The sequence below is a fragment of the Corynebacterium wankanglinii genome, assembly GCF_013601005.1.
Taxonomy (GTDB): domain Bacteria; phylum Actinomycetota; class Actinomycetes; order Mycobacteriales; family Mycobacteriaceae; genus Corynebacterium; species Corynebacterium wankanglinii.
Window position 1 is genome coordinate 56,289 of sequence record NZ_JABFED010000002.1, and the last position, 226,360, is coordinate 282,648.

Annotated in this window: 218 protein-coding genes, 8 tRNA genes and 4 pseudogenes (2 of these 230 only partly in view); 83 read left to right on the plus strand and 147 right to left on the minus strand. The window is 63.6% G+C overall.

Annotated features, from left to right (window positions below):
- The 5 genes in view from HMA55_RS03230 to dop are tightly spaced (at most 28 nt apart) and all read right to left on the minus strand, a layout consistent with a single transcriptional unit that may run on beyond the window.
- On the minus strand, positions 1-187 hold the 5' end (the start) of the coding sequence (locus HMA55_RS03230; RefSeq protein WP_181191647.1) for a helix-turn-helix transcriptional regulator. 782 nt of this gene lie to the left of the window's left edge; 187 of the gene's 969 nt are visible here — the first part of the coding sequence; the start codon lies at positions 185-187; its stop codon lies beyond the left edge, outside the window.
- 5 nt (positions 188-192) lie between these two features.
- On the minus strand, positions 193-1,137 hold the full coding sequence (locus tag HMA55_RS03235) for a helix-turn-helix transcriptional regulator (RefSeq protein ID WP_257802260.1): 945 nt from the start codon (positions 1,135-1,137) through the stop codon (positions 193-195).
- 6 nt (positions 1,138-1,143) lie between these two features.
- Positions 1,144-2,502 carry a Pup--protein ligase gene (pafA, locus tag HMA55_RS03240; protein ID WP_181191648.1) on the minus strand — a complete coding sequence of 453 codons (1,359 nt, stop codon included), beginning with the start codon at positions 2,500-2,502 and terminating at the stop codon, positions 1,144-1,146.
- Between the two features lie 28 nt (positions 2,503-2,530).
- Positions 2,531-2,722, minus strand: a complete 192-nt coding sequence (locus HMA55_RS03245; RefSeq protein WP_181191649.1) for a ubiquitin-like protein Pup — start codon at positions 2,720-2,722, stop codon at positions 2,531-2,533.
- 10 nt (positions 2,723-2,732) lie between these two features.
- Positions 2,733-4,232 (minus strand): depupylase/deamidase Dop, encoded by a 1,500-nt coding sequence (dop, locus tag HMA55_RS03250; RefSeq protein WP_181191650.1) that lies wholly within the window; start codon positions 4,230-4,232, stop codon positions 2,733-2,735.
- A gap of 200 nt (positions 4,233-4,432) precedes the next feature.
- Here dop and HMA55_RS03255 point away from each other — a divergent pair.
- Positions 4,433-5,738, plus strand: a pseudogene (locus HMA55_RS03255) (peptide MFS transporter).
- A gap of 71 nt (positions 5,739-5,809) precedes the next feature.
- Here the strand turns inward: HMA55_RS03255 and pdxS are convergent.
- On the minus strand, positions 5,810-6,685 hold the full coding sequence (gene pdxS / locus HMA55_RS03260; protein ID WP_181191651.1) for a pyridoxal 5'-phosphate synthase lyase subunit PdxS: 876 nt from the start codon (positions 6,683-6,685) through the stop codon (positions 5,810-5,812).
- Positions 6,686-6,755: 70 nt separating this feature from the next.
- On the opposite strand from pdxS, the gene pdxR reads away from it, so the two are divergent.
- From pdxR to HMA55_RS03285, 5 genes are all read left to right on the plus strand, one after another.
- Entirely contained in the window at positions 6,756-8,132 is a 1,377-nt protein-coding gene (gene pdxR / locus HMA55_RS03265; protein ID WP_181191652.1) for a MocR-like pyridoxine biosynthesis transcription factor PdxR, read from the plus strand.
- 13 nt (positions 8,133-8,145) lie between these two features.
- Entirely contained in the window at positions 8,146-9,135 is a 990-nt protein-coding gene (locus tag HMA55_RS03270) for an NAD(P)/FAD-dependent oxidoreductase (RefSeq protein WP_181191653.1), read from the plus strand.
- A 117-nt stretch (positions 9,136-9,252) separates the two neighbouring features.
- On the plus strand, positions 9,253-9,765 hold the full coding sequence (locus tag HMA55_RS03275) for an aminotransferase-like domain-containing protein (RefSeq protein WP_181191654.1): 513 nt from the start codon (positions 9,253-9,255) through the stop codon (positions 9,763-9,765).
- 68 nt (positions 9,766-9,833) lie between these two features.
- On the plus strand, positions 9,834-10,094 hold the full coding sequence (locus tag HMA55_RS03280; RefSeq protein WP_181191655.1) for a type II toxin-antitoxin system Phd/YefM family antitoxin: 261 nt from the start codon (positions 9,834-9,836) through the stop codon (positions 10,092-10,094).
- Positions 10,091-10,351, plus strand: a complete 261-nt coding sequence (locus tag HMA55_RS03285; RefSeq protein WP_181191656.1) for a Txe/YoeB family addiction module toxin — start codon at positions 10,091-10,093, stop codon at positions 10,349-10,351. Before HMA55_RS03280 ends, HMA55_RS03285 begins: the two co-directional genes overlap by 4 nt.
- A gap of 11 nt (positions 10,352-10,362) precedes the next feature.
- On the opposite strand, the gene arc is transcribed toward HMA55_RS03285, so the two are convergent.
- Genes arc through HMA55_RS03300 form a run of 3 tightly spaced genes read right to left on the minus strand, consistent with a single transcriptional unit; the run spans position 10,363 to position 13,960 of the window.
- Positions 10,363-11,883 (minus strand): proteasome ATPase, encoded by a 1,521-nt coding sequence (gene arc / locus HMA55_RS03290; RefSeq protein WP_181191657.1) that lies wholly within the window; start codon positions 11,881-11,883, stop codon positions 10,363-10,365.
- Between the two features lie 28 nt (positions 11,884-11,911).
- A complete protein-coding gene (locus HMA55_RS03295) occupies positions 11,912-12,745 on the minus strand; it encodes a tRNA (adenine-N1)-methyltransferase (protein WP_181191658.1) in 834 nt (277 codons plus the stop codon).
- A 15-nt stretch (positions 12,746-12,760) separates the two neighbouring features.
- Positions 12,761-13,960, minus strand: coding sequence for a M18 family aminopeptidase (locus HMA55_RS03300; RefSeq protein ID WP_181191659.1), 1,200 nt, complete (start codon positions 13,958-13,960; stop codon positions 12,761-12,763).
- A 26-nt stretch (positions 13,961-13,986) separates the two neighbouring features.
- Between HMA55_RS03300 and HMA55_RS03305 the strand changes: the two genes are divergently transcribed.
- On the plus strand, positions 13,987-14,823 hold the full coding sequence (locus HMA55_RS03305) for a RecB family exonuclease (protein WP_181191660.1): 837 nt from the start codon (positions 13,987-13,989) through the stop codon (positions 14,821-14,823).
- Here HMA55_RS03305 and HMA55_RS03310 read toward each other — a convergent pair.
- The 7 genes from HMA55_RS03310 to HMA55_RS03340 all read right to left on the minus strand — a co-directional run bounded on the left by HMA55_RS03310 (position 14,815) and on the right by HMA55_RS03340 (position 22,606).
- Positions 14,815-16,482 (minus strand): formate--tetrahydrofolate ligase, encoded by a 1,668-nt coding sequence (locus HMA55_RS03310; protein WP_181191661.1) that lies wholly within the window; start codon positions 16,480-16,482, stop codon positions 14,815-14,817. The two genes, HMA55_RS03305 and HMA55_RS03310, sit on opposite strands and share 9 nt — an antisense overlap.
- 5 nt (positions 16,483-16,487) lie before the next feature.
- A complete protein-coding gene (locus tag HMA55_RS03315; protein ID WP_181191662.1) occupies positions 16,488-17,795 on the minus strand; it encodes an anaerobic C4-dicarboxylate transporter in 1,308 nt (435 codons plus the stop codon).
- A gap of 125 nt (positions 17,796-17,920) precedes the next feature.
- Positions 17,921-19,384 (minus strand): aspartate ammonia-lyase, encoded by a 1,464-nt coding sequence (gene aspA, locus HMA55_RS03320; RefSeq protein ID WP_181191663.1) that lies wholly within the window; start codon positions 19,382-19,384, stop codon positions 17,921-17,923.
- Between the two features lie 59 nt (positions 19,385-19,443).
- Positions 19,444-20,130 (minus strand): HAD family hydrolase, encoded by a 687-nt coding sequence (locus HMA55_RS03325; RefSeq protein WP_374680592.1) that lies wholly within the window; start codon positions 20,128-20,130, stop codon positions 19,444-19,446.
- Positions 20,099-20,497, minus strand: a complete 399-nt coding sequence (locus tag HMA55_RS03330; RefSeq protein ID WP_181191664.1) for a hypothetical protein — start codon at positions 20,495-20,497, stop codon at positions 20,099-20,101. The genes HMA55_RS03325 and HMA55_RS03330 overlap by 32 nt, the downstream gene beginning before the upstream one ends.
- A 24-nt stretch (positions 20,498-20,521) precedes the next feature.
- A complete protein-coding gene (gene mshC, locus HMA55_RS03335) occupies positions 20,522-21,736 on the minus strand; it encodes a cysteine--1-D-myo-inosityl 2-amino-2-deoxy-alpha-D-glucopyranoside ligase (RefSeq protein WP_181191665.1) in 1,215 nt (404 codons plus the stop codon).
- A 24-nt stretch (positions 21,737-21,760) separates the two neighbouring features.
- Entirely contained in the window at positions 21,761-22,606 is an 846-nt protein-coding gene (locus tag HMA55_RS03340; protein ID WP_181191666.1) for an undecaprenyl-diphosphate phosphatase, read from the minus strand.
- 70 nt (positions 22,607-22,676) lie between these two features.
- Between HMA55_RS03340 and HMA55_RS03345 the strand changes: the two genes are divergently transcribed.
- Positions 22,677-23,729: a YncE family protein gene (locus HMA55_RS03345; protein WP_257802265.1), complete on the plus strand. Its 1,053-nt coding sequence runs from the start codon at positions 22,677-22,679 to the stop codon at positions 23,727-23,729.
- Positions 23,730-23,741: 12 nt separating this feature from the next.
- On the plus strand, positions 23,742-24,821 hold the full coding sequence (locus HMA55_RS03350) for a quinone-dependent dihydroorotate dehydrogenase (RefSeq protein WP_181191668.1): 1,080 nt from the start codon (positions 23,742-23,744) through the stop codon (positions 24,819-24,821).
- Here HMA55_RS03350 and HMA55_RS03355 read toward each other — a convergent pair.
- From HMA55_RS03355 to HMA55_RS03365, 3 genes are all read right to left on the minus strand, one after another.
- Positions 24,818-25,174, minus strand: a complete 357-nt coding sequence (locus tag HMA55_RS03355; protein WP_181191669.1) for a hypothetical protein — start codon at positions 25,172-25,174, stop codon at positions 24,818-24,820. The genes HMA55_RS03350 and HMA55_RS03355 overlap by 4 nt on opposite strands.
- A 10-nt stretch (positions 25,175-25,184) precedes the next feature.
- Positions 25,185-25,718, minus strand: coding sequence for a YbhB/YbcL family Raf kinase inhibitor-like protein (locus HMA55_RS03360; protein ID WP_181191670.1), 534 nt, complete (start codon positions 25,716-25,718; stop codon positions 25,185-25,187).
- Between the two features lie 125 nt (positions 25,719-25,843).
- Positions 25,844-26,020, minus strand: coding sequence for a hypothetical protein (locus tag HMA55_RS03365; protein ID WP_181192069.1), 177 nt, complete (start codon positions 26,018-26,020; stop codon positions 25,844-25,846).
- 89 nt (positions 26,021-26,109) lie between these two features.
- Between HMA55_RS03365 and HMA55_RS03370 the strand changes: the two genes are divergently transcribed.
- A tRNA-Leu gene (locus HMA55_RS03370) sits at positions 26,110-26,198 on the plus strand.
- 96 nt (positions 26,199-26,294) lie between these two features.
- Here the strand turns inward: HMA55_RS03370 and HMA55_RS03375 are convergent.
- Positions 26,295-26,501: pseudogene (locus HMA55_RS03375) on the minus strand (IS1249 family transposase); the annotation flags it as partial.
- A gap of 99 nt (positions 26,502-26,600) precedes the next feature.
- Between HMA55_RS03375 and HMA55_RS03380 the strand changes: the two are divergent.
- Complete coding sequence (locus tag HMA55_RS03380; protein ID WP_181191671.1) at positions 26,601-27,950, plus strand: IS256 family transposase; 1,350 nt, start codon at positions 26,601-26,603, stop codon at positions 27,948-27,950.
- A 34-nt stretch (positions 27,951-27,984) separates the two neighbouring features.
- Positions 27,985-28,230: pseudogene (locus HMA55_RS11580) on the plus strand (IS1634 family transposase); the annotation flags it as partial.
- A gap of 43 nt (positions 28,231-28,273) precedes the next feature.
- On the opposite strand, the gene HMA55_RS03385 reads toward HMA55_RS11580, so the two are convergent.
- A complete protein-coding gene (locus HMA55_RS03385) occupies positions 28,274-29,329 on the minus strand; it encodes an alpha/beta fold hydrolase (protein WP_181191672.1) in 1,056 nt (351 codons plus the stop codon).
- A 509-nt stretch (positions 29,330-29,838) separates the two neighbouring features.
- Here HMA55_RS03385 and HMA55_RS03390 point away from each other — a divergent pair.
- Together HMA55_RS03390 and HMA55_RS03395 are read left to right on the plus strand one after the other, a co-directional pair.
- Positions 29,839-30,483: a TVP38/TMEM64 family protein gene (locus tag HMA55_RS03390; protein WP_235961717.1), complete on the plus strand. Its 645-nt coding sequence runs from the start codon at positions 29,839-29,841 to the stop codon at positions 30,481-30,483.
- 20 nt (positions 30,484-30,503) lie between these two features.
- Positions 30,504-31,085: a MarR family transcriptional regulator gene (locus tag HMA55_RS03395; protein ID WP_181191673.1), complete on the plus strand. Its 582-nt coding sequence runs from the start codon at positions 30,504-30,506 to the stop codon at positions 31,083-31,085.
- Here the strand turns inward: HMA55_RS03395 and HMA55_RS03400 are convergent.
- From HMA55_RS03400 to HMA55_RS03410, 3 genes are read right to left on the minus strand one after another with little or no spacing between them, the layout of a single operon-like run.
- On the minus strand, positions 31,057-32,319 hold the full coding sequence (locus HMA55_RS03400; RefSeq protein ID WP_181191674.1) for an SPFH domain-containing protein: 1,263 nt from the start codon (positions 32,317-32,319) through the stop codon (positions 31,057-31,059). The genes HMA55_RS03395 and HMA55_RS03400 overlap by 29 nt on opposite strands.
- Positions 32,320-32,748, minus strand: a complete 429-nt coding sequence (locus tag HMA55_RS03405; RefSeq protein WP_181191675.1) for an NfeD family protein — start codon at positions 32,746-32,748, stop codon at positions 32,320-32,322.
- A gap of 10 nt (positions 32,749-32,758) precedes the next feature.
- A complete protein-coding gene (locus HMA55_RS03410) occupies positions 32,759-33,610 on the minus strand; it encodes a DUF3097 domain-containing protein (RefSeq protein WP_181191676.1) in 852 nt (283 codons plus the stop codon).
- A 40-nt stretch (positions 33,611-33,650) separates the two neighbouring features.
- Here HMA55_RS03410 and HMA55_RS03415 point away from each other — a divergent pair, with 40 nt between their 5' ends.
- Positions 33,651-34,403, plus strand: coding sequence for a hypothetical protein (locus HMA55_RS03415; protein WP_181191677.1), 753 nt, complete (start codon positions 33,651-33,653; stop codon positions 34,401-34,403).
- Here HMA55_RS03415 and HMA55_RS03420 read toward each other — a convergent pair.
- From HMA55_RS03420 to HMA55_RS03430, 3 genes are all read right to left on the minus strand, one after another.
- A complete protein-coding gene (locus HMA55_RS03420; RefSeq protein WP_181191678.1) occupies positions 34,400-35,440 on the minus strand; it encodes a ferrochelatase in 1,041 nt (346 codons plus the stop codon). The two genes, HMA55_RS03415 and HMA55_RS03420, sit on opposite strands and share 4 nt — an antisense overlap.
- Positions 35,441-35,472: 32 nt before the next feature.
- Entirely contained in the window at positions 35,473-37,170 is a 1,698-nt protein-coding gene (locus HMA55_RS03425; protein ID WP_181191679.1) for a DIP1281 family NlpC/P60 protein, read from the minus strand.
- A gap of 549 nt (positions 37,171-37,719) precedes the next feature.
- Positions 37,720-38,190, minus strand: coding sequence for an Rv1476 family membrane protein (locus tag HMA55_RS03430; protein WP_181191680.1), 471 nt, complete (start codon positions 38,188-38,190; stop codon positions 37,720-37,722).
- Positions 38,191-38,388: 198 nt separating this feature from the next.
- Between HMA55_RS03430 and acnA the strand changes: the two genes are divergently transcribed.
- The 3 genes from acnA to HMA55_RS03445 all read left to right on the plus strand — a co-directional run bounded on the left by acnA (position 38,389) and on the right by HMA55_RS03445 (position 42,586).
- Entirely contained in the window at positions 38,389-41,166 is a 2,778-nt protein-coding gene (gene acnA, locus HMA55_RS03435) for an aconitate hydratase AcnA (RefSeq protein WP_257802271.1), read from the plus strand.
- Between the two features lie 108 nt (positions 41,167-41,274).
- Positions 41,275-41,826, plus strand: coding sequence for a TetR/AcrR family transcriptional regulator (locus HMA55_RS03440; protein WP_181191681.1), 552 nt, complete (start codon positions 41,275-41,277; stop codon positions 41,824-41,826).
- Between the two features lie 37 nt (positions 41,827-41,863).
- Positions 41,864-42,586, plus strand: coding sequence for a glutamine amidotransferase-related protein (locus HMA55_RS03445; protein ID WP_181191682.1), 723 nt, complete (start codon positions 41,864-41,866; stop codon positions 42,584-42,586).
- Here HMA55_RS03445 and HMA55_RS03450 read toward each other — a convergent pair.
- Positions 42,583-43,239 (minus strand): NAD(P)H-binding protein, encoded by a 657-nt coding sequence (locus HMA55_RS03450; RefSeq protein ID WP_181191683.1) that lies wholly within the window; start codon positions 43,237-43,239, stop codon positions 42,583-42,585. The two genes, HMA55_RS03445 and HMA55_RS03450, sit on opposite strands and share 4 nt — an antisense overlap.
- 41 nt (positions 43,240-43,280) lie before the next feature.
- Between HMA55_RS03450 and HMA55_RS03455 the strand changes: the two genes are divergently transcribed.
- Both HMA55_RS03455 and HMA55_RS03460 read left to right on the plus strand, forming a co-directional pair.
- Complete coding sequence (locus tag HMA55_RS03455) at positions 43,281-43,550, plus strand: ACT domain-containing protein (protein ID WP_181191684.1); 270 nt, start codon at positions 43,281-43,283, stop codon at positions 43,548-43,550.
- A gap of 10 nt (positions 43,551-43,560) precedes the next feature.
- Positions 43,561-44,925 carry a PFL family protein gene (locus HMA55_RS03460; RefSeq protein ID WP_181191685.1) on the plus strand — a complete coding sequence of 455 codons (1,365 nt, stop codon included), beginning with the start codon at positions 43,561-43,563 and terminating at the stop codon, positions 44,923-44,925.
- Here HMA55_RS03460 and HMA55_RS03465 read toward each other — a convergent pair.
- The 10 genes from HMA55_RS03465 to HMA55_RS03510 form a co-directional block, all read right to left on the minus strand.
- Positions 44,922-45,167 carry a PLDc N-terminal domain-containing protein gene (locus tag HMA55_RS03465; protein ID WP_181191686.1) on the minus strand — a complete coding sequence of 82 codons (246 nt, stop codon included), beginning with the start codon at positions 45,165-45,167 and terminating at the stop codon, positions 44,922-44,924. The genes HMA55_RS03460 and HMA55_RS03465 overlap by 4 nt on opposite strands.
- A gap of 41 nt (positions 45,168-45,208) precedes the next feature.
- The gene (locus tag HMA55_RS11420) at positions 45,209-45,727 is read right to left on the minus strand and encodes a DUF421 domain-containing protein (RefSeq protein WP_181191687.1); all 519 of its coding nucleotides are present in this window, start codon (positions 45,725-45,727) and stop codon (positions 45,209-45,211) included.
- Between the two features lie 26 nt (positions 45,728-45,753).
- On the minus strand, positions 45,754-47,382 hold the full coding sequence (locus HMA55_RS03475) for an ABC-F family ATP-binding cassette domain-containing protein (protein WP_181191688.1): 1,629 nt from the start codon (positions 47,380-47,382) through the stop codon (positions 45,754-45,756).
- A 212-nt stretch (positions 47,383-47,594) separates the two neighbouring features.
- Positions 47,595-47,969 carry a metal-sulfur cluster assembly factor gene (locus tag HMA55_RS03480; protein ID WP_181191689.1) on the minus strand — a complete coding sequence of 125 codons (375 nt, stop codon included), beginning with the start codon at positions 47,967-47,969 and terminating at the stop codon, positions 47,595-47,597.
- A gap of 3 nt (positions 47,970-47,972) precedes the next feature.
- Positions 47,973-48,440 carry a Fe-S cluster assembly sulfur transfer protein SufU gene (sufU, locus tag HMA55_RS03485; RefSeq protein WP_181191690.1) on the minus strand — a complete coding sequence of 156 codons (468 nt, stop codon included), beginning with the start codon at positions 48,438-48,440 and terminating at the stop codon, positions 47,973-47,975.
- A complete protein-coding gene (locus HMA55_RS03490; RefSeq protein WP_181191691.1) occupies positions 48,437-49,669 on the minus strand; it encodes a cysteine desulfurase in 1,233 nt (410 codons plus the stop codon). Before HMA55_RS03490 ends, sufU begins: the two co-directional genes overlap by 4 nt.
- A complete protein-coding gene (sufC, locus tag HMA55_RS03495) occupies positions 49,669-50,424 on the minus strand; it encodes a Fe-S cluster assembly ATPase SufC (protein ID WP_181191692.1) in 756 nt (251 codons plus the stop codon). The genes HMA55_RS03490 and sufC overlap by 1 nt, the downstream gene beginning before the upstream one ends.
- A gap of 12 nt (positions 50,425-50,436) precedes the next feature.
- Complete coding sequence (gene sufD, locus HMA55_RS03500; protein ID WP_181191693.1) at positions 50,437-51,618, minus strand: Fe-S cluster assembly protein SufD; 1,182 nt, start codon at positions 51,616-51,618, stop codon at positions 50,437-50,439.
- On the minus strand, positions 51,619-53,064 hold the full coding sequence (gene sufB, locus HMA55_RS03505; protein ID WP_308239975.1) for a Fe-S cluster assembly protein SufB: 1,446 nt from the start codon (positions 53,062-53,064) through the stop codon (positions 51,619-51,621).
- Positions 53,057-53,779 carry a helix-turn-helix transcriptional regulator gene (locus tag HMA55_RS03510; RefSeq protein ID WP_257802273.1) on the minus strand — a complete coding sequence of 241 codons (723 nt, stop codon included), beginning with the start codon at positions 53,777-53,779 and terminating at the stop codon, positions 53,057-53,059. Before HMA55_RS03510 ends, sufB begins: the two co-directional genes overlap by 8 nt.
- 144 nt (positions 53,780-53,923) lie before the next feature.
- On the opposite strand from HMA55_RS03510, the gene mptB reads away from it, so the two are divergent.
- From mptB to HMA55_RS03535, 5 genes are read left to right on the plus strand one after another with little or no spacing between them, the layout of a single operon-like run.
- On the plus strand, positions 53,924-55,642 hold the full coding sequence (gene mptB, locus HMA55_RS03515; RefSeq protein ID WP_374680593.1) for a polyprenol phosphomannose-dependent alpha 1,6 mannosyltransferase MptB: 1,719 nt from the start codon (positions 53,924-53,926) through the stop codon (positions 55,640-55,642).
- Positions 55,635-56,561: an ABC transporter ATP-binding protein gene (locus tag HMA55_RS03520; protein ID WP_181191694.1), complete on the plus strand. Its 927-nt coding sequence runs from the start codon at positions 55,635-55,637 to the stop codon at positions 56,559-56,561. The genes mptB and HMA55_RS03520 overlap by 8 nt, the downstream gene beginning before the upstream one ends.
- Entirely contained in the window at positions 56,561-57,331 is a 771-nt protein-coding gene (locus tag HMA55_RS03525) for an ABC transporter permease (protein ID WP_181191695.1), read from the plus strand. Before HMA55_RS03520 ends, HMA55_RS03525 begins: the two co-directional genes overlap by 1 nt.
- Positions 57,332-57,379: 48 nt before the next feature.
- Positions 57,380-58,330, plus strand: coding sequence for a COX15/CtaA family protein (locus tag HMA55_RS03530; RefSeq protein ID WP_181191696.1), 951 nt, complete (start codon positions 57,380-57,382; stop codon positions 58,328-58,330).
- 1 nt (position 58,331) lies between these two features.
- Positions 58,332-59,288 (plus strand): quinone oxidoreductase family protein, encoded by a 957-nt coding sequence (locus HMA55_RS03535; RefSeq protein WP_181191697.1) that lies wholly within the window; start codon positions 58,332-58,334, stop codon positions 59,286-59,288.
- On the opposite strand, the gene HMA55_RS03540 is transcribed toward HMA55_RS03535, so the two are convergent.
- Positions 59,285-60,226 carry a heme o synthase gene (locus HMA55_RS03540; RefSeq protein ID WP_181191698.1) on the minus strand — a complete coding sequence of 314 codons (942 nt, stop codon included), beginning with the start codon at positions 60,224-60,226 and terminating at the stop codon, positions 59,285-59,287. The two genes, HMA55_RS03535 and HMA55_RS03540, sit on opposite strands and share 4 nt — an antisense overlap.
- Before the next feature lie 133 nt (positions 60,227-60,359).
- On the opposite strand from HMA55_RS03540, the gene tkt reads away from it, so the two are divergent.
- From tkt to pgl, 5 genes are read left to right on the plus strand one after another with little or no spacing between them, the layout of a single operon-like run.
- Positions 60,360-62,531 (plus strand): transketolase, encoded by a 2,172-nt coding sequence (gene tkt, locus HMA55_RS03545; protein WP_181191699.1) that lies wholly within the window; start codon positions 60,360-60,362, stop codon positions 62,529-62,531.
- 43 nt (positions 62,532-62,574) lie between these two features.
- Positions 62,575-63,666 (plus strand): transaldolase, encoded by a 1,092-nt coding sequence (tal, locus tag HMA55_RS03550; protein WP_181191700.1) that lies wholly within the window; start codon positions 62,575-62,577, stop codon positions 63,664-63,666.
- Between the two features lies 1 nt (position 63,667).
- Complete coding sequence (gene zwf, locus HMA55_RS03555; protein ID WP_181191701.1) at positions 63,668-65,206, plus strand: glucose-6-phosphate dehydrogenase; 1,539 nt, start codon at positions 63,668-63,670, stop codon at positions 65,204-65,206.
- A 15-nt stretch (positions 65,207-65,221) separates the two neighbouring features.
- Complete coding sequence (locus HMA55_RS03560; protein WP_181191702.1) at positions 65,222-66,151, plus strand: glucose-6-phosphate dehydrogenase assembly protein OpcA; 930 nt, start codon at positions 65,222-65,224, stop codon at positions 66,149-66,151.
- Entirely contained in the window at positions 66,141-66,824 is a 684-nt protein-coding gene (gene pgl, locus HMA55_RS03565) for a 6-phosphogluconolactonase (RefSeq protein WP_181191703.1), read from the plus strand. The genes HMA55_RS03560 and pgl overlap by 11 nt, the downstream gene beginning before the upstream one ends.
- Positions 66,825-66,838: 14 nt before the next feature.
- Here the strand turns inward: pgl and secG are convergent, their stop codons facing one another.
- The 18 genes from secG to HMA55_RS03655 all read right to left on the minus strand — a co-directional run bounded on the left by secG (position 66,839) and on the right by HMA55_RS03655 (position 84,982).
- Positions 66,839-67,075, minus strand: a complete 237-nt coding sequence (gene secG / locus HMA55_RS03570; RefSeq protein ID WP_181191704.1) for a preprotein translocase subunit SecG — start codon at positions 67,073-67,075, stop codon at positions 66,839-66,841.
- 85 nt (positions 67,076-67,160) lie between these two features.
- Positions 67,161-67,934 carry a triose-phosphate isomerase gene (gene tpiA, locus HMA55_RS03575; RefSeq protein WP_181191705.1) on the minus strand — a complete coding sequence of 258 codons (774 nt, stop codon included), beginning with the start codon at positions 67,932-67,934 and terminating at the stop codon, positions 67,161-67,163.
- Between the two features lie 14 nt (positions 67,935-67,948).
- Entirely contained in the window at positions 67,949-69,160 is a 1,212-nt protein-coding gene (locus HMA55_RS03580) for a phosphoglycerate kinase (protein WP_181191706.1), read from the minus strand.
- A gap of 88 nt (positions 69,161-69,248) precedes the next feature.
- Positions 69,249-70,259 (minus strand): type I glyceraldehyde-3-phosphate dehydrogenase, encoded by a 1,011-nt coding sequence (gene gap, locus HMA55_RS03585; protein WP_181191707.1) that lies wholly within the window; start codon positions 70,257-70,259, stop codon positions 69,249-69,251.
- Positions 70,260-70,372: 113 nt separating this feature from the next.
- Positions 70,373-71,341, minus strand: a complete 969-nt coding sequence (whiA, locus tag HMA55_RS03590; protein ID WP_181191708.1) for a DNA-binding protein WhiA — start codon at positions 71,339-71,341, stop codon at positions 70,373-70,375.
- Positions 71,342-71,387: 46 nt separating this feature from the next.
- Complete coding sequence (locus tag HMA55_RS03595; RefSeq protein ID WP_181191709.1) at positions 71,388-72,353, minus strand: gluconeogenesis factor YvcK family protein; 966 nt, start codon at positions 72,351-72,353, stop codon at positions 71,388-71,390.
- 33 nt (positions 72,354-72,386) lie between these two features.
- On the minus strand, positions 72,387-73,298 hold the full coding sequence (gene rapZ, locus HMA55_RS03600) for an RNase adapter RapZ (RefSeq protein WP_235961719.1): 912 nt from the start codon (positions 73,296-73,298) through the stop codon (positions 72,387-72,389).
- Positions 73,299-73,349: 51 nt separating this feature from the next.
- Positions 73,350-75,413, minus strand: coding sequence for an excinuclease ABC subunit UvrC (gene uvrC / locus HMA55_RS03605; RefSeq protein WP_181191711.1), 2,064 nt, complete (start codon positions 75,411-75,413; stop codon positions 73,350-73,352).
- Positions 75,414-75,416: 3 nt separating this feature from the next.
- Positions 75,417-75,950 carry a PH domain-containing protein gene (locus tag HMA55_RS03610; RefSeq protein ID WP_257802280.1) on the minus strand — a complete coding sequence of 178 codons (534 nt, stop codon included), beginning with the start codon at positions 75,948-75,950 and terminating at the stop codon, positions 75,417-75,419.
- 74 nt (positions 75,951-76,024) lie between these two features.
- Complete coding sequence (ribH, locus tag HMA55_RS03615; RefSeq protein WP_181191713.1) at positions 76,025-76,510, minus strand: 6,7-dimethyl-8-ribityllumazine synthase; 486 nt, start codon at positions 76,508-76,510, stop codon at positions 76,025-76,027.
- A 9-nt stretch (positions 76,511-76,519) separates the two neighbouring features.
- Positions 76,520-77,785, minus strand: a complete 1,266-nt coding sequence (locus tag HMA55_RS03620) for a bifunctional 3,4-dihydroxy-2-butanone-4-phosphate synthase/GTP cyclohydrolase II (RefSeq protein ID WP_181191714.1) — start codon at positions 77,783-77,785, stop codon at positions 76,520-76,522.
- An 11-nt stretch (positions 77,786-77,796) separates the two neighbouring features.
- Complete coding sequence (locus tag HMA55_RS03625) at positions 77,797-78,384, minus strand: riboflavin synthase (protein ID WP_181191715.1); 588 nt, start codon at positions 78,382-78,384, stop codon at positions 77,797-77,799.
- Positions 78,365-79,369 (minus strand): bifunctional diaminohydroxyphosphoribosylaminopyrimidine deaminase/5-amino-6-(5-phosphoribosylamino)uracil reductase RibD, encoded by a 1,005-nt coding sequence (gene ribD / locus HMA55_RS03630; RefSeq protein WP_257802281.1) that lies wholly within the window; start codon positions 79,367-79,369, stop codon positions 78,365-78,367. Before ribD ends, HMA55_RS03625 begins: the two co-directional genes overlap by 20 nt.
- On the minus strand, positions 79,366-80,028 hold the full coding sequence (gene rpe, locus HMA55_RS03635; RefSeq protein ID WP_181191716.1) for a ribulose-phosphate 3-epimerase: 663 nt from the start codon (positions 80,026-80,028) through the stop codon (positions 79,366-79,368). The genes ribD and rpe overlap by 4 nt, the downstream gene beginning before the upstream one ends.
- Before the next feature lie 5 nt (positions 80,029-80,033).
- On the minus strand, positions 80,034-81,503 hold the full coding sequence (locus HMA55_RS03640) for an RsmB/NOP family class I SAM-dependent RNA methyltransferase (RefSeq protein WP_181191717.1): 1,470 nt from the start codon (positions 81,501-81,503) through the stop codon (positions 80,034-80,036).
- Positions 81,500-82,429: a methionyl-tRNA formyltransferase gene (fmt, locus tag HMA55_RS03645; RefSeq protein WP_181191718.1), complete on the minus strand. Its 930-nt coding sequence runs from the start codon at positions 82,427-82,429 to the stop codon at positions 81,500-81,502. Before fmt ends, HMA55_RS03640 begins: the two co-directional genes overlap by 4 nt.
- A gap of 11 nt (positions 82,430-82,440) precedes the next feature.
- Positions 82,441-82,932 carry a peptide deformylase gene (gene def, locus HMA55_RS03650; RefSeq protein ID WP_181191719.1) on the minus strand — a complete coding sequence of 164 codons (492 nt, stop codon included), beginning with the start codon at positions 82,930-82,932 and terminating at the stop codon, positions 82,441-82,443.
- Positions 82,933-82,972: 40 nt separating this feature from the next.
- Positions 82,973-84,982, minus strand: coding sequence for a primosomal protein N' (locus HMA55_RS03655; protein ID WP_181191720.1), 2,010 nt, complete (start codon positions 84,980-84,982; stop codon positions 82,973-82,975).
- 136 nt (positions 84,983-85,118) lie between these two features.
- On the opposite strand from HMA55_RS03655, the gene HMA55_RS03660 reads away from it, so the two are divergent.
- The 3 genes from HMA55_RS03660 to HMA55_RS03670 are packed head-to-tail and all read left to right on the plus strand — an operon-like array spanning position 85,119 to position 87,349.
- Positions 85,119-86,102 carry a polysaccharide deacetylase family protein gene (locus tag HMA55_RS03660; protein ID WP_181191721.1) on the plus strand — a complete coding sequence of 328 codons (984 nt, stop codon included), beginning with the start codon at positions 85,119-85,121 and terminating at the stop codon, positions 86,100-86,102.
- A 17-nt stretch (positions 86,103-86,119) separates the two neighbouring features.
- Positions 86,120-86,479, plus strand: a complete 360-nt coding sequence (locus tag HMA55_RS03665; protein ID WP_181191722.1) for a hypothetical protein — start codon at positions 86,120-86,122, stop codon at positions 86,477-86,479.
- A gap of 3 nt (positions 86,480-86,482) precedes the next feature.
- Positions 86,483-87,349 carry a hypothetical protein gene (locus tag HMA55_RS03670; protein WP_181191723.1) on the plus strand — a complete coding sequence of 289 codons (867 nt, stop codon included), beginning with the start codon at positions 86,483-86,485 and terminating at the stop codon, positions 87,347-87,349.
- On the opposite strand, the gene metK is transcribed toward HMA55_RS03670, so the two are convergent.
- From metK to pyrR, 11 genes are all read right to left on the minus strand, one after another.
- Positions 87,346-88,563, minus strand: coding sequence for a methionine adenosyltransferase (gene metK, locus HMA55_RS03675; RefSeq protein WP_181191724.1), 1,218 nt, complete (start codon positions 88,561-88,563; stop codon positions 87,346-87,348). The two genes, HMA55_RS03670 and metK, sit on opposite strands and share 4 nt — an antisense overlap.
- A 141-nt stretch (positions 88,564-88,704) precedes the next feature.
- The gene (gene coaBC / locus HMA55_RS03680; RefSeq protein WP_181191725.1) at positions 88,705-89,940 is read right to left on the minus strand and encodes a bifunctional phosphopantothenoylcysteine decarboxylase/phosphopantothenate--cysteine ligase CoaBC; all 1,236 of its coding nucleotides are present in this window, start codon (positions 89,938-89,940) and stop codon (positions 88,705-88,707) included.
- A gap of 98 nt (positions 89,941-90,038) precedes the next feature.
- Positions 90,039-90,353 (minus strand): DNA-directed RNA polymerase subunit omega, encoded by a 315-nt coding sequence (gene rpoZ, locus HMA55_RS03685; protein ID WP_181191726.1) that lies wholly within the window; start codon positions 90,351-90,353, stop codon positions 90,039-90,041.
- Positions 90,354-90,368: 15 nt separating this feature from the next.
- A complete protein-coding gene (gmk, locus tag HMA55_RS03690) occupies positions 90,369-90,956 on the minus strand; it encodes a guanylate kinase (RefSeq protein ID WP_181191727.1) in 588 nt (195 codons plus the stop codon).
- Between the two features lie 2 nt (positions 90,957-90,958).
- Positions 90,959-91,282, minus strand: a complete 324-nt coding sequence (mihF, locus tag HMA55_RS03695; RefSeq protein ID WP_181191728.1) for an integration host factor, actinobacterial type — start codon at positions 91,280-91,282, stop codon at positions 90,959-90,961.
- A 223-nt stretch (positions 91,283-91,505) separates the two neighbouring features.
- Positions 91,506-92,324: an orotidine-5'-phosphate decarboxylase gene (pyrF, locus tag HMA55_RS03700; RefSeq protein ID WP_181191729.1), complete on the minus strand. Its 819-nt coding sequence runs from the start codon at positions 92,322-92,324 to the stop codon at positions 91,506-91,508.
- The gene (gene carB / locus HMA55_RS03705) at positions 92,324-95,689 is read right to left on the minus strand and encodes a carbamoyl-phosphate synthase large subunit (protein ID WP_181191730.1); all 3,366 of its coding nucleotides are present in this window, start codon (positions 95,687-95,689) and stop codon (positions 92,324-92,326) included. Before carB ends, pyrF begins: the two co-directional genes overlap by 1 nt.
- 19 nt (positions 95,690-95,708) lie before the next feature.
- A complete protein-coding gene (gene carA / locus HMA55_RS03710; protein WP_181191731.1) occupies positions 95,709-96,860 on the minus strand; it encodes a glutamine-hydrolyzing carbamoyl-phosphate synthase small subunit in 1,152 nt (383 codons plus the stop codon).
- Complete coding sequence (locus HMA55_RS03715; protein WP_181191732.1) at positions 96,857-98,143, minus strand: dihydroorotase; 1,287 nt, start codon at positions 98,141-98,143, stop codon at positions 96,857-96,859. Before HMA55_RS03715 ends, carA begins: the two co-directional genes overlap by 4 nt.
- Positions 98,140-99,090 carry an aspartate carbamoyltransferase catalytic subunit gene (locus tag HMA55_RS03720; RefSeq protein WP_181191733.1) on the minus strand — a complete coding sequence of 317 codons (951 nt, stop codon included), beginning with the start codon at positions 99,088-99,090 and terminating at the stop codon, positions 98,140-98,142. The genes HMA55_RS03715 and HMA55_RS03720 overlap by 4 nt, the downstream gene beginning before the upstream one ends.
- The gene (pyrR, locus tag HMA55_RS03725) at positions 99,091-99,651 is read right to left on the minus strand and encodes a bifunctional pyr operon transcriptional regulator/uracil phosphoribosyltransferase PyrR (protein ID WP_181191734.1); all 561 of its coding nucleotides are present in this window, start codon (positions 99,649-99,651) and stop codon (positions 99,091-99,093) included. It lies immediately after the preceding gene.
- A gap of 135 nt (positions 99,652-99,786) precedes the next feature.
- On the opposite strand from pyrR, the gene HMA55_RS03730 reads away from it, so the two are divergent.
- From HMA55_RS03730 to HMA55_RS03740, 3 genes are read left to right on the plus strand one after another with little or no spacing between them, the layout of a single operon-like run.
- Positions 99,787-101,118 (plus strand): TIGR01777 family oxidoreductase, encoded by a 1,332-nt coding sequence (locus HMA55_RS03730; RefSeq protein WP_181191735.1) that lies wholly within the window; start codon positions 99,787-99,789, stop codon positions 101,116-101,118.
- Positions 101,115-101,600 (plus strand): YbjN domain-containing protein, encoded by a 486-nt coding sequence (locus HMA55_RS03735; RefSeq protein ID WP_181191736.1) that lies wholly within the window; start codon positions 101,115-101,117, stop codon positions 101,598-101,600. Before HMA55_RS03730 ends, HMA55_RS03735 begins: the two co-directional genes overlap by 4 nt.
- The gene (locus HMA55_RS03740) at positions 101,597-102,070 is read left to right on the plus strand and encodes a YbjN domain-containing protein (protein WP_181191737.1); all 474 of its coding nucleotides are present in this window, start codon (positions 101,597-101,599) and stop codon (positions 102,068-102,070) included. The genes HMA55_RS03735 and HMA55_RS03740 overlap by 4 nt, the downstream gene beginning before the upstream one ends.
- Here HMA55_RS03740 and HMA55_RS03745 read toward each other — a convergent pair.
- The 16 genes from HMA55_RS03745 to aspS all read right to left on the minus strand — a co-directional run bounded on the left by HMA55_RS03745 (position 102,067) and on the right by aspS (position 119,063).
- Positions 102,067-102,909 carry a PPK2 family polyphosphate kinase gene (locus HMA55_RS03745; protein ID WP_181191738.1) on the minus strand — a complete coding sequence of 281 codons (843 nt, stop codon included), beginning with the start codon at positions 102,907-102,909 and terminating at the stop codon, positions 102,067-102,069. The two genes, HMA55_RS03740 and HMA55_RS03745, sit on opposite strands and share 4 nt — an antisense overlap.
- Positions 102,910-103,046: 137 nt before the next feature.
- A complete protein-coding gene (nusB, locus tag HMA55_RS03750; RefSeq protein ID WP_181191739.1) occupies positions 103,047-103,691 on the minus strand; it encodes a transcription antitermination factor NusB in 645 nt (214 codons plus the stop codon).
- Positions 103,691-104,254 carry an elongation factor P gene (efp, locus tag HMA55_RS03755; protein ID WP_181191740.1) on the minus strand — a complete coding sequence of 188 codons (564 nt, stop codon included), beginning with the start codon at positions 104,252-104,254 and terminating at the stop codon, positions 103,691-103,693. The genes nusB and efp overlap by 1 nt, the downstream gene beginning before the upstream one ends.
- 50 nt (positions 104,255-104,304) lie before the next feature.
- On the minus strand, positions 104,305-105,396 hold the full coding sequence (locus HMA55_RS03760; RefSeq protein WP_181191741.1) for a M24 family metallopeptidase: 1,092 nt from the start codon (positions 105,394-105,396) through the stop codon (positions 104,305-104,307).
- Positions 105,396-105,830: a type II 3-dehydroquinate dehydratase gene (gene aroQ / locus HMA55_RS03765; RefSeq protein ID WP_181191742.1), complete on the minus strand. Its 435-nt coding sequence runs from the start codon at positions 105,828-105,830 to the stop codon at positions 105,396-105,398. The genes HMA55_RS03760 and aroQ overlap by 1 nt, the downstream gene beginning before the upstream one ends.
- 2 nt (positions 105,831-105,832) lie before the next feature.
- Entirely contained in the window at positions 105,833-106,885 is a 1,053-nt protein-coding gene (aroB, locus tag HMA55_RS03770; RefSeq protein ID WP_181191743.1) for a 3-dehydroquinate synthase, read from the minus strand.
- 18 nt (positions 106,886-106,903) lie between these two features.
- Positions 106,904-107,419 carry a shikimate kinase gene (locus HMA55_RS03775; RefSeq protein ID WP_181192040.1) on the minus strand — a complete coding sequence of 172 codons (516 nt, stop codon included), beginning with the start codon at positions 107,417-107,419 and terminating at the stop codon, positions 106,904-106,906.
- A 170-nt stretch (positions 107,420-107,589) separates the two neighbouring features.
- Positions 107,590-108,810 carry a chorismate synthase gene (gene aroC / locus HMA55_RS03780; RefSeq protein WP_181191744.1) on the minus strand — a complete coding sequence of 407 codons (1,221 nt, stop codon included), beginning with the start codon at positions 108,808-108,810 and terminating at the stop codon, positions 107,590-107,592.
- Between the two features lie 37 nt (positions 108,811-108,847).
- Positions 108,848-109,273 carry a prepilin peptidase gene (locus HMA55_RS03785; protein ID WP_181191745.1) on the minus strand — a complete coding sequence of 142 codons (426 nt, stop codon included), beginning with the start codon at positions 109,271-109,273 and terminating at the stop codon, positions 108,848-108,850.
- Between the two features lie 10 nt (positions 109,274-109,283).
- Positions 109,284-110,102 (minus strand): shikimate dehydrogenase, encoded by an 819-nt coding sequence (locus HMA55_RS03790; protein WP_181191746.1) that lies wholly within the window; start codon positions 110,100-110,102, stop codon positions 109,284-109,286.
- A 2-nt stretch (positions 110,103-110,104) separates the two neighbouring features.
- Positions 110,105-111,232, minus strand: a complete 1,128-nt coding sequence (gene mltG / locus HMA55_RS03795; protein ID WP_181192041.1) for an endolytic transglycosylase MltG — start codon at positions 111,230-111,232, stop codon at positions 110,105-110,107.
- A gap of 23 nt (positions 111,233-111,255) precedes the next feature.
- Positions 111,256-111,744: a Holliday junction resolvase RuvX gene (gene ruvX, locus HMA55_RS03800; protein WP_181191747.1), complete on the minus strand. Its 489-nt coding sequence runs from the start codon at positions 111,742-111,744 to the stop codon at positions 111,256-111,258.
- Between the two features lie 129 nt (positions 111,745-111,873).
- A complete protein-coding gene (gene alaS / locus HMA55_RS03805) occupies positions 111,874-114,540 on the minus strand; it encodes an alanine--tRNA ligase (protein ID WP_181191748.1) in 2,667 nt (888 codons plus the stop codon).
- Positions 114,541-114,613: 73 nt separating this feature from the next.
- On the minus strand, positions 114,614-115,975 hold the full coding sequence (locus HMA55_RS03810) for a replication-associated recombination protein A (RefSeq protein WP_181191749.1): 1,362 nt from the start codon (positions 115,973-115,975) through the stop codon (positions 114,614-114,616).
- A gap of 9 nt (positions 115,976-115,984) precedes the next feature.
- Positions 115,985-117,232 (minus strand): phosphotransferase, encoded by a 1,248-nt coding sequence (locus HMA55_RS03815; protein ID WP_181191750.1) that lies wholly within the window; start codon positions 117,230-117,232, stop codon positions 115,985-115,987.
- Between the two features lie 7 nt (positions 117,233-117,239).
- Complete coding sequence (gene aspS / locus HMA55_RS03820) at positions 117,240-119,063, minus strand: aspartate--tRNA ligase (protein ID WP_181191751.1); 1,824 nt, start codon at positions 119,061-119,063, stop codon at positions 117,240-117,242.
- A gap of 146 nt (positions 119,064-119,209) precedes the next feature.
- Between aspS and ypfJ the strand changes: the two genes are divergently transcribed.
- Genes ypfJ through HMA55_RS03835 form a run of 3 tightly spaced genes read left to right on the plus strand, consistent with a single transcriptional unit; the run spans position 119,210 to position 122,366 of the window.
- Positions 119,210-120,142: a KPN_02809 family neutral zinc metallopeptidase gene (gene ypfJ / locus HMA55_RS03825; protein ID WP_181191752.1), complete on the plus strand. Its 933-nt coding sequence runs from the start codon at positions 119,210-119,212 to the stop codon at positions 120,140-120,142.
- A gap of 52 nt (positions 120,143-120,194) precedes the next feature.
- Positions 120,195-120,917 (plus strand): CBS domain-containing protein, encoded by a 723-nt coding sequence (locus HMA55_RS03830; RefSeq protein ID WP_181191753.1) that lies wholly within the window; start codon positions 120,195-120,197, stop codon positions 120,915-120,917.
- A gap of 54 nt (positions 120,918-120,971) precedes the next feature.
- Positions 120,972-122,366, plus strand: coding sequence for an L-serine ammonia-lyase (locus HMA55_RS03835; protein ID WP_181191754.1), 1,395 nt, complete (start codon positions 120,972-120,974; stop codon positions 122,364-122,366).
- A 30-nt stretch (positions 122,367-122,396) separates the two neighbouring features.
- On the opposite strand, the gene hisS is transcribed toward HMA55_RS03835, so the two are convergent.
- Complete coding sequence (gene hisS / locus HMA55_RS03840) at positions 122,397-123,677, minus strand: histidine--tRNA ligase (RefSeq protein WP_181191755.1); 1,281 nt, start codon at positions 123,675-123,677, stop codon at positions 122,397-122,399.
- 47 nt (positions 123,678-123,724) lie between these two features.
- On the minus strand, positions 123,725-124,360 hold the full coding sequence (locus HMA55_RS03845) for an MBL fold metallo-hydrolase (RefSeq protein ID WP_181191756.1): 636 nt from the start codon (positions 124,358-124,360) through the stop codon (positions 123,725-123,727).
- A gap of 103 nt (positions 124,361-124,463) precedes the next feature.
- Between HMA55_RS03845 and HMA55_RS03850 the strand changes: the two genes are divergently transcribed.
- Both HMA55_RS03850 and HMA55_RS03855 read left to right on the plus strand, forming a co-directional pair.
- On the plus strand, positions 124,464-125,417 hold the full coding sequence (locus tag HMA55_RS03850; RefSeq protein WP_181191757.1) for a peptidylprolyl isomerase: 954 nt from the start codon (positions 124,464-124,466) through the stop codon (positions 125,415-125,417).
- Between the two features lie 129 nt (positions 125,418-125,546).
- Entirely contained in the window at positions 125,547-125,828 is a 282-nt protein-coding gene (locus HMA55_RS03855) for a hypothetical protein (protein ID WP_181191758.1), read from the plus strand.
- A 133-nt stretch (positions 125,829-125,961) separates the two neighbouring features.
- Here the strand turns inward: HMA55_RS03855 and HMA55_RS03860 are convergent, their stop codons facing one another.
- The 20 genes from HMA55_RS03860 to HMA55_RS03955 all read right to left on the minus strand — a co-directional run bounded on the left by HMA55_RS03860 (position 125,962) and on the right by HMA55_RS03955 (position 147,876).
- The gene (locus tag HMA55_RS03860; RefSeq protein WP_181191759.1) at positions 125,962-128,049 is read right to left on the minus strand and encodes a bifunctional metallophosphatase/5'-nucleotidase; all 2,088 of its coding nucleotides are present in this window, start codon (positions 128,047-128,049) and stop codon (positions 125,962-125,964) included.
- Positions 128,050-128,223: 174 nt separating this feature from the next.
- Positions 128,224-130,455, minus strand: coding sequence for a RelA/SpoT family protein (locus HMA55_RS03865; protein ID WP_235961721.1), 2,232 nt, complete (start codon positions 130,453-130,455; stop codon positions 128,224-128,226).
- Between the two features lie 93 nt (positions 130,456-130,548).
- A complete protein-coding gene (locus tag HMA55_RS03870; RefSeq protein WP_181191761.1) occupies positions 130,549-131,124 on the minus strand; it encodes an adenine phosphoribosyltransferase in 576 nt (191 codons plus the stop codon).
- 16 nt (positions 131,125-131,140) lie between these two features.
- Positions 131,141-132,751, minus strand: a complete 1,611-nt coding sequence (locus tag HMA55_RS03875; protein WP_181191762.1) for an ABC transporter substrate-binding protein — start codon at positions 132,749-132,751, stop codon at positions 131,141-131,143.
- A 25-nt stretch (positions 132,752-132,776) separates the two neighbouring features.
- A complete protein-coding gene (secF, locus tag HMA55_RS03880) occupies positions 132,777-133,979 on the minus strand; it encodes a protein translocase subunit SecF (RefSeq protein ID WP_181191763.1) in 1,203 nt (400 codons plus the stop codon).
- A gap of 2 nt (positions 133,980-133,981) precedes the next feature.
- Positions 133,982-135,880 (minus strand): protein translocase subunit SecD, encoded by a 1,899-nt coding sequence (gene secD / locus HMA55_RS03885; protein ID WP_181192042.1) that lies wholly within the window; start codon positions 135,878-135,880, stop codon positions 133,982-133,984.
- A 186-nt stretch (positions 135,881-136,066) separates the two neighbouring features.
- Positions 136,067-137,143: a Holliday junction branch migration DNA helicase RuvB gene (gene ruvB, locus HMA55_RS03890; RefSeq protein ID WP_181191764.1), complete on the minus strand. Its 1,077-nt coding sequence runs from the start codon at positions 137,141-137,143 to the stop codon at positions 136,067-136,069.
- A gap of 12 nt (positions 137,144-137,155) precedes the next feature.
- Positions 137,156-137,770, minus strand: coding sequence for a Holliday junction branch migration protein RuvA (ruvA, locus tag HMA55_RS03895; RefSeq protein ID WP_181191765.1), 615 nt, complete (start codon positions 137,768-137,770; stop codon positions 137,156-137,158).
- A complete protein-coding gene (ruvC, locus tag HMA55_RS03900; RefSeq protein WP_181191766.1) occupies positions 137,767-138,276 on the minus strand; it encodes a crossover junction endodeoxyribonuclease RuvC in 510 nt (169 codons plus the stop codon). The genes ruvA and ruvC overlap by 4 nt, the downstream gene beginning before the upstream one ends.
- Before the next feature lie 148 nt (positions 138,277-138,424).
- On the minus strand, positions 138,425-139,177 hold the full coding sequence (locus tag HMA55_RS03905; protein WP_181191767.1) for a YebC/PmpR family DNA-binding transcriptional regulator: 753 nt from the start codon (positions 139,175-139,177) through the stop codon (positions 138,425-138,427).
- A 77-nt stretch (positions 139,178-139,254) separates the two neighbouring features.
- Positions 139,255-139,710, minus strand: coding sequence for a hypothetical protein (locus HMA55_RS03910; RefSeq protein ID WP_181192043.1), 456 nt, complete (start codon positions 139,708-139,710; stop codon positions 139,255-139,257).
- Positions 139,707-140,792 (minus strand): glycosyltransferase family 4 protein, encoded by a 1,086-nt coding sequence (locus tag HMA55_RS03915; RefSeq protein ID WP_181191768.1) that lies wholly within the window; start codon positions 140,790-140,792, stop codon positions 139,707-139,709. Before HMA55_RS03915 ends, HMA55_RS03910 begins: the two co-directional genes overlap by 4 nt.
- 3 nt (positions 140,793-140,795) lie before the next feature.
- Complete coding sequence (locus tag HMA55_RS03920) at positions 140,796-141,731, minus strand: phosphatidylinositol mannoside acyltransferase (RefSeq protein ID WP_181191769.1); 936 nt, start codon at positions 141,729-141,731, stop codon at positions 140,796-140,798.
- Positions 141,732-142,367: a phosphatidylinositol phosphate synthase gene (gene pgsA / locus HMA55_RS03925; protein WP_181191770.1), complete on the minus strand. Its 636-nt coding sequence runs from the start codon at positions 142,365-142,367 to the stop codon at positions 141,732-141,734. It lies immediately after the preceding gene.
- On the minus strand, positions 142,360-143,043 hold the full coding sequence (locus tag HMA55_RS03930; RefSeq protein ID WP_181191771.1) for an HIT family protein: 684 nt from the start codon (positions 143,041-143,043) through the stop codon (positions 142,360-142,362). Before HMA55_RS03930 ends, pgsA (HMA55_RS03925) begins: the two co-directional genes overlap by 8 nt.
- On the minus strand, positions 142,961-145,015 hold the full coding sequence (gene thrS / locus HMA55_RS03935) for a threonine--tRNA ligase (RefSeq protein WP_181191772.1): 2,055 nt from the start codon (positions 145,013-145,015) through the stop codon (positions 142,961-142,963). Before thrS ends, HMA55_RS03930 begins: the two co-directional genes overlap by 83 nt.
- Positions 145,016-145,124: 109 nt before the next feature.
- The gene (locus tag HMA55_RS03940) at positions 145,125-146,354 is read right to left on the minus strand and encodes a Dyp-type peroxidase (RefSeq protein ID WP_181191773.1); all 1,230 of its coding nucleotides are present in this window, start codon (positions 146,352-146,354) and stop codon (positions 145,125-145,127) included.
- A gap of 12 nt (positions 146,355-146,366) precedes the next feature.
- The gene (locus HMA55_RS03945; RefSeq protein WP_181191774.1) at positions 146,367-147,005 is read right to left on the minus strand and encodes a copper chaperone PCu(A)C; all 639 of its coding nucleotides are present in this window, start codon (positions 147,003-147,005) and stop codon (positions 146,367-146,369) included.
- A 9-nt stretch (positions 147,006-147,014) separates the two neighbouring features.
- Entirely contained in the window at positions 147,015-147,602 is a 588-nt protein-coding gene (locus HMA55_RS03950; protein WP_235961725.1) for a copper resistance CopC family protein, read from the minus strand.
- A gap of 202 nt (positions 147,603-147,804) precedes the next feature.
- Positions 147,805-147,876: transfer RNA gene (locus HMA55_RS03955), tRNA-Val, on the minus strand.
- Between the two features lie 247 nt (positions 147,877-148,123).
- On the opposite strand from HMA55_RS03955, the gene HMA55_RS03960 reads away from it, so the two are divergent.
- The 9 genes from HMA55_RS03960 (at position 148,124) to msrB (ending at position 151,144) form a co-directional block, all read left to right on the plus strand.
- A tRNA-Gly gene (locus tag HMA55_RS03960) sits at positions 148,124-148,199 on the plus strand.
- 20 nt (positions 148,200-148,219) lie between these two features.
- Positions 148,220-148,291, plus strand: a tRNA-Val gene (locus tag HMA55_RS03965).
- A 35-nt stretch (positions 148,292-148,326) separates the two neighbouring features.
- Positions 148,327-148,402: transfer RNA gene (locus tag HMA55_RS03970), tRNA-Gly, on the plus strand.
- A 41-nt stretch (positions 148,403-148,443) separates the two neighbouring features.
- A tRNA-Cys gene (locus HMA55_RS03975) sits at positions 148,444-148,517 on the plus strand.
- A 15-nt stretch (positions 148,518-148,532) separates the two neighbouring features.
- Positions 148,533-148,604, plus strand: a tRNA-Val gene (locus tag HMA55_RS03980).
- Positions 148,605-148,637: 33 nt separating this feature from the next.
- A tRNA-Gly gene (locus HMA55_RS03985) sits at positions 148,638-148,713 on the plus strand.
- 46 nt (positions 148,714-148,759) lie between these two features.
- Entirely contained in the window at positions 148,760-149,455 is a 696-nt protein-coding gene (locus HMA55_RS03990) for a dihydrofolate reductase family protein (RefSeq protein WP_181191776.1), read from the plus strand.
- A gap of 28 nt (positions 149,456-149,483) precedes the next feature.
- Positions 149,484-150,734 (plus strand): glycosyltransferase family 87 protein, encoded by a 1,251-nt coding sequence (locus HMA55_RS03995; protein WP_257802293.1) that lies wholly within the window; start codon positions 149,484-149,486, stop codon positions 150,732-150,734.
- Positions 150,731-151,144 carry a peptide-methionine (R)-S-oxide reductase MsrB gene (gene msrB / locus HMA55_RS04000; RefSeq protein ID WP_181191777.1) on the plus strand — a complete coding sequence of 138 codons (414 nt, stop codon included), beginning with the start codon at positions 150,731-150,733 and terminating at the stop codon, positions 151,142-151,144. Before HMA55_RS03995 ends, msrB begins: the two co-directional genes overlap by 4 nt.
- A gap of 21 nt (positions 151,145-151,165) precedes the next feature.
- On the opposite strand, the gene hemQ is transcribed toward msrB, so the two are convergent.
- Positions 151,166-151,867: a hydrogen peroxide-dependent heme synthase gene (gene hemQ, locus HMA55_RS04005; RefSeq protein WP_181191778.1), complete on the minus strand. Its 702-nt coding sequence runs from the start codon at positions 151,865-151,867 to the stop codon at positions 151,166-151,168.
- Between the two features lie 128 nt (positions 151,868-151,995).
- Between hemQ and HMA55_RS04010 the strand changes: the two genes are divergently transcribed.
- Positions 151,996-152,634 carry a DUF3000 domain-containing protein gene (locus HMA55_RS04010; protein WP_181192045.1) on the plus strand — a complete coding sequence of 213 codons (639 nt, stop codon included), beginning with the start codon at positions 151,996-151,998 and terminating at the stop codon, positions 152,632-152,634.
- Between the two features lie 11 nt (positions 152,635-152,645).
- Positions 152,646-153,851 carry an HRDC domain-containing protein gene (locus HMA55_RS04015; RefSeq protein WP_181191779.1) on the plus strand — a complete coding sequence of 402 codons (1,206 nt, stop codon included), beginning with the start codon at positions 152,646-152,648 and terminating at the stop codon, positions 153,849-153,851.
- Positions 153,852-153,863: 12 nt separating this feature from the next.
- Here HMA55_RS04015 and dxs read toward each other — a convergent pair whose 3' ends face one another.
- The 4 genes from dxs to dut form a co-directional block, all read right to left on the minus strand.
- Positions 153,864-155,795, minus strand: a complete 1,932-nt coding sequence (gene dxs / locus HMA55_RS04020) for a 1-deoxy-D-xylulose-5-phosphate synthase (RefSeq protein ID WP_181191780.1) — start codon at positions 155,793-155,795, stop codon at positions 153,864-153,866.
- Positions 155,796-155,881: 86 nt separating this feature from the next.
- Positions 155,882-157,120: a class I SAM-dependent RNA methyltransferase gene (locus tag HMA55_RS04025; protein ID WP_181192046.1), complete on the minus strand. Its 1,239-nt coding sequence runs from the start codon at positions 157,118-157,120 to the stop codon at positions 155,882-155,884.
- Positions 157,121-157,153: 33 nt separating this feature from the next.
- Complete coding sequence (locus HMA55_RS04030) at positions 157,154-158,158, minus strand: DUF3710 domain-containing protein (protein WP_181191781.1); 1,005 nt, start codon at positions 158,156-158,158, stop codon at positions 157,154-157,156.
- Positions 158,159-158,252: 94 nt separating this feature from the next.
- Positions 158,253-158,735: a dUTP diphosphatase gene (gene dut / locus HMA55_RS04035; protein ID WP_257802297.1), complete on the minus strand. Its 483-nt coding sequence runs from the start codon at positions 158,733-158,735 to the stop codon at positions 158,253-158,255.
- Between the two features lie 180 nt (positions 158,736-158,915).
- Here dut and HMA55_RS04040 point away from each other — a divergent pair, with 180 nt between their 5' ends.
- Positions 158,916-159,389 carry a DUF3093 domain-containing protein gene (locus tag HMA55_RS04040; protein ID WP_257802343.1) on the plus strand — a complete coding sequence of 158 codons (474 nt, stop codon included), beginning with the start codon at positions 158,916-158,918 and terminating at the stop codon, positions 159,387-159,389.
- Between the two features lie 86 nt (positions 159,390-159,475).
- Here HMA55_RS04040 and HMA55_RS04045 read toward each other — a convergent pair whose 3' ends face one another.
- Positions 159,476-159,769 (minus strand): DUF4193 domain-containing protein, encoded by a 294-nt coding sequence (locus HMA55_RS04045; RefSeq protein ID WP_181191783.1) that lies wholly within the window; start codon positions 159,767-159,769, stop codon positions 159,476-159,478.
- Positions 159,770-159,933: 164 nt separating this feature from the next.
- Between HMA55_RS04045 and ppgK the strand changes: the two genes are divergently transcribed.
- Both ppgK and HMA55_RS04055 read left to right on the plus strand, forming a co-directional pair.
- Positions 159,934-160,692, plus strand: a complete 759-nt coding sequence (ppgK, locus tag HMA55_RS04050; protein WP_181191784.1) for a polyphosphate--glucose phosphotransferase — start codon at positions 159,934-159,936, stop codon at positions 160,690-160,692.
- Between the two features lie 164 nt (positions 160,693-160,856).
- The gene (locus tag HMA55_RS04055) at positions 160,857-162,341 is read left to right on the plus strand and encodes an RNA polymerase sigma factor (RefSeq protein ID WP_374680587.1); all 1,485 of its coding nucleotides are present in this window, start codon (positions 160,857-160,859) and stop codon (positions 162,339-162,341) included.
- A gap of 75 nt (positions 162,342-162,416) precedes the next feature.
- Here HMA55_RS04055 and HMA55_RS04060 read toward each other — a convergent pair whose 3' ends face one another.
- From HMA55_RS04060 to HMA55_RS04070, 3 genes are read right to left on the minus strand one after another with little or no spacing between them, the layout of a single operon-like run.
- The gene (locus tag HMA55_RS04060) at positions 162,417-163,058 is read right to left on the minus strand and encodes a DUF4190 domain-containing protein (protein WP_181191786.1); all 642 of its coding nucleotides are present in this window, start codon (positions 163,056-163,058) and stop codon (positions 162,417-162,419) included.
- A gap of 49 nt (positions 163,059-163,107) precedes the next feature.
- Entirely contained in the window at positions 163,108-164,868 is a 1,761-nt protein-coding gene (locus tag HMA55_RS04065; protein WP_181191787.1) for a DEAD/DEAH box helicase, read from the minus strand.
- Positions 164,865-165,122, minus strand: a complete 258-nt coding sequence (locus HMA55_RS04070; protein WP_181191788.1) for a DUF3039 domain-containing protein — start codon at positions 165,120-165,122, stop codon at positions 164,865-164,867. Before HMA55_RS04070 ends, HMA55_RS04065 begins: the two co-directional genes overlap by 4 nt.
- A gap of 48 nt (positions 165,123-165,170) precedes the next feature.
- Between HMA55_RS04070 and HMA55_RS04075 the strand changes: the two genes are divergently transcribed.
- The 6 genes from HMA55_RS04075 (at position 165,171) to galE (ending at position 170,625) form a co-directional block, all read left to right on the plus strand.
- Positions 165,171-165,671 (plus strand): DUF3099 domain-containing protein, encoded by a 501-nt coding sequence (locus HMA55_RS04075; protein WP_181191789.1) that lies wholly within the window; start codon positions 165,171-165,173, stop codon positions 165,669-165,671.
- A gap of 28 nt (positions 165,672-165,699) precedes the next feature.
- Complete coding sequence (locus HMA55_RS04080; protein ID WP_257802299.1) at positions 165,700-167,259, plus strand: class I SAM-dependent methyltransferase; 1,560 nt, start codon at positions 165,700-165,702, stop codon at positions 167,257-167,259.
- 16 nt (positions 167,260-167,275) lie between these two features.
- Entirely contained in the window at positions 167,276-167,710 is a 435-nt protein-coding gene (gene dtd / locus HMA55_RS04085) for a D-aminoacyl-tRNA deacylase (RefSeq protein WP_181191791.1), read from the plus strand.
- Between the two features lie 100 nt (positions 167,711-167,810).
- Entirely contained in the window at positions 167,811-168,812 is a 1,002-nt protein-coding gene (locus tag HMA55_RS04090; RefSeq protein ID WP_181191792.1) for a sigma-70 family RNA polymerase sigma factor, read from the plus strand.
- 132 nt (positions 168,813-168,944) lie between these two features.
- Positions 168,945-169,622 (plus strand): metal-dependent transcriptional regulator, encoded by a 678-nt coding sequence (locus HMA55_RS04095; RefSeq protein ID WP_181191793.1) that lies wholly within the window; start codon positions 168,945-168,947, stop codon positions 169,620-169,622.
- A gap of 13 nt (positions 169,623-169,635) precedes the next feature.
- Positions 169,636-170,625, plus strand: coding sequence for a UDP-glucose 4-epimerase GalE (gene galE / locus HMA55_RS04100; RefSeq protein ID WP_181191794.1), 990 nt, complete (start codon positions 169,636-169,638; stop codon positions 170,623-170,625).
- A gap of 4 nt (positions 170,626-170,629) precedes the next feature.
- Here galE and HMA55_RS04105 read toward each other — a convergent pair whose 3' ends face one another.
- Positions 170,630-171,781, minus strand: coding sequence for a DUF4192 domain-containing protein (locus HMA55_RS04105; RefSeq protein ID WP_181191795.1), 1,152 nt, complete (start codon positions 171,779-171,781; stop codon positions 170,630-170,632).
- A gap of 201 nt (positions 171,782-171,982) precedes the next feature.
- Between HMA55_RS04105 and HMA55_RS04110 the strand changes: the two genes are divergently transcribed.
- The 3 genes from HMA55_RS04110 (at position 171,983) to HMA55_RS04120 (ending at position 176,988) form a co-directional block, all read left to right on the plus strand.
- Positions 171,983-173,068, plus strand: coding sequence for a PAC2 family protein (locus HMA55_RS04110; protein WP_181191796.1), 1,086 nt, complete (start codon positions 171,983-171,985; stop codon positions 173,066-173,068).
- A gap of 34 nt (positions 173,069-173,102) precedes the next feature.
- The gene (locus HMA55_RS04115; RefSeq protein ID WP_181192048.1) at positions 173,103-175,643 is read left to right on the plus strand and encodes a DEAD/DEAH box helicase; all 2,541 of its coding nucleotides are present in this window, start codon (positions 173,103-173,105) and stop codon (positions 175,641-175,643) included.
- Between the two features lie 97 nt (positions 175,644-175,740).
- Positions 175,741-176,988: an NAD(P)/FAD-dependent oxidoreductase gene (locus HMA55_RS04120; RefSeq protein ID WP_181191797.1), complete on the plus strand. Its 1,248-nt coding sequence runs from the start codon at positions 175,741-175,743 to the stop codon at positions 176,986-176,988.
- An 82-nt stretch (positions 176,989-177,070) separates the two neighbouring features.
- On the opposite strand, the gene HMA55_RS04125 is transcribed toward HMA55_RS04120, so the two are convergent.
- Positions 177,071-177,595 carry a carboxymuconolactone decarboxylase family protein gene (locus HMA55_RS04125; protein ID WP_181191798.1) on the minus strand — a complete coding sequence of 175 codons (525 nt, stop codon included), beginning with the start codon at positions 177,593-177,595 and terminating at the stop codon, positions 177,071-177,073.
- A gap of 54 nt (positions 177,596-177,649) precedes the next feature.
- Positions 177,650-178,246 (minus strand): peroxiredoxin, encoded by a 597-nt coding sequence (locus tag HMA55_RS04130; protein WP_181191799.1) that lies wholly within the window; start codon positions 178,244-178,246, stop codon positions 177,650-177,652.
- A gap of 116 nt (positions 178,247-178,362) precedes the next feature.
- On the opposite strand from HMA55_RS04130, the gene HMA55_RS04135 reads away from it, so the two are divergent.
- Together HMA55_RS04135 and hrpA are read left to right on the plus strand one after the other, a co-directional pair.
- A complete protein-coding gene (locus HMA55_RS04135; protein WP_181191800.1) occupies positions 178,363-179,319 on the plus strand; it encodes a hydrogen peroxide-inducible genes activator in 957 nt (318 codons plus the stop codon).
- A gap of 15 nt (positions 179,320-179,334) precedes the next feature.
- The gene (gene hrpA, locus HMA55_RS04140) at positions 179,335-183,336 is read left to right on the plus strand and encodes an ATP-dependent RNA helicase HrpA (protein ID WP_181191801.1); all 4,002 of its coding nucleotides are present in this window, start codon (positions 179,335-179,337) and stop codon (positions 183,334-183,336) included.
- 10 nt (positions 183,337-183,346) lie between these two features.
- Here the strand turns inward: hrpA and nrdR are convergent, their stop codons facing one another.
- On the minus strand, positions 183,347-183,805 hold the full coding sequence (gene nrdR / locus HMA55_RS04145) for a transcriptional regulator NrdR (RefSeq protein WP_181191802.1): 459 nt from the start codon (positions 183,803-183,805) through the stop codon (positions 183,347-183,349).
- Positions 183,806-184,453: 648 nt separating this feature from the next.
- Between nrdR and lexA the strand changes: the two genes are divergently transcribed.
- From lexA to nagB, 4 genes are all read left to right on the plus strand, one after another.
- Positions 184,454-185,134, plus strand: coding sequence for a transcriptional repressor LexA (gene lexA, locus HMA55_RS04150; RefSeq protein WP_181191803.1), 681 nt, complete (start codon positions 184,454-184,456; stop codon positions 185,132-185,134).
- 61 nt (positions 185,135-185,195) lie between these two features.
- Entirely contained in the window at positions 185,196-185,996 is an 801-nt protein-coding gene (locus tag HMA55_RS04155) for a DeoR/GlpR family DNA-binding transcription regulator (protein WP_181191804.1), read from the plus strand.
- Positions 185,997-186,092: 96 nt separating this feature from the next.
- A complete protein-coding gene (locus tag HMA55_RS04160) occupies positions 186,093-186,359 on the plus strand; it encodes an HPr family phosphocarrier protein (protein WP_181191805.1) in 267 nt (88 codons plus the stop codon).
- Positions 186,360-186,435: 76 nt separating this feature from the next.
- Positions 186,436-187,161 carry a glucosamine-6-phosphate deaminase gene (nagB, locus tag HMA55_RS04165; protein WP_181191806.1) on the plus strand — a complete coding sequence of 242 codons (726 nt, stop codon included), beginning with the start codon at positions 186,436-186,438 and terminating at the stop codon, positions 187,159-187,161.
- Here nagB and hflX read toward each other — a convergent pair.
- The gene (gene hflX / locus HMA55_RS04170; protein WP_181191807.1) at positions 187,158-188,693 is read right to left on the minus strand and encodes a GTPase HflX; all 1,536 of its coding nucleotides are present in this window, start codon (positions 188,691-188,693) and stop codon (positions 187,158-187,160) included. The genes nagB and hflX overlap by 4 nt on opposite strands.
- A 70-nt stretch (positions 188,694-188,763) precedes the next feature.
- Between hflX and HMA55_RS04175 the strand changes: the two genes are divergently transcribed.
- Positions 188,764-189,516 carry a hypothetical protein gene (locus HMA55_RS04175; RefSeq protein WP_181191808.1) on the plus strand — a complete coding sequence of 251 codons (753 nt, stop codon included), beginning with the start codon at positions 188,764-188,766 and terminating at the stop codon, positions 189,514-189,516.
- Between the two features lie 18 nt (positions 189,517-189,534).
- Complete coding sequence (locus tag HMA55_RS04180) at positions 189,535-190,050, plus strand: hypothetical protein (RefSeq protein ID WP_181191809.1); 516 nt, start codon at positions 189,535-189,537, stop codon at positions 190,048-190,050.
- Between the two features lie 51 nt (positions 190,051-190,101).
- Here the strand turns inward: HMA55_RS04180 and dapF are convergent, their stop codons facing one another.
- The 3 genes from dapF to HMA55_RS04195 are packed head-to-tail and all read right to left on the minus strand — an operon-like array spanning position 190,102 to position 192,373.
- On the minus strand, positions 190,102-190,914 hold the full coding sequence (gene dapF / locus HMA55_RS04185; RefSeq protein WP_181191810.1) for a diaminopimelate epimerase: 813 nt from the start codon (positions 190,912-190,914) through the stop codon (positions 190,102-190,104).
- On the minus strand, positions 190,911-191,810 hold the full coding sequence (gene miaA / locus HMA55_RS04190; RefSeq protein WP_181191811.1) for a tRNA (adenosine(37)-N6)-dimethylallyltransferase MiaA: 900 nt from the start codon (positions 191,808-191,810) through the stop codon (positions 190,911-190,913). Before miaA ends, dapF begins: the two co-directional genes overlap by 4 nt.
- Positions 191,807-192,373, minus strand: coding sequence for a hypothetical protein (locus HMA55_RS04195; protein ID WP_181191812.1), 567 nt, complete (start codon positions 192,371-192,373; stop codon positions 191,807-191,809). Before HMA55_RS04195 ends, miaA begins: the two co-directional genes overlap by 4 nt.
- Positions 192,374-192,506: 133 nt before the next feature.
- Here HMA55_RS04195 and HMA55_RS04200 point away from each other — a divergent pair, with 133 nt between their 5' ends.
- Positions 192,507-193,868 carry a DUF349 domain-containing protein gene (locus HMA55_RS04200; protein ID WP_181191813.1) on the plus strand — a complete coding sequence of 454 codons (1,362 nt, stop codon included), beginning with the start codon at positions 192,507-192,509 and terminating at the stop codon, positions 193,866-193,868.
- Positions 193,868-194,947 carry a GNAT family N-acetyltransferase gene (locus HMA55_RS04205; protein ID WP_257802301.1) on the plus strand — a complete coding sequence of 360 codons (1,080 nt, stop codon included), beginning with the start codon at positions 193,868-193,870 and terminating at the stop codon, positions 194,945-194,947. Before HMA55_RS04200 ends, HMA55_RS04205 begins: the two co-directional genes overlap by 1 nt.
- Here the strand turns inward: HMA55_RS04205 and HMA55_RS04210 are convergent.
- The 7 genes from HMA55_RS04210 to HMA55_RS04240 form a co-directional block, all read right to left on the minus strand.
- Positions 194,944-195,555: an Rv2732c family membrane protein gene (locus tag HMA55_RS04210; RefSeq protein ID WP_181191814.1), complete on the minus strand. Its 612-nt coding sequence runs from the start codon at positions 195,553-195,555 to the stop codon at positions 194,944-194,946. The two genes, HMA55_RS04205 and HMA55_RS04210, sit on opposite strands and share 4 nt — an antisense overlap.
- Positions 195,556-195,572: 17 nt before the next feature.
- Entirely contained in the window at positions 195,573-197,105 is a 1,533-nt protein-coding gene (gene miaB / locus HMA55_RS04215) for a tRNA (N6-isopentenyl adenosine(37)-C2)-methylthiotransferase MiaB (protein ID WP_181192050.1), read from the minus strand.
- 18 nt (positions 197,106-197,123) lie between these two features.
- Complete coding sequence (locus HMA55_RS04220) at positions 197,124-198,272, minus strand: aminotransferase class I/II-fold pyridoxal phosphate-dependent enzyme (RefSeq protein ID WP_181191815.1); 1,149 nt, start codon at positions 198,270-198,272, stop codon at positions 197,124-197,126.
- Complete coding sequence (locus tag HMA55_RS04225) at positions 198,269-198,985, minus strand: 6-carboxyhexanoate--CoA ligase (RefSeq protein ID WP_181191816.1); 717 nt, start codon at positions 198,983-198,985, stop codon at positions 198,269-198,271. Before HMA55_RS04225 ends, HMA55_RS04220 begins: the two co-directional genes overlap by 4 nt.
- A 47-nt stretch (positions 198,986-199,032) precedes the next feature.
- The gene (gene recX, locus HMA55_RS04230; RefSeq protein WP_181191817.1) at positions 199,033-199,614 is read right to left on the minus strand and encodes a recombination regulator RecX; all 582 of its coding nucleotides are present in this window, start codon (positions 199,612-199,614) and stop codon (positions 199,033-199,035) included.
- 3 nt (positions 199,615-199,617) lie between these two features.
- Positions 199,618-200,748, minus strand: coding sequence for a recombinase RecA (gene recA, locus HMA55_RS04235; protein ID WP_181191818.1), 1,131 nt, complete (start codon positions 200,746-200,748; stop codon positions 199,618-199,620).
- Positions 200,749-200,972: 224 nt separating this feature from the next.
- Positions 200,973-201,188: a DUF3046 domain-containing protein gene (locus HMA55_RS04240; protein ID WP_181191819.1), complete on the minus strand. Its 216-nt coding sequence runs from the start codon at positions 201,186-201,188 to the stop codon at positions 200,973-200,975.
- Positions 201,189-201,230: 42 nt separating this feature from the next.
- Here HMA55_RS04240 and HMA55_RS04245 point away from each other — a divergent pair, with 42 nt between their 5' ends.
- From HMA55_RS04245 to HMA55_RS04255, 3 genes are read left to right on the plus strand one after another with little or no spacing between them, the layout of a single operon-like run.
- Positions 201,231-201,797, plus strand: coding sequence for a biotin transporter BioY (locus tag HMA55_RS04245; protein ID WP_181191820.1), 567 nt, complete (start codon positions 201,231-201,233; stop codon positions 201,795-201,797).
- Between the two features lie 5 nt (positions 201,798-201,802).
- Entirely contained in the window at positions 201,803-202,492 is a 690-nt protein-coding gene (locus HMA55_RS04250; RefSeq protein ID WP_181191821.1) for an energy-coupling factor ABC transporter ATP-binding protein, read from the plus strand.
- Positions 202,489-203,094, plus strand: coding sequence for an energy-coupling factor transporter transmembrane component T family protein (locus tag HMA55_RS04255; protein ID WP_181191822.1), 606 nt, complete (start codon positions 202,489-202,491; stop codon positions 203,092-203,094). Before HMA55_RS04250 ends, HMA55_RS04255 begins: the two co-directional genes overlap by 4 nt.
- Before the next feature lie 79 nt (positions 203,095-203,173).
- On the opposite strand, the gene HMA55_RS04260 is transcribed toward HMA55_RS04255, so the two are convergent.
- The 4 genes from HMA55_RS04260 to pgsA (HMA55_RS04275) all read right to left on the minus strand — a co-directional run bounded on the left by HMA55_RS04260 (position 203,174) and on the right by pgsA (HMA55_RS04275) (position 205,606).
- Positions 203,174-204,064 carry a PspA/IM30 family protein gene (locus tag HMA55_RS04260; protein WP_181191823.1) on the minus strand — a complete coding sequence of 297 codons (891 nt, stop codon included), beginning with the start codon at positions 204,062-204,064 and terminating at the stop codon, positions 203,174-203,176.
- 71 nt (positions 204,065-204,135) lie between these two features.
- Complete coding sequence (locus HMA55_RS04265) at positions 204,136-204,507, minus strand: helix-turn-helix domain-containing protein (RefSeq protein WP_181191824.1); 372 nt, start codon at positions 204,505-204,507, stop codon at positions 204,136-204,138.
- 23 nt (positions 204,508-204,530) lie between these two features.
- Positions 204,531-205,070, minus strand: coding sequence for a CinA family protein (locus HMA55_RS04270; protein ID WP_181191825.1), 540 nt, complete (start codon positions 205,068-205,070; stop codon positions 204,531-204,533).
- Complete coding sequence (pgsA, locus tag HMA55_RS04275) at positions 205,067-205,606, minus strand: CDP-diacylglycerol--glycerol-3-phosphate 3-phosphatidyltransferase (RefSeq protein ID WP_181192051.1); 540 nt, start codon at positions 205,604-205,606, stop codon at positions 205,067-205,069. Before pgsA (HMA55_RS04275) ends, HMA55_RS04270 begins: the two co-directional genes overlap by 4 nt.
- A 49-nt stretch (positions 205,607-205,655) precedes the next feature.
- Here pgsA (HMA55_RS04275) and HMA55_RS04280 point away from each other — a divergent pair, with 49 nt between their 5' ends.
- Complete coding sequence (locus HMA55_RS04280) at positions 205,656-205,940, plus strand: YciI family protein (RefSeq protein WP_181191826.1); 285 nt, start codon at positions 205,656-205,658, stop codon at positions 205,938-205,940.
- Here HMA55_RS04280 and HMA55_RS04285 read toward each other — a convergent pair.
- From HMA55_RS04285 to dapB, 7 genes are all read right to left on the minus strand, one after another.
- A complete protein-coding gene (locus HMA55_RS04285; protein WP_181191827.1) occupies positions 205,937-207,112 on the minus strand; it encodes a TerC family protein in 1,176 nt (391 codons plus the stop codon). The two genes, HMA55_RS04280 and HMA55_RS04285, sit on opposite strands and share 4 nt — an antisense overlap.
- A 229-nt stretch (positions 207,113-207,341) precedes the next feature.
- The gene (locus HMA55_RS04290; RefSeq protein WP_181191828.1) at positions 207,342-210,485 is read right to left on the minus strand and encodes a DNA translocase FtsK; all 3,144 of its coding nucleotides are present in this window, start codon (positions 210,483-210,485) and stop codon (positions 207,342-207,344) included.
- Between the two features lie 67 nt (positions 210,486-210,552).
- Positions 210,553-211,179, minus strand: coding sequence for a TIGR03085 family metal-binding protein (locus HMA55_RS04295; RefSeq protein ID WP_181191829.1), 627 nt, complete (start codon positions 211,177-211,179; stop codon positions 210,553-210,555).
- A 73-nt stretch (positions 211,180-211,252) separates the two neighbouring features.
- Positions 211,253-213,385: a ribonuclease J gene (locus HMA55_RS04300; protein ID WP_235961732.1), complete on the minus strand. Its 2,133-nt coding sequence runs from the start codon at positions 213,383-213,385 to the stop codon at positions 211,253-211,255.
- A gap of 2 nt (positions 213,386-213,387) precedes the next feature.
- Positions 213,388-214,296: a 4-hydroxy-tetrahydrodipicolinate synthase gene (gene dapA, locus HMA55_RS04305; protein ID WP_181191830.1), complete on the minus strand. Its 909-nt coding sequence runs from the start codon at positions 214,294-214,296 to the stop codon at positions 213,388-213,390.
- A 36-nt stretch (positions 214,297-214,332) separates the two neighbouring features.
- Positions 214,333-214,965: an FAD-dependent thymidylate synthase gene (locus tag HMA55_RS04310; RefSeq protein ID WP_181191831.1), complete on the minus strand. Its 633-nt coding sequence runs from the start codon at positions 214,963-214,965 to the stop codon at positions 214,333-214,335.
- Complete coding sequence (dapB, locus tag HMA55_RS04315; RefSeq protein WP_181191832.1) at positions 214,966-215,709, minus strand: 4-hydroxy-tetrahydrodipicolinate reductase; 744 nt, start codon at positions 215,707-215,709, stop codon at positions 214,966-214,968.
- Positions 215,710-215,962: 253 nt separating this feature from the next.
- On the opposite strand from dapB, the gene HMA55_RS04320 reads away from it, so the two are divergent.
- Together HMA55_RS04320 and HMA55_RS04325 are read left to right on the plus strand one after the other, a co-directional pair.
- The gene (locus HMA55_RS04320) at positions 215,963-216,475 is read left to right on the plus strand and encodes an AMIN-like domain-containing (lipo)protein (RefSeq protein WP_181191833.1); all 513 of its coding nucleotides are present in this window, start codon (positions 215,963-215,965) and stop codon (positions 216,473-216,475) included.
- A gap of 9 nt (positions 216,476-216,484) precedes the next feature.
- The gene (locus HMA55_RS04325; RefSeq protein ID WP_181191834.1) at positions 216,485-216,727 is read left to right on the plus strand and encodes a hypothetical protein; all 243 of its coding nucleotides are present in this window, start codon (positions 216,485-216,487) and stop codon (positions 216,725-216,727) included.
- Between the two features lie 54 nt (positions 216,728-216,781).
- On the opposite strand, the pseudogene HMA55_RS11225 reads toward HMA55_RS04325, so the two are convergent.
- A pseudogene (locus tag HMA55_RS11225) lies at positions 216,782-217,144 on the minus strand (DUF6230 family protein); the annotation flags it as partial.
- Between the two features lie 123 nt (positions 217,145-217,267).
- Here HMA55_RS11225 and HMA55_RS04330 point away from each other — a divergent pair.
- Positions 217,268-218,329: an oxygenase MpaB family protein gene (locus tag HMA55_RS04330; RefSeq protein WP_181191835.1), complete on the plus strand. Its 1,062-nt coding sequence runs from the start codon at positions 217,268-217,270 to the stop codon at positions 218,327-218,329.
- A gap of 94 nt (positions 218,330-218,423) precedes the next feature.
- Positions 218,424-220,007: a succinic semialdehyde dehydrogenase gene (locus tag HMA55_RS04335; protein ID WP_181191836.1), complete on the plus strand. Its 1,584-nt coding sequence runs from the start codon at positions 218,424-218,426 to the stop codon at positions 220,005-220,007.
- A 64-nt stretch (positions 220,008-220,071) separates the two neighbouring features.
- Here the strand turns inward: HMA55_RS04335 and HMA55_RS04340 are convergent, their stop codons facing one another.
- From HMA55_RS04340 to HMA55_RS04355, 4 genes are all read right to left on the minus strand, one after another.
- A complete protein-coding gene (locus HMA55_RS04340; RefSeq protein WP_181191837.1) occupies positions 220,072-222,360 on the minus strand; it encodes a polyribonucleotide nucleotidyltransferase in 2,289 nt (762 codons plus the stop codon).
- 140 nt (positions 222,361-222,500) lie between these two features.
- On the minus strand, positions 222,501-222,770 hold the full coding sequence (gene rpsO, locus HMA55_RS04345; RefSeq protein ID WP_181191838.1) for a 30S ribosomal protein S15: 270 nt from the start codon (positions 222,768-222,770) through the stop codon (positions 222,501-222,503).
- 103 nt (positions 222,771-222,873) lie between these two features.
- The gene (locus tag HMA55_RS04350; protein WP_181191839.1) at positions 222,874-223,824 is read right to left on the minus strand and encodes a nucleoside hydrolase; all 951 of its coding nucleotides are present in this window, start codon (positions 223,822-223,824) and stop codon (positions 222,874-222,876) included.
- Positions 223,825-224,796: a bifunctional riboflavin kinase/FAD synthetase gene (locus tag HMA55_RS04355; protein ID WP_181191840.1), complete on the minus strand. Its 972-nt coding sequence runs from the start codon at positions 224,794-224,796 to the stop codon at positions 223,825-223,827.
- 31 nt (positions 224,797-224,827) lie between these two features.
- Here HMA55_RS04355 and truB point away from each other — a divergent pair, with 31 nt between their 5' ends.
- The gene (gene truB / locus HMA55_RS04360; RefSeq protein ID WP_181191841.1) at positions 224,828-225,721 is read left to right on the plus strand and encodes a tRNA pseudouridine(55) synthase TruB; all 894 of its coding nucleotides are present in this window, start codon (positions 224,828-224,830) and stop codon (positions 225,719-225,721) included.
- A gap of 11 nt (positions 225,722-225,732) precedes the next feature.
- Here the strand turns inward: truB and HMA55_RS04365 are convergent, their stop codons facing one another.
- Positions 225,733-226,360 carry the 3' portion of a 4'-phosphopantetheinyl transferase family protein gene (locus HMA55_RS04365; RefSeq protein ID WP_181191842.1) on the minus strand. 35 nt of this gene lie beyond the right edge of the window, so the window shows 628 of its 663 coding nt (coding positions 36-663); its start codon lies beyond the right edge, outside the window — the gene reads right to left on this strand; it ends in the stop codon at positions 225,733-225,735.

A 226,360-nucleotide genomic window follows, 5' to 3' on the forward strand; every position in this document is an offset into this window, starting at 1 on the left:
TCATCTCCCCCGGGCCGGTGCCGACGCCGGAGAGGAAGAGCAGTTCGAAATCGTCGCGCACCTGCATCGGGTCGGCGCCCAAGTCGCGCGCAATTTCCATCGGCGTCAGCCCCGGGTGGTTCGATGCGTACGCGAGCAGGTTCAGCAACCGCACGACACGCTCCTGGCGCTTGAAGTCCGTGGCCATTAGTTCTACCTCTCCGCTGCGGTGCGCAACAGCTTGACGACGTCCTGACGGAGATCCACGGGTTCTACCCCGACAACGCTGCCTGAGAGGCTAGCGATCGTGCGCACCGCCCAGTCCCGGTCCACCCCCTGCACCGTGATGGTGTCCGTGTTGTCATTTGCGTCGGCTCCGGTGAGACGGGTTCCGCGCTGCGCAAGCTCTTCCCCTGTGCCCGCCGCGACCGTGACGGTGGCATCGACCACCTCACCGCGCAGTGAGTGCTCCACCAATGCCTGCAGGTCGCCGGTACGTTCGTGGAACGGGTCGCTGTGGCGCACCTTCTTTACCTGGGAGACCTTCTTCAGGCGGAAGACGCGCACGTCGTCGCGCTCGATGTCGTAGCCCACAAAATACGCGCGGTTGTTCAACGACACCACCCCCCACGGGTCGACCACCCGTCGTTCCGGCTCTTTGCCCGGGGCGCGGACGAACTCGAAGGAGATACGCTGCTTTGCCTGCACGCACTTCACGATGGCGCGGAGTGTGTCCGGACGCAGTTGGAAGATGTCGTTGGAGACGCTCGTCAGCGCTGTCGCATCCATGGAGCGCGTCGCGCCGGAGGCGGCCAGCTTCGTCCAGCCGGAGCGCGCGAACTCGCCTAGGGAACCCGGCTTACTCAAATCTGCGGCGAGCCCGACCACGGACGCCTCTTCCGCGGTGAGGTTGATCGCGGGGAGCTCGTACAGGTCTTTGATCACCCATACCTTGCCGTCCTGGTAGCGCGCCGGCACACCAAGGTCACGCAGTTCGCGCACGTCGCGCTCAACCAAATGGCTGGCGGCGTCGCGCGTGCGGTTGCCGTAGCCGTCGACGTGTGCCTGAACCCAGGCCACATCCCGCTTCTCAGGCGAGGCGAGTAGCGCGAACGTGAGCCCTACCTGGCGAACGATCATGTCATTGTCGTTGGCCACAGCGACCTACCCTTTTTGCGCCTTCACCCAGCGGATCAGCTCCGTTGCGTCCTCATCCGCGTTGGCGAACGGGTCGGGCAGCTCTACCGTGCGGGGTTCTGGGCGGTTGACCTTCATGTGCACCCAGTCGACGTTATGCGACAGCTCCGCCTCCCGCACGGCGCGCAGGAATTCGCCACGTATGACCGCGCGGGTGGTCTCCGGCGGGTGATCGGCGGCGTGTTCGATGGCAGCGTCGTCGATCCAGCGCTTCGCCAACCCCTTGCGTTCGAGCACGTAAAACAAACCACGCTCGGGGTTGATGTCGTGGTAGGTCAGGTCAATCTGCGCGAGCTTCGGGTGGTCCCAATCGCACCCCAAGCGGTCTTTGAACTGAGTAAGTAGCTTCCGTTTGATCACCCAGTCGATCTCCGTGTCCACGGCGGAGAAGTCTTGGTCGGCGATCGCTTCGAGCACCCGGTCCCACAGATCTACTACCCGGGACATTTCCGCATTCGGGGTGCCCTCGTCCGGGCGCTGCAGCAGCCAACGTTTCGCAGCTTCCAGGGTGTTTTGCTGTACCTCCAAAGCGGTGATGGTTCCGCCAGCAGCAAGCGTGAGTTCCGTACTGCCAGTCGGATCCCCCGCGATGTCGCGAATGTGCGCAATCGGGTCGGCGAGCTCCATGTCCGGCAGGTCAAACCCGGCTTCAAGCATCTCGATGACCAGTAGCATCGAGCCCACCTTGAGCGCGAATGTCGGCTCCGACATGTTCGAATCGCCGACGATGACATGCATCCTGCGGAATCGGTGCGAATCTGCGTGCGGTTCATCCCGGGTGTTAATGATGGGGCGCGTGCGGGTTGTCGCGGATGACACACCCTCCCACACCTGGTCTGCGCGCTGGGAGATCACGTAGCGGCCGTCCGCGATCTTGCCCGCCCCGCAAATGAGTTGGCGGGTGACAAGGAAGGGCAACAGCTGTTCGCCGAAAGATTTCAGCGCTAACTCTCGGCTAACCAGGTAGTTCTCGTGGGCACCGTAGGAGTTTCCCCGCGAGTCCACGTTGTTCTTAAACAAGTAGGTCGCCCCGCTGAAACCGTCGGCGCGCAGGGCCTCGTCGCACTGCTGCGACAGGCGGTGGAAGATCCTCTCCCCCGCTTTGTCGTACGCGAGAAGCTGACTGAGCGAGTCGCACTCCGCCGTGGCGTATTCCGGGTGCGAACCGACGTCCAAGTACAGACGCGACGCATTCTGCGTGAAAACGTTGGAGCTGCGGTGCCTGGCAACCACCGGGCGGAACAGATATCGGGCCACCTCCTCCGGGGTGAGCACCTGGCGTGCTCCGTCGTAGGCGGCAACACCGAACTCCGTTTCCACGCCCATAATCCGGCGCGGGTAGCTGGTGGCCAGCTTACTGCCCGCCTTTCTGCACGAAGGATTTCACGAACTCCTCGGAGTTGCTGTCCAACAGCGCGTCGATCTCGTCCAAGAGGTCGTCCGTGCCCGAAGTGTCAATTTGCGCCTGGCCCGCAGCGTTCGCCGCGGTGTCGTCGCTGTGGTCGTCTCCGCCGCCGCCCGAGACGTGGGTGTGTTGAGTAGCCATAGGCCCAACCCTACCGCTCAGGGGTGAGCCCGAGGCCCGAAAGGAGATCCTTCGCCGTGGAAGCGCGTTCAATCAGCTGCCCCACGTCCTGTTTTGTGTGCCCGCCCACGAGATCCAACGGCACACGGTAGAGCGAGCCGTCCACGGTAAACAGCATGGATTGCCAGCTCGAGGCCGTGAGGTTTTCGGCAAATTTCTCCCCAGCGCGCCCACGGAAGTAGGCGCGAGTGTCCTCGGGCGGATGTACGGCGGCCTGCGCAATCTGCTCCGCGGTCGCCATCGTGCGCATCGCACCCTTTCCTACGAGTGCGTGATACAGCGAGGTCTGGGGGTCAATGTCGGCGTATTGCAGGTCGATCGCCTGCAGTTTCGCCTGGGTGGCGCCGCGGTCTTCGAAGCGGCGCACCAACGCCCACTTCGCGGTCCAGTCCAGCCGGTCTGCGGTAGACAGCGGGTCCCGCTCTAGGTCATCGAGTATCTCGCCCCACAGCTCCAGTACCTGCCTATCGACGTCGCTTCGCCCCGTACACCGCCTCCGGTATTCGCGGAGAACCGAAATGGCGCTCAACCTTCGGCCGTCGTGAAGCTCTAGCTTGTGGTTGAGGGAAGGGTCGTGGCTGACCGCCTTGATCTCCTCGACTGGGTGGGCCAGGCGGAGGTCCGAGAAATCCACATCTGCCTCGATGGCGTCAAGGACCAGGGAGGTCATGCCAAGTTTGAGGAAGTTGGAAAACTGGCTCATGTTTGCATCCCCCACGATGACGTGCAGGCGGCGGAAGTCCTTCTCAGGCGTGTGCGGTTCGTCGCGGGTGTTGACGATGCCGCGGTTGAGCGTGGTTTCCAGCGAGACTTCCTGTTCGAAGTAGTCGGCGCGTTGGGAAATCTGGAACCCCGGGGCTTCTGATGCCTGGCCGATGCCGACGCGGCCGGCACCGATGATGACCTGGCGTGTGACGAAGAACGGGATGAGCGCCTGGGTGAGCCGCTCGAAATTGGTGTGGCGCGAGTACAGGTAGTTTTCGTGGCTACCGTAGGAGCGGCCCTTGCCGTCGACGTTGTTTTTATAGAACTTCAGCGGCGGGCACGGCTCGTGGTTGGCCAGCACGGAGACCTGCTGCTGCCACAACTGGCGGATGTCAGAGGCGGCGTCGTTGAGGATGATGTCGCCGGCGGCGTCGTAGATCATCGCGTCAAACGCGTTCGAGCACTCCGGACTGGAGTACTCCGGGTGGCCGTGGTCGACGTAGTAGCGCGCGCCGTTGGTGGTGACCACGTTGGCCACCCCGATCGCGTTCGCGTCGACGACCGGCACGCTGCGGTAGCGCTGCAGGTCGAAGCCGCGCGTGTCTTTGAGCGGGGCCTCCTCCGCATAGTCCCAGCGAGTGCGGGCCTGGGTGCGCAGCGCCGCGTAGGCAACCACCGCGTGCGTGGAAGTGACCAGCGGGCTGATCTGCGGGTTGTCAGGGCAGGTGATGCCGTACTCCGTCTCGGTTCCCATGTAACGCGTCATAAGTGACGAGCCTAGCGGGCGCACAACCTTGCTAGCCGGGGCAACCGGCATCTACGGAGATCGTCGCCGCAGAACCCGAGCACGAGACCCCTAGTATGCGCGTTTTCGGGGGCGTAATCGGGGTTTGTTACTCGGGGTCTGGCCGAAATACGCGTGCGAGTGTTTGGTGGGTAATGCGATGAGTCGTATTTTATTTGGCTATGACTACTCGTACCTCGCCCGGCGCGGACACCCCGCACGCCGAGCGCAAATTTTTCGGCCAGCCGCGGGGCCTGGCCAACTTGTTCGGCATCGAGCTGTAGGAGCGGTTCAGCTTCTACGGCATGCAGGCGCTGCTGGCGTTCTACATGTACTACGCCACGACCGACGGTGGGCTCGGCATCGACCAGTCTGTCGCCCTCAGCCTCGTGGGTGCGTACGGCGGTTTCGTCTACATGATGGCGCTGGTCGCCTCTTTCGTGGGTGACCGGCTCCTTGGAGCGGAACGCACACTGTACTACTCGGCCATTTTGGTCATGGTCGGCCACATCGTGCTCGCCCTCGTCCCCGGCGCGGCTGGACTGGCCCTCGGCCTGGTGTGCGTCGGCATCGGCTCCGGCGGCGTGAAGACGGCCTCGCAGGTTGTGCTGGGCGATCTGTACGACCGTGAGGATCCGCGCCGCGACGCCGGCTTCTCCATCTTCTACATGGCCGTTAATATCGGCGGTCTCCTCGGCCCCATGATCACTGGCTGGGTCTGGGGTATGGCAGGTTTCCACTGGGGCTTCGGACTGGCGGTCATCGGTATGGCCATCGGTTTGATCCAGTACACCCTGATGCGGAAATCCACCATCGGTGCAGCGGGCTCGGAGGTGCCGAACCCGCTGCCGCGTTCTGAATGGGCGAAGTGGGGACTTTCCCCTTTTGGTTGGTTCCGTGGCTTTCTTCGCTATCTTCCAGTCGCAGTTCACCGTCGTGGCCGTGTACTCCGACCAGCGAGCGGATCTGAGCTTGTTCAACTGGACGCTCACCCCGGCTCAGGTGCAGTCGTTTAATCCACTGTTCATCATCATCTTCGCGCCGGTCTTCGCAGCTGCGTGGACGAAGTTGGGTGAGCGCCAGTGGTCGTCCGCAACAAAGTTCGGTGTCGCCAACATCATTATCGGCGTCTCCCTATTCATCTTCTTGCCGTACGTGGGCAAGGGCCCGCAGTCGACGCCGCTGCTCGTCCTTGTGGTGGTCCTGTTCCTGTTCACCATGGGCGAGCTTTTCCTCTCGCCTGTGGGCAACTCGCTGGCAACCCGTGTGGCCCCGAACGCGTTCAAGTCCCGTTTGTTCGCCGTCTGGCTCATGTCCGTGTCAATGGGTACCGCGCTGTCCGGTGTGCTGGGCTCGCTGTACAACCCCGACGATCCGTCCGCGGAGCGCACCTTCTTCATCACCCTGTCCGTGATCACCATCGCACTGGGTGTGTTCCTTATCGCCATCCGTCGCTGGGTGGTGAGCAAGTTCGTCGACTTCCGCTAGGCCCGGCGAAGCTTTTCGTCGCAAAGCAAAAAGCTCGTTACCCGCACTGGGCAACGAGCTTTTTCGTGGCTTTACCAGCCGCGCTCTGCCAGGCGGTGCGGCGCCGGGAGGTCGGCGACGTTGATGCCGACCATCGCCTCGCCCAAGCCGCGGGACGCCTCGGTCACGGCGGCGATGTCGTTCCAGTTCTGGGTCGCCTTCACCACGGCCTTGGCGCGTGCCTCCGGGTTGCCGGACTTGAAGATGCCGGAGCCGACGAACACGCCGTCCGCGCCGAGCTCCATCATGAACGCGGCGTCCGCCGGGGTGGACACGCCGCCGGCGACGAGCAGGGGCACTGGCAGCTTGCCGTGCTCAGCAACGGAAGCTACCAGCTCGTAGGGCGCCTGCAGCTCCTTCGCGGCGACGTAGAGCTCGTCGCGGTTGTTCGCCCAGATGGCCTGCAGACCGGCGATCTCGCTGGTGATCTTGCGGATGTGCTTGGTGGCCTCGGAGACGTCGCCGGTGCCCGCCTCGCCCTTGGAGCGGATCATGGACGCGCCCTCATTAATGCGGCGCAGCGCTTCGCCGAGGTTGGTCGCGCCGCAGACGAACGGCACGGAAAAGCCGCGCTTGTCAATGTGGTTGACGTAGTCGGCGGGGCTTAAAACCTCGGACTCGTCGATGTAGTCCACCCCCAGGTGTTCGAGGATCTTCGCCTCTACCGTGTGGCCGATGCGAGCCTTCGCCATCACCGGGATGTCCACGGTGTCGATGATGCCCTCAATGAGGTCCGGGTCGGACATGCGCGCCACGCCACCCTGGGCGCGGATATCAGCAGGCACGCGTTCCAGCGCCATCACAGCAGATGCGCCCGCATCCTCGGCGATTTTGGCCTGCTCGGGCGTAACCACGTCCATGATCACGCCGCCAATGAACTTCTGATTCAACTCTTCTGCTTGAGACATACCGCTTAGTCTGCCCCGGAAACTGGTAGATTCCAAGTGCCAGTTCCATATAGTTTCTTTGGACCAGTTGATGCACCTGACCATCTCCCGGGACCACCCGAGCCCCATCCCGACGCAGATCGCAGCTGAAATCAGGGCGGCCGTGGCCAACGGCACGCTCGCGCCTGGCGACGCCGTCCCGTCCACCCGCGCTCTCGCTCAGCAACTAGGCATCTCCCGCGGCAGCGTGGTCACCGCGTACGACCAGCTCGAAGGCGAGGGGTATCTGCTTACCCGCCAGGGGGCTCCGACGCGGATCCACCCAGAGCTCGCCGTGGCCGAGCGGCCTCAGACCGCTGCCCTGTCAGGGCTCCCCCGCAAGGTGGCCCGCCCCCGGATCTCCTTGAAGCCCTCGCCGGGCAACGCGGGCGCGATCCGCTCGGCAACGTGGCGCAAAGCCTGGCGCGAGGCGGCCAAGCACCCCGGCGCGGACGTGGACAACGCCGGCGAGCCGGAGCTGCGCAGTGCAATCGCCGACCACCTGCGTCTCGCCCGCAGCATGGCGGTGGCCCCGGAACAGATCGTGATCACAGGCGGGTCCCGCGAGGGCCTGATGTGCATCCTCCTTTCGCTCGGTGCCAGCCTGCGCGTGGGCGTCGAAGACCCCGGCCACCCTGGTCTACGACGAGTCATTCCGCTACTTGGCCACGAGGTTGTTGAATGCGCGACTGACGGCGACGGCGTGGTTGTCAAGGAGCTTCCCAGCGACGTGGACGCGCTGTTGGTCACGCCATCGCACCTGTACCCCTTCGGCGCAGCCATGCCAGCGCCACGCAGGGCGGAGCTGCTGGAGTGGGCGGTAAGGACGCGGACGACCATTATCGAAGACGACTTCAACACCGAGCTGCGCTACCGCATCTCACCGCAGCCGACATTGTCCTCACTCGCCACCAACGCGGACGTGTTGACGCTGGGCACGTTTTCCACGCTGCTCTCGCGTGAACTTGCCGCGGGCTACGTCGTCGCCTCTGCTGCGACCGCAGCCGCATTGCGGGAGATACGCGACATCCTCGGCGTGCCCGTGTCGGCTGTAACTCAGCGGGCCATCGCGCATCTGCTTGACGACGGCGTCGCGCGCCGCACCTCCAGCGCGGTCCATCGGGGGCTGGCGCAGCGCCGTGAAGTTCTGAACGAGCAGCTTGTCCCGCTGTTCAAGGGCGCCCGACTCGCACCCGGCGATGGCGCGGATCTGACTTTGCGTTTTGGCACGCCAAAAGAGCGGGACGAGTTCGAACAGCGCTTGCGGGAGGCAGGTATCGAATCCGGACATGAGTCCACCTTGTGGACAAATAGCGGCGATGGGTTAGTGCTGAGCTTTGCGCACCTTAGTGCCGATGATTTCGGAAAATCCCTCGAAGCTGTTTCCCAGACGATCACTACCCTGGGCCGAGTCCAAAAAGGAACATAAGGAGAGAACAGATATGGACGAGACCAGCTACCCACTAATCTCCCCAGAGAAAGCACGTGCACTGCGCGAGCGCCAGGAACTCGCGTCCGATACCGCAAGCTTTGCAGATCAGCACTTCGACGTTGTTATCGTCGGCGGCGGTTTCGCCGGAACCGCGGCAGCGGTCAACCTTGCGCGGGCGAACCGCAAGGTGTGCCTCGTGGATGCGGGGGCGCCCAGGAACCGCAACAGCGAGCATATGCACGGCGTGATCGGCCTGGATGCGGCGAACCCTTCCGCGCTGCTTGCCCGCGGTCACGCAGAGTTTGTGTCCTACGGAGGCCTTCTCATCGACGGGCGCGTAGAAACCCTGGAGCAAACGCCCGAGGGCGATTGGGCGGTGAAGCTTGAGTCGGACGACGCATCCACGGCTTCGCAAGTGCTCGTTGCCACAGGGATCACGGATGTGCTCCCCGGGGTCCCCGGGTTGGAAGGAATGTGGGGCACCCGTGTCTTCCACTGCCCGTACTGCCACGGGTACGAAGCCAAGGGTAAGAACATCGGTGTAGTCGGAGGAAAGAACCCGGGGTTCACTGCGAGGATCGCCACGTTGCTAACCAAGTGGGCCGACAGCGTCACGCTTTACTCCAACGGGATGGACCTGAGCCCGGAGCAGCGTGAACGCCTTCAACGATGCGGAGTAGCTCTTAACGACGATGACGTAGTGCAGGTATCGCCAGCCAATGACGACGACCACGCCGTTGAGATCACCACAGAGACCGGACCGGTCCGCTACGATGCCTGCTTCACCGGACCGGAGTTCTCACCGAACGATGCCCTCCTCCGGGGAGCCGGCTGCACCGTTGCAAATGGCTGGGTGCAGGTTGAGGGAGGAAGAACCTCAGAGTCTGGACTGTGGGCGGTTGGCAACGTCGTTAGCTCGCCGGATCAGGTCTCTCAAGCACTCGGCTCGGGTGCCGCCGTCGCTATCGCCATCGACCAGCACCTGTTCGACCAAATCTAGACGGCGGAAGGCGGCAAACCTACCCAATGACCTCCGCGGCAACGACGCGCTTGCACGGTAATCACCGAGGACGATTTCAACACTGAACTGCGCTACCGCATAGCGCCCCAACCGACCTTGTCCACGCTCGCGCCAGCAGCGGACGTGCTCACTCTCGGCACGTTTTCCACGCTGCTCTCACGCGAACTCGCCGCCGGATATGTTGTCGCCTCCCCCGCGACCGTGGCCCGGCTGAAAGAGGTCCGTGGCATCCTCGGCATGCCCGTCGCCACAGTGACGCAACGCGCGATCGCCTCGCTGCTGCACGGAGGTGTCGTCCGCCGCAACACCCGCGCGGTGCACCGGGCGCTGGCGCAGCGACGACAGGTGCTGCAAGACTGCCTGGTGCCGCTATTCGACGACGCATGCCTCGCGCCGGGCGACGGCGCCGACCTGACGGTCCAATTCTCGTCGCACCTGGCGCGCGACGCGTTTGAAACCCGTTTGCTCGAGGCGGGCATCGAGTGCGGCCACGAGTCGTCTCTCTGGACGGAAGGCGGCGACGGGCTCGTCTTTAGTTTTGCGCATCTGAGTGACGGAGATTTCATGCGGACTGTAGACATCATTGGACAAACGATCCACCCCTATTGACGCAGATTCGCTACTCCATTTAGAGTTGTACAGAAAGTTGTACGTCATCAAACTAGTGGGAGCGAGCAATGAAGGTCATGTCATATTCGGAATCTCGAGCCAACTACGCCGAGGTGCTTTCCGATGTCGTCGACGATTGTGAAGAGGTCGTCATTACCCGGGCAGGTCACGACCCTGTCGTCATCGTTTCTCTAGCTGAGTACGAATCGCTCAAGGAAACCAACTACTTACTGCAATCCCCTGCTAATGCGCGGGTGCTCAAGCAGCGGATTGAGCGGCTCGAACGTGGCGCATCCGTACGCAACGAACTCATCGCGGACGAAGAATGATCCTCAGCTGGGACGAGGACGCCTGGTCCGAATACGTGGAGTGGCAAACCACCGACAAACGGGTACTGAAGCGTATCAACGCCCTCATCCGCGATATTCAACGTAACGGCAACGATGGCATTGGAAAACCCGAACCGTTGAAGCACGAACTCAGCGGATACTGGTCCCGGCGTATTACGAGTGAACACCGGCTGGTGTACAAACTCACCGAAGAGGAGGTGCGCATCGCAGCCTGCCGATACCACTACGGTGAATAAGCAGTGATCCGCTATCCGATAACCTCCGCGGCGACGACGCGCTTGCCATGGCGGCCGGTAATCCGCGCCCACTCGTCGGGGTTCGCCGTGTTCGGCATGTCCTCGCTCTCATCCTGCTCAGCGCGCACCGCCTGGCGAAGGTGCTCCTCCGTCAGGCCGGCGGTAGACACGCCTGAGAGGTGGTCCTTGATGGCCAGCTTCTTGGCGCGGTCCACCACGTTGGCGATCATCGCACCGGAGACGAAGTCGGAATAGTGCAGCACTTCCTCGGCTCCGTCGACAAGCTCCAGGCGCACGAAGGGCCGCGGGGCAAACATGGCGTCCGCGGCCGCGTCGATAAGCACCTCGCGCGGGGCCGCCAGCGGCACTGCGCTCGTGATGTAGCGCGTGAGGATGTCCTTCGCCTCGTCCCTATTCGGCCGGGAGACGCGGATCTTGATGTCGAGGCGGCCGGGACGCAAGATCGCCGGGTCAATGAGCTCCTCGCGGTTGGTCGCACCGATGACGATGACGTTGGCAATGTCTTCCACGCCGTCGATCTCGGTAAGCAGCTGCGGGACCACCGTGGTCTCCATGTCGGAGGACACCCCCGATCCGCGGGTGCGGAAGATCGACTCCATCTCGTCGAAGAACACGATCACCGGGTTGCCGCTGGCGGCGAGTTCGCGTGCGCGCTCGAAGATCAGTCGGATGCGTCGCTCCGTCTCGCCGACGAATTTGTTCAGCAGCTCCGGGCCCTTGACGTTGATGAAGTGGGCCTGTCCCCCATCACCGATGCGCTGGGAAAGTGAGTTTGCAACAGCTTTCGCAATGAGCGTCTTGCCGCAGCCAGGCGGGCCGTACAGCAACAGGCCTTTCGGCGGGCGCAGGTCGTAGGCCTGGTAAAGCTCCGGGTGGGAAAACGGCAGCTCCACGGAATCCTTGATCGTCTCGATCTGGGACGACAGCCCGCCAATATCCGCGTATGTGACGTCGGGGACCTCGTCCAGGGACAGCTGGTTGACCTCGGTCTTCGCGATACGCTCGAACGCGTACCCGGCAGAGGCGTTGACTAGCACCGTGTCGCCCGCGCGCGCTGCCGCCCGCAGCGGCTCTGCGAGTAGGACCAAAGACTCTGCGCCATGCTGGTCGGCCACGATGGCGCGGTCATCCCCGACGCGTTCGATCATGGTGACCAGCTGGCCGGTGGGGTCGAAACCGCAGGTCTCTACCACAATAGTGCCCTCCCCCAGGCGCACCATCGTGCCGGGAACGAGCTCGGATGGGTCCACCAGGGGCGAAACCTTCAACCGCATGCGGCGGCCCGAGGTGTGCACCTCCGCCTCCCCGCTGCGCGCGGCCGGGGCAAGAAAGATGCCGTACGTCGATGCGGGCTCGCCCAGCTCCTCGACCTTCGCGTACAGGTCGTTGAGCTTGTCGCGACTGGTTTTCAGCAGCTCAGCGAGCTTCTCGTTGCGCGAACTGAGCTCGCGGTTCTTGCGTTGAAGGTCGCGCAGCTCCGGGCCGAAGGCATCGTCGTGGACAGTAGGCATGTGCTTGAGCCTACATAGGACTGGTTGCTTATCGACGAGCTTTGCGCTGCGGCCGCGGCGGCGTGACCCCGTCCGCAAGCCGGCGCGTCCACACGAGGAATGCCGTGTGCGCGTTCATGCGGTGCTCCGGGCGGGTAGCCAAGCCCTCGACCTTCCACTCGCGCAGCAGGGTTTCCCATGCACGCGGCTCCGTGAAGCACTTCGCCTCGCGGATGGCCTCCATGATGTTCATCAGCTGCGGCACGGTGGCCACGTACGTCATGAACACCCCGCCCGGGATGAGCACGTTTTTCACCGTGTCTATGAAGTGCCAGGGCTCCACCATGTCCAGGATGACGCGGTCCACCTGGCCGTCCAAGTCCTCCGGGGTGACCTCGCCGAAATCGCCCAGGCGCGGGGTCCACCAGCTTGGCTCGCCGCCGAAGTAGTCGGCGACGTTGTCTTTGGCAAACGCCAGGTGGTCATCGCGGATTTCGTACGAGTACACATGGCCTTCAGGTCCGACGGCACGCAACAGCGACATGGTCAGCGCGCCGGAGCCGGCGCCGGCCTCAAGCACGCGCGCGCCCATGAAGATGTCGCCTTCGACAAGGATCTGTGCGGCATCCTTCGGGTAAATCACCGCGGCTCCGCGCGGCATGGAGAGCACATGGTCCACCAGCAGGTGGCGGAAGCACAGGTAGTCCGATCCCAGCGTGGACTTCACCACGGAGCCTTCGTCGGCGCCGATGATGTCGTCGTGGTGGACGATGCCTTTGTGCGAGTGGAACTGCCCGCCTTCTTTGAGCTCGATGGTGAAGTGGCGGCGCTTCGCGTCGGTGAGCTGCACCTTATCGCCTGGCTGGAACGGTCCCGAATACATGGCGGTTAGTATGCCCTACCGCGCGCCCGCGTAAAAAGCCGCAAGCGCGCGCACGAAATAGTCCATGTCCTCGAGCCCGCACAGCTCGCGCGCGGAGTGCATGGACAGCAAGGGAACGCCGACATCGACGGTGGGCAGCCCAAGCCGCGTCGAGGAGATTGGTCCGATGGTGGACCCGCAGGGCACGGCGTTGTTGCCCACGAAGGTCTGGTGCGGCACGCCCGCTGCGCGACACGCCAGGATCCACTCCGTCTCCGTGGCGGCGTTGGAGGCGTAGCGCTGGTTGGCGTTGACCTTGAGCACCGGGCCCTTGTTCAGCAGCGGGTGGTGCGTGGGGTCATGCTTGCCCGGGTAATTGGGGTGCACCGCGTGGGCCGCGTCTGCGGAGACCTGGATGGAATCTGCGATGATCTCGGCCGGCTCGCCGAACTCGGCGGCGACGCGGTTGAGCACCCGCTCCAGCAGGGGCCCGCCCGCGCCCGCGGTGGAGGCAGAACCGACCTCCTCGTGGTTGAACGCGGCCAGCACCAGGATGTCCTCGGCGTCGTCTTTCGCAGCCAGCATGGCTTCCATCGACGCCCACACGCTGGTCAGGTTGTCCAGGCGGCCGGCCGCGAGCACGTCGCCGATGACCTCGCCTCGCTGAGCGTCCGCGGTGATGAGCTCGTGGGCGACGATGTCGTCTGCGGCAATGCCCGCGGATTCCGCCGCCAGCTCGAGCAGCGGCCGATCCACGCCGAGAATCGGCTGGGTGTGCACCTGGCGGTCTATCTCCGGCATGTCGCCGCGGTAGAGGTGGATAGCCAGGTTGGGCACGCGCGCGACAGGGCCGGTGTTGACCAGGTGCTCGGTGCGATCCGCGGTGACCACGCGGCCAGCGAAGGTGAGGTCACGGTCAAACCAGCTGGCCAGGATCGGCCCGCCGTACACCTCCACTGCTACCTGGCGGAAGCCTTCCCGCACCACATCCGGGTCCGGCTTTGCCATCAGGCCGGGAGAATCAGTGTGCGAGCCCACCACCCTGAACCGAGGCCGGGCGTGTTCCGGCACCCACCACGCAACCACAGCGCCATCGCGCACAACGAGGTGGCCGCCGGGGGCGTGCGCGTCGTCGTCAAGCGAAAAGCCCTCAGCCTGAAGCCTCGCAGCGACTGTCTCGGCGGCGTGGAACGCGGACGGACTCTGGGCGAGAAAATCGATGAAAGCTCGTGTCATGGCTCCACTCTATGATGTTGTGCACCATGACTCGCCCCATAGCTATTTCCCCGTCCCGCGCCTCCGACTACAGGCGCTGTCCACTGCAGTACAGGCTGCGCGCCATCGATAAAATCCCGGAGCCATCCACGGAGGCTCAGGTAAAGGGCACCCTGGTGCACGCTGTGCTGGAAGAGATGTTCACGTGGCCGCGTGAGCAGCGCACCTATCCGGCAGCGGTGAAGCGGCTCAGGCCGCACTGGGAGAAGATGCGGGAGGAAGAACCCGGCTGCGCCGAACCGGTGGCGGACGAGTACCAGCTGCTGGTGGATTCCCGCACGCTGCTGCGCGGGTACTTCACCATGGAAAACCCGCTCCGCTTCGACGCCCACGCCCAAGAGATGCCGGTGGATTTCACGCTGCCGAATGGCGTTCCCGTCCGAGGCTTCATTGACCGGGTGGATATCGCGCCCACCGGCGAGGTGCGCGTAGTCGACTACAAAACTGGGAAGAAGCCCCAGCTGCGCTATTCGCAGGACGCGCAGTTCCAGATGCGGTTTTACGCGCTGGTGTACTGGCGGCTGTTCGGCGTGGTACCCACGCAGCTCAAGCTGATGTATCTGAAGGTGATGGATTCAATGATCCTCACCCCCTCGCGCGAGGAGCTAGAATACTTCGAACGCGATTTAGCGGAGCTGTGGTGGAAGATCGAGGCCGATGGTAAGGCTGGCACATTCCGCCCGCAACAGTCCAAACTGTGCGGCTGGTGCGCGTTTCAGTCGCTCTGCCCCGTCTTTGGTGGCACTCCCCCGCCGTACCCCGGGTGGCCGGGGTCGCGGGCGGAAAGAGAATCCTCGCCGGAGCCAGATGGCGGCTTAGAATAGGCCGCTGATCACGCCGTTTGCGTCAACGTCGATGTTATTGGCTGCCGGTTGCTTTGGCAGCCCCGGCATCGTCATCACGTCGCCAGTGAGCACGAGAACGAACCCTGCGCCCGTGCGCGGGATGAGGTTGCGCACATGCAGCGTGTGGCCGGTCGGAGCGCCCAGCTGGGTGGGGTCATCCGAGAACGAGTACTGGGTCTTGGAGATGCACACCGGCAGCGAATCGAAGCCGTTATCCTTCAGCGTCTGCAGGTCCTTCAGTGCCGCGGCGGAGTACTGCACGTCTTCCGCCCGGTAGATCTCCTTCGCGATGGTCTCGATGGAGCGCTCAACGCCCTCCGCCGGGTCGTATAGCGGGTGCGAGGTGCCCTCAGTGAGGTTGTCCAGGAGCGTCTGAGCCAGCTCGGTGGCTCCGTCGCCGCCCTTAGCCCAGACGTCTGCCTCGGCCAGAGCGATCCCCTTGGCCTTCGCCCAGTTATGCACGAACTCCAACTCCGCAGCGGAGTCTGAGGTGAAGCGGTTGAGCGCGACGACGGGAGTCACGCCAAACTTCCGCACGTTTTCCACATGGCGCTCGAGGTTGACGATGCCTTCTTCGAGCGCACCGGCGTTTTCATCGGCGAGGTCTGCCTTGGCCACGCCCGCGTTGTGCTTGATGGAGCGGATCGTGGCAACGATCACTGCCCCGGCGACGTCCAGGTCGCCGTAGCGGGCCTTGATGTCGAAGAACTTCTCTGCACCCAGGTCGGAGCCGAAGCCCGCCTCGGTGAGGACGATGTCGGCGTACTGCTGCGCGGTGCGGGTGGCAATGAGCGTGTTGCAGCCGTGGGCAATGTTCGCGAAGGGGCCGCCGTGGATGAATGCCGGTGTGCCGCCGAGCGTCTGCACCAGGTTCGGGTTGACGGCGTCCTTGAGCAGCGCGGCCATGGCGCCTTCAGCGCCCAGGTCACCTGCGGTCACGGGCTTCTTGTCATACGTCAGGCCAATGGTGATGTTCGCCAGGCGCTGCTTCAAGTCCTCTAAGTCGGTGGCCAAGCCCAGGATGGCCATGATTTCGGACGCTGCGGTGATAGTGAACCCTGTCTCTGCCGGCACGCCGTGCGCCGGACCGCCGAGGCCGGTGACCACATTGCGCAGGGCACGGTCGTTGACATCCAAGCAGCGCTGCCACGTCACGCGACGCGGGTCGATGCCGAGGGAGTTGCCTTGGTGGATGTGGTTGTCAATCAGCGCTGCCAGCGTGTTGTTAGCGCTGGTGATCGCGTGGAAGTCGCCCGTGAAGTGCAGGTTGATCTGCTCCATCGGGACCACCTGGGAGTATCCGCCGCCAGCGGCGCCGCCTTTGATGCCCATCACGGGGCCAAGCGACGGCTCGCGCAGCGCCACCATGGCGTTTTTGCCCAGCTTCGCCAGCGCATCAGTCAAGCCGATGAGCATGGTGGATTTGCCCTCGCCAGCAGGCGTCGGGGAGACACCGGTGACCACGACCAATTTTCCGGGGGTGTTCGACGGCGCCTGGGTGATGTCCACCTTGGCCATGTACTTGCCGTACGGGATCAGGGCGTCGTCACTGACCCCCGCCGTTGAGGCGATCTCTGTAATGGGGGCCAGTTGGTGGGCTTGGGCGATTTCGACGTCAGTCAACGGTTGAGCAGTCATGTGTCTCACACTACAACGGCCCCGATGGCGTAACCCAGAATCACGCTGACAAAGATGCAGACCACACCGGGAACCAGGAACGGGTGGTTGAACACGTATTTGCCAATCCGGGTAGAGCCCGTGTCGTCCATCTCCACCGCAGCCAGCAACGTCGGGTACGTAGGAAGCACGAATAGCGCCGAGACTGCGGGGAACGCCGCCAGCGCGGTCAAGGGGCTGACACCGATGGCGAGTGCGGCCGGGATGAGGGCCTTTGCCGTCGCGGCCTGCGAGTACAACAGCGAAGCTGCTACGAACAGCACCACTGCCAGCAGCCACGGCTGCGCGGTAAGCACGTCGCCAGCGATGCTTTGGATGTCATCGATGTAGTAGTTGATAAACGTCGTGCCCAGCCATGCCACACCTAGCACGCACACACTCGCCGACATGCCAGAGCGGAACACCTGGGTGTTCAGGATCTCCGCTGCGCTGGTGCGGGTGACCAGCACGATTGCTGCTGCGGCGGCGAGCATGATCGCCATGATTGCCTCGTTGCGCGGGATGGTCGGGTTTTGCACCAGTCCCACCTGGTCCGAGATCAGCGTGGCGTAGACCATGACCACCACGATCGCGGCGAGGAAGATACCTACCGAGGCTTTCGCGCCTGCCGGAGCCTCGTAGTCGGAGCGCTCACCAGGCTTTGCGACGAGACCTTCGGCCAACCGCTTCTTGTAGACGGGATCGTCGCCCAGATCCGGCCCTACCTTGTTGGCGACCCACGCCATCGGGAAGATAGCCAGGAACGTTGCAGGAAGCATCACCGCGAGGAGCTGGAGGTAGCCCACCCCTAACGGTTCAAGCGCGGACGCCATGAACACCACCGCGGCGGAAATAGGTGAGGCGACGATAGCCATCTGGGAGGCGATAACCGCCGCCGACAACGGCCGGGAGGGGCGCACGCCGCCTTCCTTCGCCACCTCCACAATCACGGGCATGGTAGAAAACGCCGTGTGCCCGGTACCGGCGAGCACGGTCATGAGCCAGGTAACAATCGGCGCATACACGGTGATGCGCTTCGGGTTGCGGCGGAGGAACCGCTCCGCCAAATCCACCAGGTACTCCATGCCACCGGCGAGCTGCATCGCGGAGATCGCCGCGATGACGCACATGATGATCCCGATGACATCGAATGGAATGGCGTCGGCGCTCACCGGAATCCCGGTAGCGCCGAGGAGGAGCACACCGAGGCCCCCAGCGAACCCGATCGCGATGGAGCCCATACGGGCGCCCAGAACGATCGCCCCAAGCAGGATGATGATGTGGACGGCAAGCATCTCCGAACACTCCTTCAGGCAGGGAATTTAGTCATCCCAATTATCCGCCCGTGCCCCACCCAAACAGAAATGCAGCGGGTGTGACATTGGCTACCTGCCTATGCCACACCCGCTATGTGGGGGCGTTATTCGCCGGCGGGGAGCTCCCCGTTGTCAACCAGGCCCGGCTCGTCGTCAACGTAGAGTTTGCCGCGGTACTCCGGGTGCATGAGGTTTTCCTTGCTCAGCAGCTTCTTCAGGTCCTCTTCGTCGATGAGGCCCTTCTCCAGCACCAGGTCATACACGCTCTTGCCGGTCTCAGCCGCCTCGCGCCCGATGAGATCGCCGTTGTGGTGCCCAATCACCGGGTTCAGGTAGGTCACGATGCCAATGGAGTTCGTCACGTACGCCTCGCACACCTCTTTGTTCGCGGTGATACCCACGACACACTTCTCGCGCAGCGTCTTCGCCGCGTTGGTGAGCAGGCGGATGGACTCGAACAGGGATTGCGCGATGACCGGCTCCATCACGTTGAGCTGCAGCTGCCCGGCCTCGGCGGCCATAGACACGGTCACATCGTTGCCGAAGACCTTGAAGCAGACCTGGTTGACCACCTCGGGAATGACCGGGTTGACCTTCGCCGGCATGATCGAGGAACCGGCCTGACGCTCCGGCAGGTTGATCTCGTTGAGACCCGCGCGCGGGCCCGAGGACAGCAGGCGTAGGTCGTTGCAGATCTTGGACAGCTTCATCGCGGCGCGCTTGATGGCACCGTGCATCATCACGTAGCCGCCGGTGTCCGACGTCGCCTCGATCAGGTCCGGGGAGGCTTGGATATCCAGGCCCGTGACCTCGCGCAGGGCGGAGACGACCTGATCGCGGTAGCCGTTCGGGGTGTTGATCCCGGTGCCGATCGCCGTGGCACCTAAGTTAATTTCCAGAAGCGAATCCGCCGCAGAGCTAATGGTGCGCTGCTCTTCAGCCAGGTTCGCACCGAATGCGGTGAACTCCTGGCCCAGGGTCATCGGAACGGCGTCCTGCAGCTGGGTGCGACCCATCTTGATGATGTCGGCGAACTCGTCACCCTTCGCCCGCATCGCCTTCTGCAGCTCATCCAGCTCACTCAGCAAGTTCTGCACCGCGTAGTACACCCCGAGGCGGAACCCGGACGGGTACGCGTCGTTGGTGGACTGGGACATGTTCACGTCGTCGTTCGGGTTGATCACTTCGTAATCGCCCTTCTCCCGCCCGATCAGCTCGAGCGCGAGGTTAGCAACCACCTCATTGGTGTTCATGTTCACCGAGGTGCCCGCGCCGCCCTGAAACACGTCGATCGGGAACTGGTCCATGCACACGCCCTCGTCCAGGATCTTGTCGCAGGCTGCCACGATTGCCTCGGCTTTGTCTTTGGGCAGCGCGTGCAGGCGACGGTTGGCAATCGCTGTGGCTTTCTTCACCTGGACCATTCCGCGGATGAACTCCGGGAAGTCGTTGATGGTGCTGGCGGAGATGTGGAAATTGTCCACGGCGCGAAGCGCGTGGATGCCGTAGTAGACGTCGGCGGGAACCTCGGCGGTACCGAGGAGGTCTTCTTCGATGCGTGTATTCATAAGCGCCACTATACGGAGAACCGAGCTTTGCGACGACGATCCCGTACCCCCGTTTATGCCTATCGAGCTGCAGAAAACCAACCGTCCACGTCAACGGCGCCCGCGCCCACGAAGGAGTTCGGATTGAACCGGACCACCCCCTCTGGAACGGTGTCCGCCAAACCCAGCACCACGCATCCCGCAGCCGCACCGGCGGTCATCCCGTGCCAGGAATCTTCAACGACAAGACACTCCCCCGGCTCCGTACCGGCGCGTCGGGCGGCCTCGAGGTACATATCCGGGGCGGGTTTGGGGTTGGCCACCTCATCGCCGGCGATTGTGCCGGCGAATACGTTGCGCCCGATCGCGTCGATGCACGGGTCCGCCAGCACCCGGGCGGTGTTCGTGCACACGAACATCGGCGTAGCCCGTTCAGCGAGAGAATCCAGCACGCCTGCAATGCCAGGGTTGAGTTCGATGCCGCTGGCGAACATCTCAGCCATGCGCCCGAACATCCATGTGCGGTAGCGCTCCAGGTCGCCGTCGACAAGCTCATAGCCCGCCCAGTCGGCAACAATGCGTAGCGTGTCCGGAAAACTGCCGCCGACGGTTTTCGCCCGCACCTCCGGCGTCAGCGGCCGTCCGAGCAGCTCACCGAGCTCGTAGGTGGCCTGCCCCCACAGCGGCTCCGTGTCAATGAGGGTGCCGTCCATGTCCCACAGGACGGCCGCGGGGCTACTCAAGTTCCGGGAGCTCGTTGAGAGCATCATCGGTGGCGCCCGTGGCGGCGGCGGCGCGGAACACAAGCGTTTCGATGCCGGCCTTCTCCTCGGGTTCAAGCACCGCATTCGCGTGACGCTCGTTGAATTCCTCGAGGTTCACGTAGAACGGTGCCACCACTTTTGCCAGCGCCTCCCCCTCCGGGTCGTCGCCCAATAGATCCAACGCGTCCAGGAACATCTCGAGGATCTGCTTCAGATCCGGCAACACCTTCGGGTCGAAGGGCTCCTCCCAGAGGTCCTTGTCGTCCTCCTGGAGATACGAGCCGGTCGCAAATGTAGTCAGGTCGTCGATGAATTCATCGACCTCGGGCTGGAATTGCGCCCGGATCGAACTGTCGGCAGCTGCGCTCATGCGCCCCATTGTGCTGGAGCAGCGCTAAATCCGCACGCCGAGGAGGCCGTCGAGCGCGGTAGCGATGATCTGGTTGTGGTCTCCGGTCACGCCGTCGATAAGAGACAGTGCCTCCGGGGTGTTGAGATCGTCAGCAAGAATTGCGCGAAGCTTATCGACGACTTCCGTCGCCTGCGCCTCACTGACCTCTTGCGGGAGCTGTTCGCGCCAGCGGGCAAGGCGCGCCTCCGCCTCGGTGAGGATCGGGTCGGAGAAATCTCGGTCCGAGCGGTAGTGGCCCGCGAACACCGCGAGACGGATTGCTGAGGGGTCGTGGCCTGCCTCGGTGAGTTTGTGCACGAATACGAGGTTGCCGAGAGATTTGGACATCTTCACCCCGTCCAGCGCGATCATCCCGGCGTGGACATAGTGGCCGGCCATGCGCTCAACGTGCAGTGACGCCTCGGCGTGAGCGGCCGAAAACTCGTGGTGCGGGAAGGCCAGGTCGGACCCGCCGCCCTGGATAGCGAAGTGTGCCCCTAGACGGTTGGTGGCGATAGCGGAGCACTCCACGTGCCAACCGGGCCGCCCCGGGCCGAAGGGGGACTCCCAGGCAGGCTCGCCCTCACGGTGGCCGCGCCAAATAAGCGCATCCAACCGATCGCGTTTCCCCGCACGCTCAGGGTCGCCGCCACGCTCGGCGAAGAACTCCTCCATGGCGGCGCGATCCAAGTTGGATTCGTATCCGAACTGCTCGGTGGCGTCGATGGAAGCGTAGATGTCGCCGTGGTCGAGCGTGTAGGCCGCTCCCGAATCGAGCAGCTGCTGCACCATCTCGATTACTTCGTCCACGGACTCCATGGCGCCCACATAATCCCTTGGCGGGATGACGGAGAGGATCTCCATGTCGCTGCGGAACAGGTCGATTTGGCTGGCACCCAGCTCCCGCCAATCCACGCCGTCGCGCTCTGCGCGCTCGAACAGCGGGTCGTCCACGTCGGTGATGTTTTGCACGTAGTGGACGCTGTGGCCGTTGGCGATGAGCTGGCGTTGCGCCAGGTCGAAGGTGAGGTAGGTTGCGGCGTGGCCGAGGTGGGTGGAGTCGTACGGGGTGATGCCGCAGACGTACATCCCCACCTCCCCGTTCGCATCCGGGGTGGTGTCTACTTCCTTGACGCGCTGATCGGCGGTGTCGTAGAGCTTCAGCGCCACCGGGGTGCCGGCGACTGCGGGTACGGACGGGTCGGGCCAAGCATGCATGCGGACAACCCTACAGCTACCTGGCTACGCAGCCATGACACCGGTGCCGAGCAGCACCATGACTTCGAGCCCCAGCGGGATGCGGTAGGCAGCGAACCACGCGAACGAGTGGTTGGACACGAACTTCAGCAGCCACGCGATCGAGATGTAGCCGACCACAAACCCGATGCCCGCGCCGATAAGCAGTTGCAAGCCGGTCGCAGCTTGACCGGCCTGTGGGTCGAAGGCGTCCGGCAACGAGAACAGCCCCGAAGCGAGCACCGCCGGAATGGCCAGCAGGAAAGAAAACCGTGTGGCCACCTCGCGGTCGAGGTTGCGGAACAGGCCGCCGGAGATGGTGCCACCGGAGCGCGATACACCCGGGATAAGCGCCAGGCACTGCCACAGCCCCATCACAACCGCGTCTTTCATAGTCAGCTCTTCAAACCCACGGGTCTTCTTCCCGGAGCGCTCCGCGAGGATGAACACGAAGGAGAAGAGAATCAGCACCGCCGCGGTGACCCAGAGGTTGCGGAAATTCTCCCGGATCAGGTCTTTCAGCAGCACGCCGGCGATGCCAACCGGGATCGTGCCCACGATGACCATCCACCCCATGCGGTAATCGAAGCCGCGCTTCGATTTGTCCGCAAGGCCGGAGAACCAGGCGGAGAGGATGCGCCAGATGTCTTTGGCAAAGAACACCAGCACGGCCAGCTCGGTGCCCAGTTGGATCACGGCGGTGAAGCTGGCGCCGGCGTCTTCACCCCAGAACAACTGGGAGACGATGCGCAGGTGGCCCGAGGAAGATACTGGCAAAAACTCGGTGAGGCCCTGGACGATGGACAGGACGATCACCTGAACCCAGGACATGGTGGTGGCGGGATCAGTCATGGCGAAAGACACTACCCCGCCTGCTTAGCCATCGTGGTACGTAGCGGGCGCGTTGCTAGGCTTTGGCCTTGTGAATGCTCGTCTGTCTGCCCCCAGTTCCCACCTCCGCTTCGCCGCGGCTTACGGCGCAGTCGCGGCTGTCTTGGCCTTGAGCGCCTGCAGCGCGTCCCCCTCCGCCAAAATCGAGGAAGCCGGCGGTGAGGCGGCCGCGAACATGGGCAGCGCTACGCCTGTGCAATCCCCGCAATCTTCGGACCCGGCGGGCACCGTAGTGGACTCCGAGCCGGTGCGCGATCTCGACATCACCGACGGCCGCATCGGCGTGCGCACGGACAACGCTCTGACCATCGGCACACTGGAAGAGATCGCGCAGGGCAAGGCCGCACGCCACGAGCTGGATGCCTCCTGCGGCGAGGCCTCCGCCAACGCAGGCACCTTCGCGGTCGCCTGCGACGGGGAAATCAAGCTGTTCGGGCAGCGCGAAGAAACGATCTCCACGGATCAGCCGGTCACGGTGGCCACTGTGGCGTCGTCAGGCGAGGTGCTCGCAGGCAGCGACACTGAACGCAAGGTTTGGGTATTCGACGGCGGCGAGTTGAAAGACACCATCGACGTCGCACGCGAAACCGACCAGCTTGAGGCGGTGCAGGTGGACGGCCAGCGCGATTCCGTGGTACGTACCAACCGCTTCGACACCACCATCCAGGACATCGACTGGAACGGCTCGCGCCAAGGCGGCACCCTTCGCGTGGGCCTAGGCGTGGGGAAGGTGCGCGGCGGCGAGCACGGGCTGGTGCTGGCCGCGGACTCCACCGGCAACCAGATCCACGTCTACACCACCGACGACATCATCCGCCTCCAGCAATCTGCGCCCGTGCCGGAGGGACCCTGGGACGCGGCGTGGGACTCAGCGCAGCGCCTCGCTTGGATTAGCTCGCTGGCCAGCAACACCGCCACCGGATACGACATCTCTCAAGGCATTCCGATGAAACGTAAGCACTTCGCCACCGTCGCAGATGCCCAGAGCATCATTACGCTTGACGACGGCACCGTGGTCGCCGCCTCCGCATCCGGTGACGGCATCCAGATCGTCTCCCCCGCCGACCAAACCGAGAGCAAATAGGAGATAGCACCCATGACGCTCTACGACCGCGCACTCAAGCTCATGTTCCTGCTTCCGCCGGAGCGCATTCACGGCATCATCAGCGGCGCCCTACAGACGTTGCACCTGGCAACCCCGGTCAACCGCGTGATGGAAAAGGCCGTGCGCGTGCACGACCCGGTGCTGCGACAGACCGTTTTCGGAGTGGACTTCCCCGCCCCGCTGGGCCTGGCGGCGGGCTTCGACAAAAACGCCGAGGCGATCGACGCTTGGGGCGCGATCGGCTTCGGCTACGCCGAGATGGGCACAGTGACCCCGAAGTCCCAGCCGGGCAACCCCACACCGCGCTTGTTCCGCTTGCCGGAGGACAAGGCGATTTTGAACCGCATGGGCTTTAACAACAAGGGCGCGCTGACGGTCGCTGACAACCTCCGCGCGCGCCGTTCCCGCGACGTGGTGGGCATCAACATCGGCAAGAACAAGACCTCCGAGGACGCCGTGGCCGACTACCGCGCCACCGCTACCCTGCTGGGCCAGCTGGCGGATTACCTGGTGGTCAACGTCTCCTCCCCGAATACGCCGGGCCTGCGCGACCTGCAGGCGGTCGAAGAGCTGCGCCCAATCTTGGAAGTGGTGAAGAAGTCCACCACCACGCCGGTGCTGGTCAAGATCGCGCCGGACCTTTCCGACGAAGACATCGACGCCGTGGCTGATCTCGCCGTGGAGCTCGACCTTGCCGGCATCGTGGCCACGAACACGACCATCTCGCGCGAAGGTCTGCGCACCTCCTCCTCGAAGGTGGAAAAGATGGGCGCCGGCGGCATCAGCGGTGCCCCTTTGACGGCGCGCTCGCTCGAGGTGCTCAAGCGCCTTCACGAGCGAGTGGGCGACAAGCTGGTGCTGGTCAGCGTCGGTGGCATCTCCACGCCCGAGCAGGCGTGGGAGCGTATCACCGCGGGCGCGAGCCTGCTGCAGGGCTACACCCCGTTCATCTACGGCGGGCTGGGCTGGATCCGCAGCATCCACCGCGGCATCGCCGCGCAGATCAAAGCCCACGGCCTGGACTCGATTGAGCAGGCCGTGGGCAGCGGGCTGGAGTGGAAGGAACTCTAAGCGCGCCCTGCTGCGCTGCGGCGCAGCACCACCGCGCACAGCCCGGCGGCGAGCGCCCAGCCGATCAGCCAGAACGGTGTGGTGACCGTCAGCGCCGTGCCGGGTGCGATGAAGCCGAGCCCGATGAGCACCACCGCTGCCAGCAGCGCGCCCACCTGGGTGCGCGAGCCCGCCTGGTTGGTGTTGTAGGTGGCGAAGGCACCGACGATGGCCACTGCGGCGATCACGGAGAGCACCCGCGGGGTAATAGGAAACGTGGCATCACCTCGAAGCAGCGCCAGCACAGCGTAGAGCACGAGCACGAGCGCGATGCCCAAAAATGCGCCGCCGACGCGAAGTTGCACTGGAACCATTCGGCGAATCCTACTGGTTCTCGTACCAGCCCCAGATGATGGCGCGGCCGAGCGAGTGGAAGTTCAGGTTGAACCCGAGCTGGGTCGGGTTGGCGATCTCGTCCGCGGGCAGCTCCGTGTCTACCGCGTGGACGGCGTAGAGGTAGCGGTGCGGGCCGTGGCCTGCCGGCGGGTTGGCGCCGTAGTAGCCCTTGACACCGCTGTCGCCAGTGAGCACCACTGCACCGACGCCGAGATCCTCCTTCGCACCTGCGCCGGTGGGCAGCTCGGTGACCTCCGCGGGGATGTTGAAGGCCGACCAGTGCCAGAACCCGGAGGCAGTCGGTGCGTCCGGGTCGAAACAGGTCACCGCGAAAGTCTTCGTGCCCTCCGGGGCGCCGGACCAGGACAGCTGCGGGCTGGTGGCGTTGTCGCCGGCCAGCGAATCGGCAAGGCGCTCGCCGTCGACGATGTCCTTGGAGGTGATATCGAATTCGGGGACGTCCGCCAACGGGGCGTACGGGTCGGGGCCGGGGAATCGGTCGGAAACGTAATTCACAGTCATGTCCCCATTCCTACCGGAGGGCTAGTGACCCTCGCCACTCCATGCAGCGAAAAGCTGCGCGTACCTCCTACCGGCTGCGATGAGCTGGGTGTGGGTGCCGTCCTAGATGATGCGTCCGATGTCCATCACGAGGATCCGGTCGGCCGACGGCGCAAGTCGATGGACGCGCGGGCGACTTTGAGGCCCACCCCATAGTTGCCCAGGGCCCGCGGAAACAGCACATCGGGACGCTTCGCCCACGCGGCGGTTGTGGCATAGGAGCGCTGCGCTGGCTCGAGGATCCACAGGCCCGGTCGAGGCACGGGTGCGCCTGTACTGGCGATTTGGTGGTTCCATCGACTCGCCCTATAGTTATGCGAGTGCCCAGTCGAGAGGCTGAAAAACACCCTAAGCCCGGGTGGCGGAATGGCAGACGCGCTAGCTTGAGGTGCTAGTGTCCTATTAACGGACGTGGGGGTTCAAGTCCCCCTCCGGGCACCATGTGTTGTCTCGAGACATCGCTCCTACGGTGTCTCGAGATTTTTGTTTTTGATGTGCCCCCGGGGTTAGATCTAGCGTTTTGGATGCCGATTGTGTGTTGGTGTCGATAGCATTGTCGTAGACGGCTGGTCGTCTGGTTTCGTGGGCGGGTTGGTTCTCGTTGCGGATCAGGGTGGATACTCTGGCGAGTAGGTCCTGGCCCCAGTTGGACTGCCTGGCGATTTCTACGGGGTCGTCTGGAAGTTCTGTTTTTAGATAGAGCCACCAATCCAGCATCCGGCGCTGATGCTCGCCGCACGCACCCATCTACCCCGCAGCGACCACATCCGCATGGCCCTGTGGGCCTGAGGGTGTCAGGAAGTTTGTGTGTGAGGCTCTGATCTTGAAGGAGTTTCACCGATAATGTCTACGGTGTCACCGAAGAAAGGCCACGACCCGGCGAGGGTCAATGAGATCAGCGAGAAGCTGATGGAAAATCCTGAGCTGGCCAGCCTGATAAGCGAGCTGTCGACCACTGCTGATGATGCAAGCGACCTGGTCAAAGGCCTGCTGCAGGCATCGATCAACGCTGGTCTGCAGGCGGAGATGGATGCACATTTGGGCTACGGCCATGCCGACCGTAAGGCGAAGGCTCGGGTGGAAACCGCACAGGAGAACAATCACCGCAACGGGTCGTACACCAAGACCGTCAACTCCGGGTACGGCGCGGTGGAAGTGACCATGCCCAGGGATCGTGCCGGCACCTTTACTCCCCGGATGGTGCCCAAGGGCGCACGCCGGCTCACAGAACTCGACGACATGATCATCTCGCTGTACGCCGGCGGGATGACAGTGCGCGATATCCAGCATCACCTCGCGACCACGCTCGGGGTGGATATGAGCCCAGATACGATCAGCACCATTACCGATGCGGTGTTAGACGAGGTACTGATCTGGCAAAACCGCCAGCTCGACGAGTTCTACCCAGTGATCTTCCTCGACGCGCTACGCGTGAAAATCCGCGACGGCCACCGGGTCATCAACAAGGCCTGCTACATGGCCGTCGGTGTGGATATGGACGGCATCAAACACATCCTGGGGTTGTGGATCGCTGACAATGAAGGTGCTAGTTTCTGGGCCTCGGTCTGCGCCGATCTGGCGAACCGCGGAGTACACGACGTCTTCATCGTCTGCTGTGACAGGCTTAAAGGCTTGCCGGAAGCCGTGGAGGCTACCTGGCCGAATTCCATGGTGCAGACCTGCATCGTGCACCTGATCCGGGCGGCGAATAGGTGGGTGTCGTATCAGGACCGCAAACCCGTCTCCCGGGCGCTGCGTGAGGTCTACACGACCGCAAGCGAGGACACCGCCCGTGCCGCCTTGGACGCGTTCGAAGCCTCTGAGCTAGGACGCCGCTACCCGCAGTCGGTGAAGGTGTGGCGCGATGCGTGGGAGCGGTTCGTGCCGTTTCTGCAGTTCCCGCCAGCGGCACGCCGGGTGCTCTACACCACCAATTCAATCGAGTCGCTGAATGCTGAACTACGGAAAGCTACCCGTAACCGGGGCCAGTTCCCGAACGATACCGCGGCGCTGAAGACGCTGTGGCTGATGATCTGCAACATCGAAGACAAGCGCGCTGCGCAGCGAGCGAAGAAAGCAAAGCGCGACGTTGAGTGCAACGGCTATATTGAAGGAGCGAAAGCCACCGGGTGGAAACAAGCCATCAACCAACTAGCCGTGGCATACCCCGACCGATTCGCGGACTACTTGTAAACCACACCCCCGCACACAAACAATCGGACACTCTCTCAAGGCGCGACCAATTTATGCCCGAACCGAGGGCTCGATTAATGCGCACCTCAATATCGTCATGGCAACACTCGCAGTAAGTCGAATGATGGAATCAGCAACCGGACGAAGCATTAAACGACTCGTGCGAACTTTCAAAAAGTATCGCAGTTTTGAACTCAGAGTCGAAGACACAACAATCCACGCGGCCACGCCACTACCAGCCGAAGTGCAAAACCTCGTCCACGCCATCACCGAACCCTGACTTCCGCACTAAAATGATCCAACTCAGGAGAAGCGCACGCGGATTAACCTACGCCGGCCAGCAGAATTTCTACGAACTCCTTGCGCTTTTCTACATGGAAGTTGTGGCCCGAGTCAGCCTCGACTTTAACGGCACCGGCGGGAAGAGAATCCATGGCCCTGGCGGCGTCCTCATCACTGGCCGCAGCTTGAAGGACTTCCCCGTCGTATCGCGCTTGACAATGAATATAGGTAACTGGCGCTTGAATCGCCGCAAGTGTTGCTTCTTGATCAAACCCTTCGTTCCAGAGACCCGTATAGAAGGCATCACCAAACGCTGGGTCATAGTCCATGATGTACACCTGTGCCTCATTCATCTCGGGAGGCATGGTCCACAGAGCTATCGGGGCGCCCGGATGCCGAGAGTGATATGCGAGTCCATCACCGATGAACCCCTGAGCAGAGTCCCCAAAGTATTGCCACATTTTTTGGCTGCGCCACTGATAAGCCTGCCAGTCGGTCTCTCCTGAAGACAAGAACTCATGAGTGCTGACAGCTAGGTCCTGATAATTCCACGTATTGCGCGCCTCAGGCAGCTCTGTGGCAAATAGCGGCGGATCTTCTAACACCAGGAAGCTAACCAGTTCTGGATGACGCGCAGCAATCAACGCGGCCAATTGACCCCCAGACGAATGCCCACTTAATACGACGGGTTGGCCAATTGTCTCTATATAACGAGATAGGACGTCTGCGACCTCCACCGCTCGATAAGATTCAAGGCGATCAGACTTGCCATGCCCTGGAACGTCGATGGCATACACTTGGCGGTCCTTGCTGAGGTCACGTAAAGCGTAACCGTACTGGCGCCATCCGCTCGCTTGACCATGGATAAGGACAATAGGGGAACCGTCCCTTGGCTCGCTTACCCCTACATTGAGCTTCACATGATCCACGCTCACCCGGTGCTCTTGATAGCCAGCCTTTTCCAGGGATCTCACAAGACGCGAGTGATACGTGGTTGTGTACCATGCCCAACCGCCAGCACCGGCTGCCGCAAGTGCAACGATTGCCGTCACGATAAGTCCCGCCACCTTCAGGACCCTTTTCCCGACCAGGGCCATGAGCTATCACCTTACCAATAAATTTGTATTTGTGCGCGCTCTTCGAAATGTAGCCCACTGGCGCTCTTTGAAAAGTAGCCCAGTGTGGTCGTTGGTTATTAGTGGGGTGGCCAGGAAAAGCCAAGAAGGAGACGGCGGGCCCGTAAATTCCGATGACGATAGCGTAGCCAGCGGGCTCCCCCATCAGAGTTGGAAGTATCCACGGTGTCGCGACAGCCGCAACGACGAGCCCGCACGACACGGCTTTTCGTGCGGCGACGTCTGTTGTGGACCGCGCAGCTATGCACCCGATGACGACCGCGCTGCCATAAAACATCAATGACAGCACCATCGGCCCATAGGTCACCGAGATTCCTAGGACTGTCAACGTCAGGGAAAGTAGAAACAGGCCGACCGACGATTTGTTGCGTTGATTTGCACTCATGGACCCCCTCCTCAAGTTGGTTCCAGACTACTGGACGATGGAAGATGGCGGGGTGAATCGTTTGCGGAAGGCACCACGGAACCGGATGGCGCTCGTCGTTGCGGCGGGAGCGTTGTTCGTCGCAGCATGGATGCTTCTCGACGTCCCTCCGCTGTCCACACTCCGCGCCTGGTCCGACGAGACCGGAGCCTGGTTCCCTGTCCTGTTCTGGCTGCTGTACGTGCTGATCACCCAGTTCCCCATTCCTAGGACCCTGATGACCGTCTCCGCCGGCATTCTTTTCGGCACCGGCCGCGGGATCCTTATCGCGCTGACAGCTACGACGGTCAGCGCAGTGGTTTCTCTCCTCATCGTCCGTACGCTGCTGCGGGATTGGGTGGAACCGCGCCTCACGCACCCGGCCGTGGAGAACATCAACCGGCGGCTCGAGGAGCGCGGCTGGTTGGCCATCTTGAGCTTGCGCATGATCGCGGCGGTGCCGTTTTCCATCATGAACTACGCCGCCGCGCTCACCCGTGTGCCAGTGGCCCCGTTCGCGCTCGCGACCTTGGTGGGGTCTGCGCCCGGCACGATCCTTGTCACCCTGTTCGGCGACACGCTCACCGGCGAAGCGGACCCGGTGTTCGTGGCGATCATGGCGGTACTGGCTGTCATCGGCGTCGCGGGGCTGCTGCTGGACGCGCGCTTGCCGACCCGCTCGGGACGTGTCGGAGTCAAGCCCCAAGGGTAGACGGGAGTACGCTACGGCCCATGATTGCCGTGCATGCGAGGTACCGGGGCCGCGAGAAAGCCCGCGCCACCGTGGTGGAACGCTCCGCCGAGGCACTCAGTGGTTTACCCGGCGTCGCAGGCTTCGAGGTGCTCGGGGTGGAAGACATCCGTTCGAAGGTCGCGGACGCGGAGGCGGCGCTGAACCTCACCATGGCCTTGCTTTCAGACGGGAACTGGGCCATCGGGCTCGGCATTGCCGACGGCGCCGGCAGCGGCACCAGCGCACCGAACGACGCTTCTGTCATGGCAACGAAGGCTGTGGGGACGCGACCGGGCCAGGTGCGTGTGATCGTCGATAAGCAAAGTGCCACGACGGAGGCCGCAGACATCGCGGCGACCTTCGCGCTGATGGCGCACGTGCTGCACAAGCGCACGTACGAGGGGCGCGAGGCGACGTCGCTGGTGCGACGCGGCATGAACCAAAATGAAGCCGCTGCAACCCTGGGCATCTCCAAACAGGCGATGAGCCAGAGGTTGCAGGCGGCCGGGTGGCCCGCAGAGCAGGCCGGGTGGCAGCTCGCGCTGAACTTGATTACTCGGGCTGCTGGTCAGTGCGAGTAACCGGACGCGAGACCGGCTCGGACTGGGCGGTGGAACCGAAGTCTTGCTCGAAGCCAGTCTGCTCCGGTTTGCGGGCGGTGATTTCGTGGCGAGACGGCGCCGGACGCTGGGTGCCGGCGACACTGTCCTGCGTCGGGTCTGGGTCATCGACGTGCTTGTTCGCCACCGCCCGGGCCTCCGCGAGCGCCTTGGCCAGCTCCGGGTCGGTGGAGGTGTCGAACCAGCGCTCGGTGTTGTCGGCGTCCGCGATTTCGCGGTCCTGATCGGTCGGAGTCTCCGCCTCGTAGCGGAACACCCCGTCGTCATCCTTGTTGGCAAACGCCCGGGCGAACTGCTCAAGCGAGTCACCGAACTGCGACGGGATCATCCACATCGTCGCCGCCTCGCTGTCGGCGATCTTCGGCAGCTGCTCCATGTATTGGTAGGCCAGCAGCTCTGGGGTGACGCCCGAGGCCTTAATCGCCGCGTTGACCTTCTGAATGGCACGGGCTTCACCCTGCGCCGCGAGGTACTTCGCCGCGCGCTCACCTTCCGCCCGCAGCATCATCGCCTGGCGCTCCGCCTCTGCAGCGAGGATGGCCGCGTGCTTCTCGCCCTCAGCGGAGAGGATACGGGCCTGTTTTTCGCCCTCGGCGGTCTTGATGTCGGACTCGCGCTTGCCTTCCGCCGTCAGAATCATGGCCCGCTTTTCGCGGTCCGCCTTCATCTGCATCTCCATGGACTGCTGGATGGACGGCGGCGGATCAATCGCCTTCAGCTCCACGCGGCTGATGCGTAGGCCCCACTTCGCGGTGGCCGCGTCCAGTTCCCCGCGCAGCCGGCGGTTAATGGTCTCGCGTGAAGTCAGCGTTTCCTCGAGCGTCATGCCGCCAACGACGTCGCGAAGCGTCGCCACCGAAATCTGTTCCACACCCACCAGGTAATTGTCCACGCCGTAGATGGCCTTCGCTGGGTCGTTGATCTGAAACGTGACCACGGTGTCGATCGCCACGGTCAGGTTGTCCTGCGTGATCACGGCCTGCGGCGGGAAGGACACCACGCGCTCGCGGGTATCAACCCGGGCGCGAACCCGGTCAACGTAGGGCACCAGGAACGTCAGACCGCCGGACGCCGTGCGGGTGTAGCGGCCCAACCGCTCGATCACGGCAGCTTCGCCCTGCGGGATGAGCTTGATGGATGCAGTAAAAATCGCCACCAACAAAGCGACGATGACAACGAGCGTGACAACCCCCATTTAGGGCTCCTTCCACACGACAGCGACAGGGCCATCAATATCGTAAACGGTCACCGTAGATCCCGCTGGAATGGTTTCTCCCGGGTCCAGGCTGCGGGCAGACCACAGCGAGCCGTCGAAGCGCACTTGCCCCTCCCCGGCCACGATGTCCTCGACCACCTCGGCCCGGCTTCCAACGAGTGCCATCGGCGAATCGTCCAACACCATGGGTTGGTCCATGCGGCGGCGCAACACCGGGCGCAGAAAGCACCAGAACAGCGCTGACGCCGCCACGAAGACGGCGACCTCCGCCCACAGCGGCAACCCCGCGAGTGCCACCACCGCCGTTGTCAGCGCACCGGCACCGAGCATCAGCAGTGTCAATTCCCCTGCCGCCAGTTCCAGTAAGGCGAGGCTGGCGGCAGCAACAAACCAAAAAAGCGGTCCCACAGCCCGTACCTTACATGTGTGCGAGATCCGATTTGGTCAGTTCCGGGTTGGTGACAAAGTCGACCAGCCTCTCCACCGCACCGATGAGCGTGGAGTCCAAGTCCCGGAAGGTGCGCACGGAGGACGACACGCGCCGCCACCCTTCCTTCGGGTCCGACCAGCCCAGCCGCCGGCACACACCCGTCTTCCAATCCTCACCGTAGGGCACCTCCGGCCAGGCAGGGATCCCCACGCTCGACGGCTTTACCGCGGCCCAAATGTCGATATACGGGTGCCCGGTGACAAGGACATGCGGTCCCACGTCCTCCACCAGACGCGATTCCTTGGTTCCCCGGATGAGGTGGTCAGCCAGAACCCCGATTCGGCGCCCCGGCCCGGGTTGGAACTCGTCCAGACGTTTTTGCAGGTTATCCAGGCCCTCCAGATACTCCACCACGACACCCTCAACGCGCAGGTCGTGGCCCCAGACTTGCTCCACGATGGCGGCGTCGTGAATGCCCTCGACCCAGATGCGCGACGGCATAGCCACTTTCGCCTGCACGTTTTCGACCTTGCGCGAGCCGGAGTTCGACCGCTGCGGCTCCGTTTGTTTCGGTGCGACGTAGCGGGTCAGCGTGACTCGCCGCCCTTCCACCATGAACGCCCCGGGCAGCATCTTGAACAGTCGCTGTGTGCCGTAACGGTCCTCGAGCCGGACGAAGTCGCCGTCGTAAGTCCGTTCACATCCCACCACCGCGCCAACGAAATCGTTGCCCACGATCTCCACGATGATGCCTGGCTCCGCCGGCATCTCCGGGTAGGTGGGCCGCTTCGTCCTTGCGTGGCCTTTGAAAATATCTCCGCTGTACCGGCTATCTCCCATAGTGCGTACGTATTCTATCTGCCCCGTTACACTGTCCGGGATGCACACGCGCGCCGAAGTCTATTCCCCGCTCCAAAACACCGCCGTCTGGCTGGCGGCGTGGCTTTATCACGTCGAATCCTCCGACGACACCCTCGATGCGCTGGCGGACCTCGGCGGCACGCACAGTTTCAACGGCGCATCCATGGCGCATTTGCTTTACGACGTCCGTTCCGCCGCCGACCTCGAATCCCCGGGCCCCGCCATCCGGTTGATTTTGTGGGGCCCCGGCCAGGCGCCGCGTCTGCGTGCCGGCTCACCCTCGATGGCGGCCCTGACCCAGGCTGGGGCGCTCGTGGTGCGCGGCGTCGGAGCGAACCACGTTTTGGTTCCGGAGTATCTCGGTCCGGAAGTGCGGTGGCGCTGGTTCGAGGAGCAAGAGCCGCTGCCCGAGCCGGAGTGGCTCTCTCCCGGCGAGGCCGACCAGGTGCTCTCACGCGCTACCGACCAAGCCGCGGTGCTGATTGAGGCGTTAGGCGGCACCCGCAAGGAGCTGCCAAACCCGCGCCTGGCCGTGGGCACCCTCGCCGATTTCTACGACACGCCGGGCCTGCCCGCCGGCGTGACCCCGCGCGCGGCGAAGCTGTTCGCTCGTGCAGACCGGGTCGCAGCCACGATCGAGACGGTCACTGACCAGCTCGACGATCATTCCTTCGACCCCCAACTGTTCGCGCTGTGGCGCCACGTCCGCTCCGCTCGCATGGCCGGGGTAGCCGATGCGGTGGTAGATTACCAGCGCGAGTGGGCGCGCTAGGCGCGCTGCGGCCGCTTCACCGGGGCGCAGCACCCTTCCCTGCACGGCGCACCGTTCACAGTGCATCCCTGAACCGTTACGTTAGACAAGGTTTCAGGCTTGACATTAGCGGCGACGGCTTCGGCGATGTCAACTACCAACCCGGCGAACCTCGTGTCGAGACCGACGGTTGGGGTCCGGTCTAAGGTGACTCCCATTTCCCCGCACGCCTGCCTGAGTTCCGTATCAAGATCCCAGACAACCTCCATGTGGTCGGTGATGAACCCGATAGGTACGCAGATCAAATGCTCCATCCCCGCCTGCTGCAGATCAGCGGCACGATCAACCACGTCGGGCTCCAACCAAGGCGTAGCAGGGTTGCCAGAGCGGGATTGCCACACCACCTCGTAGTCCTCCACCCCGGCTTGCTCGGCAACGAGACGCGCTGCCTCGACCACCTGCCGGGAGTAGAGGTGCGCGTCACCTTCGCCCCCAGCGGCAGCGTCGGCCGCGCTGGGGACGCTATGCGCGGTAAAGAGGACCTTCGTCTCGCGGGGGGCCTTCTCAATAGACGAACGCAGACCCTCCGCTACTAGGCCGACGAACGTCGGGTGACCGTAGAACTGCCAGAGTTTGGTGTACGTGATCTCCGGGGTGACCTCCCGGATGCGCTGGATGTCTTCGTCATACTGCCGACACGCGGAGTATCCGCCCCAGGCGCTGGTGGCGAAGACGAAGACGTTCTTGTGGCCGTCTGCGAGCAATTGCTTAGCCGCATCCTCCGCGAACGGGTGCCAGTTGCGGTTACCGAAGTAGACGGGAAGATCGAGGCCGCGAGCGGAAAGTTCATCCTCGATGTTCCGGATGAGTTCGCGGTTCTGCGCGTTTATCGGGCTGACGCCGCCAAAATGAAAGTAGTGCTCGCCGACCTGCGCTAGTCGCTCCCGGGGGATGCCACGGCCGCGGGTGACGTTCTCGAGAAAAGGAATTACCTCGTCCTCTCCTTCGGGGCCGCCGAAGGAGAGGACGAGGAGTGCGTCGTAGTCGTTGAGAGCCATGGGGTTGAGCCTAGCCCCTCGGCTGCCGCAGCCTAGAGCAGGCGCACCGCGTTGGGCGACATGCCGGACCAGCGCACCGGAGCAATAGTGACGTTCTGACCGGCCTGCGGGGCCTCGATCATCGTGCCGTCGCCGAGGTAGATGGCTACGTGCTGGTTACCGCCCGGCCCCCAAAACAGCAGGTCTCCGCGCTGAGCCTCACTCGCGGGGATCTGAGTTCCACGCTGATACTGGTACCCGGTGTAGTGCGGCAGCGCCACACCCGCCGCAGCAAACGCGTAGAGCACGAGGCCGGAGCAGTCGAACCCGGAAATTGAGCCGCCGTCCACACCTGTGGTGGGCCCGTTGGCATCGCCGCCGCCCCAGACATACGGGGTGCCGATGGCCGACTGAGCGCGGGCAATTACCGCCTCCACCTGCGAGGAGTCCGATACTGCGGCAACGGCCTTTTGCGCCTTGTCGGAGACGACCTCGGCAGTTTCAACTTCCGGCAGCACATCCGCGACAGTGTCCGCATTCCTGTCCCCAGTGCCGAGAACACCGGTCAGGCCGTCGGCGAATGCAGTGACAAGCTCAGCCGTGTCGACATCCGAACGGTTGAACGTGCCGTGGCTGGCAGCCACGCCGCCTACCAGCGCGATTCCGGTAGCAACCGCACCGACTTTCGCGATGGTGTCCTCGTCGATCTGCGACAACGCCGACTGCGACGACTGCGACGACATGGAAGACAGCTCCGCTAAATCACTTGCAGAAGACGTTTGCGCCACGGTGCGCACCGCATCCACCACGGCCTCACGCCTCGGCTCCGGAGCGTCCGGTGCTTCGTCGGACACCCGCTTGCGCACCAGATCCACCACCTCTTCGGGCACCTCAAACGTGGTATCACCCTTGGAAACAGTCAACGTCGCGGCGTACGGATCGGCTACGACCGTGCTGCCCTGAGCATCCTCCCCGTGGATCTCATTGTGCTCGCCGGAGGCGTCAGCCGCAGTGTCGGAGGCGCCCGCAGATTGCGGCGGGCGTTGCTGATCCAATTCAGCCTGCGCGCTTTCCAGTTGAACCTGGGCGGCGTCGCGTTCCGCCACGGACGCGTCGAGCGCCGCCCGGTTGGCGTCGAGAAGCTCCCTTGCATGCGCCTCCGCGACCTCCGCCTCGGCCGCGGAGGCGTCGGCGAGCTCGCTTGCTTTGCGCAACGTCGCTTCCTCATTCGCGGCCTCGGCGCGCGCTTGTTCCGCTTCGGCTAGCTTGGCCCGCTTTTCCTCAGAGCGCTGACGGAGAAACAGGGAGCGCTCAAGCACATCTCGCTGGGTGTCCTTGCCACTCACCGCGGCCAGCGCGTCGCTTGCCGCGGCCCCGCGGTACTGGGAGCGGCTCAGCTCATCCAGCTCGGAGCGAAGAGTCTCCACACGCTGCTGGGCCTCGTCGAGGCGACGCTTGGCCTCATCTTTACCCCGGCGAGCCTGTTCGGCTTTCACCTGGGCATCATGAAGGTCCACCAGCGACTGGTTGACAGACTCTTGCAGCCCCCCGAGGTCGAGATTTAGGGAGTCCACATTCGCCTGAGCGCGGGAAACCGCGGTGACCAGCTCGCCCAAAGCGGACGTGGAACTCTGACTGGAAGCGGCAGGGCTGACAAATCCTGCCACCAGGGAAACAGATGCGGCACACGCGGCGGCGCCGAACGCATTTCGCGCACGGCTAAGCCTGGTACCCCTTTGTGGTTTGGCCACGAAGGTGCTCCTCACACCGCCCGTCGCGCACACCTCAAACGCGCCCGAGCGATCAAGAAACTCGGGGTTTTGAGGCGCACGTGAGGCAACCGTGACTAGCGGCTCCACGAGCGGTCTCGATATTGACTACTGACGCGGCAGCACGAATCGCAGCAGACACACCCATGCAACGGAACCTGGTACTCGGCGTGCTTCCCCACATGCCCGAACCTCTGAGAGCGCTTGACTAGAGCGCTCAGATGATGCTGTTGCGTTGTGTGTGGCAACTATCGACCCGCGAGCCGATACGGGAACCATACGTCAAGGCAACAAACTTGTATCCCTTTTGTTATAAAGAATCACCCGAGTAAAGCCCATTCACATGATTAACCTGCGCCTCACCTGCACGTTTCGGGTTAGCCGAGTGTTACGTGACATTAATCACAGTGAGATGTCGGGGCGCGCACGATTTACCATTTCGGGAAATTTCCCGTGCGACGACCTGCAGCTTTAGAGCGGTCGTGTCAAATCGTGCGCTGGCCCGATACCCGCGTCAAGCGCACAGGCTTGTCATCGGCGGGCGGCTACCCACGCGGCTACCGCGACGGCACCCAGTACCACTAGCAGCAGTGCGACGGCGAGCGGCCACTGAACCGTAAAGGAGGTGGCGGCATCTGCGAAGGCGTGGACGCTGGCCGGGTAATCCGGTTCCGCCATCATCGCCCGCTCCCCACGCTCCACCTGGGCGCGGGTCAGCGAGTCGCTGACGCCTACGGCGACGTCGGGGGTGCGCACCAAGACCGTGTCCAGTCCGGTTTGGGCGGCGGCATCCTGCGCAAGGTCTCTCAGGTCCGCGATAACCGGGGGCGTCTGCTCGAGCACGATGAGGCCGACCGCACCGAAATCGGCAGTGTCGGAGTGCGCGATGGCGTCTTCGAGCGCCACCCCTAACTCGTCATTGACAGGGTTACCGGTGCCGAACGCGACTGGGGCCTCGCCGAGCTGCGCGACAAGGTCGTCGAGTGTGGAATTCGCGTGCATCGGCCTGCCCCCTGTGTCGCTCGAGTGGTCGGGTTGAAGTGTAGCGGTGGGGGCCGAAGGTGCGTCGATAAGCGTAATGCGAAACATTACGAGCGTACTGTTAATATCGACACGGAACTATGGAAGGTCGCATAGACTGGTGGCTTGACCATAGGGTCGCAAACCCCTGATTTGATACGACGAGAATTGGAGCTCACCGTGGCAGAAAGCAAGAACTCGTTCGGCGCCAAGAAGACGCTCGAGGTCGGCGGTAAGTCTTACGACTACTTCGCGCTCGACGCCGTCGACGGCATGGAGAAACTCCCCTACTCCCTCAAGGTCCTGGGCGAGAACCTCCTACGCACCGAAGACGGCAAGAACGTCACCGAGGACCACATCAAGGCAATCGCGAACTGGGATCCGTCGGCAGAGCCGAGCGTTGAAATCCAGTTCACCCCGGCCCGTGTCCTCATGCAGGACTTCACCGGCGTTCCCTGCGTTGTGGATCTTGCAACCATGCGCGAAGCCGTGGGCACCCTCGGCGGCAACCCGGATCAAGTCAACCCGCTGAACCCAGCTGAGATGGTCATCGACCACTCCGTGATCATCGAGGCGTTCGGTTCCGAGAACGCCATCGACAAGAACGTCGAGATCGAGTACCAGCGCAACGAGGAGCGCTACCAGTTCTTGCGCTGGGGTGCAGAGAACTTTTCCAACTTCCGCGTTGTGCCGCCGGGAACCGGCATTGTCCACCAGGTCAACATCGAGTACCTTTCCCGCGTCGTCTTCGACAACGAGGGCTTGGCCTACCCGGACACCTGCATCGGCACCGACTCCCACACCACCATGGAAAACGGCCTGGGCATCCTGGGCTGGGGCGTCGGCGGCATCGAAGCTGAGGCCGCGATGCTCGGCCAGCCGGTTTCCATGCTCATCCCGCGCGTTGTCGGGTTCAAGCTCACCGGCGAGATCCCGGCTGGCGTCACCGCAACCGACGTCGTGCTCACCATCACCGAGATGCTGCGCGAGCACGGTGTGGTGCAGAAGTTTGTCGAGTTCTACGGCAACGGCGTGAAGGAAATCCCGCTGGCCAACCGCGCCACCATCGGCAACATGTCTCCGGAGTTCGGCTCCACCTGTGCGATCTTCCCGATCGACGAGGAGACCATCAACTACCTGCACCTGACCGGCCGTTCCCAGGAGGACATCGACCGCGTCGAGGCATACGCCAAGGCACAGGGCATGTGGCTGGAGCAGGACGCTCAGGAGGCCGAGTACTCTGAGTACCTCGAGCTGGACCTGTCCACCGTGGTGCCCTCCATCGCTGGCCCGAAGCGCCCGCAGGACCGCATCCTGCTGTCCGAGTCCAAGGACACCTTCCGTAAGCAGCTGCCGGACTACAACACGGCAGGAGAGGAAACGGCTGAGCCGGTTCGCGCCGAAAAGGTCGACGCCGTCTCCTACAACGAGTCCTGGCCGGCCAACGGCGAGTCCGCCGCAGAGGGCGCCGAGGGCCGCGCTTCCAAGCCGGTCATCGTGGAGTCCCCGCAGGGCGGCGAGTACACCCTGGACCACGGCTTCGTGGCCATCGCCGCGGTGACCTCCTGCACCAACACCTCCAACCCGTCCGTCATGGTCGGCGCAGCACTGCTGGCCCGCAAGGCCGCGGAGAAGGGCCTGAAGGCCAAGCCGTGGGTCAAGACCATCATGGCGCCGGGCTCCCAGGTCGTGGACGGCTACTACGAGCGCGCTGACCTGTGGAAGGACCTCGAGGCGGTGGGCTTCTACCTCTCCGGTTTCGGCTGCGCATCCTGCATCGGCAACTCCGGCCCGCTGCCGGCCGAGGTGTCCGACGCAGTCAACGAGTTCGACCTCACCGCGACTGCCGTGCTGTCCGGCAACCGCAACTTCGAAGGCCGCATCTCCCCGGATGTGAAGATGAACTACCTCGCGTCCCCGCTGCTGGTCATCGCCTACGCAATCGCCGGCACCATGGACTTCGACTTCGAGACCCAGCCGCTCGGCCAGGACGCCGACGGCAACGACGTCTTCCTCAAGGACGTCTGGCCGTCCACCGAGGAGATCGAGGAGACGATTGCCGGCACCATCTCCCGCGAGATGTACGAAAAGGACTACGCCGACGTCTTCAAGGGCGACGAGCAGTGGCAGGGCCTGGACATCCCGACCGGCAAGACCTTCGACTGGAACGAGGACTCCACCTACATCCGCAAGGCGCCGTACTTTGACGGCATGCCGGAGGAGCCGGAGGCAGTCAAGGACATCGAGGGCGCTCGCGTGCTGGCCAAGCTGGGCGACTCGGTGACCACCGACCACATCTCCCCCGCTTCCTCCATCAAGCCGGGCACCCCGGCCGCGAACTACCTGGACGAGCACGGTGTTGAGCGCAAGGACTACAACTCCTTCGGCTCCCGCCGTGGCAACCACGAGGTCATGGTCCGCGGCACCTTCGCCAACATCCGCCTGCGCAACGAGCTGGTGGACGAGCAGGGCGGCTACACCCGCGACTTCACCCAGGAGGGCGCGCCGCAGGCCTACATCTACGATGCTGCGATGAACTACGCCGAGAAGAACATCCCGCTGGTGGTCATCGCCGGTAAGGAGTACGGCACCGGTTCCTCCCGCGACTGGGCTGCGAAGGGCACCAACCTGCTGGGTGTGAAGGCTGTCATCGCCGAGTCCTTTGAGCGCATCCACCGCTCCAACCTGATTGGCATGGGCGTGCTGCCGCTGCAGTTCCCGGAGGGCAAGTCCCACGGTGACCTGGGGCTCGACGGCACGGAGACCTTCTCCATCACTGGCATCACGGGCTTCAACGACGGGGAGATCCCGTCCACGGTCCACGTGAAGGCGGAGAAGGACGGCGCCGACGCGGTCGAGTTCGACGCTGTCGTTCGTGTGGATACGCCGGGTGAGGCTGAGTACTTCCGCAACGGCGGCATCCTGCAGTACGTGCTGCGCCAGATGGTGAAGAGCTAAGCCTCTCACCCACCGCCTTGGCCGCGAAGGGCCTCCGCACCGCGCGGGGGCCCTTCCCCGTTTCTACTTCCGCATCTGCCAAACCCAGTCGAGCGCTTAGGAGCCCTTATGCCGATTGTCAGCGACAAAGAACTGCAGCGACGTCGCGGCGAAATCATCGATGCAGCCCGAGTCTGCTTCGCGCACTACGGCTATGAGGGCGCCACTGTCGCGCGACTCGAGGAGGCGACGGGCAAGACGCGAGGCGCGATCTTCCACCACTTCGGAGATAAGGAGACCCTGTTCCTCGCAATTGCCAAGGCGGATGCAGAGCGGCAGGCGAACGTGGTGAGCGAGCGCGGTTTGGTCGAGGTCATGCGGGACATGCTCACAGACCGCGAATCCAACGACTGGTTCACCACACGCTCCGAGATCCTGCGGAAATTGCGGACCGATCCCGATTTCGAATCTCGCTGGCGTGAGCACCAGGAGGTGCTGGACCGTGCCGTGCGGCAGCGTTTGGAATCTAATAAGCAAATGCGCGACGACGTGCCAGTGCCCGTCGTACAGACCTACCTAGAGACGGTCTTAGAGGGCTTCATCACGAAGCTCGCGTCCGGGGAGCCGGTTGAACGGCTGGAGGAGATGCTCGACATCGTAGAGCAGTCTGTCCGCGGGTAATTCTTTGTAATAGACCAAGCGGTATAGACTAGCCGTCATGTCGAAGCTGCTCTTCCTTTCCCTGCGTACCGGCGACATCGGCCCGGATGTGGCGCACGCTGAGTACCACGACGTCCTGCGGGCCACGGGTTTGGACGAGGTGGACGTAGAGCTTCGAATCATCGACTCCGCAGCCGCCGAGCTCGGCCCGCTCGACCCGGTCAGCGGCATCATCGTCGGTGGTTGCTCCCTCAATGTGACCAACCCCGAGCGCTCCCCTTGGCACTTGCGTATCGACGACATTCTGTCCACCGCAATTTCCTCCGGCAAGCCCGTGTTCTTCGTTTGCTTCGGCATATCCTGGCTTGTGGACCACCTCGGTGGAACGGTCGGTCACACTCACCCGGAGCCTTCCGGACCGACCACCGTCGAAGTCGTGGCGGAGGACGTTCTGGCAGGCCCATCAGGCACGTTCACCGCGCTTACCGGGCACACTGAGAACCCGGTCTCAGTGCCGGAGTCGCTCACCGTCGTCGCCACCGGTCCGGACGGTTTGGTGCAGATGGTGCGCTACACCGATCGAGTGTGGGCGACCCAGTTCCACGCCGAGATGGACGCCGAGGCGATGCGCACCCGCATGGACTTTTTCCACGACTACGGGTATTTCCCCGCCGAAGAGTACGCCCGCATCGTGGCGGATCTGCCCAACCACGACGTAAGCCGGGCCAACGCGCTGTTGCGCACGTTCGCCCGGCTCTGCATGGACGGCCGCTTCGTCTAGATCTCGGCCACCGCGCCGTTGCCGCCCTCGAAGTCGATCGGGTTGCGGTTAAACGTCTCGCCCCGCCCGACCGATTCGACGATCACCTCGGCCACGAGTTCGCGTGGGGTTTCAGAGTCAGCGTCCAACGCGCCGTCGAGGACGGTGATGCCCTCTGCGGCATCGTCGGTAAGACGGGTGGGCCCAAGAATCTGGTACGCCAGCTCAGACGCAAGCAGACGCTTGTCTACCGCCTTCTTCGACTCCACATAGGCGTACCAGGCACCGCCGTCATCCTCCGTAGTCGCCTCGGACGCGCCAGCGTACGAAACCATGACGAGGAACGGAGCGAATTCGCCGAGGTCTTCCAGCGCATCGATCATGCCCATAGCTGCGTCACGGTCAACGGCGTAGGTGCGCTCCGCGGAACCACCACCGGCACCCGCGGACCAGACGACGACATCGAACGGGGTGAGCAGACGAGCCCAGCCCTCCTCGTCGAGGGACGTTAGGTCGCGGACGATGACCGTAGCGCCGTCGTCGATAAGCCGCTCCGCGTGGTCGGGGTTGCGCACGAGGGCGCTGACGTTGTGGCCTTTTGCCACGAGTTTCGGAACGGAGTGGCGCGAGACGTTGCCGCCCGCGCCGAGAACGAGAACATGCCGTGTTTTCATAACACCAACCGTAGCGCGAAATGCGCGTCTATACTTTGCGCATGCACGCAATTATTACTACCACCGGCAAGGACCGCCCCGGCGTTATCGCCGCAGTCTCCGCGGAGGCGGCAACACAGGGCCTCAACATCGTGGACGTCTCCCAAACCATCATGGACGACTTCTTCACCATGATCATGCGCGTCGAGCTCCCCGAGGGCGACGTGGACATGAGCGCCCTGCAGGAGGCGTTCGACTCCGCCGGTGAACCGCTCGGCATGGTCATCCGCATCCAGTCCGAGGCCCTGTTCAACGCGATCAACGACATTTAAGGGGCGCCACGTGAGTTTCGAGTTTTCAAAAGCGCGCTTCCTCGACGTCATCCGGATGATCGAGGACTACCGCCTAGACATCCGCACTGTGACGATGGGCATCTCCCTTATCGGCTGCACCCGCCCGACGACGGAGGCGACCGCGCAGGCCGTCTACGACCGGGTGATGGAACGGGCCCGTGATCTGGTGCCGGTGTGCGAAGGCATCGAGCGGGAACTCGGCATCCCGATCGTGAACAAGCGCATCTCCGTCTCCCCCATCGCGCTGGTAGCGGCGGGCGCCGAGGGCAACCCTGTCGATATCGCCCACGCCCTCGACCGCGCGGCCAGCGAGCTCGGTGTCAACTTCGTCGGCGGCTACTCCGCCCTGGTGGAAAAGGGCGGCACGACCGCGGACAAGCGGCTGATCTACTCGATCCCGGAGGCGCTGGCCGAGACCAACAACGTGTGCAGCTCCGTCAACGTGGCGTCCTCCCGCGCCGGCATCAACATGAACGCCGTGGCGAAGATGGGCGAGATTGTCAAGGAGGCTGCGGAAGCGACGGCGGACCGCTCCTCCATCGCCTGCGCCAAACTCGTCGTGTTCGCCAACGCTGTGGGCGACAACCCGTTCATGGCGGGTGCGTTCCACGGCATTGAGGAGCCGGACACCGTCATCTCCGTAGGTGTGTCGGGCCCTGGCGTAGTGGACAACGCGATCGCACCCCTCAAGGGCGCCACGCTAAACGAGATCGCAGAAGAGATTAAAAAGGCCGCGTTCAAGATCACCCGTGCGGGTCAGCTCGTGGGCACGATGGCCGCCGAGCGCCTCGGCGTCCCGTTCGGCATTGTGGACTTGTCGCTGGCACCGACGGCGGAGATGGGTGATTCGGTCGCACACGTGCTTGAGCGCATGGGCCTAGATCAGGTGGGCACGCACGGCACTACCGCGGCGTTAGCACTGCTCAACGATGCAGTGAAGAAGGGCGGCATGATGGCCTGCTCCCGTGTCGGCGGCCTGTCCGGCTCCTTCATCCCCGTCTCCGAGGACAAGGGCATGATCGACGCGGTGCACTCCGGCGCCATCTCCATGGACAAGCTTGAGGCGATGACCTCGATCTGCTCGGTCGGCTTCGACATGATCGCCATCCCGGGCGACACGTCTGCGGAGCTCATCGCGGGCATGATTGCCGACGAGGCCGCGATCGGCGTGATGAACCACAAGACCACCGCCTCGCGCTTGATCCCGGTGCCCGGGACCAAGCCGGGCGACGAGGTGAATTTCGGCGGCCTGCTCGGTTATGCCCCGGTCATCTCGGTCAATACCGTGGGCAACGACGAGTTCATCCACCGCGGCGGGTTCATCCCGGCGCCGGTGCACGGGTTCAGAAACTAGCGCTTCTTCCCAACAACGAAGTAGGCGACCCAGCCCAGCGTGTTTACGGCGCCGATCACCGGGGTCCACAGCCACTTCGGGCCCCGGACGCGCTTGGAGTTAGTGCGCGCTAGGTCGCGAAGCGCGAAGGCTTTGCCCGCGGTGTCGATGGTGGCCAACACGCCGGCGATGGTTTTCTGGTCGGAGGATAGACCGTTCCACGCATCGCGGATGGTGTCGATGATCTCTTTGTTTCTTGCCATGCCGATGATCTTAGCGGTCCATTAGGTGTCATCAGCTAACGCTACGCCCGCTCAACCGGATCGTAGATAAGGTGCGAGCGAGCGTCGGACCCTCCGATCACAGACATTGTTCCGTCGGTTTCTAGGATCACAGCCTCGACAGCGTCCAACCCGGCGGAGCCACTCTTGCGCACCGCTTGCAAAACCTCACGCTCAGTCACGCGCTCGCGCGCCATGGTCTTCCGGTTAAAAGAGCCCCCAGAGTACAACAGTGCCGGCTCCGATTTAATTAAGCGTTCGAACCGGTCAGACTTGAATGCAAGCTTGGAGATGAGGTACTGCCCACCCAGCAAAACGATAATCGCCGTCACTGATTGGGCGAGCTTGACATCTTTGCTGGTCAGTGTGGAGGCGAAAACAGACCCGAGAGCAACGGTAATGACGAAGTCGAAGATGTTGAATTTGGACAGCGAACGCTTACCGGAGATCTGCAGCATCACAATGAGCGCCACGTAAATGAGAATCCCTTTACCGGCTGTACTAAGAACGGTGGTCCAGTCGTTGTAGAAAATATCGCGCACCGTACCGAGTCTATGGGAAGGAGCTACTATGCCAACTCGACGATCTCCATGTACTCGTCGCTCCACATGTCCTCGTCGCCCTCCGGCATGATGATGACCCGTTCTGGCTCAAGCGCGCGCACCGCGCCCGGGTCGTGGGTGACCAGGACCACCGCGCCCGTGTAGGTCTTCAGCGCGTCGAGGACCTGCTCGCGGGACTGGGGGTCGAGGTTGTTGGTGGGCTCGTCGAGAAGCAGCACGTTCGCCCGCGAAGACACGAGGGTCGCCAGCGCCAGGCGGGTCTTCTCACCGCCGGAGAGGGTGCCGGCGGGCTGCTCCAGCTTGTCGCCCGAGAACATGAACGCACCGAGCAGGCCACGCAGGTCCTGCTGGCCCGCGTCGGGGCAGGCTTCGATGGTGTTCTCCCAGACGCTCTTGTCACCGTCGATGGTGTCGTGCTCCTGGGCGAAGTAGCCGATCTTCAGCCCGTGGCCCGAGACCACACCACCCTCGCCGTCGGTGCGCTCCACGCCGGCGAGCAGCTTCAGCAGAGTGGTCTTGCCTGCGCCGTTGGTGCCAAGCACTACAACGCGGGAGCCCTTGTCCACGGCAAGGTCAACGCCCGCGAAGACTTCGAGCGAGCCATACATCTTGGTCAGCCCCTTGCCAAACAACGGCGTCTTACCGCACGGCGCCGGCTCCGGGAAGGAGATGGAGGCGACCTTGTCGGCCACGCGCACCTCGTCGAGCTCGCCCATCATGCGCTCGGCGCGCGCCAGCATCTGCTTCGCGGCCGCCGCCTTCGTGGCCTTCGCGCCGAGCTTTGCGGCCTGCTTCTGCAGCGCCGAGGCCTTCTTCTCTGCGTTGGCGCGCTCGCGGCGGCGCCGAGCTTCATCGAGGGCGCGGGCGTCCTTGTACTTAGAAAAGCGCATGTTGTACACGTCGGCCTCGGCGCGCACCGCATCGAGGAACCAGACTTTGTTGCACACGGCGTCGAGCAGCTCCACGTCGTGGGAGATCATGATCAGCCCGCCCTCGTGCTTGGACAGGAAGCCCCGCAGCCACGAGATGGAGTCGGCGTCGAGGTGGTTGGTGGGCTCGTCGAGGAGCAGGGTGGTCTGGGACTTTCCCGAGCCCTGGCGCGAGGCGAAGAGGATCTGCGCGAGCTCCACGCGGCGGCGCTGGCCGCCCGACAGGGTTTTGAGCTGCTGGTCCAGGATCCGCTCCGGCAAGCCCAGGTTGTCGCAGATCTGAGCCGCCTCCGAGTTAGCCTCGTAGCCGCCGAGCGCCTGGTAGCGCTCCTCGAGCCGCGAGAACTTCGCAATCGCCTTGTCGCGTTCTGCGCCGTCGGTTTCCTCCATGAGCTTCTGCTGCTTCGCCATCGAACGCTGGATCTGATCCAGTCCGCGGGCCGAGAGCACACGGTCGCGGGCGGTTTGCTCGATGTCCCCCTCTTTCGAGTCCTGCGGCAGATAACCGATCTCGCCAGAGCGGGTCACCGAGCCGCCATACGGTTCGGTCTCCCCCGCCAGGATGCGCATCGTCGTCGTCTTACCGGCGCCGTTGCGACCGACTAGCCCGATGCGGTCGCCGGGCTGGACGCGAAGGTGTTGACCGGGGGCGTCGAGAAGCGTGCGCGCTCCTACGCGGACCTCGAGATCATTGGTGACAATCACGGGGAAACTGTATCAATCACCCCCAAATCGTCACCTACTTCTTCCGCACTGAGTGTACGATCCAAAGAATTGCTACAAACGGCAGCGCAATCAGGCTAGCTGTACCGAGCATGATCAGAACTTCAGCGAGTCCAAGGTTCACAACACACCTCCTGCAGAACGAAGAATTCCCCCACAGGTTAGCAACCTGTGGGGGTGCGTCAAGGGGTTTTCTAGACCGCGAACCCAAGGGCACGAAGCTGCTCGCGGCCCTCTTCGGTGATGAACTGCGGGCCCCACGGCGGCATCCAGACCCAGTTGATCTCCAGGGCATCCACCGCGGTGTTGGGCACCACAGCCTGAACTGCCTGATCCTCAATCACATCCGTGAGCGGGCACGCCGGCGAAGTCAGCGTCATGTTGACCACGGCAGTTTTGGCCCCGTCGCGGTCCTCCATCCACACGTCGTAGACCAGCCCAAGATCGACGACGTTGATGCCCAGCTCAGGGTCGATCACGTCGTGGAGGTACTCCTCCACCTCACCGATGAGCTTGAGCTGCTCCTCGGTCTGCTGCGGGCGCTCCGCCTGCTTATCCGGTTCAGTCATGGGTTACTCCTCTTCTCCCGGGGCGTCCGATTCTGACAAGGCGTCCGATGTCGCCGCCTGGAACGCCTTCCAACCCATCAGCGCGCACTTCACGCGCGCCGGGAACTTCGCCACACCGGCGAACGCCACGCCGTCGCCAATCTTCGATGCATCTCCCTCAACCGTGCCACGGGAGGTGACCATCTCCTCGAACGCGCCGAGCTTCTCCATCGCTTCAGCCACCGGCAGCCCGATGACCTCCTCCGCCATCACAGAGGTCGAGGCCTGCGAGATGGAGCAGCCCTCGGCGTCGTAGGAGACGTCTTCAACCGTCGAGCCGTCCTCGGACAGGTGCACCCGCAACGTCAGCTCATCGCCGCACGAGGGGTTGACGTGGTGCACCTCCGCCTCGTACGGCTCGCGCAACCCCGCATACTGGGGGTTCTTGTAGTGGTCCAGGATGACTTCCTGGTACATGGATTCGAGGTTCATCCCGCGAAAAACTCCTTCGCCTTCGATATCGACGCCACCAAGGTATCAACCTCTTCCAGCGTGTTGTACAGGTAGAAGCTCGCCCTCGACGTGGACTGCAAGTCCAAGCCCCGGTGCGCTGGCCACGCGCAGTGGTGGCCCGTACGGATGGCAACGCCCTCGGAGTCGAGGACCTGGCCCAGATCGTGCGGGTGCACGCCCTCGACCGTGAAGGCGATCGCGCCGCCACGGTTGTCGGCGGTTAAAGGTCCGGCGATCCGGAGGCCGTCGATACGCTGCATCTGCTCCAAGGCGTACGCGGTGAGCTCGCGCTCGTGCGCCTGGATGTCCTCCATGCCGACCTCGGTGAGGAAGCGCACTGCCTCCCCGAGTCCGACCACCTGCGAGGTCATCTGGGTACCTGCCTCGAAGCGCTGCGGCGCGGCCGCAAAGGTCGTGCCTTCCATGCGCACCACCTCGATCATGGAGCCGCCGGTGAGGAACGGCGGCAGTTTGTTGAGGTGCTTCGAGTACACCGCGCCGACGCCCGTTGGCCCGCACATCTTATGGCCGGAAAACGCTGCGAAATCCACATCAAGCGCGTGGAAGTCCACCGGCATGTGCGGCACCGACTGGCAGGCGTCAAGCACCGTGAGCGCGCCGACGGCCTTGGCGCGGCGCACCATTTCGGCCACATCCGCGTGTGCGCCGGTGACGTTGGACTGGTGGGTAAAAGCCACCACCTTGACGGTGTCGCCGAGCTCGAGCGAGTCGAGGTCGATGCGCCCGTCCGGGGTCATCTTGTACCAATTCAACGTCGCACCGGTGCGACGTGCCAGTTCCTGCCACGGCACGAGGTTGGCGTGGTGCTCGAGCTCCGTGATCACGATCGTGTCGCCCTCGCCCACCGCAAACGAACCGGCGCGCTCGTCGCCCAGCACGTACGCGACTAGGTTCAGCGCCTCGGTGGCGTTTTTGGTGAACGCGATCTCGTCGTTGTCGGCACCCACGAACGCGGCGATCGCCTCGCGGGCGGACTCGTAGGCATCCGTGGCTTCCTCCGCGAGCTCGTAGGAGCCGCGATGCACGGGAGCGTTGCACCCGAGCACGAAGTCGCGCTCGGCGTCCCACACCCGCTGCGGGCGCTGCGAGGTCGCCCCCGAGTCCAGATACACCAGCGGCTTGCCGCCGCGCACGGTGCGCGACAGGATCGGGAATTCCTTGCGGATCGCTGTTACGTCGAGCGCCATCAGATGAACTTCTCGTAGCCCTCGGCCTCGAGCTGGTCGGCGAGGGACGCATCGCCGGTCTGCACGATCTTGCCGTCTGCGAAGACGTGGATGAACTCGGGCTTGACGTAGTTCAGGATGCGCTTGTAGTGCGTGATCATCAACACGCCGCCGCCAGTCTCGTCCTGGTAGCGGTTGATGCCTTCGGAGACGATGCGCAGCGCGTCAACGTCGAGGCCGGAGTCAGTCTCGTCCATGACTGCAAACTTCGGCTTCATCAGGGAAAGCTGCATGACCTCGTGGCGCTTCTTCTCGCCGCCGGAAAAGCCCTCGTTGACGGACCGCTCGGAGAAGGAGGCGTCCATCTGCAGCGCCTCGCGGGCGGCGTTGAGCTCACCGACCCACTCGCGCAGCTTCGGGGCCTCACCGCGCACCGCGGTGACCGCGGAGCGCATGAAGTTGGACGAGGACACGCCCGGGACCTCCACGGGGTACTGCATGGCCAGGAAAAGGCCGGCGCGGGCGCGCTCGTCGATCTCCATGTCGAGGATGTTCTCGCCGTCGAGAAGCACCTCACCCTCGGTCACCTCGTACTTCGGGTGGCCGGCGAGCGTGTAGGCGAGGGTCGACTTGCCGGAGCCGTTCGGGCCCATGATGGCGTGGGTCTCGCCGCCCTTGATGGTGAGGTTGACGCCCTTGAGGATCGGCTTGGCTTCCTGCCCCTCTTCGGTGGGGAGGACGTTGGCGTGCAAGTTCTTAATTTCCAGGGTGGACATGTATTGCTCCTTTTAGTTTTCGTTGCGCTCGAGCTCGCCGGCGACGCGGGCGATGAGCTCGTCGCGGACCGACTCGACTGGAATCTGGTTGAGGACCTCGTTGAAGAAGCCGCGAATGATCAGGCGGGTGGCGTCCTCCTCGCGGATGCCGCGGGAGCGCAGGTAAAACAGCTGGTCGTCGTCGAAGCGGCCGACGGTTGCAGCGTGGCCCGCGCCGGCGATCTCTCCGGTCTCGATCTCCAGGTTCGGAATAGCGTCGGCGCGCGCGCCGTCGGTGAGCACCAGGTTGCGGTTGGTCTCGTAGGTGTCGGTGCCCTTGGCGTCCGAGCGGATGAGCACGTCGCCGACCCAGCAGGTGCGCGCCTCGGGCAGCGTGGAGGCCTTCTCGCCCTGCAGCGCGCCCTTGTACAGCACGTTGGAGCGGCAGTTTGGCACCGCGTGGTCCACCAGCAGGCGGTTTTCAATGTATTGGCCTGCGTCGGCGAAGTACACGCCGGTCAGCTCGGCGTCGCCGCCGGGCGCTTCGAAGGCGAGGCGCGGGGTGATGCGCACGACCTCGCCGCCGAAGGTGGCCACGTGGTGGCGCAGGGTTGCATCGCGCTTGACGACGATCGACTGTTGGCCGACGTGCACAGCGTCGAGCTCCCAATCAGCATCCACCACCGCGTCGACGCGGGAGCCTTCACCGACGACCCAGTTGACGTTGTCGGCGTGCGTGCCGGAACCGGCGTAGCGCACCACAACCGTGGCCGAGGAGTTCGCGCCGGTCTCCACCACGACGGTGCCGAAGGTAGTCACGTCCGTGCCCGCGCCCGTGACGGTCACGGTGATCGGCTCAGCCAGCTCGGCGTTGGCCGGCACCGAGATCAGGGTGGCGTTGTCGGAGGAGGTCCACGCCTGAGCGGCGATGCGGTCGACCGGGGCGCCGGCGGCGGTCACGCGGTCGTCGTCAAGCGGAACCTGCTCAACGTTGACCTCGGACGGGCCCTCAACCGCAATCTGCGCGGGTGCCTGCGGGGCAAACTGGCCGTTGTGCAGGCCACGCAGTCGGCGCAGGGAGATGAAGCGCCACACCTCGTCGCGGCCTCCCGGAACTTCAAAGTCCTCCACGTTGAAGGAGGAAAACAGGTCGCCCTTGTTGTTGTGCGTCGTGGCGTTGCGCACCACGTTTGCAACGGTTTGCTGGTCGGACATTTAGCCCACCGATCCTTCCATTTGCAGCTCGATGAGGCGGTTCAGCTCGAGGGCGTACTCCATGGGCAGCTCCTTGGCGATCGGCTCGACGAAGCCGCGCACAATCATCGCCATGGCGTCCTCCTCCGCGATGCCGCGGGACATGAGGTAGAACAGCTGGTCCTCAGAGACCTTGGACACTTTCGCCTCGTGGCCGAGGGTGACACGGTCGTTACGGATGTCGTTGTACGGGTAGGTGTCCGAGCGCGAGATGTCGTCTACCAGCAGCGCGTCGCACTCCACGTTGGACACCGAGTTGTGGGCGTTGGCGTTGACCTGCACCAGGCCGCGGTACGCGGCGCGGCCGCCGCCGCGGGCCACAGATTTGGACACAATGGACGAGGAAGTGTGCGGCGCCATGTGCGTCATCTTCGCGCCGGTGTCCTGGAACTGGCCCTCGCCGGCGAACGCCACGGACAGCACCTCGCCGCGCGCGTGCGGGCCGGTCATCCACACGGCCGGGTACTTCATGGTCACCTTGGAGCCGATGTTGCCGTCGACCCACTCCATGGTCGCGCCCTCTTCCGCCTTCGCACGCTTGGTGACCAGGTTGTAGACGTTGTTCGACCAGTTCTGGATGGTGGTGTAGCGGCAGCGGCCGCCCTTCTTCACGATGATCTCCACCACGGCGGAGTGCAGCGAGTCCGACTTGTAAATCGGCGCGGTGCAGCCCTCGACGTAGTGAACGTACGCGTCCTCGTCGACGATGATGAGGGTCCGCTCGAACTGGCCCATGTTCTCCGTGTTAATGCGGAAGTACGCCTGCAGCGGGATGTCCACGTGGACCCCCGGCGGAACGTAGATAAAGGAGCCGCCGGACCACACGGAGGTGTTTAGGGCCGAGAACTTGTTATCGCCGGCCGGGATGACGGAACCGAAGTACTCCTTGAACAGGTCTTCGTGCTCGCGCAGGGCGGTGTCGGTGTCAACGAAGATGACGCCCTTTTCCTCCAGGTCCTCGCGGATCTGGTGGTAGACCACCTCGGACTCGTACTGGGCGGCCACACCGGCCACGAGGCGCTGTTTCTCGGCTTCGGGAATGCCCAGCTTGTCGTAGGTGTTTTTGATGTCCTCCGGCAGGTCGTCCCAGCTGGCGGCCTGCTGCTCGGTGGAGCGGACGTAGTACTTGATGTTGTCGAAGTCGATGTCGGACAAATCCGCGCCCCAGGTGGGCATCGGCTTCTTGTCGAAGATCTCCAGGGCCTTCAGGCGCTGGTTGAGCATCCATTCCGGCTCGCCCTTCTTTGCGGAGATGTCGCGGACGACCTCCTCGTTAAGGCCGCGGCGCGCTGAGGCGCCGGCGACGTCGGAATCGTGCCAACCGTAGTTGTAGGCACCGATCGACTCGATAATTTCGTCGTCGTTCATCGGCTTCTCAAGGCCTGGTGTGGGCTTCACTTCAGTCATTGTCAGCCGCTCCTTTCGTTGCTGTTCCCGCCGCGGGCGTGGAACTCCGCCGCGCAGCCAGGGGGATGTTTGTCGTGCAGATTCCGTGGCCGTCCGAGATGAGGGCGAGTGGCTGCACATGCGTATCGACGATCCGCGCCACCGCCTCCCGTTCTGCCTCGCAGAACTCAGGGTGAGCTGCGGCGACGGCGGACACCGGGCAGTGGTGCTGGCAGATTTGGATGCCTGCGTCGGTGCGGTGCACGCTCGGCGCGTAGCCGTGCTCCTCGAGGGCAGCGGCGACGCGACGGGCGGTTTCCTCCGCATCGTCTGCCGGCTCCACGCCGCCGAGGATCTTTTCCACGCGGGCCCGGGCGAACTCGCGAACCGCGTCTTCGCCCCCCATCTTCTGGATCAGCTCCACGGCGTCGAGCGCGAGACCGTCGTAGTGGGAACCGAAACGCTCGCGTCCGGCAGCGGTGAGTTGAAAGTGCTTCGCTGGCCGGCCGCGCCCTTGCTCCTCGCCCGTGACGGCGCGGGCGGCGCATGGTTCCGCCAGTCCCTCCTCGACGAGCTTGTCCACATGCCGGCGCACGCCAGCCGCTGAAAGATCGAGCTCGTCCGCTATGTCGCTGGCCGCTACCGGGCCCCGCTTGAGCAGGACCGACATCACCTGCGAACGCGTGTCACGGCCAGCGCGGGACGCGCCCGCAAAAGCGGATGTGTGGGATTCCACGGTGGCACCACCTTTCGCTCGATGTGGTCTTGGTCGCTGCCTTTTCACAACACTAGTGTGTTCTAAATATTCCTGCCGCAGTGGGTCCGGCACCCGTGTCCCACAATCGCATCGGGATGGGCCTTAAACTGGTTGGCCGTGACCATGCCTAACCGGCCGCACCGCGGCAGCAACGAGCCGCGAACCCGCGTCGCACGCCGCGCGAACGTCGCCAGCGAGCTGCCCAGGATGGGACGACCAGGGTCGCGCTCGACCCTGCTGCACGATCCAGCTAGCGCCGCGGCACCGGCCGCCCCGTCGAGCGTTGCGGTTCGCACCCGCGAACGCGGCCGCTTCACGGTGCTTCGCTGGCTCGGCGCGGTAGGCGCCTGCCTCATTGGTTTCGCTGGTATCGGTGGCGGAGCAGTGCCTGTGGTCGAAAACCCATGGTTGGATTTCCCCTTCGGTGCCGCCATGGGCCGCATGATGCTCGCCTCCAACGCCTTAGTTCTTGTGGGCGTGGGTGTCTTGGTGGCGGCCTGGCTGGCCATGGCCCCGTTTGTCGGGGCCTCACCTGGCGCCGCACGCGGCGCACGGGTGACCAACCCGGAACTGATGCGAACGTTCATTGCCTGGGTGCTCCCCCTCATCGCCACGGCTCCACTGTTTACGCAAGATATCTATTCGTACCTGGCCAACGGCACCATTGTCCGCCAAGGCCTCGACCCGTACGCGTCGGGTCCTGTGGAGATCCTGGGAGTCGAGCACCACCTTGCCCGCTCGGTGCCGTTTATCTGGGCGCACTCCCCCAGCCCCTACGGGCCTGTGGCGCTCGGAACGGCAGCGGCCATCTCCGCTCTGACGGGTGACTCGATCTTCTGGGGTGTGATCGCCCACCGAGTTGTGTCGGTTGCCGGAATCCTTGCGGCGGCGTGGGGCGTGCTCGCGCTGGCGAAGCGGTGCGGGGTGGCGGGCCCTGCGGCCTTGTGGCTCGGAATCCTCAACCCCTTGACAGTGCTGCACATGGTCGGCGGCATCCACAACGAGGCGATCATGATGGGGCTGCTTCTGGTGGGACTTGAGATGGGCTTGCGCGGCATCGACCGGCTCGAGGCAGAGCAGCCGTCAGGCTGGGGGCTTTTCGCCGCGTCCTCCGCGGTGATCAGCTGCGCAGGCATGGTCAAAGTGATCGGGTTTTTGGCCCTCGGGTTCACCGGCATGGCTCTCGCCCGCCACCTGCGCTTCCGCCGCCCCGCGGCGGCGAGCGGCCTCCGGGCCATTCTCACCGCGGCCGTACTCCAATCCGCGGTGTTGGCGGCCACGGCCCTCGCCATCTCTCTCGCATCGGGTATCGGGCTTGGGTGGGTCACGGGCCAGGGTGGTGCCGCACAGATCCGAAGCTGGCTGTCCCTTACTACGGACATCGGAGTCGCTGGCGGGTTTTTGGGCATGCAATTGGGGCTCGGCGACCACACCGACGCCATGTTGAGCGTTACCCGGTGGGTTGGCCTCGCAGTAGCGGCCGCCTTTGCGGCCCGCATGCTCTGGGCCACGTACCGCGGCACAATCCATCCGGTCGGAGGGCTGGGGGTGTCTACTATCGTCTTGGTTATCCTCTTCCCCGTCGTTCACCCCTGGTATCCGCTTTGGGCAGTCCTGCCGCTGGCTGCCTGGGCGAACAGGTTCGCGTTCCGCGCGTCCGTCGCAGGATATTCCGCGCTGGTGAGCATTCTCGTCCTGCCCCGCGGCCTACGTCTCCAAGCTGCAGCAGTGGCCACGATCTACGGCACCGCAATCACCGGGTTTGCGTTACTCACCTGTGTTGGAGTTGTCGCGCTGCGGGCGGCGGCTCGGCGGAGGTCTACACTCATCTCTCATGAGTGATCACGCGCTGGTCGTCGACAACGTAGTCAAGCGTTTCGGCGAGAAAAAGGCGGTTGACGGGCTCACCTTCTCAGCACGACGCGGCCAGCTGCTCGCGCTGCTTGGCCCCAACGGCGCCGGTAAAACCACCACTATTGAGATGTGCGAGGGCTTCACTTCGCCCACGTCGGGTTCGATCCGAGTCCTCGGAATCGACCCCGTCGCACACCCGCAGAAGGTCCGCGACCGCATCGGAATCATGCTGCAGGGAGGCGGCGCTTACGCCAGCGTGTCTGTGCAGGAAATGCTGCGCTTGGCGGCCGGCTACAACGCCCACCCGCACGACCCACAGTGGCTCATGGAATTGCTCGGGCTACAAGGTGTCGCCAACACCAGCTACCGCAGGCTCTCCGGCGGCCAGCAACAGCGCCTGTCGCTCGCGCTCGCTATGATCGGCAGGCCCGAGTTGATCTTCTTGGACGAGCCGACAGCGGGCCTGGACGCTCAATCGCGTATCGCGGTGTGGGACGTCATTTCGGCTATGAAGCGAGACGGCGTGACTGTCCTGCTCACCACCCACCTGATGGATGAAGCGGAGGCCCTCGCCGACGATGTGGTGATCATCGACCACGGCAGGGTGGTCGCCCAGGGGTCCCCCGCCGAGCTCACCAGCCACGAAGAATTCCCGGTGTTGTCGGTGCAGACCGCGGAGGCGCTGGATATCCGCCCGCTTAACGACGAGCTAGCGCCCGCCAACCTCAGCGTTGAAGAGGTCCGGCCTCGGGATTACCGGATCAAGGGGACCGGCTCGCCGGATGTCGTGGAGACGCTGGCTCGCGAGGCCGCGAGGCAACAGGTGCTCATCCGCGAGCTGAGCGTGTCCCACCGAAACCTCGAGGACGTGTTTTTGGAACTGACCGGAAGGGAGCTGAGAAGCTGATGGAGACCGCCAAGCTCACACCAGGGGTGTTCGCCCCGGCACCGCAGCGGGCATCGTTTGCGTCGATGGTGGCAGCCCAAGGCAGGATCGAGGCGAAGTTGATGCTGCGCCACGGCGAACAGCTCTTGGTCAACGTGATCATCCCGGCCGCGATCTTGCTCGCAGCGCACTTTGCCCCAATCCTGGGTGACAACACGAACTTCGACGTCCTCGTGCCCATGGTGTTCGCCGTCGCCGCCACCGGCGCGGGCTTTACCGGCCAGGCGATCGCCGTGGCTTTCGACCGGCGTTACGGCGCTTTGAAACGTACCGGCGCCTCGGGAGTGCCGGCATGGACAATTATCGCCGGCAAGATTCTGGGGGTCCTCGCCACCGTACTGGTGCAGATCGTGGTGTTGGGCGCTATCGCCTTCGCCCTAGGGTGGCGCGTCTCCGTCGCCGGTGCACTGTTCGGTTTGGTCACCCTGCTGTTCGGGGTGGCGACGTTCACCGCAATGGGTTTGCTCATGGGCGGCACCCTGAGCTCGGAGATGGTGCTCGCGCTGGCGAATCTGATTTGGTTGGTGCTCATGGGCATCCTCGGTTGGGTGGGATACGCCGGCGACATTGCTCATGCTGGTTGGTGGAACGCAGTGCCGACGGTGGCGCTCGCCGGCGCGCTGGTGCACGCCTTGGAGCTGTCTGTGAACTGGCTTGCCTGGGCCGCACTCGCCGCGTGGGGGGTGGCCGCGATGACCGCGGCCGTGCGCCTGTTCCGCTTTGACGGCTAGGCGCGTTACACTCAGCCCGATCAACATCGTCCGAAAGTTGGAGAAACCGTGACCGCAACCACAGCTGAGACCCGCTCACAGTCCTGGAGGGAGGCGTGGCGTGACCCGTCTCTGAAACTGCAGCGCACCCTCGCACTGGTGCTGTTGCTGTGCCAGGGCGGTATTACCGTCACCGGCTCGTTGGTGCGCGTGACCGGCTCAGGCCTCGGCTGCGACACATGGCCGCTCTGCCACGAGGGCTCGCTCGTGCCGGTTGCGGGAGCCGCGCCGTGGATTCACCAGGCCATCGAGTTCGGCAACCGCCTTCTCGCCTTCGTGGTCGCCGCGGCCGCCGCGCTCGTGCTCTTTGCCGTGGTCCGCGCCGGGCGCCGCAAGGACATCAAGACGCTGGCCTGGATCTCCCTGATCGGTGTGGTCGTGCAGGCCGTCATCGGCGGCATCTCCGTGCGGCTGGACCTGCGCTGGTGGTCCGTGGCGGTGCACTTCCTGCCGTCGATGGTGCTCGTGTTCGTCGCCGCGATGCTTTACATGCGCATCGCCGAGCCCGACAACGAAGCCCCCACCCGCCGCTACCCCAGTTCCGCGCAGACGTGGACGCTGATCGCCGCCGCGGCGCTGTGCATCGTGCTCGTCACCGGCACTATGGTCACCGGCTCCGGCCCGCACTCCGGCGACGCGGTCGCTGGCATGGAAGGACGTTTGGAGCTAGACACTCGGGTGCTCGCGTACGTGCACGCGGCGTGCATGTACGTCTACCTCATCGCCACCATCATCACCACGGTTCTGCTGCGCAACTCCGGCGCCCCCGAGGATGCGAAACGCACCTCCTACGTGCTCATCGCCCTTATTTTGGTGCAGTGGGCTATCGGCGTGATTCAGTTCCGTATGGGCGTTCCGCGCTGGACAATCCCGGCCCACATCGCGATGTCGTCGACTGTAGTTGCGTTCAGCGCGTTTCTTTTCGCGCACGGGAAGCGCAGGTTGCCTACGCTCGTGTGACATGAAAGCAATCGTTGTCACATCCCACGGTGGCCCGGAAGTCCTCGAGTACAAGGACGTCGAGCCGCCAACGCCATCTGAAGGGCAGCTGCTTGTCGACGTCAGCTACGCCGGCATCAACTACATCGACACCTACTTCCGCTCCGGCACCTACCCCTCAGATCCCCCGTACATCCCGGGCACCGAGGGGTGCGGCCGCGTGGTGAGCGATCCACTGGGCGAGATCGCGCCCGGCACCCTGGTGGCCTGGCACGAAGCGCCCGGTTCCTACGCTGAACAGGTCGCGGTGGACCGCAACCGCCTCGTCGCAGTACCGGAGGGTGTGGCACCCGAGGTGGCGGCCTCCATGTTGCTTCAGGGCATGACCTCGCACTACTTGCTCCACGGTGTGCGCGAGACGCAACCCGGCGACACGATGGTAGTCACCGCCGGCGCCGGCGGCGTGGGGCTCATTCTCACCCAGATGGCCGCCGCCGAGGAGGCGACCGTGTACTCGGTGGTCTCTACCGACGAAAAGGAACAGCTCGCTTACGAGGCGGGCGCGACAAAGGTGTTCCGCTACGGCGACGACCTCGCCGACCGGATCAAGGAGGCCAACGGCGGCGGCGTGGACGTGGTCTACGACGGTGTGGGCCAAGACACCTTCGAGATGTGCCTGAACGTCACCCGCCCCCGTGGCCTGGTGTGCTCGTTCGGCTCCGCCTCGGGCGATGTCGAGCCGTTCAAGATCCAAGAACTCAACGCCCACGGGGCGCTCTTCCTCACCCGACCTTCCCTGAAGCATTACGTCGCCACCGACGACGAGTTCCTCATGCGCGCCCAGGCCGTTGCACGCGCCGTGGAGGACGGCACGGTGAAGATCCGCGTGCACCCGCCCTACGAGTTGAAAAACGCCCGCCAGGCCCACGAGGACCTGCAGGCGCGCAGGACAACCGGCTCGGTGGTGCTGAAGGTTTAAAACAGCATCTCGCCTATGGTTTGCCACCCCAGCACCGCGTCGAAGGAGAGACCGAGAAACAGTGCCGCCAGGTAGTTGTTTGAGAGGATGAACAGCTTCAACGGTTTGACGTTCTCCCCGCGGGCGATTCCCTGGTGCAGCTTGGTCGCCATGACCAAAAACGCTGCGCCAGACAGTACCGCAACCACCAGGTAGATCCAGGAGGCCGCGGGCACGAGCAACAGCGACACTACGACGGTGAGCCAGGAGTAGATCACGATCTGCCGGCTGGTTTCTTCCGCCGATGCGACTACCGGCAGCATCGGCACGTTGGCACGCGCGTAGTCATCCTTGTATTTCATGGCCAGAGCCCAGGTATGCGGCGGGGTCCAGAAGAAGATGATCATGAACATCACCACGGCCTGCCACCAGTTGTCGGCGGAGCCGTCGGTGACGTTGTCACGGATCACGGCCCAGCCGACCAGCACCGGCATGCAGCCGGCTGCCCCGCCCCAGATCACGTTTTGCCAGGTGCGGCGCTTCAGCCACTTTGTGTAGATGAAGATGTAGAAGAAGTTGGTCAGCAAGATGAACAACGCGGCAAGCCACGAATTGCACAGCACGCCTAGCCACAGCACCGACAGCACGAGCATGACCCAGGCAAACACCGCCGCCTTCTGTTTGGTCACGGTGTGGCGGACCAGCGGCCGCGCTCGGGTGCGCCCCATCTTCTGGTCGATGTCGTAGTCAGCGACCATGTTGAACGTGTTCGCCGCCGCGGCGCCCATCCAGCCGCCGAGCAGCGTGCCCAGCACGAGCCAGAGGTGCACCTCGCCGCGGTGAGCCTGCAACATAGCGGGTATCGCGGCCACCAAGAGAAGTTCAATGACCCTCGGCTTCGTCAATGCGAAATACGCCTTGATGGTCTCCAACAACTCTCTCCTTTTATGTGCGGCCATATGCGCGGGCAATCATACCTTCGGACGATGGTAGCGCCTTCTACCACGCGGGAACGAATCGAGTCAGGGCGATCTCCCGGAGGCGTCGATAAGCGATATGCTTTTGTGCGACCTTAAAGAAAGCGAGGACGACATGACGCTGCCCCCCGAACTGCAGGCTATGACCGTGCGCAACTACCCCGAGGATTGGACCGACACCGACACCCGCGCTGTGGATACCGCCCGGGTACTCGCGGCCGATGCGGTGGAGCACTGCGGCTCCGGCCACCCCGGCACCGCCATGAGCCTGGCGCCCCTGGCTTACACCCTGTTCCAGCGCGTGATGGACGTGGACCCGGCCGATAAGGACTGGGTGGGCCGCGACCGCTTCGTCCTGTCCAACGGACACTCCTCGCTCACGCAGTACGTGCAGCTCTACCTCGGCGGCTTCGGGCTTGAACTGCAGGACTTGAAGGACCTGCGCACCTGGGGCTCGAAGACCCCGGGCCACCCGGAGTACAACCACACCGACCACATTGAGATCACCACCGGTCCGCTCGGCCAGGGCCTCGCCTCGGCGGTGGGCATGGCGATGGCGGCTCGCCGGGAGCGCGGCCTGTTCGACCCCGATGCCCCCGCCGGCGAGTCCCCCTTCGACCACTACATCTACGTCGTCGCCGGAGACGGCTGCTTGCAGGAGGGCGTGACCTCCGAGGCGTCGTCGCTTGCTGGGACCCAGCAGCTGGGCAACCTCATTCTGTTCTGGGACGACAACCGCATCTCCATCGAGGACGACACCCAGATCGCGTTCACCGAGGATGTGCTCAAGCGTTACGACGCCTACGGGTGGCAGACCCTCACCGTGGAATCCGGCGAAGATGTCGCCGCCATTGAGGCAGCAGTGGCCGAGGCGAAGGCCGAGACCGCAAAGCCGACGATCATCCGCGTCAAGACCGTCATCGGCTACCCGGCACCGAACCTCATGAACACCGGCGCGGTCCACGGCGCGGCGCTGGGCGCAGACGAGGTGGCCGCGGTCAAGGAGGGGCTTGGCTTCGACCCCGCCGTTATGTTCCCCGAGGAAGACGAGGTCATCGCCCACACCCGCTCCCTGCGCGAGCGCGCTGCCGCCAAGCGCGCGGCGTGGGACGAGAAGTTCGACGCGTGGGCGGCCGCGAACCCCGAGCGCAAGGCGCTGTTGGACCGATTGACGGCCCGCGAGCTGCCGGCCGACTGGAAGAAGGACTTCCCTACCTGGGAGCCCGACACGAAGGGCCTGGCTACCCGCAAGGCCTCCGAGGCGGCGATCCAGGCCGCAGCGGCTGCGCTGCCGGAGCTGTGGGGCGGCTCCGCCGACCTCGCCGGCTCCAACAACACCCTGATCAAGGGCGAGAAGTCTTTCGGCCCGCAGGCCATTTCCACCGAGATGTTCTCCGCGGACCCGTACGGGCGCAACCTCCACTTCGGCATCCGCGAGCACGCCATGGGCGCAGTGATGAACGGCATAGCCCTGCACGGCGGCACCCGCGTCTACGGTGGCACCTTCCTCATCTTCTCCGAGTACCTCTACCCCGCCATCCGCGTCGCGGCCCTGTCCGGCATCGACGGCTACTACGTGTTCACCCACGACTCCATCGGCCTCGGCGAGGACGGCCCCACCCACCAGCCGGTGGAAACCCTGGCCGCACTGCGCGCCATCCCGGATGTCGCCGTGATCCGCCCGGCTGACGCGAACGAGACCTCCGCAGCCTGGATCGCCGCACTCGAGGCGAAGGAACAGCCGAAGGCCCTGGCGCTGTCGCGGCAGAACCTGCCGGTGCTCGAGGGCACCAAGGAGAAGGCGTTGGGCGGCGTGGCGCGCGGAGCCTACGTTCTCGTCGAGGAATCCGCAAACACCCCGGACGTGATCCTCATGGCCTCCGGCTCGGAGGTGCAGTACGCCGTCGAAGCCGCCAAGTTGCTCGAGGCGGACGGCACCGCCACCCGTGTGGTGTCCGTGCCGTCCATGGACTGGTTCATGGAACAGGACGACGCCTACATCGACTCCGTGCTGCCGCGCGACGTCAAGGCCCGCGTCTCCGTGGAGGCCGCGGCCTCGATGCCTTGGTTCCGCTTCCTCGGTGAGTACGGCCGCGCTGTGTCCCTGGAGCACTTCGGCGCCTCCGCCCCGGGCGCGGAACTGTTCGAGCGCTTCGGCTTCACCACCGAAAACGTTGTGCGCACCGCGCGCGAGACCCTGGAATGCGTTCGGGAACAGCGCAGCGTGGCAACGAGCGTGCGCGTAGGCGATACTGAGGCCGAACCGACCCGCGGAGACGGGCGCTAAACCACTCGCCCAACACGGCGAATTCAGGAAAGGCAGAGACTGCATGACTGCAATCGACGACCTCTACCAGGTAGGCACATCCACCTGGCTCGACGACCTGTCCCGCGAGCGCATCGCGACCGGCAACCTCGACGAGGTGAAGCAGGCGAAGTCCATTGTGGGCGTAACTACCAACCCCGCCATCTTCGCAGCGGCGATGGGTTCCGGCGCCCACTACGACGAGCAACTTGCAGAGCTGAAGCAGGCAGGCACCACCGCCGACGCCGCCGTATATGCGATGAGCGTCAAGGACGTCCAAGATGCGTGCGACCTTTTCCGCGACGTCTACGAGGCCACCGGCGGCAAGGATGGGCGGGTGTCCATCGAGGTCGACCCGCGCTACGCGGCCGACGAGGCCAAGACCATTGCGCAGGCCCGCGAGCTGTGGCAGCTGGTGGACCGCGAAAACTTGATGATCAAGATTCCGGCGACGGACGAGTCCCTTCCCGCTGTCACCGCAGCGCTCGCCGAGGGCATTTCCGTCAACGTCACCCTGATCTTCTCTGTGGAGCGCTACAGGCAGGTCATCGGCGCGTACAAAGAGGGCATCCGGCAGGCCGCCGCCAACGGACGCGATGTGAGCACGATCCACTCCGTGGCGTCCTTCTTCGTCTCCCGCATGGACACCGAGGTGGACAAGCGGCTCGAAACCATCGGCACGGACGAGGCACTCGCTCTGCGCGGCAAAGCGGGCATCGCGAACGCGCGGTTGGCGTACGCGCTGTTTGCGTCGGAATTCGGCGAAGCTGCCGTCGACAAGCTTCCGGCAGACGCGAACGCGCAGCGCCCCCTGTGGGCGTCGACGGGCGTGAAGAACCCCGCGTACCCGGAGACGATGTACGTCACCGAGCTCGCCGGCCCCAACACCGTCAACACCATGCCAGAGAAGACCCTGGACGCGGTGCTTCGCGACGGCGGCGTGCACGGCGACACCCTCACCGGTACCGAGGCCGTATCACGCGAGGTGTTTGCATCGCTGCGGGAAGTGGGCATCGACCTCGATGACGTAGTTGCTGCACTAGAACGCGAGGGCGTGGAGAAATTCGTGGACGCGTGGCAAGAGTTGCTCGATTCCATGACTGCTAAGCTCGCCTGACGTGACTGAACCGCACCCGCAGTGGTCGAATCCCCTGCGCTCCCCCGCAGACAAGCGCCTCCCCCAGATCGCCGGGCCTTCGGGCATGGTGATTTTCGGGGTAACCGGCGACCTTGCACGGAAAAAGCTGCTCCCCGCCATCTACGACCTCGCCAACCGAGGATTGCTGCCAGGCGGGTTCACGCTTATCGGCTACGGTCGGCGCGAGTGGAGCAAAGCGGATTTTGAACAGTACGTCCGCGATGCCGTCCTCAGTGGCGCGCGCACCGAGTTCCACGACAACGTCTGGCGCCGCCTCGCCGAAGGCTTGGAGTTCGTCCAAGGAAACTTCGACGATGACGCGGCGTTCGACAACTTAGCCGCCGCGTGCAACCGCAGCGACGAGCACCGCGGCACGGCCGGCAACTGGGCCTACTATCTTTCTGTGCCGCCGGAGTTCTTCTCCGAGGTGGTTCACCAACTTGACCGCTCCGGCATGGCGCAGGCGGGCGAAGGCCAGTGGCGACGCGTGATCATCGAGAAGCCGTTTGGCCACGACCTTGTATCCGCCAAAGAGCTCAACGACGTTGTCGGTGCGGTCTTTGACGAGCGCTCCGTGTTCCGCATCGACCACTACCTGGGCAAAGAAACTGTGCAGAACATCCTCGCGCTGCGCTTTTCCAACCAGATGTTCGAGCCGGTGTGGAACTCCCACTACATCGACCATGTGCAGATCACGATGGCGGAGGACATCGGGCTCGGCGGTCGCGCGAGTTACTACGACGGCATCGGCGCCGCCCGCGACGTGATTCAAAACCACCTGATCCAGTTGCTCGCGCTAGTGGCCATGGAGGAGCCGACCTCCTTCTCGCCTGCCCAGCTGCGGGCCGAAAAGCTCAAGGTGTTGCGCGCCACCTCCGCAGTTGGCCCGTTTGGTAAGACCACCGCACGTGGGCAGTACACCGCCGGCTGGCAAGGGTCGAAGCAGGTAGTGGGCCTTCGCGAAGAGGAAGGTTTTGACCCGGATTCGACCACTGAAACGTTCGCCGCCTGCACCCTGCAGATCGAATCCCGCCGTTGGGCTGGCGTACCGTTTTACCTGCGCACCGGTAAACGGCTGGGCAGGCGCGTCACCGAAATCGCGCTCGTGTTCAAGCGCCCGCCGTACCAGCCGTTCTCGAAGGGCCAAACGGACCTGTTGACGAACAACGCCGTGGTCATCCGCGTCCAACCCGACGAGGGCGTGCTTATGCGCTTCGGTTCCAAGGTGCCCGGGCCGGGCATGGAGCTGCGCGACGTCAACATGGATTTTTCCTACTCCGAAGCATTCACCGAACAATCCCCGGAAGCCTACGAGCGCCTCATCCTTGATGCACTGTTGGACGAATCGAGCCTCTTTCCCACGAACTCCGAGGTCGAGCGCAGCTGGGAAATCTTGGACCCGGTGCTCGATTACTGGGCCGAGCAGGGCCGGCCCGATGACTACGCCGCCGGCACCTGGGGCCCAGCATCCGCAGAGCGCATGCTGGCCAAGGACGGCCGCGCGTGGCGCCGCCCGTAAGGAGGACCGCACAGCATGATCATTGAACTTCCCGACACTTCGACGAAGGCCATCGCCGCGGAACTGGCGGCCGCGAGGGAGAGCCACTCGCTCACCACCGGCCGTGTGCTCACCCTCCTCGTCGCTATCGACGATTCCGGGGCGGACACCATCGACGACACCCTCGCAACCCTGCGCGACGCCTCCTTCGAGCACCCGGCTCGAGTCCTCGTGCTCATATCGGGCGCCCCGGAGGCGGCAACCCGACTTGACGCGCAAGTGCTGGTGGCCACCGACGCGGGCGCTTCGGAGGTCGTGGTGATGCGCCTGTACGGGGAGCTGACAAGCCACCTCGGGGCTGTGGTAACGCCGCTGCTTCTGCCTGACACCCCGGTTGTGGCGTGCTGGCCGCAAAAAGCTCCGGGACACCCCGCCGGCACCCAGCTGGGCCGGATCGCGCAACGCCGGATAACAAACCTCCGTCGAGGCGGCAGCGGAATGACCTTGGAAGATCTCACGGCTGGCTACGAGCACGGCGATTCGGACATGATGTGGTCGCGCATCACCCCGTGGCGCGGCATCGTCGCCTCCGCGCTCGACCGGCATCCCGGCAAGCGTGTCGAGAGCGCCGAGATCGCGGGTGCAGCCGGGGACCCAAGCGTGGATCTCGCTGCTGGCTGGCTCGCGTCGAGCCTTGGCGTACAGGTGACCCGCTGCTCCGCCCACGTTACCGGGGACTTCCCCATCGCCCGCCTCGTGCTGCACTGCGAAGACGGCGATGTCGTCGTCGCGGTTCAGGACAGCCACACCGTGCGTATCTCGGTCCCTGGCCACGCCGACTCTCTCGTCGCCATGGTCGAGCGTTCCGACGCGGAGAGCCTCGCCGAGGACTTGCGCCACCTCGGCCCCGACGCCACCTACGAGCGCGCCCTGCGCGGACTATCAGGAGTAGACGTTGAGCTATAGGAATCTTGCAGAGCTTCTCGACGATGCCACCTCACGGTTCGTCTCCGTATTATCCGAAATCCACGCCGAGGGGCGCACCGCCAGGGTGGTGCTCACCGGCGGCACCGCCGGCATCGCGCTGTTGGAGCGGCTCGCTGCGGCACCCCTGGACTGGACCCGGATCGAGGTGTTCTTCGGCGACGAGCGCAACGTGCCGGTGGATCACCCAGACTCCAACGAGGGCCAGGCTCGAGCGGTCCTGCTATCCAAGGTGCCGATTCCCGAGGACAACATCCACGGCTACGGCCTCAACGGGGGCCCCATGGACGCCGCGGTGGAGCGCTACCGCCAGCTGGTGGCAGACGGCGGCTTCGACATCCATCTCCTCGGCATGGGCGGCGAGGGCCACATCAACTCCCTGTTCCCCCACACCGCCGCCGTGCGTGAGCGCGAAGAGATGGTGGTTGCCGTGACGGACTCCCCGAAGCCACCCGCCCAGCGCGCCACCCTCACCCTGCCGGCTGTGCAGTCCGCGGACCGGGTGTGGTTGCTCGTATCCGGCGCTGAGAAGGCTGAGGCCGCCAGCCACGCCTCCGACGGGGTCGCAGCAGCGGAGGACTGGCCCGTCGCTGGTGCAGTTGGGCAAAAAGAAACGATCCTGTTCGTCACGGAGGACGCAGCAGGACCGTTCTAAGCGGGTGCGGTAGCTTAGACCGCGTAGGTTTGGATCAAGTTCAGGCCCACGATGCACAGGATCCAAATCAGGGCCATCAGCACGGTGATGCGGTCGAGGTTCTTCTCCACCGTTGTCGAACCGGACAGGTTGGCCTGGACGCCGCCGCCGAAGAGGCTGGACAGGCCACCGCCCTTGCCCTTGTGGAGCAGGACGAACACGGTCATCAGGATCGCGGAGATCACCAACACGATCTCGAGGGCTAAAGCCATGCGTGCGACACCTTTCAAAATGGGCAATGGTGCAAACTTCAAAGAAGCTTACACCATTGCAAGATTGATCTGTTGCAGCGCCGGGCTACCTCACCGAGTTCGCAGCCGCCGCGGCGAGTTTGGCAAAGTCCTGGCCGTCGAGTGATGCCCCGCCGACCAGACCACCGTCCACGTCGGGCTGGCCGATAATCTCAGCGACGGTGTCGGCCTTGACTGAGCCGCCGTAAAGGATGCGGATCTGGTCGGCCACGGCGGCGTCGCTAAGCTCCCGCACCAGCTCGCGAATCCCGTGGCAGACCTCCTGCGCATCCTCGGCCGAGGCGACCTTGCCGGTGCCGATCGCCCACACCGGCTCATAGGCGATGACGGCCTTGGACAAGTCCACTCCAGCGAGGGACTCACGCGCCTGCTCGACGACGTAGGAGACGTGCTTTCCAGCCTCGCGCACTTCGAGCGGCTCGCCCACACAGACGATTGGGGTGATGCCGTGTGCGATGGCCTTCGCTGCCTTTGCCGCAACCTGCTCGTTGGTCTCGCCGTGGTACTCGCGGCGCTCCGAGTGGCCCACCACCACCCAGGAACAGCCAAGTTTTTCCAGCATCGCGGCCGAGATGTCGCCGGTGTATGCCCCGTTGTCGTGCTCGGAGACGTCTTGGGCGCCGTAGGTGATCTTGAGCTTGTCGCCTTCCACCAGCGTCTGGATGGAGCGCAGGTCCGTGAACGGGACCGTCAGCGCGATGTCCACGTACTCGTAGCCGTCCCTCGGAAACGCGAAGGCGAGTTTCTGGGCACTCTGGATAGCCTCGAGGTGATCGTGGTTCATCTTCCAGTTGCCCGCAATCAGTGGCGTGCGTGCCATATCGTGCAAACCTCCTAGTTCAGAACGGAAACGCCGGGCAGTTCCTTGCCCTCGATGAGTTCGAGGGAGGCGCCGCCGCCGGTGGAGATGTGGGAGAAGCCGTTCTCGTCGAGGCCCAGCGTGCGTACCGACGCCGCGGAGTCCCCGCCGCCGACCACAGTGAATGAACCGTTGTCCTTGGTTGCCGCGATCATGGCCTCGGCAACGGCCTTCGTGCCGTCAGCAAAGTTCGGGAATTCGAATACGCCCATCGGTCCGTTCCAGAACACGGTCTTGGAGTCTTCGATGGCCTCGGCATAGTTCTTCGCCGTTTCCGGGCCGATGTCCAGACCCATCCAGCCCTCCGGAATTTCGTCCAGGCCGACGATCTTCTTCTCGGTGTCCTTGTCAAACTCAGCACCGGCGGCAACGTCGACGGGCAGCAGCAGCTTGTCGCCGAAGCGCTCGATGAGCTCCTTGCAGGTGTCCACCATGTCCTCCTGCAACAGCGACTTCTGCACGTTGTGTCCCTGCGCCGCGATGAAGGTGTAGCACATGCCGCCACCAATGATGATCTTGTCGGCCTTCTCCGCAAGCGCCTCAATCACACCGAGTTTGTCGGAGACCTTGGAGCCGCCAAGCACGACCACGTATGGGGCCTCCGGGTTGTTCTTCACCGCGGACAAGGTCTCCACCTCCTTGTCCACGAGATAGCCGGCGTAGGCCGGGAGCTTCTTCGCCACGTCGTAGACGGAGGCCTGCGCGCGGTGCACCACGCCGAAACCGTCCGAGACGAACGCGCCGTTATCTGCGGCCAGCGCGGCCAGCTCCTCAGCGAACGCCGCGCGCTCCGCCTCGTCCTTCGAGGTCTCGCGCGCGTCGAAGCGGACGTTTTCGAGCAGGAGAATCTCCCCCTCGGTCAGGCCGTTGGCGCGCTCGTGAGCGTCCTCGCCGGAGACGTCGCCCGCCAGGGGCACGAACTGTCCCAGGCGCTCGGACAGGGCCTCAGCCACGGGCGCCAGGGAGTACTTCGGGTTCACCTCACCCTTCGGGCGGCCCAGGTGTGCCATCACGACGACCTTCGCGCCGCCTTCCAGCAGGGCTTTGAGCGTGGGCAGGGAGGCGTCGATACGCCCCGCGTCCGTAATGTTGCCGTTCTCGTCCAGGGGGACGTTGAAGTCAGAGCGCACCAACACGTGGCGGCCGTCCACGCCTTCGTCGAGAAGCTGCTGCAAGTTCTTGGTCATAGGGTTCTCCTTCGCGTTGTAAACATCCACGATCGTACGAAAAACGGGCCCGCCGCGGAGGAAACGCCGCGGGCCCGCAGACTTTGCGTTAGAGCTTGTCCGCCACGAACTTGGTCAGGCGGATGTACTGGGCGGTGTAGGACCACTCGTTGTCGTACCAGGAGATGATCTTCACCATGTTGCCGTCGATCACGCGGGTCATGCCCGCATCGAAGATGGCTCCGTGGGGGTTGCCGATGATGTCGGAGGAGACGATCGGGTCCTCGGTGTACTGCAGCGCCTGGCCGAACTCCGCGTCCTGCGCGGCGTTCTTCACAGCCTCGTTGACGTCCTCGATGGTTGCTTCCTTGGCCAGGGTGACGGTGAGGTCTGTAGCCGAGCCGGTGATGGTGGGCACACGCATCGCAAAGCCGTCGAGCTTGCCTTCGAGGTTCGGCAGCACCAGGGCCACAGCCTTCGCCGCGCCCGTCGTGGTGGGCACGATGTTCTGCGCGGCGGCACGTGCGCGGCGAAGGTCCTTGTGCGGTGCGTCCTGGAGGCGCTGATCGCCGGTGTAGGCGTGAATAGTGGTCATCAGACCACGCTCAATACCGAATGCCTCGTCCAGCACCTTCGCAACAGGAGCCAGCGAGTTGGTAGTGCAGGAAGCCGCGGAAATGACGTTCTCGCCGCCGGTGTAGTCGTTGTGGTTGACACCCCACACGTAGGTGCCGTCCACCTCCTTGCCGGGGGCGGAGATGATGACCTTCTTCGCGCCTGCGTCGAGGTGCGCCTTTGCGTCCGGGCCCTTGCGGAACACGCCGGTGCATTCAAGCACGATGTCCACGTCAACGTCACCCCATGCGAGGTTCGCCGGGTCCTTCTCCTCGGACACCGCGATGCGGCGGCCGTCGACGGTGATCGACTCGTCGTCGTACTGGATGTCGTGGTCGAACTGGCCGTACGCAGTGTCGTACTTCATCAGGTGTGCGAGCGTTTCGTTATCGGTGAGGTCGTTGATCTTCACAACCTCAAGCTCGCCCTTGTACTCGTCCTCGATGATGCGGAATGCTGCGCGGCCGATGCGGCCGAAACCGTTGATACCAATGCGGGTTGTCACAGTAAAACTCCTCGTCGTCGTGCGTATGTTGTTCCACGTACGAGTGTACTGAGCTTAACCGAGACGCGCAGGAGCATACGCTTGACGACGCCAAAGGTGCCGCCCCGCACCGGCTACGCCGTGGGCGAACCGTGGGTGTCTTCCACCCCAAGCTCTGCGGCGCGTTTGTCAGCGAGGGAAAGCAGCCGGCGGATCCGGCCGGCAACCGCGTCCTTGGTCATCTGGGGGTCTGCCAATCGGCCCAGCTCCTCCAGGGAGGCGTGGCGGTGCTCGACGCGCAGAAAGCCAGCCTCTGCGAGGTGCTCCGGGACATCGTCGCCCAAAATCTCCATCGCCCGCTCCACGCGGGCCGCCGCGGCGGCGGCCGCTTGGGCCGAGCGGCGCGTATTCGCGTCGTCGAACGTGGCAAGGCGACTGTTCGACTTCGCCTTTACCGCGCGGCTTTCGCGCTTGGTGTCCCACTCGATACGTGTGGCGGGAGCACCGATGCGGCTGAGCAAAATCCCGATGGCTTCGCCGTCACGCAGCATTACCCGCTCAACCCCGCGGGTCTCCCGTGTCTTCGCCGTCAACCCCATCCGGCGCGCCAGCCCAACCAGCGCCAACGCCGCTTCCTGCCCAGGGCACGCCACCTCGAGGGTGGCAGTGCGGCCCGGTTCGGTCAGGCGGCCGCGCGCGAGGAAGGCTCCGCGCCAAGCCGCCTCCACTCCCGCCATCGGCCCAGAAATGACCTGCCTCGGCATGCCGACCACCGGGTGACCAGACGCTGTGACCAGTTTGAGCCGGCGAATGACGTCGGCTGCGCCCTCATCCACCCGCACCTCGTACCGCGAATCACGGCTGCCGGAAGACGGCGAAAGGAGCTCCACGGAAGCGTCCACCGCGCACAGGTCCGTCAGCGTCCCGGCGAGACGGCGGGCAACGGCCTCCTCCTCAAACTCAGCAACGATGGCCACGCCGCGCTCGGTGGCGTGCAGCTCCCCGCCGAACCGGATCAGCGCCGCCGCCTCCGCAGCGCGGACGTCGAGCCCGCCGCCGGTCGTGCGCAAAAGCTCGTCTTTGACCTTCGCTGTTAGCGCCACCGGCGCCTCCCCTCGTCTCTCGTGCAGCTGTAGAACGCCCAGCAGTCTATCGTGCCGGGCGCAGCGCCTGGAGGGCAGCTGCCAGTTGCTGAGGGTCGTGCCGGTTCAAGGCCGTTCCGTCTTCACCCACTTCCCGCAGCGGGGCGAAGACCACCTGGGCGTTCAAACGCGCCGCGGCACGGGCGATGTTGTCGCGCTCACCGGCAGATGTGGCTGTGTGTTCATCGGCCAGGAAGTAGTCCACCTTCAGCTGCGGCGCGTGCTGGGAGAAGACGTGGATGTGGCGCTCGGTGGTGAACCCGTGGGTCTCCCCCGCCTCCGGGGAAAGGTTCAAAATCACCACAACCCTCGCGTCGGTGTCGTTCAGCGCTTGGGCGATTTCCGGGACCAAGATGTGCGGGATCACAGACGAGAACCAGGATCCGGGGCCGATGGTGACCACGTCGGCGTCGAGGATCGCTCGCACAGCCGCCTCGCTCGCCGCGGGCTGCGCGGGGGTCAAGCGCACCCGCCGCACCGCGCCGGGTGTGGTGGCAACTGCCACCTGGCCGCGGACTGAGCGCAGCACCCGCGGGTCGTCATCCAGCCCGGCGACGTCCGCCTCAATGTCCAGGGGCTGCGGGCATACCGGAATCACCCGTCCGGCGGAACCGGTCCACGCCGCCACCTGGTCCAAGGCCGCTTGGGTATCTCCGAGCCGCTCGGCGAGCCCGGTGATAAGCAGATTTCCCAGCGCGTGGCCCGCCATAGCGCCGTGGCCGCCGAAGCGGTGTTGCAGTGTGTCGCGCCACATGCTCCCACCATCGCCCTCCGACGTCAGCGCGGCCAGCGCCATGCGCAGGTCACCCGGCGGCACGATCTCCATCTCGCGGCGGAGACGGCCGGACGATCCCCCGTCGTCTGCGACGGTGACAACGGCGTTGATGGGAGACGCCCCTGCTACCCGTGCGGCGGTGAGCGTCTGGTACAGGCCGTGACCTCCCCCAAGGCACGTGTAGGACGTATGGCTCAATGGACCCTTCTTTCTCTGACCTACGTATTGGGGTTAGTGGCGCTCAAGGTCGCGGTGGATGACGTTCACGTCCACCTGCCCCTGCTGGCGCAGACGTTTACCAATGGCCTCCGCCACTGCCACCGAACGGTGGTGACCTCCTGTGCAGCCCACGCCGACGGTGATGAAATCCTTCCCTTCGTGGCGGTACCCGCCCAACGTGCTCGAAAGCAGATCCACGAAGCTATCCACGTACTGCTTCGCACCCTCCTGGTTGAGCACGTAATCGGCCACCGCCTTGTCCACCCCACGGAACTCGCGCAGCTCCTCAACCCAGTACGGGTTGGGCAAAAAGCGGACATCGAGAACGATGTCGGCATCGCGCGGGGAGCCGTGCTTGAACCCGAAGGACTCGATGGTGACGTGCTGCCTGCCCACCGGCAACTCGCCAACGGACGCCTCCACCGCGCGCCGCAGATCGTGGACCGACAAGTTGGACGTGTCGATGATCACGTCGGAAGACGCCCGCAGATCTTCCAGCGCCTGCCGCTCGTGCTCGATACCGGATTGCAGCGTTCCCCCGCCCTGCAGCGGGTGGGTTCGGCGCACGGAGTCGAAACGGCGGATGAGCACATCGTCTCGCGCTTCCAAAAAGAGCACGAACGGCTGGTGCCCGCGCTCGCGGATGGCGGAGATCGTCTCCAGCAGCGAACCCTTGAACCGCGACGCTCGGACGTCGGTGACGACGGCCAGGCGATCCACCGGCGAATCGTCGGCGGCGGCGAGGTCAACCAAATCCAGAATGAGCTGCGGGGGCAGATTCTGGGAGACAAAGAACCCTTTGTCCTCGAACACCTTCGCCGCCGTGGACAAACCGCCCCCGGACAGCCCGGTAATGATGACCGGGCGCATCGGCGACGTCGAATCTTCCTGGGGCAAAGGGTGGGCGGAGGATGTCGTGGGCATGCAGTTCATCCTAGACAAGGTGGAGGCGAAGCGCCGTCGATTAGCGCGGTGCTACTGCTGGTGCAGATGGGTGTAGATGGTCTCCGCGAGCTTCGGACCCACACCCTTGACCTGCTGGATCTCCTCCACCGACGCCTCTTTGATCTTTTTCACGGAACCGAAATGCTTCACCAGATCGGTGCGTCGGGCGGGGCCGAGCCCCGGGACTGCGTCGAGGGCCGAGGCGCGCATGCGCTTGGAGCGCTGCTGACGGTGGTAAGTGATAGCGAACCGGTGGGCTTCATCTCGCACCTGCTGCAGGAGGTACATGCCTTCGGAATTGCGGGGCAGGATCACCGGCTCGTCGTCGTCGGGCACCCAAACCTCCTCCAAGCGCTTTGCCAAACCGATGAGCTGAACGTCGACGATGCCGAGTTCGTCGAAGATTTCTTGGGCGGCGTTTACCTGCGGTTTGCCACCGTCGACGATGAACAGCTGCGGCGGGTACGCGAAGCGCTTCGCGCCCGTTGATTCGTCCGCCTCGTCGTCGAAGGTTTGTTCTTCCTCCACCTCGTCCGGGTTGGCCAGTTTGTCCTCGTTGTAGCGCTTGAAGCGGCGGCGCGTCACCTCCGCGATGGAGCCGACGTCGTTGGAGTGGCCGTCGCCGGCAGCTTCCTTGATGCGGTAGCGGCGGTAGTCGTTCTTCTTCGGCAGACCGTCCTCGAACACCACCAAAGACGCCACGACGTCCGTTCCCTGTATATGGGAAATGTCGGTGCACTCTATGCGTAGCGGGGCCTCATCCATGCCGAGGGCTTCCTGGATGTCTTGCAGCGCCTGGGACCGGGCGGTGAGGTCGCCGACGCGTTTGAGCTTGTGCTGGTGCAGCGCCTCTGCGGCGTTTTTGTGCACCGTTTCCATCAATGCCCGCTTATCGCCGCGCTGCGGCACGCGGATGTCGACGGGGCCTCCTCGCAGCTCCGCGAGTAGTTCGCTGACCTCTGTCAGCTCTTCAGGCAGCGTCTCCACGAGGATCTCCCGCGGCACCGGCAACGGCGGCTTCGCCTGCGCGCGGGACTCTTGGTCCACACCGCGGCGGCGAACTTTCTGCTCTTCAATCCTGCGGTCTTCTTCCTGCTCTAGGCGCACCCGTTCCACCGCATCCGAGTAGTACTGCACGAGGAAGTTCTGCATCAGCGTCGGCAGGGTCGGGTCCGCTTGGCCCTCCTCCAACCGCTCGGAAGCCCCAGGCTCGTCGCCAGTTTTTTCCACCACCCAGCCACGCTGGGCGCGGATGCGGCCGTCCCGGACGTTGAAAATCTGCACCGCCGCCTCGAGCTCGTCGGTGTCGAACGCGATGACGTCGGCGTCGGTGTCCTGGCCGAGCACCACGGTTTGGCGCTCCATGACCTTCTTCACAGCCCCAAGGTCGTCGCGCAGCCTCGCCGCCTTCTCGAACTCGAGGTTTTCTGAGGCTTCCTGCATCTGCTCGGTGATGCCCCGAACCAGCTGGTCGGTGCGACCGGACATGAAACCGAGGAAGCCCTGGACAATCTCGTCGTACTCCGCCTCATCCACGCGCCCGACGCACGGCGCCGCACATTTGTCGATGTACCCCAGCAGGCACGGCCGCCCCAGAGACTCGTGGCGGTTGAACACGCCGTTTGAGCAAGTACGGATGGGAAACACCCGCGTGAGCAGATCGAGCGTTTCGCGCACCGCCCACGCGTGCGAGTACGGGCCGAAGTAGCGCACGCCCTTGCGTTTCGGGCCGCGGTAAAAGAACGCGCGCGGGTACCGCTCCCGCACGCTGACAGCAAGCATCGGGTACGTCTTGTCGTCGCGGTACATGACGTTGAACCATGGGTCGAACCGCTTGATCCACGTGTACTCCAGCTGCAGCGCTTCCACTTCGGAGGCCACCACGGTCCACTCCACCGACGCGCCGGTATACACCATCTGGCGCGTCCGCGGGTGCAGGGTGCTGGGTGGCTGGAAGTAGTTGTTCAGGCGCGCTCGAAGATTTTTGGCCTTGCCCACGTAAATGACGCGGCCGTCCCGGTCACGGAATTTATACACGCCCGGATCAGTCGGGATGGTGCCCGGTGAGGGGCGGTAGCTTTGGGGGTCCGCCAATGTTTAATCCTGCGGCATGTATTTGGCTTCGAGTGCGCGGAACTCCTCGACGGAGCGGAGGGCGCGCTCCTTGTCACCGGATTGAATGGCCCAAAGCGGCACGTATTCGAATTCCGGCAGTTCCAGCCGCGCCATGCGCGAACCCTTCGGAAAGCTCAACCCGTAGATTACGGCCCACGGGTAGAAGCGGGTGCCGATGATGTTGCGCACCTGCACGCCATCCTCGTTGGCGCGCACGCGTGGTCTGGTCAGCGCGATCCACGACAGCACGGAGATGACAAGCCCCACGCCCACGAACGCGAACTTGTCGAGGCCGGTGATGGCCACACCGGTGAATTCAGCGTCTACGGCCCATGCCATGAACACGTGCACCGCCATTACCACCACGATCCACGCGATGGCGACCTTGCGGAGGAACTGAGAGTCCAGCTCCAGCTCCCACGGTTTCGTGGTGGTCGTAGCGTGCGGGTCGAGCGCGTTGAGGTAGGCCACCTCGTCGCGGTCTGACAGTTCCGTGGGGTTGTGCGGTTGAGCCACTGCCACTCTCCTTACAAGCGCTCGAGCATGATTGCGTATCGACGCCAAAGGCGCCCCACGCCTACCGGGCTACCTTAACCCTTCAGGGGCAGCGCACGAACCTTTCGCAGCTCAACCGCCGTTCCGGCTGCGGCGCGCATCGCTTCAGCGCCCTTGTCTTCCTTGGCATCCTCCCCGCCGGCACGCTCGTAGGCTTGATCCTCGTCATCGACGGTGAGCACGCCGTTGCCGACCGGAGTTTGCTCGTCCAACGCCACCCGGGTCAGTCCGGCGGTCACAGAGTCGCACACGTACTGGAAGTGGGCGGTCTCGCCGCGGATCACGCAGCCGAGGGCCACCACTGCGTCGTAGCGCTTCGCGCAAGCTTGCACCACCACCGGCAGTTCGAGGGAGCCGGCCACGGCGTACTCGTCCACTTTAACTCCGAGTTCGCGGGCCTCGTCCCGCGCGCCAGCCCGCAGCAGGTCGACGACCTTGTCGTTCCAGCGGGTGTACACGACGGCGATGGTCATGCCCTCCGCGGGTATGGAATAGTCCTCGGGTGCTCCGGTTGATGCCACGTGTGCTCCTTAGCTTCCGTACCCCGGGTGCGCGGCGAGCCATTCGGCCACGCCGGGCAGATCATGCCCCATCCGGTCGCGCTTCGTGCGCAGGTACTCGATGTTGTCGTGTGTGGGAACGATTTCGATTCTACTGCGGCGCGCTACCTGTGGGCCGTAACCGTCAAGCGCGAAGGTCTTCTCCGGGTTGTTGGTGAGCAGCTCGAAAGTGGCCACGCCGAGATCGGCCAGGATGTGTCCGGCCGCCGAATACTCGCGCGCATCAGCAGGTAACCCTTGCTCCAGATTCGCGTCGACGGTGTCCAGCCCCTCGTCCTGCAGCCGGTACGCCTGCAGCTTGGCCGAAAGCCCGATCCCTCGCCCTTCGTGCCCGCGCAGGTACACCACCACTCCGTGGCCCGCCTGTTGCACCCGGCGCATCGACTCGTGCAGCTGCGGCCCGCAATCGCAGCGCTTCGAAGCGAACACGTCGCCCGTGAGGCATTCCGAATGCACGCGCACGAGCACGTCCTCAGCGCCGCGCAGCTTCTCGACGCCTCCGGCAACCAACGCCACATGCTCGACCCCGGAGATGGTGTCCCGGTACCCCACCGCGGTGAACTCTCCGTATTCGGTGGGAAGCGACGCAGTGGTGACGCGCTCGATTGTCCGCTCGTGGTGCCGGCGGTACTCGGCCAGCTGCGCGATAGAAATCATGGGCAGCTCGAATCTGTCAGCGAACCGGCGCAGCTCGTCGAAACGGGCCATGTCCGTCGGGTCGTCTTCGGAGACGATTTCACACAGCGCGCCAACCGGCGCTTTCCCGGCCAGCCGCGCGAGATCCACAGCCGCCTCCGTGTGACCGGGCCGCTCCAACACGCCGCCGGCCTTCGCGCGCAGTGGCACTACGTGGCCGGGGCGGGTGAAGGCGGTGGGGCCAGCGGAGTCGTCGGCAAGCAGCGCAATCGTGGCCGCTCGCGAGCGTGCGGAGATTCCCGTGGTGCCGTTGGCGGCGTCCACCGTCACGGCGTAGGCGGTGCCGTGCAGGTCCTGGTTGTGGACCACCATCGGCGGGAGCTCGAGCGCGGTGGCGCGTTGGTCCGACATGGACACACAGATGTAGCCGGACGTGTGGCGGACGGTGAAAGCGACCAACTCCGGGGTCGCATCTTCGGCCGCGAATATCAGGTCGCCCTCGTTCTCGCGGTCCTCGCTGTCCACCACAACCACGGGTTTGCCTGCTCGAATGGCCTCAATGGCCTCCTCGATGGTGTCCAATGTGCTGGGGGAACTCATAGCGCTCAACCCTATCCTCGCACCATCTTCTCTACGTACTTGGCCACGATGTCCACCTCAAGGTTCACCGGATCTCCCGGTGCGAGCACGCCAGCGGTGGTCTCGCGCAGTGTGGTGGGGATCAGAGAGACCTCGAAGTAGCCCTGCCCCACCGCAGATACCGTCAGCGAGGTGCCGTTTACGGCTATCGAGCCCTTTTCCACCACGTAACGCTCCAGCTGTTGCGGAAGCGTGAAGCGCAATACCTCCCAGTGCTCTGAGGGCGTGCGGGTGAGCAGCTCGGCTACCCCGTCGACGTGGCCCTGCACGATATGGCCGCCCATACGCTGGCCGGCGGCAAGCGCACGCTCCAGGTTCACCCGCGAGCCCCGCGTGTACGAGCCCAGACGGGAGCGGTCGAGCGTCTCGCGCATTACGTCGGCGGTAAACGTGCCCGCCTGGTTGTCCACCACGGTCAGGCACACCCCGTCCACGGCAATCGAGTCGCCGGGGGCGGCGTCTTCGGTCACCTTCGGTGCGCGCACGGCGATCCGGACGGCGTCGTCGAGCTGGACGAGCTGCTCCACCTCACCGATTTCCTCAACGAGACCCGTAAACATCTTTCTCCATTTCCAAAAACACGTCGTTGCCCACCGGCCGCACGCACGTCGTGCGGAAGCGCCGGGCGTGAGCGATGGTGTCCGCAATGGACCGGTTCAGTACCCCGCGGCCATCTCCGAGTAACGCTGGGGCAATATAGGCCTGCACGGCATCCACCGCGTCGAGCTCGAGGAAACTCGCAGCAAGAGCAGGCCCGCCTTCGACGAGGACGTCACGCCCGCCGGTCTCCCACAAGGCTTGCAGCGCCTCTTCGGGCGTTGCGTACTGCTCGAAACCCAGGCGCGTCAGGTTACCTTCCGGCACGTTGCGTGTCCCCACCACCACGCGTCGCGGCTGCACCGGGCGCGTCGAACCGTCCGGGTAGCGCGCGGTCAGCGACGGGTTGTCCGCAATCGCGGTGCCTGTGCCGACGATGATTGCGTCGCGGGTGGCGCGGTCTTGGTGGACCAGCTCGCGGGCCTTCTCGCCGGTGATCCACTTGCTCGAACCGTCCACCGCGGCCGTAAAACCGTCCAGCGTGGAGGCGAACTTCAGCGTCACGCTCGGGCGGTTATTGCGCACGGACCGCAGCCACGGTTGCAGCGCCGCCACCCGCTCAGGTTGGAACACCACCTCAACGCCGCGGTCGCGCAAGTGCTCCGCCCCACCAGCAGCGGGCTCGAAGGGATCAGCGGTGAGATAGACCACCCGCGCTACCCCAGCTTGCGTCAATGCGTGGGAACACGGGCCGGTGCGGCCGGTGTGGTTGCACGGCTCCAAGGTCACTACGGCGGTAGCGCCCCGCGCGCGGTCCCCGGCCTCGCGCAGGGCGTTGACCTCGGCGTGCGGTCCACCGGCGGGTGAAGTGGCGCCTGTGGCGATGAGCTCACCGGAGGCGTCGACAAGCGCGCAGCCCACAGGGGGATTGGGGGATGTGGTGCCGCGCACGACGTTGCCTGCCTGGATCGCTGCCTCCGTCGCACCGACCAGATCGCGCGCTGTCACGCCTGCTTCGCCTCGCTAGCGAGTTGACGCAGGCGCTCCACCGCCTCGGCCGGGTTGTCGGAGCCGAATACCGCAGAGCCCGCGACGAACGCGTCCACCCCGGCCTCTGCCGCCTGCGCGATGGTGGCGTTGGCGATGCCGCCGTCGATGCCGATGACGGTGGACAGGCCGGCCTCGGCGATGCGGTCGCGCAGCACCATGACTTTGCTCAGCACCTCCGGCATGAACTTTTGGCCGCCGAAGCCGGGCTCAACGCTCATCACCATGACTTGGTCGAAGTGCTCCAGGTCGTCCAGGTACGGCTCGATCGGGGTTCCGGGCTTCATGGCAAATCCCGATTGGACACCGAGCTCGCGGCACTGCTTCGCCGCTGCGACGTGGTCGTCGGTCGCCTCGACGTGAAAGACCAACCTGTCGCCGCCCGCGCGCACATAGGTCTCGAACCAGCGCTCCGGCTCCTCGATCATCAAATGCATGTCCAGGAACTGCTCGGTGACTCCGTCGACTGCTTTGGTGACGTCGGGGCCGAAGGAGAGGTTGGGCACGAAGTGCCCGTCCATGATGTCCACGTGAATCAGGTCCGCGTTCGGCACCTTGCTCACGTCGTCGCCGAGCGCGGCGTAGTTTGCAGCCAGGATTGATGGGGCGATCTGAATCATGGGTCCTACCCTAGCGTTTCGGTTTTTCGCAGCACCGCGAAAAACATCGCGTCGGTGCCGTGGCGGTGCGGCCACATCTGCACGCTCGGGCCGTGGCCGACATCTGCCATCCCCGCGGCCCACTGTCGGGCGTCGAGCTCCTCTACGCCGCCTTTGGCCAGCTGCTTCTCCACGATCTGCCGCGTCTCCCTCACGTCCGGCGAACACGTCGAATACACGACAACGCCGCCCGGTTTTGTCAGTGCGACCGCGGAAGCGAGAAGCTCCTCCTGGAGCACGGTCAACTCCGCGATGTCGTCTTCGGACTTGGTCCAACGCGCCTCAGGGCGGCGGCGCAGGGCGCCTAGCCCGGAGCAGGGCGCATCCACCAGCACACGGTCGTACCCGGGCTCAAGGCCCGGGTTGCGCCCGTCGGCGGTGTGGACGGTCACCGGAAGGCCCCGTACGGTTTTGGCGATGAGCTCCGCTCGGTGCGGGCTCACTTCGACGGCGTCGACGCGCGCGCCGTCGATGGCCGCGATCGCCCCGATGAGCGCGGCCTTGCCGCCTGGACCCGCACAAAGGTCAAGCCAGCGGCCTTGATCCTGCGCCACGGGAACTTCGGTGACGGCGCGGGCGATGATCTGGGAGCCCTCATCCTGCACCGCCGCAAGCCCGTCGCGCACCGGCGCAAGCTGGCCAGGGTCGCCCTCCGGCAGATACACCGCGTAGGGCGAGAACGCGCCCTGCTCGCCGCCGGTGGACAACGCGAGCTCCTCTGCGGAAATCTCCCCGGGGCGCGCCACCAAATGCACCACAGGACGAGCGGAATCCGCCTCGAGGGCGGCTTCGAGCTCGTCACGCCGTTCACCGAGGGCCTCGGCGAAGGAGCGCGCGATCCACTCTGGGTGCGCGTGCGTAAACGCGAGCGCCCCCAGCTCACTGGACGGTGCGAGCCTGCGCAGCCACTCCTTAGCCGGTGTGCGGCCGATGGAGCGCAGCACGCCGTTGGCAAAGCCCTTCGCCTTGTCTTGGCCGGCGGCCTCAACCAGGCGAACCGAGGTATCCACCGCAGCGTGGTCGCCGACTCGGGTGTACAGCAGTTGGTAAGTGCCCAGGCGAAGCGCGGCGAGAACCTCCGGCGCGATGCGTTCGACCTCGCGCGAGGAATTTTCCGCGATCACCGCGTCAAGCACGCCGAGGGCGCGCAAGGAGCCGTACGTCAACTCAGTGGCGAACGCCGCATCACGGCCGCTGATGTTTCGGTCCCGCAGGATACCGGGCAGGGTGAGGTTGGCAAACGCGCCGTCTCGAGCGACGCGCAGCACGACCTCGAAGGCGGCCTCGCGCGCCGGGTCACCAATGCCCGCAGGGCGCCCCTTGACGGTGTAGCGCGTCCGGCCGCCGGAATGCTTGGCGGTCTCCTTGCGGGCCTGCTTCCGCACGGGCTTGTCGTCCCGGCGGCCTGCCGAACGCGACCTGAACCCTCCGCTCACTCGAACACCACTCCTTCTTTCGCTTCGGCGGCGAGGCCACGTGCCCAGTCCGCCGCATTCATCTTTTTCTTGCCCGGTGGCTGGATCATGCCTAGCCGAGCGTCGCCGTCGGCTGTGCCCACCAGCACCTCGTTCTTTCCAAATTGCACCGAACCCGGGGCGAGCGATCCACCGCCCGTCGGGACGACGGGCCCGAGTTTGAAGCGTTCCTCTCCCCGCATGGTCCACGCGCCCGGCGCCGGGGTGTGGGCGCGGATGGTGCGGTCGATGACCGCGCCCGGCTGGGTCCAATCCACCCGTGCATCAGACGGGTGGATCTTGTGGGCGTAAGTGCCCTCCTCCGGCTGCGGCGTCGGCGTGGCGGTGCCGGCTGCCAGCGCGTCCATGGTCTCCACCAGGAGGTCCGCTCCCGAATACGCCAACCGTTCTAACAGTTCACCGCTAGTTTCCGTCTGCCCAATTTCGGTTTCGAGGGTTGCCAACACATCCCCGGTGTCCAGGCCCTCGTTGATGCGGAAGGTCGTTGCACCAGTGATGGCGTCGCCGTTGGCGATCGCAGCTTGCACCGGCGCGGCGCCGCGCCACTGCGGCAACAAGGAGAAGTGGAGGTTTACCCACCCGTGGCGCGGGATGTCCAGCATGTCGGCCGGAATGAGGTTGCCGTAGGCCACCACGGGAATCGCGTCTGGCGCCAGCGAAACAAGCTGGTCCCGGATGGCGGCATCACGCGTGAGACTTTCGGGCGTGAGCACCTCGATGCCGTGCTCGAGCGCGAGCGCTTTGACCGGCGAGGGATGCAACGTGCGGCCCCGGCCCCTGCGCGCGTCCGGGCGGGTGAGCACCGCAACCACCTCGTGGTCCGACGCGATGAGCCTGTCAAGCGCCGCGGCGGCGGGTTCGGGTGTGCCGGCAAAAACGAGTCGCATGTACCTACTCCTTAATTCCAGTCGGCGGCGCGGATCGCCGCCATCGCTTCCTTGCGCTGCTCCGGTTGCATCCTGCGCATGAACATCACGCCATCCAGGTGGTCCGCTTCATGCTGGATGCAGCGGGCCAAAAGCCCCGTTGCCCGCAGCGTAAGCGGGCGGCCGAAGCAGTCCTGCCCCCGGGCGACTACCGAGTTGTGGCGGGTGACCTCCCCACGCACGCCCGGCACGGACAAGCACCCCTCAACGCCGGTCTGCTGCGCCTCGCCCAGCGGATGCCACACAGGGTTGACAATGTGCCCCCGCATCCCCTGGCAGTCGAACACAAAGATGCGGCGCGTCAGTCCGATCTGGTTGGCGGCCAACCCCACACCGCCGGCGTGGTCCATGGTTTCCAGCATGTCTGCCACAAGCCGTTTGAGAGCGGCGTCGAAGACCGTGACCTTGTCGGCGGCGGAGTTGAGCACTGGGTCGCCGAACAGGCGGATATCGCGGATAGCCATGGGGTGCAAGTGTAGTGGCTCTCCTCTCACCACCTGCTGGTTAGCCGATGTCCACCGGGTTGACCTGGATTCTCAGCGGTAAATCCTGTTTCGACGTCGTCCACGCCACCGCCCCCGCACGCAACGCCTTGCCCAGCGCAGTACGACCTGCTAGTGGAGTGCGCACCAGGATCCGCTGCGCGGGACCGAGTTTTTCCCGGTCCCACTCCCCCGGCAGCCGCACCCCCGGAGGCAAGTCCACCGGCCCCAGCAACTCGGCATGCTCCGGCAGGTCTGTACGCGCGAAGAAATCATCCAGGCCGTCCCGCGGGGCATCCACCACCGCCACATGCACCGCCGGCGGGAAACGGGCCTCGCGGCGCAGCGACAGCTCTTGGGCGGCAAATCCTGGAGCGTCCCAACGAATCAGGTGCTGCACGACGGGCAACGACGGCTCTGCCACCACCACGACTTCCCCGCCCGAGCCGTGTGGCTGCACGAGCGCGGCCGCGCCCATCCACTTGCCGAAGGTGTCCTCCACCGCGCGCAGATCTGGCCGCTGCATCAGCGCCCAGGCGTCTAGCAGCACTGCCGCGCCGTAGCCGCCGTCCACCCGCGGTTCGGCGCCGGGCGTGGCCACGACAAGCGCCGGACCCGACGGTACTACCGACCGAACGTTATCCCCTCCGGAGGTAATCACCTTGTATTTGGCAAACGCGCGCCCTAGCTCCTCGGCGGTGCGTTCGGTGCCCAGCACCACCGCGCGCAGTTTGCGCGAGCCGCATATTGGGCACACGTGCGCCGGGTCCATTCGTCCGCACCACCGGCACGTCGGCGCGGCTGCCTCACCACCAGCAGGCAGGCCCAGCGGGCCGTTGCACCACCGGCAACGAGCGGGTGCGCGGCACTGCCCGCAGGCCAGCGACTGTATGTAGCCGGTGCGCGGCACCTGGAAAAGCACCGGTGTGCCTCGCTCGAGCGCCTTCGCCGCAGCCTGAAATGCCGCGGACGGCATACGCGCCTGTTTCGCACGCGGGTCTCGCTCCATCTCGAAATCGCTGTCGCCGGCGGCGTGGATATATGGGGAGCGGGTACGAAGTGTCTGCCGTGGCGCCACGAGCTCGTGCATCCACCCCGACTCCACCAGCAGCTGTGCCTCCGCCGTGCGGGCGTAACCGCCGACGACGAGCGAACACCCCTCGAGCGCTGAACGCGTGGTCAACACCTCCCGCGCATGAACATAGGGTGCGCGGGGATCCACCAGATTGTCGTCGCCGTCGAACATCACTGCCGCAAACCGCAGATTCTGTACCGGCGCGAATGCGGCGGAACGGGTGCCCACCACGATCCGACCTTGGCCGTGCAGCACTGAAAGGTAGCGCGAGTATCGAGCCTGCGGCCCTTGGGAGGCGGTCAACGTGGTGATCTGCCGGGGCCCGACTACCTCGCGCAGCGCCGCCTCGCAGGCGTCGACGTCTTTCTGGTCCGGCACCACTATCAGCGCGCCGCAGCCGTCCAGCGCCACCTTGGCCGCCAGCGCCGCAAGCGCTGCGGCCCAGTTGTCGCCCGGGGCCACCTGCCACGCTGCACGGGCAATCTTGCCGCCCAGGACAGCGTCCGCGAACGACTCCCCGTGCGCGTAGGCAGTCCAGGCTGACAGGTCCGGCTCGCCGGCCTCCCCCAGCTCCTCCCACCTGGTAGCCGTGTCCGTCTCTTCCGCCTTGGCGTGCCGCGCCGGGATGGCAGCGCGGTAAATATCGGACCTGACGCCGGCGTAGCGGTCCGCCAGCGCGTCGATTAGCTCGCGCATACGCCGCGGGGCCACCACTTCCGGCGAGATGACGCGCTCGATGTAGCGCAACGAGCCCTGGTGACGCGAATCCTCGGCCCGCTCGAGCACAATTGCGTCGACCAACCGGCCGGCGAACCGCACCCGCACGCGTACTCCCGGCTGGGCAGTTTCCGCATCCTGTGGCGGCACGAGATAATCGAACGGCCTGTCCAGATGCGCCAACCCGAGCATGGGCAACACCCGCGCGACGGGGGCTTCGGCGGCAGGCGTGTCAGACATGACCCCGGATTCTAAACCACCGCTGCGACGGTGCCCGGCGGCGCAATCGGCCCAATCGCCCGCGCAACGCGCGAGTGGAGTACTAATAGCACTGAACGTAGCCTCCCTCTGCGCGCCCGAAAGAAGCCATTGCCCCATGAAACGCCTGCTTGCCGCCGTATCGTCCGCCGCGATCCTCTCCGCCGCAATGCTCGTGCCGGCACCCGCCGTTGCCGATTCCTCGCAGGTGACGCAGATAGCTCTTCTACAGGGCCCGCCTGTGATCCCCGGGCATCCCTTGAGCCCGATTCTGGACCGGGGAACGGGTTTGCCTATAGGGGGCAGCTCGGCTCTCACCGCCGGCTCCTCTCAACGCGCCGCTCTTGCTGCCGAGGAGGGGTGGCGCCGCGCCTACGAGGGCCTTCCCACCCAGGTGCAGCAGGCCGTGCCGCCGCACCTGCGTCCGCCGGAACCAGCGGCACCGGCCGAGGTCACCGTGGTGCCCGTGCAGGAACCGTCTCCCGCCCCCGAGCCCCCGCGGTGCTACAACTGTGTCGCCATCACGTACGACGACGGCCCCGTGCCGGGCACCACAGAGCGGTTGTTAGACACTCTGAAACGCAAAGGCGTGCACGCCACCTTTTTCGTAGTGGGGCAAAACGTTCACGCCCACCCGGAGATCCTGCGCCGCATCCGGGACGAGGGCCACACCATCGGCAACCACTCGTATTCCCACCCGGACCTGGCGCGCCAAGCTGATGGCACCATCGCAGCCCAGCTCGATGACACCAACGCCGCCCTCAGCCGCCACGGCGGGATCACCCCCCGCTGGGTGCGCCCGCCATACGGTTCCTACGACTCGCGCGTTGCTGCGGCCGCGGGGGCTCGCGGCATGGCACTCGCCATCTGGGATGTCGACACCGCGGACTGGCAGCACCGCAACACAGCAACCACCTGCCAGCGCGCTGTGGCGGGCGCGCGCGAGGGCTCGGTCATCCTCATGCACGACATCCACGAACCCACCGTCGCCGCCGCCGAGTGCATCATCGACGGCCTGCGGGCGAAGGGGCTCAGGCCAGTGGGCTTAGACGAAATGATCAAGCGGCCCGACACCGGTCACGTGTACAGGAGGGCGGATTAGCACCTATACTCTCGGCCGTGAGCGACGCGAAGACGAACACAGGACGCACCGGCTGGGTAAAGGCGGTTCCGTACGCCACCATCGCCGCATACGTTGTCGGGCCCTTCTTGCTGATCCCAATTGCGGGTAGCCCGTGGCACATCGTTGCCTTCATCTTCGCGGTCGCGGCTTTCGCCGGGCTTATCGACGGCTTCGCGTTCCGCCCCACCCTGTCTCTGCCCCTGCTGGCCGGAGTGGGCTTCCTCATTGCCAAAACGCTGTACTTCAACGACGGCACCTTCATCTACGCTCTCGGCGCCGTGGCCACCTGCGCGGCGGCGACGGGGGTTGTCCGGTTGGTGCGCGACAGCCCGTCGCAAAGTGACGCGGAGGCGTAGCAGATGGAAATCTGGAGCCTTGACCACCCCGAATACGGCCTGATCGAAGTGCGCATTGGGTTCGACAGCGACTTCGTAGCCGAAGACCCGAGCTGGCCCGGCGAGGAGACGACAAAGACCGGCACACTGGCCAGAGCGGACAGCTCCCTCGTGCAGCGTGCGAAGCTTCGATTTCACAACCCACCTGAGCGGATGGAGGTGCGCGTCGCCGGCGAGGTGCAGCACCGCTACAACGACGTCAACAGTGCCCGCCTACCGCTGTTCGGTGACGGCGCGAAGAACGAGCTGGAACCGCCGGTCGGCCTGGGTACCGACCGGCAGAAACCACACCTGAAACTGCAGGCGAACAGTCTCGATGAGCTCCTGAGTGTGGAATTTCGCGAAGGCGCCACCGTGGTGGAGTTCGACCCGCCCGCCGGCTCGCGGGGTGCGCGCCGGCGCGAATCCATGGAGTCCAGCGAACTCAAACGCACGTTGATTCCTATGGCGGAAGGGTTGGGCAAAGGCGGCTGGGCGCTGGCGGTGCTGGTGCTTGGCCCCCTGTTCTCGCGCCTGATTGGCTGGCTTCTTGGCTTACTTCCGGACTGGGACTTACCGGAATGGCGGCTGCCGCAGATGGATCTACCCGTACCCGAACTGCCGTCTGTGGACCTCCCCCTGCCCAACATCGACTGGCCGGACTTCAACCTCCCAGAGATACCCGAATGGATGGCGTGGCTGGCCGAGTACTCCAAAATCTGGGTGCCAGTTGTCGTAGGCATCGTCCTCGGCCTGGTCGCGCTGCGCAACCACAGGCGCTCCGAGCAGGAAAAAGCCGCCTGGCAGGACAACCAGGCGGCAACACAGGACCCGGGCGAGCTGACCGACTAGATGCCCGCTGCGGCCTTCAGGTCGTCGACCTTATCCGTGCGCTCCCACGGCACGTCGATGTCGGTGCGGCCGAAGTGGCCGTAGGCGGCAGTCTGCGCGTAGATCGGACGCTTGAGGTCCAGCTCGCGGATGATGGCCTCCGGGCGCAAGTCGAAGACCTTTTCGACGGCCTGCTGGATGCTCTCATCCGTTTGCCCCTGCCTAGCGGTGCCGAAGGTTTCCACGTACAGACCCACCGGGTTGGCGCGGCCGATCGCGTAGGCCACCTGCACCTCGACTCGCTCCGCCAGGCCCGCGGCAACGATATTCTTGGCCACCCAGCGCATGGCGTACGCGCCCGAGCGGTCCACCTTTGACGGGTCCTTGCCGGAAAACGCGCCGCCACCGTGGCGGGCCATGCCGCCGTAGGTATCGACGATGATCTTCCGGCCGGTCAAACCCGCGTCGCTCATCGGGCCGCCCTGGATGAACGACCCAGACGGGTTGATCAGAACCTTGGTGTCTTCGCGGTAGTAGCGCTTCAGGTCCGCATCTTCGAGCACCCAGTCGATCACGTGCTCGCGCAGTGCCTGCTCAAGTGCCTCACCCGTGAAATCTGGGTCGTGCTGCGTCGAAATGACGATCGTGTCGATGAACGCCGGAGTTTTTCCGTCGTAGGCGTATGTCACCTGAGTCTTGCCGTCGGGGCGCAGCCCCTCCACAACCCCCTCGTGGCGGACCTGGGACAAGCGGCGGGCCAGTCGGTGCGCCGTGGAGATCGGCAGCGGCATGAACTCAGACGTTTCGTTCGTGGCGTAGCCGAACATGAGGCCCTGGTCGCCCGCCCCCGTTTGATCTTCCTCGCCAGTGGAGGTGTTCTCGCGGACCTCCTGAGACGTCACCACCGAATCGTGGATCTCCGCTGACTGGTCCCCAATCGCGATGTTGACGCCGCAACTGCGGCCGTCAAAGCCCACTTCGGAAGAATCAAACCCGATCTCAACCAGTTTCTCGCGAACGATCTTGGCGATGTTGGAGTACGCCGTAGTGCGTACCTCGCCTGCGACGTGGACCTGGCCGGTCGTAGCCAGCGTTTCCACCGCGACCTTGGACTCGGGGTCCTGCGCGAGCATGTCGTCGAGAATCGAATCTGAGATGGCATCGCAGATCTTGTCAGGGTGGCCCTCTGTGACCGATTCGCTTGTGAACAAGCGGAAATACGTATCAGTGGACAAAGCAGTCTTTCCTTTGCGTCTGAGCGGACGAATGGTGTTTCGGCGCGACACCCGGGCTGAACAGTCTGAGACAGGCTGAAACGGAACCGGCACGTCGTAAAGTGATGCCCACGATAGACCAAGCTGTCTAAATGTGCAATGTCACTTCAAAAGGCGTTCGACGGCGTCCCAGATACGCACGGCCACTTCGTGCTTCGTGCCGTCTGGGATCTCTTCTACCCCACCGTCCGCACTGAGCAACCAACCGCGGTTGCGTGCTTGTCCGAAAACGCCTCCGCCGGCCACCGAATTAAGCATCAGCATGTCGGCGCCCTTCCGCGCCAACTTGGCGCGGCCGTTTTCCAGCTCGTGGTCGGTCTCCGCCGCGAATCCGATGATGACCGCCCGTGACGCCCCGTCTTCGCGCATCTCGACCAAGCTTTTGAGAATGTCAGGGTTCTCCGTCAATCTGAGTGTGGCGAGTGCGTCGTCGGACTTCCCCTTCTTCAGCTTGGTGTCCGATTCAGCGGCCGGGCGGAAGTCGGCCACCGCCGCAGCCATAACCACCACGTCCGCCTCCGGCGCCCGTTCCATCATCTCCCTTTGCATGTCCCGGGTCGTGCGCACCCGGACAATCTCCGCACCAGAGGGAGCCTCCAGTTCGTCCGTCGCCCCCGCGACGATTGTGACCGACGCGCCACGCTGCGCCGCCACGTCGCCCAGTGCGAATCCCTGCTTACCAGACGAGTGGTTGCCAATGAAGCGCACTGGGTCGATGCTCTCTCGTGTTCCACCTGCGCTAATTACCACGCGGGTACCGGCGAGAGTGGGCAAAAACGCCCCGGTGCGGAGCACGGTCCGGGCAAGCTCCGCGATAACCTGCGGCTCGGGCAGGCGCCCGGGGCCGGTGTCCTTGCCTGTCAGCCTGCCGTGAGCGGGTTCGAGCACCGTAATGCCGCGTTTGCGCAGCGTAGCCACGTTGGCCTGCGTGGCCGGGTTGCGCCACATTTCGGTATGCATTGCCGGGGCCAAGACAACTGGGCAGGTAGCCACCAGGATCGTCGAAGTAAGCAGGTCGTCGGCACGGCCCGCCGCCACTCGCGCGAGAAAATCGGCGGTCGCCGGCGCGACGACCACGAGGTCCGCCTCTTGCCCGAGGCGGACGTGCTGCACCTCGTCGACCCGGCTAAACACACCGGTATCAACCGGGTTGCCGCTGAGCGCCTCAAAGGTTGCGGCACCCACGAAGTTCAGCGCGTTCTCGGTGGGGATGACACGGACGTCGTCCCCCCGCTCCTTGAATTCCCGCACGAGATGGCAGGCTTTGTACGCGGCAATGCCGCCGGAGACACCGACGACCACGCGCAGCGGCTGGGACGAATTCGAGGCTTCGCTCATGGAGACCAAGCATACAAAACCGCTGCCCAGCTAGATCGCTGGGCAGCGGTGGTATTAAGGCGTGAGACGGACAGCTCACACCGCGTTATCGAAGACGCTTACTGGCCTTCCTCATGCTCGAGCAGACCCGCCTCGATCTCGCGCAGCGCGATCGACAGCGGCTTCTCCCCCGGCTCAGGGGAAACCAGCGGGCCGATGAACTCGAAAACGCCGTCCTCAGAATTCTGATAGAAACTGTTGATCTGGCGGGCACGCTTCGCGGCGAAGATGACGAGCGCGTACTTCGAAGAAACCTTCGTCAAGAGTTCATCAATGGGGGGCGCCGTAATACCCTCCGGAGTGTCGTAGACATTTTCCTGCAGCGTTTCCTCTGCAGCGGAGGCCTCTGACAGGTCCTTGGTTGTGTTGCTCACGTGTAAACCCACTCGCTATCTGTTGTTGGAAGATGTGCCTTGAAGTATCTCGGCGATGGATGCCACCGCTGTGTCCACATCGTCGTTGACCACTACAACGTCGAACTCACCCTGCGCGTCTAGCTCCTCACGGGCGGTGGTGAGCCGGCGTTCGATTACCTCGGGAGTCTCCGTGCCTCGCCCAGTGAGACGCTGCACCAAGATGTCCCATGACGGCGGAGCCAAGAACACAGTGTTCGCTTCGGGGAGCAGGCGCTTGATGTTCCGAGCGCCGGCGAGATCGACCTCCACCAGCACCGGACGACCAGCTTCGATGGCCTCCTGCACCGGCCCAGCGGGGGTGCCGGAGCGCTGCAGACCGCCGTGGATATCGGCCCACTCCAGCATCTCGCCGCGGTCGATCCGGCCCTGAAAATGTTCCGGGGTGACGAAGAAGTAGTCCTGCCCGTCAACCTCACCTGGGCGTGGTGCCCGGGTGGTCATGGAAACCGAGAAGTACAGGTCCGGCACTGCGCCGCGAAGGCGACTCACCACCGTCGATTTACCCACCGCAGACGGGCCAGCCAGCACGACCAGCCGACCGCGGGGAGCCACCTCGGACACGTTTAGTTCTCTTCGAAGCCGAAGCGCTCGAGCAGCGCGCGACGCTGGCGGTCACCGAGGCCGCGCAGACGACGAGTCTGGGCGATCTCCAGCTCCTCCATAATCTCGCGAGCCTTGACCTTGCCCACCTTCGGCATCGCCTCGAGGAGCGCGGAGACCTTGGTCTTACCGATGATCTCGTCGGTGTCAGCCTTGTCCAGAACATCCTGCAGCGTGGTCTCGCCGCGCTTCAGGGAAGCCTTCAGCTCAGCGCGCGCCTTGCGTGCCTCTGCCGCCTTCTCCAGGGCTGCCTTGCGCTGCTCATCTGTCAACTGTGGAAGTGCCACGGGTTCCTCCATGTCATAGTTACGAACATTGATCCAGTCCGACGTGTGCCGGATCCGGGGCTCACGCCACCGAATGTCATCGGTGCAATTCGCCACGTCCGGCACAGTCTAACACTGCGTTTTTCTGCAACGGCGGCGCAGAGCGCGCACCAAGGCGCATTTCTCCACGTCACCGTGCGACGGAATTAAACTACCAGGGTTTTTGCCCGGCGGTAAATGCACCCTACCCAACCACCTGTTTTCCCAGCTCAACAACCCGTTTCCGCAGCTCAGCTACGTCTGGACCGGCTGAGAGGACGGAGCGGGAAACGCTCGGGAAAACCAGGTGGCCAACGTCGCCGGCGATAGCGGCGGCATCAGACATGGTTGCCCCTTGCGCCCCCACACCCGGCATGAGCACTGGGGCGTTCAAGTCGTTGAGAGCCGGAGGTTTGGCTACGGTCGCGCCGACGACCACACCGACGTGTCCGACGCCCTCATCCCGGTTGTACGCCGCACATTCGTCCACAATTCGCTGCGAGAGCATCCGACCCTCGATTTCACCGGTCTGCAACGCCACCGCCTCAGGGTTCGAGTTCGCTGCCATCACGAACACGCCCTTGCCATGCGTCTTGGCCGCCTCGATGGCAGGGGCAAGAGATCCCACTCCTAAGTAAGGCGTGAGCGTGAGCGCGTCCGCCTCCAAAGGCGATCCCGGCTCGAGCCAAGCGGCGGCATAACCGGCCATCGTGGATCCGATGTCGCCGCGCTTTGCGTCCGCGATGACCAAGGTGCCGCTCTCGCGTAGCGACGCCAAGGTCGATTCGAGCACCGCGAACCCCGCCGAGCCGAAGCGCTCGTAGAACGCCACCTGCGGCTTCACCACGGCAACGCGGCCTGCGAACGCATCCACGCAGATATCACTGAAGGACCGAAGGCCGTCGACAGTGTCGGCAAGCCCCCACTGCCCAAGGAGCGTGGCGTGAGGGTCGATGCCCACGCAGACCCGGCCGTATTTCTGACCTGCCTCGACGAGGCGCTCGCCGAACGTCCGTGCCGCCATTACTTGGCCGCCGTCCTTTCGTGGTCGAGCTCTTGCAAGCTGGTCACAGTAATTTCCTCGCCTCGCAGTGCTTCGATGCCCTGCACAGCAGCGGTCACGCCCTGCACCGTAGTCATAATGGGGACGCCGGCTACCACTGCCGCGGCGCGGATGTCGTAGCCGTCGTGACGCGCGCCAGCGGAACCCGCCGGGGTGTTGAGCACGAGGTCGATATCGCCCTCCGCGATCCGGTGAACCACGGATGTGCCTTCCGCGCCATTGCGGACGTCCGACGCCTTGAGCACCACCTCGCACTCGATGCCGTTGCGCCGCAACATCTGTGCCGTGCCCTCGGTGGCCAACACGGTGAAGCCCATTGTGGACAGGCGCTGGATCGGGAAAATCAGTGTGCGCTTGTCGCGGTTCGCCAGGGAAACGAAGACGGTACCGTCTATCGGCAGTTCACCGAACGCCGCAGCCTCTGCCTTGGCGTAGGCCACGCCGAAGGACGGCGCAAGGCCCATGACCTCGCCGGTGGATTTCATCTCAGGCCCGAGGATGGTGTCAAGGATGGAGCCGTCTGGGCGGCGGAATCGCGTGAAAGGCAGCACTGCTTCTTTCACAGCGATGGGGTGCTCGAGGGGCAGAGAGCCCCCATCGTACTCGGAAGGAATCAGCCCCTCGGCGCGCAACTGCGCGATTGTGTCGCCCATCATGATGCGCGAGGCAGCCTTGGCAAGGTGCACGCCGGTCGCCTTGGACACGAAGGGCACCGTGCGCGACGCTCGCGGGTTCGCCTCGATGACGTAGAGGATGTCGTCCTTGAGCGCGAACTGGACGTTCATCAAGCCCTTGACGCCGATGCCGTGCGCCAATGCCTCCGCAGATCGGCGCACCTTCGCAGTGTCGTCCGGCCCCAGCGTCATCGGTGGCAGTGCACACGCCGAGTCGCCAGAGTGGATGCCCGCTTCCTCAATATGCTCCATGACGCCGCCGAGGTAAACCTCCTCGCCGTCACACAACACATCCACGTCGATTTCAATGGCGGAATCGAGGAAGCGGTCCACCAGCACCGGATGGTCGGGCGACAGCTCGGTGGCGCGCTCGATGTAGTCCCGCAGGCTTGCCTCGTCATAGACGATCTCCATGCCCCGCCCCCCGAGCACGTACGAAGGGCGGACCAAAACGGGGTAACCAATGCCGTTTGCTACCGCACGCGCCTCGTCGAAGGAAGTGGCGGTGCCGTACGCCGGTGCGGGAAGCTGAGCGGCCTCAAGCACCTTGCCAAACTCGCCGCGGTCCTCCGCTAGGTCGATGGCCTCCGGAGTGGTGCCGACGACCGGGACGCCCGCGTCGGCGAGCTTTTGCGCGAGGCCCAACGGGGTCTGGCCACCGAGTTGCACAATGACGCCGGCGACGGTACCGGTGGCAGACTCCGCGCGGTAGATCTCCATAACGTCTTCGAACGTCAGCGGCTCGAAGTACAGGCGATCGGCGGTGTCGTAGTCCGTAGACACAGTCTCCGGGTTGCAGTTGACCATCACCGTCTCGTACCCCACACGCGAGAGTTCGAGTGCTGCGTGGACACAGGAGTAGTCGAACTCGATGCCCTGGCCGATCCGGTTCGGGCCGGAGCCCAAGATGATGACCTTTTCGCGAGCGTTCTCCCCATCAAAGCCGTCGCCTCCGCCGCGCACCTCGTTTTCCGCGTGCGGGTCGAGCTCGTATGCGGAGTACAGGTAGGGTGTTTGCGCCTCGAACTCGCCAGCGCACGTATCGACGGTCTTGAACACTGGATGCACGCCGAGGGACCAGCGCAGCGTCCGCACCCCGTCCTCACCGGCAAGCTCGGGCCGCAGTGCCGCGATCTGCGCATCGGACAGGCCGTACGCTTTCGCCTCGCGGAGTAGCTCAGCGTCGAGCACAGGGGCGTCGAGAAGCTCCTGGCGGAACTCCACGAGGGCTTCGAGCTCGGCGAGGAACCAGGGGTCGATCTGGCTTGCCTCGTACACCTGCTCAATGGACGCGCCGAGGCGCAGCGCGAGCTCCACGTCGTATAGCCGCTTATCGGTTGGCGTCTTGAGATCCTCGAGTACCGCAGCGACATCGCTTGCGCGTTCGCCCGCGAAGTACTCGTCCGGCTTCGTCCAGAAGCCGTTCGGCTTGTCTTCCATCGAGCGCATAACCTTGTTCAGACCCTGAATGTAGTTGCGCCCGATACCCATGGCCTCGCCCACAGCCTTCATGGAGGTGCCGAGCGTTTCGTCGGAGCCCGGGAACTTTTCAAACGTGAAGCGCGGCATCTTCACAATGACGTAGTCCAAGGTGGGCTCGAATGCAGCCGGGGTAACACCGGTGATGTCGTTCGTGATCTCGTCGAGGGTGTAGCCGATCGCGAGCTTGGACGCAATCTTTGCAATCGGGAAGCCTGTGGCCTTCGATGCGAGGGCAGACGAACGCGACACGCGCGGGTTCATCTCGATGGTGATAATACGGCCGTCGGTGGGGTTGACAGCGAACTGGATGTTGCAGCCGCCGGTGTCCACCCCGACCTCGCGGATGATGGCGATGCCCTGGTCACGCATGGTCTGATACTCGCGGTCCGTTAGCGTCAGTGCCGGGGCCACGGTAACCGAGTCGCCGGTGTGCACACCCAGCGCGTCCACATTCTCGATGGAGGCGATGACCACCACGTTGTCATCACCGTCGCGCATGAGCTCAAGTTCGAACTCCTTCCAACCTAGGATGGACTCCTCGATGAGCACGTTCGCTTCCGGGGACGCATCGAGGCCGTCGCCCGCGATGCGCTCGAGGTCATCCATAGAAAACGCGAGGCCGGAACCAAGCCCGCCCATGGTAAATGAGGGGCGCACCACGACCGGTAGACCGAGCTCCGAAACGGTCTCCCGGACCTCATCCATGTTGAAGCAGACGCGGGAGCGGGCCGACTCGCCGCCGATCTTAGCCACGATGTCCTTGAACTTTTGACGGTCCTCGCCGCGCTCAATGGCGTCAATGTTGGCGCCGATGAGCTCTACGCCATGCTTGGCCAAAATGCCCTGGCGGTCCAGCTGGATCGCGGCGTTGAGGGCGGTCTGGCCGCCAAGGGTAGCCAGGATTGCATCCACCGGGTGGCCCTGCTCCGCTTCGCGGGCGAGGATGCGGTCAATGTATTCGGGTTGAATCGGTTCAACGTAGGTGTGGTCCGCAAACTCGGGGTCAGTCATGATCGTCGCCGGGTTGGAGTTGATCAGCGTGACCCGAAGGCCCTCTTCCTTGAGCACGCGGCACGCCTGGGTGCCGGAGTAGTCGAACTCGCAGGCCTGCCCGATCACGATTGGGCCCGAGCCGATGACCAGGACGTGGTTGATGTCTGTGCGTTTCATATCTTGCCTTCCTGGTTGCTTACTGTGCCCGGTACTGCTGCATGATGTCGGTGAACTGGTCGAACAGGGGGTTAGCGTCGTGCGGACCCGCTGCCGACTCCGGGTGGTACTGCACGGAGTAGGCCATCCCGCTCTCCAACGCCACGCCCTCGACAACGCCGTCGTTGAGGCAGGTGTGGGTGAGCACTGCGGGGCCAAACTCCGTGTCGAACGTCCCACCGGGGCCGACGCCCTCGGGCGCCTGGAGGGCGAAACCGTGGTTTTGGCTGGTGATATCGATCCTGCCGGTCACGTGATTTTTCACCGGCACGTTCACGCCGCGGTGGCCAAACTTCATCTTGTAGGTCTCTAGCCCCAGCGCGCGGCCGAGGATCTGATTGCCGAAGCAGATGCCGAACAGCGGCACGCCCGCTTCGATCACTTGGCGGGTGATGTGCACCATCTCGTCGGCGGTAGCGGGATCGCCGGGGCCGTTGGAGATGAAGATGCCGTCGGGGTTGTACTGCGAAAGCTTCTCGTATGGGGTGTTGGCGGGCACCACGATGGTCTCAATTCCGCGTGAGGCAAACTGCTCTGGCGTAGCCATCTTGATGCCCATGTCGTAGGCCACCACGGTGAAGCGCTTCTCTCCGCGCGCGGCGATGGTGTAGGGCTCGCCGGTCGTGACCTCGCCCGAGAGGTCAGCGCCCGCCATCGAGTTCGGCTCGTGGAGCTGGGCACGCAGCGTATTGACGTCTTCCAGGGCCTCCTCACCTGTGAAGATACCGGCCGCGATCGAGCCGTTGTTACGAAGATGGCGGACGAGACTACGGGTGTCTACTCCGTAGATGCCGACGATGCCCTGGGCTCTCATCTCGTCGTCGAGGCTGCGCTCCGCCCGCCAGCTTGACACGCGGCGGGACAGGTCGCGGATGACATAGCCTGCGGCCCAGATCCTGTTGTCGTGGCTTTCACTGTCATCGTCGTTCCAGCCGGTGTTGCCAATGTGCGGGGCGGTGGCCACCACGATCTGGCGGTTGTAGGACGGGTCTGTCAGCGTTTCCTGGTATCCCGTCATGGCAGTGGTGAACACGGCCTCGCCGAGCGTGCGCCCGGGCGCACCAAAGGCGAACCCGGGGTATGACGTGCCGTCCGCCAAGACCAGAACTGCTGGAATTCGGTTGTTGCTCATTGGGAATCCTTCTCCGTGTAAGTGGTCTTGCCGCGTAGCCAGGTGCCAACCACGCGGGCAGTGAATTCGATGCCTTCGTATGGGGTGTTGGACGCCTTCGACGCCATTTCCTCACCGCGTGCGGTCCAGGACGAATCCGGATCCACAAGGACCAGGTTGGCCGGCTCCCCTGCTGCGATCGGTCGGCCCTGGTCCTCGAGGCGCAGGATCTCGGCCGGGCGCTCACTCATGACCTTGGCCACGAATCGCCAGTCGGCGAGACCGGTTTCCACGAAGATGCGGTGCACAACCGCCAGCGACGTTTCCAGGCCGAGCATGCCCGGCTTGGCGTGTTCGAACTCCACGCACTTGTCTTCAGAGCCGTGCGGGGCGTGGTCGGTGGCGACCACGTCGACCGTGCCGTCAAGAAGCGCCTGCTTGAGGGCTTCAGCGTCACGCGCCTCCCGCAACGGCGGATTGACGCGGAACAGCCCGTCGTAGGTAGCGAGCTTGTCGTCCGTAAGCATGAGGTGGTGCGGGGTGACCTCTGCGGTGACCTCGATACCCTGCGACTTCGCAAAGCGCAGCAGTTCCACGGTGCCCTCAGTGGAAGCGTGGCACAGGTGGTAACGCCCGCCGTAGTCGCGGGTCATGATGGCGTCGCGCGCGACGATCGATTCCTCAGCCACGCGCGGCCAGCCCCGCAGACCCAGACGCGCGGCCTGCTCGCCCTCGTGAGCCGAGGCGCTGCCCGTGAGCCGGTGGTCCTCAGCGTGTTGGGCCAGCACAACGTCGTGCGCCTTCGCGTATTCGATGGCGCGTCGCATCAACTGCGGGTCGTTGACGCACTTGCCGTCATCGGAGAACATCCGCACGCCGCTGCGGGCCATCAACCCAATCTCGGTGAGCTGCGCGCCTTCTAACCCCTGGGTGATGGAGCCGACCGGGTACACGTCGCATTTGCCGTACTCCTGGCCCTTCGACCACACTGCCTCGGCGAGAAACGGCTGGTCGATTACAGGGTTGGTGTTCGCCATCGTGAACACCGCGGTGAACCCGCCCTTCGCCGCGGCGTCGGAGCCGGTGGCGATGGTCTCGGTGTCTTCGCGACCCGGCTCGCGCAAGTGAACGTGCATGTCCACGAGCCCGGGGAGCAAGACGTTACCCTCGCCGTCGATCACTTCATCAGCGTCCGTGAAGGGGGTGTCACTGACCTCGGCGATGGTGCCGGAGGTGACGTCGATAAGAAGGTTCAGCACGTCCTCGCCATATGGGCGGACGTTGTTGAGTGCGAGCGTGGTCACTTGGTGGCTCCTTCCTCGGCGCCTGTGCGCTCGCCGGAACCGGCGAGCAGGGTAAACAGCACGGCCATGCGGGTGTACACGCCGTTGGATACCTGGCCCAGCACCACGGCGTTGTCGCGGTCGGCCACATCGAAATTGATCTCCATGCCACGCAGCATGGGGCCCGGGTGCATGATCAAAGAGGTATCTTTCATCCGGTTCGCGCGATCTTTGCTCAAGCCGTACAAGGTGGCGTACTCGCGGTGCGACGGGAAGAACCCTCCCTGCATGCGCTCGGCCTGTACCCGCAGCATCATGCAGACATCGGCATGCTCGACCTCCGCGTCAAAGTCGTAGGACACGCGTGCCGGCCAGTGCTCCACCCCGGTAGGCAGCAGCGTCGGCGGGGCCACCAGCACGACGTCGGCGCCGAGCGTGTGTAGCAGGTCGACGTTGGAGCGGGCCACCCGCGAGTGCAGGATGTCGCCGACGATGAGCACGGTCTTGCCTGCGACGTCACCGACGTGCTGGCGCATCGTCACCGCGTCCAGGAGAGCCTGAGTGGGGTGCTGATGCTGCCCGTCACCGGCGTTGATGATGCTGGTGCCCGGCAACCACTTCGTCAGCAGCTGCGAAGCACCCGAAGCCGGGTGCCGCATGATGATCGCGTCCGCGCCGATGGACGCCAAGGTAGAGGCCGTGTCCCTTAACGATTCACCCTTCTTCACTGACGAGCTCGAGGCGGAAATGTTGATCACGTCAGCGCTCATCCACTTCCCCGCCGTCTCGAACGACGAGCGGGTGCGGGTGGAGTTCTCGTAGAACAGCGTCATTACCGTGCGCCCGCGCAAGGTGGGCAGCTTCTTAATCTCCCGACCGTCGAGCGCCTCGCGGAACCGGTCCGCCTCGTCCATCAAACCGATGATCTCCTCGCGGGATAGATCCGCGATGTCAATGAGGTGTTTCACTTACGCCTCTCTTTCCAGCACCACTCGGTCTTCGGCGTCAAGCGGCGTCAGCCAGACGGTGACGTCTTCGTCCTTCGACGTCGGGATGTTTTTGCCCACGTAGTCTGCACGGATTGGCAGCTCGCGGTGGCCGCGGTCCACCAGCACGGCGAGCTGAATCACGCTGGGGCGCCCAATGTCGCGCAGCGAATCTAACGCCGCGCGAATGGTGCGGCCGGAATACAGCACGTCATCGACGAGGATGACCACTGCTCCATCAATGTCCCCCGGAATATTCGTGGGGCGCAGTGCTCGGTGCGGCCGGTTACGAAGGTCGTCGCGATACAGGGTGACGTCGAGGCTGCCAACGGGGATGGCCACCCCGGAAAACTCCTCCACCGCCGCAGCGATACGTTGCGCCAGCGGTACTCCCCCCGACGGGATGCCCAGCAGCATCACACGCGGCCCGGCGGCATCATCCAGCGCCGTCTTCTCAATGATCTGGTGCGCGATGCGTGCAACAGTTCGGCCGACGTCTTGAGCGTTCAACAACTCAACGGCCGACCGTTCATTTCCACTCATCGAACCTCCTTCCCCGCCTCGCAGTGCGGAATTTAAAGGATGTCGAGCACGGTTCCAGTTGCGGGAGCCGTGTGTAGTCTTATGACCGCAAGTGACAATAGCACCTGCGCACCAGAACCGTGAAGGATTTCACCGATGGGCATTCACGCCGCGTACACCCTCCCCTTCCCACGCGAAGACGTGTGGCGCTGGCACACGCGCCCGGGCGCAGTAACCCGGCTGACACCCGGCTTCCTGCCAATGCGGGTTGAGCGCGAAGCGGCGTCCATACGCAACGGCACTACCGTGTTCAGCCTCCCCGCCGGACAGAGATGGGTAGCGAAGCACTTGGACGACGGCTACGTCGCGGGACACAGATTCACCGACGTGGCAGCGAACCAGCCGCTGCGTGCGGCGACACAGTGGCGGCACGAGCACCGATTCGAGGACGCAGGTGAGACCACACTGCTTATCGACGACGTTTCCGCCACCATCCCCGAAGCCATCCTCCAACCGGCGTGGGCATACCGGCAGCGCCAGCTGCTCGAGGACCTGAGCTTCATCTCCTCCCTGCCCGCGGTCGAACCGAAAACCGTAGCAATGACCGGTTCGAGCGGGCTGGTGGGCACCCACCTGCGCGCCCAACTCACCACGGCGGGACACACCGTCGTCCCCCTCGTGCGTGGTGAAGCCGGCCCCGGTGAGCGCCACTGGGACATGGACGATCCTGCCCCGGATCTACTCAACGGCGTGGACGGGGTCATTCACCTCGCAGGTGAAAGCATCATGGGGCGCTTCACCGAGGAAAAGAAACGAAAGATCCGCGATTCCCGTGTGGAACCCACCAGGAAGCTCGCCCGTCTTGCTGCGGAGTCCGGGGTTGAGGTCTTCGTCGGCGCATCCGCAGTCGGGTACTACGGCACCAATGCGGGCAGCTTCCCGCACACTGAGGATGACCGCCCCGGTGAAGGTTTTCTTGCGGAAGTCTGCGACGCCTGGGAGGACGCAGCGAACGCGCAGGGCATCCGCACCGTAAACATCCGCACGGGCCTTGCCCTCTCCGGGGCCGGCGGACTGTTGCCCGTGCTCAAAGCCAGCGTGAATGCGGGGCTCACGGCGCAGTTCGGCTCCGGCGAGTTCTGGATGAGCTGGGTTGCGCTCGACGACCTGACCGATCTGTACACCCGGGCGCTACTGGACGAGACAGTTTCCGGGCCGGTGAACGCCACCGCGCCGGAACCCGTCACCAACGCCGAGATGTCGGCCGCACTCGCCGAACTGTTGCACCGCCCCAATGTGCTGGCGATTCCCACGTTCGGACCGAAGCTTCTCCTTGGCAGCGAAGGGGCGCACGAGTTGGCACTGGCGGATCAGCGGGCTGTACCCGCCGCGGCGGCGGCACGTGGCTGGGCATTCCGCTACCCCACAGTCGACGCGGCGCTGCGCCACGAGCTGGGCAAGGAGCAGCTGCTAGTCTCGCAGGCGTGACTACAGACCAAAACGAAGAGCCCGTCCAGCCGAGCGAGCACCCCGAACGCAATGTACCTGAGCAGGTCACCCCTGTGGCCGTCGCCGCGATTTTCGAAGAGGAAAAGCTCGAGTACAGAATCGAAGAACAGGCGGTTCGATCCGGCTTCGTCAACGCCGCGATCGTGGTCGCCATCGACGGCGACCACCTCGTATTTGAAGCGCTCTGGCGCGGCGAGTTCCCGCGCGAACTCGCGCCGAAGGTGCTCTACGCGTGCAATGAGCACAACCAGACGCACTTCGCGCCGACGCTGCGGTTCTTCGAGCGCGGCGATGACCAACTCGCCGTGAGCGCGATCCGCACGTTGCGCATCGCCGAAGGCGCATCTTTCAACCAGCTCGGAGCGTTCATCGCCAGCTCCATCGACGCCACCCTGCAGGCGTTCGACTTCTTGGCAGCCACATTCCCCACCGTCGTCACTTGGGAGGAACCGCAGCAATGAGCAACGCAACGCTTGTGACCATCGACCGTGTGATCGAGGCTATGTCCGGCCACGGGATCGAGGTGTCCGACGACCCATCCGGCCGCGCCGGCCACGCCAACGTCGACGGGTACAACCTCCTATTCGTGCTTCTGGATTCGGTTCTTATTGTGCGAGCCGACGCGGTCACCGACACCCCCGCGGACACGCCGGATGCGACGTTGTACCTTGCCGCTAACCAGGTCAATAGCTCGTACCTGGACGCCCGCGCCTTGGTGGTGAACCGCACCGAAAATATCGTCGTCCGCACCGAGGCCGAAATTCAGGTCGGCGCGGGTCTGTCGGAGGAACAGCTGTCCCACGCGCTCAAAGCCGGGGTCGATGGGGTGTTGGAAACCCAGGACGCTATGCGAGCGCTCGTCAGCGAGATCCAGCGCCAGGCCGAGGCCGCCGGCGTCTCCCCTGAGCAGGAGCCCAGCGCAGACCGTTAAGAGTTGGCCAGGCGCTCCAGCTCGACCTCAGCGTCGAAGTCGGCGGCCGGCCACCCGAGGTCGAGGGACTCCAGCGCGTCGTACAGCAAGGCCTTCACAACCGTGCGGCAGTAGGTCTTGTTGTCAGAGGGCACGCAATACCACGGCGCCACCTCAGTGGATGTCCGCGTCATGGCGATCTGGTACGCCGCCATGAACTGGCTCCACAATTTGCGGTCGTCGATGTCGGACGGGTTGTACTTCCAGTGCTTGTCCGGACGCTCGATCCTCTTCTTCAGGTTCTCCGCCTGGAAATCTCGGGAGATGTGCGGCATGACTTTGATGATCTTGGTGCCGTTTGCCGCCAGCTCGTTCTCGAAATCAACTATCGCACCGTACCGGCGCTCGATCTCCTCCGGCGGCGCCATCTGCTTCACACGCTGCACCAGCACATCTTCGTAGTGGGACCGGTCGAACACCGCGATCTGACCGGGCTTTGGCAGGTGCGGCGTGAAGCGCCACAAGAAGTCGTGCGCGGCCTCCTCCTCGGTCGGGCGCGCGAAGGCCTGCAGGTGCACCCCCTGCAGGTCCATTGTCGCGCCGATAACGTGACGGACAATGCCACCCTTGCCAGCCGTGTCCATACCCTGCAGCACCAGCAGAACAGAGCCCGCGTCGTCATTACCCGCGCGGCCGTTGGCGAACAGCTTCTCCTGCAGCTCCTCGAGGTCCTCGTCGTAGTCGTGGAACGCATCATCCACGTCCGATACGCCCGGGGTTGCTGCCGGATCCACATCCGCGATCTGAAAATCGGGCCCTACCTTGAGCTGCTTCGCTTCCTCAACGGTGAGTTTCGCCATGGTTCTTCCTTTCGTTGGTGTTCCGCCTAAAAGTCGAGCGAAGGAGGTCGAGTACGCGCCCATTACGCCGCATACTCGACCTCCTTCGCTCGACTTTCTACCGTGTCCTAGCCGGTCCTAGCCGGTCCCAGCCGGTCCTAGCCGCGAGATTCGTCCGCTGCTGGCTCTCCGGCCTCCAAGTCCTCGGTGGACTCAGCGATCTCGCGCGCTGTATCGGAACCCAAATCTTCAGCCTCGCTGGGCACGCTGGCGTCCTGCTCAGGTGCGTCAAACACGCCGACTGTGTCTGCGTCCTCATCCACGGCGTAGGCGTCCTCCGCTTCCTCGCCCGCAAACGGGGCGTTCGACGCCGCGTGTTGGGCGACGCCGTCGAGCACAACGTTGATGTACGGCGCGGCGTCAACACCCGAGTACTCAGCCGCCATCTCCACGCCCTCAGCAATAGAGACAGGGGCGTCCACCTCATCATTGAAGAGGATCTCCCACGCGGCCACCCGTAGGATCTGCCGGTCTACCGCTGGCAGTCGGAATAGCTCCCAGTCCTCGGAGAGGTGGCGCTCAATGGCGTCGTCCAAGTCATCGAGCTTCTCCGCGGCCCCGGCGACGATTGTTCGGGTGTAGTCCGCCACGGGGGCGACGGCGTTGGCCGGGTCCAGGGATAGTTGCGCCCGGTCTTCCACGATGGCGACTGGATCGACGTCCCTGGTCTCAGCCTCGAAGAGGATGTCTACTGCTCGGCGGCGAGCACGATAGCGTGCGCCGTGTCGCTTGTAATCGGGCATTAGTTGTTCACGCGGGAGAGGTACTCGCCGGTGCGGGTGTCTACCTTGACCACGTTTCCGGTCTCCAGGAACAGCGGGACCTGGATCTCCGCGCCAGTCTCCAGCGTTGCCGGCTTGGTGCCGCCAGTGGAGCGGTCACCCTGCAGACCCGGCTCGGTGTGCTCGATCTTCAGGTCGACGGAGATGGGCAGCTCCGCGAACAGCGCCTCGCCATCGTGGAAAGAGACCTGCACACGCATGTTCTCCAGCAGGAAACGTGCGGAGTCACCGAACTTGTCTGCCGGCAGTTCGTACTGCTCGAAGGTCTTGTCGTCCATGACAACGTAGTTAGTGCCGTCGTTGTAGAGGTACGTCATATCGCGGCGGTCCACCGTCGCGGTCTCCACCTTCACACCAGCGTTAAAGGTCTTATCCACGGTCTTGCCGGAGACGACATCCTTCAGCTTCGTGCGCACAAAGGCCGGACCCTTACCGGGCTTGACGTGCTGGAACTCAATGATCTGCTGCAGCTTGCCTTCGTTCTTCAGCACCAGGCCGTTCTTGAAATCGGCGGTAGTTGCCATGTGAGTACCTTCCTCCTGGGAGTATCGGGGCGTGTGCAAACACAACAATGTTACAGCACCGTCAAATCCTTGGGGTACTCCGTGATCACCTCCGGTGCTGCCGCGGTGATGATGAGCGTGTCCTCGATACGCACGCCAGCCTTGCCTGGGATGTAGATCCCGGGCTCGATGGTCAGGGTCATCCCCTCTGCCAGCACACCCGTGCCGGTTCGCGCCGCGCTCGGCGCTTCGTGCACATCGAGTCCTACGCCATGGCCCGTGGAGTGGACAAAGTACTCACCGTAGTCAGCCTCGGCGATCACATCGCGGCAGGCCTTATCCACGTGCGCAAGCTCCGCGCCAGGAACCGCGGCCTTCACGCCTGCGAGTTGGGCTGCGAGAACCACCTCGTAGATCTCGCGTTCGAGTGCACCGATCTCGCCAATGGCAAACGTGCGGGTCATATCGGAGTTGAAACCGAGCCGGTGCATACCAAAGTCGATGGTGACCAAGTCCCCTTCCGCGATAGTGCGGTCGCCGGCGCCATGGTGCGGCTTCGCCGAATTTGGCCCGGATGCGACGATGGTGTCGAAGCTGACGCGCTCGGCCCCCAAAACGCGCATGCGGTACTCCAAGTCCGCGGCCACTTCACGCTCGGTGCGGCCGGCTCGCAGCTCCTCTGCGCTCAACAGCTCGTCTAACGCCTGCACCGTTAACTTGGCTGCCTCACGCAGCCGCGTCAGTTCAACCTCGTCCTTGACCAACCGGATGTCCTCTAACACCCCGCTCACCGGCACCAAGGTCACCCCGTCTGGGCAGGCTTCACGCAATTTGTCCAGCTGGGCAACAGAGACGTAGTCCGCTTCGAAGCCCACGCGGTGGCCGTCAGCTGCCTTAGAAAGCATGGCCACCCCCACGTTGCGCTCGATAACCGCCTTGATGTCGGGCACCTCTTCGGCGATCTGCGTGGTGTAGCGCCCATCCGTGGCGATCGCGGCCGTGCGGTCCTTGGACACCAGCATCGCGCCGTTCGAGCCGGAGAAGCCAGACAGGTAGCGCACATGGGTGAGGTGGGTGACCAGCATGTCGTCGATACGCCGCTCAGCGAGCATCGTGGAAAGTTTGCGCCGGCGGTTTTCAAAGCGGGTGTCTGCCAGTGCCATCATTGCCTCCTTGCGTAGTGGTCGAGTGCGAGCCGGTAGCCGTCCACCCCCAACCCGGCGATCACGCCGACTGCGATAGGGGAAAGGTACGAGTGCGCGCGGAATGGCTCGCGCGCATGCACGTTGGAAATGTGCACCTCGATGAACCCGTGGTGGTCATCCAGTTCTACCAGCGCGTCGCGCAACGCAACGGAGGTGTGCGTAAAACCACCGGGGTTGATGATGACGGCCCACGCGTTGTCGGCGGCTTCATGGACCCAATCGATCAGCTCACCTTCGTGATTGGACTGGCGGCATTCCACCTCGAGGCCGACGTGCGCGCCGTACTCGAGCAGTCGCTTTTCGACGTCCGCAAGCGTCACCGCACCGTAGATTTCCGGCTGCCGCTTCCCCAATCTGTTCAGATTCGGGCCATTGAGGACCAAAACTTTCATCGCTACTCCGAAATCGCTTCGTAGGCGGCCCGCATCTCGTCCACCGTCGCGTCTTCGAGGCGGGTGCAGGACCCTACGCCGTCGAGCACGACGAACCGAATGCGCCCGTCGCGGTTCTTCTTATCCAGCAGCATGGCGTCGTAGAGCTCGTCGAAAGCTCCGGCCTCGTAGCGCGTGGGCAGACCGGCACCGGTGAGGATCTCCTCGTGGAGGGCGACCACCTGCTCGTCGATAAGCCCTCGGCGCTGAGCAAGGTGAGCGACGAACATCATTCCAACCGCAACGGCGTTGCCGTGGCGCCAGGTGTAGTTCTCCCGCCTCTCGATTGCATGGCCAAGCGTGTGCCCGTAGTTCAAGATCTCGCGCAGGCCGGACTCTTTCAGGTCTTGCCCCACGACGTTTGCTTTCACCGCCACCGACCGCTCGACAAGCTCAGGCCAGTGGTTTTGGGCGCCGTCTTGGTACAGCTCCAAAATGCGCGGGTCGGCAATAAAACCAGTTTTGATGAGCTCGGCCGAACCGGACACCACCTCCGCCTGCGGCAGCGTGTCGATGCGGCCGAGGTCGATGAAAACACTGTCTGGCTCGTGGAATGCGCCGACGAGATTTTTGCCGCAGGACGTGTTGATGCCGGTCTTGCCGCCGACGGCCGCATCCACCATGGCCAAAAGTGTGGTGGGCACCTGGATCACCTTGATGCCGCGCATCCAGGTGGCGGCGGCGAAACCGGCGAGGTCGGTCACCGCGCCGCCCCCGAGCCCCACCACGACGTCTTGCCGGGAAAACCCATGCTCGCCCAAGGTATCCCAGAGGCTAGAAAGGACGGCTAGGTCTTTGCCGGCTTCTGCGTCAGGAACGCAGACGGCAACAGGCTGGACACCCGCAGCTTCAATTCGCTCTGCGAGCCCCTCAGCTACGTGCTGCAGGGGTGACTGGTGCACGATTAGCGCACGCCTGGCCCCGATTTGGGCGACGCGCTGCGCGACGTCCGCGAGATTGTTGTGTGCGATGTGGATGGAGTACGGGCTCGCCCCGGTTACCTCGACAACAGCCATGTGACTAGCCCTTCAGCTCTAATCCGCCTCGATAAACCCGAGGATCTCTGCGACCACACGTTGCGGGGGCCGCTCGTCCGTTCGCACGCGGAACGTCGCCACCTCGCGGTAGTACGGTTCTCGTTCGGCAGCGAGATCCCTGTAGCGCTGCTCGCGGTCTTCGCCCTCAAGGACCGGGCGGGAGTTATCTTCTGCTGTGCGGCGGATCCCCTCTTCGGGGCTCACATCAATCCACACCACGGTGTGGCGCTGCAACAGTGTGCGCACCTTTTCAGTCACAACTGCGCCTCCACCGAGGCTCACTACTCCCCCTGTCGCCAGCGCGCGAGCGACGTAGCCGACTTCGAGCCGGCGGAAAGCGTCCTCTCCCAGCTCGGAGTACACTTCGCCGCACGCCTTTGCCTCGCCCTGCTCAATGAGCACGTCAGAATCGACGATGGGCAGATTGAGAGCGCTCGCAATGCGACGCCCAATCGTGGATTTGCCGGAACCCGGCAACCCCACCAACACCACGCGGGGTGCGGAGTTGACCATCGCCGGCGCCGCCTGCACCAGCTCAGTCGCACTCGGCGCATCATTCTCATCGAATGGGGTCGGATGCTCATCCCCTTGTGCGTCCCCTCGTGCGCGAGGGGCATCCGGTCCCAGATCATCCACCAGGTCGTTCACGATGCCTGCTGGGGAACCCTCAGGCTGGGTGGTCATTATTGTTCCTCCTCTCGCCCGAATGCGAGCCGTTCGACGGTGTACGCGCGGTAGGCATCGACATTGCGACGGACTTCCTCAACGGTGTCGCCGCCGAACTTCTCCGAAACAGCCTGCGCCAACACCAAAGCCACCATCGCTTCGGCCACCACGCCGCCCGCAGGGACCGCGCACACGTCCGACCGTTGGTGGATGCCTGTGGCAGCTTCACCGGTGGCCATGTCCACCGTCTTCAGTGCGCGAGGCACCGTGGAGATGGGCTTCATGGCGGCTCGCACCCGCAGCTGCTCTCCGTTTGTCATGCCGCCTTCCAGCCCACCGGCGCGGTTCGTGGAACGCTCGATCCCGTCTGCTCCCAGCACCATCTCGTCGTGAGCCTGGGACCCGCGACGGCGTGCTTCGTCGAACCCGTCTCCAACCTCCACGCCCTTCACCGACTGAATGCTCATGAGCGCGCTTGCAAGGCGGGCATCGAGGCGCCGTTCCCCCGACACGTGCGAGCCCAAGCCTATCGGCAGGCTGTCGACGATGACCTCCACGATGCCACCGAGGGTGTCGCCGTCTTTCTTCGCCGCTTCAATGCAGGCGATCATGTCTGCTTCCGCCTCTTTACCGTACGCGCGGACCGGGGATGCGTCGATAGCCTCAATGTCCGCAAAGCTCGGACGAGGCCCAGCGTAGGGGGCAGATTCGCCGATGGAGATCACGTGCGAGAACACTTCGACGCCGAGCGTCTCGCGCAAGAAGCTCCGCGCAACGGTAGCGGCTGCAACTCGCGCAGCAGTCTCGCGTGCCGACGATCGTTCCAACACCGGGCGGGCGGAATCGAACCCATACTTGATCATCCCGGCGAAATCGGCGTGCCCTGGGCGGGGACGGGTCAACGACGCCCCCCGGCCGGAGGACATGGCTTTCGCAACTTCCTGGTCATCCAAGTCGACTGGCTCAGCGGACATGATGGTCGTCCATTTCGGCCATTCGGTATTGCCGATCTCGATGGCAATCGGACTGCCGATGGATTTCCCGTGCACAACACCGGTGAGGAGGGTCAGCTCGTCCGCCTCGAACTTCATACGTGCGCCGCGACCATAGCCGAGTCGGCGACGTGCTAACTGGTGCGCGAGCTCTTCCTTGCGCACCGGGAGACCTGCCGGGGCGTTCTCAACCATCGCGATGAGGGCCTGGCCGTGCGATTCACCGGCCGTTGTCCAACGAAGCATGGCGTTATTCTTACACAAGCCCCATCCACATCAGTGCTCAAACCCCGGAATAGATACACAACGGCAGGGTCACCGTCCACGCGGCGCAGATCATCGACGGCCCGTGTGGCACCGTCCGTTCGCCTGTCAGCCTAGAGAGCACCACAGTATTTAGCCCGGCGAGCCCGAGTGCACCGATCACGCCGAGCGGGCCAGCCACGGACGCGCAAACAACGCCGAGTGAGACCGCGAGCTTGACATCTCCCCCGCCAATCCCATTGCCCGCCAGCAGGTAGAACGCCGGCCACGCTAGCCCCCAGCCCAGCTCCGGCCACCAGCCACACGCCGCCAGCGCTACGGCTGCCGGCGGCAAGGTCAGTGGATCCGGCAGCCGGCGGACGCGAACATCATTTGCGCTCAGCACGAAAGACCACGCCCCGAATCCGGCTATCAGCAGCAGCCTGGAAAATCCCCCGATCCCCATGCGGCCGAGGCTAGCGGGATTGCTCCCAATGGCGCAACAGTGCGTGGCGCATAGCGTCGCGGGGCGCTTCGATCCCCGTGAACTGCTCGAACTGGGCATACGACTGCCCCGCCAGCATAGAGAGGCCGCCGACCACCGGGTAGCCGTTTGATGCAGCACAGGTAGCGAGGGGGGTAGGCCAGGGACTGTAGATCACGTCGAAGACTGGGGCGTGGCCTAGATACGCCGCCTGCCCCTGGAGTGCATCTGCAGGAACGGTGGACACCACAACATCCGCCTGCATGGTCGTTTCTTGCAGATCAGTGTCGAACGAGCGGAATGCAACGTCGATACCTTCTGTAAGCTCGTCGAATTCAGCAGAGCGATCGGATCGATTGATCACTGTGAGCCGCTCGCAACCTGCTTCCCGCAACGCCCACACCACCGCTCGCGCGGTGCCACCTGCGCCGACAAGCACAGCATTCCGCACTGGCGTGGATCCCAGAAGCTCACGGAGCGCGACCAGCGCACCCTCGCAATCAGTGTTGTCGGCCCGCCAGCCGCCGTCGATTCGCGTCAGCGTGTTCGCCGAACCGATTTGCCGGGCGCGGCCCGTTACCTCGTCCGCGAAATCGAGAGCGGCGAACTTGCACGGCATAGTGACGGAGAAGCCGCGAAACGACGGGTCCGCTCCCCCAACCACGCTGGGAAGCTCCTCAACCTCGCAGCGGATGCGTGTGTACTCCCACCCTTCCAGGCCAGTTGCAACGTACCCGGCGTTATGGAGCACCGGGGACAGTGAGTGCTCAATTGGTGAGCCGAGGACAGCCGCGCGGTTGAATACACCCATAGTTATCGCTGGGAGTCCAAAACACCGGAGTCAACAGCACGCTGGGTGTCGTCGAGGTGCTGTTCAAACGTGTCGTTGAAGATGGTGGTGCCATCCTTGTCCACCGTGACAAAGAACAGCCAGTTGCCCTCCGCAGGGTTTTCCATCGCCTCGATCGCCTCAATGGACGGGGAGGCGATCGGCGTCTGGGGCAAACCGTCCATCGCGTAGGTGTTCCACGGCGTCACCCGGGCGCGGTCCTCGTCGGTAGTGGCCACCTCCACAGTCGGCAGTCCGTAGTTCACCGTGGAGTCGAATTCCAGGCGCATCGGCTCCTTCAGGCGGTTGAGGATTACCCGGGCCACCTTGTCGAACTCGCCGGCAGGAGCCTCACGCTCCACCAGGGAGGCGGCAGTGAGCAGCTCGTACGGTGTGAGCCCCACGTTCTTGGCGCGGCCGACAATGTCCGTCGAATCGTATTGCTTCGTCGACCGGGTGATCAGATCCGTGAGGATGTCCTCGGCGCCCGCGTGCGGGTCAATGATGTATTCGCCGGGGGCGATCAGACCCTCCAAACGTTTTGCGTCACCCGCGCGGCCCGCCACCGTCTCGCGCGCCCACTCCGGAACACCCAACGCCACCGGGTCCGCGTTCGCCGCTACCTTGTTGAGGTCTTCCAATTTCACGCAGTCAGCGGCGGGCTTGTCACCGCAGGCGGCCTGCTGGATCATCGATAAAATGCCCAAGCGGGTCTGACCGCCAAGAATGTTGATGTCCATTAGGGTGGCCCCGCCATAGACCTGCAGCGGGGTGACACGCTGCTGCGGATCCAGTAGGGCATCTACCGCGGAGGCAGCGCTCATTTCCCCCTGCAGGCGATAAAATCCCGGCTGAATGTTGTCCGCGTTCGGGTTGTTCGCAGCAGCCGTCAAAAACGCGTTCCCCGAGGCGACGATGCCACGGTCCTCCAGTTCCGGGGCAAGAGCCGACAGGTTTGACCCTTCTTTGATCTGGACAACCTGTTCCTCACCGTTTCCAGCCCCGTCGAAGTCGGACTCGGAACCACCGCGGGCAATGGCGATCCAAGCGATGAGGCCGATAATCAGCAGGAGCGACGCGACCAGCACCGCGGTGTTTCGAGTGCGCCGCATGGCGGCTTGGCGTGGGGACACGGTTAATTCTCCTTGAGGTAGTTCTTGCGGCCGTCCAGCCAGCTTTGCAAAATCTCCACCGCAGCGGCCTGATCGATCACGGCGCGTGCGTCCTTCTCCCGCACACCTGAGGCGCGCAGGGCGTGGGTGGCAGCAACCGTTGTCAGCCGCTCGTCCGCCATCTTTACCGGCACATCGCTGCGCCGCTTGATGCGGAAGGCGATCTCCTTGGCATGCTTAACGCTCTTGGAACCGTCGCCGTTCAGGTTCGACGGTAGCCCGACAACGACTTCCACTGCCTCGTACTCGTCGATGAGCTCGAGGAGGCGCTCGATGTCTTCGCCATCGCGGTCTTTGAACCCGGTGACTCGGCGCACTGTCTCAACCGGTGTAGCCAACGTTGCGTCTTTATCGGATGCCGCCACACCGATGCGAACTGTGCCGACATCGATACCGAGACGGCGGCCCAAACCCGGGTCGTTGAGACCCGGGGTGTCTGGCTGCACTTTCATCCGTGCTCCTTTTCCGCCTTCGGTGTGTGACGCGTCTTGCGACTGACTTGGCTGGCCTTGGTTAAACCTAACTGTTTGCTGTAAGGCCAGCCGGTCGGCCCCTCGGCGTGTCACACAATCCGGGTGGACTTACCCTGCGAGCGTTTCCCGCACGGCCCGCAACGCGTCGTCGATGCCAGCGGCGTTGGCACCCGTGCCCTGTGCCAGATCCGGCTTACCGCCGCCCTTGCCGTCGATGTACTGCCCCACCAGCTTGACCAGGTCGCCGGCCTTCACGCCGGACTGCACTGCCTGCGGCGTGGCTGCGGCGGCGAGCGAGACCTTGCCGTCGACGTTGGACAGCAGCACGATCACGGCGTCCTCCGCCTGCAGCTTGCCGCGCAGGTCGTTGGCGATGGTGCGCAGGTCGCCGGTGGTGATGCCCTCGGGCAGCAGCTTTGCGACGACGCGATGCGCGCCCACCGTCTCCGCCTCATTCGCCAACCCTGCGGTAGACGCCAGGAGCTGCTGGCGGTGCAGGTTCTCAATCTCCTTTTCCGCAGCGCGCAGACGCTCGGTGAGCTGTGCGATACGGTCCGGCAGTTCGTCCGTCGGCGCCTTGAGCTCCGCGGCCAAGCCGGACGCGAGGGCGGCTTCCTTGGACAGGAACTTGAAGGAGTCCATGCCGGAGTACGCCTCGATGCGGCGTGCGCCGGAGCCCACAGAGGATTCGCCGAGTACCGCGACGGGGCCGATCTGGGACGCGTGCTCGACGTGGGTGCCGCCGCACAGCTCGATGGAGAACGGCCCGCCGATTTCCACGACGCGCACCAGGTCGCCGTAGTTCTCGCCGAACAGCGCCATCGCTCCCATCGCCTTCGCCTTGTCCAGCGAGGTCTCGATGGTGTTAACCTCGAGGTCCGCATCTACGGCCTGGTTGGTGATCGTGGCGATCTCCTGCAGCTGTGCGTCCGTGAGCTGGTCGGTGTAGTTGAAGTCGAAGCGCAGGTAGCCCGGCTTGTTCAGGGAACCGGCCTGGACTGCGGTCGGACCGAGCACTTGGCGGATGGCGGCGTGGATCAAGTGCGTCGCCGAGTGCGCCTGACGCGCGCCGTGGCGCCACGCGCCGTCGACCTCTGCGGTGACGGTGGAGCCCAGATCCAGCCCGCCGTTTTGAACCGTCGCCTTGTGCAGCCACAGCTTCTTGCCTACGCGCTGCACGTCGTTGACGTTGAGGATGGTGTCCCCCATGACCAGGCGGCCGCGGTCGGCCATCTGGCCGCCGGACTCCGCGTACATCGGGGTGACGTCCAAAATGACCTCCACCTCGTCGCCCTGGGAGACCTCGCCGACCTTCTCGCCGTCGCGCACCAGGCCGATGACGGTGCCGTCGTGGACAAGCTGGTCGTAGCCCACAAACTCGGTCGGGTTGGCGTCCACCCACTCGCGGTAGAGCGACTCGTCGACGTTGCGGTGCTTCTTGGCCTTGTTGTCGGCCTTGGCGCGCTCACGCTGCTCCTGCATGGCGGCGTTGAACGCGTCCATGTCCACGTCCAGGCCGGCCTCGCGGGCCATCTCCACGGTCAGGTCGATCGGAAAACCATAGGTGTCGTGCAGCTCGAAGGCCTGCGCACCCGGCAGGACCTTGGCGCCGGACGCGGACACGGCCGACGCGGCCTCGTCGAAACGCGTGGTGCCGGCCTCGAGCGTCTTGGAAAACGCCTTCTCCTCTGCGACGGCAACGCGCAGGATGCGCTCGCGGTTGTCGGCGATCTCCGGGAAAGACGGTGTCATCGTGTCCATGATGGTGTTCATGAACGTCTCCATCACCGGCCCGCTCGCCCCCAGCAGACGGGCGGAGCGGATGATTCGGCGGAGCAGGCGGCGCAGGATGTAGCCACGGCCCTCGTTGGACGGGGTGACGCCGTCGAGGATGATCATCATGCCGGTGCGCGCGTGGTCCGCGATGACGCGGAAGCGCACGTCGTTATCCTTGTTGCCGGCGTCGTACTTGGAACCGGTCAGCTCCACCGCGGCGTCGATGACAGGCCGCAGCAAGTCGGTCTCGTACACGTTGTCCACGCCCTGTAGTAGACACGCCACGCGCTCGATACCCATGCCGGTGTCGATGTTTTTCTGGGGCAGCTCGCCGACGATCTCAAAGTTGCCCTTCTTGTCGCCCTCGCCGCGGACGGATTCCATGAACACGAGGTTCCAGATCTCCATGTAGCGGTTGTCGTCAGCGATCGGCCCGCCGTCTTTGCCATAGTCCGGACCGCGGTCGTAGTAAATCTCCGAGCATGGCCCGCAGGGGCCGGGGATGCCCATGGACCAGAAGTTGTCTTCCATGCCCATGCGCTGGATACGCTCTTCCGGTACACCGATCTTGTCGCTCCAGATGGAGGCGGCCTCGTCGTCGTCCAGGTAGACCGTCACCCACAGCCGTTCCGGGTCCAAGCCCAAACCGCCGTTTTCGACGGAGCCGGTGAGCAGCTGCCACGCGTGCGTGATTGCGCCTTCCTTGAAGTACTGGCCGAAAGAAAAGTTGCCAGCCATCTGGAAGAAGGTGTTGTGGCGGGTGGTAATGCCCACCTCCTCGATGTCGAGGGTGCGCACGCATTTCTGAATCGAGGTGGCGGTGCCGTTGGCGAAATCCGGCGTCTGGTCGCCCAGAAAGTACGGCTTGAACGGCACCATGCCGGCGTTGACGAACAGCAGCGTCGGGTCGTCCAAAATCAGCGAGGCGCTCGGCACCGGGGTGTGGCCAGCCTCGACGAAGTGGTTGGTGAACCGCTCACGGATCTCATGGGTCTGCACGCTTCGGTGTCCTTTCAGCAGCGCCGGTTTTTGTCCGGGCTTACTCTACCCCGCGCCCCGACAGCTACCGGTTTCACCGCCCACGGACAAGCCCGCGAAGACGCCCGATGAAGTCCTTGATGCGACGCTCCGCCCCGTGATCGGTGGGTTCGTAGTACACCGCGTCTTCCAAACCGTCGGGCATGTACTGCTGCTTGACGACGCCCTTCGGGTCATCATGCGGATAGACATAGCCCACCGCGTTGCCCATGGCCTTCGCGCCCTCGTAATGCCCGTCACGCAAGTGCGCAGGCACTGGTGGCGCGTGGCCCGCCCGCACGTCGGCGAGCGCCGCGTCGATGCTCGTAATCACCGACGGCGACTTCGGCGCGGTGGCCAGGTGAATTGTGGCCTGAGCGAGCGCCAGGCGGCCTTCCGGCATACCGATGAACTGCACTGCGTTCGCTGCCGCAGTCGCGGTCTGCAGCGCCGTAGGGTCCGCCATCCCGATGTCCTCGGAAGCATGGACGACCAGGCGTCTCGCGATAAACCGCGGATCTTCCCCCGCCTCAATCATCCGGGCCAAGTAGTGCAGCGCCGCATCCACGTCGGAGCCGCGAATGGACTTGATAAACGCGCTGACGATGTCGTAGTGCTGGTCACCATCGCGGTCGTAGCGCACCACAGCACGGTTGACGTTTTCCTTCACCGTCTCGACAGTGATGGTCTCCCCCGGCTGCACCGCCTCCGCCGCAGCTTCCAGGTAGGTCAGCGCACGGCGGGCATCGCCGCCTGCAAGGAGGACGAGCTGGTCACGCGCGGCGTCGTCAAGCTCAAATGCGCCGTTGAATCCGCGCTCGTCGGCCATCGCGCGGTCGAGAACTTCGCGCAAGTCCGCTTCGTCGAGGGATTCCAATTTGAGCAGCAACGAGCGGGACAACAGCGGCGCAACCACGCTGAAACTTGGGTTCTCAGTGGTCGCCGCCACGAGGAGAACGGTGCGGTTTTCAACCGCGGCGAGTAGAGCGTCTTGTTGGGTTTTGGAAAAGCGGTGCACCTCGTCGATAAACAGAACCGTCTTCTCCCCGCGGATGAGGTCACGGCGGGCCTCATCGATGACGGCCCGGACCTCCTTCACACCCGAGGAGAGCGCCGAAAGTGCGACGAAGTTTTGGCCCATCGCAGAGGCAATGAGCGAAGCGATAGTGGTTTTGCCCGTTCCGGGCGGGCCGTAAAGGATCACCGACGCCGCACCAGAACCGTCGATCAGACGTCGCAGCGGCTTTCCCTCGCTGAGCAAGTGCCGCTGCCCCGCGACCTCTTCCAGGCTACGGGGCCGCATGCGGGCCGCGAGGGGCGCGCTCGCGCCAGCCTCGAAGAAACTTGAGCCTCGGTTGCCGGAATCAGCCGCCCGCTGGCGGTCGCCCTCGGTGTCGAAGAGCCCTTCTTGCTGCATAAGGCCTACTTACCGCAATCGCTCGACGAGCGTGCGTGCGAACTCACTAATCGTGCGGTACGCCGGGTCTGAGCCGGTACCAGCGAAAGCGGCCAATGACTCGAATGTCTCCCGGAGGTCTCGGCGCACCAGCGACTCATCGGCGCTGAAGGGTCCTTGCGAGTGGGGGCGCAGCACGTCCCCAAGGCTTTCAGCGTCTGTTTCCGCGATCTCTTGCCCAAGTGACGAGGCTTCGATGCCCGCGGCCTCAACATCGGTCCGCAATTTGGGGTCGTTTGCCAGCAACTCAGCGGGGGTCGACGGGTCAAGCAGCGCGACACTGCTCATCGCCCAACCGATCAAACCTGCCGTGATCCTCGCCTGCAGGGTGTCCGGGTGCTGCACACCCGGCCAGATGCCCCGAACCTCGCTGACCCACGCGTCAACGAACGCCTCGGTGGCCTCCGCATTGAAGGGCTGTGCGGCGAGAAACACTGGGAAGCGTGCCACAACAAACGCGACGTCGAACGTGACATCCCTGTAGCCCGCCCACTCGTAGTCCAGAAAGTGGAACCTGTTGTCGGTCTGGACGATATTGTCCGGGGTGAGGTCAAACGGGGTGAAGGCGCGCATGCCACCGCGCAACAGCCGGCTTTGTACGTTCCCCGCGGCAACGCGCACTTCCGACGGGATGGCGACGCCGGAGCGTTCAAGCACCCCCACACCAACCCGGATGCGGTGCGATAGCAGCCGGTCGCGGAGCCGCTGCACGTTCGCCGCATTGGGGCGAGAACGCGTCATCCGTTGCAACAGGACGTTGAATGCGTCTTCTTCGTCGGCGGTTCCCGCATGCATCTTGCCAAGTGCCCGACCCAGTTTGCGCAGCAGGTCGACGTGGGTCTCTGCGTCAGCGTCCTGCAGCTCATCAGCGAGGGTGCGGCCATCACCCAAATCCGAAATGATGAGGATTCGTTTTGCTGTGTCATAGCCCAGCAACACCGGCCCCGGGCGAGATTCGGCGCTCAGTGAGGTTGTGAACTGATACGCCACAACCTCGCGCAAAAACGCCGCATCTGCTAGTTCGTCGCCTACTGCCGGAGAGTGTTTGACCACAACGGACCGGTGCTGGAAGAAGGGGTTGGAGACCACCTTCGCACGAAGGACGTCGGCCAAGCCGGAGCCGTCGAGCCGCTCGACGTCGACAAGCTCCTGCTCCCCGCCGTACCGCTTCGTCAGAATGTCGGCGGCAGCGCGGATGATCTCCTCCGTCTCGCCCATCGGTGGCCTACTTTTCGGCGCCCGCAGCCTCGTCCGTATCGCCCCGTGCCTCGGTGTCTTTCTTCGGCTTGAAGTCCACACCGGTCTCCTTGCGCTGCTCCGCAGGGATCGGCGCAGGTGCGTCCGTGAGCGGATCTACGCCGCCGCCCGACTTCGGGAAAGCGATGACGTCCCGAATGGATTCAAACCCACCGAGCAGCGAGACGATGCGGTCCCACCCGAAGGCGATGCCGCCGTGCGGCGGGGCACCGAACTGGAATGCGTCCAGCAGGAAGCCGAATTTCTCGTCGGCCTCCTCGTCGGTGATACCCATGACCTCGAATACGCGCTTCTGCACGTCCCGCTCGTGGATACGGATGGAGCCACCACCGATCTCGTTACCGTTGCACACGATGTCGTAGGCGTATGCGAGCGCCTCCCCTGGGTGTTGCTCGAAGTTGCCCAGGAACTCCGGCTTGGGCGAGGTGAAGGCGTGGTGCACAGCAGTCCACTTCGAGTGGCCCAGCGCCACGTCGCCGGACGCCGTGGCGTCTGCTGCGGGCTCGAACAGCGGCGCATCAACAACCCAGGTGAAGGCCCAGTCTCCGTCCTGGATCAGGTCCAGCTTGCGGGCGATCTCGCCTCGGGCGGCACCCAGCAACGCACGGGACGCCTTGGTCTCGCCCGCAGCGAAGAAGATGCAGTCGCCCGGCTTCGCCCCAACATGCTCAGCAATGCCGGCTTTTTCTTCGTCCGTGATGTTCTTCGCCACCGGTCCGGTGAGTTCACCGTCCTCCTGGACGAGAATGTAGGCGAGACCTTTCGCACCGCGTTGCTTCGCCCACTCCTGCCATGCGTCAAGCTGGCGGCGCGGTTGAGAGGCACCACCCTCCATCACTACAGCACCGACATACTCGGCCTTGAACACGCGGAACGTGGTGTCTTTGAAAAATTCGGTGCATTCCACCAGCGGAATGTCGAAGCGGAGATCCGGCTTGTCAGAGCCGTACTTCTCCATTGCTTCCTTGTAGGTCATCCGCGGAATCGGCGTTTGAATGTCGTAGCCGATGAGCTTCCAGAGCTCCACCAGGATTTCTTCGGCGAGCTCGATGATGTCGTCCTGGTCGACGAAGCTGGCCTCGACGTCGAGCTGCGTGAACTCCGGCTGGCGGTCTGCGCGGAAGTCCTCGTCGCGGTAGCAGCGTGCGAGCTGGTAGTAGCGCTCCATACCAGCCACCATGAGCAGCTGTTTGAACAGCTGGGGAGACTGTGGCAGGGCGTACCAGGAGCCGGGCTTGAGGCGCGCCGGCACCAAGAAGTCGCGCGCACCCTCGGGAGTGGAGCGCGTCAGCGTCGGGGTTTCAATCTCCGTGAAGTCGTGGCTGTCCAGCACGCGGCGGGCTGCCTGGTTTGCCTTCGCACGCAGGCGTATCGCCTGTGCCTGGCGCTCGCGGCGCAAATCGAGGTAGCGGTAACGCAGGCGCGCTTCCTCGCCCACCTCGTTGGAAGAAGCATCCTCGATCTGGAACGGCAACGCCGCCGCCTTGTTCAAAACGGTCAGGTCGGTGACGTTGACCTCGATTTCGCCGGAAGCCAAGTTGGGGTTCGCGGAACCTTCTGGCCTCGGCTCGACGGTGCCCGTCACCTGGATGACGTACTCGCTGCGCAGATCGTGGGCGGCCTCCGCAACCTCAGATTCGCGAAACACCACCTGGGCCAAGCCGGAGCGATCACGCAGGTCGATGAAGATCACGCCGCCGTGGTCGCGGCGTCGTGCGACCCAGCCGGTGAGGGTTACTGTCTGACCGTCGAGTTCTTTATTCAAATTCCCCGCAAGGTGAGTGCGCAGCACGAATTCCACGTCCTTCCACGTGATGGCGAAACTAACCTGGCAGAGTTTACCCGTCGGCCCGACACAACGCCCCTGCCCCCTCGCCGAGCTGCCAAATTCCAGGCCAGATCCCACACTTGCGCCGGTTATTTGGCAGAATTCTGCCCATGACTTTTAGAGGCGACTACGCACAAGGCCAAGGCGGCAATGTCAGCACCAGCTCCGGGGCCGGCCGCGGTGGCGGTGGCGGTGGCATGGGATCCGGTGCGATGATGCTGTTACCGCTGCTCCTTCGGGGCGGCGGTGGCGGAACCATCATCCTGGTTCTGCTGGCGCTGCTGTACTTCAGCGGCGCGTTCAACGGCATCCTCGGCGGCGGCGACAACGCTTCGCAGCAGCAGTCGCAGGGCGAATACACCTTGGAGCACTGCCAGGAACCCGGCTCATCCAACAAGTACGACGACTGCCGCGCAGCAGCCACCTGGGGCTCGCTGAACTCCACCTGGGCTGAAGTGCTGCCCGCCCAGGCAGACACCCAGTTCACCGAACCGGCGATGACCATCTTCAAAAACGGCGTGAACTCGGGTTGCGGCTACGCCAGCGCGGACACTGGCCCGTTCTACTGCCCACGGGACACCACCGCGTACTTGGACGTCAGCTTCTTCAACGATTTGGGCAAGCTCGGTGGTTCCGACGGTCCGCTCGCACAGGAGTACGCCACGGCACACGAGTACGGCCACCACATCCAGAATTTGGAAGGCACCCTCGGGTTGAGCGACTACAAGAATCCGGGCCAAGATTCCGCGGCTGTCGCCCTCGAGCTGCAGGCAGACTGTTACGCGGGTATTTGGGCCCACCACGCCTCCCAGGGTGAGAACGCGGCGCTGGATCCGATTTCGGATGAGCAGCTGCACCAGGCGCTACAGACCGCGCAATCGATCGGCGACGACAACATCCAGCGCCGTTCCGGCGGCGAGGTGGATCCGGATGCCTGGACCCATGGTTCGTCTGAGCAGCGCATGCAAGCGTTCAAGTCCGGATACGAGTCCGGGCAAATGTCGGCCTGCGACACCCTCAACCGCGGAGTGTACAAGGGGTAAATCCCACCTGGTTGCCCCGCTACCTCCACGGCACGGCGCTACAGTGACCGGCATGAGCAATGCCGAGACCAACCGCGCCGTGCCGTTTCTTGCCGCCTTTAACGCCATAGAGAAATTCCTCAGGGATCAGCTCGACGCGAAGAAGTCGGATTCTTTTACCTGGATGACTCGGTTGGCGGCGAAGCGGGGCATTCTCACGTCGGACCAGTCCGACACCCTGCGGGAGTTCGCGGACTTGAGAAACGCCATCAGCCACGGCGAGTACGAGGATCTCCGCCCAATTGCAGAGCCGCTGCCGGAGACGGTGGCCCAGATCGAGCGCTTGCGTGACGAGTTGCTCGCCCCAACACTCGCGCTCGAGGTCATAGAACACCAGCGGGTGATCTCCTTCTCCCCCAGCAGCGACATCCATGAGCCGCTAGCAATGATCGCCGCCAAAGGCATCACGCAGTTTCCCGTTTACGACGACGGTAAGTGCGTAGGTTTGCTCACCACAAACGCTATTGCGAGATGGGTCGCCGCCGAGCTGCGAGACGACGACACTATCGCAACTGCCACGATCGCCGACGTGCTCGCGCACAGCGGCAAGCTCGATCAGCCAATCTTTTTGCACCGCACCGTAACCGCTGCGGCTGCTGTGGAAGCGTTGAGCACCCCTTTGCCCACCGGCGCAGTGCCCCGTCTGGCCATCATCACGGAGCACGGAAAGCCCACGCAGCGGCCCATTTCTGTACTCGCGGCCACCGATATTCCGACGCTTGCGCAAGCAATGTAAGCACCAGCTTTTCGACGCGCTTCGCTTCCCCACACGTCCGGTAATATGCCCGGCATGTCAGCTAATTTCGTCAGCGTTGTCGACCTGTTCAGCATCGGCATTGGCCCTTCATCGTCCCATACAGTAGGGCCGATGCGGGCGGCAATGGCCTTCACCGACAAACTCGATGCTTACCCAGCTAAGGTCCAGGTTGAACTGCGCGGCTCCCTAGCGGCCACCGGCATCGGACACGGCACTGACCGCGCCGCCTTGCTCGGCTTGGTGGGCTACACCCCCACCACTACCTCCGCGGATATCGAGCCGAAGCCCGGAGTGCCTATCCCCGCCAGCGGTATCGTTTCCGGGCCTGGCGGCACGGTTGAATACGAGCTCAAGTTCGATCCAGCCCCAGTGGCCGAGCACCCCAACTGCCTCATCTTCGATGCCTGGGATGCGGAGGGGAACGTGCTGGCCGAACGCGAGGACTACTACTCCGTCGGCGGCGGATTCATCCTGGATCGCTGGGAAATGGAGGAACACCGCCGGGAGTCCGGCGTAGCCTCTGCACGCGAGATCCGGTTCGTCCCCTACCCGTTCGACAACGCGGCCGACCTGATGCAGCGCTGCGAGGAGACGGGTATGACTATCGCCGAGATCATGCGCGCCAACGAGGAATCCATCCACGGGCGCGAGATGCTCGACGCGCACCTGGATGCGGTGTGGGACGTCATGCAAGAGTGCGTCGCCCACGGCATGAAAACGGAAGGCATCTTGCCGGGCGGGTTGCGTGTGAAGCGTCGCGCCAATCGCCTGCACCGGCTCCTCACAGCCGAATACGAAGCGTCGACCGCCCGTGGGCTTGACGCGATGGAGTGGGTCAACCTCTACGCTCTCGCGGTGAACGAGGAAAACGCCGCTCATGGCCAGGTAGTCACAGCGCCCACAAACGGGGCAGCTGGGATCATCCCATCGGTTATGCACTACTGCCGGGACTTCACAGACGACTTCACCGCAGAACGGGCTCGGGAATTTCTCCTTACCGCGGGAGCGATCGGGTCCATTATCAAGACCAACGCCTCGATCTCCGGCGCGGAGGTTGGCTGCCAGGGCGAGGTGGGCTCCGCCTCGTCGATGGCTGCCGCAGGCATGTGCGCGGTGCTCAACGGCACGCCGCAACAGGTGGAAAATGCCGCGGAGATCGCTCTCGAGCACAACCTGGGCCTGACCTGCGACCCAGTTGGGGGCTTAGTGCAGGTGCCATGCATCGAGCGCAACGCCATCGGTGGCGTGAAGGCGATCAACGCCGCGCGATTAGCCAAGCTCGGCGACGGATCCAACATCGTCACGCTGGACGACGTGGTAGAAACCATGGCGGCCACAGGCCGCGACATGATGACCCAGTACAAGGAGACCTCCATGGGAGGCCTAGCGGTCCAGCTGGGTCTGCCGGTGAACATCACCGAGTGCTAGTTCCTCCGCCCCTTTGCTGAGGGCGGCGGGCTAGCGCACCGCGTTGATCACCGCGGCGGTATTGAGCTCGACCGGCTCTTGGGTGTGCTCGACGAGGTTTTTCACCGCGATTTCGCCGGACTCCAGTTCGCGCCCACCCAGAACTAGGGCGAACTTTGCTCCGGCACGGTCCGCGCCCTTCATTGCGCCTTTCAGACCACGCTGGCCGTAGGACATGTCGGCGGAGACGCCGGCGGCGCGAAGTTCGTCGATAAGCTTGCTCATCGTCGCGCGAGCTTCGTCGCCGATAGCCACTCCGAAGACGTCCACCCGCCTGTCTAGCCCGTCGGGCTGCACGCCCTCGGCCTCGAGGGCTAGCACCGCGCGGTCCACGCCGAGGCCGTAACCGATGCCGGACAGGTCAGGGCCGCCAATCTGCGCCATGAGCCCGTCGTAGCGCCCACCGCCACCAATGCCGGACTGGGCGCCCAACCCGTCGTGCACGAATTCGAACGTGGTCTTGGTGTAGTAGTCCAGCCCGCGAACCATGCGCGGGTTGATCACGTACGGCACCCCGAAGCTTTCCAGCGCAGCGGTAACGGCGTCGAAGTGCGCGCGGCAGTCTTCGCAGAGGTGGTCGAGCATGAGCGGCGCATCCGCGGTCATCTCGCGGACTTCCTCGCGCTTGTCGTCGAGTACACGCAGCGGGTTGATCTCCGCGCGTTTGCGAGTCTCCTCGTCCAACGGCAGTTCGAAGAGGAACTGTTGCAGTTTCTCGCGGTAAGCCGGACGGCAGTCTTTGTCGCCTAGGCTGGTCAGCTCAAGACGGAAGCCGTTGAGGCCGATGGCGCGGTAGCTTCGGTCGGCGAGTGCAATGATCTCGGCATCCAACAGCGGGTCGTCCATGCCGATCGCTTCCACGCCTACCTGCTGCAGCTGACGGTAGCGTCCCGCCTGCGGGCGCTCGTAGCGGAAGAACGGCCCGTAGTAGTTCAGCTTTACCGGCAGGTACCCGCGGTCCATGTTGTGCTCGATGAACGCGCGCATGACACCGGCGGTGCCCTCCGGGCGCAGGGTCACGGAACGACCACCACGGTCCTCGAAGGTGTACATCTCCTTGCTCACCACGTCCGTGGACTCGCCCACACCGCGGGCGAAGAGCGCAGTGTCCTCGAAGACGGGAAGCTCAATGTGCTGGTATCCCGCGATGCGAGCCTGGCGGGCAAACTCGTCGCGAACGCGAATAAACGCCGCAGACTGCGGCGGCGCGTAATCCGGCACACCCTTCGGGGCGGAAAGCTTCTGAAACTGGTCGTTCTGGTTCTCGCTCACGGGTGGCAAGTCTAGTGCAGCGCGAGCGGGCCGGAGTGAGCGCCCGATTAGCGCGCGGCGCTCGCCTCGCGGAGAAACGGGTTGGTCGCCCGCTCATGCGCCACCGTGGTTGCGGGGCCGTGCCCGGGCAGCACCTGCAAACCGTCGTCGAGGTTCCACACCGGGCCGCGCAGACTCTGCTGCATCTGCGCAGGATCCGAGTCCGGCAAGTCGGTGCGGCCAATCGAACCGCGGAACAGCACGTCGCCGGAAAAGACCACGCCGTCGCTGATCAGCATGACGCAACCAGGCGAGTGGCCCGGGGCGTGCACAACCTGCAGGTCCAGGCCCGCCAACCGCAGAGTCTGCCCGTCCTGCAACGCGGTGGGGTCTGTAATGGGCTGCATGCCGGAGGCGTCGTAAAGCTCGCGTGCCTGCTCGCTGACACCGTCGCCGCGCAAGAGCATGAATGCATCCCCGGGGTGGACAAACGTTTCCACGCCGAACGCTGCGGCATCGCGAATGTGGTCGATGTGCCCGTGCGTAAGCACGACCGCCTCCACGCTAAGCCCCTCCTGCTGCGCCATTTGGCTTACTGCCTCATGCGCACCAAGCCCCGGATCGATCACGATCGCGCGTTCGCCGTTGGAAACAACGTAGCAATTCGTCTGAAACGGCCCTGCGACAAAACCGGCGATTCTCATACTGGCCACTATATCCATGCTGCTAGGCTGTCTAGCCGTTCACGGGCGGTTGCTTCTCGACGCAAAGCTCCGCCCACCCCAACGAAACGGCGAGGTGTAACCAGTGGCATCGAACGAACAGCGCGGCAAGGAAGCCCTATCCAAATTGGAGCGCGAACTCGATTCGCGCGACCGGAAAGAGAAGTCCCGCCCCTGGTCAGTGGCGGCGCTCTCCGCAGCAGTCATCGCCCTCATCGGAGGCGGCATCTATTTCGCCGCAAACAACGACAGCGGCGACGACTTGGCCGCCTCCGAGACCACCGCACAGTCCGAGGTTGCTGAAGAAGAGCAGTTTGACGCCTCCCAGTTCGAGCCGATCGCCACCACGCGCGAGAAGGCCCTGCCAGCCACCGTCAACTGTACTTACAACCAAGCGGAGGAAAAGGACGGCGAGGGCGTTGGTACCCCGCCGACTGACAGCATCTCCACAGAGGGCACCGTGACCGTCGAACTAGAGACCAACCAGGGTCCGATCGGCATGGAGCTGGACCGCGCCGCATCTCCGTGCACCGTCAACGCAATCGAGTACCTCGCCAAGGAAGGCTTCTACAACGACACGGTCTGCCACCGCCTCACCACAGGCGACGGGCTCAAGGTGCTCCAGTGCGGCGACCGCGCCGGCACCGGTGCCGGCGGCCCGGGCTTCCAGTTCGCCAACGAGCTGCCCACCGACCAAGCACTTGAGGGCATTGACTTGTCCGAGATGGGTATGCCCGAAGGCGCGACGGAAGAGGATATGAAGAACACGAAGGTGATGATGCTGCAGCAGAACAGCCAACCGCAGCGCTACGACAGAGGCACGATTGCCATGGCGAATGCCGGCGCTGACACCAACGGCTCCCAGTTCTTCCTCAACTACGGAGATTCCGTCCTGCCGCCGCTGTACACCTACTTCGGTCACATCGACGAGGAGGGCCTATCCACCCTGGACACAATCGCCGAAGCGGGCGTCGAGGGCGGGCAGCAAGATGGCGCCCCCGCAAAGGAGGTCCGAATCGAAAAGGCTGTGGTGAAGTAACATCCGGGTGTTCCCGAGCGACCTAGCCCTGGGAGATCCCACGCATTCAGCTGTACTGGGTAGCTACGTGACCGGCCACCCGTTAGCATTGCCGAAGGCAACCGCAACTCAACGAGTGAGGAAAGACCAATGAAGGTTCGTACTAGTCTCGCGGCCGTCGCAGCCGCTACCGCAGTGACGGTGTCCGGCGTGGCCGTCGCCGACGCCGCCCCCACGGTGAATGAAACGGCGGAGAGTAGGGCCAACGCGTCCGAGAAGGCCGCCACTGACAGCGGGTCTTCCTCCACCGAGGAAGGTTCCTCTATTAAGGACCTCGATCCTGACGAGCTGAAGAGCTGGATTGCCGTTGTCACCGCAATCGTGGGCATGCTTACTCAGATCTTGACCGTGGCGTCCAGATTCGCGCGCTAGTCTGCGAGCGAGACGCCCCTCTCCGCAAAACCAGCTACAGGGATCCAGCTACCGGGCAATGTTTCGCCTGGTAGCTGGCTCTCAGTAGCTGGTTTCTCATTCCGTCGATGGCCCCTCAGGGCCACAGACGCGCCTACCCGTGGTTAATCATCGCGATCGGGCCAAGCACCGAATCGATGGGGAACGCCAGTGCCAGCGGCACGATCAGGGCCAAAACGGCAGCGATCACGCCGACAATGACGGCGATCGGAGCATCAGACGACGTGGAGGCGGAACCCTTGTCCTCAGCCGGAGCACCGTCAGACGGCTTCTCAGCGGCCGCGACGGTCACCGGCAGGGACACCTTGGTGCCCGCGTCAGTGGTGATCACCAGGGTTTGATCGCCCGCAACGCCAGCCGGGATTTCCAGCTCGACGGTGGCGCGCCCCTGCTCGCCGTAGCCTTTGTCCGCGGCGGTGACAGTGTTGTCCACGTCAGCAGAAGCGGTGATCTCGCCCAGCTTGACGCTGACGCTCTTCGCCGTCGGCTCACCTGCGGAGGAATAGCTCAGCGATGTGAGCTTTACCGTGTTTTTCTGGCCGGCCTTCAGGCCTCCTTCCGGCAGCACCACGCCGACGTCCTTCTGGCCTGCGCGGACCCTCGCTGCGCCGGACTGGAGGTAGTCCACGAACGCCTGCAGGTCGTTGTAGCCAACAGTGTTGCGGTCGGTCACCTGAGTTTTGTCGATGAAACCGTCGCCCCCGTCGAAGAGGAAGGACGACGCGGCAACGCGGTAGTGTTTGTCCATCTCCAGCGGCTTACCGTCGATGGTGACGGCGGTGATCTTCTCGCCGCGCGGAGCGTCAGGGTTGTAGGTGTAGGAGACGTTGTCAGACAGGCCCATATCCAGGCGTGGACGGCCGGACTGCGCAGCCTGCTCCTCGGTCTGCCACTGGTTCTCCAGCGCCTCCTTGATCGCCGCGCCAGTCAGCGTTGCCACGTCGATGCTGTTGCCGAACGGCTGGACGCTGAAGGCCTGCTTGTAAGAGACGTCACCCTTCAGGATGTCGTCGCGGACACCGCCTGCGTTCATGACACCCAGGTCGATGTCCTCGTTGAGAAACTTCTCTAGCGCGATCAGTGCGGACTCAGCCAGCATGTTGTTGGCGGTGGACTCGGTGCCTCGGTTAGTGCCCGGCTCGGCGTTCGGGTTGGAGCCGCGTTTGAAGTCCGACGTGGCGTTAGCCACAATCTTCTGGCCCAACTCATCAGCCTGAGACTTCGCTTCCTGGACGATCTTCGCCACGTTCTCGTCCGGGGTGATGCCCAGCTTTTCCAGGTCGGTTGCGTCGAGCTGCTCCGCCGAGCGGGCAACGATCTTCTTGTCCGCCTTGTCGTAGGTGAAGGTGAGGTCCGTGACAACCTTGCCGTACTCGTACGACTGGAAGTACGGAACCGCGGCTTCGATGTTCATGTCCTTGATGTGGGAGTCACCACCGAAAGCGAAGTCGACGTACTTCGCGTCGAGCTTGTCGGCTGCCTCCTTAGCCGGGTCGTGGATGAGAGCGATGACGACGTCTGCCTCGCCGTTGTCCTTGATCTTCTTCGCTTCCTCGTTGACCTGCAGTGCGGAGTCCGCGATGTTCAGGCCCTTCACGTTTTCCGGGTTGGATTTGGAAACTGTGAGGTTGGAAGTTGTGCCGACGAGAGCGACTTTCACACCGTCCCTCTCCACGATGGTGTACGGCTTCACCTCGCGGGTGCCGTCCGACTTGAAGATGTTGGCGCCGAGCTGTTTGTCGTTTGTGCCCGGAACGATACGGGTGATCAGATCCTGGTAGCCCTTGTCGAACTCGTGGTTACCCACTGCGGTGCCGTCGGTGCCGATGGCGTTGACGAAGTCCATGGTGTACTTGTCGTCAGAGATCGCGGATACGAACGCAGAGCCGCCCTGGTTGTCACCGGAGGTGGTGACAATCGTGTTCGGGTTGTTCGAGCGGATGTAGTTGATGATGCCGGCGATGTTAGCGGCGCCCAACTCGCTGCGGCTCGCCTTAATCTCCCCCGTCTCCTTGTCACGCTGGATGTTCTCCTCCAGGCGGCCGTGGAAGTCGGTGATGTTCGCAACATCGATGGTGACCTGGTCAGCCTCGGCCGCTGCGGCGAAGGGGGCGGCGGTGAGCACGACAGTGGTCGTGGTGGTTGCGGCGATCAGGGCGCCAGCGCGACGGATATCAAACACGGGAACTCCTCGAAATTGGGGGCGGGTTTCTCTCCCTTGTAACTCCCCGGGCAGTTGCGTGCAGCACAACTCGGCACGCCCAAACGGCTCCAGCTGGGAAGATAACCTCAGGTGCACCAACATTTCACCTATTGGAAACCTACGCTGCAGCTGGTGGCAACCTTCGGCCCGTCGTTAAGCAGTGACGCGATACACGTCGAATACGCCCTCGATGTTGCGGATCTGGTTCATGATCGAACCCAGCTGTTTGATGTCGGAAACCTCGATCGTCAGGCGGATGGTGGCGATGCGGTCGTCGCCGGCCTGCGAGGACATCGCAAGGATCGGCAGCTTCGCCTCCGACAGCACACCAGTGGTTTCGGTGAGCAGCCCGTTGCGATCCAAAGCTTCGAGCTGGATGGTGGCGCGCGACGCGCTTTTCGACGACCTCTGGTTCGCCCACTCCACCTGAACCAACCGCTCCGGCTCGTCGTTGAGCTTCGTTGCGTTGGTACAGTCCGTGCGGTGAACCGAGACTCCCCCGCCGCGGGTGACGAAACCGAAGATCGCGTCGCCCGGCACGGGCTGGCAACACTTGGCCAACTTGGCCATCACGTCCGGGCTGCCCTCGACGAGGATCCCCGGACCGTCGCCGGTGGCTTGCGGCCGGACCAGGGCGGACATCGGGGTGCGGGCGGTCAGGGCATCTACGGCATCGTCGTCGCCGCCGAACATGTCCATGAGCAGGTGGGCCACGTGCTGGGAAGAGACGTTGCCCGCACCGATAGCTGTGTACAGCGCATCCACGTCCTGGTAATGCAAGCGGGTGGCTACCTGGCGCATGGACTCGTTGGTGAACAACCGGTGCATCGGTAGCCCGCCGCGCTGCACCTCGGCAGCCAGGGCATCACGGCCCGCCTCCAGCTGCTCTTCGCGGCGTTCTTTGGCGAACCATTGCCGGATCTTCGCCTTCGCGCGCGGCGAGACCACAAAGTCCTGCCAGTCCCGCGACGGGCCGGCGTTCTGATCCTTTGAGGTGAAGATCTCCACCCTGTCGCCGGACTTCAGCTCCGTTTCTAATGTGACCAGCTTGCCGTTGACCTTGGCGCCGATGCACCTGTGGCCCACCTCGGTGTGCACGGCGTAGGCGAAGTCCACCGGCGTTGAGCCAGCGGGCAGGTCCACCACGTCGCCCTTTGGGGTGAACGCGAAGATTTGCTGGCTGGTCAGGTCGTAACGCAGGGAATCTAGGAACTCGTTCGGATCCGCGGCCTCCTTCTGCCAGTCCAGGAGCTGGCGCATCCATGCCATCTGGTCCACCTCGGCCTGGTCACCCTTATGGGACCCCTTCGTTTCCTTGTAGCGCCAGTGTGCGGCCACACCGAACTCCGCGTTGTAGTGCATCTCGTGGGTGCGTACCTGCACCTCGAGTGGGCGGCCTGTAGGCGTCATCACGGTCGTGTGCAGCGACTGGTAGACGCCGAAGCGCGGGTTGGAGATGTAATCCTTGAAACGCCCCGGCATGACCGAGTACAGCGAGTGCACCACCCCGATAGCGGCGTAGCAGTCGTTGACGGTGTCCACCAGGACGCGGATGCCCACCAGGTCGAAGATCTCGTTGAAGTCGTGGCCGCGCACAGCCATCTTCTGGTAGATGGACCAGTAGTGTTTCGGCCGCCCCATCACCTCGGCCTGAATGCCGTTCGCCGAAAGCTCGCGCTGAAGGTCACCGGTAATTTCGCGCAGCGCCCGGTCTCTAGACGGCGCGTGGTCGGCCACCATGCGCACGATTTCCTCGTACTTCTTCGGCTGCAGGATGGCAAACGCTAGGTCCTCCAGCTCCCACTTCACACTGGCCATTCCAAGACGGTGCGCCAGCGGGGCAATGACGTCGAGCGTTTCCTGCGCTTTCTTCGCCTGCTTCTCGGGCGGAAGGAATCGCATGGTGCGCATATTGTGCAGGCGGTCAGCGACCTTGATCACCAGCACGCGGGGGTCTTCCGCCATAGCAACGATCATCTTGCGAATCGTCTCGGCCTCCGCGGCCGCCCCGAGAGCAACCTTGTCCAGTTTGGTCACGCCGTTGACCAGCTTCGCCACCTCTGGACCGAAATCCCGTGTGAGGTCGTCGAGGGAGTAGTCGGTGTCCTCCACCGTGTCATGAAGTAGCGCCGCGACCAAGGTCGTTGTGTCCATGCCGATTTCCGCGCAGATGGTCGCCACAGCGAGCGGGTGGGTGATGTACGGATCCCCGGACTTGCGGTAGACACCTTCGTGGAGACGCTCCGCGGTCGCATACGCGCGGTCGAGAAGCTCCGCATCTGCTTTCGGATGGAATTTGCGGTGTAGCGAAAGCAAAGGGTCGAGCACCGGGTTGGTCTTGGAGCGGCTGCTTCCTGTCAGGGAGCGCGCCAGGCGAGCAGACATGCTGCGAACAGATGGGCCCGTTCGCTTCACCGGCTTGTCGGTCATTTCGGGCCTCCGATCGCGGGATCTTTCTCAGCGTGTAAAACCGTAATCCTACGCTGCGTGGGGGTGCTCTTCGCCCAGGACCACCAGCGGAGCGTCGTGAAGCTTCTCGCGCCCGCCGAGACCTTGCACCTCCAAGACAACGACGTACCCGGCGACGATGCCGCCAGCGCGTTCAATGAGGTCGTGTGCAGCCGCGAGGGTGCCGCCGGTGGCAAGCACGTCGTCCACCAACACAATGCGTTTGCCGCTGATGTCCATCCCGTCGGCGGGAATTTCCAACGCCGCCGAGCTGTACTCGGTGGTGTACTCCTGCGTGATCACAGGCGGGGGGAGCTTCCCTTTCTTGCGGATGGCTAAAATGCCCGTGCCCAACTCGTAGGCGACCGCGGAGCCGAGCAAAAAGCCTCGTGCATCGAGCCCGCCGACAAGATCGGCGCCGAGTTTGCGGCTGGCCGTGGCCATCTCCGCGATCACGATGTTCAATGCGGCCGGATCGGCGAGAACGGGCGTGAGGTCTTCAAAAAGGACGCCGTCCTCCGGGAAATCCTGCACCTGACGGATCTTGTCCTTGAGTGCCGCGCTTGCAGTGGCGTAACGGTTGCCGTCGATAGGTGTGGGGGCCATTGGTTGATTTCTCCTGTTACTTTTCGGCCGGGGTTGTCTCTGAATTCAGCTGCCACCGGTCCATGTTCCAGCCGATGCCGGCGAGACCTGTGTACGGCACCACGTTACGCACTGCCCCGTCTACTGCGAACGTGCGGGGCTGCGCAGCGAGCGGGATTGAAGGAAGTTGCTTCCACAAGTACGCCTCCTGGGCGCGCAGCGCGCCGAGGTCTTGAGCGCGATTGTTGGCGGCGGGATACTCCCGCATCGGATCCTCCGCGTGAAGGATCACGTCCGCTGCCCCCTCGGTCCAGGACTCATTGCCCCACTCGTCATATTCCGCGCGCGGAAGGTCCGCAAGCGTCTTGCCGCCCTCTGTGACGTCGATAACGTTGATGTCCGCCGGCTCGCAGCTGCGGCGGATGGAATCGACCATCGCCGCGAACCGAGCGTCTGGGTAGGGGTACCCGATGCGGACCTCATAGCCCGACAACGCCGAGGCTGCAGCGATGTCCACATCGAGATGGGGCTCTGCAACGCTCGCAACACGTTGCGCAAGTGGGTCAGCGTGCTGCAGGACGTGTAGCGGCGATACCGGCACATCGATCCCCGCCACCTGACTGGACACCTTTGCAACGGCGCGCGGGTCCACGCACTTGGCAAGAGCCTGCCGGTTCTCCGGCACCGCCCACATTCCCACCTCCGGGAACGTCAGCACCTCAGTGAGCTCACCCACCTGCGTCTCCACCGTCATCCGATTTCCCTCGGCATCAACGTCGTGCCAGTCAGGTGACGTCTCTCGCAGATCGCCGATGCGCAACGCTTCCGCATCCGCCAACTCGCCCGAATTTGCCCCGCCGGGCCACACAACCATTTCAGCAGTCTGAGGTGCGACACCGTAGTAGTACTCGTTGGCGACTAGGGTGACCTCACCGCTATCTCCCACTCCGGCGATCTTGAAGGGGCCGAACGATACCTGCAGTTCGGGGTCAAACTGCGCGAGACTAAACCCGTGCCGCCAAACATTCGCCACAGGTGTGAGGCGCGAAACGTCGTCGGACCGAAGGTCGTCGTCAAGCTCCTCGATGCTCTTACCCAGACGCCCCGCGACCGCATGCGCGGGAAGTACAGTGCCCGCCTCAAACAGGCCCCGCCAACGAGCACCACGATCTTCCTTGAAGGTCAGCGTGAACTCCTTGGAACCCGCTGTGCACGACAGATCTTCCGTATCGTCAAACAGTGGCATCTGCGAGCCAAACAGGTCCGGATACTGCCCGGCTGTGAAGGTGAGCAAATAATCGGAACACGTCACCGGCGTGCCGTCTGAAAACACAGCGCTGTCGGAGAGCGTGTAAATCACCTTGCGTTGATCTCCCGGCAACACCTGGGTAGTAACAAGATCGGTGTTCGGAATCATCTGCCCGCTCGGACCCGGAACATACACCCCCGGGTACAAGCGGACGGACAACAGCTCCGCCAGATCCGTCGCGCCCTCAAGCGTGCCCGCGTTGGTGGTGTGCAGCCCGCTGAGCACCTGGTAACCGAACAACCTCTTAGTCTGCTCAGCGTCCCCTTCGCCCGTTTCGCACGCGGTAAGGGCGATGCAACCCACCACCGCGGCAACAGCCGCGGCGAACCTACGCCTCATGTGTCCCGCCATCTTCCGCCGCCTGCTACTGGGCGGTCGGACGCCACGTCGCGGCGGTGGACGCGCCCTCAACGCCGGTGCCGCCAGCACGACGGACGGGGGCGGCAACTTGGCGCTTCTCCGGCGCGGTCTCCGCTGATTGGCTAGGGGCAGTTGCATCAGTGCCGCGGGCGCGGTAGCGCTCTACCTCGGCGTTGTGGTCCTTGTACTTCTTCTTCCGGTTCACCAGGCTCACCAAAAGCGGCGTAGCGAGAAACAACGACGAGAAGATGCCCTCAATCACACCAATAAGCTGGATAAGTGCGAGGTCGCGCAGTGTACCCACACCGAGCATCCAGACCGCGACTACCATCAGCGCCACAATCGGCAGCGCCGAGATCACGGAGGTGGAGATGGAACGCATCACCGTCTGGTTCACCGCCAGGTTCGCCTCTTCCGCGTAGGTTGAGCGGCGCGAATCCAACACACCCGAAGTATTCTCGCGCACCTTGTCAAACACGATCACCGTGTCGTACAGCGAGAAAGTGAGGACGGTGAGCAGGCCGATGATCATCGCCGGGGTGACTTCAAGGCCGAAAAGCGCGTAGATACCCATAATCAGCACCGCATCAACGATCAAAGCGGCCATCGCGGCAGCCGCCATCTCGCGTTGCAGGCGAACTGCGACGTACACCGCAGCCGCAACAAGGAAGGCCAGCATCGCCAGGAGCATGCGGTTAGTGATGGTCGAACCCCACGATTCAGACACCGTTGAGTCGCCGATCGCGTCCGCGCTCGGCTCGCCGTTGTAATCCTTAATCTGGTACTCGTCGAAGATCGCCTGACGCGCCGCGTCGATTTGCTCCTGAGTCAGGTGCTCAGAGTTGATCTCCAGCATGCGTGAATCGCCGGAGCCCACGATTTGGGTGAGCTCGGGGGTCACCCCAGTTGCGTCTGTGAAGGTCTCCCCCACTTGCTCCGTTACGAGCTCCCCGGCCGGCATGGTCATCTTCGTGCCGCCCTCGAAGTCGATGCCCATGTTGAACCCGCGCAGCAACATTGCCAGCAGCGAGATCACCACGAGAGCGAGGGTGATGCCGTACCAGATCTTGCGCCGACCAACGAAGTCGATGGCGCCCGTGCCGTCGTAGAGAGTCTCTGCAGAGCGCTTCGCTTTCACCGGCGTCGCGCCGCTATCGCGCGTGGCGCGAGCCGATACGTCTGTCGCGGTTGCCTTTGTGCTCGACATGTTTAAATCTCCTCATTCTCTGCGGCCGCCTGGAGCTCGAGCTTGTCGACGCCATTGTGTTCCCCAATGCTCGCCTCCGCTCGACGGGCCTCAGCGGTCTTGAACGCCTTGCCCATGCCGTTCACAGACGGCTTGGACCAGAACGAATTGCGAGACGCGATGATCATCAGCGGCGCGGTGACCAAGAACGTCACGACGAGGTCGAAGACGGTAGTCAAGCCCATGGTGAAGGCGAAGCCCTTCACGTCGCCGACAGCCAGGAAGTAGATGATCACGGCCGCAATCAGGGTCACCATGTTGCCGGTGACAACGGTGTCCTTCGCGCGCTCCCAGCCGGATGCGGTAGCAGAACGGAAGGTCTTGCCCTTGCGCACCTCGTCCTTTATGCGTTCGTAGATGACGATGAAGGAGTCGGCGGTGGCGCCAATGCCGATCACCAAACCTGCAATGCCGGACAGATCCAGCGAGTAGCCGATCCAGCGCCCGAGTAGCACCAGCGTGCCGTACACGAGCGCGCCCGCGGCTACGAGCGACGCAAGGGAGATCAGACCGTAGAGGCGGTAGTACGCGAAGACGAACAGCGCCACCAGGGCAAGACCGACCAGGCCCGCGTACAGGCCGGCCTTGAGTGAGGCCTGGCCGAGTGATGGGGGCACGGACAGGGCGGTGCCACCCGGTTCACCGTTCTCTCCCGCGAACGACAGCGGCAGAGCGCCGTAACGCAGGTTGTTGGCGAGGTTTTCCGCCTCTTCCTGGGTGAAATTGCCCGTGATCGACGTGGCGGACCCAACCGGGGTCGCCCCCTGGATCACCGGGGCGGAAATGACCTGGGAGTCGAGGGTGATCGCGATCTGCTTCTGCAGCATCTCACTGGTCAGGCGCGCCCACGTCTCGGAACCGTTGGGCTGGCCGGCCTGGCTGAACGCGAAACTGATCTCCATCTGGCTCGACTGCGGGTTAAAGCCGCCGGTAATGGAGCGCGACGTGTCGATCTGCTCGCCGGTCAGGCGCGGACCGTCGGCTTCAGTAACGCCGTCGAGCAGCGGTACTTCGTCGAGAAGCAGCGCCTGGCCCGACGTGGGGTCACATGCGACCAGCGGCAACTCTGCCTTGTCGGAGCCCGCAAGTGGATCGGTAATCTGACCCATGCAACGCGCCGACATGAGCGTCAACGCCGCGAACTGCTCGGTCGGATCCGTGGATTGGCGGGTGCGACGCAGCATGTCTGTCGTCTCCTGGCGGCGCTCCGTTGCCTCCACTGGGCCGTTCGGCTCTGGAAGCGGCTGAGCGGTCACCTGGGGAACGTCTTTCGGCTCCTCCGGCTGCTCCTCCTCCTTAGGTGCGATGTCCTTGCCCTCTTGGCCCTCTTGGCCCTCTTGCGAGCCGGCCTCCGGGTTCGCAGCTTCCTTTTCCGCAGCCTGCTTACGGGCAGCGAGCTGAGTGAGGACAGTCTGCCCCTCCTGCGCGGAGAAGACGCCGTATTTCACCCACTCGTTGACCATGTCGAGGATGACGCCATCGACCTTCGTGCTATCCGCAGCCGGCGGGTCTAGCACGGGACGGAAGAACAGCTGGGAGGTTTGGCCGATGTTGCGGATCTCCGTGGTGTCGTCGCCGGCGGCCTCAATCACGATGGTGTTGCCGTCCACAACGACGGACGCGCCGGACACACCCATGCCGTTGACACGATTTTCGAGGATGTTTCGTGCGTCCTGCAGCTGCTCGGAGGTTGGCTCATCCCCCTGCGGCACCAGCGTCACTCGGGTGCCGCCTTGCAGGTCGATGCCGAGCTTAGGCTCCGCGGTCTTACTACCGGTGAAAAAGACTAAGGCGTAGACACCAATGACGATGATGGCAAAGAGCGCGAGCGCACGGGCGGGCCAGCGCTTCTTGCCTTTCATCTCGCGGGACCGCCGAGTGTTGTTGGACACTGAGCTGACTCCTCTGCTTTCCGAGCTCCATTTTTCTGCTTCACCCGCGCCTCGAGCAGCGATAAATGGGCATACTCTCAAGGCGTGCCGGTGAAGACACAACGGAACATGCTACGGCATGAACCCGAAAATCCGTCAGTCCGGTCCGCCGGCCCTTTAATAAAGTGACATTTGCCCCGGGGCTTCAGGCGGCGCCTGCAGACCCAAGTGCTCCCAAGCAGCCGCGGTAGCCACACGGCCCCGCCCCGTCCGGGACATCAGACCCGCGCGAACCAGATAGGGTTCGCACACTTCCTCGATGGTCCCAGGCTCCTCGCCCACTGCGATCGCGAGTGTGCCGACACCTACCGGGCCGCCGCCGTGCCCTCTAATCAGGGAGTTGAGCACCGCCCGATCCAACCGGTCGAGACCGCGCTCATCCACGTCGAACACACTCAGCGCAGCACGAGCCGCAGCAAGGTCAACGCGCCCGTCGCCATGCACATCTGCCCAGTCGCGCACGCGCCGCAGCAGGCGGTTAGCAATGCGCGGCGTCCCCCGGGAACGGGAGGCGATTTCCACAGCAGCATCTGTGTCGATCCGCACGCCAAGGATCGAGGCAGCGCGGCTAACCACCTTCGTCAGATCAGCGACGTCGTAGAACTCCATTTGGGCGGTGAACCCAAAGCGGTCGCGCAGCGGACCCGTGAGCATCCCTGCCCGGGTTGTCGCTCCCACGAGTGTGAACGGCGGAATTTCCAGTGGGATCGACGTCGCTCCAGGTCCCTTGCCCACAATCACGTCGATCCGAAAATCCTCCATCGCCATGTAGAGCATTTCCTCAGCGGGACGAGCGATGCGGTGGATCTCGTCGATGAAGAGGACGTCTCCCTCCATCAAGTTCGACAGCATCGCCGCCAGGTCACCGGCGCGCTCGAGCGCGGGGCCGGACGTCATGCGCAGCGACGTGCCCAGCTCCTGCGCCACGATCATCGCCATGGTGGTCTTGCCCAATCCGGGCGGGCCGGAAAGCAAGATGTGGTCTGGCGTTACGCCGCGGCTGCGTGCGCCAGCGAGAACCAAATTGAGCTGCTCTCGCACCTTCGGCTGCCCGATGAATTCGTTGATTGACTTCGGGCGCAGCGAGCGTTCTATGTCGTGTTCATCCGCCTGCGCGTGGGCGTCCACTGGCGACGGCGGCTTCGCAGCGAACCCTTCCGGCAGAGCAAACTCAGTCTTTTCTACGTCCGACACGGAAGCACCACCCTACTTCTTCCCTAGCTGGCTCAGCGCACTGCGCAACAGCGCGGAGGCGGACTCGGCGGGCTCTGCTTCAACCAGTGCATCCACGACAGGCCGCGCGGAGCGTTCCTGGAAGCCAAGGCCTAGTAGCGCCTCAACAACCTGCTCAGAGACCAACGACGCACCGTTGCGAGTAGGGGCGGCCCCCGCTGCCGCAGGGGCGTCCGCCGCCGGAATGAACGCATCAACCTTGTCTTTGAGCTCGAGCACGATGCGCTCGGCCATCTTCTTACCTACACCTGGCACCGTCTGGATCGACTTCGCATCCCCGGAAGCGATGTGAGCCGATAACTCTCCGGCATCAAACACAGATAGCGCGGCGAGCGCCAGCTTGGGGCCAAGCCCGGAAACGGTTTGAAGTTTGTGGAACATCTCCCGCGCCTCCGGGTCGCCGAACCCGTAGAGGGTGACTCCGTCATCTTTAACCACCATGGTGGTCATCACGCGGCTCTGCTCTCCGCGGGTGAGTCTGCCCAGGGTAAGCGGGGTGGCAAGGAACCGGTAGCCGACACCGGCACACTCGATAACCGCGTGGTCGAGCCCGATAGAGAGCACTTCGCCGTTGAGAGAATCAATCACTGGTTCGCCGCCTTTACGGTGAGCTGGTGTGTACGTGCAATGAGTGGAGCGCGCCAGCAGTGGCACACGGCGATCGCGAGCGCGTCCGCGGCGTCAGCTGGCTTCGGCGCTTCGGACAAACCGAGGATGCGTGTGATCATGGTCGTCATCTGCTTCTTATCCGCGCGCCCATTACCGGAGACCGCCTTTTTCACCTCGGACGGGGTGTACATATGCACCGGGATGTCGCGCTCCGCGGCTGCGAGCACCATCACCCCGACTGCGTGGGCCGTGTGCATGACGGTAGAGACATTGCCCCGCTCGAAAATCCGCTCCATGGCGATGACATCCGGCTGGTAGTCATCCATCCACTCTCCTACCGCGCGAGAAATGCGGAGAAGCCGCTCAGACAATGCGGCGGTGGAAGGGGTGCGCACAACCCCGACCGCGACGGGGATAATCTGTCGTCCACGCCCCGCCTGCACCACGGAAAGTCCGCACCGGGTAAGGCCTGGGTCAATGCCCATTACACGCAATCCTTGGAGGGATCCACCCAGAGTCACCGCCTCCTCCTTCCACGCAACAACCTGTAAATGTGACACATATGTTCTACCACACGGAGCAGAACTAAAGCCCGCGCCGCGGTGGGCGGCACGGGCTTGAAGAATGGACGGGCTAGTCGTCCAGCTGTGCGGCGACCTCATCGGAGATCGTCATGTTGGTGTAGACATTCTGCACGTCATCGGAATCCTCGAGCGCATCGATCAGTCGCATCATCTTTTTCGCGCCATCGACATCCAAATCCACCTGCACATCAGCGCGGAACTCCTGGCCGGCATCCTCCACCTCGATGCCCTCGTCGGTGAGCGCCTCACGGACTGCCGACAGATCCGTCGGCTTGCAGGTGATCTCGAACTCCCCGCCGAGGTCGTTGACCTCTTCGGCGCCTGCCTCGAGCACCGCCATCAACACGTCGTCTTCGGTGAGCTCACCTTTCTGGATTGTCACCACCCCGGTTCGCTCAAACATGTAACCGACAGAGCCAGACTCGCCCAAGTTGCCGCCATTTTTGGTCATGGCCGTTCGCACCTCGGTTGCCGCGCGGTTGCGGTTGTCGGTCAGGCACTCAATGAGCACTGCCACGCCGTTGGTGCCATACCCCTCGTACATGACAGTTTCCCAGTTCGAACCGCCCGCTTCTTCGCCCGAGCCGCGCTTGCGTGCTCGCTCAATGTTGTCACCCGGGACGGAGGCTTTTTTCGCCTTGCGGATCATATCGTCCAGAGTGGGGTTGGCGGCAGGGTCACCGCCGCCGGTGCGGGCCGCAACCTCGATATCCTTGATCATCTTCGCCCACAACTTCGACCGCTTCGCGTCGTTTGCGGCCTTTTTGTGCTTCGTGGTTGCCCACTTTGAGTGGCCCGACATAACGCACCCCTTCTCCTCGGTTCACGTGTACTTGACGTATAACAGACGGCATTATACGCACTCCCCGCAGCTGGCCCTTACCGGTCGCCTAGCGCGAACTGTGGCAATGTGGCTGTTCCGCCCAGACGCAACACACGTACCGCCGGTCGAAGGCGAAGCGCCCTGGTGTCCGCAACGGCATCGTCGTAGAACCGCAACGCCAGCTCAACACGGGTGTGCGCATCCTGTAGCTGAGGTGGCCAAGGGTTCTGCCCGACCCGCTCCCGCAAAGCCTCCGTCAGCTGAGTCTCTTGCGAGAGCCTGCGCTGCAGGTCCGTTGCAGTCAGCGGGATCTGCTCCGTTTGTGCGGCCAACGCGGCAAGCTCCGGGAATAGGACCGCCACCACTGCACACCGGCGGTCCAGAGCTGCCTGCAGCGCGTCCCGCGAGCGGTCGAGACGGATGTGCAAACGGTTGAGACGTTGCGCGGTGTTGAATGCCCACGCCGCGCACAACGTCAGCGCCACTGCAAGTACCAGCAACGGTAGGTTCAACGCCACCCTTCAACCTCCACCTTTTCGTTGACTGCCACCGCCTCGTACACAGCAATCACTTGGCGGGCAACCACGTCCCAGTCGAAGTCCTGCGCGCGTCGTGCGCCGCGGGTAGCCAGCCGGTTGCGCAGGGCAACGTCGTCGATAAGCATGCGCAATTGCCGGGCCAACGCGGAGGCGTCTCCCGGCGGGAACCGGAGACCAGCGTCCTCCCCGCACACCGCGGCGAATGCGGGGATGTCGCTCGCCACGACCGCGCAGCCCGCCGCCATCGCCTCCACCAAGATGATGCCGAACGATTCACCACCCAGATTTGGAGCAACGAAGATGTCGGCGCGACCCAGAATTTCAGCCTTTTCCGTCTCAGTGACACGGCCTGTGAACTCCACGCCGTCCACTCTGCGAGGGCCACCGCCACCGACCACCGTCACCCGCGGCCGCCGCGGCAGCAACTCGACGGCTTGTAGGAGCACGTCGAGTCCCTTGCGCGGTTCATCGTGGCGCCCCAAAAACACAATTTCTACCTCTCCGTTCTCATGGTCGCTACGGGCCGCGGCGAAGCGCCTGGTGTCAACACCGTTGGGGATAACCACGGGATCCGTACCCACCTGCTCTGCCTGCCAGCGCCACGCCTGGTCGCTTACAGCGATGCCGGCGCGGATCTTCTCAAGGCTCCCTCGCAGCGCAGGCAGCGCGAGCTTGAGCGCGTAAGAAGATTCTGCGGAAGCGTGGTAGGTGGCCACGATCGGCCCCGTGGCCATGCGCGTAGCCACCATCGAGTAGCTGGGAGAGTTTGGTTCGTGGACGTGGAGGACATCGAAATTGCCCTCCTCGATAAAGTGGCGGGTGGTCCAGCGAACCTGCGGCCCGAAGGACAGTCGTGCGACGGACCCGTTGTAGCGAACCGGCACCGCTGGCCCGCCGCGGGTGACATAGTCCGGTAATTCGGTGCGGTCCGACGCTGGGCCGAGCACCTGCGAGTGATGCCCCAGTTCCCGCAGCTTTGCAGCCAGGTCAAGCACATGGGCTTGAACCCCGCCGGGCTCGTCAAACGAATACGGGCAAACCAGGCCAACGCGCACAAGCTACCTCCCGGCCGGTCGCAGGCGCCGCTCCAACGCTTTCCGGCGGCTTGGTTTGGGCATGTCGGAGGGCCACAGCGGCTGCAGCATATGCCAATCCGCCGGGTGTGCCGCAATGTTTCTCTCAAACGCGTTGGCGACACGTTGTGTGGTCTCTTCCAACGTGGTCGTTCGCACGGGCGCCGAGACGCTCATGCCCCAGCCTGGTTGACGGTGGGTGCCAGTAAACCAGGAATGTGCGACGAGAAGCGGCGCGCCGGTGTCAAGTGCCAATTTGGCCGGGCCAGCCGGAAAGGTTGTCGCTTCCCCGAAGAACGTCACCGGCACGCCGCTGCGGGTGAAATCCCGTTCACCGAGCAGGCACACTATCCCGCCCTGCTCCAGCACGTTCTTGAGCTGCTCATAGGGCGGGCGCTCACCGCCGGTCAGTGGAACCACCACAAACCCGAGGGATTCGCGGTACCGCACAAACGCTTCGAAGAGCGCCTCCGGCTTGAGGCGCTCCGCCACTGTGGCGAAGCCACCGTAATGGTTGGCCAGCCACATCCCCGCCATATCCCAGTTGCCGGTGTGCGGCAAGGTCAACACCACGCCCCTGCCCTGAGCCATCGCGGCCTCCAGGTGCTCGCGCCCCACAAGCCCGCTGGTGAGCTGAGTATCTAGCAACCGCTCGCCCGCAAGGCGCGGCAGCCTAAACGCCTCTAACCAGTACCGGGCGTATGAACGCGTCGCGTCGCGCACCAGCTCCCGGGTGACGTTGCCTGGCCCTACTACGCGGCTGAGGTTTCGGCGCAATTGGTCCATCCCGGCGCCATCATCGGAAACCAGATCGGCCGCCCACTTAGCGCCACGCGCGGACACTCGCGCGGGCAACGCGCCCACAATTTTCCACCCGGCGATGTAACCGGCGGCTGCAAGCCTCTCCCGCGCGGCGCCCATTTATGCCCCTGCCGGTGGAGCGATGCGTTGGCTCGCCTTTTCATCGTTCTTGGCCAGAAGAAGCCGCTGCACCACGGTGATGACGGACCCTACCAGCAAAATCCACAGAGAAACCACAACGGCGTGGGGCACGCCGAAGCCTTCAAGTGCAATCCCACCGAGGCCGAGTATCAACCGCTCCGGGCGCTCAATCAGCCCGCCGTCAATCTTCAGCCCCCCGGCCTCACCGCGCGCTTTGATGTAACTAATGGTCTGCGACAACACGATGACTGCCAAAGACGCCGCAACATTGATGGGCGCAGCGTCTGCCACGTAAATGAGCCAAATGGCTATCGCGCCGAACAGCGCGCCGTCGGTGAGCCTGTCACAGCTCGCGTCGAGCGTGGCCCCGAAAGCGGTGCCTCCTCCACCCAAACGGGCCATAGTGCCGTCCACCATGTCGAAAGCGGCGAAGAACAAGCTCAGCACTGCTGCCCACACGAGATGGCCCGTGGGAATGAGCACCATCGACGACAACATGGTCAACGCGGTGCCTGCCAGGGTGGTTACGTTCGGCGTCAACCCGACCTTCAGCAGTCCTCTTGCCACCGGTTCCACCACAACAGCAGCGGGCTTACGGCCGTGCACGCTAAGCATCGGGCTCTCCTTCCTCCGTCCGCTGCACTTCCCGCCAACCGTCTGCGAGAAGCGCACGTGTATCCCGCAGTAGCTGCGGGAGAACCTTCGTGCCACCGATGACCGTTATGAAATTCGAGTCCCCCGCCCAACGCGGCACCACATGCAAGTGCAGGTGATCTCCCACCGATCCGCCGGATGCCTTCCCCAAATTCAACCCAACGTTTATCGCTTCGGGCTGAGAAACGGCCTTTAGCGTTTTCACCGCATGCTTGGCAAAGGCCATCAGCTCCGTTGTCTCTTCATCGGTGAGCGCCTCCAAATCCGCCACCTTCCGGTACGGGACCACCATCACGTGGCCAGCGTTGTACGGGTACAGGTTGCACACCGCGTAGACGGTCTCACCTCGAGCGATAATCAGGCCGTCTTCGTCGCTCATGTTCGGGATCTCCAAGAAGGGATCGCCCGAGCTTCTCGACGTCCCTTCGGCCCCTCCCCCGCGCCGATGCTCCGAGCCGTCGGGCATATTAGCGATGTAGCTCGAGCGGTACGGCGCCCACAGTCGGGTGAGGCGGTCTGGATCCCCTACGCCGGTGTCGGCGTAGGCCTCACCGTTAGTTCCGGATTGCAACGGTGTCCTCGCTGGGCTGCTCGTTACGCTTGGCGGTGACCCACTCGGTGATGGTTTGTACCGCATCTTCAACCGGCACGCCGTTGATCTGGGAGCCGTCCAGGAAACGGAAGCTCACCGCGTTCGCCTCCACGTCGCGCTCGCCGGCGAGCAGCATGAACGGCACTTTGCCGGTGGTGTGCGTGCGGATCTTCTTTTGCATACGGTCGTCGGAGTGGTCGACCTCCGCGCGGATGCCCCGCTCGCGCAGCTGGGCGATCACGCCGTCGAGGTGCTCGCCGAATGCGTCGGCCACCGGGATTCCCACCACCTGGTGCGGTGCGAGCCACGCCGGGAACGCCCCGGCGTAGTGCTCGAGCAACACGCCGAAGAAGCGCTCGATGGAGCCGAAGAGGGCGCGGTGGATCATCACGGGCCGCTTCTTCTGCCCGTCGGAGGCGGTGTATGTCAGGTCGAAGCGCTCCGGCAGGTTGAAGTCAAGCTGCACGGTGGACATCTGCCAGGTGCGGCCGATGGCGTCGCGCGCTTGCACGGAGATCTTCGGGCCGTAGAATGCCGCGCCGGCCGGATCCGGCACCAGCTCGAGACCGGACTTCTTGGCCACAGATTCGAGGATGCTGGTGGAGCGCTCCCAGATCTCGTCGTCGCCGATGTACTTGTCCGGGTCCTTCGTGGAAAGCTCCAGGTAGAAGTCGTCCAAACCGTAGTCCTGCAGCAGGGAGATGATGAACTCCAGCACGCTGGTCAGTTCTTCTTCCAGCTGTTCCTCGGTGCAGTAGATGTGCGCGTCGTCCTGTGTGAAGCCGCGCGCGCGGGTCAGACCGTGGACCACGCCGGACTTTTCATAGCGGTAGACAGTGCCGAACTCGAATAGGCGTAGCGGCAGCTCGCGGTAGGAGCGACCACGCGAGTCGAAGATGAGGTTGTGCATCGGGCAGTTCATCGGCTTGGCGTAGTAGTCCACCGGCTGCTTGGTCACGTTGCCGTCGGCATCAACTTCACCGTCGAGCTTCATCGGCGGGAACATGCCGTCGGCGTACCAGTCCAGGTGGCCCGACTTTTTGAACAGGTCGCCCTTGGTCACGTGCGGGGTGTTGACGAAGGAGTAGCCGGCGGCGACGTGGCGCTCACGGGAGTGCTGCTCCATGGTCATGCGCACGATGCCGCCGTCCGGGTGGAACACGGGCAGGCCGGAGCCGACCTCGTCCGGGAAGGAGAACAGATCCAGCTCGTTGCCCAGGCGGCGGTGGTCGCGCTTTTCCGCCTCCTCGAGCATGGTCATGTACTCGTCGAGTTTCTCCTTGGACTCCCAGGCGGTGCCGTAGACGCGCTGCAGGCCGGCGTTGTTCTGGTCGCCGCGCCAGTAGGCCGCGGACGACCGCGTCAGCGCGAACGCCGGGATGTACTTCGTGGTGGGCACGTGCGGTCCCCGGCACAGGTCGTGCCACTCCACCTCACCCGTGCGCGGGTTGACGTTGTCGTAGTGCGTCAGCTCGCCAGCACCGACCTCGGTAGCCTCGTCGGAATCCGGATCGACGTTGCCTTTGTCGTTGATGAGCTCGAGCTTGTACGGCTCGTCCTTGAGGTCTTCGGCGGCCTCCTCCACGGACGCGTAGACGCCGCGGACGAATTTCTGCCCCTGTTTGATGATCTTCTTCATGCGCTTCTCCAGCGTCTTCAGATCCTCAGGGGTAAACGGCTCAGCAACGTCGAAGTCGTAGTAGAAGCCGTCGTTGATGGCCGGGCCAATGCCCAGCTTGGTGCCGGGGAACTCGGCTTGCACGGCCTGGGCGAGAACGTGCGCGCAGGAGTGGCGGATCACGGAACGGCCGAGTTCGGTGTTTGCGGGCACCGGCATGAACGTCGCGACCGTATCGGGGATGTAGGAAAGGTCTTTGAGGTTGCCCTCTTCGTCCTGGACGCACACGATTGCGTCCTCCCCCTTGTTCGGCAGGTTCAGCTCCCGCATGGCGGCACCGACGGCTGTGCCGGCGGGAACCTCGAACGGTGCGAACTCGACTGCTGCTTCGGTGGACATAGTTGTCGTGCGCTCCTTTGCGCGTCACTGGGCTGCGTCATACCTGGACGCCGCCCATCTTCCTCGTTCTCTCCCGACGGCGCTTCAGGCGCGCCGGACGCCAGGGAGTCTACCCCCGGTCCCCCGAAAGCACCGTCTCGCCCCAGAAGGTGTCGCCGCGTGCACCGCCTTGCGACGAACCTCCGGGCGCGGCCGTCCCCGGCGGTATCCAGTACACGGATGAGCCGATGTGGGTGGTCCACTCGTTGAGCCGGTCCGCCTCCATCAGCCGTTCCAATACCGGTGTGAACTGCACGTCCGGGTCTTTCTGGTACGCCAGGAAGATCAGACCCGCGTTAGACAGCTCCCCCGGCGCCGGCGGCAGCGTGTAGTTGTACGGCCTGCGCAGGAAGCGCTGCTCCGGGTGGTCCGCCGGCGGCATGGCGCGCGCCATGTGGGAGTTTTTGTCGATCACCGGTAGGCCGTACTCGTCTTTGGCATTCATGTCCGGGGCATCGAACTCGTCGCCGCCGGTCAGCGGAGCGCCGTCGTCAAGCTTGCGCCCCACCGCCACCTCGCGGGAGGCGCGGTCGAGGCGCTCCCAATCGTCCAAGTCCATCGCGATGCGGCGCACAACCAGCGACGTCGAACCGTCGGCCGCGAACACTTGCTCCCGATATTCCTCGTCGGATTTCGGGTTGACGGTGCCGTCCACCTGGCCAAACAGGTTGCGTGGAGTCTGCCCTTTCGGGATGGAGCCGTATGCATTGACGAACCCCTGCTGCAACCAGGCCGTCTTCACGTAGTCCATGCCAGCCCGCGTCATGTGTCGCAGCGCCCACGCACACATCACCGGGTCGTCGGAGCAGATCTGCAGCACCAGATCCGTCTGGCCCCACTCGTTCTGCAACTGCTCGCGCGGAACCGTGGGAATGTCGTGCAGCCACCGCGGCTTCACCCCCGGGTTGGCGATGTCGAAGATGCGCTCGCCGAACCCGCAAGTGATGGTGAGGTTCGCGGGCCACTCGACCATCTCCGGCTCAAGGCTTGACAGCGGGTTGCGTCCGGCTGTCAGCTCGCGGGCGTCCTCCGTCCACAGGCGCATTAGCCTTGCGACGCCGCGCCCGTCCACCCCGTCTTTGAGGTTAAACCCGGCGAGATTTAGCGAGGCTTGCGAGGGCGTGTCAATGCCCGCCTGGTGTTCGCCGTCGAAGGCGACGGCCGCCTCGGTGAGCGGCTCTGTGTTCGGGCCGGAATCGCTCGGCTCGTTCTCACACGCCGCGAGCAGTACGCCTGCCGACGCCACGCCGGCCGCACCCGCTGTCCCCTTCAGAAACCTCCGCCGGCTTACACCCGGCATGACGCGTCCTCCTTAGTGGCTGTGCTCGCCGTGGCTGGCGTGGTCGGCATGGTCCGCCTCGCCGTTAATTACTTGATCTGCGTGGTCGCCGTAGCTTTCGTGCCCCGGAAGCATGGTGCGCACCGCGACGTTTGGGATGGTTGCTGTTGATCCGTCCTCGAGCAGCAGTGTCACGTCCACGGTATCGCCCGCCTCGATCGCCGGCGCGTAGTCCATCACCATGAAGTGATCGCCGCCCGGCGCAAGCTCGTGCGTACCGCCCGCGGGGACATTAAAGCCGCCTTCCTTTTGGCGCATCACACCGTCGACAACCTCATGGATCTGGTTGTCCCCCTGGCCCAGCGAGGTGGTGAAGCCGACGACGGTGACATCCTCATCCGAGGTGTTGCGCAGGGTGCCGAAGATGGAAGTCATATCGCTGCCGTCGGCCGCGTCCTTCGCAGCCTTGGCGCGGACTGCGCCGTTTTCGAGCGTGACCGCATCGCTGGAAACGTGGTCCAGTCCATCCGCGGCCGGGTTGTCCGTCGCTGCTTCGTGGGTTGCGTCGTTGTACGAGGACTGCTCCTGCTCGGAGGTCTGGTTAGCGCTGCCGCTGCAGCTTGCCAGTGCTAGCGCCGCCGCAGCCAGGCCGGAAGCGAGAATCTTCTTCATTACGTGCTCCTACTTGTCTGCCGAAGGGTGGGTGCCGGGGGTGCGTCGAACCTTGACCAGCGCACCTAATCCAGCACCTGCGATGACAAGCACCCCCAACAGTGCCAACAGCACCTTTGAGCCAGTGCCCATGCCTTCATCGGCGTCAACCACCGGGTCCTTGTCCGCATCCGCAGCCGACGCAGCACTGCCACCCTCCGCGCCAGCCTGGTCGAAGCTGAACGAGGTCATGCCCTTTGTGGAGTGCCCGTCCGAGGACACAATTTGGAAGCCGACCTTGTAGTCGCCTGGTTGCGCGTTCACGTCATCCGGCAGATCAAGCGTGACGTAGCGTCCGTCGACTTCAGGCTCACCGGAGTACAACACTTCAGACTGTCCGCCCACCTCGCGCGAAATTGCAATGGTGTTGAACCCGTCCTGCACCTCCCCAGAAAACTCCAGGGTGACCGCGTCCGGGAACTCGCTAACCACACTCTTGTCTTCCGGGTTCGCCCTGATCACAGAATCGTGGGCGTAAGCCGGGGCTGCCGCGACCACCGAGGCTGCTGCTATGGCGGCAACCGCTCCCCCTCGTCGCGCTCTTGTCTGAATGAGCATGGTGCCTCCTCGCATAAAACTTTGGCGCCAGTGGGCGCTTAAAGGCTGTAGTCGTATCACTCTCGAGGTTAGTTCCCGGAGCTTCAAACACTAAGTCTTCGGCCAGAGCGAATAACTTGGCCATCCTGGAAGGCAGGGGTAATCGGAACCTCGAAAACCCCCGCACAAACAAAAACCGCCAGTTGCCTGGCGGTTTGTCTTGTGGTCCTAGCTGGGATCGAACCAGCGACCTTTCCGGTGTGAACGGAACGCTCTTCCACTGAGCCATAGGACCGAACGGACACAGAGATTACACGCACTGCCCGGAAGTACCGAATCGGCAGGTCAAGCGCGGTAACGTTGCGGACCGGAGGTGTGCCGTCGACAGCCAATCCAATGAACGCCCGAATTACAACCATAATTACAACCATGCAATTCCCTCACCACCCTTAAATTTATAGCCTGACATGGCGATTTGTACCGGGGAACAACTTGCGGATAAAGTTTGTTCTCGCATTCAACGCGGACAGCGTCGAAAGCATGCGGATGTAGCGCAGTTGGTAGCGCATCACCTTGCCAAGGTGAGGGTCGCGAGTTCGAGTCTCGTCATCCGCTCCAGTTCCCTACGGGGAGCTAGGGCGCGATTAGCTCAGCGGTAGAGCACTACCTCGACACGGTAGGGGTCACTGGTTCGATCCCAGTATCGCGCACAGAGGGTCGATTCCCTCTCCAATTACATAACAATGCGGATGTAGCGCAGTTGGTAGCGCATCACCTTGCCAAGGTGAGGGTCGCGAGTTCGAGTCTCGTCATCCGCTCCAAGTACTTCGGGGCACACCGAATACTTCGGAGGTAACTCCACGGTGGATTGGTCGAGTGGTTAGGCAACGGTCTGCAAAACCGTGTACACGGGTTCGATTCCCGTATCCACCTCCAAGCTTGAACAGCCTCGCGCGATTAGCTCAGCGGTAGAGCACTACCTCGACACGGTAGGGGTCACTGGTTCGATCCCAGTATCGCGCACAGAGGGATATCCCTCGCAAACTGAATAGCAATGCGGATGTAGCGCAGTTGGTAGCGCATCACCTTGCCAAGGTGAGGGTCGCGAGTTCGAGTCTCGTCATCCGCTCCACTCCCCGCCCCAGGTTCTCCCTGGAGCCGGGGTTACTCTTTTGCGCATGACTACTTGTGCAAGCGATTTGATCGGTCCCGTCCTCGACAGCGCAGAGTGCGAAACCCGAGCCGCGATGGTGATGACCATATTCGGCGCCTTCGGACGCAGAGGCACTTCCGCGGTGCTGGGAAACGACCTCGACTCGCAGCTCCTCCACGCTTTGCGCTCGTGGGCCGACGTGGTGCTCGTCTCCGCCGGCACTGTCACGGCGGAGGCCTACGGTTCTGCAGACACGCCCATCGCCATCCTCTCCCGTTCCCTCAACATCAAGCCCAATTCCGGAGTGCTCAAGGGACGCGACGCCATCATCGTCTGCCCGGAAAGTTCACTGCTCGACGTCACGCTCAACAACAAACGCGCCGCTTTAGAACGGGCGGGTGCTCGGTTTGTGGCCGCTGGCGAAGGCACCGCGGCTGAGATTGTGGACGCTTTGCACCGGGAGGGATTCAGGCGCATTGCCTGCGAGGGCGGTCCCAGCGTGTACGCCGACATGATCGCAGACAACCAGATCGATGTCCTGCACATCACCCTCGATCCCACCGTGAGCGACGCCGACGGCCCGTGGGGCATGGGCAACCTGGCCCAGCAGCCACCCTTTGAAGATCGCTACACACTGGAGGCCACGCATGCCTCCGACCTCGAGGCAGACTCGGGCGATTCTGTGTTGTTCCTGCGCTACCGGAGCGTTCGGGAAAGGTAAGCACATCCCGCCAGGTACGGTTAGGCCCGTGATTGCTTCCCCACCGACACGTAGAAGGCCGCTGAGAATCAGTACCACTACGCAGCAGGACCTGTCTGCGGTGCCGACTGCCCCGCTTGCACCTGCCGTCACCGCGGCCGCTTGGCCGGTCGCGGTGATGCTTGTCGTGCATCGGCTGTTCGTCTTGGCGCGGGAGGGCTCGGTCACAGACGACTTCACCACCGTGTGGTCGGCGGCGCGCCGCTTTGTGGAGCGGGTCCCCGTTTACAACGAGATCTACAGCCACGTCGACCCGCACTACTTGTACAACCCTGGCGCGACGCTGCTGTTATCGCCACTGGGATTGATCTCGGACGTTGCGACGGCGCGCCCATTGTTCATCGCCGTGAACGCGGCGTGCATCATCGCGGCGCTGGCCTGGCTAACGCGTCTGTGGGAGCGCCCGCTGTCCGGACCGACCCTCCCGGTCGCCATCGCACTGGCGTTTTGCACCGAGGCTGTTACGAACACGCTGGTGTTTTCCAACATCAACGGTGTGCTGTTGCTCGCTTTGGTCGCATTTATAGCGCTGCTGATGTCGCCGCGCGACATCGCCGCTGGCATCGTGCTGGGGTTGGCCATTTTGGTCAAACCGATGTTCGCCCCGTTGGTGGTGCTTCCCGCATTGCGGCTGCGGTGGCGTTCCCTCGTCGGCGCTATCGCAGTGCCGGTGCTCATGAACGTGATTGCCTGGCCGCTGACCCCGGGGGCGAGCGACTACATCGACGTGGTGGTGCCGTATCTGAGCATCACTCGCGATTACGCCAACTCCTCGCTGTCCGGATTCGCCGTCTACTTCGGCATGCCCGCATGGGCCCACGGTGTGTTGTTTGCCCTGTTGGGCGCGGCGGTTGCGGCTGCGGTGCTGGGGCTCGCCCGGGTCCGCCACACCGAGGAATTGCTCTACCTCTCCGTCGGTGCCGGAGTGCTCCTGGCCGGGGTCTGCCTGTTGTCGTCGCTCGGCCAGGCCTACTACTCCATGATGCTGTTTCCCGCCCTATTCACCGTTTTCCACCCGGATAGCCCCATCCGCACCTGGCCCACATGGCTCGGCGCCACCCTGTGCTTGTCGCCCTTGGACTGGGCAACCGCCGCCCACCCGCTAACAGGTAGCTGGCTAAACACGTTCTTGCCCACTCTCGGCTGGGCCATATTTATCGTTGCATGTTCGGCGTGGGTATTGTCGAGAACACTCGTGCGCGAAGCACCAACGACCGAAGCGGAAAGGACTGCGCAATGACCGAGCAGACCCCGAACTACAAGGACTTCACCGAAGCGCAGTGGCGCGAAAAGCTCTCCCCGGAGGAGTTCCGGGTGCTGCGTCAGGCAGGCACGGAGGCCCCTGGTGTCGGCGAATACACCAACACCACGACAGAGGGTGTCTACCGCTGTCGCGCGTGCGGTGCCGAGCTGTTCCGTTCCTCCGAAAAGTTCGACGCGCACTGCGGCTGGCCTTCATTCTTCACCCCCCTCGCGGGCGATGCGGTCATCGAGCGGGAGGACACATCCCACGGGATGATTCGTACCGAAGTTCTGTGCGCCAACTGCGGCTCCCACCTCGGCCACGTTTTCGCCGGCGAGGGTTATAACACCCCCACAGACCTGCGCTACTGCATCAACTCCATCTCGTTGACACTCGACGAAGCCTAAGCAGTAGCTTTAGGACGCCACCTACGGCAGCATCCCGATCACCTCAGCGATGTCGCCGACTCGGCGCCCCGTCTGGAACGGGATTTCCTCGCGCACATGCAGGCGCGCCTCCGTGTAGCGCATCGTCTTCATCAGCGCCTCGATGCGCTCCAAAGTCGGAGCTTCAAACGCGAGCATCCACTCGTAGTCGCCCAACGTGAACGCCTCGACGGTGTTCGCACGCACGTCTGCAAAGTCGCGTGCCGCCATGCCGTGCTCGGCGAGGATCCGGCGACGCTCCTGCGGGTCCATCACATACCAGTCATAGGAGCGCACGAACGGGTATACCGTGATCCAGTCCCCCGGCTCCTCTCCCATGATGAAACTGGGCAGGTGGGATTTGTTGAACTCGGCCGGGCGGTGCAGGCCGTTGCCAACCCAGCTCAGCTCGACGCGCTGACCAAAGGCAGTCTCCCGCCGGAAGTCTGCGAGCGCTTTCTGCAGGTGTTCAAATTCCTCCGCGTGCCACCAAATCATGAAGTCCGCGTCGGCCCGGATACCGGTGTTGTCGTAGATGCCACGAACTGTGACCAGGCCCTGCTCCTCCAAGCCGGCGAAGAAGGCGCGAGCCTCGTCGATAATCTCCGCCCGCTCACTTCCCAGCGCACCAGGGATTGCACGGAACACAGCGAACTGCAAGTAGCGCTGTGTCGCGTTGAGTTTGTCGAAATCAAGCTTGGCCATGGGTTTTGCCCCTTCCCTGCCACTCGGCAGATCAAACTAAAGACGTAGGCCATTCTACGCCGACCCGGTACAGCTCCACGGCGCGCCTCCCCCAACCTCGCCCGTTGCTGGATACGTTTGACGCTGTGATGAACCCGGACACCACATCCCCAATGTCCGCCAGCGGTGCTGACGAGGCCAGGGACGAACACGGAACCAGCGACGCTTGGCCCACGGAATTCAGCGCAGCCGTTGAATCGATGCACGCGGCGCGCCTGCGCCCCGAGATCTCCTTGGGCACCATCCGCCCGCCGCAGCGCCCAGCCCCATTCAGCCACGCTGTCGGACTGGAAGTTGCGCACCCCGAGGAGGATAACGTCCCCGTGGATTCCGACGGCGACGCATTCGGTCGCCTCATCCTCCTCCACTCCCCCGCAGCGGAGGAGGCGTGGGAAGGATCCATGCGCCTGGTCGCCTACATCCAGGCCGATATGGATGATGCGGTGGCTTCCGACCCGCTTCTGCCGGATGTGGCATGGCAGTGGCTCAATGAATCGCTCGCAGAGACCAACGCGGGATTCACCAACCTCGGAGGCACGGTGACGTCGACCACATCCGTCCGATTCGGTGAAATTGGCGGCCCGCCGCGCGCCTACCAGCTGGAAATGCGCGCCTCATGGACCGCGGAGGGCACAGACCTCCAGAGCCACGTGGAAGCGTTTTCGAAGGTACTCGCCCACGTCGCAGGTTTGCCGCCTGAAGGTGTGGCGCAGCTCAGCCCACGCTAAATTCCTCAGACATGAGTGCTCGGCCGATTTATACCCTGGTGAACACACCCGCTGCGTTCCGCGACGCAGCGGGTGCACTTGCGCTCGGACGAGGCCCATTCGCGGTTGACACCGAGCGCGCTTCGTCTTTCCGGTATGGCGACCGCGCCTTCCTAGTGCAGGTGCACCGTCGCGGCGCGGGGACATTCCTCATCGCCCCGGAGGGCCACCGGGATGCCGTCCAACAGGCGTTCGCACCGGTGCTCAACGGTGCTGAGTGGATCATCCACGCCGCTGGTGAGGATCTCCGCAGTCTCGCTCATCTCGGCCTGCACCCTGGGATCCTGTTCGACACCGAGCTGGCTTCCCGTATCGCTGGCTTCGACCGCCCTAATCTCGCTGCGATGGTCGAGCGTTTCGTTGGCGTCGAGCTGGAAAAGGGCCATGGCCACGAGGACTGGTCTCGCACGCCCTTACCCGTATCGTGGCAGGACTACGCGGCTCTAGACGTCGAGTATCTCAACGAGTTGGCGGAAGCCCTCGCCGAGTACCTCGACGCCAATGGCAAGCTCGGTTGGGCCTTCCAGGAGTTCAACCACCTCGTCAGGTCATATTCGCTGACGCCGCGCCCGAAGAAAGCCTGGCGCGATATGAAGGGCCTGTCCGCCCTGCGCGATGAGTCCGGCCTCCAGGTAGCGCGCGAACTGTGGCGGGCTCGGGAGCAGCTAGGGCAAGAGCGCGACATCTCCCCCGGGAGATTGCTGTCCAACCGAGACCTCGTCGACATCGCGCGTGCAAAGCCCTCCTCACCCCGCGAACTCGCCAGAGCCGTCGGGCGGACGAATTTGCCGCCGAGGGATGCGCGCGAGTGGCTCACTGTGGTGGAGCATGCGCTCGCCGCAGACCCCTCCTCTTGGCCCCCGCGGCACGCTCCGCAGTCGAATGCCGCACCTCCGAAATCCAGGTGGGAGCGGCACTACCCGCAGTCGTGGGCGATGCTGCAAACCTGCCGCGAAGGCATTGCACACCGCGCGGCTGAACTTCAGATGCAGCCAGAGGTATTGCTTGCACCTGCAACGCTCAGGGAGGCGGTGTGGGTAGCACCCGATACCGGGCCGGCATGGGACACACATCAAGCTGCATTAGCTCTGCAACACGCAGGCGCCCGCGCCTGGCAAGTCGGGTTCGCTGCGCCAATCTTGGCTGACGCTCACGGCCAGATGGTCACCGCCGTCTAACAGTCTGCGCGTTTACGCATCCCCTTCGGGATCAGCCAGGCTCGTGGCCCACTCGCGCACTTGTTCAGCCGCGGAATGCGGATCCAACCCGTACTCGCGCAAGATTTCGCTCCGAGAGGCATGCAGCGGAAAGACGTCGGGAAAGGCGAGGTGCCGTACCGGGACATCGACTTCTGCGGCGGCAAGCGCCTCGGCCACCGCAGAACCTACGCCCCCACGAACCACGCCGTCTTCGTACACCACTACGAGGTCCGCTTGCGAGGCCAGATCGATGATGTCGACTGGTACAGGGATGACCCAGCGCGGATCGGCGACGGTCACACGGATGCCGGCGTCACCCACAGCGTCAGCCACTTCGACGGCATATTGTCCGAAGGGCCCCACGGCGACCAGCAGCACGTCGATAGCATCCACGGATGGCTCCCCGCCAGGCCGAACCAAAATGTCCGTTCCCCCAGCGCAGCGCTCCACAGCATCGATGTCGGGACCGACTGCGCCCTTGGGGAAGCGGACGACCGTAGGCCCGTCGTCAACCGCGATGGCCTCCGCGAATTCTTCGCGCAGGCGCGCAGTGTCACGCGGTGCGCAGATGCGAATCCCCGGAACGATCGACGAGATCGCCATATCCCACACGCCGTTGTGGCTGGCCCCATCCGACCCGGTCACACCGGCTCTGTCCAACACTATTGTGACGGGTTGGCCGATAAGCCCCACGTCCATGAGAAGCTGGTCGAACGCGCGGTTGAGGAAGGTTGAATACACCGCCACCACCGGATGCAAGCCGCCGAGAGCCATGCCCGCCGCAGATGTCACCGCGTGCTGCTCCGCGATACCGACGTCGAAGAACCGATCCGGGAATTGCTCCGCGAACGGCTGCAGCCCCGTAGGTCCTGCCATGGCCGCGGTGATGGCGACGATGTCCTGGCGCTCGTGGCCAGCCCGCAGAAGCTCTTCGGTGAATACCGCGGTCCAGCCGGGCTCCGATTGGGCCAGAGACTCGCCCGTCACCGGGTCGATCACACCTGTGGAGTGCATCTGATCTGCCACGTTGTTTACTGCCGGGGCGAATCCATGCCCCTTCTCTGTCACCACGTGCACGATCAGTGGCCCGTCGTAGCGCTTGGCGTACTTAAACGCGTTGAGCAAGCTTTTCAGATCGTGGCCCTCGACTGGGCCCACGTACTTCATCCCCAGGTCCGGGAACATCTCGGTTGGCAGGACCTGGTACTTCACGCCTTCTTTGAGCGCATGGAGTGCGTCGAAGGTGCGCTCGCCTACCCACCCCATGGACTTCAAAGTCTTCTTGCCCGACTCCATGACCTCGTCATAAGCAGGCTGCATCCGAATGGCGGCGAGTTGATCGCGCAACTTTGTCAGGTTGTTGGCGAACCCGCCGATCGTCGGCGAGTAGGAGCGACCGTTGTCGTTGACCACGATCACTACGTTGCGGTTTGCGGCGGCGATGTTGTTTAACGCCTCCCAGCACATTCCGCCAGTGAGGGCCCCGTCACCAACCACTGCGACCACGTTGTCGCTTCCGCGGCCGGTAAGCGCCTTCGCCTTAGCTAGCCCGTCAGCGTACGACAGCGAGGCACTCGCATGGGAGGATTCTGTCCAGTCATGTTCGGATTCATCACGAGCCGTGTAGCCAGAGAGCCCGCCCTTCTTGCGGAGTGTGTCAAACCCCGCGGCGCGCCCAGTGAGGATCTTATGCACGTAGGACTGGTGCGAAGTATCAAAGATAATTGGGTCGTTCGGGGAGTCGAAGATGTAATGCAGCGCGATTGTTAGTTCCACGACCCCCAGGTTGGGCCCTAAGTGCCCACCGGTCGCAGAAACTTTCTGGATTAACATCTCCCTGATCTCATCCGCGAGACCGTCGAGTTGCGCAGGAGACAGCTTGCGGACATCCGCTGGCGTTGCAATGTGCTCGAGCAGTGCCACAGTCCCGTCGTACTCCTTCACCTTGTTGGGGTCACACTCACAGGGGCGTTCAAAACGAACGTGCGTGCAGTGTCGTTCACGCTAGTTTACACTCCCCGCCGAGCAGGCCGATCCGGCGTGTTAGCGGGTTCGAGTACGGCGAGGACCTCGAAGTGGTGGGTATTCGGAAACGCGTCGATAAGCTTCATCCGCTTCACCACGTACCCTTGCTCCCCGAAGTAGGACAGATCGCGGGCGAAGGTGGCCGGGTCGCACCCGACGTGAATGATTCGCTCGGGTCTAGCTCCAGCAATTGCCCTAACCGCATCTGCGCCGGCGCCAGAACGCGGCGGGTCCAAAACGACCAACCCCGGTGCCGGCAACTGGCCGACAACCTCGGTGACGTCCCCGTGGTGCATGTGTAAATCTAACGCGTCTACGACCTGCTGGCGACGGGCTGTCGCCGCGTTGGAAAAATCAACGGAGTCAATGCGGCCCCCGCCAAGAGCATCACTGATGGCCGGGGCAAACGCACCGACGCCACCGTAGAGGTCCCAGCCCACCGGGTTGTCGTAATGTCCTTGCCCCCACTGGGCAATCATGTCCGAGTAGGTCTCCGGGGCAAGGGTGTGAGCCTGCCAGAAGGCGGTAGGCGCGAACGCGAAATCGAAGCCGCGGACTCGCTCGACAGCCACCCCCGACCCTTCAACGATTTGCTGCACCGTTTCCGCCCTACGGCCACGCTGCGCCGTCTGTGTCTCAACGATGTGTCGTTGCCCATCCCCGTCAACGGCGACCACCAGCTCCGCACCGGGGGTGAACGTTCGCGAACCCTCGCCCACGACGCCTTCGAGCAACCCCCGGACAGGCTGGGTGCATTGCACATTCGCCACAACCTCTGCGGACTGAGCCCGGCGCATTCCTGCCCGCCCTCGGGCATCAACGCCCAGTCTCACACGGGTACGCCACCCAGTGATCGGCTGCAGCTGGATCGCCCGCATGGACGCAAGTGCAAAACCATCCAGGACCCCGGACCGCGCGGCCAGCGCGCCAAGCTGGCCGAGAAGCACCTCACGTTTGAGATGAAGTTGCTCAGCCGCTGCGATGTGGGAGAAATCGCAGCATCCCGCACCAGCCGCGGCAGCGGGACACGTCGGCGCTACACGGTGTTCCGACGGAGTGATAATCGCCGCGGTATCAGCCCGGGCCCACCGTTTCTTCACCCTAGTCAGCGTCGCCTCAACTGTGTCACCCGGAATTCCTCCGCGGACAAACACGACGCGGCCGTCCGGGGCATCCGCGATGCCCTCTCCCCCGTGTGCCATTGCCCGCACATCCAGCCGCATCCTCGCCCCGGGCGCGAGTTCCCGTGCCTGCACTTATTCGGCAGTCGGCGTTGCGGCGCCGCCGGAGTTCGTGCTACCGCCGCCCGCGCGACGATCGCGGATCTCCTGCAGCTGTTTCTGGTTTTCGGCATTTTGGGCGATGATCTGCTTCAACGCGTCGCTCAACGCGTTGGGGTTGCCCTCGGTCGGCACCTGGTCGCCCCCTTGTCCTTGACGAGCTTTTGCCTCGGCTGCGGCCTGGACCTGCTGAGCGAGCTGCGCGGGTAGCACCACCTGCAGGGAATTTCCTGCCAGAATCGGATCCTCCCCGCGGTAGACGAAGGAACGCGCGATGGTCTCCCGCCCGATCTCCGCGAGCTGGTCCTCAGAGCCCGTTGGCGCAGCCAGGGTAACGCGGTAGAGCCAGCGAGGCCCCTCCACACCGACGATGCGGATCACACCGTTGCTTCCAGTTCCCACGACTTCTTGGCCCCACGGACCTTGTTCGACCTCCACAGGCATGCCTTCTGAACGCATGCCCTGGATGATCTCCTCGGAGGACTCCTCCCATAATCCACCAGTGCGCGGCGCGGCGAACGCCACCGGTGTAATGCGGCCGTAGCGGGTAACAATGTGGACCATTTTCGGACCTTGCTCCCCCATCTCAACCTGCACCTGGGATTCCTTCGGCAACGGGACGCGAATTGATCCGAGGTTCAGGGTGACGTTGGAGAAATCAGAGAAGTCAAAATCCTCAATATTTACGTTGTCCCCGTCGAACGGGCCCGTGGACCCGCCAACCGGGTCGTAATCAACAAGAGCTGCAACCCCAGCCGCCGCCGAAGCACTCGCAGGTTCCGCAGGCGGATTCACCGCGGACGCTTCAGCTGAGGTCGTGGTTTCGTTGTTGCCACCCGCGACGGGTTCATTGTCGGCTGCCGCGGAGGTCTCCGGTTGGACAGCGTCCGACGGGGCGTCAGCGTCCGGCTTATGCACCCCGTTCACATCGGATTCGTTTTCCTGCTTCTTCTTTTTCTTCCCAAACGGCCAGAATGCCATCGATGGTCACTCCCTCAGAGGTTTTCTATCGGTGATTTTCCATGAGTGTAATTCTTGCAGTAGTGGCGGCTGACTGCGGACCACGCACGAGGAGTCAGAGGGTGCCCGTCGAGCCATATCCGCCGCTGCCGCGTGCGGTCTCGTCCAGCTGATCAACTTCCTCAAACTCCACCAGCTCCACACGCTGCACGACCAGCTGAGCGATGCGCGTGCCCCGAGTGATTTCAATAGCCTCGGAACGGTCAGTATTGATCAGGCATACCTTCAGCTCGCCGCGATAGCCGGCATCGACAGTGCCGGGAGTGTTGACGATGCTGAGCCCGTGCTTAGCCGCCAACCCTGAGCGCGGGTGGATGAGTCCAACGGTGCCCACCGGAAGCGCAACGGCTATGCCGGTGCCAACCAGAGCGCGCTCCCCAGGGCGCAACACGATGTCCTCGGTGGCGTACAGATCCGCACCTGCGTCCTCTGGGTGCGCTCGCTTTGGGAGGGGAATTCCGGGGTCAAGTCGCTTCACTCGAATTGCCGCGGCCGTCGACTGTCCGTACACCTCGTCCGCACGTTCTTGCTGTCTCACTCGGCCCACCCTACGTGAGACTCCGATAAGCCGACGCGATCGCAAACGCAGCGCAAGTGTGCGCTCGGTGCACCCCCGCCTATTGTGGAAAGCGTGAGTGAGACCGCTTCGAACCCGAACCGCACTGAATCGGCAGGTGCCGACGGTGCTGTATCCTCCAACGCGCGGACCGCGACGCAAGTGACGAAAGTGTTGTACTCGGAGCGGCAATGGGTGCCCTGGTACTGGTGGGTAGCGGTGGCAGGCCTCACGCTCCTATTCGCTGGGCAGCTCGGGCTGAACCGGAGTGTGTGGTGGTTTGCCGTGCCGCTCGTCCTTTTCGGCGCGCTGTCCGCGTGGTTTCTCCTGTGGCTATCCCGCACCACGGTCAAGGTGGAGCAAGACCCCGATGGGCATCGCTGGCTCCTCGTCGACGATGCGAATTTGCCCGATTCAGTCGTCTCCCGCTCAATGGTCGTCCCCGGCTCAGCCCGGCAAAATGCCCTAGGCCGCCAGCTGGATCCTGCCGCATTTCTGGTCTCGCGGCCGTGGGTAAGTGAGCACGTGCTCATCGTGCTGGATGATCCGGAAGACCCAACCCCGTACTGGCTCATCTCCTCAAAGGACCCGGAAACGTTGTTGGAGGCCTTCACCCCGGGGACGGTCGCCCGCTAATACTTTGGGCTGATTGACGACACACGCAAGGGCGGCGCCACTGCAACAAGATGGCGCCGCCCTTGCGTCGGTTGTTCGGCGAGTTGCTACTCGCAGTCGAGGCAGATCTTAGAGCCGTCGGCTTCGGTGTATGCCAGACGGTTGTTCTTTTGCACCAGGAAGCAGGATGCGCACGTAAATTCGTCATCCTGCCGGGGCTTGACCTCTACATTGAGCTCCTCGCCGGAGAGGTCTTGTGTCGGCGGTTCGACTGGCTCCACAATCTCACCGTCGTCGTCCATGCTGCTTCCCGCTACTTCGGCGGCCTTGAGCCCCTCGAGGGAATCCGTCTCAATGTCGTCTTCCATCCGGCGCCGTGGCGCATCGTAATCGGTGGCCATGATGGTGTGTCCTCCAGCTCAGCGTGATCGTCCCCATTGGGGCTCGATGTCGTTATTTGAGCGGAATACTAGGGGATACATATTGCCCTGTCATCTTCCCAGCTCACCGCCCAAAAAGAGTGGTTGCGAAGCGATGCACGGACACCGTTTGTACACTGCCTTGCATGACTGACAAGGCTCTCGGTTTTGGCGTGGATGTCGGCGGGTCCGGCGTCAAGGGCGCTGTGGTGGATCTGCACACGGGTGAATTCGTAGGCGAGCGGGTCAAAATCGCCACTCCCCGTCCCGCCACCCCGAACGCCGTTGCTGAGGTGGTCGCCCAAATCACCCAGCAATGCAATTGGAGCGGCCCTGTGGGCATCACTCTCCCCTCGGTGGTGGTGCAGCAGGTTGCCCGCACCGCCGCGAACATCGACCAGTCGTGGGTGGGAGCGAACGTTCATACTGTGTTTGCCCAGGCGCTCGGCACCGAGCGAGTCGCAGTACTCAACGACGCCGACGCGGCTGGCATCGCTGAGGTCGCATTCGGCGACCCGGCGGCGCGCAGTGGCGCGGTGATCTTTCTAACGTTCGGTACAGGAATCGGTTCATCTTTCCTTATGGACGGCACCCTCTTTCCAAACACGGAGCTCGGACATATGCGTATCGACGGCGCGGAGGCAGAGCAGTTCGCATCCTCTGCAGCCCGCGACCGCGAGAAGCTGAGTTACAAAAAGTGGGCAAAACGCGTGGACACGGTCCTACACGAGTACGAACGGCTGTTTAACCCATCTGCCTTTGTCGTAGGCGGGGGCATCTCACGTCACGCTGAACGGTGGGTGCCAATGCTTACAGTGGAAACTCCCGTTGTGCCGGCTGCCTTACGCAACCGCGCGGGTATCGTGGGCGCGGCAATGGCGGCACAATCCCGAGTCGCACCGTAACCCTTAGCAACAGGTGCTGTACGGTGGTGGCCGTTCAACCGTCGCATGCGGGGATAGGGAATATACCTCAATGGCGGCTGTTAATATTGGCGTTCTGAAAAAAATGGGACGCATACGTACCCTGGATTGCCAGTGGTAAGGTCCGATGACTCGAAAGGGCGTACGTGGTAGCCAGCGAAGCTTCAAGCAATAGTGCCGACGACGTGACTGCGGTTTCGTCCGACGGTGGCGCAGGCAGCGTTGCCAAACCCAGCGCGAAAAAGACGGCGAAAAAAGCCGTGAAGAAAACCGCGAAAAAGACCGCCAAGAAAACGGCGAAGAAAGCAGTGAAGAAGACTGCTAAGAAGACCGCCCGCAAGACGTCTGCGAAAAAGGCAACGGCTAAGAAAGCGACGAAGGCCGTTGCCACGGTTGACGCTGATGAGCGAGAAGATGATCCTCTCACCGCTGAAGCTGAGGGTGGCGATCTGAGCGATACCAACATCGAGCGTGACGAGGCCGACTACGATCCGGAGCTCGGCGACGACGATGACGCGTTCGACGAGGACATCGACGACGCCTTGGGCGAAGACGACGTCGAGGAGGACGAGGACCTCGGCGACGACAGTGAGGCCGAGGACGAAGAAGAGGAAGAGGACGAGGGCGCCTCGGTCTGGGACATCGAGGAGTCTGCAGCACTTCGCCAGGCACGAAAAGACGCGCAGCTCACCGCTTCCGCCGATTCGGTGCGCGCTTACCTCAAGCAGATCGGCAAGGTAGCCCTCCTTGACGCAGAGCAGGAGGTTTCGCTGGCAAAGCGCATCGAAGCGGGTTTGTACGCCCAATATCGTCTAGACGAGATGGCGCGTGCAGCTGCTGAAGGCGACAAGGACGCCAAGTTGACGCCGGCGGTCAAACGTGACTTGCGCGCCGTGGCACGTGACGGACGCAAAGCAAAGAATCACCTCCTCGAGGCAAACCTGCGTCTCGTAGTGTCCCTTGCCAAGCGATACACCGGTCGTGGCATGGCCTTTCTGGATTTAATCCAGGAGGGCAACCTTGGTCTCATCCGCGCCGTGGAAAAATTCGACTATTCCAAGGGCTACAAGTTCTCCACCTACGCCACATGGTGGATCCGGCAGGCGATCACGCGCGCGATGGCGGACCAGGCCCGTACCATCCGCATCCCGGTGCACATGGTTGAGGTCATTAACAAGCTCGGCCGTATCCAGCGTGAGCTACTGCAGGATCTCGGACGTGAGCCCACGCCGTTGGAGCTTGCGAAAGAAATGGACATCACCGAGGAGAAGGTTCTCGAAATCCAGCAGTACGCTCGCGAACCCATCTCGCTCGATCAGACGATCGGCGACGAAGGTGATAGCCAGCTGGGTGATTTCATCGAGGATTCCGAGGCGGTTGTTGCGGTAGACGCGGTATCTTTCACCCTCCTCCAAGACCAGCTCCAAGACGTGCTACACACGCTATCGGAGCGTGAAGCCGGTGTAGTCCGGCTGCGGTTCGGTCTTACCGACGGGATGCCGCGCACGTTAGATGAGATCGGGCAGGTTTACGGTGTGACCCGCGAGCGCATTCGCCAGATCGAGTCGAAGACGATGTCCAAGCTGCGCCACCCGTCGCGTTCCCAGGTACTGAGGGACTACCTGGACTAACAACTAAGGTGCTGCCGTAGAGAGAAAGCCCTGACCGGATTCGGTCAGGGCTTTACTCGTCGGTGCGAGACGCGATTAGTTGTTCAGGCTTTTCTCCACCTCATCCTCGATGCAGGTTTGGAATTTTTCGTTGTCGTTCTGGAACTGTTCGCACGCCTCGAACACTCCGTCATCCATCAGCTGCTTAGCCATGGAGAAGCCGAAAATGAGCATAAGGACGGAGAGGATCAGCGCAATCACGCTGGTTACTATGCCGGTAATCGCCATGCCTTTGCGGGCACCGGGACCCTGAATAGAGCTGGCCTTGCGAACGCCCATGATACCAAGCACGAGGGCGATGATCCCCAAGATGATTGCGGGGAACACGAACACAAGCCCCAGCAGAGCGAGGATGCCCAGAATCATCGCTGCAAGCGCGACGCCGTTATTCTGCTGCTGTGTCGGCGCCGGTTCAAACCCGTAAGAAGTGGGCGCGGCGTTGTAGTTGCCGCCCGCCATGCCGTAGCCCGCGTGCCCCGCGTCGCCACGGGTGTAATCCGGCGTAAGCTGCTCATGTCCGGCGTATCCGCCGTTACCGGACACACCTTCTGGGTGAGCGCGGAAATTACTGCCCTCAGCGTTAGTGCCGTACGGGTTCTGTCCGTGCGGGTTCTGTCCGTGCGGGTCACTACCGCTCGGCTCGTTCGGGTTCTGGCCAGGGTTGTATGGAGTGCTCATCACTTCTTCCTTTCGCGGATACGTGTCGCAGGCAACCCTACCGGTGGGTCTACCAGTCGCGCAGGAAAGCGATGCGCTTGCGCAGTTGTTCCGCGTTGCACAACGCTGTGGGCGGTCCCCCGCAGGCTTTGCGCACCTCCGTGTGGATCGCACCGTGGGGCCGGCCGGTTTTGCCAGCCGCGATAGCCACCCGAGCGTTGAGTTCCTTCCGCAACCGCGGCAGCTCGTCCGCCGCTGTTGCGGGTTCTTCCCCCTCGGTCGTCGCTGTTGGTGGCGGTTTCACCGGTTCCCCAAGCACCTCTGCGCGCTCACGCGCCTTGCGATCTTCCTCCCGGCGCGCACGTTCTTCTGCATCCCGGGCGTCGAGTTGATCGCTCTGGCGTTTGGCCAGCAGGGTGCGGACTTGCTCTGCGTCGAGAAGGCCTGGTAGGCCGAGAAAGTCCTGTTCTTCCGCAGACCCGGCCTGTGTGGGGGTGCCGTAGGTGGAGCCGTCGAAGATGAGCGAGTCGAGCTCGGCAGAGGCGCCGATAACTTCGTAGTTCGGGCCCTCGTCGGGCTCGTTTTGTGTGCGATTCGCCTGCTCTAATAGCTCGTCTGACCAGCCAGACTCACGGTGCGGCTTGCCCAAAACGTGGTCGCGTGAAACTTCCATTTCTTCGGCCAGACGTAGCAGCACCGGCACGGACGGAAGGAAGACCGACGCGGACTCACCAGGCATGCGGGAGCGAACGAATCGGCCGATGGCCTGTGCAAAGAACAACGGTGTAGAGGCGGAGGTCGCGTACACGCCCACTGACAGACGCGGTACGTCCACGCCCTCTGAGACCATGCGCACCGCGACCATCCATTCGTCCTGGGAGGCGGAGAACTCGTCGATCCGGTCAGACGCACCAGGCTCGTCGGACAGCACCACCGTCACGGGGGTGTTGGACAGCGTCTCGAGAATTTTCGCGTATGCGCGCGCTGTGGTTTTGTTCGTTGCGATGACCAGGCCCCCGGCGTCGGGCATGTTCGCGCGGATCTTCATTAACCGGGTGTGAGCGGCGGTAAGCACTGCGGCAATCCAGCCGCCCTTCGGGTCGAGGGCCGTCCGCCACGCACGTGCGGTCTGTTCCGCATTGAGGGGCTCACCCAGGCGGGCTGAGTATTCCTCCCCCGCTGAGTCCTTCCATTGGGCCTCGCCGGAGTATGCAAGGAATACCACTGGTCGCACGACGCCGTCCGCCAGGGCGTGGGAATAGCCGTAGGTGTAGTCGGCCTCCGAGACTAGGTGGCCTTCCCCGTCTTCGACGTAGCGGACGAAGGGAATCTGGGAATCGTCGGAGCGAAACGGCGTTCCAGTCAGTGCGAGACGGTGTTCGACGTCGTTGTAGGCCTCGTACACACCGTCACCCCAGCTTTTGGAATCGCCGGCATGGTGGATCTCGTCCAAGATGACCAAGGTTCGGCGTGCCGAGGCAATTGCGTGGTGCTTAAACGGGTGCATCCCCACTTGTGCGTAGGTGACGACGATGCCGTCGTAAGACGCGTTGACGGCTGAAGAGTTGGTGAAGTTCGGGTCCAGCGACAGCCCGAAGCGCTTCGCGGAGTCGGACCACTGGTGCTTCAGGTGCTCCGTTGGCACCACGACGATGATGCGCTGGACGGTCCTGTCTTCAACCAACTTCGAAGCAAGCGTCAGTGCGAACGTCGTTTTTCCCGCTCCCGGGGTTGCGACAGCCATGAAGTCTCGCGGTTTGGCTCGCAGAAACGAATCGAGGGCCTCCTGCTGCCATTTACGCAGCTGGGGCCCGGTGGTCGCGGCGCTCACTTGCGGCGCAACCCCTTATAAATCCGTTCGCAGTCGGGGCACACGGGAGAGCCCGGCTTGGCTTGTTTTTTTACCGGAAAGGTTTCGCCGCATAACGCCACAACCATCTTGCCGGAAATGGCGGAATCGACGATCTGGTCCTTTTTCACGTAGTGGAAAAACTTCGGGGTGCCGTCGTCCGTGGTCGACGAGGTGTCTTCCCTGAGATCGGGGCGCTCGAGCGTCTTGGTCATCGTATTCACGGCACCTATCATGCCCCAATTTGGGCCAGAGGTTAAGCCGCAAGGCTAACCTCGATGTTCATGAGCCCACACGAAAACTCCGCCCCAGAATCGGGTCTCGAGGCCGACGCTGAGACAGTGGACGCGGAGCCGAATCTGTCGTCTGGTGCCTCCCCTACGCCCGGTGCGTCTCGGCGCGTCCTACGCCGCGGTGTTCGGGGGCGGTCGTCCCGGGCGCTGATCACAGATGCCGCGTTTACTCCAGAGCAGAACCGCCAGTCCCGGGAGCGCCAGTACGCCATTCTGCAGGGGCTTCGACTGCCGTTCATTCTGTTGGCCCTCGTGGCTGTGTGGGCCAATCTATGGGTGCTTGCTGGCATTCTTTTCGTCGTGTCGGTGCCACTGCCGTGGATCGCCGTTGTGCGCGGCAACGCGCGCGGCGAGGTGCGCGATGCTCGGCAAAAGAATGTGTACAAACCCGCCGCCGCACGCCAACAGATGCTGTCGCAGCAGCAGCACTCGGCGATCCAACCTGGATCTGGGGCTAGCGGCTCCCCCGCTATCATCGACCACGACGAATAGCCCCCACCCCTTAGTGCAGGAGCCACGTGTGACCGAACTCGGCCCCCTCTCCCTCGACCTGCCCGCCGTAGCGCAGAAGCTGGCGCAGGAATTGACAGCGGCAGGGTTCACTGCCGACGGCGTCGCGGCCCATTTGGGCCCGGAGGCGACAGAGGCGATGTACCGTCGCGAACCCGGCGTCGTGCTCGCCGCCTGTGCGGACGATTCGCGCTTGTCTGCGCTCATCCGCTTCTTTGTGTTGCGCCGGCCGGCAACGGCGGAGGCCATAGGCGACATGCTCACCCCGCAGCTTGCGCTCGAGCTTATCGACGACCAGTTGGTTCTCCCCGTGCCCGGCGCGAGCACGTACCGAGTTGGGGTGGAAGTGCGAGCACATGTTGTGTCGGGCAAGCCGAGGTTTGTGTTTTCGGACTTGGACGCGTCGATGACAGACCACGTCCCCGGGCGCGATCACGTCCTCGGCGTCGGCTCGGCTTCCCTCTCGCTGCTTGCCGCAACCCCCTGCACGCCGGTGGAATCGGTGTTGGACCTCGGCACAGGCTCAGGCATTCAAGCACTCGCCCAGTCGGGCGCGGCGACCACCGTTGTGGCGACAGACGTCCACGCACGCGCGCTGCAATTCGCACAGGCGACGATGCTCGCTAACGGGGTAAACAATGTCGAGTTGCGTGAAGGTGCTTGGTTCGAGCCGGTGGCGCGCGAGCGCTTCGACCGCATCGTGGCCAACCCGCCGTTTGTTGTGGGCTTGCCGGAGGTGGGCCATGTCTACCGTGATTCCGGATTAGACCTCGACGGGGCGACGGAGCTCGTCCTGCGCGAAACTCCGTCCCACCTCGCCGAGGGCGGGCGTGCATTCATTTTGGGGTCTTGGCTGCATGTGCTGGATCAGCCGTGGCAGTCCCGCATCGCCTCGTGGCTGCCATCCCGCGGCGTCAACGCGTGGGTGCTGCAGCGCGATGTAGTAGATCCGGGAATGTACGTATCTACTTGGCTTCGCGACGAATCGGTGGACCCGCGCTCCGACGAGGGCATCACCCGTACCCTGCAGTGGCTGGATCACTTCCACGAGCACGACGTTCACGCCGTCGGCTTCGGCTGGGTCATGTTGGAAGACATCGGTGATGCCCCCAGCGAGATCACATGCGAAGAACTCGCCCAGCCGTTCACTGATCCGCTTGGCACCGAGGCGGAGGAGTACTTCTTGCGGACGGGGTGGCTGCGGGGGAAAACCCGCGATGCCATCCTCGACGCCTCCTATCTGATACGGCCCACCGTGGCATTGGAAGACATCAAACTTGCCGATGCCGAAGCCGGCATGGGCTTCAGTAGCGAGACGCTGCGGATGACGCGAACCGACGGCCCCCGGTTCTCCCACACGGTGGACTCAGGGATGGTCTCTTTGCTTTCAGGCCTGCACCCGAACGGACTCTCCCTTCGCGACGTTGTCGGGTTGTTCGCGGTCTCGCATGACGTGGGCGAACCGGAGGACGTCGACAAGCTGGAAGCCGACGCAGCGAGCGCTATCGTCGACTTGATCCGTCACGGTCTTGTTCTTCCAGCAGAGATAGCCCAGCTCACCCACCTGTGATACCAACGGAGCACGAATGAAGGCAGTACTGACACGAGTCACCAGCGCATCAGTGACGGTGAACGGCGAGACCGTCGGGGAGATCGATTGCCCCGACACCGGCGGGATACTCGCCCTCGTTGGCGTGGGCCGCGACGACGCACCTGACGCCTGGAAGACAGTGGCGCGAAAAATCGCGGAACTACGGATTTTGGACGGTGAGCGCTCGGCCGAAGACGTAGGGGCGCCGGTGCTGCTGGTCAGTCAATTCACGCTCATGGGGCGCACCGCGAAAGGACGCCGACCTTCGTGGAGTGACGCCGCCCCGGGAGCAGATGCCGCACCTGTGGTCGAAGCCATTGCAGACCAGTTGCGTTCGCGAGGCATCCACGTTGAGGAGGGACGCTTCGGAGCGCACATGCATGTCTCGAGCGTCAACGACGGGCCCTTCACCGTCATTGTCGAAGCGTGATTTGAATGAAATTCGCCCAGTCGGGAACACTGTGTGGCTGCTGAACGTTGCCCCTCTAGACCGCCCAGCTGTTCCACCTAGTCCGAGGAGGCATTGCCACATGACCCAGCCGGATCACGCTGCACAAGGCACACAGGAATCCGAGGAGACCGTTGATCGCGGCAGCCGCAGGAACCAAACGAACGACAACCCGTCCGCGGACTTGGTTCGCGTCTACCTCAACGGCATCGGCAAAACCGCACTGCTCGACGCGGAGGAGGAGGTCGAACTCGCTCAAAAGATCGAGGTCGGACTCTACGCCCAGCACCTCTTGGACGACCCCGATGTGAAGCTCACCCGCGCAAAGAAGCGGGACCTGAAAATCCTGGCTAAAGAAGGCCGTAAAGCTCGCGCCCACCTGCTTGAGGCCAATCTCCGCCTCGTAGTGTCCCTGGCCAAGCGTTACACTGGCCGGGGCATGCCGCTGCTTGACCTGATCCAAGAGGGCAACCTGGGTTTGATCCGGGCAATGGAGAAGTTCGACTACTCCAAGGGGTTCAAATTCTCCACCTACGCCACCTGGTGGATCCGCCAGGCAATCACCCGCGGCATGGCGGATCAATCTCGCACTATCCGCCTGCCAGTGCATCTGGTGGAGCAGGTGAACAAACTTTCCCGCATCCGTCGCGAGATGTACCAGTCCCTCGGCCGCGAACCCACGAACGAGGAGCTGGCGGAGGAATCCGGCATCGAAGAGTCCAAGATTGAGATGCTGCTGAGGCAATCCCGCGATCCGGTGAGCTTGGACATGCCGGTTGGCGCCGATGAGGAGGCGCCGTTGGGCGATTTTATCGAGGATGCCGAGGCGACCGACGCGGAAGATGCGGTGGTGACAACGCTGCGCCACGACGACATCGAAGACATCATTAATGGTCTGGAGCAGCGCGAGCAAGACGTGATCAGGATGCGCTACGGCCTGATCGACGGCGTGCCCCGTACTCTCGACCAGATTGGCCGCCAGTTCGGCCTTTCCCGCGAGCGCGTCCGCCAGATCGAGCGCGAAGTGATGGCTAAGCTGCGCGCCGGAGAACGCGCGGATCGCTTGCGCGACTATGCGATGTAGACCGCGCTCCCCCAATTGTCTAGCCCAGCACCCCGTTTAGCTCCATCCGTACCCTCGCGGGCGCTGGGCTAAAGTACATGCCATTGGTCTTCGGACCTCCACCCACCACCGCGATTGGAAGGGAGCATCACCGTGCGTGACCTCGTTGACACCACAGAGATGTATCTGCGCACCGTCTACGAATTGGAAGAGGAAGGCATTACGCCGCTGCGCGCCCGTATCGCGGAACGCCTGGAGCAGTCGGGGCCGACTGTTTCTCAAACCGTAGCCCGTATGGAACGCGACGGGCTCATTGTGGTGGAACACGATCGCTCGCTGTCCCTCACCGAGGAGGGGCGACGCCGCGCAACCGCCGTGATGCGGAAACACCGTCTCGCAGAGCGGCTGCTTACCGACGTGTTGAAGCTGGACCTCGACCAGGTTCACGACGAGGCCTGCCGTTGGGAGCACGTGATGAGCGAAGAGGTTGAGCGACGTGTCGTGGCCGTGCTGGACAATCCGTCGCGCTCTCCCTTCGGCAACCCCATCCCTGCACTCGAGGAGATCGGGGCGGGTGGTGCTGAGGTGAGCCAGAAAGGGACCCGCGCAACCGACCTCCGGTTAAGGGAGCCGGCGCGCGCGAAAGTTGTCCAGGTCAGCGAGATTTTGCAGGATGGCGCTCTGCCGAAAAACGCGGGCCAACTGGTCGGCGCGGTTGTCACCCTGACCCCGCTCGACGGCGGCGCGCTCGAGGTAGCCACACAGGACGGGAACAACTTCCATCTCACCGCCGATGTCGCTCACGCTCTCCGTGTCGAGCCGGAGAACTAGAAAGGCCCCGCACATGAAACTTGTAGTCACCGGCGGAGCTGGGTATGTCGGAAGTGTGTGTGCCGCCACCCTCCTCGAGGCCGGGCATGAGGTTGTGGTGGTTGATGATCTGAGCACGGGTAACAGGTACGCGGTGCCAGATGGCGCCACCTTCGTTGAGGGCGAAATCCAGGACGTAATTGACGATGTGCTTGCTGGCGCTACCGGTGGCCCGGTAGACGGTGTGCTGCACTTCGCTGCAAAGTCCCTCGTGGGTGAGTCGGTGGATGACCCCGCAATGTACTGGCACGGCAACCTGGACGTCTCTCTTTCGCTCCTGGACGCAATGCGCCGCCACAACGTGTCCTCACTGGTGTTCTCGTCTACCGCTGCCACCTATGGCGAACCGGAGGTGGTGCCAATCACCGAGGACGCTCCCACGCACCCAACGAACCCGTACGGGGCTACGAAACTTTCGATTGACTACGCGATTTCCTCGTACTGCAATGCTTACGGCCTTGGAGCGACAAGCTTGCGATACTTCAACGTCGCAGGGGCCTACAACGGCATCGGCGAAAACCACATTACTGAGACTCATCTCATTCCGATCGTCCTCCAAGTGGCACTGGGCTACCGCGACAAGATCTTGGTGTACGGCGACGACTGGCCGACCAAAGACGGCACCTGCGTGCGTGATTACATCCACATTCGAGACCTGGCAGACGCTCACATGCTCGCTTTGGAAGCCAACACCCGTGGCACCCACCAGCTCTACAACCTCGGCTCAGGCGACGGGTACTCCGTACAAGAGGTCATCGAGGTTTGTCGCGAGGTCACCGGTCACCCAATTCCCGCCGAGGTGGCGCCGCGTCGCGCTGGGGATCCCGCAACGCTCATCGCCTCGTCTGAGAAAATCCGCCGTGAGCTGGGTTGGAACCCCTCGCGCACACAATTGCGAACCATCGTCGAGGACGCGTGGGAGTTCACCCGCCAGCTCGGTGACCGTTCGCACTCCGCCCACTAACCATTTACGCAGCGAGCCCGTCCCACGTTTCTTCGCACCCGCGGCGGCATAATTCCAGCAAGGCGTGCCCCTGCCCGATGCCCATAACGTTTGCGAGCAGAAGCGACAGGGAGTGTCCGTGCACCTCCTCTTGGGCTGTCATCAGCGCGGCGATCGCCCAGCCGTTGAGCCCAAGGGACACAGCTACCATCGCCCACAGGCACAGGGCATTAGCGCGAATCGCACCGCCAAAGTTTCTAGCGATGGTGAGCAGGACTGCCCCTGCAGATCGGGGATGATCCAGCGCCTCAACAATGAGGAAATCGCGCAGAGTATTTCGCGACAGCATTGCGGCGACAAGCTCAACATCCTCAATGCTCGAAAACACGTCCGCGATAATCAAGTTGCCGTCGCTGTCCAAGATGCTGGCGTTTGGGGCCCCGACAAACACGTCACAAGCTCTCTCTATGTCTCCCCTCGCCAGCAGTGGTGCTACTCGGGTGAGGTCAACCAGCTCAGTGCCGCGTTGGTGCGCTCGCTGCGCGAGAGCCTCGCACGTGGCCACGTCGCGATCGAAAACTGCCGCAAAGTGGGCGTACAGCTCTGCCTTGTGTAGTTCGGGTAGCACCCCATGATCGATCAGCGGACGCATCGGTTCGGTTGACACAACTGAGGAGACTGTCCCGTTTGTATACGCCTCGACCCACCCCCACAGCTCACCTGCAGTGTCTTCGTCTGGCCCGAACACGAGCCGATACGGCGTGCCGTCGGCAACCTCCGAGACAATCCAGCATGCTTCGACGATCTCCCCGAACTCGTCCGCCGCCTTTCGCAATCCTTCCGCAGCTACCGCAACCATGTGCGAGTTCGGCACGCGCGTCACAATGACCGCGAAGGTGGCTACGTGCGCCTCGAGAGGGATGGACTGCAGGGCCCGTTGAATGCTACCGGTGCTGCCTACGTCGGCATCGATGTATGTTCCAATATCGAGAACACCGCGGCTAGCCGGCGGGGAGTACACGTTGACTAGGATTACCGCCTCATTGGGGAAATACCCTAGGGCCCCTGGTATAGAGGCGATGAGACGAGAGGGTGAGCGGAGAGTTTCCGCGCCCGGGTGCGGAAATGGTGGTTGTGGCGGCTGGTTTGTTTCATTCGGTTGTGGCTGTGTATCCATAACGATTAGACGGTCAGTTTGCCGCGCCGGTTCCACGGGATACCGATTTTTCCCGCGCAGCCTTTCTTCCGCGCGCTTCCTCCCGTCGCTATGCGGTATCGGGCACAATGGAATGATTCTGCGCCGCTGCCCGTTGTGTCAATGGAGCAGAAAGCCTGGAGGACAAGCCAGCCAGGCGAGCGATTGTAGGAGGCCACGACCATGACGCAGGAACGTCGCATGTACGAACTTGAGTACCCCGCGCCGCAGGTGGGCGAGGAACCCCAGAATGGCCCCGCACTAGTTATTGCTATGCACGGTTACGCCGATGCAGGCCACGCGGTTGAGGCAGCCGCGGATCACCTCAAGGCCGCATTAGAGTCCCGTACCGTCGCCACATTCAGCAACGACGAGTTGATTGACTACCGCTCGCGCCGTCCGACGGTGACACTCGCACATGCGGAAATCACCGACGTGGCGGATCTTCAGCTGGATATGCGGGTGTTGCGCGACGAAAAAGGCGCGTCTTTCCTTCTGCTGTCCGGACCGGAGCCGGATCTGCGCTGGGAAGCGTTTAGCGGTGCGGTGGCAGATCTCGCCGACCGGTTCGGCGTGAGCAAGACGATCTGCTTGTACGCCGCACCGATGGGCGCGCCCCACACCCGCCCGCTGGTCGTCTCCGCACACGGCAACGACCGGGATTTGGTTGGATCTATGTTCACCTTCGACGGGATGGTCAGTGTGCCCGGCTCGGCGTCTATTTTGATTGAGCGCGAACTGCACAAGCGTGGCCGCCCAGTTGCGGGCTACACGGCGCACGTCCCGCATTACGTTGCCGCATCCCCTTACCCACACGCCACGTTCCAGCTGCTGCAGTCTGTGGAAGACTCTACGGGCCTGCAGTTTCCCCTACGCTCCCTCGAGGCGGATATGGGCCGCGTGTCGCAGCAGCTAGCAGAGCAGACAGGTAATTCCGACGAAATTGCCCAGGTGGTTCAAGCCCTAGAGGAGCATTACGACCGGGAGATGCAGGAATACCGGGACCGCCACCCGCAGGCGATGATGCCGGGTGAGGCGCAGATGCCCAGTGGCGAAGAGATCAGCGAGGCGTTTGAAAACTACCTGACGGCGATCGAAGATCGGGATCGCAACCGCGACCATCAGCGCAGCCTGCCCCACAGTGAGGAGACGGACCGGCGGCTGCGCGACCATTACTTCATCGATCCCTCCGCCCCGGGGGACGCAGACGACGGCCGGGGCGGCGGCTCCGATGATGAGGTTGGTGGCGGCGAAGACGACCCGCGCTAGTGGTGTCGGCCGGTGGGCTACGGTGAGAGCTGTGATGCTGACCGATTTGCTCGAAGATATTTCGCAGGCCCCCGAATCACTCTTTGAGGATGCCGTCTGGGACTCGTTCAACGCGTGGACGAACTCCCGCGGCATAACTCTTTACCCTGCGCAGGAAGAGGCATCGCTCGCACTGCTCGCCGGCGACAACGTTATCTTGGCCACCCCCACAGGGTCGGGCAAGTCGATGGTGGCTAACGCTGCCCACTTCTTTGCTTTGGCGCGGGGGCAACGCTCGTTTTACACCGCCCCGATCAAGGCGTTGGTCAGCGAGAAGTTCTTCGCGCTGTGCGAGATCTTCGGCGCGGAGAACGTGGGCATGATGACCGGCGACGCCACTGTGAATTCCAACGCGCCGATTATTGCCGCGACCGCCGAAATCGTCGCCAACATTGCCCTGCGCGAAGGCGCGGACGCGAAGATCGACCAAGTGGTGATGGACGAGTTCCACTACTACTCTGAGCCGGAGCGCGGCTGGGCCTGGCAGGTGCCACTTTTGGAGCTACCGAAGGCCCAGTTCCTACTCATGTCTGCCACGCTTGGAGACACTGCCTGGCTAGAAGAAGACTTGACCGAGCGAACCGGGCGCGACACCACCTATGTCGGCGGCGCGGAACGGCCTGTGCCATTGGACTTTCACTATGTCTTCTCGCCCGTGCACGAGACGATTGAGGAACTTCTCGCAGATGGAAAAGCACCGATCTATGTGGTCCACTTCTCCCAGCGCGAGGCCACTGAGCGTGCCCAGGCGCTGACCAGCATGAGCATCATCACCGCAGAGGAGAAGACGCGGATCGCGGAGGAAATCGGGGATTTTCGCTTTACGACGACCTTCGGAAAAACCCTGTCCAAACTATTGCGCAGGGGCATCGGGGTTCATCACGCGGGCATGCTGCCCAAATACAGGCGCCTGGTCGAGCGTCTGTCTCAGACCGGGCTGCTCAAGGTGATCTGTGGAACTGACACACTCGGTGTGGGCATCAACGTGCCGATTCGCACGGTATTGATCACCGGGCTGGCTAAGTATGACGGCACACGCCAGCGCATTTTGAAGTCCCGCGAATTCCACCAGATCGCCGGGCGCGCCGGCCGGGCTGGCTACGACACCGAGGGAACAGTGGTGGTCGAAGCGCCGGAGCACGAAAGAGAAAACGTCAAGCTGCGCCGCAAGGCGGGAGACGACCCAAAGAAGCGGAAGAAGATCCGTAAGAAATCCGCGCGCGACGGCGAGGTGAGCTGGTCGGAGAACACCTTCGAGCGACTCAAGGTGGCCGAGCCGGAGGAGCTGACCAGCCAGTTCAAGGTGTCTAACTCCATGTTGCTCAACGTCGTAGCCCGCCCGGGCAACGGCTACGAGCACATGCGCCACCTGCTGCGTTCCAACCACGATCCGCGCGCGAAGCAGAACCGCGACATTATCCAGGCCGTGAACCTGTTCCGGGGCCTGATCAACGCGGGAGTTGTCGAGCGCACTCCAGATTCGCCCGCGTACCGTCCCTACACCCTCACGCAGGAGCTGGACCGGGATTTCGCGCTAAACCAACCCCTGTCCCCCTTCGCGTTGGCGTTTCTCACGCTCTTGGACCCGGAATCCGAGACGTACACCCTGGACGTGATTTCGGCATTCGAGGCGATTTTGGACGACCCGCGCCAGCTGCTGCAGGCCCAGCAGACCGCGGCCCGCGGCGAGGAAATCGCCGCGCTCAAGGCCGAGGGCGTGGATTACACGGAGCGCATGGCGATCATCGAGGACGTGACCTACCCCAAGCCTCTCGCGGACGAGCTGGACGAGGCGTTCGACACCTTTACTCAGGGCAATCCCTGGGCCAAAGAATTCGAGCTGTCGCCGAAATCCGTGGTGCGCGACATGATCGAGCACGCCATGACGTTTTCGGACCTCATTGCCACCTACGGCCTGGCGCGTTCGGAAGGCGTAGTGCTGCGTTACCTCACCGACGCGTGGCGCACGCTGTCGTACTCCATCCCGGACGCGTACATGAACGATGAGCTCGAGGACATCGTGGTGTGGCTCGGCGAATTAATCAGGCAGGTAGATTCCTCGCTCATCGACGAGTGGGCGCACATGACCGGCGCCGACCAACCGGTGAGCCAGGACACCATCGACCGCGAGCTCGCGTTCGGCGTGGAGGACCCTACCGCTCTCACTGCGAACCGCCGCGCGTTCACCATCATGGTGCGCAACTACTTCTTCCGCCTAGTGGAGCTGTTCGCCTACGAGAAAGAGAACCAGTTGGCGGAGATGCTGGACTACTTGGAGCCAGATAGCCGGGTGGACTGGCCCGCGGCGATGGACGACTACTTCGACGAGTACGACGATGTCGACCTGGGCCCCGACGCACGCGGACCGGAGTTCTTCCACCTGGCGGACACCACCGGCAGGTCATGGAGCGTCACCCAAATCATCAAAGATCCGGAAGGGGACAACGCGTTCCAACTGCACGGGACAGTGGATCTCAATGCGTCCGACGAGGCCGGTGAGGTACGGCTTTCGTCGTTGAAGATCGTGGGCGGGTAACCAGAGGACATCTGCAGCCGAAACGCGGACGGGGCTACTCTCCCTGGGTTAAATTGTTCTAGAAGACATTCGGTTTGGTTTGTGAGGAGGAACATAGATGACCCGCACGATCGTTGTCGGTGCTGGCATGACCGGCCTAGCCACCGCGTGGCACCTGCAGGAGTATGGGCACGAGGTGGAGGTACTGGAGCGCATCGATGTCGCAGCCGGTTCATCGTGGGGCAATGCCGGCTGGCTCGCACCGGGCAAAACGATCCCGCTGTCGAATTCGAGTCTGTGGGCATACGGTCCGACCGCTCTCTTCGACAAACACGCTGCCCTCGATGTCCCCGTGCGCGTCGATCCGAAGCTGTGGCGCTTCTGTGCCAACTTCATGGCGCATGCGACCGGCCGCGCGTGGGATAAAACCATGGCGGGGCTGACGAAGGCCGACCTTGCTGCCCTCGCTGCCTTCGACGAGCTGGAGGCCGGCGGGGTCGATGCCACCACGCAGGAGGGCCCGTTCATCATTGGTTTCGAAAACGAAAAGAAAGCCGGCGGCTTCCTCAAAGAGGTCGAGGGCGCACAGCGGCACGGCCAAGAGATTCCGTTTGAACGGATCACTCTCGACGATGCGAGAGTTGACGCCCCGATGCTCACCGACAAGGTCGGCGCGACATACCGTATGGGCGGGCAGCGATTCATCGAGCCGGGCCCCTACTGCCAGGCCATCGCGGATTCAATCGTTGAACGCGGCGGTAAGGTCACCACAGGCGTTGAAGTCGTCGAAGTCCGCTCGACGCGCAAACCTGCAGTCAAGCTCGCCACCGGTGAATGGCTGCACGCCGACAACGTCGTGCTGGCCACCGGTGCCTGGCTACCAAAACTCGCCAAGAGTCTCGGGGTGAACACCCTCATCCAGGCAGGCCGCGGCTATTCGTTCTCCGTGGAGACAGAGCAGCCGGCCACATGTCCCGTGTACTTGCCGGACCCGAAGATCGCCTGCACCCCGTACCAGGGTCGTTTCCGCGTCGCTGGCACGATGGAGTTCAGGGGTCCGGACGAGCCGTTCCAGCCGGGGCGCGTCGCCTCGATAATCCACACCACCAAGCCGTTCTTCCGCGGCATCGACTGGGACGACCGCCAAGACGAATGGGTGGGCTCGCGCCCAGTCACACCTGACGGGCTGCCGCTTGTGGGCGCTACTAAGGTGCCCAACGTCTACACCAACGGCGGCCACGGCATGTGGGGCATCATCCTCGGACCCCTGTCCGGCAAGATGCTGGCCAAGCAGATTGAAACGGGCGAAGTGGACGAGACTATCAAACCGTTCAACCCGCTGCGCGGCCCCTTCGGCGGTCTTTAGCCCTCCACATGTGAGGTCAGCGCAAAAACCTCCGGCCGGGGTCGTTCCCAGCCGGAGGTTTTCGTCGTCGTAAAGCTGGCGCTTAGCGCGCGTCCTCGATGGCGATTGCCTGCGCCACTGCCTGAACCACGCCGGCGACCTTGACGGCCTCCCAGACCTGCTCTTTGGTCACGCCCTCCTCACGGACAGTGTTCGCGTGCGCCACGGCGCAGTGCTCGCAGCCGTTGATGGTGGACACGGCCAGAGACCACAGCTCGAAGTCCGCCTTCTCCACGCCCGGCTTCGAGATGATGTTCATGCGGAGCCCGAACTTCACGTTGGCGTAATCGTCGCCCAACCAGCTCTTCGCTCGGTAAGCAACGTTGTTCATCGCCATCACGGTGGCCGCGCCGTAAGCGGCCTCCACCGCCTCCTCGGACAGGTGCTCCTTGGCCTCTTCCGCGATTTCGGCGATCACCTTCGCGTTGCGCGTCGCCGCTGCGGACGCGAGCAGGGTACCCCAGAGTTGCTGCTCGCTGAGCTCGGTGGAGCGGATAAGCGAGCCGAGGTTAAGCTTCTGGTCCTTCGCGTACTCGGGCAATGCGCCCCGCAGGTTCTCAATGGACATCGTGCACTCCTTTGCAGTACGAGTTTGCTTCTTCCGGGCTTGGAACCGGAGGTACTACTTGAGGGACTCCTGGACGACAGCCATCTTGTCGATGTTCTTGGTCGGGTCGTTCTTCTGCCAGTCGCAAGCGCAGACTTCCTCAGACTGCAGCGCGTCGAGGACACGCAGCACCTCGTCGACGTTGCGGCCGACGGCATCCGGGGTCACGGAGACGAACTGGATGATGCCGTCCGGGTCGATGATGAAGGTGGCGCGGTCGCACACACCGTCAGCGTTCTCGACGCCGAGGGCACGGATCAGGTCGTGGCGAACGTCAGCGAACATCGGGAACGGGATGTTCAGCAGGTCCTCGTGGGTAGCGCGCCAGTTGAAGTGGGAGTATTCGTTATCGGTGGAGCCGCCGAGCACCTGGGTGTCTCGATCCTCGAACTCCTCGTTGAGCTTGCCGAAAGCGGCGATCTCGGTCGGGCACACAAACGTGAAGTCCTTAGGGTAGAAGAAGACGATCTTCCACTTGCCCTCGTACTTATCCAGCGACACGTTCTCGAAGTAGTCGTCCGGAGAAGCGGCGTTCGCTTCCTTCAGGTTGCCGCCCTTCAGCGCAACGAGGTCGAACTCCGGGAAACGCTCTCCAACGGTCATGATCGGCATGTGATTTCCTCCAAAGAAAGTGGTCAAACTGAGTTTTAGCGGACAGATTCCAGTATGGCACAGACAGTGCGCACTTTCAACGAAAAAACTTATGAACCTCGGGTACCTTAATAGGCATGGGCAATAGAGAATATAAACCCACGCTCGCTCAGCTCCGGACGTTTGTCACCATCGCGGAGCAAAAACACTTCGTCTCCGCCGCGACCAAACTCGGCATCTCGCAGCCGTCGCTGTCCCAGGCCTTGGCGGCGCTAGAAACGGGCTTAGGGATCCAGCTCATCGAGCGCTCAACCCGGCGCGTCATCGTCACCCCCACGGGCGAAGAGCTACTCCCCTATGCCAAGGCAACGTTGGAGGCCGCCGACGCGTTCGTTGCGCAATCCCGCGGCGTTTTCGGTGAGCTTGCAGGGCCTTTAAACATCGGCATCATCCCCACCATTGCCCCGTACATCTTGCCCGCGCTTCTCACCCTGCTCGAGGAAGAATACCCCGAGCTCCAGCCCCGGATCGTGGAGAGTCAGACCGAACATTTGCTGCAACGGCTGCGCGACGGCCATATCGATGTCGCCGTGCTGGCCACCCCAACCGCAGCGAGCGGCGTGACGGACATCCCGCTTTACGACGAAGCGTTCGCCGTCGTCACCTCCCCCGAGCATCCTCTGGCCGGGCGGGGCGATCTGCCCCTGGAGGCGCTCAAAGACATGGACCTGCTGCTGCTCGACGACGGGCATTGCCTTCGCGACCAGATTGTGGAGCTGTGCAAGCTAGCTGAGGTCAACCGGACACCGGGGGCGCAATCAGCAACCCGTGCAACGTCGTTAACCACGGTGGTGCAGCTAGTGGTCGCCGGGCTCGGTTCCACACTGGTGCCGTTGTCTGCAGTCGCCACGGAGTGTGGGCGTCCCGGCTTGGCCGTATCCACTTTCGACGCGAGCGTGGACGCGAAGCGAACCGTCGGTCTTGCCGTGCGCGCGTCGTCGCGCCGTCACGCGGAGTTTGAGCAACTGGGGCAATTGATCACACGCGCCTACAGGGAGGCGACGGAATCGGGCAGGACGCTCCTGCCGCGCTAAACTCACGCTCTGGCTATGAACGATCACACATCCCCCACCTCGTCGTCATCGAAAACGGACAACGCCCAGCAACCGACCAAGTCCGTAAAGTCGCAGCTCTACCAGGCGCTCGATGACGTACCAATCGCCGACGTCCGACGGTTCCGCCGGCGGCTCAAAAACGCCAACTCTGCAGATGCACTTGCCGCGATCGGCGCTGATGTGGACGCGGCCCGTTCGGGCGTCGCTAAGCGTGATGCCCACATACCGGCGATTGAGTACCCAGAGCATCTTCCTGTGTCCGCACGACGCCAGGACATCATGGATCTTGTCCGGGACCATCAAGTGGTCGTCATCGCAGGTGAAACAGGCTCCGGCAAAACCACCCAAATTCCGAAGATGCTGCTGGATATGGGGCGCGGCAGACGCGGTCTGATCGGGCACACGCAACCGCGAAGGCTGGCTGCCCGCACCGTAGCCGAACGCATCGCAGATGAGCTGGGCCAGGAGATCGGCGAGTCTGTCGGATATGCGATCCGCTTCGACGATCGCGTGTCGGATACCACTGCTGTGAAGTTGATGACAGACGGCATTCTCCTCGCCGAAATGCAACGCGACAGGTTCCTCAACGCCTACGACACCATCATCATCGACGAGGCCCATGAGCGCTCCCTGAACATCGACTTTCTCCTCGGCTATCTCAAGCGCCTGCTGCCGACGCGTCCGGATCTGAAGGTGATTGTCACATCCGCGACGATTGACCCGGACGCATTCGCACGGCATTTCGCAGATGCGGAGGGCAATCCTGCTCCCGTCATCGAGGTGTCGGGGCGAACTTATCCGGTTGAGATCCGCTACCGCCCGCTCGTGGAGCCCGTGGAGATGAAAGACGGCTCGGTCAAAGAGATCGACACCGACATGATTGACGGCGTAGTCGACGCGTGCAAAGAGCTGATGCGCGAGGGCGACGGCGATATTTTGTGCTTCTTTTCTTCCGAGCGCGACATCCGCGACTGCATGGAAGCTATTGAAAAACAGCACTGGCGAGGCGTGGAAGTCGTGCCACTGTTCGGCCGCCTGTCTAACGCCGAGCAACACCGCGTGTTCGCCCCACACTCAGGCCGGCGAATTGTGCTGTCGACCAATATCGCAGAGACCTCGCTGACCGTGCCCGGTATCCACTACGTTGTGGATACCGGACTCGCGCGCATCTCGAGGTACTCGACGCGCACGAAGGTTCAGCGCCTTCCCATCGAGGAGATCTCGCAGGCCTCAGCCAATCAGCGTTCGGGCCGGTCAGGCCGCACCGCAGATGGCGTGGCAATCCGGCTCTATTCGGAGGAGAACTTCTCCGCGCGCCCCGAGTTCACCGATCCTGAAATTTTGCGCACGAACCTCGCCTCAGTCGTGCTGCAAATGATTTCGCTGCGGCTTGGAGACATCAGCGAGTTCCCTTTCATCCAGCCGCCCGACCGCAAAGCCGTACGCGACGGCCTCATGCTGCTGCACGAGCTCGGCGCCATTACCGACAAAGAGCGCGGCGGCGCACCCGTCCTCACCGCAGTGGGGCGCGACATCGCCCGCATTCCCGTAGACCCCAAAATGGCGCGCATGCTGGTCGAGGCCAACCGCCTCGGCGTTCTCGATGACGTCACCGTCATCGTGGCCAGCATGACCATCCAGGATGTGCGCGAGCGGCCGCTGGAGTACCAGGCGCAAGCGGACCAGGCCCATGCCCGGTTCAAGGACGCCACGTCGGACTTTCTCTCCGCGCTCAAGCTTTGGGACTATATCGGGGATTCTCGCGATGAGCTGTCCGGCAACGCCTTCCGCAAACGCATGAAGCGCGAGTACCTGCACTACATGCGCATCCGGGAGTGGTTCGACCTCGTGCGCCAGCTGCGCGACGTAGAGCGCAAGCTTGGCTGGTCACGTGCGGAAAACGTCGCCGGCGAGCGCGATGCAGACGCAATTCACAAGTCGCTATTGACTGGGCTGCTGTCCAACATCGGTGCACGCGACGGCAACTCGAAGGAGTTCCAGGGGGCGCGAGGGACTCGGTTCATGGTGTTTCCCGGGTCGTCGCTAAGCAAAAAGCCCCCAGAGTTCCTCATGGCTGCAGAGCTGGTGGAAACCTCGCGTTTGTGGGCGCGCGACGTAGCCAAAATCGAGCCTGCGTGGGTTGAATCCGCCGCCGGGGACTTGATGAAGCACAGCTATTCCGAGCCGGTGTGGTCGCGCAAACGCTCCGCAGCCATGGTGCACCAAAAGTCCATGCTTTACGGCGTGACCATAGTTCGGGATCGCCTGGTGCCCTACCACCGCGTGGATGCAGCAGGCGCGCGCAATATGTTTATCCGTCACGCGTTGCTGGGGGGCGATTGGAACAGACACCACCAGTTCATCGACCACAATGATGCCCTCCTCGCTGAGGCGGCCGAGGTGGAAGAAAAAGTTCGCCGGCGCGGCCTAGTGGTCGACGAAGATACGCTGTTCGACTTCTACGACTCACGTCTACCGGAAACCGTCACTACCGCACGCCACTTTGACTCGTGGTGGAAGAAAAAACGGGCTGAGGACAAGCACTACCTCGACTTCGACCCTGCCAAGTTGGTCGATGATGGCGGCGTGGACTCCTCCGTGGCCGCCTTCCCCGAAGTATGGCGCCAAGGCACGATCGATTACGCACTGCGCTACAAGTTTGAGCCGGGCGATCCTTTCGACGGCGTCACCGTCGAAGTCCCAGTTCCGCTGCTAGCTAATTTACGGTCCGAGGGGTTTGACTGGTTAGTACCAGGGTTGCGTTCTGAGTTGGCTGCCGAATACATCCGCACCCTGCCAAAAGCTCTGCGCAAGACAGTGGTTCCAGCCCCCGACTTCGCCGAGCGCGCCCTCGACGCGATCCATGCAAACCAGGCCGGCAGCGAGAGGACCGACGAGGAACTGCGGGAAACCCCGTTTGCGGACGCGCTCGCAGACGCATTGCGCAACGTCGGCGGCCGCGGCATCAACGGCACGGACTTCCAACCGGACGCACTACCGGAACATTTGAAGGTGACGTTCGCGGCTATCGACCGCCGAGGCAAAGTCGTCGACCACGATACCGACTTGTCCGCCTTGAAAAGCCGACAAGCAGGCAAGATCAAATCCTCGGTTTCGAAGGCGGGTCGCACCTCCGAGTCCGCCGCAGTTGCCAAATGGACCGCCGACTCTCTCGGAGAGATCCCAGCGACGGTAACCACCACCATCGACGGAAACGCCGTCGATGCATACCCCGCTCTGGAGGCAACGAAGGACGGCGTGAAAGTCACGGTGCACCCGACGAAGGCTGCAGCAGACGCGTCCATGGTGACTGCGACACTAACGCTGCTCCTGCGGGAAATCTCCGTCAACGCCGCACAAATGACGAAAGGACTGCCGCTGCGACAGAAGGTCGCAGTGGACCGGTACCCGCACGGAGGGGCTAGCGGACTAGTCGAAGACGCGCGCGTGGCCGTGATCCGCGACCTTATGTTCTCTCATGGCGGGCCTGTGCGATCGCCTGAGGACTTTGAGGCGCTCGTGGCCAAAATTCGGCCACAAGTCCCGGGCGCGGTGCGCCGCGTCGTGGTGACGCTCGCGCCTGCGCTGGCGGAATACGCGAACATTGCGACAGAGCTCGAGCGGTGGGAAGGGCCAGCTATCGATGACATGAGGGAGCAGCTGAAGTTCTACCTGCCGAAGCACGCAGTAACCGTGCACGGCATCGGACACCTCCAGCATCTGCCTCGCTACATCGACGCTATGCGCATCCGCCTGGAAGACATGCGATTAGATCCGGACCGTGACGCCGACCGGCAATCGGTCATCGACTCGGTAAAGCACTATTTGGCCCAACGGCTCAACTCCCTGCCAGCCGGGCGTTCCAAGTCAAAGGCGTACAAGGAGATCCTCTGGCTCATCGAAGAGCTGCGGGTGAGCTTGTTCGCCCAGCGCCTAGGAACTCCGAAACCAGTGAGTCAGCGCCGCATTGAGAAGAAAATTGACGCATTGCGGTAACGGGGAGCGCTTAAAAGTCCTCGCGGTCTCGGCGCCGCATCAAGCGGATTTCAGACTCAAAGTCGTCTGCACTCTCAAATGATTTGTAAACAGATGCGAAACGGAGGTACGCCACTTCGTCGAGCGCGCGAAGAGGCTCCAGGACCGCAAGCCCAATCTCGTGGGCGGGCACCTGAGAGCTGCCCTGCGCCCGAACTGTCTCCTCCACTTCTTGCGCGAGGCGCTTCAGCGCGTCATCGGTGACGTCTCTGCCCTGGCAGGCACGCCTCACACCGACGATGAGCTTGTCCCGGTCGAACGGTTCGCTGACGCCATTGCGTTTCACTACAGTCAGCACCGCTTTTTCCACTGTAGTAAAACGACCCCCACATTCCGTGCATTCTCTTCGGCGCCGAATGGCGGAGCCAGCTTCAACCAACCGCGAGTCAGTGACGCGGGACTGCTCATTGTGGCAGAAGGGACAAATCACGGTTTTCCACCCCTCAGGTTGCATCGTTTTGAGACCGCAGTGAGTCTACGCCCCCCTCACCTGAAGTCTGCCCCCGATATCGCAGAAGAAACCTGACCACCAGTCGTTGACGCAGCGACGTCCCCGGCACCGGAGAACACGCCGCCAAAAGCTGCGCCAATCAACAGTGCTGCCGTCATGCACACTCCCAACAACAAGGTGTCTCTTATCTCGCGCCGGGATTCGAACGGGCTCTCATCGCCTACCGCGCCCGTATTCTGAGCCCCATCCGAGCGCTCATTTTTTCGACCATCGAAACTTATAGTTCGAACAGCGTTCTGTGCGGAGATTCGAGATCCACCAAGTTCTACGTCCCATACTTCCGCTGGCGGGACTACAGCTGGGGCAACCTGGCGGCCGACAAAGGGGCGCTGCACTGGGTTAATAACTACGGACACGATCGTGCTCCTTTCATCTCGCGGCAAACACTACGCTCGTTATCGACATGTTCGAACACACTCACGCTCGTATGTTCGAACCCGCTTACATGTTCGATTTATAGCACCCGGTGAGAAGCGTGTTTACTCCATATGTCAATTCATCGAACATGAGTGCCCTATCTGGTAGGTTCGTAACCGCGAAATCACCCGCCGAGCCCGAGGAGCGTTCATGGCAAAGAAAAAGTCCGACCCAGGCAACCCGGATTACAACGCGCTATCAGACCGTCAGCGCCGCATTTTGCAGGTCATCCAGGATGCTGTTGTACTGCGGGGATACCCGCCAAGCATCCGCGAGATTGGTGACGCTGCGGGTCTGCAGTCCACTTCCTCTGTTGCCTACCAGCTCAAGGAGTTGGAAAAGAAAGGTTTCTTGCGGCGCGACCCGAACAAGCCGCGCGCAGTAGACCTGCGTCAGCTGCCAGATACGGGGCGGAAGAAGCGCAAGCCGCAGGAATCGAAACCAGATGAGGCTTCGAACGCTCGCTATGTCCCGGTAGTCGGGCAGATCGCTGCTGGCGCCCCCATCCTGGCGGAGGAGAACGTCGATACCTACTACCCGCTGCCGGAAGAGCTGCTCGGTGACGGAGACGTGTTCATGCTGCGCGTGGTCGGCGAGTCCATGCGTGATGCGGGCATTCTTGACGGTGACTGGGTGGTTGTCCGCTCGCAGCCAAACGCAGAGGAAGGCGAATTCGTTGCAGCTCTGCTCGACGGTGAAGCCACCGTTAAGGAGTTCCACCGTGATTCCACAGGCGTGTGGCTGCTGCCCCACAACGAAGCTTTCGAGCCGATCAAAGGCGATCAAGCGGAGATTATGGGGCGCGTCATCTCGGTATTCCGTACGCTATAGAAACGCTTGCGCGCCGACGTGTCGGCGGTGGGAAACGCGCAGCTAGAGATTCAGGAGAACAATGTACGCCGAAGAGCGCAGGCGCCAGATCGCGTCACTGACTGCTGTTGAGGGCCGCGTCAACGTCACTGAGTTGGCGCTGCGCTTCGGCGTGACTGCGGAAACCATCCGTCGCGACCTCGCCGCGCTCCACGATGAGGGTGTCGTTCACCGCGTGCACGGTGGTGCCGTTGCGAACCAGTCCTTCCGCTCGGCCGAACTCCCACTCGATGCCCGGCAACGCGCATCCTCGTCCGCGAAGACTGCCATTGCGGAAGCGGCGCTCCGGCTCGTACCTCAGGCTGAGCACTGCACAATCTTTCTTGACTCGGGTACCACCATCAGCAGTCTGGGTACTCGTCTCGCCGGAATTGGTGGCCAACAGGCGTACTCGGTGGTAACTAACTCCATCCCGACCGCGCTCGAGCTCAGTGGCGCCGGCCTGCGGGAGGTCCAGCTACTGGGCGGCACCGTCCGCCCCATCAGCCAGGCGGTCGTGGGCAGTACGGCGCTGAGGACGCTCGCGCTCATTCAGGCCGATGTCGCGTTTGTGGGGACCAACGCCTTGTCGGTCGAACATGGGCTGTCCACCGCGGACGCACAGGAGGCTGCCGTCAAAGCGGCGATGGTCACTAATGCGCAACGCGTGGTTGTGTTGTGCGACTCAACGAAGCTCGGCAACGATTACGTGGTCAGCTTCGCCCCGCTCAACGAGATCGACGTGGTTGTCACCGATGCTGGTGCACCGCCCGCTTTTGTAGAGGAGCTACGGTCACACGGCGTCGAGGTAATTCTGGCTTCGGCCGAGCCGCTTCGCGATTAGTCCACTCGCAGATTCATATGATCATGGTGGCATTGTTTCAGTGCGCAGACCTACACTCGGTACGACAGTAGGGAAACAACAGAAAGGATCCCCCTGATGGCTTCTAAGACTGTGAAGGTTGGCTCCACCGTCGGGCTGCACGCGCGCCCAGCGACAGTTATTGCGGATGCCGCCGGTGAGTACGACGAGGAGATCTTGCTTACCCTCGTCGGCGGTGACGACGACGAGACGGATGCAGCATCCTCGCTGATGATTATGGCGATGGGCGCGGAACACGGAGACGAAGTCACCGTCACTTCAGACAACGCCGAGGCGGTTGAAGAGATCGCCTCACTCATCGAGAAAAACCTCGATGAGGAGTAAGCGCTCTTCGCTAATCGAAGAGCATGTGCCCGGGCCACGGCCCGGGCACATCTTTGGCCTTGCTACTTTATGCAGCATGGATATCATTGTTCGTCCGACCGCTGGAGAAGTCGGCGAGTACGCTGCCGACATCATTGAACCGTTCGTGCGTGCCGGTGCCACCCTTGGGCTCGCCACAGGCTCCACGCCGAACCCGACATATATCGAACTTGCTCGCCGCCACCGCGAGGAAGGATTGAGCTTCGCCAATTGCGATGCGTTTCTGCTGGACGAGTATGTCGGTCTCGAGCGTGAGGACGAGCAGTCGTATTACGCCACCATCCGCCGAGAATTCACTAATCACATCGACATTGATGATGCGAAGGTTCAATCTCTCGACGGCCGGACGGACGATCCGGAGGCGGAGGCCCGCAGTTACGAGGATCGTATTCGCGCCGCCGGGGGCGTCGACGTACAGATCCTCGGGGTGGGCGCGAACGGCCACATTGCCTTCAACGAGCCTCCGAGCGCACTGGACTCCAGGACGCGCCGGATCGATCTCCACCCCACGACCGTTGCAGATAACGCACGCTTCTTAGACAACGAAGAGCAGGTTCCCCGCCAAGCGCTTACCCAAGGCGTGGGCACCATCATGGAGGCGCACACCATCGTGCTTATCGCCACGGGCGCCAACAAGGCTGACGCAGTCAGGGCCCTGGTCGAAGGACCCGTGACTCCGGGGTGCCCCGCATCGGTGTTGCAGAACCACCCGCGGACGACGGTCGTCCTCGACGAGGAAGCCGCATCTCAGCTGCGCCGCTAACCCACCACAAATTCGGCGTACTGTTCGGCGAGCACGCGCGGTAGGCGGACGTCGATGCGAGTACCCGCCTCTTCGTACTCTTCAGAGCGAACCGTGCCCTCGTCGTGCACGCGGCTCACCACATCACCGCGTGTGTAGGGAACGACCATAGTCACGTGGGCGTCGATGGCGTTAAGGTGCTGCTCTATACGCGCCTCGAGCTCGTCAATCCCCTCGCCCGTCAGCGCAGAGACGAACACTGCGGTCCTGCCGGTCTTTTCAAATGCGTGGCGGAGCTCTGCAAGCACGAGCGGGTCGGCGTCATCGATCTTGTTCACCACCACGATTTCGGGCGGCATTTCCTCACCGGAGTCCCTGGTGACCTCGGCGAGCACCTCGTTAACTGCCTCGATCTGCTTCAAGGGGAACGCGTCGGAGCCGTCCACGACGTGGAGGACCAAATCCGCGCCGGCGACTTCCTCCAGCGTTGATTTAAATGCCTCCACGAGCTGGGTGGGTAGGTGACGAACGAAACCGACTGTGTCCGTCAGCACCACATTTCGCCCGTCCGCCAGCTTGGCCTTTCGCGTTGAGGGATCCAGGGTAGCGAAGAGTGCATCTTCCACCAAGACACCCGCACCGGTCATCGCGTTGATCAACGAGGACTTACCCGCGTTAGTGTAGCCGGCGATAGCGATCTTCGGAATGGTGGAGCGTTGACGCTGAGCACGCTTGACCTCACGCGCGGTGGTCATGTCGCGTAGCTGGTGGCGCAACTTAGCCATCTCAGTGCGCAGACGACGCCGATCCGCCTCGATACGCGTCTCACCTGGACCGCGAAGGCCTACGCCGCCGTTGGAACCTGCGCGACCGCCGGCCTGGCGTGAGAGATTGCCGCCCCAGCCACGGGTGCGGCTGTAGAGGTATTCCATCTGCGCCAAGCTCACCTGCGCCTTGCCCTCCTTGCTCTTCGCGTGCTGGGCGAAGATGTCCAGGATGAGCATGGTGCGGTCGATCACCTTGATCTTCAGCGCTTCCTCCAGTGCGATCATCTGCGAGGGCGAGAGTTCGCCGTCGAAGATGACCGTGTCCGCGCCGGTTGCCTGGACAATATCTCGCAGCTCCGAAACCTTGCCGGAGCCGATGTACGTGCCCGGGTCCGGCTTGTCCCGCTTTTGGTAGAACATGTCCAATACTTCGGCACCAGCCGTTTTCGCGAGCGCGGCCAGCTCCCACATGCTCGCCTCAATCTCCGCGACGGTTCCTTCCGTCCAGGCTCCGACGAGGAGCACCTGCTCGATGCGGAGCTTTCGGTACTCCACCTCGTAGACGTCAAGGTGATCCTCGGAACGAAGCTCCGTGGATCCAGCGACCGAGCGGAAGGAGTTGCGGTCTGCCAAATCGAGTGCGCCCACCGTCGGCTCGGTGCCGGGTTGCGGCTCGTTGTGGCGGAATGCCTGGCGCAGCAGCTCGTCGTGAGCGCGCTGATCGGGCGTCAGTTCATCGTCAAGCAAAAAGTGTTCTTTCCTGTTTGTTGCATGTTTCACTGTCATATCTACCCGATAGAACGCGAACAGGCACGGGATTCTTCCCGGCACCGCCGAACGACTAGAATCTACGGCCATGAGCACAGCAGTGAGCACCGATCTTTCCGCACTAGGCCTGAGCTTTGACAAGTGGCAGGACGCGGTGGAGGCCGCTATCGCTACGGACCGGTTGGCGGTTGTGGGGGAAGTCCGGGGTGGGCAGCTAATTCAGTACACCGACCCGTCAGGCGCACAGCTGAACATTTTGGCTGTGGAGCCGTTTGCCACGTTTGCGGGCTTCGAGTCAGTCACGCGCACGTACGCGCACATCACACCGCTTAACGACGTCGTCGCGCTGGCCGACATCGTCGATCCGCGCGGCAACGCCATGGCGTCGCTGACGGTCAACCTGGCCCAGGAGCCGCTGCTTGTGGACGATCCAGCCCTGGAATGGCAGGAGCTATCCGTTTCTGCGCTCGGTCTGGCTGTGGACTACTACGAATCCACCGACGCTTACCTAGCGTTGCACCCAGGCGCAGTGGTGGGCACCGTGACCTCCGCAGGCGCGGAAGCTGTGGCAGCCGGCAGCGCAACGGCCCCGGACGCGAGCGCAGAGTTCTCCGGCCGCGTGCTGGAAGCGGAGTACCGCACCTCCGCACTCACCGGCCAGCGCTTCATCCACGTCTCCGTGGATGCGGCTTTCCCGTTCGACGTGTGCTTGCCTGACGGGGAATTGCCCCAACGCGATTCAGTGATTGCCGGCACCGCCGTAATGGCCGGCTCCATCCCCACTGCTTCTGGCGGAGGATGCGGGGGTTGCGGCGGATCTTGCGGATGCGGCGGCCACTAACCGTGTAAGTGGTCGACGATGAGCTCACCCGACAAGGATCTGTCACGAGCGCTACTCGGCGCACTCGTACTCGCTGCCTGCGTGCTGCTCGTACTCGCGCTGAAGCTTCCGGGCCTACTGCTGTCGGCGCTGCTGGTCATCGGGGCGATCCTCATCTCCCGCCGCGTGCAGGCGGACCCGGAAGTGTTGGCCATCCGTTCCTCGCTGCAATACGCCCGCGACGACATCGCGGAAGTACTCGCCGCCTACGACCAGCTGCAAAACGGTGCTGCCGCCTCTGATATCGCGGACCGCACCCTGCACTACCCTGCGCTGGCGAACCCGGACAACTCCGTGCCCCAGGTCAACGAATTCCTTTTGCGCGCTTCTTCGGCACGCCGCTTCCTCGAGCGCATCGACGGCTACCTGGAGTCCGCCTCAGCTGACAAGGCGCAGCTCGAGCGCATCCTCACCGTCGCCGACGAGCGCGCCTTCGAGCTGCAGGAGGCCTGGAACGACGCGCGCCGGGCGGCCAAGGAGATCGGCCCAGCCTAGAGGCAAGTTCGAAAAGCGCTATGAATATTCGGGCCGCAGCCTAGCGCATCCTTACAACTCGTTCGTAAGCTCTCCACGGAAAACAATGTTGGACGGGCCGGTCATTGTGGCTTCGCCGTCTGCGAGCACGACCTCTATGGAACCGCCGGGCACGTTCACAACGACAGAGCCGTTTTCGATGCCCGCATCCGCCAAAGCGGCCTGCGCGGCGGCCACGGTGCCGGTGCCGCACGAGCGGGTTTCCCCCACGCCTCGTTCCCAGACACGCATGTGGACCGCACCGTCGGTGAGTTCGGTAAGCACTTCCACGTTGACGCCCTTGGGGAAAAACTCGGGGTCGAACTCAGGGGCCACAAACTCCATATCCGCAAGGTCCGAGGGGGTCATCCCCGGAATCACGCACGCCAGGTGGGGGTTGCCCACGTCCACGCCGATGCCCGCGAACTGCTGCTCGCCCATCGCCGCGGTGGACACACCGGTGACCTCGACGCGGCCCATGCCCACGGAGACAATCGCGTCGGCGCAGTCGGCGGAGATCACCCGGATGTGCTTGACACCGGCGCGGGTGTCAACGTCGAACTCGGAGGCGTCTACAAGCCCTTCGGCAACCAAGACGTGGGCGAACGCCCGAATGCCGTTTCCACACATCTCCGCAACGGTGCCGTCGGCGTTGCGGTAGTCCATGAACCAGATACCATTTTCGGCTCCCGCTCGGCGCACCACGCGCAGCAGTCCGTCGCCGCCGACACCTGCGCGACGGTCGCACAGAAACGCGACCTGCTCCGGGGTGACGTCGAGCTTGTCATCGACGTCGATGAGGACGACGAAGTCGTTTTCGGTGGCGTGCGCTTTAAGGAATTTCACGCCAGCGAGTCTAACGCGGCACCGACCACGTCCGCCCCTGCGGCGTCCAGCCACACCGTTCGCGGGTCGCGGTTGAACCAGGAGCGCTGACGGCGCACATAGCGGCGGGTGCCGGTGATGGTCTGTTCCACCGCCTCTTTCTCGGTCAGTTCCCCGTCGAGCATCGCCAGGACTTGGGCGTAGCCGATGGCGCGTCCGGCGGTGGAATCCCGCACCAGGCCGGAGTCCACCAGGCCACGTGTTTCGTCGATAAGCCCCTGCTCGAACATGAGCCTGGTGCGCAGCTCGATTCGAGGGTTCAGCCATTCTGGCTGCGTGCGAAGCCCGAGGATGCGGGTGCCCCAGCGCGGCTCAGCGTTCTTCGGCGGCTGGGACGCCTGGAAGGGTTTGCCCGTCAGCTCGATCACCTCGAGGGCGCGGACGGTGCGGCGCGGGTCCTTGTCCTCGATCACACGCGCGGCCTCCGGGTCCACCTGCGCCAGCTCTGCGTGCAGTGCATCTACGCCGATGTCCGCCAGCCGGTGCTCGTACTTCGCGCGCACGGCTGGATCGGTGGGTGGGAACGCCCAGGCGTCGATAAGCGACTGCGCATACAGCATCGACCCGCCCACGAGCACCGGCACCTTGCCGCGCGCCATGATCCCCTCCACCGTCGCAACCGCCAGCTCCTGGTACTCCGCAACGGACGCGGTGCGCGTGACGTCCCAGATGTCTAGCAGGTGGTGCGGGATCCCTTCTCGCTCATCCACAGCCAGCTTGGCGGTGCCGATATCCATGCCCTTGTACAGCTGCATGGAGTCGACGTTCACCACCTCGCCGCCGAGCTTGCGGGCAAGCGCGATGCCTAGCGCGGACTTGCCGCTGGCCGTGGGGCCTACTACTGCGATCGGTCTCATACGCACCACTGCGCCACATATCGGCCAACGCCAAGGGTGTTGTCATGGTCGATCAACGCCGCATCGCGTCGCGGCAGAGCCGCAAGCTGGTGCCAAAGCGCAGGCTCGGGCAGCAGCTTATCGACGACCTCCGGTTCCCCGCCATCGAGCCACCCACACAGCCGTTGGTGGTACTCCGGTGCGCCCTCTACCAGCGCAAGTGGGGCGCGCGGCGTGAGCCCGGCCGGGCCATCCAGCACCACCACGGTGACCGAGTCTGTGTCGGGGCTGCCGATGTCGTCCCGGACCGCGCGTACAGGCAGGTCCCCTATCGAATACCGCGCGACGAGCTCGCCCAGGTAATTGCCCCCGCGCACGGTGATCTGCGGCCCGCCCCAGGCGGCGAATGTGCCGGTTCGGGAGGTGCGCCAACGCTCATCCATGGAACAGACGATGTCGATCGGCCGCCCCGCAGCAGTACCCGCGAGCTTTCTCATGGCTTGGAGGAGGCGGCGCGAAGCTGCGTCATCAGGCGAAAGCGCGAGCGCGGGCGATCCCGGCACGATCCAAAGGTTGGGTCTCACGCGCACAACCCTACCCAGCGCCCCGATTGCTCCCCGCAGTGGAGAGACTGGCTGTAATATCGCACGCATTGCGCAAGGCAGCCGCGACGCGCGGCACAGTGCGGCCGACGAGGCCGCGGAAAGGATGTCCCCGATGACTGAGTCCAACACCCCGCATTCCACTCCGACCCCGGGCACGAAGGTGCCGTCGCCCGCCGCGATGGCGAAAAAACCCGGGCCGCGCCCGGGCGCCACGGTAAAAACCGTCACCCCGGCACCAATGCCCGCACGTGAACCGTCGGATCCGTCGAAATTCGGCCGCGTAGACGAAGATGGCAACGTTTTCCTCACCCGCCGTGGCGAGGAGCGCCAGATCGGCTCCTGGCAGGCGGGGACCCCGGAGGAGGGACTGGCGCACTACGGCCAACGCTACGACGATTTGGTCACCGAAGTCGAGCTACTTGAGACCCGCCTGCGCGCCCACCCGGAGGAAGCCGATTCCATCCGCAAATCCGCCGAAGCACTGAAGGCGTCGCTGGCCGACGCCGCCGTGATCGGCGACATCGATGCCGTGGAGGCCCGCCTGGACAAGGCGATCGACGCCTCCGATTCCGCGCGAGAGAAGGCGAAGGAGCAGAAAGCGCAGCGCCGCCGCGATGCGATCGCCCGCAAGGAGAAGCTCGCTGCTGAAGCGGAGGATCTCGCGGAAAACTCGACCGAATGGAAGGCAGCAGGCGACCGCATCCGCGAGATCTTGGAAGAATGGCGCGGCATCCGCGGCATCGACCGGGCGACAGACGACGAGCTGTGGAAGCGCTATTCGCGCGCCCGCGACAGCTTCAACCGCCGCCGCGGCTCCCACTTCGCAGAGCTGGATCGCGGCCGCGCGCAGGCAAGGAAAGCTAAGGAAGAGCTGGTGGAGCGCGCCGAGGCGCTGAAAGACTCCACCGAGTGGGGCGAGACGGCCCGCGCGTACCGCGACCTCATGGCAGAGTGGAAGGCTGCCGGCCGCGCCCCGCGCGAGGTGGACGACAAGCTGTGGGAACGCTTCCGTGCAGCCCAAGACCACTTCTTCGAGGCCCGCAACGCCGTCAACGCCGAGCGCGACCGCGAGTTCGAGGCTAACGCCGAGGCCAAGGATGCCCTGCTGGCGGAGTACGACGCACAGGTCGACCCGGCGAAAGGGCTGGGTGGTGCGAAGGCGAAGCTGCGCGAGCTGCAGGACAAGTGGGACGAGATCGGCTATGTCCCACGCGGGCGTGTGCGCGAGTTCGAGGACAAGATCGCGCGCATCGAGCAGCGTGTAGCGGATGCCGAGGACTCCCGCTGGCGCAAGACCGACCCGGCGCAGCAGGACAAGGCGAATCAGTTCCAGGTCAAGGCGGACGAGTTCGTACGCCAGGCCGAGGCCGCAGAGGCGAAGGGCGACGCGGCGAAGGCCGCCTCGCTCCGCGAGCAGGCGCAGCAGTGGCAGGAGTTCGCCGACGTGGCCGCCAAGGCTGTCAACGAGGGCTAGTGCTGCACCCTCACCTGTTCGTCCCCCGCCCAGATCACGGCGACAGCGCCGAGGCTGTGGTCGGGGGCTACGCGTTTTCCGCCACGCTGGCCATTCAGGACATCACTGGCCTTGCCACCTCCGGTGTGTCCGCGCCCCACATTGCCAAGCGCCTCGAGCCGTCCGCTGAGTCGGAGGCGATGCTGTTCGGGCTAACGTCTGCGCAGCACCTCCGCCCAGTTACGGATGTGGGATATCCCGAGCTGTTCGCCGACGATCTCGACGACCTCGATGCCTGGTTGTTCGTCTCCCTGCCGCTTCTGGAGGACCGCGGGGTCATTGAAGCCAACTTCACCTTCGACTCCAAGCTCGCGCCGCTTCCAGGCGAGCCCATCCCCGCCGCACCGTGGGCCAGCGCCCTGACGCTTCTCGACGATCTCTCGGTCCGCCTCAACCGCCCCACGCGCCAACTCTGGGTGACTCACACCGTCAATGCGGACGAACCGCCGAAGGTGCGGGACTTCGGCTACGTTCCAGCGTTCCGCGAGGACCAGGCGACCTTCGACGCCTCTGCGGTTGCCACACTGCCTGGCACATCGCCGTGCGAGCTCGACGTTGTCGAAGGTCCCGGATTTTCCTCCCGGCGCACCGCAGCGCCGGAGGAGGTGCAACAGTTCTCCCGTCTGCTCACCGCAGCCTCCCGCGACTACCCGCGCGGCGATCTCGTCATGGACACCATTGAGTGGGACCTCGCCCGCATCCGCGACGCTGGCGCGCGGCTCAACGACCGCGGTGGCGCGCAGCTGACAGGCCTCGTCTACGTCGACGGCGAGATTGTGGGCCTGTGTGAAGTGGTCCGCTACGCCTCCGGCAACCCCAAAGTGTGCGAACTGGGCTTGGTCTACGTTCTGCCCGGGCACCGCGGCCGCGGCATCGGCTCAAACATGCTCCGTGCCTCCCTCGAACAGGCGACGCACGTGTGGGAAGACGTGGAAACGGTGTACTGCTCCTACCCCGCCGACGCCCCCGCCGCGAAGGCCGTCATGCGCGCCTTGGACGCCGAAGTGGTTTCTGCCACCACCGCCTGGCAGAAGTACTAATCCAATCGCTTGTGGCGCTGGGCGGCGCGGGACCTTCGGTCGTCGATAAGCAACGGGTTTTCAGTCTCCCTCGTCGCCGCCTGCTGGGCGAGCGCGACTTGGTCCCGGCCTTGAGCCTCAGCGCGTTCGCGGGCGACGGCCGCCTGCGATGCGTTGCGCGACAGAATGAGCGGGAAGATGGTAAATACCACGACGGCCGCCGAAAGAATAGCCAGGTAGTACCCGGGGCCGCGGTGGATATCCACCCCGCTGGAGTTGCGCAGCCAGATGCCCAGCACCGAGAACACGAGCGAGACGGCGGTAACCATCCAGGCAGGCACAGCCAGCGCGAACCGCTGAAACGCTACAACGAGCGTGGTCACAACGCCGACTCCGATAAAGGAAACCCACGCAAAGACATACTCCGTGATAGCGGTGTGTGCCTCCTCGGCCGCACTGCTAGCGGCGAGCACCTGCCAGCCGGAGGCGTCTCCGACAAACGGCAGGAACAGCGACACCAGGTACAGCGCAGCTGCCGCGCCGAGCACCCAACGCTTCGCCCCCATATCGACGGTGGAGGCTGCGGTTTTCTCCGCTTGGGCGAGGGATTCGGTGTTGGACTGCGTCATGTCGCCCAACTGTAGCCCTAGCCGCCGCAGCAGGCGGAATCCGCCGGCACAGCGGCGGGCCGGCCGATGGACGGCAGGCCGAGACCCACTCCGATCGGCGCGGTGGTGGGCACCTCGCCCCGCGCGGAGTTGTCGCCCGCCTGAGTGCGGCGGTGCTCGTGGATGCCGGAATCCGCGATCAGGTAGTGCGGCTTCGCCTCAGTGACGGTGACCGTGACGTAGTCGCCCGGGCGAACCTCGCCGTCAATGGCGCCCTCGAGTGCGAAGTGCACCAGGCGCCCGTCGCGGGCACGCCCCGACATGCGCTGAGTGCGGTCGTTTTTGCGGCCGTCTTCCTGCACTAAAAGTTCCTGGCGCGTACCGACGAGCTTCGCGTTCTCCTCCGCACTGATATGCTCCTGCAGCGCGTGAAGCCGCTCGAAGCGTTCCTGCACCACCGCCTTGGGGATTTGCTTCTCCATGTCCGCCGCTGGCGTGCCCGGGCGCGGCGAGTATTGGAACGTGAACGCAGAGGTAAAACGCGCCTTTTCCACCACGTCGAGCGTGGCCTGGAAATCCTCCTCGGTCTCACCCGGGAAACCAACGATGATGTCTGTGGTAATCGCGGCGTGCGGCAACTTCTCACGGACTTCGTCCAAGATGGCCAAGAACTTCTTCGAGCGGTAGGACCGGCGCATGTCCTTGAGTACCTTGTCCGAACCGGATTGCAGCGGCATGTGCAGCTGCGGGCACACGTTGGGCGTCTCCGCCATCGCATCAATGACGTCGGAGGTGAATTCCGCCGGGTGCGGGGAGGTAAACCGTACGCGTTCCAACCCCTCAATATCGCCGCAGGCGCGCAGCAGCTTCGAAAACGCGGAGCGGTCGCGCTCCATGTCGGCGTCGACAAAATTCACCCCGTAGGAGTTCACGTTTTGGCCGAGCAGGGTGACCTCAGAGACTCCCTGATCCACTAACGCCTTAACCTCCGCGAGGATCTCTCCCGGGCGGCGGTCGATCTCCTTGCCTCGCAGGCTGGGCACAATACAAAAGGTGCATGTGTTATTGCAGCCCACAGAGATGGACACCCAGCCGGCGTAGGAGGACTCACGCTTGGCGGGGAGTACGGACGGAAAGATCTCGAGGGATTCGGCAATCTCAACCTGGGCCTCGTCCTCCACGCGGGCACGGTCCAATAACGCCGGCAGCGCGGAGATATTGTGGGTGCCAAAGACAGCGTCGACCCACGGAGCCTTCTCGATAACGGTGTCGCGATCTTTCTGCGCGAGGCAACCACCGACGGCGATCTGCATGCCCGGGTGCTCAGCCTTGACGTTTTTCAACTGCCCAAGGGAGCCGTAGAGACGCTTATCCGCGTTATCGCGCACCGCGCAGGTGTTGAAGACCACTAGGTCCGGCTCCACTCCGGTCTCGGCCGCAACATAGCCAGCGTCCTCAAGCATGCCGGAGAGACGCTCGGAGTCGTGCACATTCATCTGGCAGCCGAATGTGCGCACCTCGTAAGTGCGCGGATTGCTGGTGTGGGTGCTGCTCGCCGTAGTCACGGCCAGACAGTCTAACCAGGAGGGCTACAACCGCGAAATGGCGTGAGCGAGCCCGTCGATCTGCTCGTCGGTGTGGCTGGCCATCACCGTCACCCGCAGCATGGCGGCACCTCGCGGCACGGTAGGCCAGCGGATGGCGGGCACGAAATACCCGGCGGCGCGCAGCGCGGCAGAGGCGCGTACCGCCTCGCCTTCGTCCCCGATGGGGACCGGGATGATAGGGCTCGGCCACTCCCCCATGCCGAGGTGCGTGGCCAGTCTGCGGATGTTGCGGTGCAGCGCCGGCACCGGGCTTTCTGCCCCTTCGAGGATTCCAATGGCGGCCGACACCGCCGCGCATGTGGCCGGAGCAGACGACGTGGAATACACGAACGTGCGGGCCTTCTGCCGCAGCATCCCCGCGACCGGGGCGGACGCAGCCACTGCCCCGCCCTCTACTCCGAGGGCTTTCGATGCGGTGGCGACGAGGATGTCCGGATGGTCGTCGAGAAGCGCGAAATGCTCGTTGATACCACGGCCGGTCGCGCCAAGGGTGCCGGTGCCGTGGGCGTCGTCGACCATGAGCGCCGCGCCGTGAGCACGGCATACCTCGAGCAACTCCGGTACTGGTGCAAGCGTGCCGTCCATCGAAAACAACCCGTCGGTGACCACGAGGGCGTTGCCGTTGTACTGGGCAAGCAACTCGCCGACGTGGGCGGGGTCCCGGTGGCGAAAGACGCGCACCGTCGCGCCCTGCGCTTTAGCGAGCCGGCAGCCGTCAATGATGCTGGCGTGGTTGCGCTCGTCGGAGAGGATGAGGACATCGGGCCCGGCAAGCGCCTGCAGCACACCCGTGTTGGCGAGAAACCCGGCGGAGAAAAATACGGCGTCCTCGTACCCGAGGAAGCGGGCGAAATCGCGCTCAACCTGGCGATGTGCCTCGGTGGTTCCGGTAGTCAGCCGTGATCCACCGGAGCCCACACCGAGCAGCGCAAGCGCATGTGCGGCGGCGCCCCTCACCGCGGGATGCTCCGCCAGGCCTAGGTAATTCGAAGAACTGAATAATACGTATTCCTCGCCGTCGATGCCGCTGACCGGGCCTTGGCCCGTGCAAAACACAGCGGGGGTGCGTTCGAGCCCAGCCGCTCGCCAGTTGTTGAGGACACGCTGGGCATCGCGGTCCAGCCAGCTCATTGAGCGCCTCCAACAAGCACGGGGGTGTGCTCGAGATAGTGGACCAAGTCTGCCGTATCGTTCGTGTCCACCACGAAAAGACGCCCACCTATAGGGGACCCCGCCGGTTTCATGTTTCTCACACGCAGGTAGCCGAGCGACTGCGTTGCCACGTAGCCAGTGGTGTAATCCGGATCGTCCGAAATACACACTTCCGCAAGCACCGCTGGGTGGTGGGCGACTTTGGAAGCGAGCACTAGCGCGTCGGTTATCCGCGTCTTTCCGGATCCCTGCTCGGGGCGCTCCCCCGTTGCTGTGGCGGCATCCATCGACGTCACCCGCACGCCGCGAGCATGATCCCGCTCGAGACGCTCGCCGGTGGAGGCATCGAAGAGGATCGCGCCACGCATGTCGCGCACGCTAGTTAAGAGTTCCCACGCGCGCTCCGCGTGCGGAGTCAGCGGGTCGAGGGTCCGCAGCACTACCTCGCGGGCTTCGTCCAGAGCGCGGGAGCCTGCCTCCGTGATCGAGAGGGCCGGGATACGCATGACATCGCCATGGATTGCTGCCACCGTAATCGTTATCGAATCGGGCTGGCCCTTGCCGTGAGAAAGCGCCCGCCGGCTCATGGCGGCGCAGACGGTGCCGACCTCGTGTTCCTCCACGATTCGCTCCGCGCCGGATATGTGGGCGCCGAGCGCGCTGGAGCGCATCTTCACGCTGAACAATGCCATGTTCACCAGTCTAAAAGACTGCCCTGAACACCGTTCAAGTTTTTTCGCTATTGTTCACGCTCCGCGATCCGCGCGTCGAGCTCTTCGCGCGCGATGCGCAACGCCATGCCCTGGTTGAAGCCGCGCCGCGCGAGAGCGCCGACAATGCGGCGCAGATACTTGTCATACTCGGCGCGGTCTGCGGGGGCGGTTCTGACCTTGCGTGCAGCTTTCGACGCAACCGCACGTGCGGTTCGCTCCTCATCGTCCTCGGAAATCTGCTCAAGAGCGGCGGTCCGGTCCGCCCCCGCGACACCCTTGTCCCGCAGCTCCATGTCCAAGGCTCGGGCGGATTTGCCCCGGCGAGCCGCACGCTGGCGTACCCACTCGTGGGCGAACTGAGCGTCGTTGACCAAGCCGGAGCCAGCGAGACCGTCGATCACCTCATCCACCAGCTGAGGCTCGAACTCCGCCTTGATCAACCGCTCCCGCAGCTCCGACCGGGAACGCGCACGCTGGTCCAGCAACCCTAGGGCACGCTTGCGAACTGGAGCCAGCGCTTCTTCACGCTCACGGTCGAACAGACCAGTGCCCGACTCGTACGCGTCAAGCGCAGCTTGCAGCCGGGCAACCTTGTCGGGATCCGGCACCCGCTACTCCGCGTTCGCCGGTGCCGCACCCGCCACATCGTCCTCATCATCGAAGTCGATGTTGGGGACCATGTCCACCGGGTCATCCGTCAGCTCGTCGGAGACGTTGGCGTACTTGCCCACGTGCAGCGCCTGGAAGATCTTGTCCTCGATCTCGTTTGCCAGGTCCGGGTTTTCTTTGAGGAAGATACGGGCCTTTTCCTTGCCCTGGCCTAGCTGGTCGCCTTCGTAGGTGAACCAAGAGCCGGACTTTTTCACAATGCCGTTTTCCACACCCATGTCAATGATGGAGGACTCGCGCGAAATACCCTCCCCGTACATGATGTCGAACTCGGCGATCTTGAACGGCGGGGAAACCTTGTTCTTGACCACCTTCATCTTGGTGCGGTTACCAATGGAATCTTGGCCGTCCTTCAGAGTTTGGATCCGTCGGACGTCGCAACGCACAGAGGCGTAGAACTTGAGCGCCTTACCGCCCGTAGTGGTCTCCGGCGAGCCGAACATCACGCCGATCTTCTCGCGCAGCTGGTTGATGAAGATCGCGGTAGTACCGGAGTTATACAGCGCACCGGTCATCTTTCGCAGCGCCTGGGACATCAGGCGAGCCTGCAGGCCGACGTGGCTGTCGCCCATCTCGCCTTCAATCTCGGCCTTTGGGGTCAGGGCGGCCACGGAGTCGATCACAATCATGTCGATCGCACCGGAGCGAACCAGCATGTCTGCAATTTCCAGCGCCTGCTCGCCGGTGTCCGGCTGGGAGACCAGGAGGTTATCGGTATCCACTCCGAGCTTTTTCGCGTAGTCGGGGTCGAGTGCGTGCTCGGCGTCGATGAATGCCGCAATGCCGCCGGCACGCTGCGCCTCCGCGATGGCGTGCAGCGCCACGGTGGTTTTACCGGACGATTCCGGACCGTAAATTTCGACGATGCGGCCGCGCGGCCAACCGCCGATGCCGAGCGCCACATCGATCGCGGTGTTACCCGAGGAAATGGACTGAATCGGCGGACGGTTTTCGTCGCCCAAGCGCATAACTGCGCCTTTGCCAAAGTCCTTCTCAATCATCGCCAATGCGGCGTCAAGAGCATTCTGGCGGTCATTGCCCGCCGAGGCGGCAGCCTTCTTCTTCGTTGCCATGTGGTGTTCAACCTCCAAGTAGTCGGCGGCGCGAGATGCGTCGCGTGCACAGTTTCCTCATTAGACGTATCGCCATACCGCTTCGGTTCCCTCAACTACCGAGAAAACTCCCGCGGAAAACGAGACACACTGTAGAACGCGACCGCGACACGCAAAACGATACACGCAAACGTGTTCGAACTGCAACGGGACACGCAACGCGTCGCCTTGGATTGGCAGACGCCTCAGCGCCCCGGGCGGTCGATGCCAAGGCGGCGCGCTTCGGGGATGTCGAACGCGTCGCACAGCCCCTGCCACGCTTCCCGCGGGTCCACACCATCGTCGATGAGCTCAGCTGACGTCTTGTCAAAGCCCGGCAGCACCTGAGTCTGGATGATCCACTGCGCCCGGCCGGAGCCGAACTCGTCCTGCACAAGCTGGTGAAACTCCGTCAAACGCATGGAGCCGAGGGTACACGCCACCGGCCCGGTACACTCCCGCGCATGAGCAAAAACTCCACTGCGCAGGACATCGCGCTGATTGCTGTCTTCGCCGCAATCATCATCATCCTCGGTTTCGTATCCATTCCCGTCGGCACCGCGGGCGTTCCCATCGTGCTACAAAACGCTGCCGTCATCCTCGCCGGGCTGGTGTTGGGGTGGCGCCGCGGATTCTTTACCGCCGCGATCTTCCTGCTTGTAGGCCTGGCGCTGCCGGTGCTCGCCGGCGGACGCACGGTTATCTCAGCACTCGGCGGCCCCACTGTGGGCTACCTCGCCGGCTACCTCGTATCCGCAGCGGTGGCGGGCGCCATCGCGTACACCGCCCCGTTCCGCTCGAACAAGGGGGCGACGGTGGGCGTGCTGGTTTTAGCCGGATTCATCGGTTTGTTTTTCCAGTACCTTTGCGGCGTGTTCGGTCTGATGTGGCGTGCGGAGATGACGTTCGGGGCGGCTTGGGCAGCACAGGCGCCGTTCCTCGTCCCTGACGCCGGCAAGACCGTACTCATGATCGCCATCGCGTTCGCGGTGCACCAGGCGTTTCCGGATCTGCGCGGGAGCCGTCGCTAAGCACAATGCCTGCCATCGAATTCCGCGACGCGGCCGTGAACTACGACGGCGAGCAAGTACTCGCGCCGCTCAACGTCAGCCTCACCGAGCAGCGCATCGGCGTCATCGGTTCAAACGGCTCCGGCAAATCCACCACGGTGCGACTGATCAACGGGCTGATCGAACCCACATCCGGGCTTGTGCTTTACGACGGGCTCACGCCCGAAAAACACGGCAAGGAGATCCGCAAACGCGTCGGGTTCGTCTTCTCCGACGCCGAATCGCAGATTGTCATGCCGCGCGTCGCCGACGACGTAGCCTTTTCATTGCGTCGCTTCAAACTGCCCCGCGACGAAGTGAAGCGCCGCGTGGCGGAAGTGCTTGAGCGCTTCGAGCTGACGGATCGTGCCGAGCACTCCCCCCACACCCTCTCCGGCGGCGAGAAGCAAATGCTCGCGTTGGCGTCAGTACTGGTGATCGAGCCGGACACCATTATCGCCGACGAGCCGACCACGCTTTTGGACCTGCGCAACCGGCGCCGCATCGTGCGCGAGTTGATGGCACTCGACCAGCAGCTCATCGTGGTCACCCACGACTTGGAGATGCTGTGCGACTTCGACCGGGTGCTGGTCATCGACGACGGCCAGCTGGTCTACGACGGCGCACCGGGTGAGGCCATTGCCTTCTACACCGACCTCATGGATGCGAAGCCATGATCCGGGAACTTCCCCTCGGTGTTTACGTGCCGGGGACGACGCTGTTGCACCGCATGGGAGCAGCGCTGAAATTCGTGTTGCTCGTAGCCTTCATCATCGGCGTCACCGCGTTGCCGACGCAGCCCTGGCACGCCGTGATCGCCCTTGCGTTCGTGGCTGCGCTCTACGTTTGGGCGCGTATCCCCGGCCGCGTGGCGTGGCGTCAGCTGGTGCCATTGCTGCCCGTGCTGGTCTTCCTCGGCGCATTTATGGTGTGGCAAAACGGCGTTGCATCCGCCCTCACGGTGCTTATCGGGCTTCTTGCCACCATTGCCGCCGCAAACCTGTTGACGTTGACCACCCCCGTGGAGGAACTACTTGCCGAACTGGACCGCGCACTTGCGCCGTTCGGGCGCGCCGGCGAGCTGGTGTCGCTGACCATCGCGTTGACGATTCGGTTGATCCCCCTCACGCTGGCGACTGCGAACGAGGTGCTCGACGCGCGCAAGGCCCGCGGCGTCGGCTTCTCCTTCACCGCATTCGGCATCCCGCTGGTGATTCGGTCTGTGCGCCGCGCGAAGATGATGGGGGAAGCGCTCATGGCCCGCGGCGCGGTGGACTAGCACCTGCTTAACGACGACGTTCCGCCCGGCCCCTTCATGCGAGGGACCGGGCGGAACGAGTTTATCGGCGTGTGTTGTGCTACTCGCCGCGCAGCTCACGCATGCGCTGAGCGACCGCGTCGTCGGAAACCTCTGTGCCAGCCGGGCCAGCCGGGGTAGCGGAACCGGCTTGCTGGGCGCCCGCCTGGGAGGCAGCGGCGCTACCCTGGGCGGGGTTCCCCTGCTCGATGGCCTGCTTGTTGCCGGAGGTCAGCTCGCCTGCCATCTCGGCGCGCAGCTGCTCCAAGCGGCCGTGGCCGGCCATCTGGATACCAGCCTGTTCAACCTCGGCCATACGGCCCTCGATGGAGTTCTGCGCCAGCTCGGCAGCACCGAGCGCGTTAGCGTAGCGGCGCTCGATCTTGTCGCGAACCTGGTCCAAGTTGGGCCCAGTCGACGTGATGGCGTTCATGGACTGCATGGTCTCGGAGACCTTTTCCTGCATCTTCGCCTGCTCGAGCTGGGAAAGCAGCTTCGAGCGCTCCGCAACCTGCTGCTGAAGGTGCGCGGCGTTGCGTTCGACAGCCTGCTTTGCCTGAGCGGCCTGCTGCAGGGCCTGATCGTGCAGTTGCTTGGTGTCCTCGACGCCAGCCTCCGCGGTAACCAACTGCGCGGCAAACGCTTCAGCGGCGTTTTCATACTCCTGTGCCTTCTGCGCGTTGCCTTCGGCACGTGCCTTGTCCGCCAGCTGCAGTGCCTGGCGTGCGTTTGCTTGTAGCTTCTCCACGTCTTCCAGGCGGCGATTGAGCTGCATCTCCAGCTGGCGCTGGTTGCCAATTACGGCAGCTGCCTGCTGGGACAGTGCCTGGTGCTGCCTCTGAGCGTCATTGATCGCCTGCTCGATCTGGATCTTCGGGTCGGCGTTCTCCTCGATCTTGTTATCGAAAAGCGCCATCAAGTAATTCCAGAACTTGGAAAATGGATTCGCCATGGTTAGAACACCGTGACCTTTCTGTCAGTAGATTGCGTTAAACGCCAACCACTGTAGTCGCGGTTCCGCACCTACGCTTCGGCAGCTGCGGGGGTTGTGCGCTCAAGTTCCTCGTTGAACGAGTGCAGCGACATATTCGCCACCGCCTCTAGCAAGACCTCTGAAACCGTGGTGCCCAGCGCTTCACACAACGAGGCAAGGAGTTCGGACGAAACCTCTTTACGGCCTCGCTCCAGCTCGGAAATGTACCCCGAGGACACCCGAGCCTCTTTCGCGAGAGCGCGTAGCGTCACCCCCTTGTCAGCCCGAAACGCGCGCAAAGACATACCAAGCGCCTCGCGGAACAGCGGCTCGTGGGAACCCTTGCGGGAAGCCGGGGCAGCCTCTGCCGGTGCGAGAGGCAGATCAACCGGGGTGTCATACAGCAAAGTTGTCGTGGTCATCAGAGTATCCAACGACTCGGCACCTAGGTTTGTTCCCGAACACCCGAAAGCGCGCCCAGCAGGGCAGCTTCCGCTGCTAGGCGTCGGACATCGTTGCGGCCTCCCGCCAGGACACGCACTGGGGTCGCCGCCCCGGGCACAAGCGCGTATTGGCCGTTGGCCGGGTCCAACAGATCGGCAGCTTGAGATGACGCTGTCCACCTCGGGCCAGCGAGACCGATCCACACCGTCCCGGCAGGAACGCCGTCCTGCGCATCCGGCCCAGCTACGCCGGTGAGAGACACCGCCCAGTCGGAGTTACACCTACGGCGCGTACCGCGGGCCATCTCGCGGGCAACGGCAGCGGAGACCACCCCCTCGCGCTCGATCAATTCCGACGGAACTCCGGCGAGCGAGGTTTTCAACTGTGCCGAATACGTCACCAACCCACCGACGAGCACATCCGACGCTCCAGGCACATTCGCCACAGTGGCGCAGGTGAGACCGGCGGTGAGGGACTCGCAGAACGAGATGGTTTGTTGGCGGGCGCGAAGCTCGTCGATAAGCAATTGCGCTGTGGTCACTTATTCACCTTTCCTGCATCGATGAGGTACTGCATCCCGGTGACCACCGTCACCGCGACTGCGACCAGCATCACCACGAACGTCGGTGTGTCCATCCACGCGGGCAGCGGGCACAGATACATGCCAACGGCCAACGACTGCAGCGCAGTCTTCAGCTTGCCGCCCTTCGATGCCGGCACCACCTTGCCGTGGCGCAGCATCAGCATGCGCCACACAGTGATGCCCAACTCGCGGGCGACGATGACAACGGTGACCCACACGGGAAGCGGGCCAGCGATGTTCAACGTCACCAGAGCGGCGATCATCAAGGCTTTATCCGCAATCGGATCGGCGATCTTGCCGAAGTCCGTGATCAGCCCCCGGGCGCGCGCGATGTCGCCATCGAGCTTGTCAGTAATCATTAGGGCGACGAAAAGGCCGAACGCCCACCACCAGCGTTCTGAAAGCACCAGCCAGGCAAAAACCGGAATGAATAGGATCCTCAGCGAAGTCAGGATGTTCGGGAGGTTCCAATTCGACTGCTTGGCGGGTTGCATCACGGCCTCCACCATACCCATTTGAGGGCGGGGTTCTAGACTTCCCCGCATGAAGTATTTCGCAGCTACGTATACCTACGGCGAGAAGTCCATCGTCGACGCTACCCGTCCCGCGCACCGCGAATTTATCGCATCGCAGCTCGCTCTGGGCCGGATCGTCGGCTCCGGGCCGTACGCCGGCGGTGATCAGGCGCTCATCATCCTTCAGCTACCGGACACGGCAACTGACAAGGACGCCTCCGCGGTGCTGGATGAGGACCCCTACACCGTTGCCCGGGCACTCGCGGCGCGCGAGATCCGCGAATGGAACCCGGTAATGAACATTTTTAGCTAGGCACCGCGGCCGCCGCGGGCGACGTCGAGGTGACCGGTGTCGCGCGAACCGTCGGCGGTGTGGTCGCCCCTGCCTGAAGTCGCCGGATCGTCGATCCACTCGACGTGGTTGCCGTACTTGTCAACCTTGCGACGGTTGCCGTGGTCGTCGAAGTCGATGTGGAAAGCCTTCTCCTCTGCGTCCTTGCGGCCCGCCTTGACGTCGGCGCGATCTTTCATCAGCGAGGCGATCGCAGTGACGGCCAACGTCCCCACAATCACCAGCAGCGACGCCACGGTGCCAACCTCCGGGACATTCATGCCCTCGCCACCGTTGATAAACGGCAGGTTATTCTCGTGCAGCGCGTGCAGCAGCAGCTTCACGCCGATGAAGCCCAGAATGATGGCCAAACCGTACGGCAGGTACACAAGCTTATCCAGCAGGCCGTTGAGCAGGAAGTACAGCTGACGCAGGCCTAGAAGAGCGAACGCATTGGCGGTGAAGACTAGGAAGGACTCCTGCGTGATTCCGAAGATCGCCGGAATGGAGTCGAAGGCGAACATCACGTCGATAAAGCCGATGGATAGCAGCGCGACAAACAACGGGGTGACGGCCTTCTTGCCCGTCTCAGTTGCAGAGACAAGACGGTCGCCGTGGTACGACTTGGTCACGGGGATGACCTTGCGCAATGTTTTGACCACGAACATATCGTTCGGATCGGACTCTGGCTGGTCGGTGGCCTCGTCGTACAGCAGCTTGATCGCCGTGTAGATCAAGAACGCTGCGAAGATGTAGAACACCCACGCCCAGGCGGAAATGATCACGGCACCGACCAGGATGAAGATGAGGCGGAACACCAGCGCCATGACGATGCCGATGAGCAGCACTTTTTGCTGGTACGCACGCGGAATCTTGAACGAGCCCATGATGAGCGCGAACACAAAGAGGTTATCCACACTGAGCGACAACTCGGTGATGTAGCCGGTGAAGAATTGCAGCGCGTGCTCGCCGTCCCACAACCACCAGACAATCCCGCCGAAGATTGCGGCCATGGACATGTAGAACAGCGCCCAACCGCCCGACTCCTTCATGGTCGGCTCGTGCGGGGTGCGCACGTGCGAGACGAAGTCGAAAATGAAAAAGCCGAGGATCACCGCTGAAGTGATCAACCAAATGTACAAGGGCACATGCATATGAAAGCCTCCGGTCAACGTTGCGAAAAAGACCGGAGGTCTCCCCCACCCTCGTGGGTGGCCCGGACCGGGGCCACCGCTTTTCGACGGCACCGTGCTGACGATCCTGGGCGCTTCCGGGGTACTCCCCTCCAAGCGCGCCTTACATTACACGAGTTGCGGCGAAGTGCCGCCTCAGCCAGGGCTGCGTGCGGGCGTTCAGGTGTTCATCGCCGGGCGCCCGCGACCGTTAAAACGCGCCGCCGGTCGGGTTGTAGGCCGCGGTCACCGTCCGGGTATCGGATTCGCCCTCGCTGTCCGCGGAGCCGGACTGGGAAGCGCTGTCGCCGGACGGGTCGTCGTCAAGCATGGCGTCCTTAGGTGCCTCGGCGGGGTCAGCGCCCTTGATCATCCAGATGATGGTCTCCAACTCCTCGGGCTTGACCAGCACCTCGCGGGCCTTGGATCCCTCGGACGGGCCGACGACGCCACGGGATTCCATGAGGTCCATCAGGCGGCCCGCCTTGGCAAAGCCGATGCGCAGCTTGCGCTGCAGCATGGAAGTGGAGCCGAGCTGGGAAGTGACCACGAGTTCGACGGCCTCGAGCAGGTCGTCCATGTCCTTGCCGATGTCGTCATCGATGACTTTGGCTTCCGCCTGCTTGTCTTCAGTGACGCCCTCGACGTAGTCCGGCTCATCCTGCTGGGACTTTGCCGCCTCCACGACAGCCTGGATTTCCTCGTCAGAGACGAACGCGCCCTGCAGGCGCTGCGGTTTGCCTGCTCCCTGTGGGATGAAGAGGCCGTCGCCCATGCCGATGAGCTTCTCAGCGCCGCCCTGGTCCAAGATGACGCGGGAGTCCGTCAGGGAGGAGGTTGCGAACGCGAGACGCGACGGCACGTTCGTCTTAATCAGGCCGGTGACCACGTCCACGGACGGACGCTGCGTTGCAAGCACCAGGTGAATACCGGCCGCACGCGCCTTCTGGGTGATGCGGACGATGGATTCCTCGATCTCCTTCGGCGCCGTCATCATCAGGTCCGCGAGCTCATCCACGACGCACACGATGAACGGGTACGGGCGCATCTCGCGCTCGGATCCGGGAGGGGCGGTCAATTCGCCGGAGCGGACTTTGCGGTTGAAGTCCTTGATGTGGCGCACGCGCGCTGACTTCATGTCCATGTAGCGCTGCTCCATCTCCTCCACCAGCCACTGCAGGGCCGCTGCGGCCTTCTTCGGCTGCGTGATAATCGGTGTGATCAAGTGCGGGATGCCCTCGTACGGGGTCAGCTCCACCATCTTCGGATCCACCAGGATCAGACGAACATCTTCCGGAGTGGCGCGGGTGAGCAGCGAGATCAACATCGAGTTCACAAACGCGGACTTACCGGAACCGGTGGAACCGGCGACCAAAAGGTGCGGCATTTTCTGTATCGAGCTGGCGATGAAATCACCTTCGATGTCCTTGCCCAGACCGATGAGCATCGGGTCGTCCTGCGCCGCAACTTTCGGCGCGTCCAGCACGTCGCGCAGGCGCACCATCTCGCGGTCGGCGTTAGGTACCTCGATGCCCACGGCAGATTTCCCGGGAATCGGGGTGAGCAGGCGAACGTTGTCCGTGGCCACGGCGTACGCCAGGTTGGACTGCAGGTTGGTGATCTTCGAGACCTTTACGCCCGGGCCCAGCTCCACCTCGTAGCGCGTGACTGTCGGGCCGCGCGAGAATCCGGTGACCTGGGCGTTGACGTTAAATTCCTCGAAGACGTCGGTGATCGCCTCGATCATGCGGTCGTTGGCCTCGGTGCGGGTCTTGGGGGCGTTGCCTGCCAACAGCAGCTCGGTCGACGGCAGCGCGTAGTCGCCCTGCGGGATCTTGCGCACCTGCTTCGGCGCCGGTGTCTCGGTCTCGGATTTCGGCGTCGTCGCCGGGATCTTGGAGGCATCGATGCCGGAGCGAGCGGCGATCGCCTTGGCCATCTGCTCGCGGGAACTTGCTACCGCATCGGGAGCGCCCGCTTCTCGACGCCCAACCTCCGGTTCCTCACGCGGCAGCGCCTTAGTTTCGTTACTCGGGGGCTCGTTCTCGCGCTGAGAGTGCGCCGAGACCGCCGATTTCGAAACCGCAGGCGGCGCAGGTTTCGGAGCGGGAGCAGCCCGTTTGGAGGGAGCCGGGCGTTCCACCACAGCCGTGTCTGCGACAGGCTCAGCGTGTGAGTCCGGCTGGTCAACTTCGTCGGCAAAGTCGAACAGGTCAAGCTCACCGTCCCCGTCAGCCGGGTAGCTCTCCATAGGCGTGGGTCGACGACGGGCTTCGAGCCGCTGGACTTGCTCGGGTTCGTTCTGCGTAGTGCCCCGGTTACGGCGCAACGGTGGACGCTTGGCGGAATCACGTTGCCGATCTCGCCCAGCGCGACGATCCCGCCCCTCTGCGATGGCATCCAGATCGCTAGATACGTGGCCGTAAGGATCCGACTCTTGGTCGTCGGGGGTGTCCGTGTTAGACAACATCCTCGAAACCAGATCCCTGATGTAGTCGTACGCCTCGCGCACGGTGATGCCAATGGCCTTTAACGCCCCATAGAGAATGACTAGACCAAGCAGCGGCACCGCAACATACGAGGAAAAACCCGCTGCCAGGACGCCCCCTGTAATCGCACCGAAAGCACCGCCAGCGAGCTTGCGTTCCGCCCAGGAAGTAGGGTTTCCGGCGAAGACGTGGATGAGCCCCAGCATTGCGACCGCGATGATTGCCAACCCAAGTGTCACCCGTGCTCGCACCTCATCTGTGGTGCGTACGTTGAGCATCAGGGCAATGGCGATCCCCACCAAAATGACCGGAAGAATGAGGGCGCCAGCTCCGATAAGCCAGTGCGTACCGGTTGAAATCAGATCGCCAACGGGGCCGGCCACATCGAACCACACCGATCCGCCGATGACAGCTGCCAACCCAATCAGGATGAGACCCCACGCGTCTGCGTGGGTTTCGAACGTGCTGGGCCCCTGGCGACGCGGCCGCTTTTGGCGGTCTCCACCCTCTTCACCAGTGGGGCCACGACGGCTGAGGTTCTCGGCCTGCTCGTCGTAGTCGTCCATCACATCAAATTCCTCGTCCCAGTCGTCTCTGCGACGTGGGCGACGTGGGGATGCAGAAGCTGCGTCGTCATGCTCGTGCTTGTCGCGACGGAAGAACGATCCAACGCCGCGCGCCGCCGCACCGAGAGAACTTCCAACAGCTTTGTATGCGGATCCGACCCTCTCGTCAGCGGTGTCAGCGGCGACGTTCGAGGATGTCGGCGGGTGCGTCATGGACACCGGACCGCCAGAGCGGGTGCCGCCGGCGGGGCGGCGCGTAGAAGACCGCGACGAGCGCGGCGCGGTGTTTTTGACAGACATGCATGTAACTTTAACGCCTTACGTCACATTCACACCTTGCGCCACACCGGCGACGGTTAATCAAGTGCTACATCTTGACTTTGAAGCCTTCGAACTCCTTCACGGCACCGGTCAGCTGCACCTCCACCGCATCGCGTCCAGATACCCACAGCAGCAGTTCCCCGGGCATCCCGGAAACGCGCAGCACCTTGTCCCCGCGTTGCGCCACCCCAGCGTTATCGCCAAGTGTGGCCGGCGGCATGTTCGGTGGGGTGAGGATTACTGGGACGGGTGCGTTTCTGAGCGTGAGTTTGCCAAAGCGCTTCGCCAATGCGAAGAGCTCCTCATTAACCGTCTGAGAGAACTCGCGGGGCTGAACCTCTCCCCCACCCCGGCGCACATCCTCGTGGTGGATGAAATGCTCAGAAGTATTCATGGCCGTATTGAGCGGCTTGAGCCATACCGGCGGCCCGGCGGACCACTCGCGCACGACCTCCTCGTACGGGCGGGCTTTTTGCTTCTCGGTTTCTTTCTCCGTGATCGAGGAAAGCGCGCTGACGAAGATGCCGGGGGCGGCAACGGGCTTCGACTCGCGGATGAGCAGGTGTACGGCGAGGTCGCGGGTAGTCCACCCGTCGTTGAGCGTCGGTGCGTCGGGCCCGACCGTAAGCAACAGCTCGGCGAGACGTTCGCGTTCCTTTTGAGCGAAAGACATACAGTCAGCATAGGTTAAACCCCCTCCGAGCTGTTGAAGACCGGAGGGGGTTGAACATGGTCAGGCGAAATACTTAACGCGACTCGCGCGTGGATGCGATCTCGTCCTCAGTGGCGATGTGGTTCTCGGACGACATCGGCACAACCGTCGGCAGAATCACCGGCTGGCGTTTGTAGTTCTGCTCGATCGCACGGGAGACCTTGCGGCGGATCTGCTGCACCATACGGAACGGATCGTTCTCGCCCTCAGCGGCGAGATCACCCATGACGGCTTCCACGCCCTCGATGACCTTCTTGTTGAAGTCACGGTCATCGTCGGAGTAGCCCGTGGTGGAAACCTGCGGGATCTCCAGCAGGCGGCCAGTGCGGTCGTCGATCACGCAGGTGATGGACACGACACCACCAGAGGCCAGGGAGGAGCGCTCGCCGAGAACATCCGGATCGACCTCACCCATAGTGGTCCCGTCAACGTAGAGCTGGCCCACCTGGTACTGGCCCGCAACCTTGATCTGGCCCTTATGCATATCTACCACGACTCCGTTTTGCGCAAGAGCGGTATTGGAGGGCTTCACGCCGGTGGAGATTGCAAGCTCCTTGTTAGCGCGCATGTGGCGCCACTCGCCGTGTACCGGCATCGCGTTCCGCGGACGCGCGGCGTTGTACAGGGCGAGTAGCTCGCCGGCGTAGCCGTGACCGGACGCATGGACGTGCGCCTCGGAGTTCGTGATCACGTTCGCGCCGATCTGGGCGAGATTGTTGATCACGGCGAACACGGCTTCCTCGTTGCCCGGGATGAGGGAGGACGACAGGATGATGGTGTCGCCGTCGTGGATGGTGATTTGCCGGTGCTCGCGGCGCGACATGCGCGACAGAGCCGCCATCGGCTCGCCTTGGGTGCCTGTGGTGATGAGCAGCGTTTTGTGCGGCGCCATCTTGGCTGCTTCCTCGATCGGGATGATCGTGCCCTTCGGCGCGTGCAACAGGTTCATCTTCTCCGCGATCTCCATGTTGCGCAGCATCGAACGGCCGTTGAACGCCACCTTGCGGTTGTTCGCTACGGCCGCGTTGACAGCCATCTGCACACGCGAGACGTTGGAAGCGAACGACGCGATTACGACGCGCTGCCGGGCACCCGCCACTAGGCGTGTCAAGGTCTCCTCAATGCCCGCCTCCGAGGCGGAGATGCCCGGAATCGTCGCATTGGTGGAATCGCACATGAATAAATCGATGCCCTCATCGCCCAAGCGCGACAGCGCGGGGATGTCGGTCGGCTTACCGTCGTACGGGGTTTGGTCGACCTTGACGTCGCCGGTCATGACAACGTGGCCGGCACCCGTCTTGATGGATACACCCAAGCACTCCGGAATGGAGTGGTTCACATGCCAGAAACGGAGGCGGAACGGCCCGACAGTGACCTCGGAGTCTTTGTTCACGTCGTGCAGCTTGGGACGCTGGCGGTGTTCCTGCGTCTTGGCCTTAATCAGCGCGTTGGTGAACTTGGATGAGTAGATCGGGATGTCGTGGCGGAGTTTGAGCAGCCAAGGAATGGCCCCGATGTGATCTTCGTGGCCGTGGGTGACCACGAGCGCGTCTACCTTGTCCAGTTTGTTTTCAATCGGCCCGAAGTCCGGCAGCACCAAGTCCACGCCCGGCTCATCGGAGTTCGGAAACAGCACGCCGCAGTCCACGATGAGGAGCCGACCGTTGTATTCGAACACCGTCATGTTGCGGCCGATCTCCGAGATACCGCCAAGCGCGTAGATACGCAACGTGTCCTTGGCCAGCTTCGGCGGTGCCGGCAAGCGCTTAGTTAAGTCCGCGCCCTGCATGGACTTCATAGGATTGCGACGGCCACCGCCTTGGTTGCCACCGCCCCCGTTGTTGCCGCCACGGCCGCGGCGACGGCGGTTTCGGTTGCTGCCGCCGTTGTTGTCGCGCCCCTCATGGTTGTGGCCGTCGTGGTTGTTGTCATCGCGGTGGTTGTTGTCGCGGTTGTTTCCGCCACGGTTGTTTCCACCGCGGCCCTGTCCGCCTCGGCCGCCTCGGTGGTCATCACCGTTTCCGCCGTCGCTTTCGGCAGGTGCGTCACCGCCGCCATCCCTCGCGGGGGCGTCGCTGGGGGCCTGGAAAACCGGCTGCTGCTCGGCCGCTTCGGGCGGTCCAGCCTTGCGCGTCACCTTTCGTGCGCGGTTGCGGGGTTCATTCATATTTATAGGACTCCAGCCTGTGTCATGTCGTTTTGGAGTTGCGCTACCTGTTCACGTGTCGCCGCGGCGACCGGCAGGCGCGGATCTCCAACCTCGATGCCCTGCAGACGCAGGGCTGCTTTTGCAAATGTCACGCCACCCAGCGCGCCCTGTTGACGCGCGAGCACGTTTAGGGTCTTGGCGTTGATTTCCCGTGCACGGGTGAGATCGCCGTTCTCAAATGAAGTCACAAGTTCTCGCAGAGCATGGGGAGCCGCGTGGCCCACCACCGAAATCACGCCAGTAGCACCGACGCTCAACCACGGAAGATTCAACGGGTCGTCACCCGAATACCAAGCCAGCCCCGTCTCCTGGATCAGCGTCGCTGCGTCGAGAAAGTCGCCCTTCGCGTCTTTCATCGCGGTGATGTTGGGGACCTCTGAGAGTGCGCGAATGGTGTCTGCCTCAATCGGGATGCCGGAGCGACCCGGGATGTCATAGAGGCAAATCGGCAGGCCGGTAGCTTCCGCAACTGCGCGGAAGTGTGCCTCTACACCCGCCTGAGAAGGCTTGGAATAGTACGGCGTGACAACCAGCAAGCCATCAGCGCCAGCCTCATCAGCGGCCCGCGCCATTTCCACTGCATGACGGGTGTCATTCGACCCCGCGCCCGCAATGATGCGGGCCTTGTCTCCGACCTCTTCACGCACTGCCTTCAGCAGTGCAATCTTTTCTTCGTCAGTGGTAGTCGGGGATTCACCCGTAGTGCCTGCGAGCACCAGTGCGTCGATTCCTTGTTCTACCAAGTGGGCAGCGAGATCGCGGCCTGCCGCCAGGTCAAGCTCGCCGTCGGAATCAAACGGCGTGACCATTGCGACGCAGACTGAGCCGAAAATTTCGGCCCCTCGATCAGCTTTGAGAGATGTGCCCATGGCCCAGTAGGATACCCGTCCCTCCGATGCAATTGCTTATCGACGTTCCTCCTCCAGCAAATCCGCAAAAAGCAGCGGCGCTTCTCCCACCATGATCTCGCGCACTGCCAGCGCCAACGCACGCTTCTCCTCGTGTTCGAAACGCCCTTGGTGCTGGGTGATGAAACCGCGCCACACACGAAATGTCCCCGTTGCGACAATCTCGGTGGCGGCGGCTGCCGGGGTGAGCGACTCGGCGGCTTCGCGGGCGCGTTTGCGGCGCACCAGCGCGTTGGGCTCGTCAGCCATCGCCTCCTCAAGCGCTTGGAGCAGCTCTTGGCGAACGAATTGCGCTTCCTCCACTGCCGCTTCAAACAGGCGGGTGAGGTCGTCGCTGGCCGCAACGGCCGCGGGGACTACTGCCCCGGTGCCGCCGCGTTCGGACACGGCCAGACCGCAGCTGCGCAGGGCGGTCGCCGCGCCCCGCGAGACATCCTGGAAGTGGAGTGTCGCGCTGGCGTGGTCCAAAAGCTCGGCGAAGGAGCCCGCGAGGTTGTCGGCGTTGCGCCGGAGGAGGGCAACCGGAGGCTCGTCGCTAAGTGAGGCATACGCAACTGCAGCCTCCCCCGCGGTGACTCCGTCTGGCTGCGACAGCCGCAGCGCGGTGGCGGCAACGAGCTTGACCTGCATTTACAGCCCGAGGTACTTGTCGAGTCCGATGGTCAACCCAGGGTGGCTTGCGACCTCGCGCACGCCTGTGAGCACACCGGGGACAAACGATTCGCGGCCGTAGGAGTCTTGACGGATGGTCAGCGACTGCTCGGTGGTGCCGAAAACGATTTCTTCGTGCGCCACCATGCCCTGCATACGCACTGCGTGCACATGAACTCCGTCGACGTTTGCCCCGCGCGAGCCGTCGAGCGCTTGCTCGGTGGCGTCCGGCATCTCGCCCAGCCCTGCTTCTCGACGCGCGTCCGCAATGCCCTGCGCCGTTTTTACCGCGGTGCCACTCGGTGCATCCAGCTTGTTCGGGTGATGGTATTCAACCACCTCGGCGGATTCGAAATACGGCGCCGCCTGACGGGCGAAGGCCATGGTGAGCACAGCGGAAATGGCAAAGTTCGGGGCAACGAGCACGCCAACACCCTCATTCGCCGCGCACCAGTCGCGCACCTGCTGGTAACGCTCGTCGTCGAAACCGGTGGTGCCCACCACACAATGAATGCCGTTGTTGATGCAGAAGTCGAGATTGCCCATCACGGCGGCCGGAGTGGTGAAGTCGACGATCACGTCCACGTCTTTATCGAGTAACACCTGCAGAGAATCTCCCGCGCTCACCTCAGCAACGAGCTCCAGGTCATCCGCTTTGTTCACACCTGCGGCGACAGCCGAGCCGACCCTACCGGCCGCTCCGAGCACTCCAACTTTGATCATGGGTGTCCTTTCTGTTGGTCTCCGGTGGCCATGGTAGCCCCGCTAGGGTGGGGCTATGACACTCCACAGCGGCAAATTCAGCCCAACCCGCAGCCGAGCTCTTTTTGCAGCGCTCTCAGTGACCGCTCTGACCGTTGCGGGCTGCGGATCCGGGTCGGGAGAGCCGGATCCGTCTGTTGAGCCGGAGACCGGATCAGTTACAACTTCCCCGGCGAGCTCCACCGCACCGGCTTCCCCTTCTGCGCCCACGTCCATGTCCGCAGAAGGCACGGCAGAGCCCGACACCAAGGACGTCTCCGCAGCGGCGGCCCCGGCAGGCGCCCAGTCCGCTACCCCATTCACCTTGGAGGACACCCGCCTGCAGAACCCGGGCCACCCCGAGCTGCAGATCGAAGACGTCCGCGCCGGCTCCCACGAGGGTGTCGACCGCGTCGTGGTGGAGCTTTCCGGCACTGGCACGCCGAACGTACTAGCCGGCTACACCCCGGATCCGAGCCAGCAGGCCTCCGGACTGCCGCTCGTGCCAGCCGGCAACGCGTACTTCGAATTGATCATCCAGGGTGTGCCGTGGTCGATGGGCTTAAGCGATGCCGACCTGGCTAAGGCCGACCCCACTGGCGTGGCCGCCGGCGGGATCCAGGAAATCGCCGACGGCGGAATATTCGAGGCGGATGCCCAATACATCGTCGGTCTCGACGCCCAGCGACCGTACAACCTCTACCTGCTGGAGAACCCGACCCGTGTGGTCGTGGACTTTCAGAGATAGGAGACGGAGATGAGTCTCATTTCTCTACTCGGGCTCGGTTTCGTGACACTGATGTTCATCGGCGGCATCGTCGCCCTGGGCAGTACCTCCAAAGAGATCCACCGCAGCGACATGGACGAAGACTCCAAACGCCGGTGGGGATTCCTCCTGGGGTTCTCTCCCCTGGCCGGGTTGTACGCGTACTGGAGGCGCAAGGAGCTGCTCGGCCACGGCGAGCAGCCCTCAGATGAGCCTGGCAACGGCAACGATTAGGGTCTCTGCGTTAAACATCCCCAACCTTTTTGCGATGCCGACCCTAAATAGCGTCTAAACCAGCAAACCCGGAAGAAAAGGCCGCTGTTTCCTCCAGGCTCTGAACCTTTCGCATGCGGGCACTAATTCGGCACGATGCCCACCACGGTGGCGCTTCGCTCCTCGTTCTTTCTTCTTCTCGGCGCCAGCAGCTTCACCCCATGTCCCCTGGGGCGCCATGGGGTTGAACTGGCTGGCGTCGGCACCCACCGAGGCATCCGTGAGGTCGAGAGCACCCTTGATGTCAGTCGCGCCGACGACAAGGTCGCGAACCTCTACGCAGTTGTCGCCCAGCGCCTTTAGCGTGAACGTGCCTTCGCCAACCACCGGGACGTCGGGCAGCGCAGCGGAAAGACAAACATTGGACGCGTAGGCATGCTCAAATTTAAGCCGCTTGAATTACTAACAGTGACCCAGTTCGCAGTGACTAAATTGTAGTATTACACTTCACATCTGTATGTACTCGTCTCCAGGACCACTCAGAGAAAAGGAAGATCGCTGATGTCTAACGCACTTGCACCTGAAGGAGCAGATACCCCTAGGAACGAATCCGCAGAAGGCACCCGCTTCGCACAGCCGGACAACTTGGAAAAGCCGGAGCGCACCAAGCGGGAGTTGAAGCGAGCACCGCTCGGCCCGGATTCCCTACTGTGGAAATGGGGTTCAGATCAGCGTCTCCAGCTCCTCCGCGGCTACACCGGCGTCCTGCAGAACATGCACCCAGCAATCGGCCAGTCTCTGCTGGATCACTCGAAGTTCTTTGAGGAGCCGTTCGCCCGCCTCGAGCGCTCCACTCCCCAGATCATCTACTCGATCTACGACGATGGCACCCGCGCCAAGATGATCCGCGACTACCACCACACCATCAAGGGCAAGCTCCGTAACGGCGAGCGGTACCACTCGCTCAACCCGGACGTGTATTGGTGGGCCCACGCCACGTTTGTGTGGCGCGTTATCTGGGCTCAAGAACTCTTCGGCACTCCTTTCACGCGCGCGGAGAAGGAGCAGATTATCCAAGAGGGCGTGACGTGGTGGGACATGTACGGCATGTCCGAGCGCCCCGTCATCGATACGCTCGACGGATACATCAAGTACTTCGAGGAGATGGAAAACTCCGTCCTAGAGCGAAACGAGACTGTTGATTTCGCGCTGCGCACCGCGCGCGTGGAGCCGGTGAAAGCACCGGACGGCGTGCCGGAGGCGGTATGGAAGGTCATTTGGAAGCCGCTGATGAACAGCGTCATCTGGCTCACTTACGGCACGCTGAGCGACAGGCAGCGTGAGATTTTGGATCTGCCGTGGTCGAAGAAGGATCAGCGGAGATTTGACCGAATCGCAAGGGGCGTGAAGAAGCTTTTCACCATCTTGCCGGAGGACAAACGCTACATGGAGCCCGGCCGCTCGATGATGATTAAGGCGGGCATGATCGACGGCAAGTACAAGGAGCCGAAGCTGGCAGACGCGTACCACGGCCGCGACGAAGCCGAGTCAACCAGCGTTGCAGGCGCCGCCCAAAACGGCGGCGACGCGGACGAGCGTCGCGCCGCCGGCTGCCCTTTCTAACACCGTCTTCGCCCCAGGACCGCTGGCCCTGTCCTCACCAATAGGAGCCAGTGGTGCTGGGGCCCTTTTCATCACATCTGAGTTTGGAGACCTCATGGCTATCACCCGATTGAAAGAACAGCCGCTCCCCGCGGACTTCCTCGACCGCCTGCAAAAATTTACAACCAATGCCACCACTGGTTCGCTCTACACCGGCGAGCGGAAGTCGGTGACATCCCCGTTTTTCGAAGGTGAGCTCGGATGGGTCGGTGTAGGTACCGTCGAGGATGTCGAAGAAGCGTTCCGCCTCGCTCGCCGAGCACAGCCGCTGTGGGCGGCGAAGCCGGTAAAGCACAGGGCGGCCCTGCTTAACCGTTTCCACGACCTAGTAAAGCAGCACCGTGAACTGCTGGCAGACATCGTCCAGTTGGAGACGGGCAAGGACCGTACCGCAGCGTACGACGAGGTGCTGGACGTGATGAACAATGCGCGCTATTACGCCAACATCGCCGCCGAAGAGCTGGAGATAAAGTCGCGGCCGGGAGCGTTCCCCTTCATCACAAAGACGGCTGAGCAGCGGGTGCCAAAAGGCGTTGTCGGCCAAATCAGCCCGTGGAATTACCCGTTGGCCCTTGGCATATCCGACGCGCTCGCGGCATTGGTCGCGGGGAACGCTGTTGTGGCAAAGCCAGACCTGAACACTCCGTTTTCCAACATCATCTCGCTGAACCTGTTGCTCAACGCCGGGCTCCCCCACGACGTGTTCCAAATTGTCACCGGCGCGGGCAGCGAGGTGGGCCAAGCGATTGCAGAGCGTTGTGACTACCTCATGTTCACCGGCTCCACCAAGACCGGCAAACTGCTGGGCAAAGTCGTCGGAGAACGCCTCGTGGGCTACTCCGCGGAACTAGGCGGAAAAAACCCGATGATCATCGCACCGGACGCTGATATCGAAGCGCATATTGACACGATCGCCACCGCCTGCTTCTCCAACTCCGGCCAGTTGTGCGTGTCCATCGAGCGCATTTACGTCCCGGAGGAGATCTTCGACCGGTTTACGGGCGCGCTGCGTGAAGCCACTCGGCGTATCAAACTCGGCTCAGGGCTGAACTGGAACTATCAGATGGGCTCGCTGATCAACCAGGACCAGCTCAATACCGTGCAACAGTTCGTAGACGATGCCGTGGCGAAAGGCGCAACCGTGGTCACAGGAGGCAAGCCCCGCCCTGACCTTGGGCCGTTCTTCTTCGAGCCGACAGTGCTCACGGACGTTCCAGAGGATGCGGACCTCCTCACGCAGGAAGTGTTCGGCCCCGTCGTCTACGTCCAGCGGGTTGCGGATACCGATGAGGCAATCCGCCTGGCAAACACCACGAGGTACGGCCTCAACGCGTCCGTCTTCGGTGCTCCTGACACGGCATGGGAGATTGCCCAGCAGGTGGACTCCGGTGGCGTCACTATCAACGACGGCTACGCGGCTACGTGGGCCTCGGTCTCTACCCCGCTCGGTGGCGTCAAGGAGTCTGGAATGGCACGCCGCCACGGCCCAGAGGGCTTAACCAAGTACACCGAGGTCAAGAACATTTCGGAGCAACGAATCATGCCGATGCGCGGCCCGAAGCAGATGCCGCGTAAATACTACGGCGAGCTCATGACAACCGCGCTGGATCTAGGTAAGAAGTTACGTTTCCTGCCGTAGGAACGTCGATAAGCGAAAGCGGGCGCCCCAGTGCTGGAGCGCCCGCTTGTCGACGAGCCTTCGGCTACTCGCCGTCTTCGACAGGAACCAGCGAGATCTTGCCGCGGTTGTCAATGTCGCGGATCTCAACCTCGACCTTGTCGCCGACGTTGATGACATCTTCCACGTTTTCGACGCGGGTGTTTCCGCCCAGGTTGGAGATGTGAATCAAACCGTCGGTGCCGGGCATGATGGACACGAACGCACCGAACGCAACGGTCTTGACCACAGTTCCCAGATAACGCTCACCCACCTTCGGCATCTGCGGGTTTGCAATTGCGTTGATCTTTTCAATCGCGGCGTCCGCAGCCTCGCCGGAGGCGGCGGAGACGAACACAGTGCCGTCATCCTCGATGGAGACCTCAGCGCCGGTGTCCTCGGTGATCTGGTTGATGGTCTTACCCTTCGGACCAATGACCTCACCGATCTTCGAAACCGGCACCTTCACCGTGGTGATCTTCGGCGCCAGCGCGCTCATCTCGTCGGGGCCCTCGATGACCTCGGCCATGGTGTCCAGGATTGCCTCGCGGGCATCGCGGGCCTGGTTCAGCGCGTCAGCCAGCACGGTCGACGGGATGCCGTCGAGCTTGGTGTCAAGCTGCAACGCGGTGATGAACTCGCGGGTGCCGGCAACCTTGAAGTCCATGTCCCCGAACGCGTCTTCAGCGCCCAGGATGTCGGTCAGGGCTACGTACTCGGTTTCCCCGTTCACCTCGCCGGAGACTAGCCCCATGGCGATGCCCGCCACCGGCGCAGCCAACGGCACACCGGCGTTGTACAGCGACAACGTGGACGCGCACACCGAACCCATGGAGGTAGAGCCGTTGGAGCCGAGCGCCTCGGAGACCTGGCGGATGGTGTACGGGAATTCCTCGCGCGACGGGATCACCGGCACGAGCGCACGCTCGGCGAGCGCACCGTGGCCGATCTCGCGGCGCTTCGGGGAGCCGACGCGTCCAGTCTCACCCGTGGAGTACGGCGGGAAGTTGTAGTGGTGGATGTAGCGCTTGGAGTCCTCCGGGTGCAGCGAATCCAGGTGCTGCTCCATCTTCAGCATGTCCAGCGTGGTCACGCCGAGAATCTGGGTCTCGCCGCGCTCGAACAGGGCGGAACCGTGTGCGCGCGGGATCAGCTCAACCTCTACCTCCAGGTCACGGATGTCGGTGACGCCACGGCCGTCGATGCGGAAGCCTTCGGTGAGGATCTTCTCGCGCACAATCTGCTTCATCACCGCGTTGTACGCGGCGCGGATCTCCTTCGAAGCTGCGGCATACTCGTCGCGGTCATCGTCGTCGATGTCGAAGTCGTCGATCAGGCTTCCTTCGATGTCTTCCATGTACGCGTTGGTGGCCTCATCGCGCTCCGCCTTGCCCTTGATGGTGAGCAGCTTGGAAAGCTTCTTGGAGGCCTTCTTCTCAACGGCGTTGAAAACTTTGTCGGAGTAGGCCGGGAAGAGCTGAAACTCTTTCGTCTCCTTGGCCATCTCCGTTGCCAGATCACGCTGCGCACGACACAGGGTCGCGATAAACGGCTTGGCTGCCTCGAGCCCCTCGGCGACCGTGGCCTCGGTCGGCGCCGGATACCCTGCCTCGATCTGCTGGACCACGTTCACGCCTGCGCCAGCTTCCACCATCATGATGGCGACGTCTTCTTCGGTCTTGCGGCCGCGCTTGCGCTCGACCATGCGGCCGGCGACGACCATCTCGAACAGGCAGCGCTCGTGCTGCTCGTGGTTCGGGAAAGCCACCCACTGGCCTTCCGGGTGCTTGTCGTCCGCCAGCAGCGCCATGCGTACGCCCCCGACCGGACCGGAGACCGGCAGGCCGGAGAGCTGGGTGGCCGCGGACGCACCGTTAATGGCAACGACGTCGTAGTACTCCTCCGGGTGCTGCGACATCACGGTGATGACAACCTGCACTTCGTTGCGCAGACCCTTCACAAAGGTGGGACGCAGCGGGCGGTCGATCAAGCGGCAGGCCAAGATCGCCTGCGTGGACGGGCGGCCCTCGCGGCGGAAGAATGAGCCCGGGATCTTGCCCGCGGCGTACATGCGCTCTTCCACGTCCACTGTCAGCGGGAAGAAGTCGAAGCCCTCGCGCGGCTGATTGGAGGCGGTCGTGGTGGCCAGCAGCATCGTCTCGTCGTCCAGGTACGTGGTCACCGACCCGTCGGCCTGGCGCGCGAGCTGCCCAGTTTCGAAGCGGATGGTGCGGGAACCGAAGTCGCCGTTATCCAGAGTGGCTACTGCTTCGGTAATGCCAAATTCCTCATCCACGTGGACCGCGTGGGAATTGCTCGGCGTGAAGTTGCTCAAAAAGATCCCTCTCCTTGAAGGTGTGTGGCGATCATCGGTGCCGCCTTTGTCGTGTTTCTCACGCAACGGCCAATGATGATAACAAAAAACGCCCCACCGTGCAGGTGAGGCGTAGTTTCGCGCTGTAGCTTCTGCGGCGATTAGCGGCGCAGGCCCAGACGACCGATCAGGTCGCGGTAGCGCTCGACGTTGTTCTCGCGCAGGTACTTCAGCAGGCCACGGCGACGGCCGACGAGCAGCAGCAAGCCACGGCGAGAGTGGTGGTCGTGCTGGTGATCCTTCAGGTGTTCGGTCAGGTTGTTAATCCGCTCAGTGAGCAGCGCAACCTGCGCCTCCGGGGAGCCGGTGTCGGTCTCGTGCAGACCGTAGTTCTTGAGGATCTCAGCCTTCTTCTCAGTGGACAGTGCCATGAGGTACTCCTTGGTTATTTCAGTTCGCGTTCTACGGAAAACGTCTTCGCTGCGCCGCGACCGCCGCGAACCACAGTCGGGTGGCGCAAGACCTCGCAAGAGGTTACACGACCGGGGTTTCGCGGGCCAAACCGGTCAACCGGCTCATAAATTCTTCGAGGAAGCGCTCCGCGTCTACCCCGACCGCGACGCGGGCGGACTTCACCGGATCGTTCAGGCACGTCTCGTCGGCGATCGTGCGGCCTCTCGACGGCCCTTCGGTGTCCACCTTCAAGTTAATGGCCAACGTCTCCACCAGGCTCGGATCTGCCGCTACGGCGACAGCCAGCGGATCGTGCAGCCCGCAGCCGCCCAAGTGCGGTGCCGTGGTTTCATACGCCTTGATGTAATAGTTCGTCGCCTCTGCCAGGAAATCCCCGCCCGCGGTTTCGAGATCCTTCCAACGCTTCGTTTCGACCGTGGTCAACAGCGTCTGGAGCGTGACGTCGAGGCCGATCATGGTGATGTCCACGCACTGGCGGAAGACCAGGTCCGCACCCTCAGGGTCTTGGTTGATGTTGGCTTCCGCGAACGGCGAGACATTACCCGGCACGGTCAACGCACCCCCCATGCACACGATGTGGGCGCGGGTGGCGAAGTGGTCGTCGGTAGACACGGCCTCGGCCACCGTGGTCAACGGGCCGACTGGCACGATGACCAGGTCGTCGCCGTAGCGGTGCACAGACTGCACCAAAAAATCCACCGCGGACAGCGGCTCGACTGCACGCGCGGCGTCGTAAAGCTCGGCCTCGCCGATGCCGTTCATCCCGTGGATGAACTGGGAGATCTCCATCACCTCGAACCCGTCGCGCTGCGGTCCGGCGTAGACGGGTACGTCGGTGCGGCCGAACAGTTCGAGGATGGCCAGGGAGTTGCGAACTGCCTGCGAAACCTCGACATTGCCGTAGGTGCAGGTGACGCCGATCAGTTCGAGCTCCGGCGATGCCAACGCGTACGCGATGGCGAGGGCATCGTCAATGCCGGTGTCCACGTCGAGGATGAGTTTGCGAGCCATTTACGCCACTCCTAGGATCTCGCGGGTCGTTTGAACGTCACGGGCCATGTTATCCAGCAGCTCGTCGACGGAATTGAACTTCACCATGTCGCGGACTTTCCCGACGAACTCGACCCGGGCCATCCGGCCGTACAGGTCCGCGTCCCGGTCCAGCACGAAAGACTCAACGCTGCGCCGGGCGTCCCCGAACGTCGGGTTCGTGCCCACCGAGATCGCCGCTGGGTAGCGCACGCCGGGCTCCATGTCGCCGTCGATCGCACCGTCATCGATGATGGTGAGCCACCCCGCGTACACACCGTCCGCCGGCACTGCGGCAGTATCGGAGGCGTACTGGTTCGCCGTGGGGTAGCCCAGCTCCTTACCACCCCTACCCGCGCCGCGCTCGATTGGCGCGATCACGGAAAATGGCCGCCCCATGAAGTCCGTGGCCAGGGCGACGTCTCCGCCGGAGAGGTGGTCCCGGATCGCGGTGGAACATATCCGCACGCCCCCGTCGCCGAGCAGCTGCACGATGGTCACGTCTACTCCGGCCCGCTCCCCCAACTGCGCCATCGTCGCGGCAGTGCCTTCGGCATCGCGGCCGAAGGTGAAGTTCTCCCCCACCAGCACGTGCTTCGCCCCCAGGTACCCGACCAGCACATCGTCCACGTACTCCTGTGGCCGCAACCCGGCCAGTTCTTCGCGGAAATCGATGACCAACAGCGCGTCCACCCCCAACTCGGCGATGTGGCGGGCGCGCTCATCTAGGGGCATCAGCGCGCGGGGGGCATGCTCGGGGGCGAAAATGGTCACCGGATGCGGGTCGAAAGTCATCACCACACACGGCACTTGAAGCTCGCGGGCAGTGTCCACCGCCTTGGAAATAAGCAGCTGGTGACCGCGGTGCACACCGTCGAACACACCGATAGTGACCACCGTGCCGGTCTCCGCGAAGGAACCCGGCACACTCGCAAGCCCGCGCAGAATATCCACGGGCTAATACAGTACGGCATACTCGGCAGGCATGAACGATCCCCTCGCAACCTCCGGAATCGTCGTCGTGGACAAGCCAGCTGGCATGACCAGCCACGACGTAGTGGCCCGCCTGCGCCGCTTCTTCGGCACCCGAAAGGTCGGACACGCCGGCACGCTGGACCCCATGGCCACCGGGGTGCTCGTGGCGGGCATCGAGCGCGGCACGAAGCTTCTGGCCCACCTCGTGGCAGAGGACAAGGTCTACGAGACCACCATCCGCCTCGGCGAATCGACCACAACGGATGACGCCGAAGGTGACACCGTCGACAAGCGTGATGCCTCCGGGGTAAGCGATGACGCGATCCGCGCGGAGGTGCAGAAGCTGACGGGCACGATCATGCAGGTCCCCTCGAAGGTCTCCGCGATCAAGATCGGTGGGCGCCGCGCACACGAGCTGGTGCGTGCCGGTGAAGAGGTAGAGATTCCCGCGCGTGAGGTGACTATCCACGCCTTCGAGCTCCGCGAGATCCGGCGCGACGGCGAGTACGTGGACGTGGACGCGCGGGTGCACTGCTCGTCCGGCACCTACATCCGTTCGCTGGGCCGCGACCTCGGCGCAGCGCTAGGAGTGGGCGGGCATCTGATTGCTTTACGACGTTCCCGTGTCGGCTCCTTCTCCCTCAGCGACGCCCGCACGCTGGAAGAGTTGAACAACTCAGCGGAGTTGTCACTCGGGTTGGATGAGGCGCTCACGCGCGCTTGGCCGGTGCTGCACGTCACGGCCGAGGAGTACGAAGCGTTAGCGATGGGCAAGTGGCTCGAGCCCCGGGGGCTTTCAGGGGTGCACGCGGCGGTGGGGCCGGACGGGCGGGCGGTAGCGCTGGTGAAAGAACAGGGCAAGCGCCTGGCCACGGTATTCGTGGCGCGCCCGTCGACTCTCTAGCCCGAGCGCCCCTACCGGACGTACGTGGATGTGACCACGTAGCCGCAGCGCTGCACCCAGCGCCCCTCGAACACCGGAACGGGCGCGGGCCGGGCCAAGAGCTGGGATGTAAAGGTGCCGTCCGGGCGGAGTTCAATCTCTGCCTCGTCGAAGTCCAGCCACCGCCGAGTCATGGGATACCAGCATTTGTATGTGGACTCTTTCGCGGAAAAGAGCAGCCGGTCGGCCCAGGGGTAGCCTTTCGCCTGCATCTGCTCCACCATCTCCCTCTCAGTGGAGCTGGCGATGGAGCGCAGCACACCGTCTGGCAGCGGCTCCGCTGGCTCGGCGTCAAGCCCCATGGAGTGGACGTGACGGGTCGACGCCGCCACCGCTGCCCGCAGGCCGTCGGTGTGCGTAAGAGAACCGGTGAACCCATCGGGCCACAGAGGCATCCCCCGTTCCCCGCGCAGGATCGCCCCAGCAACCTCCACACCGAGCTCGCGCAGCGCCTCGTGGGCGCACCAGCGGGCGTCGCCGAACTCGCCCTTGCGCACATCCACCGCGGCGCTGACCTCGTTGCGCTCATCGGGATGCAAGTCCTTGTAGCGGGTGAGGTCTACCGCACCCCTGCCACTACCCGTGCGGTAGAAGACGCAG

What these genes read in the sequence shown, in the direction of transcription:
- HMA55_RS03835 (WP_181191754.1), top strand. Translation starts at nt 120,972, where the DNA reads ATGTCAGCTAATTTCGTCAGCGTTGTCGACCTGTTCAGCATCGGCATT.
- HMA55_RS03920 (WP_181191769.1), bottom strand. Translation starts at nt 141,731, where the DNA reads ATGGGCGCCGCGCGGGAGAGGCTTGCAGCCGCCGGTTACATCGCCGGG.
- sufB (WP_308239975.1), bottom strand. Translation starts at nt 53,064, where the DNA reads ATGACTGAAGTGAAGCCCACACCAGGCCTTGAGAAGCCGATGAACGAC.
- msrB (WP_181191777.1), top strand. Translation starts at nt 150,731, where the DNA reads ATGACCGAGCAGACCCCGAACTACAAGGACTTCACCGAAGCGCAGTGG.
- HMA55_RS04070 (WP_181191788.1), bottom strand. Translation starts at nt 165,122, where the DNA reads ATGATAGGTGCCGTGAATACGATGACCAAGACGCTCGAGCGCCCCGAT.
- HMA55_RS03535 (WP_181191697.1), top strand. Translation starts at nt 58,332, where the DNA reads ATGAAAGCAATCGTTGTCACATCCCACGGTGGCCCGGAAGTCCTCGAG.
- HMA55_RS04160 (WP_181191805.1), top strand. Translation starts at nt 186,093, where the DNA reads ATGGCTTCTAAGACTGTGAAGGTTGGCTCCACCGTCGGGCTGCACGCG.
- HMA55_RS03415 (WP_181191677.1), top strand. Translation starts at nt 33,651, where the DNA reads ATGCACACGCGCGCCGAAGTCTATTCCCCGCTCCAAAACACCGCCGTC.
- HMA55_RS03760 (WP_181191741.1), bottom strand. Translation starts at nt 105,396, where the DNA reads ATGGCACTGGCAGACACCCGCTTTGAAAACCGCCGGCGCAAACTTTCC.
- truB (WP_181191841.1), top strand. Translation starts at nt 224,828, where the DNA reads ATGAACGATCCCCTCGCAACCTCCGGAATCGTCGTCGTGGACAAGCCA.
- HMA55_RS03380 (WP_181191671.1), top strand. Translation starts at nt 26,601, where the DNA reads ATGTCTACGGTGTCACCGAAGAAAGGCCACGACCCGGCGAGGGTCAAT.
- HMA55_RS03295 (WP_181191658.1), bottom strand. Translation starts at nt 12,745, where the DNA reads ATGTATTCGGGACCGTTCCAGCCAGGCGATAAGGTGCAGCTCACCGAC.
- pyrF (WP_181191729.1), bottom strand. Translation starts at nt 92,324, where the DNA reads ATGGCGGCACGGACGTTCGGCGAGCGCCTCGTCGAGGCAGGTCAGAAA.
- secG (WP_181191704.1), bottom strand. Translation starts at nt 67,075, where the DNA reads ATGGCTTTAGCCCTCGAGATCGTGTTGGTGATCTCCGCGATCCTGATG.
- HMA55_RS03450 (WP_181191683.1), bottom strand. Translation starts at nt 43,239, where the DNA reads ATGAAAACACGGCATGTTCTCGTTCTCGGCGCGGGCGGCAACGTCTCG.
- HMA55_RS03465 (WP_181191686.1), bottom strand. Translation starts at nt 45,167, where the DNA reads ATGGCAAGAAACAAAGAGATCATCGACACCATCCGCGATGCGTGGAAC.
- HMA55_RS03620 (WP_181191714.1), bottom strand. Translation starts at nt 77,785, where the DNA reads ATGAGTTCCCCCAGCACATTGGACACCATCGAGGAGGCCATTGAGGCC.
- HMA55_RS04300 (WP_235961732.1), bottom strand. Translation starts at nt 213,385, where the DNA reads ATGAATGAACCCCGCAACCGCGCACGAAAGGTGACGCGCAAGGCTGGA.
- tpiA (WP_181191705.1), bottom strand. Translation starts at nt 67,934, where the DNA reads ATGGCACGCACGCCACTGATTGCGGGCAACTGGAAGATGAACCACGAT.
- HMA55_RS03905 (WP_181191767.1), bottom strand. Translation starts at nt 139,177, where the DNA reads ATGTCGGGCCACTCAAAGTGGGCAACCACGAAGCACAAAAAGGCCGCA.
- HMA55_RS04250 (WP_181191821.1), top strand. Translation starts at nt 201,803, where the DNA reads ATGCCTGCCATCGAATTCCGCGACGCGGCCGTGAACTACGACGGCGAG.
- HMA55_RS04285 (WP_181191827.1), bottom strand. Translation starts at nt 207,112, where the DNA reads ATGCATGTGCCCTTGTACATTTGGTTGATCACTTCAGCGGTGATCCTC.
- nagB (WP_181191806.1), top strand. Translation starts at nt 186,436, where the DNA reads ATGGATATCATTGTTCGTCCGACCGCTGGAGAAGTCGGCGAGTACGCT.
- HMA55_RS03355 (WP_181191669.1), bottom strand. Translation starts at nt 25,174, where the DNA reads ATGGTTCCAGTGCAACTTCGCGTCGGCGGCGCATTTTTGGGCATCGCG.
- mptB (WP_374680593.1), top strand. Translation starts at nt 53,924, where the DNA reads ATGCCTAACCGGCCGCACCGCGGCAGCAACGAGCCGCGAACCCGCGTC.
- HMA55_RS03395 (WP_181191673.1), top strand. Translation starts at nt 30,504, where the DNA reads ATGATTGCCGTGCATGCGAGGTACCGGGGCCGCGAGAAAGCCCGCGCC.
- HMA55_RS04045 (WP_181191783.1), bottom strand. Translation starts at nt 159,769, where the DNA reads ATGGCCACCGATTACGATGCGCCACGGCGCCGGATGGAAGACGACATT.
- dop (WP_181191650.1), bottom strand. Translation starts at nt 4,232, where the DNA reads ATGACGCGTTACATGGGAACCGAGACGGAGTACGGCATCACCTGCCCT.
- pafA (WP_181191648.1), bottom strand. Translation starts at nt 2,502, where the DNA reads ATGGGCGTGGAAACGGAGTTCGGTGTTGCCGCCTACGACGGAGCACGC.
- HMA55_RS03300 (WP_181191659.1), bottom strand. Translation starts at nt 13,960, where the DNA reads ATGACACGAGCTTTCATCGATTTTCTCGCCCAGAGTCCGTCCGCGTTC.
- HMA55_RS03660 (WP_181191721.1), top strand. Translation starts at nt 85,119, where the DNA reads ATGAAACGCCTGCTTGCCGCCGTATCGTCCGCCGCGATCCTCTCCGCC.
- HMA55_RS03740 (WP_181191737.1), top strand. Translation starts at nt 101,597, where the DNA reads ATGAGCAACGCAACGCTTGTGACCATCGACCGTGTGATCGAGGCTATG.
- HMA55_RS04350 (WP_181191839.1), bottom strand. Translation starts at nt 223,824, where the DNA reads ATGGCTCGCAAACTCATCCTCGACGTGGACACCGGCATTGACGATGCC.
- galE (WP_181191794.1), top strand. Translation starts at nt 169,636, where the DNA reads ATGAAACTTGTAGTCACCGGCGGAGCTGGGTATGTCGGAAGTGTGTGT.
- HMA55_RS03625 (WP_181191715.1), bottom strand. Translation starts at nt 78,384, where the DNA reads ATGTTTACGGGTCTCGTTGAGGAAATCGGTGAGGTGGAGCAGCTCGTC.
- HMA55_RS04075 (WP_181191789.1), top strand. Translation starts at nt 165,171, where the DNA reads ATGAGCCCACACGAAAACTCCGCCCCAGAATCGGGTCTCGAGGCCGAC.
- HMA55_RS03315 (WP_181191662.1), bottom strand. Translation starts at nt 17,795, where the DNA reads ATGCTTGCCGTCCACATCATCATCCTGCTTGGGGCGATCGTTCTGGGC.
- HMA55_RS03945 (WP_181191774.1), bottom strand. Translation starts at nt 147,005, where the DNA reads ATGAAGAAGATTCTCGCTTCCGGCCTGGCTGCGGCGGCGCTAGCACTG.
- HMA55_RS03790 (WP_181191746.1), bottom strand. Translation starts at nt 110,102, where the DNA reads ATGGGTGTATTCAACCGCGCGGCTGTCCTCGGCTCACCAATTGAGCAC.
- HMA55_RS04135 (WP_181191800.1), top strand. Translation starts at nt 178,363, where the DNA reads ATGGGCAATAGAGAATATAAACCCACGCTCGCTCAGCTCCGGACGTTT.
- HMA55_RS04260 (WP_181191823.1), bottom strand. Translation starts at nt 204,064, where the DNA reads ATGGCGAATCCATTTTCCAAGTTCTGGAATTACTTGATGGCGCTTTTC.
- HMA55_RS04115 (WP_181192048.1), top strand. Translation starts at nt 173,103, where the DNA reads ATGCTGACCGATTTGCTCGAAGATATTTCGCAGGCCCCCGAATCACTC.
- HMA55_RS03815 (WP_181191750.1), bottom strand. Translation starts at nt 117,232, where the DNA reads ATGGGCGAGACGGAGGAGATCATCCGCGCTGCCGCCGACATTCTGACG.
- HMA55_RS03270 (WP_181191653.1), top strand. Translation starts at nt 8,146, where the DNA reads ATGGACGAGACCAGCTACCCACTAATCTCCCCAGAGAAAGCACGTGCA.
- pyrR (WP_181191734.1), bottom strand. Translation starts at nt 99,651, where the DNA reads ATGAGTGGAAATGAACGGTCGGCCGTTGAGTTGTTGAACGCTCAAGAC.
- HMA55_RS03540 (WP_181191698.1), bottom strand. Translation starts at nt 60,226, where the DNA reads ATGGCCGCACATAAAAGGAGAGAGTTGTTGGAGACCATCAAGGCGTAT.
- sufC (WP_181191692.1), bottom strand. Translation starts at nt 50,424, where the DNA reads ATGTCCACCCTGGAAATTAAGAACTTGCACGCCAACGTCCTCCCCACC.
- HMA55_RS03655 (WP_181191720.1), bottom strand. Translation starts at nt 84,982, where the DNA reads ATGTCTGACACGCCTGCCGCCGAAGCCCCCGTCGCGCGGGTGTTGCCC.
- HMA55_RS03730 (WP_181191735.1), top strand. Translation starts at nt 99,787, where the DNA reads ATGGGCATTCACGCCGCGTACACCCTCCCCTTCCCACGCGAAGACGTG.
- HMA55_RS03490 (WP_181191691.1), bottom strand. Translation starts at nt 49,669, where the DNA reads ATGGCGCTCGACGTAACAGCGATCCGCAAGGAATTCCCGATCCTGTCG.
- HMA55_RS04310 (WP_181191831.1), bottom strand. Translation starts at nt 214,965, where the DNA reads ATGCAGGTCAAGCTCGTTGCCGCCACCGCGCTGCGGCTGTCGCAGCCA.
- aspA (WP_181191663.1), bottom strand. Translation starts at nt 19,384, where the DNA reads ATGAATACACGCATCGAAGAAGACCTCCTCGGTACCGCCGAGGTTCCC.
- HMA55_RS03830 (WP_181191753.1), top strand. Translation starts at nt 120,195, where the DNA reads ATGAGCAATGCCGAGACCAACCGCGCCGTGCCGTTTCTTGCCGCCTTT.
- aroB (WP_181191743.1), bottom strand. Translation starts at nt 106,885, where the DNA reads ATGGCTGTTGTCGAGGTAACCGGGGCGAGCCCGTACTCCATCCACATC.
- rpe (WP_181191716.1), bottom strand. Translation starts at nt 80,028, where the DNA reads ATGATTCAGATCGCCCCATCAATCCTGGCTGCAAACTACGCCGCGCTC.
- miaA (WP_181191811.1), bottom strand. Translation starts at nt 191,810, where the DNA reads ATGAGACCGATCGCAGTAGTAGGCCCCACGGCCAGCGGCAAGTCCGCG.
- HMA55_RS03350 (WP_181191668.1), top strand. Translation starts at nt 23,742, where the DNA reads ATGACGCTCTACGACCGCGCACTCAAGCTCATGTTCCTGCTTCCGCCG.
- HMA55_RS03305 (WP_181191660.1), top strand. Translation starts at nt 13,987, where the DNA reads ATGACTCGCCCCATAGCTATTTCCCCGTCCCGCGCCTCCGACTACAGG.
- carB (WP_181191730.1), bottom strand. Translation starts at nt 95,689, where the DNA reads ATGAAACGCACAGACATCAACCACGTCCTGGTCATCGGCTCGGGCCCA.
- HMA55_RS03810 (WP_181191749.1), bottom strand. Translation starts at nt 115,975, where the DNA reads ATGCAGCAAGAAGGGCTCTTCGACACCGAGGGCGACCGCCAGCGGGCG.
- HMA55_RS03785 (WP_181191745.1), bottom strand. Translation starts at nt 109,273, where the DNA reads ATGGGGATCGGGGGATTTTCCAGGCTGCTGCTGATAGCCGGATTCGGG.
- HMA55_RS04010 (WP_181192045.1), top strand. Translation starts at nt 151,996, where the DNA reads ATGAACCCGGACACCACATCCCCAATGTCCGCCAGCGGTGCTGACGAG.
- HMA55_RS04295 (WP_181191829.1), bottom strand. Translation starts at nt 211,179, where the DNA reads ATGTCTTTCGCTCAAAAGGAACGCGAACGTCTCGCCGAGCTGTTGCTT.
- HMA55_RS04320 (WP_181191833.1), top strand. Translation starts at nt 215,963, where the DNA reads ATGTCCGCAGAAGGCACGGCAGAGCCCGACACCAAGGACGTCTCCGCA.
- HMA55_RS04245 (WP_181191820.1), top strand. Translation starts at nt 201,231, where the DNA reads ATGAGCAAAAACTCCACTGCGCAGGACATCGCGCTGATTGCTGTCTTC.
- HMA55_RS04280 (WP_181191826.1), top strand. Translation starts at nt 205,656, where the DNA reads ATGAAGTATTTCGCAGCTACGTATACCTACGGCGAGAAGTCCATCGTC.
- HMA55_RS04290 (WP_181191828.1), bottom strand. Translation starts at nt 210,485, where the DNA reads ATGTCTGTCAAAAACACCGCGCCGCGCTCGTCGCGGTCTTCTACGCGC.
- aroQ (WP_181191742.1), bottom strand. Translation starts at nt 105,830, where the DNA reads ATGAAAGTTTTGGTCCTCAATGGCCCGAATCTGAACAGATTGGGGAAG.
- HMA55_RS04090 (WP_181191792.1), top strand. Translation starts at nt 167,811, where the DNA reads ATGACCCAGCCGGATCACGCTGCACAAGGCACACAGGAATCCGAGGAG.
- HMA55_RS03870 (WP_181191761.1), bottom strand. Translation starts at nt 131,124, where the DNA reads ATGGCCCCCACACCTATCGACGGCAACCGTTACGCCACTGCAAGCGCG.
- HMA55_RS03440 (WP_181191681.1), top strand. Translation starts at nt 41,275, where the DNA reads ATGCCGATTGTCAGCGACAAAGAACTGCAGCGACGTCGCGGCGAAATC.
- ppgK (WP_181191784.1), top strand. Translation starts at nt 159,934, where the DNA reads ATGACTGACAAGGCTCTCGGTTTTGGCGTGGATGTCGGCGGGTCCGGC.
- HMA55_RS04210 (WP_181191814.1), bottom strand. Translation starts at nt 195,555, where the DNA reads ATGACGCAGTCCAACACCGAATCCCTCGCCCAAGCGGAGAAAACCGCA.
- efp (WP_181191740.1), bottom strand. Translation starts at nt 104,254, where the DNA reads ATGGCAACTACCGCCGATTTCAAGAACGGCCTGGTGCTGAAGAACGAA.
- HMA55_RS03930 (WP_181191771.1), bottom strand. Translation starts at nt 143,043, where the DNA reads ATGCGGTACAAACCATCACCGAGTGGGTCACCGCCAAGCGTAACGAGC.
- HMA55_RS03990 (WP_181191776.1), top strand. Translation starts at nt 148,760, where the DNA reads ATGACTACTTGTGCAAGCGATTTGATCGGTCCCGTCCTCGACAGCGCA.
- HMA55_RS03325 (WP_374680592.1), bottom strand. Translation starts at nt 20,130, where the DNA reads ATGCTCTCAACGAGCTCCCGGAACTTGAGTAGCCCCGCGGCCGTCCTG.
- HMA55_RS04015 (WP_181191779.1), top strand. Translation starts at nt 152,646, where the DNA reads ATGAGTGCTCGGCCGATTTATACCCTGGTGAACACACCCGCTGCGTTC.
- HMA55_RS03310 (WP_181191661.1), bottom strand. Translation starts at nt 16,482, where the DNA reads ATGACTGCTCAACCGTTGACTGACGTCGAAATCGCCCAAGCCCACCAA.
- HMA55_RS03285 (WP_181191656.1), top strand. Translation starts at nt 10,091, where the DNA reads ATGATCCTCAGCTGGGACGAGGACGCCTGGTCCGAATACGTGGAGTGG.
- HMA55_RS03865 (WP_235961721.1), bottom strand. Translation starts at nt 130,455, where the DNA reads ATGTCTGCTCGCCTGGCGCGCTCCCTGACAGGAAGCAGCCGCTCCAAG.
- HMA55_RS04255 (WP_181191822.1), top strand. Translation starts at nt 202,489, where the DNA reads ATGATCCGGGAACTTCCCCTCGGTGTTTACGTGCCGGGGACGACGCTG.
- ruvX (WP_181191747.1), bottom strand. Translation starts at nt 111,744, where the DNA reads ATGAAAGTGCAGCCAGACACCCCGGGTCTCAACGACCCGGGTTTGGGC.
- HMA55_RS04180 (WP_181191809.1), top strand. Translation starts at nt 189,535, where the DNA reads ATGAGCTCACCCGACAAGGATCTGTCACGAGCGCTACTCGGCGCACTC.
- mltG (WP_181192041.1), bottom strand. Translation starts at nt 111,232, where the DNA reads ATGCGGCGCACTCGAAACACCGCGGTGCTGGTCGCGTCGCTCCTGCTG.
- HMA55_RS03775 (WP_181192040.1), bottom strand. Translation starts at nt 107,419, where the DNA reads ATGGTCAACTCCGCACCCCGCGTGGTGTTGGTGGGGTTGCCGGGTTCC.
- hflX (WP_181191807.1), bottom strand. Translation starts at nt 188,693, where the DNA reads ATGACAGTGAAACATGCAACAAACAGGAAAGAACACTTTTTGCTTGAC.
- HMA55_RS03950 (WP_235961725.1), bottom strand. Translation starts at nt 147,602, where the DNA reads ATGCTCATTCAGACAAGAGCGCGACGAGGGGGAGCGGTTGCCGCCATA.
- HMA55_RS03420 (WP_181191678.1), bottom strand. Translation starts at nt 35,440, where the DNA reads ATGGCTCTCAACGACTACGACGCACTCCTCGTCCTCTCCTTCGGCGGC.
- HMA55_RS04175 (WP_181191808.1), top strand. Translation starts at nt 188,764, where the DNA reads ATGAGCACAGCAGTGAGCACCGATCTTTCCGCACTAGGCCTGAGCTTT.
- HMA55_RS04330 (WP_181191835.1), top strand. Translation starts at nt 217,268, where the DNA reads ATGTCTAACGCACTTGCACCTGAAGGAGCAGATACCCCTAGGAACGAA.
- HMA55_RS04110 (WP_181191796.1), top strand. Translation starts at nt 171,983, where the DNA reads ATGACGCAGGAACGTCGCATGTACGAACTTGAGTACCCCGCGCCGCAG.
- carA (WP_181191731.1), bottom strand. Translation starts at nt 96,860, where the DNA reads ATGAGCAACAACCGAATTCCAGCAGTTCTGGTCTTGGCGGACGGCACG.
- fmt (WP_181191718.1), bottom strand. Translation starts at nt 82,429, where the DNA reads ATGCGACTCGTTTTTGCCGGCACACCCGAACCCGCCGCCGCGGCGCTT.
- HMA55_RS04335 (WP_181191836.1), top strand. Translation starts at nt 218,424, where the DNA reads ATGGCTATCACCCGATTGAAAGAACAGCCGCTCCCCGCGGACTTCCTC.
- pdxS (WP_181191651.1), bottom strand. Translation starts at nt 6,685, where the DNA reads ATGTCTCAAGCAGAAGAGTTGAATCAGAAGTTCATTGGCGGCGTGATC.
- HMA55_RS03330 (WP_181191664.1), bottom strand. Translation starts at nt 20,497, where the DNA reads ATGAGCGCAGCTGCCGACAGTTCGATCCGGGCGCAATTCCAGCCCGAG.
- coaBC (WP_181191725.1), bottom strand. Translation starts at nt 89,940, where the DNA reads ATGAGCGAAGCCTCGAATTCGTCCCAGCCGCTGCGCGTGGTCGTCGGT.
- HMA55_RS04025 (WP_181192046.1), bottom strand. Translation starts at nt 157,120, where the DNA reads ATGCGGCTGGATGTGCGGGCAATGGCACACGGGGGAGAGGGCATCGCG.
- HMA55_RS04120 (WP_181191797.1), top strand. Translation starts at nt 175,741, where the DNA reads ATGACCCGCACGATCGTTGTCGGTGCTGGCATGACCGGCCTAGCCACC.
- hemQ (WP_181191778.1), bottom strand. Translation starts at nt 151,867, where the DNA reads ATGGCCAAGCTTGATTTCGACAAACTCAACGCGACACAGCGCTACTTG.
- pgsA (WP_181191770.1), bottom strand. Translation starts at nt 142,367, where the DNA reads ATGCTTAGCGTGCACGGCCGTAAGCCCGCTGCTGTTGTGGTGGAACCG.
- HMA55_RS04265 (WP_181191824.1), bottom strand. Translation starts at nt 204,507, where the DNA reads ATGACCACGACAACTTTGCTGTATGACACCCCGGTTGATCTGCCTCTC.
- HMA55_RS03745 (WP_181191738.1), bottom strand. Translation starts at nt 102,909, where the DNA reads ATGGCGAAACTCACCGTTGAGGAAGCGAAGCAGCTCAAGGTAGGGCCC.
- HMA55_RS04240 (WP_181191819.1), bottom strand. Translation starts at nt 201,188, where the DNA reads ATGCGTTTGACGGAGTTTCACCAGCTTGTGCAGGACGAGTTCGGCTCC.
- HMA55_RS03400 (WP_181191674.1), bottom strand. Translation starts at nt 32,319, where the DNA reads ATGGGGGTTGTCACGCTCGTTGTCATCGTCGCTTTGTTGGTGGCGATT.
- HMA55_RS04225 (WP_181191816.1), bottom strand. Translation starts at nt 198,985, where the DNA reads ATGGCATTGTTCAGCGTGAAGATGCGCTCCAGCGCGCTCGGCGCCCAC.
- HMA55_RS03855 (WP_181191758.1), top strand. Translation starts at nt 125,547, where the DNA reads ATGAAGGTTCGTACTAGTCTCGCGGCCGTCGCAGCCGCTACCGCAGTG.
- pdxR (WP_181191652.1), top strand. Translation starts at nt 6,756, where the DNA reads ATGCACCTGACCATCTCCCGGGACCACCCGAGCCCCATCCCGACGCAG.
- HMA55_RS03845 (WP_181191756.1), bottom strand. Translation starts at nt 124,360, where the DNA reads ATGAGAATCGCCGGTTTTGTCGCAGGGCCGTTTCAGACGAATTGCTAC.
- HMA55_RS04030 (WP_181191781.1), bottom strand. Translation starts at nt 158,158, where the DNA reads ATGGCATTCTGGCCGTTTGGGAAGAAAAAGAAGAAGCAGGAAAACGAA.
- rapZ (WP_235961719.1), bottom strand. Translation starts at nt 73,298, where the DNA reads ATGCCCACGACATCCTCCGCCCACCCTTTGCCCCAGGAAGATTCGACG.
- HMA55_RS03445 (WP_181191682.1), top strand. Translation starts at nt 41,864, where the DNA reads ATGTCGAAGCTGCTCTTCCTTTCCCTGCGTACCGGCGACATCGGCCCG.
- HMA55_RS03410 (WP_181191676.1), bottom strand. Translation starts at nt 33,610, where the DNA reads ATGGGAGATAGCCGGTACAGCGGAGATATTTTCAAAGGCCACGCAAGG.
- HMA55_RS03520 (WP_181191694.1), top strand. Translation starts at nt 55,635, where the DNA reads ATGAGTGATCACGCGCTGGTCGTCGACAACGTAGTCAAGCGTTTCGGC.
- HMA55_RS03245 (WP_181191649.1), bottom strand. Translation starts at nt 2,722, where the DNA reads ATGGCTACTCAACACACCCACGTCTCGGGCGGCGGCGGAGACGACCAC.
- aroC (WP_181191744.1), bottom strand. Translation starts at nt 108,810, where the DNA reads ATGCTTCGTTGGACAACGGCCGGTGAATCGCACGGCCAGGCCCTCATC.
- sufD (WP_181191693.1), bottom strand. Translation starts at nt 51,618, where the DNA reads ATGTCCGACCAGCAAACCGTTGCAAACGTGGTGCGCAACGCCACGACG.
- sufU (WP_181191690.1), bottom strand. Translation starts at nt 48,440, where the DNA reads ATGAACCTCGAATCCATGTACCAGGAAGTCATCCTGGACCACTACAAG.
- HMA55_RS03670 (WP_181191723.1), top strand. Translation starts at nt 86,483, where the DNA reads ATGGAAATCTGGAGCCTTGACCACCCCGAATACGGCCTGATCGAAGTG.
- ruvC (WP_181191766.1), bottom strand. Translation starts at nt 138,276, where the DNA reads ATGGGCATTGACCCAGGCCTTACCCGGTGCGGACTTTCCGTGGTGCAG.
- HMA55_RS04200 (WP_181191813.1), top strand. Translation starts at nt 192,507, where the DNA reads ATGACTGAGTCCAACACCCCGCATTCCACTCCGACCCCGGGCACGAAG.
- hrpA (WP_181191801.1), top strand. Translation starts at nt 179,335, where the DNA reads ATGAACGATCACACATCCCCCACCTCGTCGTCATCGAAAACGGACAAC.
- HMA55_RS04130 (WP_181191799.1), bottom strand. Translation starts at nt 178,246, where the DNA reads ATGCCGATCATGACCGTTGGAGAGCGTTTCCCGGAGTTCGACCTCGTT.
- HMA55_RS04060 (WP_181191786.1), bottom strand. Translation starts at nt 163,058, where the DNA reads ATGAGCACTCCATACAACCCTGGCCAGAACCCGAACGAGCCGAGCGGT.
- HMA55_RS03875 (WP_181191762.1), bottom strand. Translation starts at nt 132,751, where the DNA reads ATGAGGCGTAGGTTCGCCGCGGCTGTTGCCGCGGTGGTGGGTTGCATC.
- ypfJ (WP_181191752.1), top strand. Translation starts at nt 119,210, where the DNA reads ATGACTTTTAGAGGCGACTACGCACAAGGCCAAGGCGGCAATGTCAGC.
- dtd (WP_181191791.1), top strand. Translation starts at nt 167,276, where the DNA reads ATGAAGGCAGTACTGACACGAGTCACCAGCGCATCAGTGACGGTGAAC.
- HMA55_RS03455 (WP_181191684.1), top strand. Translation starts at nt 43,281, where the DNA reads ATGCACGCAATTATTACTACCACCGGCAAGGACCGCCCCGGCGTTATC.
- HMA55_RS03360 (WP_181191670.1), bottom strand. Translation starts at nt 25,718, where the DNA reads ATGACTGTGAATTACGTTTCCGACCGATTCCCCGGCCCCGACCCGTAC.
- mshC (WP_181191665.1), bottom strand. Translation starts at nt 21,736, where the DNA reads ATGCATGCTTGGCCCGACCCGTCCGTACCCGCAGTCGCCGGCACCCCG.
- HMA55_RS03560 (WP_181191702.1), top strand. Translation starts at nt 65,222, where the DNA reads ATGATCATTGAACTTCCCGACACTTCGACGAAGGCCATCGCCGCGGAA.
- secD (WP_181192042.1), bottom strand. Translation starts at nt 135,880, where the DNA reads ATGAAAGGCAAGAAGCGCTGGCCCGCCCGTGCGCTCGCGCTCTTTGCC.
- tkt (WP_181191699.1), top strand. Translation starts at nt 60,360, where the DNA reads ATGACGCTGCCCCCCGAACTGCAGGCTATGACCGTGCGCAACTACCCC.
- secF (WP_181191763.1), bottom strand. Translation starts at nt 133,979, where the DNA reads ATGTCGAGCACAAAGGCAACCGCGACAGACGTATCGGCTCGCGCCACG.
- tal (WP_181191700.1), top strand. Translation starts at nt 62,575, where the DNA reads ATGACTGCAATCGACGACCTCTACCAGGTAGGCACATCCACCTGGCTC.
- dapA (WP_181191830.1), bottom strand. Translation starts at nt 214,296, where the DNA reads ATGGGCACATCTCTCAAAGCTGATCGAGGGGCCGAAATTTTCGGCTCA.
- HMA55_RS03940 (WP_181191773.1), bottom strand. Translation starts at nt 146,354, where the DNA reads ATGCCGGGTGTAAGCCGGCGGAGGTTTCTGAAGGGGACAGCGGGTGCG.
- recA (WP_181191818.1), bottom strand. Translation starts at nt 200,748, where the DNA reads ATGGCAACGAAGAAGAAGGCTGCCGCCTCGGCGGGCAATGACCGCCAG.
- HMA55_RS04155 (WP_181191804.1), top strand. Translation starts at nt 185,196, where the DNA reads ATGTACGCCGAAGAGCGCAGGCGCCAGATCGCGTCACTGACTGCTGTT.
- nusB (WP_181191739.1), bottom strand. Translation starts at nt 103,691, where the DNA reads ATGCCCGATTACAAGCGACACGGCGCACGCTATCGTGCTCGCCGCCGA.
- pgsA (WP_181192051.1), bottom strand. Translation starts at nt 205,606, where the DNA reads ATGCAACCCGCCAAGCAGTCGAATTGGAACCTCCCGAACATCCTGACT.
- HMA55_RS03390 (WP_235961717.1), top strand. Translation starts at nt 29,839, where the DNA reads ATGGCGCTCGTCGTTGCGGCGGGAGCGTTGTTCGTCGCAGCATGGATG.
- rpsO (WP_181191838.1), bottom strand. Translation starts at nt 222,770, where the DNA reads ATGGCACTGTCCACTGAGAAGAAGGCTGAGATCCTCAAGAACTACGGT.
- def (WP_181191719.1), bottom strand. Translation starts at nt 82,932, where the DNA reads ATGGCTATCCGCGATATCCGCCTGTTCGGCGACCCAGTGCTCAACTCC.
- dapB (WP_181191832.1), bottom strand. Translation starts at nt 215,709, where the DNA reads ATGATCAAAGTTGGAGTGCTCGGAGCGGCCGGTAGGGTCGGCTCGGCT.
- arc (WP_181191657.1), bottom strand. Translation starts at nt 11,883, where the DNA reads ATGCCTACTGTCCACGACGATGCCTTCGGCCCGGAGCTGCGCGACCTT.
- HMA55_RS04325 (WP_181191834.1), top strand. Translation starts at nt 216,485, where the DNA reads ATGAGTCTCATTTCTCTACTCGGGCTCGGTTTCGTGACACTGATGTTC.
- HMA55_RS04125 (WP_181191798.1), bottom strand. Translation starts at nt 177,595, where the DNA reads ATGTCCATTGAGAACCTGCGGGGCGCATTGCCCGAGTACGCGAAGGAC.
- HMA55_RS04105 (WP_181191795.1), bottom strand. Translation starts at nt 171,781, where the DNA reads ATGGATACACAGCCACAACCGAATGAAACAAACCAGCCGCCACAACCA.
- HMA55_RS03480 (WP_181191689.1), bottom strand. Translation starts at nt 47,969, where the DNA reads ATGACTGAACCGGATAAGCAGGCGGAGCGCCCGCAGCAGACCGAGGAG.
- HMA55_RS03580 (WP_181191706.1), bottom strand. Translation starts at nt 69,160, where the DNA reads ATGACCAAGAACTTGCAGCAGCTTCTCGACGAAGGCGTGGACGGCCGC.
- HMA55_RS03385 (WP_181191672.1), bottom strand. Translation starts at nt 29,329, where the DNA reads ATGGCCCTGGTCGGGAAAAGGGTCCTGAAGGTGGCGGGACTTATCGTG.
- HMA55_RS04220 (WP_181191815.1), bottom strand. Translation starts at nt 198,272, where the DNA reads ATGAGCTGGCTGGACCGCGATGCCCAGCGTGTCCTCAACAACTGGCGA.
- thrS (WP_181191772.1), bottom strand. Translation starts at nt 145,015, where the DNA reads ATGTCCACCGAAGCAGCAGTCGAGTTCGCACCGTTCGAGGTTCCCGCC.
- HMA55_RS03430 (WP_181191680.1), bottom strand. Translation starts at nt 38,190, where the DNA reads ATGCACGCGAATTCCACACTCGACGACCTTGTCGCGCAGCTCGGCGAG.
- HMA55_RS03280 (WP_181191655.1), top strand. Translation starts at nt 9,834, where the DNA reads ATGAAGGTCATGTCATATTCGGAATCTCGAGCCAACTACGCCGAGGTG.
- HMA55_RS03340 (WP_181191666.1), bottom strand. Translation starts at nt 22,606, where the DNA reads ATGACTGATCCCGCCACCACCATGTCCTGGGTTCAGGTGATCGTCCTG.
- lexA (WP_181191803.1), top strand. Translation starts at nt 184,454, where the DNA reads ATGGCAAAGAAAAAGTCCGACCCAGGCAACCCGGATTACAACGCGCTA.
- HMA55_RS03525 (WP_181191695.1), top strand. Translation starts at nt 56,561, where the DNA reads ATGGAGACCGCCAAGCTCACACCAGGGGTGTTCGCCCCGGCACCGCAG.